This window comes from Caballeronia ptereochthonis (genome assembly GCF_001545075.1).
Classification (GTDB): domain Bacteria; phylum Pseudomonadota; class Gammaproteobacteria; order Burkholderiales; family Burkholderiaceae; genus Caballeronia; species Caballeronia ptereochthonis.
Window position 1 is genome coordinate 1 of sequence record NZ_FCOB02000014.1, and the last position, 192,303, is coordinate 192,303.

A 192,303-nucleotide genomic window follows, 5' to 3' on the forward strand; every position below is an offset into this window, starting at 1 on the left:
CGCCTACGGGTATCGCGACGAGGAATACTTCTTCCTCAAGATCCGCGCCGCGTTCCCCGGAAAAGCTCGATGAACCATAAAAAAGCCGTTCCGGCTTCCGATCGCCGGAACGGCTTTTTCACATCTGCGGCAGCAAGAAATCAGTCGCGGAAGTTGTTGAAGTCGAGCGGCGTATCCGTGACTTCCTTCTTGAGCAGCGCAATGGCGCCTTGCAGATCGTCACGCTTGGCGCCCTGCACGCGCACCGTATCGCCCTGAATGCTTGCCTGCACCTTGATCTTGCTGTCCTTCACGATCTTGACGATCTTCTTTGCCAGATCGCCCGACACGCCTTTCTTCACCGTGACGACCTGCTTCAGCTTGTCGCCGCCGATCTTCTCCTGCTTGCCGTAGTCGAGAAAACGCACGTCGACGCCGCGCTTGGCCATCTTGTTCAGCAGAACGTCCTTCACCTGGCCGAGCTTGAAATCGTCGTCGGCGTAGAGCGTGAGTTCGCGCTCCTTCTGCTCGACGCGTGAATCCGAACCCTTGAAGTCGAAGCGCGTCGAGATTTCCTTGTTCGATTGCTCGATTGCGTTCTTCACTTCGATCATGTTTGCTTCGCTGACGACGTCAAACGATGGCATCTGAATTCTCCTTCGTTGAGGCGAGCGCGCGGGCGCGGCTCGCGCAATTTCATGTGTATATAATTCGATCTCCCGTCATTCTACCGACGCGCCTCCGGTTTCCCCAAGGCCGCGCCGATTCTCCAGCCTCGCCACGCGGTTATTCATGTCCCACGCATCCCTCGCGCCCGAACTCGTCGCCGACTACTCGCTGCGAACGCACAACACGTTCGGCTTCGACGTGCGCGCGCGTCATGCGATGAAAATTGACAGTGTCGAGGCCGCCGTCGCCATCGCGGCCGACAGGCGCATCGCGAACATGGCGCAACTGGTGCTCGGCGGCGGCAGCAATATCGTGCTGACGCGCGATTTCGACGGCGTCGCGCTGGTCGTCGGCATCGCGGGGAAACGCGTGATCGGCGAGGACGACGACGCGTGGCTCGTCGAGGCGGGAGCGGGCGAGAACTGGCACGATTTCGTCGCGTGGACGCTCGCACAGGGCATGCCGGGGCTCGAAAACCTCGCGCTGATTCCGGGCACGGTCGGCGCGGCGCCGATTCAGAACATCGGCGCATACGGGCTCGAAATGGGCGAGCGCTTCGAGCGGCTCGGCGCGGTCGAACTCGCCACCGGCGAACGCGTGGAGTTCGATCGCGCCGCATGCGCATTGGGTTATCGCGACAGCTTTTTCAAGCGGGCTGGACGCGGGCGCTTCATGATCACGTCGGTCGTGTTCCGGTTGCCGAAGGCGTGGACGCCGCGCGCCGAGTACGCGGATGTCGCGCGCGCGCTCGAAGGCGCCGCGAAGTGCGACGCGCAGGCCATTTTCGACGCGGTCGTCGCCGTTCGTCGCGCCAAGCTGCCCGACTGGACCGTGCTCGGTAACGCGGGCAGCTTCTTCAAGAATCCGGTCGTGAGCGCGCAAGCGTTCGACGCGCTGCGCGCGCGGGAACCCGGCGTCGTGTCGTATCCGCAAGCCGACGGACGGGTGAAGCTCGCGGCCGGCTGGCTGATCGACCGATGCGGCTGGAAAGGGCGCGGCATCGGCGGGGCGGCGGTGCACGATCGTCAGGCGCTCGTGCTCGTGAATCGCGGCGGCGCGACGGGCGCGCAGGTGCTCGAGCTCGCCGGAGCGATCAGGCGCGACGTGCTCGCGCGCTTCGACGTCGAGCTGGAGATGGAGCCGGTCTGCCTCTGATTCGAACGCAGGCCGCAAAAACAAAAACCCGCCGAACGGAAGTCCGGCGGGTTTTTCGCTATTGAAGCAGGGAATTACGCGCCGCGCTTGCGGCGCGCGTTCTCGGCGATGCGCATGCGCAGCGCGTTCAGCTTGATGAAGCCGCCGGCGTCGGCCTGGTTGTAGGCGCCGCCGTCGTCGTCGAAGGTCGCGATGGTCTTGTCGAACAGCGTTTCCTTCGAATCGCGCGCCACGACCGACACGCTGCCCTTATACAGCTTCACGCGCACCCAGCCGTTGACCTTCTCCTGCGTGTGGTCGATCAGCACCTGCAGCGCGCGGCGCTCCGGACTCCACCAGTAGCCGTTGTAGATCAGCGAGGCGTAGCGCGGCATCAGATCGTCCTTCAGGTGCGCGACTTCGCGATCGAGCGTGATCGACTCGATGCCGCGGTGCGCCTTCAGCATGATCGTGCCGCCCGGCGTTTCATAGCAGCCGCGCGACTTCATGCCGACGTAGCGGTTCTCGACCAGATCCAGGCGGCCGATGCCGTGCTTGCCGCCCAAGCGGTTCAGCTCGGTCAGCATCTCGGCCGGCGACAGGCGCTTGCCATTCAGCGCGACCGGGTCGCCCTTCTCGTATTCGATATCGATGTATTCCGCCTGATCCGGCGCCTCTTCCGGTGACACGGTCCAGCGCCACATTTCGGCTTCGGCCTCGGCCTTCGGGTCTTCCAGATGGCGGCCTTCGAACGAGATGTGCAGCAGGTTCGCGTCCATCGAGTAGGGCGCGCCGCCTTGCTTGTGCTTCATTTCGATCGGAATGCCGGCCTTCTCGGCGTACGCGAGCAGTTTTTCGCGCGAGAGCAGGTCCCATTCGCGCCACGGCGCGATCACCTTGATGCCCGGCTCGAGCGAGTAATAGCCGAGCTCGAAGCGCACCTGGTCGTTGCCCTTGCCGGTCGCGCCGTGCGAGACGGCCTGCGCGCCGGTCGCGCGGGCGATCTCGATCTGGCGCTTCGCGATCAGCGGACGCGCGATCGACGTGCCGAGCAGATACTCGCCTTCGTAGATGGTGTTCGCCCGGAACATCGGGAACACGAAATCGCGGACGAACTCTTCACGCAGGTCTTCGATGAAGATGTTTTCCTGCTTGATGCCGAGCTGGAGCGCCTTCTTGCGCGCGGGCTCCAGTTCCTCGCCCTGGCCGATGTCGGCCGTGAAGGTGACGACTTCGGCGTCGTAGTTGTCCTGCAACCATTTCAGGATGACGGAGGTGTCGAGACCGCCCGAATAGGCGAGCACGACTTTCTTGATATCGCTCATGGTGAACTCGTGTGCTGAAAAGCCAGGTGCGGCGGTTGTGCGCCGCTTCGCGTCCGCCGGGCGCGCGACGGGCATGAAGTGCGCGGAAAAAACACTATTTTGACATTAAAAGGCCGCGCCTCCGCAAATTTGGAATACGCGGGCTTTCGGGAGCTCGCTCAGTGGTTGAGCTTGCCGAGCAGCAGATACTCCATCAGCGCCTTCTGCACGTGCAGACGATTCTCCGCCTCGTCCCAGACGACGCTCTGCGGGCCGTCGATGACCTCCGCGCTCACTTCCTCGCCGCGATGCGCGGGCAGGCAGTGCATGAAGAGCGCATCGGGATTGGCGCGCGCCATCATCTCGGCATCGACGCAATAGTCCGCGAACGCCTTCATGCGCGCCTCGTTCTCGGCCTCGAAGCCCATGCTGGTCCAGACATCCGTGGTGACGAGATCCGCGCCCGCGCAGGCCTCGTTCGGGTCGTCGAATTCCTCGTAGAAGGGCGCGCTTTCCTCCGACACCAGCGCGCGATCCAGCTTGTAGCCCGGCGGCGTCGACAGGCGCAGCCTGAAGCCGAGGATCTGCGCGGCCTCGATCCACGTGTAGAGCATGTTGTTCGCATCGCCGACCCAGGCGACGGTCTTGCCGTGAATCGGCCCGCGATGCTCGTAGAACGTGAAGATGTCCGCGAGCACCTGGCACGGGTGATATTCGTTGGTCAGCCCGTTGATGACCGGCACCCGCGAGCTTTCGGCAAAGCGCCGGATGATGTCCTGCCCGAACGTGCGGATCATGATGATGTCGACCATCCGCGAGATGACCTGCGCCGAATCCTCGATCGGCTCGCCGCGGCCCAGCTGCGTGTCGCGCGTGTTCATGAACACCGCGTGGCCGCCCAGCTGGAAGATGCCCGCTTCGAAAGAGAGGCGCGTGCGCGTCGAGCTCTTCTCGAAGATCATCGCGAGCGTACGGTCGTGCAGCGGATGATAGGTCTCGTAATTCTTGAACTTGCGCTTCAGGATGCGCGCGCGTTCGAGCACGTACTCGTAGTCGTCGAGCGAAAAATCCTTGAACTGGAGATAGTGGCGAATTTTCTTGGCGGTCATGAAACGCAAGCGGCGGCTTCGAACCGGCGCGCTGCGCGTCGCACATATGCGATGGCTCAGGCCCGGACGGCGCCGCCGTCGTGAGTGGTATCGCATTTGAGCATAAAGGATTTTGCGATGTTTGACGAGGCTGGCCAAAAGGACGACGGTGCGCGTACGAGCCCGGCCGGCGGCCCCGGCATGGCCCGGAGCGATGCGGCGGATGCTTGTGTGCGCTGCGGAAAGAAGGCCGCTGCTGTATAATTGCGGTCGCTCGTTTCAACAGTTCTGCAACATTAAGCACCGTTTCACGCGCATGGGCGGCGAAGGATTCGCAAGAGTCCGGTCGGCGTATTGTTGCGCGCCCGGATTACGCGGTGAATGACCCAGTGCTGTCGAGTCCGCCATCCTGTCGCGGGCGCGGACGGTCCTTTCATAGGACCGGCTCGCGAAGAACCGCCCTGCGCCCATCGCTGCGCTGGCCCTCGCGGTTCCCGTTTTCCGGGGTGTGCGTTCGCTGGTGCGCGCCACCGGCCGTCAACAGGTATTGCTACATGGCTGAATCATCCCCTACCGAATACTTCATACAAGGCATCACCAAGAGCGGGCGGAAGTTTCGGCCGAGCGACTGGTCGGAACGCCTGTGCGGTGTGATGTCGGGGTTTGGGCCCAAGGCGAAAGGGCCGAACGCGCGCCTGCAATACTCCATCTACGTTCGTCCGACGATGATCGGCGACATCAAGGTCGTGATCGTCGATTCCCGCCTGCGCGATATCGAACCGATGGCTTTCGACTTCGTGCTGAACTTCGCAAAGGACAACGATCTGGTGGTGACCGAGGCGTGCGAGTTGCCGCCGCATCACGGCACGCAGACTCAGCAGCAGACCTGAAGCGCCGCTGAAGGCGACACGCAAACGAACAGACGCAGGAACAGACGCAAAAAAGCCCGCACGAAGCGGGCTTTTTCATTACTGCGCAGCGGAAACAGGAAGCTGCTTCGACGAGCGCCCGGTCGCGAGGACCAGGCGGCGCCCGCCCGAAGCGGGCCGGAATTACTGGGCGGCGGGGGCTTGCAGGCCCTTGATGGCTGCAGCCAGGCGGCTCTTGTGGCGAGCGGCCTTGTTCTTGTGGACGATCTTCTTGTCCGCGATGATGTCCATCGTCTTGACCGACGCCTTGAACACTTCGGCGGCCTTGGCCTGATCGCCGGCTTCGATAGCCTTGCGAACTGCCTTGATGGCCGTGCGGAACTTCGAGCGCAGCGCCGAGTTGTGCGAGTTGGCTTTGGCGGCCTGACGGGCGCGCTTGCGAGCTTGTGCGGTATTTGCCATGACGGTTCCTTATCCTGTTCCTGCTGTTACTTGTCCGGAGCGGGCTTCACCTTCTGGCCCGGCTCGGGGCCGGAAGCGGTGATCGGTGCGCGCTGCCTTTGATCTGAAATCCCGGGAACGATTGCCCGAGAACCTTTAAAACATCGCCGGCGCGGGGCCGGGAAAGACGCGAAGCGAACTGCTTTCGGCGTGGGTGCGCCTAACCGGAGCGTCGAAACCCGCGATTATAGCAAGGGAATATGAGACGTGACAAGCGCGGCGTGGAGCGCGCCAGATTGCGGTCGATTCGAGGCGGCCGGTCAATATCGGGGGCTTTCCGCCGGCAATGGGCGGCGTCTGGTAGGTGCGCAGCACGCGCCCCGTATAATAAGCGCCCCATGAATCTATTCCGAGCCCTCCTGACGGTCAGCGGCTTCACGCTGCTGTCGCGCGTGACCGGCCTGATCCGCGAAACGCTGATCGCCCGAGCTTTCGGCGCCAGTCTCTACACCGACGCGTTTTACGTCGCGTTCCGCATTCCCAACCTGCTGCGGCGTCTGTCCGCGGAAGGCGCGTTCGCGCAGGCGTTCGTGCCGATCCTCGCCGAGTTCAAGAACAGCCGAGGTCACGATCCGACCAAGGCGCTCGTCGACGCGATGTCGACCGTGCTCACCTGGGGACTCGTCGTGCTGTCGCTGGTCGGCATGGCCGGCGCGGGCTGGGTGGTGTTCGCGGTCGCGTCGGGGCTCGAGCACGAAGGAACCGCCTACGGACTTGCCGTCCAGATGACGCGCATCATGTTCCCGTACATCGTCTTCATCTCGATGACGACGCTTGCCTCCGGCGTGCTCAACACCTACAAGCAGTTTTCGCTGCCCGCGTTCGCACCGGTGTTGCTGAACGTCGCGTTCATCTTCGCGGCGGTGTTCGTCGCGCCGCATCTCAAGGTGCCGGTGTATGCGCTCGCGTATGCGGTGATCGCGGGCGGCATCCTGCAGTTGCTCGTGCAGCTGCCGGGGCTGAAGAAGATCGACATGGTGCCGCGCATCGGCCTTTCGTTTACGCGAGCGCTCGCGCATCCGGGCGTGAAGCGCGTGCTCGCGAAGATGGTGCCCGCGACTTTCGCGGTGTCGGTCGGGCAACTGAGCCTCATCATCAACACGAATATCGCGTCGAACATCGGGCAGGGCGCCGTGTCGTGGATCAATTACGCCGACCGGCTGATGGAATTTCCCACCGCGCTGCTCGGCGCGGCGCTCGGCACGATTCTCTTGCCGAGCCTCTCGAAAGCGCATGTCGATGCCGACAACGACGAATACTCGGCGCTGCTGGACTGGGGTCTGCGCATCACGTTCCTGCTGGCCGCGCCGAGCGCGATCGCGCTCTTCTTCTTCGCCGAGCCGCTCACCGCAACGCTCTTTCACTACGGCAAGTTCGACAACCATTCCGTCGTGATGGTGGGCCGTGCGCTGTCGGCGTACGGGATCGGGCTGGTCGGCCTCATCCTCATCAAGATTCTCGCGCCCGGCTTCTACGCGAAGCAGGACATCAAGACGCCGGTGAAGATCGCGGTCTTCGTGCTCGTGATGACCCAGGTGAGCAACTACATCTTCGTGCCGATCTTTTCTCATGCGGGTCTGACGCTTTCGATCGGTCTCGGCGCGCTCGCCAACGCGGCCCTGCTGTTCGCGGGCCTGCGCCGCCGCAAGATCTACCGTCCGTCGCCGGGCTGGCTGCGCTTCTTCGTGCAGCTGCTCGGCGCGTGCCTGATTCTTGCGGGCACGATGCACTGGGTGGCGATCAGCTTCGACTGGATCGGCATGCGCGCGACGCCGTTCGTGCGCATTGCGCTGCTGGGTGCGAGCCTCGTCGTGTTCGCCGCGCTATATTTCGGTATTCTGTCCGCGATGGGCTTCAAATACGCCTACTTCAAGAGACGAACGCTTTGATGACGACAACGCGTATCCTCGAATATTTCTCTTCGCTGATGGCGGAAGACGACAGCCTTCCGCTCACGGAGGCGGCGTTGTCGCTCGCGCAGGATGCCTATCCCGATCTCGACATGCAGGCGGCGCTCGCGGAGATCGACGAGCTCGTCGTGCGCGCCCGCCGCCGCATGCCCGACGATGCGGACGTGAAGCAGAAAGTCGATGCGCTCAATCGTTATTTCTTCCGCGAGCTGGGTTTCTCCAGCAATCTCAACGATTACTACGACCCCGACAACAGCCATCTGAACGTCGTGCTGCGCCGGCGGCGCGGCATTCCGATCTCGCTCGCGGTGGTCTATCTGGAAATGGCCGAGCAGCTCGGCTTGCCGGTGCGCGGCGTGTCGTTCCCCGGACATTTCCTGCTGCGCGTCGCGACGCCCGGCCAGGATCTGATGCTCGATCCGACGACCGGTCAGACGCTCTCCGAAGCGCAGATGGTCGAGATGCTGGAGCCGTACGTGCAGCGCGTGGGCGAATCGATCGGCAGCGCGCTGCGCGTGCTGCTGCAGCCCGCGACGCGGCGCGAGATCGTCGCGCGCATGTTGCGCAATCTGAAGGGCATCTACTTGCAGACGGAGCGCTGGCAGCGTCTGCTGGCGGTTCAGCAGCGGCTCGTGATCGCGCTGCCGAACAGCATCGAGGAAGTGCGCGATCGCGGCTTCGCGTATGCGCGGCTCGATTATCTGCGTCCGGCGCTGGAAGACCTGCAGCGTTATCTCGAAGACCGTCCGGACGCCGAGGATGCGACGGTCGTCGAAACCGAGCTGCACGAGTTGCGACAGCGCACGCAGCACAACGGCGACTGAACGCGGACGGCGGCCTTCGAGAGAAAGCCGCCGTTTTCACATCCGAAGCGTCACTTCGGCTGCATGCGGATCGCGCCGTCGAGGCGGATCACTTCGCCGTTGAGCATCGGGTTGTCGAAGATCTGCTTGACGAGCATCGCGTATTCGTCCGGCTTGCCGAGGCGCGACGGGAACGGCACCATCGCGCCGAGCGCGTCCTGCACTTCCTTCGGCATGCCGAGCAGCATCGGCGTTTCGAAAAGCCCCGGCGCGATCGTCATCACGCGGATGCCGCTCTTGCTCAGGTCGCGCGCGATCGGCAGCGTCATGCCGGCGACGCCGCTCTTCGACGCCGCGTAGGCCGCCTGGCCGATCTGCCCGTCGTATGCCGCAACCGACGCCGTGTTCACGATCACGCCGCGCTCGCCCGCAGCGTTCGCTTCGTTCTTCCACATCGCGTTGGCCGCGAGGCGGATCATGTTGAAGGTGCCGATGAGATTCACCGAAATCACCTTCGTGAAGAGATCGAGCGCGTGCGGACCGTCGCGGCCGACGGTCTTCGCCGCGGGCGCGATGCCCGCGCAGTTCACGAGGCCGCGCAGCGTGCCGAGGCTCAATGCGGCATCGACGGCGCGCTGGCCGTCGCTTTCCTGGCTCACGTCGCATTTGACGAACGCGCCGGACAGCTCTTTCGCGAGCGCTTCGCCCGCGGCGTCGTTCATGTCGGCGAGCACGACCTTTCCGCCAAGCGCCGCCACGAGCCGCGCGGTCGCAGCGCCGAGGCCAGATGCGCCGCCGGTGATCAGAAAGACGTTGCCTTGCATCTCCATGCTTCTTCTCCTTTATGTGATTCGTGCGTGCGAGGGCAGGGGTGGGTGCCGCTCGCGCCGGTGACTGTCCTCGTGGGATCGCGTCGATTGTAGCGAAGCCGGTGAATGCAGAATCGCACATCGCTCATGCGAATTCGCGGGCACAAAAAAACCCGCTCGTCGAGAGCGGGTTTCATCGAATGCAAGGCGAAGCGCGCTTTACTTCAACGCTTCGAACACGCGCGTGCGGATTTCATCGACCGTGCCGAGACCCGAGATCTTGCGATACTCCGGCGCCCTGAGACCGCTGGACGCGCCGTTCTTCGCCCAGTCGTTGTAGTACGCGATCAGCGGCTTGGTCTGCGCGACATACACGTCGAGACGCTTCTTCACGGTCTCTTCCTTGTCGTCGTCGCGCTGGATCAGCGGCTCGCCGGTGACGTCGTCGGTCATGTCGACCTTCGGCGGATTGAACTTGACGTGATACGTGCGACCCGATGCCGCATGCACGCGGCGGCCGCTCATGCGCGTGATGATCTCGTCGAACGGCACGTCGATCTCGAGCACGTAGTCGATCGCGACGCCGGCGTCCTTCATCGCCTCGGCTTGTGGCAGCGTGCGCGGGAAGCCATCGAAGAGATAGCCGTTCTTGCAGTCGTCTGCCTGCAGGCGTTCCTTCACGAGATTGATGATGAGCGAATCCGGCACCAGCTCGCCCGCATCCATGTAGCGCTTCGCCTCGACGCCGAGCGGCGAGCCCGCCTTGACGGCCGCGCGCAGCATGTCGCCGGTGGAAATCTGCGGAATGCCGAATTTCTCCTTGATGAAGTTTGCCTGGGTGCCCTTGCCCGCACCGGGTGCGCCCAACAGGATCAAACGCATGGTGATATCTCCGAATCGTCTATAAACCGCTTCAAGCCGCGAGGCTCAATGGACATCCGGTGGCTTGGCTCGTGCGGCGTCGACGACAGGGCGCGCGGCCGAAAGGAGACGGCGGGCACCCGCGGACAGCGGCGCAACGTTGAGCGTGGCGCTGACCGGAAGGCTCGCGCAATCGCTTGATTATGCCACGGCTCTTTACGATCGCGACCGTAATAACGCGGATAGAAAAAGCCACGACCCGCGCCGAATGGGCGTCCGACGGGTTTACACGGGTTGTGCCGCGGCTTTCAGTTCGATCGGGGAAAGAGCGCCTGGACGCGTTCGAGATCGGCGGGCGTATCGACACCCGGCGGCGGCGCGTCGTGCGTCACGCGCACGGCGATGCGCTCGCCGTGCCACAGCGCGCGCAGTTGCTCGAGCGCTTCGGCGGCTTCGATCGGCGCCTGTGCGAGGTTCGGGAAGTCGCGCAGGAACTTCGCGCGATAGGCGTAGAGCCCGATGTGGCGCAGCACGTTCTCGGGCACGGAAGGCAGTTTTCCGAGCGCGGCGACGTCGGGCCAGTGCGGCTGCCAGAGATCGCGTGTCCATGGAATCGGCGCGCGCGAGAAGTAGAGCGCGACGCTCTTCGCATCGAGCACGACTTTGACGACGTTCGGATTGAATACGTCCGCGGGATCGTGAATCGGATGCGCGGCCGTGGCGATCGCGCATTCGGCGTGCGCAGCCAGGTGCGCGGCGACATCGCGCACGAGTTGCGGGTCGATGAGCGGCTCGTCGCCCTGCACGTTGACGACGATGGTGTCGTCGCTCCAGCCGAGGCGCGTCGCCACTTCGGCGAGGCGGTCCGTGCCGGTGGGATGATCGGAGCGCGTCATCATCACTTCGATGCCGTGATCGCGCGCGGCTTCGACCACGCGATCCGAGTCGGTCGCGACGAGCACCTGGCTCGCGCCCGATTCGCGCGCGCGCTCGGCGACGCGCACGACCATCGGCTTGCCGCCGATATCGGCGAGCGGCTTGTTCGGCAGACGGGTGGACGCGAGGCGCGCGGGAATGACCGCGATGAACGGAACGGACATGTCTGATGGATTCAGGCGTCGCCGGCCGGCTTGAGCGGCTCGACGGGGGTGCCTTCGACCGTCTGGCGCGCTTCGTCGACGAGCATCACGGGGATGCCGTCACGGATCGGATAGGCGAGCTTGTCCGCGCTGCAGACGAGTTCCTGCGCCGCGCGATCGTAACTGAGCGGGCCTTTGCAGATCGGGCAAACGAGGATTTCAAGCAGACGTGCGTCCACGGAGTTTCTCCACAACAAGAGCGATGAGGCGCGGCCTGAGCACGGCTTGCACGGGAACGACCCAGATGCGTGCGTCGCGCCAGGCCCCCAATTTTACTGCATCCTTTTCGGTGATCAGGATCGCGTCGGCTTCCACGCCGGCAAACGGATTCTCGCGATACGAATAGTGATCCGGGAAGGCGCGCGTCGCGGGCGCGATGCCCGCCGCGCGCAGCGTGGCGAAGAAGCGCTCGGGCGAGCCGATGCCCGCCGCCGCGGCCACTTTCTCTCCCGCGAACTGTTCGAGCGGGCGGCGCACCGAGGGATCGTCGAGCAGCCACGCATCGCCGGATTCGAGTTCGAGCGCGAACGTGTTCGGCCACGGCGGCAATGTGCGCTCGTACGGACTGTTGATAAGCGTCGCGTCCCGGCGGCGCGACATCGGCTCGCGCAACGGGCCCGCGGGCAGCAGAAAGCCGTTGCCGCCCAGGCGGTCGTCGAACACGACGAGTTCGAACGCGCGGACCAGCCGATAGTGCTGCAGGCCGTCGTCGGAGACGAGGACGTCGACGTTCGGATGCGCCGCGAGCAGCGCCTTCGCCGCCGCCACGCGATCCGGACAGACGAACACCGGCGCGTGCGTGCGGCGCGCGATCAGGAGCGGCTCGTCGCCGACCGATGCGGCCGCGCTCGTCGGCGTCACGCTGGTCGGCTTCGCGACTTTCGCGCCGTAGCCGCGCGAGATCACGCCTGGCTGGAACCCGGCGGCGCGCAGCGCCTCGACGAGCGCGATGACGGTCGGCGTCTTGCCCGTCCCGCCGACGGTCACGTTGCCCACGACGACCACCGGCACGCCGGGATCGACGCGCTTGATCCAGCCCAGTTCGTAGAAGGCACGCCGTGTCGCGGCGATCGCGCCGAAGATGCAGGCGAACGGCGTCAGCGCCCACGCGACGGGACCGCGACGGCGCCATTCGCGGGCGAGAAAGTTCTCGAGCGGCGGCTTGAAATCAGACATGGACCGCCTTCGCGCCGAACGCATGCGGGAAGGAAGTCGGGTACGGCATGGCGTGCAACGGCAGCTCCTCGGATTCGGTTGGCGTTGGACGATGGTCCGGCGACGGCGACGGCGACGATGGCGCGAAGCGAGTGTCGGAGTGTCGCTTTCCCGGCGCCGGCCGGTACTGGAACCCGGCACTCTAGCGCGCGCGGGCCGTGCGCGCCAGTCGCCGATGGCGTTCGAGGCTTCGTGCGGGACGATCCGCGCGCCTGTGGATAACTCTGTGAAGAACTTGCGGCCCGACAACCGGAAATCCGCATGAGGATGGAGTTGCTTCGGGGATTACCGTGTCCGTAAGAAATTAGTCTATTTAAATCAATTGGTTAGAACGAACCCATCGGCCTCCGGCGGGTCTGCTGCGACCGTGGCGGTAAGTCTTTCTATGTGGACACTTGTTACACTTGCGTACCTCGTCAAGCGGCTTTGCCGTCCGCTCCATCGGCCGTTGCGCCCAGTATTTTTCCGGTCCAGCCATGACTCCCGATTCCCTGCCGTCGCAAAGCGGCGACGCCGTGATCCCCGTTTCCGTGCTCAACCGAGCGATCAGCACGATGCTCGAGCGGTCGTTTCCGCTCGTCTGGGTATCGGGCGAGGTGTCGAATTTCACGCGCGCGGCGAGCGGCCACTGGTACTTCTCGATCAAGGACGCGAACGCGCAGATGCGTTGCGTGATGTTCCGCGGACGCGCGCAGTACGCCGAGTTCACGCCGCGCGAAGGCGACAAGATCGAGGTGCGCGCGCTCGTCACGATGTACGAGCCGCGCGGCGAGCTGCAATTGAACGTGGAGGCGGTGCGGCGCACGGGACAAGGCCGGCTCTATGAAGCGTTCCTGCGCCTGAAGGCGCAGCTCGAAAGCGAAGGGCTTTTCGCGGCCGAGCGCAAACGTGCATTGCCGGCGCATCCGCGCGGCATCGGCATCGTGACCTCGCTGCAGGCGGCCGCCTTGCGCGACGTGCTAACGACGCTCGCGCGCCGCGCGCCGCATGTGCCGATCGTCGTGTATCCGGCGCCGGTGCAGGGCGCGGGCGTGGGCGCGAAACTCGCGGCGATGGTCGAGGCCGCGAACGCCCGGCGCGAAGTGGATGTGCTGATCGTGTGCCGGGGCGGCGGATCGATCGAGGATCTGTGGGCATTCAACGAGGAAGTGCTCGCGCGCGCGATCGCGGCAAGCGCGCTGCCGGTGGTGAGCGGCGTCGGCCACGAGACGGATTTCACCATCGCGGACTTCGCCGCGGACGTGCGCGCGCCGACGCCCACCGCCGCCGCCGAGCTCGTCAGTCCGCAGCGCGTGCTCCTGTTGCGCGATCTCGATCATCGTCACGCGGCGCTCGCGCGCGGCTTCGGCCGGATGATGGAGCGCCGCGCCCAGCAGCTCGACTGGCTCGCGCGCCGGCTCGTGAGTCCCGCCGAGCGGCTCGCGCGGCAACGCGCGCATCTGCGGCAACTGGCGAGCCGTCTCGTTGCGGCGGGCGCGCGGCCCGTGCGCGATGCGCGCGCGCATTTCGCGCTGGTGCTGTACCGCTGGCAGCGCAGGCGTCCGGACGTCGCCGCGCAACGCGAACATCTGCTGCGTCTTGCGCAACGCGTCACGAGCGCGCACGAGCGGCGCCGCGAGCGCGAAAACGCGCGGGTTTCGGAACTGGCGGCGCGCTTGCAGGTGCTGAGTCCGCAGCGCACACTGGAGCGAGGCTATGCCGCACTGATCGACACCCAGACTGGGCGAGCACTGCGTGCGCCGAATGCGCTCAAACCGAAGCGTCCGCTGACGGTTCATCTGGCGGAAGGGTCGGCGGACGTGCTGCTCGCCGATGTCCAGGCCCGTCTGTCAGACGAATTCTGAGCCTGATGCAAGACGTGAGCCGACGTACATTTGACGTGCCCGAAGATGTCCGCGGGAGCACTTTTTACGCCGCCCGAGGCGATTCGAAAGCGATCTTCCTCATAAAGGGCACACGGTTTGCTGGGTTATCCCAACTCGCCTACAATCCATTGCTCCACTGCCTCACTCCTCACAGTCCCACAATCCACATAGAAAGGAAGCTCGCATCATGGAACATACGCTCCCGCCGCTGCCGTTCGACAAGAGCGCGCTCGCTCCGAACATGTCGGAAGAAACGCTCGAGTATCACTATGGCAAGCACCACCAAGCCTATGTGACGAACCTGAACAAGCTGATCCCCGGCACCGAATTCGAGAACCTGCCTCTCGAAGAGATCGTGAAGAAATCCTCGGGCGGCGTGTTCAACAACGCAGCGCAAGTCTGGAATCACACCTTCTTCTGGAACAGCCTGTCGCCGAAGGGCGGCGGCGCACCGACCGGCGCGCTGGCTGACGCGATCAACGCGAAGTACGGCTCTTACGACAAGTTCAAGGAAGAATTTGCAAAGGTCGCGGCCGGCACGTTCGGCTCCGGCTGGACCTGGCTCGTGAAGAAGACCGACGGTACGGTGGACATCGTGTCGACGAGCAACGCCGCGACGCCGCTCACGACGGACGCGAAGCCGCTCGTGACCCTCGACGTGTGGGAGCATGCGTACTACATCGACTATCGCAATGCGCGTCCGAAGTTCATCGAGGCTTACTGGAACATCGTGAACTGGGATTTCGCGGCGAAGAATTTCGGCGTGTAAATCTGCGCGATTCGTCGAATCGAAAAGAAGCCGTACCGGTTTTGTGCCGGTCCGGCTTTTTGTTTTTTCGAGGTTTCATTCGTCTCCCACGATCGAATGAGATCGTTCGGATCACTAACCGCGAAAAGCCAAATGCTGGGTCTCAGCCACCTATGTAGTCTTTCAAAGCTGGTTCGAACAGGGGCCGTCGTGTTTTTTCAGTGATCCGGGCCGCTCGTGCGGGTGCTCGAGCGGGAAACTAAAATATTTCCTTGGCGCGCGCTTCGGGTGACGCCGCCGCTTTTTTCCCCGCTTCATCAGGGAGCATCATGAAACGCTTCGCAGGCCTCTGCCTCGCGGCCTGGTCGGCGGCCGCGCTGCTGTATTTCGGTCGCCATTCCACCGCGCTCATCGTGCTCTCCGGCGTGCTCGCGCTCGCCGGATTCGATCTCGTCCGCCCCGAGCCAGGGCAGGACGCCTAGCGGCTCGGTGGCAAGTGGCGCATCGTCCGGGCGCCCATCGCGGCAGACTCTCGCGGGGACGGGTCACCGGACACAAAAAAGCCTTCCCGAGCGGAGAAGGCTTTTCTGTGTCCGACTGCGGATAAGTCACCGCCTTTTCGGCGCCGCTTCCCAGTTGATGTCGACGCACAGCACCTGCAAGCCGTACGGCGTTTGCGCGGCGATCGACGCCGTCACGCACAGGTGCGCCTCGTTGATCGACAAATAAGGCGCCGTCAGATGCACGCGCCCCGGCGCGCGCAGCGCCTCGATGAAATACGGCCGGCGTTCCCAGCTCGCGCCCTCGGAATGCAGAAGCGGGCTGAAGCGCTTCGCGCGCTGCGACGTGCGCACGACCGGCACGACGTTATCGCCGATCTGCCGTCCGGCCTGGTCGAGCAGGAAGCAGCGGGCGGTGTCGATGAGCTGCAGCAGCTCGCTCGTCGCGGCGACGAGCGTCTCGCCTTCCATCAGCTTGACCGAGGCGCGCTCGAGCCCGCTCACGTACGGCTCCAGACGCGCCGCCTGCGCGCGCTCGCGCGCGGCGATCCGCTCGCGCGAAGCGGCCGAAAGCGCGTCCATCACGCTCGCGGCGACCTGAGGATGCACCGCTTCGACGCTCGGCTGCGCGAAATAGGCGCCCTGCACGAAGTCGACATTGCATTCCAGCGCGATCAGCGCGTCGCGCTCGGTCGCGAGGCCGCCCATCAGCACGAGCTGGCCGGATTCGTGCAGGAGCGACACGAGCCGCGGCAGCACACGCTCGATATGCGAGTGCTCGGTTGCCTGCTGCAGGATGCACCGGTCGAGCGTCACGATGTCGGGCCGCAAGTGCCACACGCGATCGATGTTCGAATGTTTCACGCCGAAGCCGTCGAGCGCGATCAGGAAGCCCGACTTGCGCAGCGAATCGACGATCTCGGCGAAGCGCGTCGTCTCGCCGCCCGCCTGCTCGGGCACTTCGAGCACCACGCGCTGCGGCGGCAGGCCGATGTCCTTGAGCGACGCGAGCAGCGCGTCGCCGTAGCTCGTGTCCATCAGCGCGGCGGGATGCAGGCTCAGGAAGAGCCATTCGTCGTGGCTGTCGAACGCGTTGAAATTGCCCAGATGCAGCGACTCCGCGAGCCGGCCGAGTTCGAGCAGATCGCCACGCCGCGCGGCCTGCGTGAACACTTCGTGCGACGGAATGTGACGATGTGCGTCGTCGCGGGCGCGCAGGGATGCGTGATAGCCGATCGCGCGCCGGTGCGATACGGAGAACACGGGCTGGAACACGCTGAAAACGGTGTACTCGCCGTACAGCACGGTGCGACGCGATCCGTCGTCGCCGGCGACGGGGCGGGGCGGCTGGAAGCGGGGAGGGTCGAGATCAACCATGCTCATGGTGTCGATGCATCAGGCGGTGAATTTAATGAGATAGTTTAAAGGATCGCCACCCGGACGTTCGAGCAAAAAGCGTGCAAATTCAATATCCAAGCGGCTCGCGGCGGGCATCGGGCTTGCATGGCGCGGGTATTGGTGTGCGGATTGGACGACCGTGCCGCACGCTCGGGAGCGCACGCCGCGTGAGTGTGCGCGCTGGCACCGTCACGGTGCGCGGGCGAACCGCCGCCTTCAGTTCGATTCCGACGGATCGGGCTTTCTGCGCGCCGCGCGCACTTCCGGCGCGAGCTGTCCGAAAATCCACGCCGTTGCCGCCGTGATGATGCCGACGCACAGGAACGTCGCGTGGAATGCGGGCAGCGAGTTCGACGCCGTCACTTGCGGTAAAAGCCCGGTGAAGGTCGAGAGAATCGCGCCGGCGACGGTCACGCCGAGGCTCATCGAGAGCATCTGCACGAGCGAGAAGAGGCTGTTGCCGCTGCTCGCGCCGCCGGTGCCGAGGTCCTTGAGCGTGAGCGTGTTCATCGCGGTGAACTGCATCGAGTTGACGGCGCCGAAGACCGCCAGCTGCACGAGCCGCAGCCACAGCGGCTGATGCGCGCTCGCGAGCGAGAAGCTCGCCATCATCAGGCCGACGAGCACGGTGTTCACCACCAGCACGCGCCGGTAGCCGAACTGCTCGATGAGCCGCGTCACGAGGCGCTTGGACAGCATGCCGGCGGCGGCGACGGGCAGCATCATCATGCCGGCCTGGAACGCCGTGTAGCCGAGGCTCACTTGCAGGAGCAGCGGAATCAGATAAGGCATCGCGCCGCTGCCGATGCGCGCGAACAGATTGCCGAGCAGGCCGACGCTGAATGTGTGGATCTTGAACAGATCGAGCGAGAAGATCGGCCGGGCGGCGCGCGTCGCGTGCAGGCCGTAGGCGACGAAGCAGCCGAAGCTCAGCACGAGCAGCACGATCACGATGGCGTGCTGCAGGCCGAGATCGGCGAGGCCGTCGAGCGAGATGGTGAGCGCGACCATGCCGACTGCGAGCAGCAGATAGCCTGCGAGATCGAAGGGCGCGGTGGCCGGATCGCGGCTGTCGGGCATGTAGAGATGCGTCGCGATACAGCCGATCACGCCGACCGGCACATTGATGAGAAAGATCCAGTGCCACGACGCGATCTGCACGAGCCAGCCGCCGAGCGTCGGACCGATGAGCGGGCCGATGAGGCCCGGAATCGCGACGAACGCCAGCGCGGAGAGATAGCGTTCCGCCGGAAACACACGCAAGACGGCCAGGCGTCCGACCGGCAGCAGCATCGCGCCGCCGACGCCCTGCACGACGCGATACGCGACCAGCGCCGCCAGCGATTGCGCGTTCGCGCACAACAGCGAGCCGATCGTGAAGATCAGGATCGCGCTGAGGAACACGCGCCGGGTGCCGAGCTTGTCGGCGAGCCAGCCGGAGACGGGGATCATCATCGCCATCGTGAGCGAGTAGGCGATCACGACGCCCTGCATGCGCAGTGGCGCTTCGCCGAGGCTGCGGGCCATCGCGGGAAGCGCGGTGTTGACGATCGTCGAGTCCAGCGTCTGCATGAAGAAGCCGGTGGCGACGAGCCACAGCATGATGGAGAGCGATCGGTCTGACGGCGTGGCTGTGGCGGTGTCGGTCATGGGGCGGGCTTATTTGGCCGGCTCACTTGCGAAGCTCGGCGACGAAGTCGTAGTAGTCGTTGCGGCAGTAGGTGTCGGTGAGCTCGATCGCGCGCTGATCGGCGGTGTAGCCCACGCGCGTGATGAGCAGCAGCGCGTCGTGCGGCGCGATGCCCATCTGCTGCGCGATCTCGTCGCTCGCGTTGACTGCGCGGAAGTGCTGGAGCGCGCGCACGATGGAAAGCCCGCGCGAATCCAGATAGCTGTAGAGCGAATCGCCGATGGCTTGCGGGTCGGGAATGCACGACGCGGGAAACGTGGAATTCTCGACGGCCATCACGATGTCATCGGCAAGGCGCAGGCGTTTCAGTCGTGTGACGGTGGCGGCGGGCGAGAGGCCGAGCTGGATGACCTCGTCGCGGTTGGCGGGCTCGATGGTGCGGGAGAGCCACCTCGAGCTCGGCTTGAAGCCGCGGCGGCGCAGCATCTCGGAGAAGCTCGACAGGCGCGACAGCGGATCTTCGTAGCGCGGCGTGATGAAGCTGCCGGCGCCTTGCTCGCGGCGAATCAGCCCTTGTTCGACGAGCAGCGCGATCGCCTTTCTCGACGTGATCCTCGAGACCCCGAGCGCATCGGACAGCACGCGCTCGGAAGGCAGCGCTTCGCCTGCGTTCCAGCGATTGTCGTGGATGGCGTTGGCGAGCTTGCGGGCGAGTTGAAGATAGAGCGGAGTGTCGCTGTCCGGGTCCGGGCGCAAATCGCGCCAACGGTCTTCCGAGGTCGGGTTCATAAAGCGGACGCAAATGGGCCAAGCGGGGATTTTAAGACAAACGGGGGGCGGGTCGGGGTGTTTGCTTGCGCTTGGGTGATGGGGAGTTTTGTTTTGCCACGGCTTGCGGGAAACTTGTATTCGTGTCGGTCTATTGGCACCGCCCCTGTGCGGGGCGGCAGTCATTTTCTTTGCTGCTGCAAAGAAAATGACCAAAGAAAGCAGCTTTGGGCCCGGAGTGCTTGAGGCGGACGCGTCGTCATGGTTCGGAGTGGTCCAGCCTCTAAGTGCCGCCCTCATAGGACTAACGCGGCTTGGCTCGTGCACGGTCTGACGAGCTAGCCATCCAAGGGCGCTGGTTCAGCACCAAAGAGTTCCGGCACGGCGCTGCGCGCTGCGCGCTGCCGCAGGGTATGCAAGGGAAACCAACGTTTGGCGGATGCGGTGAGATGGCAGCGTAAGCAAAGAAGCACACGCACACCCGATTGACCGGACGGCCGCGCAGCGGGCCGGAGCTAGCTGATGCTGCACCAGCCAGTTAAACGGTGCGATGACACAGTGGCTCCGCGATCCAAGCCCGGTTAGGCCTATGAGAGCACTCTTTAGGGGCTGGGCCACGCCGAACCATGATGACGAGTCTGCCTGGGCCCAAAGCTGCTTTCTTTGGTTACTTTCTTTGCAGCAGCAAAGAAAGTGACTGCCGCCCCGCACAGGGGCAGTGCCAATAGACCGACACGAATACAAGTTTCACGAAACCCGTTGAACGCACGAGAAGGAACGACAGACCTAAGCCGTAGCCGGCCCACCCACCCCGCGCCCCGCGCGCATATGAAGCGCGACCGACAACGCCACAGCCGCGGCCGCGGCCAGCGCGGCGAACAGAAACACCGACCCATACCCCAGCTCGCCAGCGATATATCCCGCGAGCGGCCCCGTCAGCCCGAGCGACAAGTCCAGAAACACCGAATAGGCCGACAGCGCCGCGCCACGGCTCGCGGGCGGCACGAGCCCGACCGCTTCCACGCCGAGGGCCGGAAACACCAGCGCGAAGCCGAATCCGGTCAGCGCCGCGCCCGCGAGCGCGAACGTCGGTTCGGCGGCGATCCACAGCATCAGCAAGCCGGCGCACTCGCACGAGAACGAGACGATCGCCACGCGAAACCCGCCATAGGCCTTGATCGTGTTGGCGAAGAGCAGCCGTGCGCCGATGAACATCGTGCCGAACACGGTGAGCGACAGCGCCGCATTCGGCCAGTTGTGCGCGGCGTAGAAGAGCGTGATGAACGTCGCGATCGAGCCGAAGCCCGCCGACCCGAGCGCGAGCCCCAAGCCATGCGGCAGCACGCGGAAGAACACGCTGCGATACGACATGCGCTCGCCGTGCACGATGGGCACGCTCGCCATGCGCGTCGCGAGCCAGTAGCCGAAGGCCCCCAGCGCGATCACGATCAGCCCGAGCGAAGCGAAGCCGAGCGAATGATCGATCGCGACGCCGAGCGGCGCGCCGATCGCGAGCGCTCCGTATGTCGCGATGCCGTTCCAGGAAATCACTTTCGCATTGTTCGCCACGCCCACCCGCCCGATGCCCCACGTGATCGATCCCGTGCCAACCCAGCTTTCGCCGAAGCCGAGCACCAGCCGCGCGAGCACCAGCAGCGCGAGGCTCACCGAATGCCACTGCGCCGCCAGCGCCGAGCCGAGCAGCAGCACGCCGCTCGCCGCGCACGCCGCGAGACCGTAGAGCACCGTCTTCTTGGGGCCGAGCGTGTCGGCGGTGCGGCCGGCGAGCGGCCGCGACATGAGCGTCGCGAAATACTGGATGCTGATCGCCGCGCCCGCCATCACCGAGCCGTAGCCGAGATCCGTGTGCACGAAGCCCGGCAGCACCGCCAGCGGAATGCCGATCGTCAGATAGCAGAGGAACGTGTACAGCACCACCGGCAGGATTCGGAGCGTAGCGGCGAAATCGCCTTGCGGCGCGGCGGCGGAGCGGGGCTCGGAGGACATAGGGAAATTGCGGGGTTGAATTCGGTGCGAAGACATGATTGTCACATATGTTGCGACGCAGCGTCGCGCTCGTTTTGTAACCAGATGGGACAAATTGCCTGTCCGGCCGGCCGGACAATCCCGCCGGGCGCCTTGTCGGGTAAGGCTTCGACGACATATCGGGGCAGGAATATGTCGCTCATGCAATGCCGCCTATGGGTTGTGGTTTTTGGTGGTGATAGCTTTCGAACCATCGAGGCGATTGGAGCAATCCGATTCATCGCCCGCGAACAGCCAAGCCACCGGCTGCGCATCCCGCGCAACCAGCAAGAAGCAACCGAGCCCCGCGAGACAGATTCCCATGACTCAGCCGATCAACCAGCCGATCCGCTTCTATCACCGCAATGCGATCCAGGAAGTGAGCGGCGCGTCGACGACGCGCACCGTCCTGCAATATCTGCGCGAAGACGCGCGCTGCACCGGCACCAAGGAAGGCTGCGCCGAAGGCGACTGCGGCGCGTGCACGGTCGTCATCGGCGAGCCGGACGGGGCGGGCGGCGTCGCGTTCAAGGCGGTCAACGCGTGCGTGCAGTTCCTGCCGACGCTCGACGGCCGCGCGCTCTTCACCGTCGAGGATCTGCGCCAGCCGGACGGCACGCTGCATCCGGTGCAGCAGGCGCTCGTCGACTGCCACGGCTCGCAGTGCGGCTTCTGCACGCCGGGTTTCGCGATGTCGATGTTCGCGCTCTACGAAAAGCACGGCCATGCGACGACGGGTTGCGCCGGCGCGTGTGAAAAGACGACGCCGTCGCGCCAGGAAATCAGCAACGCGCTGACGGGCAATCTGTGCCGCTGCACGGGCTATCGGCCGATCATCGATGCCGCCGAGCGCATGTTCGATCAGGCGCCGCTCGCGCCCGTCAATGTGCAGGCGCTCGCGCGCACGCTCGACACCCTCAGGCGCGACGACACCTTCCACTACGAGCACGCCGGCCGCCGGTTCGATGCGCCGCGCACCGTCGAGGCGCTCGCGAAGATCAAGGCCGGGAAGCCGGACGTGCGCATTCTCGCGGGCAGCACGGACATCGGCCTGTGGGTGACCAAGCAGTTGCGCGATCTCGGCGACATCGTCTATGTCGGGCAGATCGAATCGTTCAAGCACGTCGAGACGACGGACGAGTGGATCGAGATCGGCGCGGGGGTGACGGTCGAGCGCGCGTATGCGGAGCTCGTCAAGACCTATCCCGAACTCGAAGAGACGCGCGAGCGCTTCGCCTCGCTGCCGATCCGCAACGCGGGCACGCTCGGCGGCAACGTTGCGAACGGCTCGCCGATCGGCGACTCGATGCCCGGCCTCATCGCATTGAATGCGCGCGTCGTGCTTCAGAGCGTCGACGGCACGCGGGAGATGGCGCTCGAAGACCTGTACATCGCGTATCAGAAGAAGGACATGGCGGAGAACGAGTTCGTCGCCGCCATCCGCGTGCCGACGCGTCGCGCTGAGCGCGCCAACCTCCGCTTCCGCGCCTACAAGCTGTCGAAGCGCTTCGACTCCGACATTTCCGCCGTGTACGCCGCGTTCGCCTTCATCGCGGACGGCGACGCGATTCGCGAGCCGCGCCTCGCATATGGCGGCATGGCCGCGACGCCGAAGCGCGCCACGCATGCCGAAGCCGTGCTCGCCGATGCCCACTGGCACGAAGCCACCGCGCAAGCCGCGATGCTCGCGCTGGGCCAGGACTACGCGCCGCTCACCGACATGCGCGCCAGCAGCGACTATCGTCTCGATACCGCAAAGAGCCTGCTGTATCGCTTCTGGCTGGAGACGCGTCCGCATGATCCGCTGGACAAATCGAAGCTGGATGTGCGCGCCATCGAACTGGTCGAAGCGAAGTAAGAGGGAGACAAGAACATGAATCAGCAAGCCGAAGCCTTTCTCGCCGAAGCCCAGTCGCTCGCGAACGAAATCGACGATTTCAGGCAGGTCCACGTTTCGCGTCCGCATGAGTCGGCGCACCTGCACGTGAGCGGGCGCGCGAGCTATACGGACGACATACCGCTCGTCGCGGGCACGCTGCACGCCGCGCTCGGCACGAGCCCGAAGGCGCACGCGAAGATCGTGTCGATGAACTTCGACGCCGTGCGCGCGACGCCGGGCGTCGTCGCCGTTTTCACCGCCGACGACATCCCCGGCGTGAACGACTGCGGCCCGATCATCCACGACGATCCGGTGCTGGCGCAGGGCATCGTGCAGTTCGTCGGGCAGCCGATGTTCATCGTCGTCGCGACTTCGCACGACACGGCGCGTCTCGCCGCGCGCCGCGCGACCATCGAGTTCGAGGATCTCGTGCCCGTGCTCACGCCGGAGGATGCACGCAAGGCCGAATCCTACGTGCTGAATCCGCTGAAGCTCTCGCGCGGCGATGCCGAGGGCCGCATGGCGAAGGCCGCGCATCACGAGCGCGGGGCGATGAAGCTGGGCGGCCAGGAACAGTTCTATCTCGAAGGCCAGATCGCCTACGCCGTGCCGAAGGACGACGACGGCATGCACGTCTACTGCTCGACGCAGCACCCGACCGAGATGCAGCATCTCGTCGCCCACGTGCTCAACGTGCATTCGCATAACGTGCTCGTCGAATGCCGGCGCATGGGCGGCGGCTTCGGAGGCAAGGAATCGCAGTCGGGGATTTTCGCGTGCTGCGCCGCGCTCGCCGCGTGGAAGCTGCTGTGCCCGGTGAAGCTGCGTCCGGACCGCGACGACGACATGATGATCACCGGCAAGCGCCACGACTTCGTGTACGAGTTCGAAGTCGGCTACGACGACGCAGGCGTGATCGATGGCGTGTCCGTCGACATGACGTCGCGCTGCGGCTTCTCCGCCGACCTGTCGGGTCCGGTGATGACGCGCGCCGTCTGCCACTTCGACAATGCGTACTGGCTGTCCGACGTGAAGATCGAAGGTTATTGCGGCAAGACCAACACGCAGTCGAATACCGCGTTCCGCGGCTTCGGCGGGCCGCAGGGCGCGTTCGCGATCGAGTACATCATGGACAACGTCGCGCGCTCGGTCGGCCGCGACTCGCTCGACGTGCGCCGCGCGAATCTCTACGGCAAGACGAAGAACAACAAGACGCCTTACGGCCAGACGGTCGAGGACAACGTCATCCATGAACTGATCGCCGAACTGGAAGCGACGAGCGATTACCGCCGCCGCCGCGAGGCCGTCAACGCGTTCAACGCGAGCAACGAGATCCTCAAGAAGGGACTCGCGCTGACGCCGGTGAAGTTCGGCATCGCGTTCAACGTCACGCACTTCAATCAGGCGGGCGCGCTGGTTCACATCTATACCGACGGCTCGATGCTCGTCAACCACGGCGGCACCGAGATGGGGCAGGGCCTGAACACCAAGGTCGCGCAAGTGGTCGCGCACGAGCTCGGCGTGAATTTCGAGCGCGTGCGCGTGACGGCCACCGACACGAGCAAGGTGGCGAACACCTCGGCGACGGCGGCATCCACCGGCACCGATCTGAACGGCAAGGCCGCGCAGGACGCCGCGCGTCAACTGCGCGAGCGGCTCGCGAAATTCGCCGCGGAGAAGTTCGGCGGCGGCACGGTCGACGCATCGCAGGTGCGCTTCGCGAACGACCGCGTGATCGTCGGCGACGATGCCATTCCGTTCGGCGAAGTCGTGCAGAAGGCCTATCTCGCGCGCGTGCAGTTGTGGTCCGACGGCTTCTACGCGACGCCCAAGCTCTACTGGGATCAGGCGACGATGCAGGGCCGCCCGTTCTTCTACTACTCGTACGGCGCGGCGGTATCGGAAGTGGTGATCGATACGCTGACGGGCGAAATGCGCGTGCTGCGCGCGGACGCGCTGCATGACGTGGGCGCGTCGCTGAATCCGGCGCTGGACAAGGGCCAGGTGGAAGGCGCGTTCGTGCAGGGCATGGGCTGGCTGACGACGGAAGAACTCTGGTGGAACGACAAGGGCAAGCTGATGACCCACGCGCCGTCCACGTACAAGATTCCGACGACCAACGACATGCCCGCCGATTTCCGCGTGGATCTCTTCAGGAACCGCAACGCGGAGGACAGCATCCATCGCTCGAAGGCAGTGGGCGAGCCGCCGCTGCTGTTGCCGTTCTCCGTGTTCTTCGCGATCCGCGACGCGGTGTCGGCGGTCGGCGATCACAAGGTGAATCCGCCTTTGAACGCGCCTGCGACGGCTGAGGAAATCCTGAAGGCGGTGAACGCGGTGCGGAGCGCACGGTCATGATGCACGTCGTCCTGTTCGGCGCAGGTCATGTCGGCCACGCGCTCGTGAAGGTGCTGGGCACGCTGCCGTGCGTCGTGCAATGGGTCGATGCGCGCGACGAGCTCTTCCCCGATGAAGTGCCGGCCAACGTGCAGGTCGAAGCCACCGATCTGCCCGAGGCGATCGTCGACGAGGCGCCGGCCGGCGCGTATTTCATCGTGATGACGCACGATCACTCGCTCGACTTCGCGCTCACGCAGCGCATCATGCGGCGCGACGACTTCGCGTACTTCGGGCTGATCGGCTCGAAGACGAAGCGCGTGAAGTTCGAGCGGCGCCTGATGGAGCGCGGCGTGGCGGCGGATCGTCTGCCGGAGATCACGTGCCCGATCGGCGTGGAGGGCATCGTCGACAAGGCGCCGGGGTCGATCGCGCTGGCGGTCGCGGCGCAGTTGCTGCGCGTGCGGGAGATGACAGCGGGTCTCGGCTTGCCGGCGTTGAAGAAAAGCCGCGCGAGCGTTTGATCGCGACCGCGTGCGCCGGCAGCACGCGGTTCCACTTTTTGATCGCCTGCAGACGCAGGCATGAAAGCGGCGATTCAGCGACGCCTCAGACGAGGCCGTTGGTCTGCCTGAAGCGTCCCGGCGCGACGCCATAAAGCTCCTTGAACCGCTTGCTGAACGCGGCCTCGGACTGATATCCGACGTCCGCCGCGACATCCGCGATGCTCTTCTTCGTCTGCGTGAGCATCGTGCTCGCGAGCTGCATGCGCACGTGACTCAGGAGCGCCAGCGGCGAGCTGGCCGAATGCGCGGAGAACGCGCGCATGAACGTGGCCCGCGACATCGCCGCTTCCTTGGCGAGCATTTCCAGCGTCCACGGCTCGGCGGGCCGCTCCAGCATCGCGATGATCGACGCCCCCAATCGACGGTTCGCGAGCAAGCCGAGCACGCCCGCGAGCGACGGCTGCTCGGCGAGCCACGCGCGCAGCACCATCGTGAAGAGCGCGGTGGACAGCGCCGTGATGATCGACGGCGCGCCCAGTTGCGCTTCCTCCGCCTCGCGCCGCATCGTCTGCACGAGCGGCGCGAGATACGGCGCCGATGCGCGCGTGAACGCGACGTGCACGACATCCGGCAGCACGTCGATCAGAAGGGCGCGCGGCGCGTAGAGAAAGCGCCCGCACAACAGATCCACACCCGGTTTCTTCCCGCCGCAGTTGCTCTGCACCGTCACCGCGCCGTTGTGATGCGATTGCACCGCGGCGGTCTCCTCGTTGGCCTCGCGCGGCCCGATGCTCAGAACGTGCGCATCGCCGCGCGGCAGGAAGAAGATGTCGCCCGCGTTCAGTTCGAGCGGCGCATGGCCGTGGCGCATCACCGTGCAGGCGCCGTCCAGCACGACGTGGTACACCGCTTCGCCCGCGGGCGCCGGCGCGTGGTCGAGCTCGAGCGGGCCGCTCAACAGGCAGCGCAGATCGAGCGCGCCGGAAAGGTTCGCGAGCTGGATCAGTTTGTCGAGGGCATCCATGTGAGCGGGCGGGCTGAAGACGTCATTCCGGATGGTACCGAGTCCCGCGGCGCGGGCGCTACCTGGCGACTTCGCCCAGTTCCGTGCTGTCGGCCGCGTCGCCCGAAAGCGCCGCGACGGTCTTCTTGCGCGTGAGCGTATCGGACACGCTCGACATCAGCGTGCGCAGCCACGCGACATCGGTCGGCTGATCGGGCTGCGGCAGCGAAAGCTGATAGCACTTGATGCGCGGAAACGGCACCGGCGAATCGAGCACGGCGAGCGGCAGCATCGCGGCGTAATGCTGCGCGAAGCGGCGCGGCGCGGTGAAGATGAGGTCGGACTGAAGCAGCACTTGCGGCACGAGACCGAAGTACGGAATCGTCGTGACGATGCGCCGCCTGATGCCCGCGCGCGCCAGGCCGACGTCGATCGGATGACGCCTGCCGCCGCTGTACGGCGTCGGCGCGAGATGCGCGGCGAGCGCGTAGCGTTCGATCGTCAGCGGCTCGCGGGCGAGCGGATGGTTCGCGCGCATCAGGCAGACGAATACGTCGGTGAACAGATCCTGACGCGTGAAGCGCGGCTCGGGCTTCGTCCAGTTGGCGACCATCAGGTCGATCTCGCCTTCGTCGAGCATGCGCTCGTGGTCGCGCGTCGGGTTGAGCGATTCGATCTCCAGACGCGCGTTGGGCGCCGCGTCGCGAAATGCGGCGACGAGCGTCGGCATGAAGAAGTCGTTCAGGTAATCGGGCGCGGCGACGCGGAAAGTGCGGCGAGAGCTCGCCGGATCGAAATCGCCGTGCGGCGTCGCGACGAATTCGACCTCGCGCAGCGCGCGCTGCGCGGGCGCGAGCAGCGATTCGCCGTACTCGGTCGGCACCATGCCCTGCTTGCCGCGCACGAGAATCGGATCGTTCAGGATCTCGCGCAGGCGGCGCAGCGCGGTGCTGATCGCCGGCTGCGTCTGGTTCAGCCGCTGCGCGGTCTGCGTGACGCTGCGCTCCTGCAACAGCGTGCGCAGCACACGGATGAGCCAGATGTCGAGTGAGTCGGCGGGTTCGTTCATGAGTCGAGCGGTTGAGTTCGGTCAGGCTGACGGCGCTTGCCCGATGTCGCCGGAGGCCGCGCGCGTCGCTCCCGTGCGTCTCAGACGCCCGAGGCGACGAAATGTCACACAGCCTGAACCGAAGTTAAGCGCTTATCCGTTTTTGACGCCATAGCGAGCGCCCTATGCACGGCATAGGCGCGCCGCCCGGACGGCTTTCGTCACGCGAAATCCGCGTCTCTCGGCGCGATCGGCAACGCGCTGATGCGCTTCACTTCCGCGCCCTCGAGCCAGTTCGGCGAGCGCGCGACGTAGAGCACCATCGGCAGCGTATCCTCGCCCCAGAAGATCTGATCGTTGACGACGAAGGTCGGCACGCCGAACACGCCCATCGCGACGGCGCGATCGTTGTTCTCGCGCAGCTTCGCCTTGACGTCCTCGTCTTCCACGCGCGTCACGGCGTCCGGCATGCCGACGTGCTCGCACAGCGCGCGAAAGCCCTCCGGCGTGGCGGGGTCGCGCCCCTCGCGCCAGATATAGCGGAAGATTTCCCGCACGCAGCCGATCGCGCCGTTCGCCAGCACGGCGAGCCTCAATGCCTTGCTCGGATCGAACGGATGCGCGGGCGGCATCCTGAACGGAATGCCCAGCTGCTCCGCCCGAAAGAGCGCGTGCCGGTAGGTGAAGACGCGCTTGGAGGGAATCGTCGCGGCGTGCGGCTGGCCCCAGCGCTCCAGCAGCTTCATCAGCTGGACGGGCACGAGCTCGAACGGCATGTCCGGCCATTTCTCGTGTTGCTCCAGCAGCAGATACGAAAACGGCGAAATGAAGTCGAAGAAAAAGTACGGCTGACCGGGGCCGGTCGAATGCAAGGCATTCATGTTCGCTTCTCCCTGAATTTCCCTGGCTTTTCCCGCGCTGCGGGCGCTCGGGCCTTATCTGTTGTTCATTCGCGGTGCGGCCGTGTCCTGCATCGGCGGATGCGGCACCTTTGCGCCGCGTCCGCTCCTGCTCTTCCAATAGATATTACGTGCTGCCTTGTTCCGTGTCTGCCCGCGATGCGACGCTCGATGCGCCCGCTCGCGCCATGTCCCGCCCGTCCGCCTCTTCGCCCGGCGCGGCGGGGGCCACCGGCGCGTGCGCGAGACGCTCCCGCACGAAGCCGATGTGCTCGCGCAGCACGTAGAACTGGTCGGCGAACGCGAGCGGCATCTTCATGCGGTTCACGGCCGACTCGATCGCATCGATGCGGTCGAGCAGGGCGTCGCGCTGCGCGGTGTCGGGGCCGCTGATCGCTTCCCGCTCGATCGCAATGAGCGCGCCATACCAGCGATAGATGCGCGATTTCACGCGCCACCGGTACAGCCCGGGCACCAGCCGCAGGCCCGGGATCAGCACCACGATGAGCGGCACCAGCACGACGAGCACGCGATCCGCGAGACTCGCGACCCAGAACGGCAGCGTGCGGTACAGGAAGCTCTTGCCCGATTTGTAATATCGCTCGGCGTTGTCGCTGATGCGGAATTCGTGGACGAGCGGCGCCGGAAACTCGTTCGCCCGTTGCAGCAGGTTGGCGCGGCCATGCACTTCGCGCGCGGCTTCGATCAGCAGGTCGGAGAGCGCCGGATGCAGGCTGTCGCGCGCGATCAGCTCGGCGGTCGGCGCGATCATGTGGACCGGATGCGGCGGCAGGTTGCGGGCGAAATCGAATGCGCCCATCGGCAGTTCGATCTCGGTGAGATACGGGAAACGGCGCGCATAGGCGTCCGCCTGGGCGAAGTCCATGAAACGGACGCTCGGCGTGCGCAGGAGCTTCGCCATGGTCGGCGGCTGGGCGGAGTCGCCCGACAGGAACACGGCGTCGATCTGACCGGCTTCCAGCGCGTTGGCCGCTTCGTCGCCGGCGAGCGGCAGCAGTTCCGTGCCGCCGCCCGGCTCGATGCCGTTCGCCTTCAGAAGCGTGAGCGCGAGCACGCGTGCGCCGCTGCCTTCCGCGCCGATCGCGAGCCGCTTGCCCTTCAGTTCCGACAGCCGGTTCACGACCGCCGCGCCGCGGTAGAACACGGCGAGCGGCACGTACGACACGCTGCCGAGCGATTCCAGACTGTCCTGAGTCGCTCCTGGCTTGCTCATGCCGCCCTGCACGAAACCGACGTCGACGTTCGATTTCGGGTTTTCCAGGCGCGTGAGGTTGTCGAGCGAGCCTTGCGTCTCCAGCACGTTGAGCGTCACGCTGTTGCGCGCGAGGATCGTCTTGTATTTCTGCGCGCTGTTCCAGAACGAGCTGCCCTTCGGCCCGGCGGCGATGGTCAGCGTGTTCGGCGGCGCGGGCTGGATCAGCCGCACGGCGAGATAGAGCGCGGCCGCGCAGACCAGCAGGATCGGGCCGAAGGTGAGCGCCAGGTCGCGCCAGGAGATCGCGACGAAGCGGGCGACGATTCTCGGCTGCGGCTTGCGGCGCGGAGGCGTTGGCGGATCGCTGCCCGGATTGGGTTCCGGGTTCGGTCCCGGATTGTGTCCCGGATTGGTTCCTGAAGGCTGGGTCATCTCGTGTCTGATCAAAAAGCTTGTGCGCGCGAGCTCACCCGATCGCGGCGCGCGGACACCTGAACGAGCGCGTCCGGGCGGGCGGCATGGCGTCGATGGTACATGAGATCGGCCGGCGTCCGGACCGTCGGCCGCGGCGCGGCAAGTGTGACAGGCATGTGTAGCCGCCGTAGCCGCCGCCGGCGCTGTTGCGTGCGCGCGGCCTCGCGGGTCGCCGCGTCGTTAAATGCTTTGCGCTAATTGCCGCGCTGGGCTAAATTGACGTTCGCCGCCGCACGACAGGACCCTTGCGCGCCGCAAGCCCGGAATATGGGCAGGCGAGCCGCGCGCCACGCCCCGCAAGGCGTGACGAAAGGGCGCGCAGCAAGTAGCGCGGTGCGTCAGGACACATTCGAGCCGGCGGGCTTGCCGCCCGACCAGCCGGCCGCCGTTGTTTCGTTCGCCAGTCTCTCGCAGCACCGTGAGCCGCATCCGCCGGCTTGCCGCCGCCATGTCCTCGAGCCTTTCTGGCAAGGGTTACGCGCGTGGCCACGGGCAGCCGCTCGATGTCGTAGCCGGCCGCTTTGAATGCGGCCCGGTTTAGAAGTGCAAAACGAGCGAAGTAGCAAACTGTGCGAAGTCAACAAGCGAAACAAAAGGAGAAATCATGAAAGCAGTCGATCTGTTGAAGGCGCTGGGCGTGGTGGTCTGCGTGGCCGTAGCCTCGAGCGCCTATGCCCAGTCGAGCGACGCGGCGGCCACGACCACGGAGTCGGCGGCGCCGACGAAGGCCCAGAAATCGGCGGTCAAGAAGGAAGATCGCAAGCTCGGCTACTCGGTGCGCCGCGCGCTGTCGAAGGCGCAGGGCTTCGACGTGTCGAACGTGTACGTGCGCGCGCGCAGCGGCGCGGTGACGCTGACCGGCACCGTACCGGACGGCGGCCAGATCGCCCAGGCGGAGGAAGTGGCGAAGGGCGTGCCGGGCGTGAAGTCGGTGTCCAACAAGATCACGCTCGGCGTGCAAGGCGGCGGCGGGCAATAACGCGGGTAACAGGCGCTGAGCGGTATCGCATGATGCCGCTGGCTTCGCTCGCGGCGGGCATTTGATCGGGCTCCGGCTTCACGGCCGGAGCCCGTTGTCGTTTGGCGGATCCGTGGCGCACCGCGCGGGAGACGGACAGGGGAATTCAGCAGCGACTGACATTCGATAAGGCGCGATACTTGCACCCATCGCTCGCGGGGCGCGCACGCGTGCCATGCGAGCGTGCTGCACTCCTCAGGTTGCACCACTCAATCGGAACGGATGGCGGAGACACAATGAAAAGATTCGCGCGATTCCAGAGGTTGCACACTTTGCCGCGGACCGCCGCGCTCGGCGCGCTGGCGCTGCTCGCCGCGGCGACGCTCGCCGCATGCCACGGCGATGACGACGACAACGGCGGCGGCCCGCCGAGCAATTCCCTGCCGAGCTTCGTCTCAGGCTCGGTCAGCTCCCAGACATATGACGGCCAGTCCGACGACCTGCTCACCGCGGGTCTCGGCAAGACGGGCCTGGCGTCGGCGACAGCGCCTTCGATCGCCAATCCGGCGGCGCCCACGGCCGCGGAGTTGCGGCGCCTCGCGATCTACTCGAATTACCGCGCGCTCGTCGACATGTCGGCGAACGGCGGTTATGGCCGCTTCTGGGGGCCGAACATCGACCTGAACGGCAACGATACGCTCGGTGAAGGCAAGATCGCGGGCAAGGAGTACATCGCTTACGCGGATGACGGCAGCGGCACGCAGAACGTCAGCCTGCTCGTGCAGATTCCGGCGAGCTTCAATCCGGACCAGCCGTGCATCGTCACGGCGACGTCATCGGGATCGCGCGGCGTCTACGGCGCGATCTCGGCGGCGGGCGAATGGGGCCTGAAGCGCGGCTGCGCGGTCGCGTATACCGACAAGGGCAGCGGCAACGGCGCGCACGAGCTCGCGACCAACCGCGTCACCTTGATCGACGGCACGCTCGCCAACGCCGACCTCGCCGGGACCAGGGCGATCTTCAAGGCGAACGCGAGCGCGCAGGCGCTGTCGTCGTTCAACTCGGCCTTCCCGAACCGCTACGCGTACAAGCACGCGCACTCGCAACAAAATCCGGAAAAGGACTGGGGCAAGAACACCCTGCAGGCGATCCAGTTCGCCTATTGGGCGCTCAACGACATGTTCGGCCCGGTCAGCGGCTCGACGCATCAGGTGCGCTACGGCAAGGGCAGCATCACGACGATCGCGGCATCGGTGAGCAACGGCGGCGGCGCGTCGCTGGCGGCGGCGGAGCAGGACACCGACGGCTGGATCACGGCGGTCGTCGTCGGCGAGCCGCAGATCAATCTGAATCTGCCGTCGCAGGTTTCGGTACGGCAGGGCGGCGCGCCGGTCGGCTCGTTCGGGCGGCCGCTAGCGGACTACATGACGCTCGCCAACCTGCTGCAGCCGTGCGCCGCGCTCGCGCCAGCCGCGGCCGGCGCGCCGTATCTGACGACGCTGCCGGTGGCGACCACCACCGCGATCCGCACGGCGCGCTGCGCGACGCTTGCAGCGAGCGGCCTGATCTCGGGCGGCAACACCGTCGCCCAGGCCAACGATGCGCTGAATCAGCTGCATCAGGCGGGCTACGAGACCGACTCCGACAAGCTGCACGCGCCGATGTGGGATTCGCAGGCGGTTCCGGCCGTCGCCGTCACGTACGCCGACGCCTACATGAAGGCGAGCGTGCTCGACAACCTGTGCGACTTCAGCTTCGGCACGACCAGCGCGGCGGGTGCGGCGGGCGTGACGCCGATCGTCTCGCCGATGCTGACCATCTTCGGCAACGGCAACGGCGTGCCGCCGACCAACGGCATCAATCTGGTCTACAACAGCGGGACGGCCGGCGCGGCGGATCATCGGCTGGCGACGCCCGATGCCAGCTACGCGGGCGCGGCGTGCCTGCGCGCGCTGTGGACGAACGGCAATGCGACGATGGTCGGCAACGTGAACGCGATCCGCGTGAATGCGAACCTGCGCGGCAAGCCCGCGATCATCGTGCAGGGCCGCGCGGATGCGCTCGTGCCGATCAATCACGCGTCGCGTCCGTATCTGGGCGCGAACCAGGTGGCGGAGGGAAACAAGAGCCAGCTTTCGCTCTACGAGATCACGAACGGCCAGCACTTCGACGCGTTCCTGAGCGTGGCCGGATTCGACACGCGCTTCATTCCGGTGCACTACTACAACATTCAGGCGCTCGATCTGATGTGGAATCACCTGAAGAACAACGCGCCGCTGCCGCCTTCGCAGGTAGTGCGGACGGTGGCGCGCGGCGGCACGGCCGGCGCGGCGCCCGCGCTCACGACGGCGAACCTGCCGCCGATCGCCACCGATCCAGGGGCGAACGCGATCACGGTGTCGGGCGGAGTCGTGAACGTGCCGAACTGACGGGAAGAACGGGCGGCTTACTGAGTCGCCGTGGTTCGCGGCGCCGGTGCGGCGGCGGCGGCCGCTGCCTCCGACGCGCCCGCCGCGACGCCATCCGATGCCGGTATCGCCGTCGCGGCGGCGGGCGTCTGCACGACGATCGGCGTCGGCGTGAGCTCGGGCGAGTTCACGATGAGCGACGGCGCGAGCGGCTTGCTCTTCACTTCATCGGCCGCGACGGGCGCGCTGCGCGGCACGGTGTTCAGGTAATGGCCCATCAGGTTGAAGAAGCGGTCGTAGAACTTGCCCGCGGGCACGGTCTCGCTCGAGATCTTCACCATTGCGTCGCTATTCGAGCGGATCGGCAGCGACAGCGAGCCGAGCACCGAGAGGCCGACGCTCGCCGAGGTATCGCTCTTCTTGAGCGCGTAGCCGTCCTGCACGGCGTTCACATAAGCGATGCTCTGGTTCGTCGCGTTTTCCCCCGGCGTGCAGACCACATGAAACGACACGACGACGTGCGTCTCGGCGCTCGGCTGGAAGTTCTTGGTCGCGTCGATGGTGTCGGGCTGGCCCATCGTCGTGAGAAAGCCTTGCGACAGCAGCGCGCGGCGCGCGGCCTCGCAGGTTTCGTTGACGGTGGCATCGAAGTTGTGCGCGAACGGGCTCGCTCCGGTGTTGAAAAGCTCCTGCTGATAGCTGGGCGTGGTGGCGGTGCGGCCTCCGCAGGCGGCGAGGGCGATAAATAACAGGGAAACGAAGACTAGGCGCAGCGACGGCATGGGCATGAGGCGGCTGATCCGAAATGTGTATCGACGGCAAACACAAATTGTAGTGCCGTCGGACTGGCCGATGAAAAATCGCAGTCTGAAAACATCGTCGGATCCATGGCTTACAGCGTGATGAAAGGCACCGGACACATCGATTCGTGATCGTGAAAAAGCACAAAGCCCGGCGCTGGGCCGGGCTTCCGTTCCGGGGCGGAAAGCCGCTTACGGGCGATTGAAGTCGACCGGATTCGCGTCTGCCGCCGGACGGACGATGCGGTTCAGAAAGCTCAGCCGGCTCGCATGACCCGACGCCGAAGCGCCTTCGCTCGCACCGCCGAAGGACGCGGCGGCGGCGCCTTGCTGCGCATCGACGCGCGCCTGGGCAGCCTGGATATCGGCAGGATAGGTGGTTTCGTCGCTGGCGGGTTTGTAACCGGCGCGCTCGAGTTGAACCAGCTCCGCACGTACTTGTCCGCGGGTGACCGGACCGTCTTCACGCGCTTGAGCGAAAGCGGGAGCCGCGAGAACGGCGGCGATAGCGATGGCGGGAACGATGGACTTGAACATGATTGAACCTCCGAATGCTGATTTTGGGGAACGGCGCCGGTGGTGAGGGTTGCGCCACTGCTTCGTCGTTGAGAGGTAGTCTAGGCTTCGGGTGACCTGGTAAAAACCCTAATACCGTCAAATCAGTCTTCTCGATTTAGCATTAATTCAGTCAATCGATTCTGCATCGGTCATAGGTCTGGGGTTTGATGAGGCGTGGTCGCGCTTCCGCGCGCGCGGCCGAATTGGTCGACGAGGCGGCGAGCTGCAAGCGTATCGTCGGTGAGAGACAACCATGCAGATCAGATCTACGGGCTCTACTGAGAAAGGAAGCGTCGACAATGAGCGCGTCATTAAAGGGGCAAGCGCCGTCGCTGAACGTCGACGGTCGCATGGCCGTCATCACGTTGCGCCGGCCGGAAGTGGCGAATCGCCTCGAGTTCTCCGATTTGCAGGCGATTCGCGCTCATCTGCGCGAGATCAATGCGATGGAGCACGTGCTCGTCCTCTGCCTGCAAGGCGAGGGCAAGCACTTCTGCTCGGGCTTCAACGTCAACCGTTTTGGCACGGACAACGTCGGCGCGGCCTTCGAGGCGCTGGCGGACGAACTGGAGCTCGCGCGCCCCGTGACGATCGCGGCGATCAACGGCGGCGTCTACGGCGGCGCGACCGATTTCGCGCTTGCCTGCGATTTTCGTATCGGCGTGACGCATGCACAGATGTTCATCCCGGCGGCGAGGCTCGGCCTGCTGTTTTATCAGAGCGGCCTGCATCGCTATGTGTCGCGGCTCGGCGTGAACGTCGCGAAGACGCTGCTGCTCACGGGCGCGACTTTCGATGCGCGGCGGATGTTCGAGTGCGGCTTTCTCACGCATCTCGTCGAGGCGGAGCAATTCGCGCACGCCGTGCAAACGCTCGCCGACCAGCTCGCGGGCATGGCGCCGCTCGCGCTGCTGGGCATGAAGAAGCACCTGACGCGAATCGCCGCCGGCAATTTCGATGCCGCCGGCTTCGCAGCGGATCTCGCGCGCGCCGATGCATCCGAGGATCTGCGCGAAGGCGCGCTCGCGTGGCAGGAAAAGCGCGCGCCGCGATTCAAGGGACGTTAGCGCTACTTGCCGCAAAGCCTTGGAACGCTGCTTCGCTCCTGCATTCGAGCCACCTCACTGCTGCTTGAGCGCGGCGACGATTTCCGCCGCCGCCTGCAACGGCGGCACATATCGACGCACCGCGTCCGCGAGACTCACGGCGCGCGACAGCAACACCACGTTCAGGCTCGCGAGCACGCGCTCATCGTCCTTGATGGCAACGGCCACCGCGCCGATCTTCGCCTACGCGGTCCAGTCGCCGTAGTTGGTTCCGAAGCCGTCTTCACGCGCGCGCCGGATCAGGCTGCGCACGAGGCTGTCGTTTCTCGCGAGCGCCTGCGGCTCCTCGCCGCCCGAACCCGAACGCAGCAGTTCGAGTATGTCTTCGCGTTCCTCGTCCGGACACATCGCGAAGTAAGCGCGGCCCGCTGCAGTCAGCAGCATCGGCAAGCGCCGTCCGACCATCGCGCGATGAAACGACAACTGGCTGAAGCGATGCGTCGTCTCGCGGATGATCATCGCATCGCCATCGGGCGTCGTGAGACCGGATGGCCACGCGACTTGCTGCAGAAGCTGTCCCAAGCTCGTGCTGATGGGCGGCACGGGCGGGCCGAGCCAGTTCGTGCCGATGCCGACCGAAGGCATCAAGCTGTTGCAGGGGCTGTATCGCGAGCCCACGCTCGAGAATCTGAAGAAGATGCTCAACGTGTTCGTGTACGACCCGAGCACGATGACCGAAGAACTGATGGCGGCGCGCCTGCAGAACATGCTGGCGCGGCGCGATTATCTGGAGAACTTCGTGAAGAGCCTGGCCGCGAATCCGACGCAGTTTCCGGACTACGGCCATCGTCTGAACGAGATCAAGGCGCCCACGCTCGTCATCTGGGGACGCGACGATCGCTTCGTGCCGATGGATGTCGGCCTGCGTCTCGTGTGGGGCATGCCGAACGCCGACCTGCTCATTTTCGGGCGTTGCGGACATTGGGCGCACTGGGAGCATGCCGAGCGCTTCAACGATACCGTCGCGAAGTTTCTTTCGTGATCGACGGATCGCTTTTTGCCAGATTTGCCCGTGGATACTTATCCGCGGGTTTCAACCCAGTCGCGTGCCCAGCGAGACGAGTGCTGAACGGCCTCGTGCTCACTGACGAAGTAGTCGAGCGAATAGAAACGGTATTGGACGGTCGTGGAGTCCGGCTGCGCACGCTCCAGCAGGAGGTCTGACGAGAACGAGCCATCGGGCAGGCGGTGCGCGGACGGATGAACCGCATAGCCGCGGTAATGATGAGTGGGACGTTGGAGCTGCATATTTTATTTATAAGGATGAGTGCTTCCCGCCGATACGGGCGGCAATGACTTGCGCTGAAGCGGCGGACATCGTTGGAGCCAACGATGAGTGAGCGAGGGAATTCTGGAAGCGCCGGGCGTATTGGGAACGCCGGCGAGAGAGGCGGGCTCGAGGGATGAAGCTTGAGCACCCGGCGTCGCGTCGCGACGCCGGGCTTGTTGCATTACAGAGGCTTGATATTCGCTGCCTGCAGGCCTTTGGGGCCGCGCTTCGTTTCGAAGGTCACTTTCTGGTTTTCAGCGAGGGTCTTGAAGCCATCGCCGCTGATTTCCGAGAAGTGCGCGAAGAGATCGTCGCCGCCATTGTCGGGGGTGATGAAACCAAAGCCCTTGCTGTCATTGAACCACTTGACGATACCGGTATCCATAAAAATCCTTGAACAGAGAAAAAAGAGGTTTGCTCCAATGAGGAGCAGCGGAAGCATCAAGGAAGGAGAGGACAACGAATACCGCGGAGGAAACGGAACTATTGATGAACAGCAATCGAATTCTTGAACTTTCGAAAGCGATACTATCATGGCCGGAACGAATCGTCAAGATTCTTCTCTCCGCAGTCGCTCCAGACTTGGGACATGGTCACACGCGCAAGCCAGGCACGTGCACGTTCAGGCGTTGTGCGGTAGCGGCGGGTCTCTATGCTGACTGTATCCCGCCTCGGACAGACGCACGTCGCACTCGACAGGTCTACGACCTCGGCGCGCGTCGGATCTGGCGGAGTTCGCATCGACCATAACGAAGGCATTTGTGCGCGTGATATCAATGCGCGATACGCAGCATCCGCACGAGGTCTGCAAGCCTGTATGGCTTGCCAACGAACGCAAAGTCATCGAGGCTCCCATGCTCCTCGGTCAGGGCCGGAAGGGCATATCCCGATGCGAGAACGATTCTGACGTCCGGGCGAAGCTGGCGGGTCGAGCGTGCAAGCTGAATGCCGTCTATCCCGTTGGGCAGCACCACGTCCGTGAACAGAATCTGGATGTCATCACCGCGCTTCAACGATTCGAGCGCATCCGCTCCGTTCCCGGCAATGAGCACGTCGTATCCGAGACTACGCAAGAGCTCGGCTGTCGCCTCGCGAAGATCCGGCTCGTCTTCGACGACCAGCACCGTATCCAGTGCCGGCTCGATCTGCGCATCGCTCGCCGCCCCGTCGGCTACAGGTAGGTAGATAGTGACAACCGTGCCCTGACCGATTTCGCTTTGCAGCTGTACCTCGCCGCCAGACTGGGCAATAAAGCCATAGACTTGACTCAATCCGAGGCCGGTGCCTTTGCCAAGCGGCTTGGTTGTGAAGAAAGGCTCGAATGCGTGCGCTGCGACGTGGCGTGACATTCCAGAACCGGTATCGGAGACGGAGAGCTTCACGAAGGCGCCAGCCGCGAGCGTGCCGATCGCCCCGTCAACCAAATGAACGTTCTCGACGGCGATTACGATTTTCCCTCCGTTCGGCATCGCATCGCGTGCGTTCACAATGAGGTTAAGCAAGGCGTTCTCGAATCGCGGAGCATCCAGAATCACAGGCTTAGGCCGGGGTTCCGGCCTGATCTCCAACTCGATCATCGGATCGGCTACGCCGCGAAGGACCACTTCAAAGCCGCGGATTACCGCGTTGAGATTGCACTTATCGAGCTTGAGCGGCTGCTGGCGCGCGAACGAGAGAAGCTGTTGCGTGAGCATCGCTCCCCGAGCTACCGCGCGTTGCATGTTTTCGAGCATTTTGACGTCGGTCTGATGCTGGGTCCGCAATGAAAGCACGTCCAGCCCGCTCGACATCACGGCCAGGAGATTGTTGAAGTCATGCGCAATGCCTCCGGTCAGCTTGCCAAGCGATTCCATCTTTTGCGATTGAAAGAGAGCTTCATTGGCGCGTTCGACCGCCTCAGCCACCTGCTTTCGTGCAGTAATGTCCCGAGTGACCTTGGCAAAGCCGATCAACTCGCCGTTGTCATTTCGAATCGCATCGACCACCACATGCGCCCAGAATCTCGAGCCGTCTTTGCGCACCCGCCATCCTTCCCGTTCAAAGCGGCCTTCGGCGCCGGCTGTCGCCAGTGTCTGCGCCGGTAATCCGCTGGCACGATCTTCCTCCGTATAGAAACAGGAAAAGTGCTTTCCCAGAATCTCGTCGTGCGTATACCCCTTGATACGTTCAGCGCCGACGTTCCAGTTGGTTACTTCGCCAGTGGGCGAAAGCATATAGATGGCATAGTCGGTTACCCCTTGCACCAGCAGACGAAAGCGCTGCTCGCTTTCGCGCAGCGCTTCCAGAGCCTGTTTCTTCTCGGTAATGTCGCGCGTAATCTTCGCAAAGCCGATAAGTCTTCCCCGATCATCGCTGACGGGGTCAATGAGGACATGTGCCCAAAATTGGTTTCCGTCTTTCCTCACGCGCCAGCCTTCGTCTTCAAACTTGCCTTCCTTAAGAGCGGTGCGTAACGCATACGCCGGCCGGCCTGCCAATTGGTCACCCTCTGTGTAAAAGACCGAGAAGTTGCGCCCGACAATCTCGCTCGCGGCGTAACCCTTGATCCGTTGCGCGCCAGCGTTCCAGGTTTTTATGACGCCGTCCAAGTCCAACATGAAGATCGCATAGTCCGTCACACCATTGACCAGCAGTTTGAAATAGTCTTCGCCGTCGGGCTCGAAGGTTGTCTCCTTGGATTCGGTCATGTCGTTGCCCGCATTTTTCGCGAGTGCTCCGCTTGAGCGTCGTAGTTAATTCGGAGCCGCATCAAACGTGCCCAAACCGGTTAAAGACACCGAGCGTGCTGATTGCGCATGGCGCTGCCGCCTCAATACTGACCTCGATCCTTGAATGTCAAATCGTGGCATCTTCCTCGCCGCCGCAGACGCGCCATGCGAGAGCTCCCGACTCGACATTGGACGGTACAGTTGCCGAAGACCTTATTACGCTACGTAAGGAGATGTCATTCTTCGAAGTCGAATTGGCGCCAGAGCGGGTCGAGCCATGCAAGTTCGTTTTGCCGGTAATGCCAACCATGTTGACTGCGGCAATCGCTTCTAAGGCACGCACTTACAGGAGAGCAGACGAAGGATACGCAGATGGACCGAATCAAAAAATCGGTTGCCAGACAGTCTCAGAAGTCACTCAGAGTTCGCCCGGAGAAATGCGTTTTGGCGGTGCGTTGCCCGTTGATTCTGGCCGGCGCTTCAGGAGAGCGGGCGCCAGTTGTGCGAGCCGCCACCGAAAGAAGCCTCGCGCCACAACGTAGCCCCAACCGCCATCAGAAGCCGAACTTCCTCGTCCCTGAGCCCCTCCCATTCGACCGCCAGCCACTGAGCAAAGCCGGCGCATGCGTCCTCGAGCCGCGTGAAATCTTTTCCTTCGATATTGATTTGCTCGAATACCGCGATCACATCTTCAGGTGTTGGCACGGCAGACTCCGAAACGTAGGTGCGCACTCTGCACGTCCCTTCGGACGCACGTCTAAATTTTCCGACTGTCACCGCTTGCCAACGATTCTGTGTCTGCACTGCGGCGCACAGTCAGCTCGGTCAAGCAGCCGAGGTCCCCTTCATTCTTGGCGCTGTCGAGCAGCCTGTCCTCTCGAGATTCATTTGTTCGAGTCCTGCGATTACGTCTTCTGCCGTCGCCATGCCGATTCTCAGATAGGGGAAGCCACTCTACTCGCCTTTCCGGCTCGCGTCCGGATCTTCGTTGCGTGTCCAGATGCGATTCCATCGCGACGCGGCCATCGTCGGCAGTCGATATGTCGTCGACTTCATATGATCGCGTCACATGGTCACTCGCTGGCCGAGCGCATCATGCGTTTTCTGCCAGGACAGCTTAAAGGTAGTCGGTGCCGATCGCAGCCGATGTTCGTGCGCATGTCTGTGAGCCGGTCGACATGCGAGGGTCGATCGACGGGCGCTCGCTGTCGCGGCATGACGTGGCGGAGCGCAAAAACGGCGCGCAAATTTGCGCGCCGTTTTTGAAGTTGGGAAGATACGAAACGGCTTCGCGACAGCGCCGCTATCGCTCACATATCGATGACCGACGCGCCCTGTATCTTTCCATCGATGATGTCTTCACCTTGCTGACGAGCGGCGCGCCGAGCAATACCGAAGTCCGCGAACACGTCCTGCCGATCCAGCTTGAAGACGCGGCTTGCGCCGGACTCGCCCGATGTGTCCGGACGACAGATGCGAACCGCAACATCGTAACCTTCGGCGTAACGCGAATGCCCGTCGAAGCGATTGAATGCGCGCGCGAAAACAAGGGGATGAAGTTCAAAGCCCTTGTAGAGGAGAGGCGGGAATGCTGGCATGATGGTCTCCTCGAAATTGATAGTCCACTATACCCGAAAAGTCAGCAGGCGCCGCGCATTTACCGCCCTCGATGCAAACGTGCGATTCGCGCGCTCGCATGGTCAACGGATCAAAGCGCACGAGCAGAACTTTCTGCCGATTAATGCATTTCGATGACTGCCTGATTTTCCGAGTGCTCCGCTTGGTGGACTCGATCATCGGCATCATGCGCATCGCAGATGACATGGCAGACGATATCCGCTGCACGACGATTTATCTGTACAACGCCACCGAAGCGCGTAGCATGACAGGAGGATCTGCGTGCTCTGCCACGGACGTCTGCGGTGCTTGTCTCCGTGTGCTGTCCCAATTCATCTCACCTGTCCTGTGACCGGCGCTTTCTGCGAGAGAGCGCGGTCGCGCGCGTTACCGCGTTCGAATATTCGGACGTGTTCACATTCATGCCGGCCGCCCTTTCAGCCGTGGGAGTAATCAATGACAACACCATATCGCCAATACCGGGGCTTCGACATTTTTCTGCTTGTGTATCCGCACCGCGCGACGCAAACGGGATTCGCTCACAACTACGACGAAGGCTTCGATGCTTCGGTTCGTATCAGCCAGTCGAATGCAGATACGGCTAGTTCACACAGTCGCGTTTTCCGCGTGCCGGTAAGTCGCCCATTCGAAAATGGAGGAGACGCGCGACGTGCCTGCGCGGTCTACGCCGAACGTTTGATCGACGGCCGCGGGCTCGACCAGAGGACGTGGGACTGGCACTAGAGAGTTCGATGGCAGCCGCAGCAACGCGACCGCGGCAACCCGTCCTGAAGCGAGGACATTCGCCGTCGCGTGGTGACGAACGCAGCGAACTCGAAGGCGTTCATCTGGGAGTTTCACATGCATTTCAATTCGAGCACTTTTCAGATCGATCCCACGCCTCGGCGCGCAGACGGCGAGTACATGGCGCACGCAAGGATCGTCTGTCGGCTCGCCGGTGGCGGCGAGCCTGACGTTCATATGAGCGGCGATCTCGCCGCATTTGATTTGCGTGAAGACGCGATCGTGTTCGCGAAGGAATGGGCCATCGCCTGGCTTGAGGCACGATTCGGATAGACCGCTTCGCGTCTCGTCCACAGGCAGGCGGAACCGGAATCGCGACCGTTGATGCTTCTGCTTGCGACCGCGCGCGGCACTGACGAGTGACTTACGCTGAACGGGAAACGTCGTCGCCCGCAGCCGTCGAGAATGTCTCGCTCAAGGATTCTCCGAGAGGTCAAAATGGAAAAGCATGAATACCGCGGATATGAGATCGCGATCGAGGTAGAGCGCCTGGTCTCGGGCCGCTTCATGATCGATTCGCGCATCACGGCGACTTCGGAGGAAGAGAAGGCGCGCAAGCTGAGGATGCCCTGGGTCGACTCCAGACAGCTGCACTCCACTGGCCAGGAACAGGCGATCGCGCGCGCGTTGAACTCATCGCGACGCGCGATCGACCAGCTAATCGAAGGCCGCAGCTAGATCCTCGAGACGAGGTGGCTGGCGGCTCGCCCGAGTGCCGCACACGCAGATGCCGCATTCAAGCGTGGCCGCGTTGCGGCCCAGGGGCGTCCGCTCGCGTGCGCTTGCCCTTCGACGATCGACCCGTGCAGGGACCCGCGTGAGCCAAGACTCGCTTCAACTCTATTGCAGTTCCAACGGAGACAAGTGGCTGCTTTGCCGCGACGAGCGCGGGCTTCCCGTCGTGCGCCACGTGCCGAACGCGGCATCGGCGGGGACGATTTCGGACGTCGCAGTCGAGCAATTTCTCGCTTCCGGCCACTTCGGACCAGAACACGATGCGCTGCTGGAACGCATCGCCGGCTTGGTGCCCTCGGGCGAATCTCCGGGCCCGGATCATCGTATCGATCATCAGACGACACTGGAGCCACTGCTCCTCACCGCGACGCGGGTGTGCACCTTCGCGCAGCAGCGGCGGCTCACGAATGCCAGCGGGTTCTTCTTCAGGCGCGGCGAACGGCTGTTCCTCGTTACGAGTCGTCACGTCGTGATCGACGCGCCAAGCCAGCATTTCCCGGATCGGCTGGAACTCGAACTTCACGTGGACGCCGCGAACCTCGGGGCTTCCGAATGGTTCTCGGTGCCGCTTTATGCGGCAGGCCAGAGTCTTTGGCGTCAGGGGATCGATGATGGTGGCGAGATCGATGTAGCCATCATCGAGATCCGACGAAGCGCGTTACCGCGGGGTGCGAGCTACTACGCATTCGGTCCGGAGCATCTGGCGGGGCCGCGGCAGATGACGCCGATCGGCGCGTCGCTTTTGATCGTCGGCTTTCCGCTGGGATTCCATGACTCGCTGCATCACCTTCCGGTCGTAAGGCAAGGCGTGCTGGCGTCGGCGTTCGGTCTTCGCTTCCAGGGCAAGGGTTGCTTTGTCACGGACGCGCGGACTCATCGCGGCACGAGCGGGGCGCCTGTCGTCATGAGCGCACGCTCGGGTGAGGACGCGCCTGGCGAACTGCCGTGGGTGCTTCTGGGCGTGCATTCGTCGACCATCGATATGGGTACGAGAGACCTGCAGCTAGACGAATCACTGGGTCTCAACAGCGCGTGGTACGCGGACATTCTGATGACCCTGACCGACCATTAGCCGGGATGCGCATCGCTTTCCTGTTCACGGTTTCTTCGCCCATCAGGTGGGCCGAAAGAGCTTGACGGTTTTCGAGGCTGAGCGTAATTTTCCTAGTTGAAGCTTTCAAGAAGCGCGATTGCTGCTCATCATTGACCGCAGCCTGCGGTATTCGTTGTCCTCTCCCTCCTTGATCCTTTGTCCCGCGACCCTACCGGGGGCGCGTCTATTCGTTCATCTTCAGGAGAGTTCCATGGATACCGGTACCGTCAAGTGGTTCAACGACAGCAAGGGTTTTGGCTTTATCACGCCCGACACCGGCGGCGATGACCTGTTCGCGCATTTCTCGGAGATTCGCGGCGAGGGGTTCAAGACGCTCGCCGAAAATCAGAAAGTCAGCTATGAGACGAAGCGCGGCCCCAAGGGTCTGCAAGCTGCGAACATCACGCCGCTTTAAGTTGCTTCGCTTCCGGTTCTGCGTGCGCGGCCGGCAGTTTCGCTGCCCGGTTGCTCAGCCACTGTCGGCCGCCGCGCCGCATCGCCGCATCGACCGGCGCTCGAATCACCTGGCGCTCGATCTTCCGACTGCGCGCATCATCCAATGGCCGGAACGCGCCGTTCGAGGCCGTCTTCCGCGAGCGTGTTCCCCAGCGCCGTAGGGAATTCCCTGATACGCGCCCAACGGCGGACCGATTGCCTCGGGCAGGATCGAAACGGCCGATTCGTTTCTTCCATGAAATGAGCCGCTGAAACCCGCGGCACCGGCGCAAATCATTGTTTCTTTCAGAAATATCGTGTCATGTCGACGGTCCGACGCGACACGAGAGTTCAAACTGAAGCGCCAGCGAACGAAGTTTCAAAGTCGAGCGAATCCCGACTGTCGGGATTCATTTAACTCTGAGCTGCTCATGCCGTTTGGATAAGGCTTTCCGAGCCCAGTGCTCAGGCAAGTTTGAACCCCTTGTTCGCTTAAGTTTGAACTCCTGGATGAGATCGATGGAATCAGCCAAAAAACCGGGAGAACAAAGAGTTTTCGAGGGCCTAATCAATACCTTCATAAAAACCGACAGGTCGGCGCGGAATGCACTTGCCAACCCGGCAATGGAGTCACCGATGACCTGCCCCCTGAACTTCATGCCGGTAGCCATGTCCCCATGTATCCTTCTTCAGAGAACATGGAGACAAACTTCTCGATATCCGTTACTCGGCCTTCCGTGGCGGCGTAGGGTTCACGAATGATTTCTCCACTACTGAGAATCCTGAATCCATCCTGTAGTCGGTGCCGTCTCTCGACTTGCTCTCAATGGTGTCGTGCACCTGCTGGTGAGGCTGTGGCCGGTGATTCAGCCGAGATCGACGTTCAAGGCGAAGTCCCATGTGCCGGCGCCGTTTTTGGCCAAGCCTATCATCATCAGGCCGAGCGCCTCTAGTGTCTGGGCCATCTGCAAGCCGCCCACGTCAAACGGACGCAGCCCGAGACTTTCGAGGAAGGTCGAGACGCGGACCTTCGCCTTCGCATCGTCGGCTGCGATGAACGCGTCGAGGCGTCCACCCTTGGCGAGTACGTGACCGAAGATGGTATTGAAGGCCTTGACCACATGCGCGCCGGCGGGGATGCCCTTGGCGGTCTCCTGCGCTCCGGAACTGCCGGGTGGGGTCAAGAGGCCCGAAAGGTCGGGGGCAACCGGGTTGGTGATGTCGATGATCACCTTGCCGTCGAGCGCTTTCCCAAAGTCGGCCGCCACCGCCGCCGCGCTGGCGTACGGCACGGCGAGGACGACGATGTCGCCCGCCGGCGCGGCGCCGTACTTCCCTGTGATCGCTCCGGATGCGAGCTGGTCGGCCAGTGCCTGCGCCTTTGCGTTATCGCGGCTGATCACCTCGACAGTCTGTCCAGACCTGGCGACACGGCCAGCGATCGCAGTGGCCATGCCTCCTGATCCGATAATGCTGATAGTGCTCATGTGCAGTTTCCTCGTTAGTTGGGATATCGTTGTCTGCCGGGCTTGTTGCGACGCGGCTGCTTGCCGTCAGCCCAGTTCAGCCGGCGGGGAAATAATGACCGTTGTCCATGTCCTCGAGCAGACCCGGCTGAGCAGGCTCCCAGCCGAGAGCCTTGCGCGTGATGGCACTGGACGCCGGGAAGTCGCCCATGACCAAAGCCGAGAGAAACCCGAAGTAGCCCGGCACCATCAGTTCGTCAGCGGGAATGCTCACAGCGGGCAGGCCCAGGCGAGCGGCGATGGCCTCAGCAATCTCACGGAACCGGATACCTTCGTCGGCAACCGCGTGCCAGGTCTTGCCGGCAGGACCTTTCTCCAATGCCAGTCGGAACAAAGAGGCCAGATCGCGGATGTGCACGGCGGGCCACCGGTTCTCGCCGTCTCCGGGGTAGCCGATGACGCCCTTCTCCTTCGCGAGCCCGATCAGGATCTGGAGGAAGCCGACGCGATCGGCCGTGCTGTGTGCGATGAGGGGAATCCGCACGACCGAAGACCGCACGCCTTGCTCGGCAAGACCGACGACAGCGGTCTCCACGACGTTGCGAGCCCGCAGGGTGCCGGCGTCCAGGGGCCTGCTAGGAAGGGCGGGGTCATCCTCGGTCGCCGGTCGGCCCAGGCTGACCGGTGCGACAATAGGGGCTTCCCGACCCACGTTCGTGGGTGCGCCGATGCTGCCTGCAACGACCAGCGGTTTTCCGGTCCCCGCCAGCGCCTCGCCGAAAGCGAGCACGATTGAGAGTTCCGAATCGCCTAAGGCGGTGATCCCACCAGCCTGAAGCAGGTCAGCCCGGTATCCGACATGGATGACACCGTCGGACTCGGCCGCTGCCGCCTTGAGCCCATCGAGGTCGCTAAGATCTCCGCGACGCGCCTTGGCGCCGAGCGCGGACACCGCAGCCGCCGAGTCGTCCGTTCGGGCCAAGGCGGTGACCTCGTGGCCGGCCGCGACGAGGTGGGGAATGATGTGCGAACCGGCGTGGCCGGTCCCGCCAGTGACGAAGACGTGCATGTAACTGCTCCTTGTGAGTGATGCGAGAAGTGGTGGTACCCGTGCGCTCAGCCGGGAAGGCCGATACCGAGTGAGAAGTTGGTGTGGTTGACGGAGTGGGTGACGAGGCCTAGCGTCAGCAGGACAGCGTGCTCCAGCGTCCGCGCCATGGGCAACTTCCCGTATCCATCGGGCGCAGCCCGAGGCTTTCGATGCATGCCGAGACGCGTCCCTTCGCCTGCGCGTCGTCCCCGGCGAGGAACACGTCCAATGGGTTGCCTCCGCCTGGCCTCGCAGCCAGTACGTGAGAGAACTGGGTATTGAACGCCTTGACGACATCCGCATCGGCGGGGGCGACCTTGACGATCTCCGGCGCGCCGAAACTGTCCTCAGAGGTCACAAAGCCCCTGAAGTCGGCGTCGATGGGGTTGGTGATGTCGACGAGGAGCTTGCCTGACAGCCCCTCGCGGTACTGCCTCACCATGTCGAGAACGGCTGCGTAGGGAATCGCCAGGATGACGATGTCTGCGGCCGGGGCCGCGCCGAACGTTCCTCTCGTCGCGCCAGCTCCGACCTGCCCGGCCAGCATCGGCGCCTTGGCGGTTTCGCGACTCGTCACCTCGACAGTGTGTCCGGCCCTGGCGGCGAGACCGCCGATCGCTGCGGCCATGCCACCTGCGCCGATGACGCTGATAGTGCTCAAGTAACGTCTCCTTGTGAGTCGATAGGTGCTCGCATTCTCTAAGGGTCATGCTAGCCAAATGACTTGCAAAAAACAAGTAATCATGAAAATTTACTTGCGTCATGCAAGTGATGTTAGAGTCTAGCTATGAAGACGACATCGAAAGAAGACGTTCGGTCCCACTGCGCAGTGAACTACGGCGTGGAGATATTCGGCGACCGGTGGTCGCTCCTGATCATTCGTGACATCGTTTTTGTTGGCAAAAAGACATATGGCGAGTTCCTGAAATCGGAAGAGGGCATCGCGACCAATGTCCTTGCTTCTCGACTTGCCTTTCTTGAGGCGCAGGGAATTCTCTCGAGGGCGCCCAACCCCGGCGACAGGCGCAAGGACTTCTATACTCTGACCGAGAAGGGCCTGGACCTCATTCCCATCATGTTTAACATAGTCATATGGAGTGCGAAGTACGATTCGAAGTCGTACGTCCGGCAAAGCAAGGAGTTTTTTGCTCGATTAAGTCGAAACCCAATGCAAGTCAGCGAAGAGGTGAAAGCGCTGGTGCGCAATGGCGGATGTGTCTTTCCTGAGAGCAAGGAATGAACAAGACGGTAAGCGCCGTGTCACGTCGCGCGAACCGATATGCACACGCCACCACCGGCTATCAGGTGAAGTTGCACCTACCCCAGTTGCTGCTCCAGGTTCGAAAGACTTAAATCATTAACAGCAAGAGGCAGAACGGGTCCATCTTGGTGTACACGTTCAAAAAATAAGCAGTTGAGTGTGCTGAGCGTGCAGAAGATGTAAGTTCCCTCAGAGTTCTTCCTTGTGGACAGGTTGACTTTCGAAAAAAGTGTGCTGGTCTGCGAGTGCACGAAGATATGTCACTCGGACAGCGGCGGAAGGTTCCATTGTGATCAAACTATTGGAGATCTGAAATGGGAATGAACAACCGAGATTGCGGGTGATTGTGCTTCACGGCGCGCACGGGGAGCCGGCTACGAATTGGTTTCCGTGGTTCAACTCGGCACTGAGCGAAGAAGGTATCGATGTACTACGGCCTTAGCTTCCACTCCGGAAGGTCAGTCTTTGGAAGCCTGGCTCGATGACTATGATCGTGCGGTTGAACCGTCGTCTTTGGCCCCGACTATCCTGGTTGGGCATAGCTTGGGAGCAGTATTCGCGCTGCGATTGGTAGAGCGGTCAATAGAGCCGTTTCACGGCTTGTTCCTGGCCTCGCCATTCATCGGTGCGCTAGGCCTTCCCGACTACGACACTATCAATCATTCGTTCTTTGCTGAATCGTTCGATTCGGCCGGCATCCGCGATCGAAAAGGCAAAGCGGGGCGATGCTGGGCGGGCGACAACGTTCCCTACGTTCCACTCGCGCGGTCGCAGGAGGGTAGCCCGCAGCCTGGAAATGCCAATCGAGATTGTCCCTGGCGGCGGCCATTTCAACTGCGAGACGGGATTCAATGCTTTCCCTCGATTGTTCGAAGCTATTCTGACTGAATGCGGCAGCACGGCGACCTGAGTATTTGTTTTACTCGTCGTATGAACGCAGGCGCGTCTTCAGGAGGGGTAAACGGAACTGCGATGACACTGCAACTGCTCACAGGATCAACCTCTGGCATGGCGACGTCATGAGTGCGGTCGCGAATGACCGTTTGTGGACTTGGAAACGACCTCGCGGCAACATAGGACGGTCGGCCGCCGTGGATCGACTGTTGCCCGACGCGGCCGATCTGTGGCCGACGACGCCCGCCGGTCGACGTCGGACCGGGGTCGGCCAGGAGGAGACGTTCGCCCGCTGGGTTGTCCATTCAGACGCCCGCTTTACTTGGATACCTGTCGTCGAAGCGTTGAAACCATGACAGCGCGATCGGCGGCAACGGAAGCTGTACTGGCCCAGCCTAACAATGTGTCGACCGAGGCATTGTCCTCCGGTAAGTGGAGTCACGACTGCATACAGGAAATGCGAGGCGTGCATGGTCTGGGTTACGCGGGCGGCGCCACTGACGCGCCGATAATGTTGTGCCGTGCGAGTGCTTGGGCGACGAGCCCCGATAACTTCGCTTCCTCGACAAACGCACCCAATGCTTGTGCTGCCGCGGTGCCACGGCTTTTCGGCATGCCCATCGCCTGACGGATCACCATGAATCGCTCGTCTAGCAGGCGCAGGCCCGACGTCTCGCGGGCATCGGCTTCGAGCTGCTGCTTTACTCCCGCTGCGACTTCGAGGTCCTGTTCGAGGAATGTTCGCACGACGGTGGGTGAGGTCGGTGCGCGCACGATCTGCGCATGTTTCAGTTCGCGCGTGAGGAAAAGATCGTAAGCGCTGCCTTTGCCAACGACCAAGCGGTTTCGCGGCTGGTCGACATCTTCGTTGCGGCGAATTGGCGATGCGTCGCGCACGAGGTAATAGCCTTCGATCAGCACATACGGCTCGGTAAACGCTATGGTTTCGCCCCGCTGCGGGTCCACGGCGAAGAAGCCAAAGTCCGCGCGCTCCTCGCTTACCGCCTGGACGGATTCGCCAGCCGAATCGAACACCACGAGTTCCAGTTCTACGTCGAGCGTTGCCGCAAACGCGCGCGCGAGATCGACCGAAACACCGGCCGGCGCACCGGATGCGTCCTTGCCCGCAAGAATCGGATTGCCCAGGTTAATTGACGCGCGCAGCTTGCACCTGGGGGTGAAGGCTCGAATGATTGACGATTCGGGTGTCATCATGATGGGATGAGATTTGAGTTAGAGATTCTTTTATATGTGCAGTAGTTCGCTGGGGAGTGCCGTGGCGGATTTGCGCCTGGGCGTTCAGCCACAGATGCGCGCTTCATTCGATTCGAACTGCGCCGTGGCTCGCGGACGCAGCAGGATCGCTACGGCGAGGACACTGACGAGCGAGATGCTGCCCGCCAGCACGAACGCGCTAAAGAACGTATGGCTCTGCTGGACGAGAAATCCCGTCAGGGCCGGGCCGACGATGCCCGCGCAGTTGGCTATCGAATGCACGCAGCCGCCGACGCTGCCGAGCTTCGGTCCGGGTATGGTGTCCTGAATCAGCGCCCAGTACGTGCTCCCACTCAGATACAACGCGAACACCGCGATGGCCATCAGCAACAGCGCGCTAGCCGTGGTCGTGACAGTGCCCGCAAGTGTGACGCAGATGCCCGCGGCGCCGAGGCACACAATCAATACCCACTTGCGAGCGCGCAACGCGTTGCCCGTACGACGAAAGATCCAATCGGACAGCGCGCCGCTCAAGCCATAACCGATGAAGCCCAGCAGCCAAGGGAGAACCGTCGCGAGACTCATACTTTTCAGGCTCAGATGGCGGTCCATCGTCAGGAAGCTCGGGAACCATGTGAGGAAGAAGAAAAGGACGTAGCTATAGCCAAAGTACGAAATCATCGCCGCGAGAATGGCGGGCTGCTTCAGGTAGAAACCGAGGCGCTTCACGTCGGCGGGATCTTCGGAAACGCTGCGGTCGGATTCGATCATGAGGCGCTCATCGTTCGATACGCGCGGATGCTGATGGGGCTTGTCTGTGGCCAAGAAGTGCCAGAAGATCAGCCAAATCAGCCCGAAACACGCAACGCCCGCGAATGCGACGCGCCAGCCGTAGGCAGCCGTCAACAGGCCGACCACCGGACCCGCCAATGCGCCGCCCAGCGGCAGTCCACAATTGGCGAAACCGAAGGCGGTAGCCGACTCCCTGTGAGGGAACCAGTTATTGACCATCTTGTTGATCGTCGTCGCGAGCGGTCCCTCGGCCATGCCGAAGAGAGTGCGGATCGCTAGCAGCGAGCCGAAGCCGGTAGCGAGGCCGGTCGCGCCGCACAACAACGACCACGCCAAGATCGCGCCGGAGAACACGCGCTTGCCGCCCCACCGGTCGGCCGCCCAGCCGCCGATGAAATTGAATGCCGCATAGCCGATGAAAAAGGTCGAAAACACCAGCCCGAGGCTGGCCGGTGAGATGTGCAGTTCCTGCGCCACGGCGGGGGCGGCGACGGACAGCGCCGAGCGGTCGAGATAATTGATGAAGCCTGCAATGAACAGCAGCAGGACGATGCGCCAACGGATGTTTGTCACCTATTGCTCCTTGGAGCTTATTATGTATTTGAGACCGGGCGCTCGAACGAGCCACCCGGCCCGTCAATTCTGCCTGCTCGCCGCCACGCCGCACGTGCATGGCGGCGCAGGGCTGCGGACCTGACGGACGAATCGAAGCCTCAACGCTGCGGCTGTGCGGCCGCTTGCAGCATCGCCAACTGTGCCGCGCCAATGTCGATGCCTTCGGCCATCTGGCGTTCCAGCCGGCCAAGTTCGATCTCGCCGGGCACAATCACCGGCGCATCCGGATCGGCGGGCTCGGAGCCGTGCAGGATTGCCGCATAGTCGGCCATACGCGCGGCGAGCCACGCACCGCTGCCGAGCTTGGACGTATCAATCAGAATGAAGAAGTGGCCAAGATTTTGCGGCTCTTCGGGGTCGTCTTCCCACGACTTGACGTGCGTCAGGTACGCCGCGCCGGAAAGCAGTCCAGCGAACAGATCGACGACGAGCGCGAGCCCGTAGCCTTTGTGGCCGCCGATCGGAAGCAGGAAGCCGTCGAGTGCGGCTTTCGGGTCGGTTGTCGGCTTGCCCTGCGCATCGGTCGCCCAATCGCCCGGAATCGCTTCGCCGCGCTTGAGCGCGTTGCGAATTTTGGCTCGCGCGGCGACGCTAATCGCCATGTCCAGAATGAACGGATGGCCGTCCGGGTTCGGGACGCCGAACCCGACGGGGCTGTTGCCCAAGCGCGCGTCGGTGCCGCCCCACGGCGCGATCGTCGTCGTCGCGTTGCTGCCGATAATGCTGGCAAACCCCTGCGTGGCGGCGAGGTACGAATACGGCGACACCGGGCCGAAATGATTGCTGCCGCGGACGAATACGCACGCGATGCCGTTTTTGCGCGCGGCCGTCATCGCCAGATCGAGTGCCCGATAGCCGACGAGCGGGCCGATGCCATTGTCGCCGTCAAGGCGGTGAAGCGCCGGGCCGACCTGTTGGGTCGTGATCGACGGCGTGGGATTGATGCCGCCGATGCGCAGGCGAGAGCCGTACGATTCAATTCGGCTTGTGCCGTGAGTGCGCAAACCGAACAGGTCGGCGAGCACGAGAATAGTGGCGGTATCGGTAGCGTCGGTGCGATTCAGGCCGAGCGCGCAGAGTGCTTCGATGGTCAGCTCGGTCAATTGCGCCTTGCTGACGGTGCCGTGGGTTGCGGTGGGGTCGGTCATGGACGGGTCGTCTCCTTCGATCAAAAAATCGTGCGATTCAAGCGGCTGCTGCGGCACAGCGCTTGTGTTTCGCACATGATCGGACAGAAGACATTCGCATGACAAACGCATATTTTCGTTCGATTGGTGTGTCACGCGCACGAATGGGAAGGGAAACGATGCGACGCCGGTTACGAGGCAGGTCACTGCGCGCTGCACGAGGTTTGGACGAGGGGCTTCACTTAGCCAGCAGTGCTCGCGGGCAGCGCATCCGATGCGCGCATCTCCGTCAGCAACTGAAGGAAGAAGCGTCCAGCGGAAGACAAGCCGCGTCCGCGACGCTGGAGTACGCCCAGCGTGCGCCGAATCGGCGGATCGACGAGCGCGACGCTGGTAAGCGCCTTGTGCGGGCCCCGCGGCATAGCGAGGCGAGGCACGACGCCTACGCCAAGCCCCGCTTCGATCAGGCTCACGAGTGCCGGCACATGGCGCACTTCGCAAAACCATTTCGGCCGGTCAGCCACGCCCGCCAGGCCTTCGTCTATGACCGCGCGGTTGCCGCTGCCTTGTGCGATGGCCAGATAGTCAAGGTCCCCCAGTTCCGCCCAGGTGACGGATTTGCGCTTCGCCAGCGGATGACTGCGCGGGCAGGCGAGAACGAAAGGGTCATCAAGGAGCGGCGTGAACTCGATGTCAGGCTCCTGCGTGCCGACATAAGTGAGACCAAAATCGGCCTCGCCGCGCGCGACGGCGAGAAAAACCGTCGAAGACGGCTCGTCAATCAAGCGCAGTCGGATGCCCGGGTAACGCTGGTGATAGACCCCAATCGCTTCCGGAAGAAAATAACGCACTGCCGAGGGCACGCATGCAATCGTGAGTTCGCCGGTCATGTTCCGTGCAAGATCGTCGAACTCAAGTATCGAATTATCGATCTCGTTGAGGATTCGATACGCGCGCTCCAGAAAGCCGCGACCGACGATGGTTAGATCCATTTTGCGCGTGGTTCGCTCGAAAAGCCTGACGCCCAAAGCGTCCTCCAGCTTCTCGATTCGACGCGATAGCGCCGACGCCGAAAGATGCAACGTGTCCGCGGCAGCACGAAAGCTGCCCAGGTCAGCTGTCGCGACGAAGGCGCGCAAATCGGATATCTCGAAGTTCATTCCAATGGTCACACCGGCCGGTAAAAGAGTCGCTCAGTGTCAACCCACCGGCGCGCGGTGTCAATTCGTGCGTGCGACACACGAATCAGCCGATTTTTTGCGCTTAACCCGCTGCGCGGTTTGGCTGATCATCTTGGAAAACGATCCGGCAGGCTCGAACAATTAAAGAATGGAGACGATATGTATCAGGTAGATGTCCTGATCCAGGGCTATCCAGGCAAGGCGGTATGCCACGGCGGTCTGGGTTGGAGCACGATTGCATTGCTTCGTGGTCGCAACCGTACGATTCTCATCGACGTAGGCGCATTCGGCGTGCGTCGAGAGTTACTCAAGCAACTGCGCCAGCACGGGGTGGAACCAGAAGCCATTACCGATGTCGTGCTGACGCACGCGCACTACGATCACTCGGTCAACTTTACGCTGTTCCCAACGGCCACGATCTGGATCGGCGAGGACGAGCTTGCGTGGGCCGAGCGCCAGCCGCCCGGGTTCAATCCGCTGCCGGAACTGTATGTCCGCGAGTTGGCGGCCTCTTCGCGCGTTCGCCGTGTGGCGGCCAACGAGATGTTCATTGAGGGCATCCGCGCGATTCCCGCGCGAGGCCACACACCGGGTAGTCTGCTGTTCCATCTCGAGGCTAACGAGCCGCCCGTATTGTTTACGGGCGACGCCGCGAAGAACCGCGCCGAACTGCTGTCGCACGACGTGGACGCGACCGCTGACAGGGCGGAGAGTCAGGACACGATAGACCGAATCTGGAGACTATGGCGAGCAACACCCGGCGCCATTCTGATACCGGGGCACGATCTGAGCATGCGGCTCGATGATAACGGCAATCCGGCATACACCGGCCGCCGCTCGGCCGCCATCGCGGCGTGGTTCGGCGAATCGATCGAGCTGACGGCGAAGATCGACCTTGAAAAGTCATCGGAGGCGGCATGATGCAACGCGCCCGTGCTTACGAGGGAGAAAACGCGGTCACGCTGCGCAAGGTCACCTGGCGGCTGGTCCCGTTCCTGATGCTGTGCTATTTCATCTCCTATCTCGACCGCATCAACATCGGCTTCGCCGCGCTGGAGATGCGCGGCGAGCTGCACCTGAGTCAGACGGCCTACGGTCTCGGCGGCAGCCTGTTCCTTGTCAGTTATTGCCTGTTCTCGGTGCCTAGCAACCTCGGTCAAAAACGATTCGGGACGCGCCGATGGATCGGTTTCCTCATGATTCTGTGGGGCGCATTGTCGATGGCGATGGCCAGTGTAAAGGGACCGGCGCTGTTCTATTTGCTGCGGTTCCTTGTCGGCGCGGCGGAAGCTGGATTCTTCCCGGGCGTGGTGTTCTATATCACCCGCTGGTTTCCGACCAGCTACCGTGCGCGCATCGCATCGATCTTTCTGCTTGCGGTCCCGCTGTCGAGCTTCGTCGGTTCGGCGATCTCTGGTTCGTTAATGGAATTACACGGCTATGGGCTCAGCGGATGGCAGTGGATGTTCCTGCTCGAGGGCGCGCCGTCGATTTTGCTCGGTCTGTGCTTCCTGTGGCTAATGGCGGACGGCCCGAAGGAGGTGAACTGGCTCTCGTATGACGAGAAGCAGGCGCTAAGCGAGGCACTCCGCACCGAGGAGGAGGCGAAACCGCCAAGCGCGCAGCGGTCGATACTCCGTCTGATAATCGACCGGCAGGTTCTGGCGCTATCGCTGACTTATTCCGGCGTACTCTCCGTAGGAGTGTGCCTGTCGCTGTGGCAACCGCAACTGATCAAGTCGTTTGGCCTGACGAACTTCCAGACTGGACTTCTGAGCAGCGTTCCGTTTGGCGTGGCCACGGTAGTCATGGTGTTGTGGGGACGCAGTTCGGACCGCAGCAACGAGCGTGTGTGGCACACCGTCTTTGCGCTGACGCTCTCGGCGATGGCAATGCTGGCGACGTTCATAGTCCATTCGCTGGCCGCGACGATCGTGCTGCTCTCGTTGATGCTGATCGGCAGCTACTCGTCGAAGGGGCCGTTCTGGGCGCTCGTCACGCAACGGCTGTCGGCGCGCGACGTGTCGGCAGGACTGTCGATCGTGAGCGGCGTGGGCAGCATGGCTACCGCGCTAACGACATGGCTGTTTGGTGTGGTACGCGAGCAAACCGGTAGCTTTGAACTAGCGCTGCTTCCTCTGACCGTGCTCGCCGCTTGCGGCTCCGTGGCGCTGTTCTTCGCAAAACCCCGAGCCGACGATGTCACGCCGGTTCAGATGGCACGTGTCGGCGGAACGGAGCAGTAGAAGCGCCGCCATGCTATCCCCATCGGTCGTTGGTTGTGGTAATTCGTAATTCCATGCGCTGCCAACGCGCAAAGCGGGGTGACGCTGTACGGTATTGTCGATAGTGGAATCAACTATACGAACAACATACAGTCGTCGCGGACGACATCCAGCTTTACCGGCGGACATCAACTCGCAATGATTGAGGGCGGTTCGGCCGGTCTTCAAGGAAGCCGCTGGGGATTGCGAGGTGCGGAGGATCTCGGCGGTGGGCTGAAGGCGCTGTTCGTGCTTGAAAGTGGCTTCTATAGCAACAACGGCGTGTTAAATCAAGGTGGCGCGGAATTCGGCCGACAGGCGTATATCGGGTTGACCAATCAGCTTGGAACGCTGACGCTCGGCCGTCAATACGACCCTGTCGTGGATCTATATGGGCCGTTTCTCGCAGCACCACAGTGGGGTGGTTACATGACTTCACATCCTGGCGATGTGGATGATGCACTTAACACACGACGCATCAACAACTCAATCAAGTTTCGCAGTGCGACGTATCAGCGCCTTACCGTCGAAGCGATCATAAGTCTCGGTGGAACGGCTGGATCGTTCTCCAACAACCGGATCTGGGGTGCGGGAGCCGGATATGCCGCCGGACCGTTCTCGATCGGTGCGGGCTATCTGAACGTTCGTAATCCCAACACGTCGTTCTTCGGTGCGAATCCAAATGCAGGACCAGCGACTAGCAATAATCTCGGCAGCTTCGGTAGCGCGACGAGTCCTGAGAGCAACCCTGTGTACGCAGGCTACTCGTCTGCTAAGAGCCTGGAGATCGCGGCCGTTGGCGCGGGCGTTAGTCTCGGCGCAGTGAACGTCAATCTCGCGTATTCGAACACGCGTTTTGAGGATTTGGGATCGAAATCAGGGCCGAATACACTGGGCTATCGTGGCACGGCGGCGTTCAACAACGTCGAGATCAACGCGAAATATCGGCTCACATCATCGCTATTGATGGGCGTTGCGTACGACTGCACCCGCAATGCAGGCGCGGGCGGAAAAGGCGGCGCCAACTACAATCTCTTCAGTGCGGGGGCAGATTATTTTCTATCGCAACGCACCGACGTGTACACGGTCGCGGCCTATGAAAAGGCGAGCGGCGTAGATTCTTTGGGCCAAAACGCCGTGGCGCAGGTGACCGGGGTCACGCCCTCGACGACGAACAAGCAGGTTTCGTTGCGCTTCGGGATGAGGCACAAATTTTAGCGACGGCCTCCCCACAATTTCAATGCGGCCCGGGAGCTTAGGGGACGAACTGTACGGTCGTATCGCCTCTCCTTCATTGATTCATTCGAGCAACGTTGTGTCACGCCTAAAGTACTCAGGAGTTCTTTTCAAATGCCAGCACGAATTTGGAGCCCGGAACCGTCCGCAGGGCGATCAAGTTTGGCTTGAGCTAACTTTTCCGATTGACGGTAAGGTCGCCACCGCAGGCGGGGCGAATCAGTCTGACATGCGCTGACAACTTTCGGGGCTGGCGCATTCCTTTCCGGCTCAGCCCCGTTCTGGTCTTCGTCGGTTTTTGAATTTGTTGCCGCGGCTAACGCAAACCCTGTGCCATTGCAGGATCGCCAATAGCCGCAAGTAAGCTCGTCGCGACAACCCATGCGCCGATTTCGCTGGCGGTCAACAGGTCATTGAGCAGATAGCCGAGGGCGGCTGCGACCACGATTGCGACCTGCCGGCTCGCGGACTGCCAGCTCGTATAGAAGCCCTTGTGTCCCGGCGTCGCCGTTTGCGCCAAATAGACAGAGACACCGCCGAGCGCCGCGCCCGCGGAAAAGCCTTGCAGCAAGCGCCTGAGCAGCACGAGGGCGAGCCCCAAAGTCCGATCAACCCTTTGCGCGCGGCGGCCGCTATCGGAATGCGTCGGGCGCTATACGGTAGGGTTGAATGCGGGGTGGTCAACGCTCGGCGTTTTGCCAGCCCGGTGAGCCATCGACACGATCGCTCGGGCCATTCTCGATGAAATCGTCCTGGAAGCTCTGGCCGATCAAATTCTCGTAGTCCGCCGACTCGCTACTGACGATGGCTCGGAACATTCGAATTAGTGCGTATTGCGTGGTTCGCGTGGTTCGCGTGGATCGTCGTGCAGAACGTGCGCGTCGGCTGAGCGCCGATTCGCGCCGGAAACAGCAGGATCGTCCTATCCGCGAGACGGTCGAAGGCCGGACAATCGAACACACTCGTACGGAACGCGCCCTCGCGCTTTTGCTGCGTTCCGATGGTCTCGTCTGCAAGAGTCTGCAATAACCGGCGGCTGGGAACGATGATAAGGATCGACGAAGTCACGAACAGCGAAGGTTTTTCCGAACGATGCGACGTCGCGGTGATCGGCGGCGGCATCGTCGGTGTCGCCACGGCGTATGAGCTCGCGCGGCGCGGCGTGTCGGTGGTGCTGCTCGAAAAGGGCGTCATCGGCGGCGAGCAATCGGGGCGCAACTGGGGCTGGGTGCGTCAGCAGAATCGCGACCTCCACGAGTTGCCGCTCGCGATGCAGAGTCTCGGGCGCTGGAGCGAACTCAGCGAGGAACTGGGCGAGGATATCGGCTTTCGCCGGGCCGGCATTCTGTACGGAACAGAGCATCAGTCCGACGTCGCGCAATGGGAAGCGTGGCTCGCCCGCGCGCGCGAAGTCGGTTTCAGCAGCGAGATCCTCAGCGCGCGCGAGCTGGCGTCGCGTATTCCGTCCGGACGGGCGAAGTGGGCGGGCGGCGTGTGGTCGGTCACCGATGGCCGCGCGGAGCCGTCCAAGGCCGCGCCGGCGATCGCGCGCGGCGCGCAAAGACTCGGCGCGAAGGTGTATCAGAACTGCGCGGTGCGCGGCCTCGACACGAGCGCAGGCCGCGTGGGCGGCATCTGGACCGAGCGCGGACGGCTCGCAGCCGATACCGTCGTGCTCGCGGGCGGCGCGTGGAGCGCGTTGTTCTGCCAGCGTCACGGCATCGATCTTCCGGCCATCAACGTGATGGGAACGGCCTTGCGGACCGCCGAAGCGCCGGGCGTCATAGAAGGCTGCTTCGCGGGCCCGAACTTCGCGCTGCGACGCCGGCTGGACGGCGGCTACACGATTGCGGTTCCCGGCTATGGGCGCGTGGAGCTCGCGCCGCAAAACCTACGGCATTCGGTCAGGTTTCGCACCATGTTCCGCAGCAAGTTGCGGAAGAAGCTGAAGATTCGCGTCGGTTCCAGTTTCTTCCACGGGCCCGAGGCGAGCTCCACGTGGCGCGACGGCGATATTTCTCCGTTCGAAAAGACCCGCGTGCTCGATCCCAGGCCGGATGGGGAATGGCTTCAGTGCGCGCTGCAAAACGTCGCGCGCGTGTTTCCCGAGTTGTCCGGCTTGCGGATCGCTCATGCATGGGCGGGCGCGATCGACACGACGCCGGACCTCGTTCCCGTCATCTCGAAGGTCGATGCGAAACCCGGGCTCGTGATCGCGTCGGGGTTCAGCGGCCACGGCTTCGGGCTGGGCCCGGGCGCCGGCATGCTCGTGAGCCGTCTGGTGATGGAGGACGCGCCGCAGTTCGACATCGCACCGTTCAGGCTCGCCCGCTTCAGCGACGGATTGACACTGAGCAGCCCGCAAATGATGTGAGCCGTTCGGTGCCGCCGACCGCGCGGGTCGAATGCAGCATGGCGCTTCAGCAGCGCGAGCGGCTCACGGCGAACACGCCGAGGCGCGAAATTTTCGGTGCCTTCACGTCGATCGCGAGTCGCCAGCCAGTCCCGGCAAGACCAGCCAGGCCAACGCGGAGAGTGGGTCGCAAGTACGCGTTCGCAGCGAGTGACGCTTGCGGATCCCGTCACGTGGCTGCAGCGCGACGTCCATTCCCCGCACTTGAAGTGCCCGCACGTCAGTGGCAGCCGCTTGCAACGACGGAGCGGCAATGTGCCGATTCCTTCGTTCAGCGGCGGCTGGCGTACATGTGCTCGCAGAACGCGATGCTAGCCCCGAGCTTGCGCGACAGGTCTGAGGCCGCGTTGAGTTGCAGTGAGATCAACTCGCCGGTCTTGTGGGCGGCGTTAAGTCTCGACGCTGGTCCGGAGAGCGTAAGGGCGGCCATGAACTTGTCGGAAGCGCCGAAAATCGGCGTTGCGAACGCGGCGGTATGCTCATCCCGCGCGCCTGAAGTGAAGAGCGGCAAGGCAGGCGGATTCTCGTAAAGCGGCTCGCCCAATCCCCAGTATCTCAATACCTGACTGATGGCCGTGTCGTCCAACGGCAGGGATGTTCCCGCGAGTCTCGTCTCTCTCAGACCTTCTGACGGCTCCGCGCGGAAAAGGCAAAGACGATGCGTCTTGTCGATGACGTAGTACGACGCGCTTTCCTTCGTCGAGGCGGCTAGCGAATGCAGGATCGGTTCGACGATCGTCGAGAGGTGGAACGACTGCTCGTACAGTTTCCCGAGATAGAGAACGCGGTGACCTAGCGAATAGAAGCCTGCGTCGGACCGAACGACATATCCCATCCGTTCGAGCGAGTTCATCAGCCGATACACGGTCGTCTTGTGCATGCCCGACGCTTGCGCGAGCGCGGCCAGCGAAAGCGACTCCACACCGGGCTTGAAGCAATCGAGCAGCGAAAGCGCCTTTTCGACCGCTGCCACACCTTCGTTTCCCACGCTCTTCTCCCTGTCATTTGTCTCCTCGGCGCATTTTACACAGTAAAACGCGGTTGACACCGCTGTACTGTGTACAACGGTGTTTCGAGTAGTAAAGGGGTTAACGCGGATGGAATCGCCTCAACCTGATGGTTAAGATGGTTTCACCGTGTACACCATCGTTGTATTAGGTACAACGACAACCAAGGGTGATATCCAGATGAGCGCAACGTCCAACTCTTCCATCAATCGCAGTGTCGAGCGCGTGAGCCCCGAGCTCGTCGAGGCGGCTGCCAGATTTCAGGCCGCGATTCTCGCCGATGTCGCTGGCCGTCGCGGTACGCTCAACGGCCGCGTGAAACCGCTCGCGCCGACGATGAAGGTCGCGGGACCCGCCATCACCGTCGAAGTGCGTCCGGGCGATAACCTGGCCATCCACGCCGCGCTCGCCGTCGCCAAACCGGGCGACGTGATCGTGGTCGATGGAAAAGGCGACATCAGCTGCGCCCTGATCGGCGAGATCATGGCGACCCAGGCACACGCGACGGGTATCGCGGGCTTCGTCATCGACGCCGCGGTGCGCGATTCGCACGAACTCGCGCAAGGCGAATTCCCCGTGTTCTCCGCCGGCCTCAATCCCTGCGGTCCGACGAAGAGCGTCGCGGGCCGCGTCAACGCGCCGATCTCGGTGGCGGGCGCAAGCGTCAATCCGGGCGATCTCATCGTCGGCGATGCTGACGGCGTCGTCGTGATTCCGAAGGACGACGTTGCCCGCATCATCGAACTCGCGCAAAAGAAGCTCGACGCCGAAACCGCCCGTATCGCGGCGATCCGCAAGGGCGACACGCGTGCCGGCTGGCTCGAAAAGGAGCTTCGCGCGGCGGGCATGCTCGCGGAAGGCGAGGTGCTGTAATGACTGCGAATTCTGCAAAGCCCGCGCTGCTGGTGACGGCGGCTGACCTCGCGCCGCAAGCGCTCGAGATGCTGAACGACTTCGAAATCGTGTTCGCCGGCAAGCAGCCGACGGAAGACGATGTCGCCGCGCTGTGCGCGCAGCACAAGCCGGTCGCCATCATCGTCCGGTATGGCAAGGTGAATGCGCGGATCATGGATGCGGCGGAGAACCTGCAAGTCATCTCCAAGCACGGCAGCGGCATCGACGTGATCGATCAGGAAGCCGCCGCCGCACGCGGCATCGCGGTTCGCGCGGCGGCCGGAGCCAATGCCGCGGCCGTCGCGGAACACGCGTGGGCGCTCATCCTGGCCTGCGCGAAAGCGGTTCCTCAACTCGATGTGCGGATGCGCGCAGGTCATTGGGACAAGGCGACGCACAAGTCCTTCGAACTCGAAGGACGCACGCTCGGACTCGTCGGGCTGGGCGCCATCGGCCGTCGCGTCGCGAAGGCGGGTCTTGCTTTCGGCATGCAGGTTCAGGCGTTCGATCCGTTCGCGAAGGACGCACCCGAGAGCGTGAAGCTCGCGTCGCTGGACGCGCTCTATGCGTCGTCGGACGTCGTTTCGCTGCATTGCCCGCTCACCGCCGAGAACCGCGCCATGCTCAACCGCGAAACGCTCGGCCGATTCAAGCGCGGAGCGATTCTGGTCAACACGGCTCGCGGCGGTCTCATCGACGAAGAAGCCTTGATCGAAGCGCTCGCGAGCGGTCAGTTGCGCGCGGCCGGTCTCGATAGCTTCGCCGTCGAGCCGATGACGACGCATCCGTTCCAGTCGATTCCCAACGTCATCCTTTCGCCGCACATCGGCGGCGTGAGCGATGCCGCGTACGTGAACATGGGCAAGGGCGCGGCGGCAAACGTGCTGGCGGCGGTCGCGGAAAACGCGCGCAACGTGGCCTGATCCGGCAAGCGAGGTCAAGCATGTTCTATCTCACATCGCCCGAAGTTCGCACGGCCGAAGTCTTCACGCGCATGCCGACGAAATTCCGCCAGCCGGACGTTCAGACGGAATGGGCGCGCGCGAACCGGGGCGGCTTGTCCACGGACTCCTTCCTCGAAGGGCCCGTCTGGGATCCGGCGGGCTTTCTGTTCGTGACCGACATACCGCACGGTCGCATCTTCCGGATTTCGCCCGCGGGCGAGTGGGAACTCATCGTTCAGTACGAAGGTGAGCCGAACGGGATGAAGCGTTTCGACGATGCCCATCTGCTCATCACGGACTATCGCAACGGTCTGATGTTGCTCGATATCGAGCGCGGAGAAGTTCGTCCCTATCTGGAGCGACGCAACACGGAACGCTTCCGCGGCGTGAACGACCTGACCTTCGATTCCGCCGGCAATCTCTACTTCACCGATCAGGGACAGACGGGGCTGCACGATCCGACCGGCCGCGTGTATCGGCTCTCGCTGGACGGCAAGCTGGATGTGCTGCTCGGCAACTGCCCGAGTCCGAACGGTCTGGTGCTGTCGCCCGATGAAAAGGTGCTGTTCGTCGGCATGACGCGCGGCAACTGCGTGTGGCGCGTTCCGCTTCAGGCCGATGGCTCGGTGAGCAAGGTCGGCCAGTTCTTCACGTCGTACGGACCGAGCGGACCGGACGGACTGACCGTGGATCTCGACGGACGCGTCCTCGTCGCGAATCCGGGACTTGGACGCGTGTGGGTGCTGAATCATCGCGCCGAGCCGGTCGAGATTCTGACGAGTCCCGAGGGCGCTTCGCTGACCAATCTCTGCTACGGCGGCGCGGATATGAAGACGCTCTTCATGACCGAATCGGTATCCGGAACGATCCTGCGAGCCGACATGAAGATCGCCGGCCCACTGCCCAAGCGAGCGAAGCAGGGCTAGTCCGCGCGCTCGACTCATCCAAGCCACGACAGAAACACGTCGCGTCGTAAAGAGCGCGATGGAGGAGCACACATGAACATTTCGCAATCCGTGAACGGCGCACAGACATCGCCGAAGGCCGAAACGAAGGCGGTCCAGAGCATCAGCAGCGATGACTACGCCGCGAGCGAGCGCACGCTGGCGAAAGTCTTCCGCCGGATCCTGCCGTTCATCTTCGCGTGCTACGTCATCAGCTATCTCGACAGAACGAACGTCGGGTTCGCGGCGCTCACCATGAACAAAGATCTCGGCCTGACCGCCGAGCAGTTCGGCTTCGGCGCGGGCATGTTCTTCATCGGGTATTTCCTGTTCGAGATTCCCAGCAATCTCATCATGCAGAAGGTCGGTGCGCGCATGTGGATCGCGCGCATCATGATTTCGTGGGGAATCCTGTCGATGGCGACGGCGTTCGTCGTCGGCCCGAAGAGCTTCGCGGCGGCGCGTTTCCTTCTGGGGCTGGCCGAGGCCGGCTTCACACCGGGCATCTATCTCTATTTCACGCACTGGTTTCCGGGGAGGTGGCGCGCGAAGGTGACGGCGGCGTTCCTCGTCGGCATTCCGGTGGCGAACATCATCGGCTCGCCCATCTCCGGCGCGTTGCTGCAGCTGGGCGGCATGCATGGACTGCGTAGCTGGCAATGGCTGCTGCTTATCGAAGGCTTGCCCGCCGTGCTGCTCGGCATCGCGTGTCTGTTCGTGCTGGCGGACCGTCCGGAAAAAGCCAAGTGGCTGTGCGGCGATGAAAAAGCCGCGCTTGCCCGACGGTTGTCGGCGGAGCAACGCGACATCGGCGCGAAGCACGGCAACAAGCTGCGCGACGCGATGACCAACTGGCGCGTGTTCGTGCTGGCGTTCATCAACTTCTGCGGCATCGTCGGGTCCATCGGCGTCGGTCTCTGGATGCCGCAGATCATCAAGCAGCTCGGCGTCGAACATGCCGTCGTCGGCTGGCTGACCGCGATTCCCTACGTCGCGGGCGCGGTGGTCATGCTGCTGTGGGCAAAAATCGCGGCGCGCGCGGCCAACCGGATTCCCTATGTTGCAGGCGCGCTGGTGGTTGCGGCGGCGGCCCTTTGCCTGAGCACGTACGTCGACGGCGCCATTCTCAAGCTGCTTTGCCTCTGCTTCACGGTGAGCGGAATCCTGTCGTTTCAGGCCACTTACTGGGCGATTCCCTCGGGCTTTCTCACGGGCCGCGCGGCCGCGGGCGGACTGGCGCTGATCGTGTCCGTCGGCAACCTCGGCGGCTTTGTTGGACCGTCGATGATCGGCGCGCTCAAGCAGATGTCGGGTGGCTTCACGGTGCCGCTCTTCGCCATCGCGGCGGTGATGCTCGTCGGCGCGGCGACCATCGCGTGGCTGGGCGATCCCGGCGCCAATGCCGGCGAATCGCGCTCGGCGACGTAAGACACGGCACGCCCGACCAAAACAAAATTCATCAACAACTGGAGACGATATGTCTTTGACGAAGGCTCACAAGAAAGCCAACCTGAACGCCGCCATCACGCTTAGCGCCGTCGCAGCGGCAAGCCTGGCGTTCACATCGAACATGGCGCACGCGCAAAGCAGCGTGACGCTCTATGGCATCGCCGACGCCGGCGTCGAATTCATCAACAACACGAGTGCCGGTGGTTCGCAGGTCCGGGAAGTGTCGGGCAATCTGTCGGGTTCCCGCTGGGGCCTGAAGGGCGTAGAGGATCTGGGCGGCGGCATGAAGGCCATCTTCCAGCTCGAAAGCGGCTTCAATATCAACGATGGCACCACGGCGCAGTCGACGCGCGGCCTGGGCGCGAATGCGACCACGACGAGCCGGCTGTTCGGCCGTCAGGCGTGGGTCGGACTGTCGTACAAGGACCAGCAGCTCACGTTGGGGCGCCAGAACGCGCTCATCTACGATCAGTCGGTGACGTTCGACCCGATGGGCGTCGCTTCCCGATACTCCGCGCTGTCGCTCGACTATGCGCTGGCCGCGCGCATCGACAATTCCGCCAAATACACGGGGAAATTCGGCCCGGTGACGGCCCAGGCGATGTACAGCACGCGCTATGACACGGGATACGGCGCCGAAGTCCCCGGCGCGCTCATCACCGGACGGTTCTTCAGCGGCGCCTTGACGTATGCGAGCGGCCCGTTCGCCGCGACCGCCGTCTATGAGCAACGCAACAGCAACACGCTCGCCACCAACACGAGCACCGAGCGCCGGGCGCTGGCCGCCGCGAATTACAACTTCGGCCCGGTGACGGCGTATGCCGGCTACCGCTATCTGCGGGCGTCGAATGCATTCCTGCCGACGAATCCCATCGCGGTCGCCAACGGTTCGGAAGCCAATGCCGCGAACCTCTACTGGCTCGGTGCGCAATACCTGATCACACCGTCGTTCCAGCTGACCGCCGTCGGCTATTACCACGACGTTCATTCGACAGGCGCGGATCCGTGGCTCGCGGTGCTCAACGCCGACTACTTCCTGTCGAAGCGCACGGACTTGTACGCGACCGTCGCGTACGCGCACAACAAGGACAACTCGGCGCTGGGCGTGAATGGGTACGGCACGGTCGCAGCGGGCCACAACCAGACCGGCGTCACGATCGGTCTGCGGCAGAAGTTCTGACGAGGCATGGCCGTGCGAATCGTCCATTGTTCCTCGCGATGCTTCAGATCATCGACATTCGTCGCCATCGGCGGCGCCCGCAGACGCGGCGGCAATTGACATGAACACGGCCACGCGCTCATCGGGCATCGTCAGCCGACTGTTTCCGGCGCTGACCGAGCCGGCGCTGCGGCGCTATCTCGGCGGGCAGGTTGCTTCCGTCCTGGGCAGCTGGACTCAGAACGTGACCTTGAATCTGCTCGTGTATCACCTGTCGGGTTCCGCGGCGATTCTCGCGCTGCTGAACTTTCTTCTGTACGGACCGCAGCTCGTCGTGGCGCCGATTGCAGGTTCGCGCATTCGCTCGGGGAACGCCAGGCGCGTCACGCTTTTCGTGTTGACGATCTCGCTCGTTCTGACCGGCAGCCTGATGACTTTATCGGCGCTCGGCGTTCTGGGCGTCAAGTTGATACTTGCGCATGCGCTCGCAATCGGCGTGTCGAGCGCCGTAGAGGTGCCGGCGCGCCAGGTACTGCTTCTCACGAGCCTTCGCGACGCGAGCCTCACGTCCAACGCCGTGGCGATGAACACGATGGTCTACAACGTCGGACGGATGGTCGGCCCGACGATCGCGGGATTCGTCTATCCGACGCTCGGACCGAGAGCATCGTTCGCGATCTACGCACTGGCGCTGTGCTTCATGGCGGCCTGCGTGCGCTCGATTCGCCTGTCCGGTGCGGCCAGACCATCACGCGCGGACAGCAGCCTGCGCGACGCTGTCGGATACGTCCTGTCGGACACATTCTCAGCGCGATATCTGCCGATCCTCGCGTGCATCGGCTTGTTTGCGGCGAGCTATCAGACGCTGGTTCCGCTGCTTGCCGACAAGGCGTTCCACGACGCCGCACGCTTCACCGGCGTGTTCTTCGCGTGCGCGGGCGCCGGCTCGCTGAGTTCGGCGGTGCTGTTGTCGTCGGCGCTCGGTCCGCGCGCATCGGCTCGATTCATCGCATGGGCGCCCTGGTCCGCCATTGCCGCATTGATGGTCCTCGCGACCACCGATGCCGCCGCCGCGTCCATGCCGGCTTTTTTCATGCTGGGCTTCAGCCTCACGTTCGCCGCGACCTCGACCAACGCAACCATCCAGCGGCAGTGCCCGGAACACGTGCGTGGCGGACTCGTGGGCATGTATGGCATGGCCTACAACGGGACGATGCCATTCGGCTATCTGCTCGTCGGGACGGTATCGGAGGCGCTGGGCGTGCGTCACACCTTCGCGGCGATGGCTGTCGTGCTGGCGGTGGGTGTGGTCTGCATCGTCGCATGGCAACGATTCAAGCAATAGCGCCGAGGCGCAAAATAGACTGGAGACAAACATGCAAGCTACTGGTGTCATGGCGAAATCCGACATTGAGCGCCGCACCATACGGAAGGTCGTATGGCGGCTGATTCCCTTCCTGATGATCTGCTATCTGCTGGCGTTCATCGACCGCGGCAACGTGGGCATGGCGTCGTTGCAGATGAATCACGACCTCGGCATGTCGGCGAGAGTCTTCGGCTTCGGCAGCAGCCTCTTCTTCATCTCGTACTTCTTCTGCGAAGTGCCGAGCAATATGGCGCTGCAAAAGTACGGCGCGCGAATCTGGATCGCCCGCATCATGATCACGTGGGGCATCGTGTCGGCGGGAACCGCGCTCGTGCAGAATGCGACCACGTTTTATATCCTGCGCTTCCTGCTCGGCGCGGCCGAGGCGGGATTCTTTCCGGGCGTCCTGCTGTATCTGTCGTACTGGATTCCCGCTTCGTATCGGGCGCGCATCGTCGCCACGTTCATGGTCGCGATTCCGGCCGCGAGCTTCATCGGCTCGCCCATTTCCGCGGCGCTGTTGCAGATGGACGGGTTCTGGGGCCTGCGCGGCTGGCACTGGCTCTTCATCCTCGAGGGCATTCCCACCGTGCTGCTCGGTGTCGTCTGCCTGTTCGTCCTGACGAACAAGCCCGCGGATGCGAAATGGCTCAAGGACGATGAACGGAAGTGGCTCGTCGATGCACTCGCCAGCGAGACGAAGGCGCCCAAGAAGGTGCTCGACATGCCGCTGACGAAGCTCTTCCGCAATCGCTATGTGCTGTGCCTGGCGCTCGTGGATACCTGCGCGTCGGCTGCCGGCAGCACGTTGTCGGTGTGGCAGCCTCAATTGCTGAAATCGTTCGGTCTGTCGGTCATGCAAACGGGCCTGATCAATTCGATTCCCTACGCCGTGGCATCGGTCCTGATGGTCTACTGGGGCCGCCGTTCCGACCGATCGGGAGAGCGTCGCTGGCACACCGTCGTGCCGATGCTTCTGATCGGCGGCGGGCTGTTCGCGACGTCGCTGAGCGGCTCGCTCGTACCGACGATTTTCATGCTGTGCGCAGTGCTCGTCGGCGCGTATTCCTTCAAGGGGCCTTTCTGGGCGCTCGCGACCGACATGTTGTCGAACAGCGCGGTGGCGGCGGGCCTCGCGACCATCAACGCAATCGCGAACCTTCTCGGCGGCGGACTGATGGTCAATGTGTATGGCTGGGTCAAGGAAGCGACGGGCAGTTACGCGCTGGCGCTGATGCCGCTCGCGATCCTCACGCTCGTCAGCGTTGCCACGCTTCTCATGCTGACGCGCAACGGACAGACGAAACACCTGGCTCGCAAGACGGAGACCGCCTGACCATGCAGAACGTGACCAGGCGCGATTTCATCAAGATGAGCGGGGCGCTGATGGCGGCGTCGGCGTTGCCGGCGTATGCCCAGGGGCCCGAAACATGGTCGAGCGGGTCGGAGCGGCCTTCGTTCCGGCTGCCTGCCGGAACCGTCGATTGCCATATGCATATCTACGACGACCGCTTTCCCGTTGCCCCGGGCACGACGCTGCGGCCGCGGAATGCCACGGTGGAGCAGTACCGGCTGCTGCAGGCACGTCTCGGCGTCGACCGAAATGTCGTTGTGACGCCGTCGACGTATGGAACCGATAATCGCTGCACGCTCGAAGCGTTGAAGCGATTCGGCAGAAATGCGCGGGGAGTGGCGGTCGTCGACACGTCGGTTAGCGATAACGAGTTGCACACGCTTCACACAGGCGGCGTTCGAGCGATACGGTTCAATCTCAGCTATCCCGGCGCAACGACGATGGATATGCTGGCGTCGCTTGCGGGGCGAATCGCGGACATGAAGTGGCATATCGAACTCGTCGTGCAGGGAGCCCGGCTTCCCGAGCTCGAGGGCCGTCTGTCGGCGCTGCCTTGTCCGCTCGTCATCGACCATATCGCGCATGTTCCCGAACCGGGCGGGCTTTCGTCGGAGGCGCTGCGCACCGCGCAGCGTCTCGTCGACAAGGGCAATACGTTCATTACATTGTCGGGGCCCTACGTCGATACGAAGACCGGCGCGCCTGCCTACGACGATGTCGCACCCGTCGCGAAGACGCTGATCGACATGGCGCCCGAGCGGATGCTATGGGGCACCGACTGGCCTCATCCGACAGAGAAGGGCGCCAAGCCGAATGACGCAAGTCTGCTCGATACCATCGCAGGGTGGATCGGCAGGTCGGACTGGCAGCAGATGATCTTTGTAGATAACGCGACGAAGCTCTACGGGTTCGATTAAAGGCTTGAGGCGACTCGTCTTTGCCGATTCTCGTCGAAATCGGTCGGAGGCCCGCGTTAGAGAAATGCGTGCGGCATGCCAAAGTCGAGGCGCTTTCATACTGTTCAAGCCCGCGTCGCATTTCACTGTTCCATCACAGCCTGAGGCGTGTTCCGGAAGCTGATTGCCATACGGTTATAGGTATTCATCAGGCTGATCGCGATGGTCAGGTCAACCAGTTCGCGCTCGTTGAACACGGCGCGGGCAGCCTCGTACGACGCGTCTGGCACACCGGTCTGTGCCACCAGCGTGACCGATTCCGCCCATGCGAGTGCTGCGCGCTCGCGGTCATCGAACAGGTGGCCCGCTTCCCTCCATGCCTGCACGAGCGCCAGCTTTTCGACCTTCACGCCTTTTTGCAGGAGGTCGCGTGTATGCATGTCGAGGCAATAAGCGCAGTTGTTGATCTGCGAGACGCGCAGATAGACGAGGTCCACGAGAATCGGTGACAGGTCGCTGTGCATGACGTAGCCGTAGACGCCGCCGAGGGCCTTGACGCCGGCGGGCGCAATCTGTGTGTAGTCGAGACGCTTGCTCATGATGTGACTCCTTGAAGTGGTGGTCTACTTGATGGGGGTAGTCAGGGCTTGGTCGTTGCTGTCCGCGATGAAGACGGCGAGCAACTTTGCAGGCTTTGTTTCGCTCGCATTGCGGCTTATGCGGTGAACGGCGCCAGGCTCCTCGAAGAAGCTCTCGCCGGCGCGGTAGACGCGCTTCGGACCGTCATCTACCTGCGACTCGACCTCGCCCGACACTACATAGGCATAGATGAAGGCCGAGCTCGCATGCCTGTGTGCGGGCGACGCCGCACCCGGTGGGTAATCGACGACGACAGCGGTCAACGACTTCCCTGGAACGTTGGGGATGGCGTGTTGAAAGTTCGGTGTGGCGGTTTCAGCTGCGCCATGCGCCGAGGCCGGCACGGCGACGGCGAAGGCTATGGCCGTGCCGGCGGCTCTCACGATGGATCGGATGTTCACGATGTCTGGCTCCTTTGTGTTCCTCCATTGTCAGGTGACAGCGGGGCACGCAAAAGCACCAGGAATGAACAGTTTTGATGCACCAAGAAGCAAGTACGGGCCGGGATCACTGGCCCGTCAGTGGCGCCCGCGAACGATTTCCAGGAGGCGAGAACAGTTGGCCGCCACTGTCCTTTCATCCGAATTCGTGACGCCGAGCAGGAGCCCCTGCTGCCCGGGATTGCGCGTGTACCAAGGCGAGAGAGGAACTGGGGCCAGCCCGAATAGTCGCGCCCGGGAAGCGATATCCGTATCCGATATGGATTGCGGCAGCGCGGCCACCACGGTCATGCCTGCGGCGGCTTGGACTCTAATCGATTCTGAAGCCAGTTCCTTCAGACAACCAACCAGGGCTGCCTGTCGGGCAGCGTAAAGACGCTTCATACGCCGCAGATGCCGAAGATAGTGTCCGTCGTGCATGAACTCGGTTACGGCGTGCTGCACGGATGAAGTCGGAGCGGGGGCGAGACACGCCGCGACCTCGCCGAACCGGCGCGCCATGGCCAGCGGAACGACAAGAAATCCCAGGCGCAGTGCCGGGCTGATCGTCTTGCTGAATGTGCCAATGTGCAGGACCCGACCGTCCTGATCGAGCGAGGCCAGCGCTGGTGCGGCCCGTCCTTTCAGCTGCAACTCGCCGAGATAGTCGTCTTCGATGATCCAGGCGTCGTGCTGTTTCGCCCAATCAAGCAGTGAAATTCGTCGAGGGAGCGACATCGTCATTCCGAGTGGCGCCTGCTGACCCGGTGTCACCACTGCGAGGGAGGCTTCGGGCGCGATGCGAATGCCTGCGTCGATATCGAGCCCGTCCGCGTCCACCGGCACCCCTGCCACGGTTATGCCGGCAAGCGCGAGCGCCGTACGCGTGAGCGGAAACCCAGGATCCTCCATCCAGGCCTGTCTGCCTTCCACTTGCAACGCGCGAATCGCCAGGTTGAGCGCGCCGGCGAATCCTGCCGTGACGAATACCTGCGAGGGACTGCATCGAAGCCCGCGTGAGACGCCGAGATACGACGCGATTTGCTGTCGCAACTCCGGATCGCCCCTCGGATCGGGATATCCGACAGGAGCCGCTGCGGCCCGGCGCGCCGCACGTGACTGAATGCGCGACCACAGCTTGAACGGAAAGGCGTCCTGGGCGGGCACGCCCATCTGAAACGCCAAAGGCGCCGTGCTGAAGTCGTAAAAGAGATCTGGAAGCGGTGGTGCCTCCGGCCACCATTTGCTTGCCGCCGGCAAGGGCCGCGCGGCTACCCGAGTGCCCGCAGCGCCCAAGCCGATCGCGAACTGCTCGTCGATCAGACGCTCATAGGCGGCACGCACGGTGCCCCGGGACACGCCCAGTTGGGCAGCCAAATCTGACCAGGAGGGCAGCCGCGCGCCAGCGGCAAGCTGGCCCGACTCGATCGCACCTCGAATCGAGCCGTAAATTTGCGCGGACAGCGGGATGCGTCCCGCGCGATCGAGGTCAACAGAGAGCGTTGCCATGGGCGCGATAGTACATCGGAATTGCTCAATCTTGGGCCTTTTCCATGACGCAAGGGAAGCGTAACTTCCTCGGTGTAACGCCACCAGCCGCTTCCGGTGCGGGATCAGCCGCCGACATTGGGTGGTCCGGAAGTCAAGCGTGCGGCAGGAACGGCACATTCTTCACAGCTTGAGTACTTCGATGAAGCAAGACAAAGCAATGCCGGCGAACCCAATGCTCGACATCGTGATTCCCGACAGTCAGCTAGTGCGGGAGGTCACCCAGCTCATTCGCGACACCGAAAGCGAACTGCTGTTTAACCACTCGACACGGGTCTACCTATGGGGCGCGCTATTGGGAAAACGAAAGAGCGTCACCTTCGACCCAGAGTTGCTCTACGTTGCGGCCATGTTCCACGACATCGGTTTAACGCCGGCCTATCGCGAAAGCCAACTGCGTTTCGAAGTCGACGGCGCCAACGCTGCTCGCGATTTTCTACGCAGCCATCATGTCGACGAGGCGGACGTGGCCAAGGTTTGGACCGCTGTAGCGCTCCATACGACGCCGGGCATTCCCGAGCACATGCACGGTGAGATCGCGCTGGTGCAAGCCGGAGCTGGGATGGACGTCGCGGGACGGGGCTTTGATGACTTTACCGAGGAACAGCGCGCGGCGGTGGTCGCAGGCTTTCCGCGCGGCGCTGATTTCGCCGACAAGATGATCGATGCCTTTTACGACGGCATGAAGCATCGTCCAGGAACCACGTTCGGCACGTTCAACGACGATTTCCTGGCGTACAAGGACCCGGGCTTCGAGCGCGTGAACTTGTGCAGCGTCATTTTGAATTCCCGTTGGGGCTAGCGTCCTCGGCGGACCACATGGGCGCACTGTCTTATGCCTTTCAGGGTTTCCAATGTTCAGACGTACACTCTTGGTAATGGGCGCCACTAGGGTATCGGGCGCGCGTTGTCGCCCCGACTCGCAGCTGACAGACATCAGGTCATCGGCCTTGCCCGCGGGGCCGACGACCCAAGTTTCCCCGGCACACTGGTTTCCGTCGATCTGACCGATCGAAATGCGACGGCACGAGCGCTCGAAGCGCTGGCAGATCGGTACGCCTTCTCTGCACCAAGGCGTCATTGATTTATCGCCGCACGAAGAACCTCGGGCTGTCCAGCTGCTGCTCGGCCACACGAAGCTCGAAAGCACCGTCCGATACCTAGGCATCGAGGTCGATGACGCGCTTGAAATGGCTGAACAGACAGAGGTGTAGGGCTTCATGCCGGTCAGCAAGTGGTCGGTGACCGTTAAGGGTTAGTAGTGGCCCCTAAAACATCTGCCTGATCAGTCACATCGTCGGTCAGTGAATCGTTAGCCATTATCAGCGCGAACGGCAATCTGCGGTTTGCGCCTGGCACGAATCTGCGGGTGGACCGAATACTCGGGCCCTTATTGATAATCTTCAGCGCCCTCGCCACACGTCAGGAAATCAATTCGTCGGTTCGCGCGGTGCCATCTCTTCTGGAGGTGAGCAGACACTGGACATTCCGCTATCCAGTAAGCAAGGACGATACCAACGACTCTGACGCTTTCCATCGCGGGACACCTAGGCAGCATCCTGTCGATGCTTGCTAGCAAATGCCGTCAGTCGAATCGAGCGTGCTGTTATCCGGGCCGCGGGAACCGAAAAACTTGACACTACGAGCATATGCTCCTAATGTTTGCCTTGACAGAGCATATGCTCTCACTTTCGAACGGAGCGAAGCGATGAATGAGGCTGAGATTCTTGTGAGCGGTGCAACCGGACGCACCGGGGGTATGGCGATTGGCGAACTGCTCAAGATGCACAAACGCGTGCGGGCCTATGTGCGCACAGATGACGATCGAGCGGCAGTTCTGAGGCAGCGCGGTGTCGATGTCGCGGTCGGGGACTTCACCGACATCGACGACATTCGGGCAGCGATGGAAGGCATCCGCTCGGCGTATTTCCTTCATCCGATCGCGCCGGGAATCATCGGGGCCGCAGCCTATTTCGCGCAGGCAGCAAGGGAAGCGGGCGTTACGGCGATCGTCAACATGTCGCAGATTTCCGCGCGCCGGGAGTCGACGAGCCACGCGGCACAGGATCACTGGGTCTCCGAGCAGGTCTTCGATTGGTCGGGTGTCGCAACAACGCATTTGCGCCCGACATTCTTTGCCGATTGGCTCGCCTATCCGCATTTTGCGCGGGAGATATGGGCCACGAAGAAGATCGAATTTCCGTTTGGCAACGGCCGTCACGCGCCCATTGCCAGCGACGATCAGGGACGCGTGATCGCCCACATCCTTGCCAACCCCGAAGGCCACGAGGGCAAGACCTACACGCTCCATGGCCCCGTCGAGATGAACCACGTCGAGATAGCAGCCGCGATGAGCGAGGTTCTCGGCACCCGGATCGACTACGCGCCGACTTCTATCGAGGAATTCCGCATCAAGATGGAAACCCTTTACAAATTTCCGCCGTTCCTCACGCAGCATCTCGTCGAAGTCGCGCAGGACTACCGCGACGGCATCTTTTCGGGCACCAACGACGCCGTCGAGAAGATCACCGGGAAGCCGCCGCTGTCGGTCCAGCAGTTCGTCGCGAAGTATCGGGCCGCCTTCGTGTGAACACGCCCTTGAAACGAATCGAGAGGTTTGACTATGTCGGCCATCCAACCTGAGCGTCACCCTTTTCTCGATGATCTGACGGCCGACGCCGAGCTGGTCAGCTCGGTGTTGCGCGCTCCCGTAGCCGGACGCGACGAAATCCGGCTCGCCGTCGACGCCGTCGGGAGCTTTTACGTCTCACAGACGCCAACGTTTGTTCAAGCCGTCGGCTCGCGGCTTTTTCTCGAGTACGACGCCGTTCTGACGAGCGGCGAGACGTTGAGCGCGGTCGTGGTCGTCGATCGAAACGCCGACGGCTCGGTGCCGCGAGTCAGCGTGCGGATGAGCCCGCTTGGCGCCGTACTGACTCTCGCGACCCATCTGCGGGAGTCGCTTTCGAAGCAGCTGCCGGAACACGTCTTTCTTTGAACCAGGCAGCCGCGCGCTCGTGGATGGCGTCGACACTTCCCCCGGCACGCGGCTTTTGAATGAGGAGCTTGTCACGGATATCAAGAACGCCACCGTCTTCATCACCGGTGCCAATCGCGGGCTGGGCCTCGCTTTTGCACGCGAGGCGCTTCGGCGCGGGGCGGCGAAAGTGTACGCTGGTATGCGTAACACGAGCGGTTTCGACGAGCCGGGCATTGTGCGGGTCAGGATCGATGTCACGGATCCGGCGTCGATCGCCGAGGCGGCGAAACTGGCAGCCGACACGACTCTGCTGATCAACAACGCGGGCATTGCCGCTCTGATCGACGGGCCTCTGGCGGCCGACGTGCAAGCGCAGTCCGCCCGCTTGTTCGATACCAACTACTACGGCGTGGTGCGCGTCACACAGGCCTTCGAACAGATCCTGGCGGCCCAGCCGCATGCCGCGATCATCAACGTGCTTTCCGACATCGTGTGGCTTCCGCGGCCCTTTCTGACACCGTATGCCGCGTCGAAAGCAGCCGCCTGGAGCTACACGAACCAGCTTCGCTTTTACTTGCGCGAGCGTGGCATCCAGGTTCTCGGCCTGCACGTCGGGTTCGTGGATACCGATCTGACCAACGGCATCGACGTGCCTAAAGCCAGTCCGGAGGACGTCGTGCGACAGACCTACGACGCGCTCGCCGCCGGCAAGAGCGAGGTCATGGCCGACGAGGGGACAGCGGTGCTAAAGAGCACGCTCGCGGCCGAGATACCCGGCTACATCACACCGCCGGCAGGGCTTTGAACACCGCAGTCGACACGGCCGGATTCGGCGGCGCGACACGAGGTGCGCAGATCGTGCGCCAGCGCTGTCGCTCCCGGCTTTCATCGATAGATACCGCCGCGCTTTGGCACGGCGCGCGCGTAAGCTTCGCACAATTAACCGAAATCAGGAGTGCAACAGATGTTGCCCGTTAACCAGCCGCTCGGAATCGATCAATGCAACTGCTTTGCCGTGAGGAAGGCGAGCAGGCAGATCTCCCGCCTCTACGATAGCCATCTCGAGGCCGCGGGTCTGCGCATCACGCAATTCCTCACCCTGGCCGCCCTGCACGAGGTGGGAAGTACTCCGGTCAACGCCCTTGCCGAACGGCTCGATATCGAACGAACGGCGATGGGGAAAATGGTTGGCTTCCTGGAGCGCGACGGCTTCGTCACGATCAAGCCCTCGCCCACCGACGGCCGTAGCCGCCTCGTCGAACTCACCGAGGAGGGACGGCGTCTGCACGAAAGGGCAGCGCCTCTCTGGCAGGCAGCGCAACGGGAGTTCGAGCAACTGAACGGTGTGGACAATGTTACGGCGTTGCGAGAAAGGTTGAGAGGGGTGGTCATCGGCGACGTGTCGATGCGCTCGTCGCAAGACTGAGCCTCTGGATGCATTGCGGCACAACGTCATTCGTCAAACAAGTGGTCGTTCGAAGGAAGGGCTATGAAATCCGCTGTTACTATCGCTGGCGCGGCCGCACCAGATTCCGAGCTCGCTCGCAACGCGGCGGCCCTCGCCGCGCAGGCTCATTCGAGGCCGCTCCTTAATCATGTCCACAGGACATGGTGGTTCGCGGGGTTTATCGGCAAGAAGCGGCAAATGAAGTATGACCAGCGAGCTGGTTTATCTCGCATCGCTGCTTCACGACCTGGGATTGTCGGAGGATCACGCTGCTGATAAGCGCTTCGAAGTCGATGGTGCGGACGCTGCGAGCAGGTTTCTGCATGCCCACGATTATCCCGAGGCGAAAATCGAGATCGTTTGGGACGCCATTGCCCTTCACTCGGCCGCTGACATTGCGGATCGCAGGGAGCCGGAAGTCGCGCTCGTCCACTTCGGCGCTCACGTAGACGTCATGGGGCTCAGGATGGACGAGATTTCTCCCCAACTGATCGACGATACTCTTGCGCTCTATCCGCCGCTGGGGCTCAAGAAAGCGTTCACGGAGGCGCTAGCCGAGGTCGCCAGGCGGAAACCGCACACCGCCATCGGGACCGGTCTGGCCGACATCGGCCGCCGTCTGGCGCCTGGCCTCGACGTTCCTAACGTATGCGACCTCGTGCTTGGCGCAAGCTTCGAAAGCTGAACGTCTCAGGTGACGCACAGCTCCACTATGGCTGCATAAGCGGACCCATTTTTCACCGATGGGCATGCAATTCAACGCACGCAACATAGGTTCTTCGCAGGCAGGTGCCACGCCAAAATGAGCAGTGCGGGTCCCTTGGCGGATCGAGACCATGCGTATGGAAGCAATGTCCGTATTTAGGGTCATCATGGACCGGGCGAATGTGACGCAGTGGATCTATGACCGTTACACGGTGCATTTGGGACGTTGGTCTTTCACTGCTCTAGATGGCTCCTGAGGGTCGGGTCCAGCCGAGCGCATCGGGGGCCAGTCGACCATCAGGCGACCTTTGCAGAAAAAGGGAGCTGGAGATAGGGGCGTCTCTTGCGCCCTGGAAGCTATCGACCGCTGAGTTCGTATCTAGCATTACCTCTGAGGGTCGCAGTACGCGCGCTCGTACTGAACCGGTGGACACGGCACCGAGCCGAATGAACAGAACACGCAGCAGTCGCCCGGCTTCGGACGCAGCACTGCATGACAGGCCCGACACTCATAGTAGAACTGGCATGCATCCTCGGGCATGGTTTCCGGCGTAGCAGCCCCGCATTGCGGGCAGGTCAGGACAGACGTGAGAACGATTGTGCTCACTGTAGGGGCTTCCTGTCGAATTCAACTGTCACCGCGCTGACGCCCGGGGAATTCCGACGAAGCGTCCCTCCACCATCGCTGACGTATCAGATGGTCAAGCGACAGGGCTCCGGCTCCCCGGCACAGCAGGACGAGCAGCATCGCTGCCCACTGAATATGCGTCGGCCACGCCTGCGGGTAAACAAAAATCTCGATTACGGAGGTCATCCCGAGCAGAACCAATGCGGCGGGTCTGACGCCCAGACCGAGCACCAGCAACACCGGCATACTCAGTTCGATCGATACGGCACTGTATGCCGCCACATCCGGCGGCAATACAGGCAGCCTGTATTCGTCGCGAAACAGTTCCAGCGCGGCGTCCCAGTTCGCGAGCTTGGTCATCGCCGAATTCCAGAAAATCGTAGCGACCGCGAGGCGCAGCGGAACGGCGAGCACCCAGTATGGCACGCGTTGTAGCAACTGAACTGCGCACTGGAAGACCTTGCGGTCGTCTGCACAGTTGGCGAGGCGAGTCATGTTGACGTTCCCTGATGGATCCGGATGCAGTTTGCAGTTCGCGGCGTCCGTGCGAAGCATCCGCGCGCCAGATATGCACCGATGAGTGCGAAACCATCCGTTTCGGGCGCGCATGCCAGCGCCGCGTCGAGCGACTCGCCCGCAAAAAGCGCCTTGCTGATGTGCCACTCTCCAACGTTCAAACGCAGCGTATCGACGCCTTCGGTTACGCGTTGCACGAGCAGATGAACCGGGCCGGCCGCAAGCTCGATCGCACCCAGCGCAGCGTCGTCCTGCTTGAGCACGGCGCGCCAGATAGCGTCGGCAGGAGCGTCGCAGCGCAGCAGCCGCGCGGCCGGATGAGGCGACAATCGCAATGAGCCGAGCGCGTCCTCGTCAAGCGGTGCGAGACACGCCGGATCGAGGGGCATGACATCAGGTGCCTGCAGCACGCCATTGACCTGCCATTCGAGCCGCGCGACGTCGACCACATACGGCACCGTCGAGAGTTGCGACATCTGCGCGAGGAAGACCGGAAACAGCTCGCCATATTGGTCGAGCCATGCGCTGCGGGGTGGCGCAGCATGCACGAACAGGCGCACCGCGCACTCGAAAAAGTCCGCACCGACCAGACGCCGCACGGCCGGAAACGCAAGCTGCAGCGCATTGACGAGCACACCTTGCGCCGTGTTCCGGTAGATGTTCAGGCGTGCCTGCGGATCGAGGCCATGGGCGAGCACGACGGCGGCCGCGTCTTCATCGGCACCTTCCAGCAGGCTCCGGCGCATCGCCCGTTGCATCTCAGCCAGCGATGGCGTGAACATGTTCATGTCGAACCGCCTCCAGTGCCGATTCCGCCATTGCAGCCTCCTCGATGAGAACATCGAGCGGCGGCACATCGGTGTCCCATTCGATCAGCGTCGGCACCGGGCCAAAGCGTTGCAACGCAGCTGCGTACAGCGCCCACACTTTCGGCGCGACACGCGAGCCGTGATCGTCGATGTGCAACGCGCGGCCGCCCTGGAGTCGTCTCACGCTGTGGCCCGCAAGATGGATTTCGCCGATGGCCGTCGACGGCAGCGCGTCGAGATACGTGTATGGATTCCAGCCGTGATTGCATGCGCTCACGTAGATGTTGTTCACGTCGCATAGAAGTCCGCATCCCGTGCGTTGCGCGAGACGCGCGAGAAACTCGCACTCCGGAATCGTCGAATGCGCGAAGCGAAGATAGGTGGACGGGTTCTCCACGAGTATCTGCCGCCTCAGTACCGTCTGCACCTGATCGACGTTCCGGCACATGACGCCGAGCGCTTCTTCGGTCATCGGCAATGGCAGCAGGTCGGCGAGGTACGTGCCGCCCGCCACGCTCCAGGCAAGGTGCTCGGACACAAGGCCCGGCTGCACGCGCGCGACGACCTCGCTCACGCGTGCGAGATGGGCGGCGTCGAGCCCATCGGCGCTGCCGAGCGAGAGGCCCACGCCGTGCAGGGAGACCGGATAGTCGGCGCGAATGGCGTCCAGGCAGCGTGTTGCAGGACCGCCGCCCATGTAGTTCTCAGTGTGCACCTCGAACCACGCTGTGGCCGGACGTTCGTCGAGCACGGCGCGATGATGGCGAAAACGCAAACCCACGCCGGCCGCTGCGGGAATCGGGCCGGGCAGCACGTGTGCGCGGGCGACGGTTGGGCTCATGGCCGCCATGTCTCTCAACCCGCCTTGGTCTGGCCGCCCGCGATCTTGCTGCAATCGCCTGCCGGCAACAGCACGAATGACTTCGGGTCGCGCGCCTGCGTGGCCTGGCCCGCGCAAGAGTGCGCTCCTTCGGCACAGTCGTTCTTCGCCACCGCATTAATGCCGTAGCACTTCTCGAGGTGGTTCTGCGCCATCCTGGCCATGTTGTCCTTCACGACCTGCGGCGGGTTGCCCATACCCTGCGCCTGCGCGGGGAGCGCCTGCATGGCGAGCGCCATGCCGACCGCGGCGGACAGCGACGAGATGGTCAGAGCGGACTTGCTCATAGTATCTTCTCCGAGGGTTGGGGTCGCGAAGATGCGACCATACAACCAGATTCGGTCATCGCGGGCAAAGGTTACGCGCCGCGTCGAAAATATTTGGATTGGTTGCCTCATCCACGAACTGCAACGATGTCCGACTACCGAGACCGCCGCGCCGCGCGCATGCAGCCAGACCAATCTGTACCGGCCGGCAAGGGGCCGCGCGCCGCCATGCCGGATGACGCGATCCGGCCCGATGGCACGCCCGACTGGTCCGTTTTGATGGCGCGGGCCCAGCGAGGCGATCGCGACGCCTACCGACGCCTGCTGCAGAGCGTGACACCGTATCTGCGAAGTCTCGCGAGCCGCTACGGGGTCCGTCACGACACCATTGAAGACGTCGTGCAGGACGTTCTCGCCACCGTGCACCTCGTACGCCACACCTATGACCCCGGGCGACCGTTTGGCCCGTGGCTGCTGACGGTCGCGATGCGCCGTATCGTCGATACGCTGCGCCACGATGGACGTCTTGACGCCCGTGAAGTACCACTGGACGATGAGCATGAAACCTTGGCTAACCCCACAGCGAATCTGTTGGAAGAGGCCACGGATGCGCGCATGCTGCGCGAGACGATCGAGCGCCTGCCGCCCGGGCAGCGCGACGCGATACGCATGCTGAAACTCGAGGAAATGACATTGAAAGAGGCGGCTGTGGCGAGTGGAATGACTGTTGCCGCGTTGAAGGTCGCGGTGCATCGCGGGCTGAAGGGCCTGCGCAAGCTCCTGACGCAGGGAGACCGCAAATGAGTCCGACCTCCGATCTGATCGAATCGCTGGTTGCCGACGCGAAGCCGGTGCGCCCGCTGCGCGCGCCTGCCAGGAGGGCGGCCGGCTGGCTGCTGTTCGCCGCAATCGTGCTCATTCTGGTCGGCGTAGCGCATGGAGTGCGGCCCGACCTGACGGCGAAGCTCCAGCAGCCGGTATTCATGACCGGCGTGGCCGCGGCCGCGTTGACGGGGATTCTTGCTGCCGTTGCGTCGTTCGTTGCCAGCGTGCCGGGACGGTCGCTGCGCTGGCTGCTGTTGCCGCTGCCCGCGCTGGCGGCTTGGGTATCGACGATAGGTTATGGATGTCTGACGAACTGGGTTGAGATCGGCCCGGACGGCATGTCACTGGGGGAAACCGCTCGCTGCTTCGCGACGCTCGGCCTCACGGGTATTCCTCTCTCACTCGCCCTGCTGATCATGCTGCGTCACGTTGCGCGACTCGCGCCCGCTCCCGTTGTGATGACGGGCAGCCTGGCCGTTGCCGCGCTCACGGCTGTGGCGCTCTCGATGTTTCATCCGCTCGACGCGACAGTCATGATCCTGGTCTGGAATTTCGGCGTCGCGACGATACTGTTGCTGATCAGCGCGCGGTTCTCAAGCCGATTGTTCGCGTGGGTGATATCGCCTGTCCGATGACAGCACTGGCGGCCGACTTGTGGTATCGAGCGCACGCGAATCGTCCATCAATATGAATTGCTTACGGACGAAGACGATAGTGGCGATTTTCCGGACCGTACGACTTTCGTACTGTTGCTCGTGGCCACTCTAGTGTCTGACATGCGTGCCATTGCGGACTCTCACGAAGTCAAGCACTGAATGACGGAAACGGTCGAAGAACGCACTGCCGGCTGGCCGCTTCGGGCAGCCGTATCCTATTCCACTGGCCGCTTTCGAGCGACGAGTTTCACAAGCGGACCGACGCAGTACGTTAAGGGTTATTCGATGCCTGCCAACACGCGCAGCGGCACCGTCACATTCCTGTGATCGATGGCAGGCATCGAATAACCCTTAACGATCCCGTTCGGCAGACTGCGGCAGCTCGTCGACAAGCGACACCAATTTCGAGGCTATCCGCCCCGCAGTTTTCCCGGAAAGCTGATTGATGCTGTTTGGCCTAATACGCTCGCAACACCAGATCGCGTTCCACTCCAAGAGGGCAAAGGCATAGGTAGCCGTTCCGAGAGCAGAAACATAATTCTCCTCAACGGAGACTCTTAGACGGTCATTTTTCATTCTTCAGGTCCTTTGTCGGTAACTGGCTCGCACGGTCGGTCCGGCTTCGTGCGGATACCTAGCGAAGCACCCTTGTCCTCGATCTGAACTGCGGTCGAAGGACTGGTTCTGGCCGAATGGGTGAGGTCGCCAACGGCCGCTTAGTGGCGCTACCGTTTGCAGAACCTGAATTCGGCTCACTGACCGGTTTGGAGAAAGTTGTCTGACCGGACTGCGTCGCCATTCGCCTTTCACCCTCTCTGATCCGGTCTCATTGGCGCGCCCCTCGGGGCCTGCTGCGTGGCGCGGCAGTTCTTCGATGTCTAATCTTCTGGGCTTCTGGGCAGTCCAGCCAGTTCCGTCCTCTCAGAACTAGCGAACTGCGAACTCATCCAACGAATTCCGTTTCTCGACAGACCCTACCGAATCGACAGGCGGTCTCGCCCTTTGTACGCGGGTCTGTCCTACGTTGGTGTCCGTCCTTGATCAGTCTGGAAGGCGATTGTGAACTATCCGGTTTCCTCGGCGCCGAAAGCCCGAATGGTGGGAACAATTGCCCGGCTTAGCCGAGAACGCGACGCGGGTAGATCGTTGAAGCTGCGGCTCCGGGGGTAAGGGCCGCGAGCTGGTATAGCGACTACCCTTACGCTCGCTATCGCATTCTCTGTGACGAACTGGTCGAGCAACCGAACTCGGAGCGACGGGACACGTGAGCATTAGGACGGCAGCTGCTCTGATTCTCTGATTGGGTTGTGTCTTTTGTGCTGCCCGACAGTGGCCGAGATGCGCGGATTGAATCTGGTATTTACCCTAATATTCAACGTTGATCGCCAAGATTTGTGGGGCGGGCAGCCATAGAGGCCGCCAAGAAAACCGCATGGCGTTAGACCATACGTGCGGCATGGCAGAACCGCAACTTCGCGTCTAAGCGGTTGTTTTTGAGGAAATGTTTGCGCCACTACAGCGCCGGGATGCCGGCTACGAGTTCAGACTTAAGCGAACAAAATTCAAAGTTAAGTAAATCTCGACACCACGGGGATTCCCGCTCATTCCCTCCTTGAAATTGTCAAACACGGTCCATATAATTGGCACTCACTGCACGAGAGTGCTAACAAGCTTGCCGTCCGATGAGTTTCATCTCACAGGACGGGTTTTCCCGCGTTTTCAGTCTCAATCAAGAGAGGAGTGTGTATGAACCTTCGTCCTTTGCACGATCGCGTCATCGTCAAGCGTCTGGACCAGGAAACCAAGACCGCATCGGGCATCGTCATTCCCGAAGCCGCGGCAGAAAAGCCGGATCAAGGCGAAGTCCTGGCCATCGGCCCGGGCAAGCGCGATGACAAGGGTGTGCAGAACGCCCTCGACGTGAAGGTGGGCGACCGCGTGCTCTTCGGCAAGTACGCAGGCCAGACCGTCAAGGTCGACGGCCAGGAGCTGCTCGTCATGCGCGAAGAAGACATCATGGCCGTTCTGGTCAAGTAAGCATCCTTCCTGCACGTTCGGCTTCGCGATGAAGGCCGCGGCCCTGTCGGGCGCGCCAGGCGAAGCCGGCAAATCGAATCGAATCAAGGAGTCTGGATATGGCAGCTAAAGAAGTTACTTTTGGCGATTCCGCACGCGCCAAGATGGTCGAAGGCGTGAACATCCTGGCCAACGCGGTCAAGGTCACGCTGGGCCCGAAGGGTCGCAACGTCGTGCTCGAGCGCAGCTTCGGCGGCCCGACGGTCACCAAGGATGGTGTCTCGGTCGCGAAGGAAATCGAACTAAAGGACAAGCTCCAGAACATGGGCGCGCAAATGGTCAAGGAAGTGGCTTCCAAGACCAGCGACAACGCAGGTGACGGCACCACGACCGCTACCGTTCTGGCGCAATCGATCGTCCGCGAAGGCATGAAGTACGTCGCATCGGGCATGAACCCGATGGACCTGAAGCGCGGCATCGACAAGGCCGTTGCTGCTGCAATCGAAGAACTGCGCAAGATCAGCAAGCCCTGCACGACCAACAAGGAAATCGCGCAAGTCGGCGCGATCTCGGCGAACAGCGACACGTCGATCGGCGAGCGCATCGCTGAAGCAATGGACAAGGTCGGCAAGGAAGGCGTCATCACCGTCGAAGACGGCAAGTCGCTGCAAGACGAACTGGACGTCGTGGAAGGCATGCAGTTCGACCGCGGCTACCTGTCGCCGTACTTCATCAACAACCCGGACAAGCAAGTCGCCGTTCTGGAAAACCCGTTCGTGCTGCTGCACGACAAGAAGGTCTCGAACATCCGCGATCTGCTGCCGGTTCTGGAACAAGTCGCGAAGGCTGGCCGTCCGCTGCTCATCATCGCTGAAGACGTCGAAGGCGAAGCCTTGGCAACGCTCGTCGTCAACAACATCCGCGGCATCCTGAAGACCGTCGCCGTCAAGGCTCCGGGCTTCGGCGACCGTCGCAAGGCCATGCTGGAAGACATCGCGATCCTGACCGGCGGCCAGGTCATCGCGGAAGAAACCGGGCTGACGCTCGAAAAGGCGACGCTGGCTGAACTGGGTCAGGCGAAGCGCATCGAAGTGGGCAAGGAAAACACCACGATCATCGACGGCGCTGGCGAAGCAGTGAACATCGAAGCTCGCGTGAAGCAAGTGCGCACGCAGATCGAAGAAGCGACCTCGGACTACGACCGTGAAAAGCTCCAAGAGCGCGTGGCGAAGCTGGCCGGCGGCGTTGCGGTGATCAAGGTCGGCGCTGCGACCGAAGTCGAAATGAAGGAAAAGAAGGCACGTGTCGAAGACGCGCTGCACGCCACGCGTGCTGCCGTTGAAGAAGGCATCGTGGCCGGCGGCGGCGTTGCGCTGATCCGCGCTCGCCGTGCGGTCGAAGGCGTGAAGGGCGCGAACTCGGACCAGGACGCGGGTATCCGCATCGTCCTGCGTGCGATGGAAGAGCCGCTGCGCCAGATCGTCACGAACGGCGGCGAGGAAGCTTCCGTCGTGGTGGCGGCTGTTGCAGCCGGCACGGGCAACTACGGCTACAACGCGGCGACCGGCGAGTACGGCGACCTGGTTGAAGCCGGCGTCGTCGACCCGACGAAGGTCACGCGCACCGCGCTGCAAAACGCGGCATCGGTGGCCGGCCTGCTGCTGACGACCGACGCAGCCGTTGCCGAGCTGCCGAAGGAAGACGCTCCGATGCCTGGCGGCATGCCCGGCGGCATGGGCGGCATGGGCATGGACATGTAATTCGGCTCACGCCAGTTACACGGTTCATTCCGGAGCCGGCGCGGGCTTCTCACGAAGCCCGCGCAGCGCAGAAAAACCCGCAGCGATGCGGGTTTTTTTTCGTCCATTCGTTTCGAATGCGAAGGCCTTACTTGTTCATCTCCTCGCGTAGCTTCTGCGCGGCGGCCTTGTAGTCGTAGGTCGGATAGAACTCCGTGCGATAGCCGCCCCACGCGGTGCTCTCGATCGCACGGTTCACTTCGCGCAGGCGATCGGCGGGCACGCGCAGCGTCACTACCTGGCCGATGCCCATCATCACGTACCACGACACCACTTCGACGCCCGGCGGCGGAAACGCCTTGAAGTAGCCTTGTTCCTTCAGTTGCTGATTGATCTGCGGAAGCGTCTTCGATTCATCGTGCCTGAGGAAGATCGTGAGCAGGAACGTGCCGTCGCCCGCGGGCGTGGCGCCTGGCGGCGGAGAGGCGGTTTGAGCGAATGCCGGTGCGGCCAGAATCAGCGTCGAGGCGAACATCAGGGTTTGAGTGAAGCGCGCGATTCGTCTGGCCGGCTTTCGCATCGGAAGTGCTCCTCGGGAAAGAATGACGCTACTTGTGATGAATCCGCAGCCGCTCCAGCAGGTGCAGCGCATTGGGCTGCGCGTGGCCTTCGGCCGTATTGTCGAAGATGCACCAGACCTCGGCCGTCTTCTTCGCGCGCGCGTGCAGCGTGCGGGCGAGGTCGTCGAGATAGGTGTAGTCGTACGAAGACTTGTAGAGCTCGAGTGCGCCGTGCAGCCGCACGTACACGAGCGACGTGTCCGCGCGATGCGTGATTTCGCAGCCGTCGGGGATCGGGTCGGCATCCACGTAGGCGACGTGATGCGCTTTCAACAGCGCGGCGGCGTGCGTCGTGAACCAGCTGTGCTCGCGCGCCTCGCATGCGACCGGCAGCTTCGTGCGCTCGCGCAGCGCCTTGAAGAAGCCTGCCGCGACGTCGTGATCGAACGGCAGGCTCGGCGGCAGTTGCACGAGCCAGCAGCGGAGCTTGTCGCCGAGGTGTCCGGCGGCCTGAAGGAATTGATCGAGCAGGGCTTCGGTGCCGGCGAGGCGCGCATCGTGGGTGATCGCCTTCGGCAGCTTCACCGAGAAGCGGAATGAATCGGGCACGCTTTCCGCCCAGTGCGCGTAGGTTTGCTCGCGATGCGGCTTGTAGAAGCTCGAGTTGATCTCGACGCATGTCAGCACGTGCGAGTAGCGTTCGAGGTGCGTGCCTTCGCCGGGAAAGCTCGTGGCGACGGCGCTCGACAAACCCCAGCCCGCGCAGCCGATGCGGATCGCGCCTTGCGGGCCGGACTTGTGCAGATGGGGCAGTCGGTACGGCATGCGCTCGCGAAGCCTCCTTTGCTGGTTTTAGTGCCGCGCTTCTCCGGGCAGTCCCGTCGCGTCGTCGGACAGCGAGGACGCGTCTCCGTCCTCATCGGCGTCGTTCGAGCGCGCCCAGAAGAAACGGTCCGGCAGGTACGCGCCCATACCCGGACGAAACGCGGCGCGCGCCGCCTGGAACACGTATTCCTGCGCCTCGCGCGCGGCTTCGGCGGGCTCCTGGCCGTTCGAGAGCAGGGCGGCGACCGCCGCGCCCAGCGTATCGGTCAGACCCATGATGCGATGCACCGCGCGATCCCAGGTATCCTGCCGCACCTGGCCTTCCTCGCTGAAGAGCGTGATCACGTGACGATGCGTGCCCGTTTCCATCGCGAGCACATATTCGCAGCCTTGCGACAGGATGTGGGAGATCGCGGAATCGAGCGTGGGCGATTCGGCATCGCTGTCCGGTTGCGCGAGTTGCAGAAGCGTGGCGTGATCGGCAATCAGCATGGTGGTTTGCGGCACGAGCAGGTCGGCGAGCGACTCGCGCAACTCGTCGGCGGCGAGGACGTGTTCGTCGTCGAGCGTGAAGTCCGGCGCGAGGATCAGCGGCACGTCGTCGTAGTCGGAGACCACTTCGGCAATCGCCGACACGACCTCCGCGCGGGTCGCCGCGCCGATCTTGAAAGCGGAAATCGGCATGTCCTCCAGCAACATGCGCGCCTGGGTCGCGACGGTGTCCGGGTCGAGTCCGGTGACTTCGTCGCAGGTTGCGGAGTCGCGCACCGCGTAGCCGGTGAGCACGGTCACGCCGTGGCAGCCCATGCTCGCAAGTGTCAGCACGTCGGCCTGCAGGCCCGAGCCGCCCGTGGGATCCGAGAGGCCGAAGGTGAGTACGATCGGTGGGGAGTCGCCGGTCATGGCAAAAACGGACATTATGGTAATGGATTGCTTGGGTGGACTTTTCGGCTCGAAGCGGACTCGTCCGCGCGTGAGCGCGAGAGCGAATGCCCGCTCGGGTCTCCGCCCGATTATGCGGCCTAATGCCGTCCGACTGTTCTCTTTGCGCACTTTTTTCCGGCGCGCTAGCCTTCGCAAGGCGGTCCCGCCGGACGGACGGCGCGACGGATGTCACGAAGTGCGCGCCGGCCGGGCGGCTTGCTAGGCATCGACACGGCAACACGGTACCATCTTGTCCTAATTTCAACCGACCAATCGATGCGGCATAAGTATGGAATACAGAAGCTGGATGTGCCTGATCTGCGGCTGGATCTACGACGAGGAGGCGGGATTGCCCGAAGAGGGCATTGCGCCGGGCACACGCTGGGAGGACGTTCCGATCAACTGGACCTGTCCCGAATGCGGAGCCCGCAAGGAAGATTTCGAGATGGTTCAGATCTGATCCTCACGCTCTGCCGCGCCGCATGATTCGCGTCATGCGGCGCGCGTTTTTTGCGGGCCGCACGTCGGCGTGACGCGGGCCGCATCGGGCGGGCATCGCGCAGACTGCCCATTTTTTCTCGCTGCGCACCGTGAGGCGGGATTGTTGCGGCGATGCAGGCTTCGCGCCCGGCAGATTCGATTTCCGCGCCGGCCGCTCAAGGCATACCCTTGAAGCAGGCGCGACCCGCGACGGAGCGGCGAGCGGCGCCGCGCCAACCGATGACGCATTTCAACCGCGCGCGACGGTCCCGCAGAGCGACGCGCCCGCGAAACGGCTTGTGAGCGCACGACATGACATCACGTCCCGATCTGCACGTTCCGTTCGAAGCCTTGCCCAATCCGCGTGGCGGATCGGTGCGACTCGCCGAAATGGCGCTCACCGACGCGCTGCACGCGTTCCTGCGTCAGGGAGAAACCGCAGCCGCGCTGAAGCGCGCGATCGCCGCGCTGCATTCGGCGGGATGGCTTCCCGCGCAGCGCTTCGCCGAGGCGCTCGCGCTCGTCGCGCCGCTCGGCGACGAATCGGATGCGAACCGCGCGCGCATCGCCGATGCGATCGCCGTCTTCGGCGCGGCGGTCGAGCGTCACAATCTGCGCGAACTGTCGTGCTCGACGGTGCTCTTCGATCACTATCGCGGCCTGCACGCGCTGCTCGCGGCGCATACGCGCGTGGCGCCCGTCTCGTACGACGACCTCGCGCTCGCCAGCCGCGCGATCGCTCCGGCGACGCTGCGCGGCATCGCATCCGAGCGGCTCACGCGCGTGCGGGCGCACTACGAGGAAGCATTGCTCGGGCTCCTGCGCGGCGCGGCCGGCGAATCCGCCGACGCCTTCACGCGCCTCGACGCCTGTCTCGCCGATCTCCGCGGCCCCGATCCCTACGATTTCTGGCGGCTGGCCTCATCCACGGTGCGGGCGCTGCGCGAGCGCGCGCGCCGCCACGCCGCTCAATCCGATGACGCTGACCAGAACGCGGTCTACGAGGCAGACGCGAAGCGCCTCTACGCGCGCTTCAACCTGGTGCTGGCGGACCAGGCGCACGCGTTGTCGTACGCGCCGCGCTCGCTGGTGCGCGCGACGCTCGCGCTCCTGTGGCGCGATTTCGCGCTGTACGGCGCGGGGCCGGAGGACGCCGATCACGTCGACGTGCTGCGCGACTACGGTCTGACGGTGGCCTGGCACGTGGCGGCGACGCCGGCGTCGGAAGCCGCGTGGGAAGAGGGCGCCGCGCAGGCGAGCGACGAAGCCTCGCGCGACGCCGCGACGCGCGACCTCGGCGTGCTGCGCGTGAACGCGGCGGCCTACGAGGATTTTCTGCAGAGCGCGGAGACGTCGATCGATACGCTCGTCGAGCGCGGCACGCAGGCGAACGAAACCGGCACGGTGGACGAAGCGGCGGCCCTGTCGGCGGCGAACGCGTCGCATCGTCTGGGCGCGGCGGCGTGCGCGCTGGGGCTCGGCCATGTCGCGCTGCTCGCGGACACGCTCGGTCTCGCGTGGCGGCGCGTCGCGCATCACGGCGAAGCGCACGCGGACGGCGCCGAAGGCGCGACCCGCGGACTCGACGCCGCCGTGCCCGAGCGCGCCGCGCAGATGTTGCGCTCGATGCTGCATCAGGCGGCGGCCGGCATTGCGCCATCGGAAGGCCGCGGCTCGATCGTTGCGCTGACCGCGATGATCGAACGGCCGCTTCCGGTCGCGCGCTAGTCGTTCTCGTCGTCCGGGCGGCGCGGCGCGGTCTTCTTCGCGCCCGGCCCGCGCACCACGTCATAGCGTGCGAGCGTGCGTTTCCTCGCCGCTTCGTGATCGACGATCGGCTGCGGATAATCCGCGCCGAGCGAGATTTTCGCGGCCTTCAGCGCATCCGGTTTCGCGAGCCACGGTGCGTGGATGTCGCGGTCCGAAAGGCCGGCGATCTCCGGCACGTAATGACGGATGAACGTGCCCGCCGCATCGAATTTCAGCGACTGCGTCAGCGGGTTGAAGATGCGGAAGTACGGCTGCGCATCGCAGCCGCTCGAGGCGGCCCATTGCCATCCGCCGTTGTTGTTCGAGAGCTCGAAGTCGTTCAGCAGCGCTTCGAAATACGCCTCGCCGCGCCGCCAGTCGATGCCGAGATCCTTCGTCAGAAAGCTCGCCACGATCATGCGCAGACGGTTGTGCATGTAACCGGACGCGTTGATCTGCCGCATCGCCGCATCGACGATCGGGTAGCCCGTCTCGCCCGCGCACCACGCGGCGAAATTCGCATCGGCGGCGTCGCCGGTTTCCCAGCGGATGCGGTCGTATTCCGGCTTGAACGCGCGATGATCGCCCGGCACGCCGACCTGCGGAAAATGGTGCAGCACGGAGAAATAGAACTCCCGCCAGATCAGCTCGCCGAGCCACGTTTCGGCGCCCTTGTCGCCGTGGCGCTGCGCATCGTGCGCGCTGCGGGCGAGCGCACGGATCGACACGGTGCCGTGCCGCAGATGCACCCCGAGGTAGCTCGGGCCTTTCATCGCGGGAAAGTCGCGCATGCGGCCGTAGTCGGTCATGCGCTCGCGGAAGTCGTCGAAGAGTTTGAACGCGCCGCTCGCGCCGGCGGGAAGCGCGGGGCCGCGCGCATCGGGAAAACCGAGCGCGGCAAGCGACGGCATCGCGTGCCCGGCGCCCGGCGGCGGCTTCGCCAGCGCGTCCAGATGGTCTTCCGATGGATATGGCTTCAGCGCATCCGGCGCGAGCGTTTCGAGCCATTTGCGCTTGTAGGGCGTGAAGACGGTGTAGGGCTTGCCGGCGCCTGTCATCACATCGTCATGATCGAAGACGGCCTGATCCTTGAACGTGAAGAACGCGACGTTCCCGCTCGCGAGCGTCCTGGCTACGGCCTCGTCGCGCGCCTTCGCAGCGGGCTCGTAATCGCGGTTGGCGAAGACCGCGTCGACGCCGCATTCGCGCGCGAGCGCGGGGATCTCGTGGACCGGCACGCCATGCCGCACGATCAGCGCGCCGCCCGCCTCGCGCAAGGCGCGGTCGAGCTCGACCGCGCTGGCGTGGATGAACGGCACGCGCCGATCCTTTTCCGCCAGCGGCGAGAGAATCTCGCGGTCGAAAACGAAGGCGCACAGCACGCGACGGCACCGTGTGAGCGCGTGATAGAGTGCAGCATTGTCTGCCGCGCGCAGGTCCCGCCGAAACCAGACCAGACCCAGATCGAAGTCGGCCATCTCGCAGCGTCTTTGTTAAAATTCTGAATTATGTCCAAGACTTTCGATCGCATCAATTTGACGAATCAGTTCCTGATCGCCATGCCGAACATGGTCGATCCGACGTTTTCAGGAACGGTGGTCTATCTTTGCGATCACACCGAGAAGGGCGCGCTCGGTCTCGTCATCAACCGGCCGACCGACATCGATCTTCAATCGCTCTTCAACCGCATCGATCTGAAGCTCGAGATCGAGCCGCTCGTCCATTTGCCCGTGTATTTCGGCGGTCCCGTGCAGACCGAGCGCGGTTTCGTGCTGCACGAAGCCGGCGAGGGCGAGCCCTACAGCTCCTCGATGAGCGTGCCCGGCGGGCTCGCCATGACCACGTCGAAGGACGTGCTCGAAGCGGTCGCGAGCGGCAAGGGGCCCGAGCGCTTCCTGCTCACGCTGGGTCACGCCGGCTGGGGCGCGGGCCAGCTCGAAGAGGAAATCTCGAAGAACGGCTGGCTCACCGTGGAAGCCGATCCGCGCATCATCTTCGACGTGCCCGCCGAGGACCGGCTCGAAGCGGCGCTCTCGCTGCTCGGCGTGTCGCGTTCGATGCTCTCCGGCGAAGCAGGGCACGCATGAGCCGCGAAGCCACGCTGCTGGCATTCGATTACGGCGAGAAGCGCATTGGTGTCGCCGTCGGCAATACGCTCACGAAAAACGCGCGTGCGCTCGCCACGCTGGAAAACCGCAACCGCGAATATCGCTTTCTCGAAGTGGGCAAGCTCCTCGACGAGTGGAAGCCCGATGCGGTGGTCGTCGGCATGCCGATGCATCCCGATGGCACGCCGCATGAAATGAGCGCGCTCGCGAAGCGCTTCGGCAATCAGGTGAACGGCCGTTTCAATGTGCCGGTGCAATGGGTGGACGAGCGCTATTCGTCCGTCGACGCCCGAGCCGACCTCCGCGAGCGCGGCGCGCGCACCAACGCGCGCGGCCGCTTCGACGATATCGACGCCGAAGCCGCCCGCGTCATCCTTCAACAATATCTCGACGGACTTGCCGACGATCATGAGTTCCATTGACGCCGAGGCGCTCTACCGCGCGCTCGTCGAACAGATTCGCGCAGCGTTCGGACAATCGCTTGCCGCGCCGGACGGCGCCGTGCTCGCGGGCATCTACAGCGGCGGCGTGTGGCTCGCCGAGCGGCTTGCGAAGGATCTGAACGCGCCGCACTTCGGCGTGGTGAACGTGGCGCTGCATCGCGACGACTACGCGAAGAAGGGCCTGCACAGCCAGGCGCGCCCGACCGAACTGCCTTTCGATGTCAACGGCCGGCGCATCGTCCTGATCGACGACGTGCTCTCGACGGGCCGCACCGTGCGCGCGGCCATCAATGAGCTTTACGACTACGGCCGCCCGGCGTCGATCGATCTCGCGGTGCTCGCCGATCGCGGCGGACGCGAAATGCCGATCGCGGCGCGCTTCGTCGGCGGCGCGGTCGAGGTGCCGGCGAACGAAGATCTCGTGCTTGCGCGCAGCGATACGAACGCGTTCACCTTCACGACGGAGCCGCGCGCGCATTGACTCGCAGCTCGCGGCCGCGCTTTCAGCTTTCTCCAAGGATTTACCCGGGATCATCATGAACACCGCCACTCAGGGCGCAGCCGAAACGGGCACGCCCTCATCGGACAAGACTGCCGACAAGTTCCGGTACGGCTTCCTCAAAGGCAATCCGCAGCTCACGAAGAACGGCGAGCTCAAGCACCTGCTGACCATCGAAGGCCTGCCGCGCTCGATCGTCACGCACATTCTCGACACCGCCGAGCAATTCGTGAGCGTGACGGACCGCGAAGTGAAGAAGGTGCCGCTCCTGCGCGGCAAGTCGGTGTTCAATCTCTTCTTCGAGAACTCGACGCGCACGCGCACCACGTTCGAAATCGCGGCGAAGCGGCTTTCGGCGGACGTGCTGAACCTGAACATCAACGCGTCGTCGACGAGCAAAGGCGAATCGCTGCTCGACACGATCAACAATCTCTCCGCGATGCACGCGGACATGTTCGTCGTACGTCATGCATCGAGCGGCGCGCCGTATCTGATCGCCGAGCATTGCGCGCCGCACGTGCACGTGATCAATGCGGGCGACGGCCGTCACGCGCACCCGACGCAGGGCCTGCTCGACATGTACACGATCCGCCATTACAAGCGCGACTTCACTAAGCTGCGCGTGGCGATCGTCGGCGACATCCTGCATTCGCGCGTCGCGCGTTCGGACATTCATGCGCTCACCACGCTCGGCGTGCCCGAAGTGCGCGCGATCGGTCCGCGCACGCTCCTGCCGGGCAACCTCGACCAGATGGGCGTGCACGTCTATCACAATCTCGACGAGGGCCTGAAGGGCGTCGACGTCATCATCATGCTGCGCCTGCAGAACGAGCGCATGAGCGGAGCCTTGCTGCCTTCGGCGCAGGAGTATTTCAAGAGCTGGGGCCTGACGCCCGAGCGTCTCGCGCTCGCCGCGCCCGATGCGATCGTGATGCACCCGGGGCCGATGAACCGCGGCGTCGAAATCGACTCGCAGGTGGCGGACGGTCCGCAGTCGGTGATCCTGAATCAGGTGACCTTCGGTATCGCCGTGCGCATGGCGGTGATGGGCATCGTGGCTGGTAATAGCGACTAAGCATCGAAGAAGACAAGCGACATGAAGATCCAGATTCAAGGCGGCACGATCATCGACCCGGCCGCGGGCACCGAAGAACGCAAGGACGTATTCATCGCGGCGGGGAGAATCGTCGGCGTGGGCGACGCGCCTGCCGATTTCAACGCGGCGAAGGTCATCGATGCGGGCGGCCTCTGCATCGCGCCGGGTTTCGTCGATCTGTCGGCGCGCCTGCGCGAGCCGGGCTTCGAGCACAAGGCGACGCTCGAATCCGAAATGGCCGCCGCAATGGCGGGCGGCGTGACGAGCCTCGTGTGCCCGCCCGACACCGATCCCGTGCTCGATGAGCCGGGTCTCGTCGAGATGCTCAAGTTCCGCGCGCAAAAGCTGCATCTGGCGCATGTGTATCCGCTCGGCGCGCTGAGCGTGGGACTGAAGGGCGAGGCCATCACCGAGATGGTCCAGCTGACCGAGGCGGGGTGCGTCGGCTTTTCGCAGGCGGACAACCCGATCGTCGACACGCGCACGCTGCTGCGCGCGCTGCAATATGCGACCACTTACGGCTTCACCGTGTGGCTGCGTCCGCAAGACGCGTACATGGCGAAGGGCGGCGTTGCGGCGAGCGGCGCGGTGGCGTCGCGGCTCGGGCTCTCGGGCGTGCCGGTGTCGGCCGAGACCATCGCGCTGCATACCATCTTCGAGCTGATGCGCGTGACGGGCGCGCGCGTGCATCTGTCGCACCTGTCGTCGGCTGCGGGCGTCGCGCTCGTGCGCGCGGCGAAGGCCGAAGGGCTCGCGGTGAGCTGCGACGTGACCATCAATCACGTGCATCTGACCGATATCGACATCGGCTATTTCGATTCGCAGTTCCGCCTCGATCCGCCGCTGCGCTCGCAGCGCGACCGCGACGCGATTCGCGCGGGACTGGAAGACGGCACCATCGACGCGATCTGCTCCGACCACACGCCGCTCGACGACGACGAAAAGCTCCTGCCCTTCGCCGAAGCGACGCCCGGCGCGACCGGCCTCGAACTGCTGCTGTCGCTCACCGTGAAGTGGGCGCGCGAAGCCAACGTGCCGCTCGCGAAGGCGCTCTCGCGCATCACGTCCGCGCCCGCCGACGTGCTCAAGTTGCCCGCCGGCCGCATCGCGACGGGCGCGCTCGCGGACCTGTGCGTGTTCGACGCGGCGACCGACTGGCGCGTCGATCCGCAGAAGCTCAAGAGCCAGGGCCGCAATACGCCGTTTCTCGGCTACGAACTGCCGGCGCGCGTGCGTGCGACGGTCGTCGGCGGCCACGTCGCCTACGAGAGCCGCTGATCGGGGTAACGAGCATGGGCATCGCATGGCGCAAGCTTCGGCTCCTCGTCCACCTGCTGTATGGCATGTGGGTCGTCGCGACGCGCTTTCCGCGGGCGTCCGCGAGCGAGCGCGCCGAGATGAATCGCGTGTGGTCGCTCGAGACGCTGCGGCTTTCCGGCATGAAGCTCGTCGTGCACAACGACGAAGCGCGGCTCGACGCCGGCGTGCTGGTGGTCGGCAATCACGTCTCGTGGATCGACATCTACGTGATCAACGCGTGGCGGCCGACGCCGTTCGTCTCGAAGGCGGAGATCCGCAAGTGGCCGGTCGTCGGCTGGCTCGCCCATCAGCTGGGCACGGTGTTCGTGCAGCGCGAGAAGCGCAGCGACGCGAAGCGCATCATGCACGAGCTCGCGAACCGGCTGCTCGCCGGCGAGATGATGTGCGTGTTCCCGGAGGGCACGACGACCGATGGCCAGTCGCTGCTGCCGTTTCACGCGAACCTGTTTCAGGCGGCGGTGTCGGCCTCGTGCCCGGTGCAGCCGATCTGCCTGATGTACGAGGATGCGCAGGGCCGGCAGTCGACCGCGCCCGCGTACATCGGCGACATGACGCTCAACGATTCGCTCGATGCGCTCTTGCGGGCCACGCCGCTCACCGCGCATCTTTACGTGTGCAATCCGCTCGCGCCGGGCGCGGACCGGCGCGTGCTCGCAAGCGAGGCGCAGGCGTCGGTGCAGGCGGCGCTGGAACGCATGCGCGGCGCGCACGCCGTCGTCCCGGAAGCGCCGCTCGTGCAGCCGGTCACTTCTTCATCGAGCAACTCACCTGCGTGACGACGCGCCGCGCCGGATCGGCCGCGAGCCGCACCGCCGACAGCTTGTTGCCCCACACGCAGCCGGAGTCGAGGCACAGCACGTCGTCGCGGATCATGAGGCCGAGCGCGGCCCAATGGCCGAAAACGATCGTCACGTCCCGCGTGCGGCGGCCCGGCACGTCGAACCACGGCATGTAGCCGGGCGGCGCGGCGTCGGGGCCGCCGTTATTGGCGAACTCCATCGCGCCTTCGGACGTGCAGAAGCGGATGCGGGTCAGCGCGTTGTAGATGACGCGCAAACGGTCCGCGCCCGTGAGGGAGTCTTCCCAGCGATGTGGCTCGTTGCCGTAGAGCGCGGCGAGCGTTTCCTTCCAGTTCGGCGCGCGCAGCGCGCATTCGAGCTCGTGCGCGAGCTCCATCGTCATGGTCGCGTCCCATTGCGGCAGCACGCCCGCGTGGACCATCAGGATGCCGTTCTCGAAATGCGCAACCGGCTTGTGGCGTACCCATTCGATGAGATCGGCCGCGTCCGGCGCCTCGAGGATTTCGTCGAGCGTGTCGCCTTTCTTGGGCTTGCGCAACCCCGCCGCAACCGACAGCAGGTTCAGATCGTGATTGCCGAGCACGACCGTCGCGCGCGGGCCGAGCGCGATGACGTCGCGCAGCGTCTGCAGCGACTTCGGGCCGCGGTTGATCAGGTCGCCGGCGAACCAGAGCGGCACGTCGTTGGCGGGGGCGGCTTTCTTGAGGAGACGCTGGAACGGATCGCGGCAACCCTGGAGGTCGCCGAAGACGAGCGGGGCAAGAGAAGCGTCGATGCTGGAGGTGAGGGCGTCGGTCATCGAAGGGAATGCGTGATGGTGCGCCGGAGACCGGCTCGAAATCGGAATGTCCCGGCATTATGAAACAGACGGCGAATAGTGTCTTTCGGTTGCACGGTTACACAATGAAACACCGGAAGGCCATAAATCGTCCGCTGTATCAAGTTGTTAGACGCGTAGTTTTTGCTGTGCCGGGATTTATAATCAGCGTCTGACCAGACGGCGGGCGGGGAAGCGTATCGGTCGCGACTTCCGCTTTGTACGCCGCGCGCGTGCGAACCGCGCATTTGTTTCCACACGTTCGAGCGCGTATCGGCATTTCGACCGGCCGAGGCGACTGAGAGGGCCTTATGATTCTCGTGACGGGCGGCGCCGGGTTCATCGGCGCCAATTTTGTATTGGATTGGCTCAAAGACTCCGACGAATCCGTTCTCAACGTCGACAAGCTGACGTACGCGGGCAATCTCGGCACCCTCAAGTCGCTGAAGGACGATGCCCGTCATGTCTTCGCGCGCGCCGATATTTGCGATCGCGCCGCGATCGACGCACTACTCGCCACACACAAGCCGCGCGCGATTCTGCATTTCGCCGCCGAAAGCCATGTCGACCGGTCGATTCACGGCCCCGCGGATTTCGTGCAGACCAATGTGGTCGGCACGTTCACCTTGCTCGAAGCCGCGCGCATGTACTGGAGCAAGCTGCCCGAAGCCGAAAAGCAGGCTTTCCGCTTCCTGCATGTCTCCACCGACGAGGTGTTCGGCTCGCTCTCGGCGACCGATCCGCAATTCTCCGAGACCACGCCGTATGCGCCGAACAGCCCTTACTCGGCCACGAAGGCCGGCTCGGACCATCTCGTGCGCGCGTACCACCATACGTACGGCTTGCCGGTTCTGACCACCAACTGCTCGAACAACTACGGGCCGTACCAGTTCCCCGAGAAGCTGATTCCGCTGATGATCGCCAACGCGCTCGCGGGCAAGCCGCTGCCGGTGTACGGCGACGGCCAGAACGTGCGTGACTGGCTGTACGTCGGCGATCATTGCTCCGCGATACGCGAGGTGCTCGCGCGCGGCACATCCGGCGAGACGTACAACGTCGGCGGATGGAACGAGAAGAAGAATCTCGAGGTCGTGCACACGTTGTGCGATCTGCTCGACCGTGCGCGGCCGAAGTCGAGCGGTTCGTATCGCGATCAGATCACTTACGTGACGGATCGTCCCGGTCACGATCGCCGCTATGCGATCGACGCGCGCAAGCTCGAGCGCGAGCTCGGCTGGAAGCCCGCCGAAACCTTCGAGACCGGACTCGCGAAGACGGTCCAGTGGTATCTGGACAATCAGGCGTGGGCGGACGAAGTCGCTTCCGGCGAATACCGGAAATGGGTGGAAACGAACTACGCGCAGCGCGCGTGAGGGAGTCGTGATGGCGCGCAAAGGCATCATTCTCGCGGGCGGCTCGGGCACGCGGCTCTATCCGATCACGCATGTCGTGTCGAAGCAGCTCCTGCCGGTGTACGACAAGCCGATGATCTACTACCCGCTGTCCACGCTGATGGTCGCGGGCATTCGCGACGTGCTCATCATCTCGACGCCGCAGGACACGCCGCGCTTCGAGGCCATGCTCGGCGACGGCAGCCAGTGGGGCATGAACATCCGGTACGCGGTGCAGCCGTCTCCGGATGGCCTAGCGCAGGCGTTCATCATCGGGCGCGAGTTCGTCGGCAACGATCCGTCGGCGCTGATTCTCGGCGACAACATCTTCTACGGGCACGATCTCGCCAAGCAGCTGGAGAGCGCGAGCGCGCGCACCGACCGCGCCACGGTGTTCGCGTATCACGTGCACGATCCCGAGCGCTACGGCGTCGTGTCGTTCGACCGCAACTTCAACGCGCTCTCCATCGAGGAGAAGCCCGCGAAGCCGCGCTCGAACTACGCGGTCACGGGACTGTACTTCTACGACAACGAAGTCTGCGACATCGCCGCCGACATCAAGCCTTCCGCGCGCGGCGAGCTCGAGATCACGGACGTCAATTCGCGCTATCTGGAGCAGAAGAAGCTCGATGTCGAAATCATGGGCCGCGGGTATGCCTGGCTCGATACCGGCACGCACGATTCGCTGATCGAAGCGGCGACCTTCATCGCCACGCTGCAGAAGCGCCAGGGTCTCGTCGTCGCCTGTCCGGAAGAGGTTGCGTTCAGGCGCGGCTGGATCGACGAGGAGCAGCTGACGCGCCTCGCGAAGCCGCTCGAAAAGAACGCCTACGGTCAATATCTGCTCAATCTTCCCAAGGACCAAGTTGCATGGCCATCCAGGTAACCGCTACTGCTTTGCCCGAAGTCCGGATCATCGAGCCGAAGGTATTCGGCGATGCACGGGGCTTCTTCTATGAAAGCTTCAATGGCCGGGAATTCGCCGAGCACGTCGATGGCGGCGTCGAATTCGTGCAGGACAATCATTCGCGCTCGGGCCGCGGCGTGCTGCGCGGGCTGCACTATCAGATCGAGCACGCGCAGGGCAAGCTCGTGCGCGTGGTGGAAGGCGAAGTCTTCGATGTGGCCGTGGATATCCGCAAGAGTTCCCCGAACTTCGGCAAGTGGGTGGGCGTGAGGCTGTCGGAGGAGAATCACCGGCAACTGTGGGTGCCGCCCGGCTTCGCGCATGGCTTCGTCGTGTTGTCGGAGGCCGCGCAGTTCCTCTACAAGACGACCGACTACTGGTATCCCGAGCACGAGCGCAGCATCGTCTGGAATGATCCGGCAATCGGCGTCGACTGGCCGATCGACTTCGAGCCGGTGCTGGCCGCGAAGGACGCAGCCGGCAAGCCGCTCGCCGACGCCGAGGTCTACGCGTGAGCGGCGCGGCGACGACGGCGGCCGCCGGACGCACGATCCTCGTCACGGGAGTGAGCGGGCAAGTGGGCTTCGAGTTGCGGCGGGCATTGCAAGGGCTCGGCCGCATCGTGACCGTGGACCGCGCCGCGCTCGATCTCGCCGATCCGGCGAGCATCCGCGCCTGCGTCGGCTCGGTGCGGCCGGACGTGATCGTGAATCCGGCGGCCTACACCGCGGTCGATCAGGCCGAGCGCGAGGCAGACGCCGCGCGCGCGATCAACGTCGTGGCGCCCGCGGTGCTCGCGGAAGAAGCGAAGCGCCTCGGCGCATTGCTCGTCCATTATTCGACCGACTATGTCTTCGACGGCACGAAAGCCGACGCCTACCGCGAGGACGACGCCACGAATCCGCAGAATGTCTATGGCGCGACCAAGCTCGAGGGCGAACAGGCCATCGCCGCTTCCGGGGCGTCGCATCTGGTCTTCCGGACGAGCTGGGTGTACGGCACGCGCGGCCGCAACTTCCTCCTGACGATGTTGAAGCTCGCGCGCGAGCGCGACGAATTGCGCATCGTGGCCGATCAGATCGGCGCGCCGACGTGGTCGGCCACGATTGCCGCGCTGACCGCGTCGGTCATCGCGCAGGGCGTCGGGAGCGAGGACGGCCTCGCCGCGTGGGCGAGAAGGAAAAGCGGCATCTACCATCTGAGCGCGAGCGGCTCGACCTCGTGGGCCGGCTTTGCCGAAGCCATCTTCGCCGAAGCGCGGCTCGAGCATCCGCCTCGCGTCGTCCCGATTCCGGCTTCCGAGTATCCAGTGCCCGCGCGGCGGCCGGCGAACTCCCGGCTGGATGTGTCGAAACTCGCCCGCGAGTTCGGACTCGTTGCGCCGGATTGGCGTGAAGCGCTTTCGCTGTGCCTGGCGTCGGACTGAGCATGCAAGAGAACCTGTCGGATGCGCGCCTTGCGCGGCTCGGCGCCGTCGTCGTGTTCTATCATCCCGACGCCGGCTGCATCGACCGCGCGAACCGGCTCGCGCGCTGGTGTCGCTGTGTCGTGGTGGACAACACGCCCACGCGCGAGGAGAGCGAGCGCATCGGCGCGCAACTGGACGATGCGGTCGTGTATCTGCCGAATCACGCGAACGTCGGCATTGCGACGGCGCTCAATCAAGGGATCGAGCGGCTGATTGCGGACGGTTACGAACTCGCCATGCTGTTCGACCAGGACAGCGAATCGACGCTCGAGCTCATCAGCGGGCTGGCGGGCGTGCTGCGGGCCAGCATCGCACGGCGCGAGCCGGTGGCGCTCGTCGGACCGGCATATGAAGATGCGCGTCTGCGCGGGCTCGCGCCGTTCGTGCGGTTCGGATACTTCAGGCTCCAGCGCGTGATGCCGGCCGGCGACGCGCCGCTCGACGTGGACTTTCTCATCAGTTCCGGCTCGTGCGTGAATCTCGCGTGCTGGCGCGACATCGGTCCGATGGACGACGCGCTTTTCATCGACTTCGTCGATACCGAGTGGTGCATACGCGCGAAATCGCGCGGGTTTCGCGTGCTGGGCGTGCCGTGGATCAGCATGACCCACGAACTCGGCGAAGCGCCGGTGCGCGCGTTCGGCCGCAACTATCCGATGCACAGCCCCGTGCGTCACTACTACCTGTTCAGGAACGCCGTCGCGTTGCTCAAGCGCGGCTACGTGCCGTGCACCTGGAAGTCCACCGAGCTCATCAAGCTGCCAGTGCGTCTCGTGATCTACGCGTGCTTCGTGCCCGACGGCCGCACGCACGTGAAGATGGCGCTGCGGGGCTTGTGGCATGGGCTGATCGGGCGTCTGGGTCCGCTGGCCTGAAGCGGGCTCAGGCTCGATCAGTCGAACTGCCCGATGCGCGGCTCGTCGGCGAGCGCGAACGGAGGCCGCGAGGTATCGAGCGAGAGGTTCGGGTTGTAGGCCGGGTCGTGCAACAGCACGTCGCCCCAGCGGCTTTCCATCAGGCGCACTTCGCGCTGGAAGCGCTGGAATTTCTCCGGCGCCATGTCCGTGCCGCGCGTCGCCGATTCATGGTGGTAAAGCTCGGCGTGCGGCGTCCATACGTTGCGATAGCCCGCTTCGCGCACGCGAATGCAGAAGTCGACGTCGTTGAACGCGACGGCCAGTTCCTCGTCGAGTCCGCCGACTTCCTCGTAGATCGACTTGCGGATCACGAGGCAGGCCGCGGTCACGACGGAGAGATTCTGCGCGGCCATCGCGCGGCCGAAATAGCCGGGTGCGCCGCGGCGAATCTTATAGTGCATGTGACCGGCGATGCCGCCCAGGCCCAGCACGACGCCGCCGTGCTGCAAGGTGTCGTTGGGATACCAGAGACATGCGCCGACCGCGCCGTTGCCGGGCAGCGCGGCGATCGAAACGAGTTCCTCGAGCCAGTCGGGCGAAATCACTTCGATGTCGTTGTTCAGCAGGCAGACGAAGTCGCCCCTGGCGAGCGCGACAGCCGCGTTGTTGAGCGCCGAGAAGTTGAACGGACGGTCGTCGCGGACCACGCGCACGTTGGGGCGTGCGCGCAGCGTGTCGAAGTAGGCGAGCGTTTCGGGTTTGACGCTGCCGTTGTCGACCACGACGATCTCGAACCCCGGATACGTGCTCTTGGCGAAAATGCTTTCGATGCACTGGCGCAGCAGATCGACGCCGTCGCGCGTGGGAATGACGATCGAAACGAGCGGGGCAGGCGAAGGCAGCGCGTAGCGGACGCGAAGCATGCCGGCGTCGCCCCCGAGCCGCGACACGCTCGCTTTGACGCCGACGCGCGCGAGGTGCGCATCGACTGCATGCGCGCTCGCGGCGGGCGCGCGAGGCATCGTCGGAGTGCTCTGCGCGATGCGCGCGTGATAGAGCACATGCGGAATATGGCGGACCGCATCGTGTCCCGCGATCTCGACGCAGCGCAGCGCGAGGTCGTGCTCCGGGTTGTTTCCGGATGTCTCGCGCAAGCCGCCGGCCTGCCGCATCAACGCCGCTTCATAGACGCCGAGATGCGAGAAAAGGTCTTGTACGAGAAAAAGCTGCGGATTCCAGTCGCTCTTGAAATACGGCGCAACCCGTGCGCCTTCGGGCGTGAGCCGGTCTTCGTCGCTGTAGAACATGCGGGCGGACGGATGGGCATCGATTGCCTGCGCGACGAGGCAAAGCGCGTGCTCGGGCAGGATGTCGCCGTGCCCGAGGAGCGCGACGTATTCTCCCGTGACCGCTTCGGAGGCAGGGCCGTCTTCTTCGCGCGGCGAAAACCTGATGCGCCGGTCGCTCGCGGCGTACTCGCGCAGCGTCGCGGCGACCTCGGGCGACGTCGAGGCGTCGCCCGCGATGCAGAGCTCCCAATGCGGGTACAGTTGCGCCCGCACCGATTCGATCGTCTGGCGCAAGCTCGCGATGTCGCCGCTGCACGCCGGCACGAGGATCGATATCAGCGGCTGCTTCACGAGCGCCTGAGCTCTGGCGCGCAAGAAGGCGCGTTTCGCGTCGTCGATGCTGTCGTGCGTTTCGATCCAGCGCGCGTACGCGTCGGGACTTTCCTCGGATTGCTCGCGGCCGACGACGCGACGCCCCCGCCGCAGCATGCCGTGGATGCCTTCCTTGCGCCAGATCGCGTAGTAATGCGCGAGCGCCGCCCGCACGCCGCCGCGCATGCGGATGTGATGCGAAACCGACTGAAGCGAGCGGCTCACCTGGCGCGCGCGCAAGACGATTCCGGAAGCCGGTTCCTGCACGGTTTCGCTGTCTTGCGAGGACGACATGGCGTCGCGCGGTGTTCGTTCGGTCATTGACGATGAAAGGCCCGGCGCCGGGCTGCATGCGCCGCGCCGTTTTCGGGCGGACCGGGAATTATAGCGGACGCGCTTCGCCCTTCCTGGAGGGCGGGAGCCGGAAGATGCATCCAAACGTAACGAGATGAACCCGCACGGCCGCTCGCGGTCAGAATGATCCGTCGCGAAAATCACTACACCCGTGAGAAGCCCGCCTGGCAAGGCTCGCGCCGCGGCACCAGGGGCGCGTCCGAGGGGGCGCCCGGGCGCCCGTTGGAACTTCGGGGCCGCGACTATTACAATACGGCCTCGATATTCGACCGGCCCGCCGTCGGCGGGCCCGTCAGGCGGCGCATGCCGCATTCCTTGCAGTTCGGTGCGGATGATCCGCGCTGGCCGCGCCGGCGCCAGGCGCGCCCTGGCCTCCATGGCCCCCTCGCTGAATCACAATCTGGAATCAAAAGGGTCAAACAACACGATGCAACAACAACTTACGGTACGAGGCGGCGAGACGAAAGCCGTTCTCGCCGGGCGCGATGCGCTCGACGGCCTCCATGCCTATCCGATCTGGTCGACGCTCGCATGGCAGGACATTCGTCAGCGCTACCGGCGCTCGATGCTCGGGCCGCTCTGGATCACGCTCACGATGATCGTGACCATCGCGGGGATGGGGCCGCTCTACGGCGCGCTGCTCAACATCAGCATGGAAGAGTTCGTGCCTTATCTGGCGCTCGGCATCATCACCTGGGGTCTCATTTCCACGCTCATCCTGGAAGGATGCCTCGTCTTCACGGGCGCGGACAGCATCGTGCGATCGGTGCGCCTGCCCATGACCCTGCACGTCTTTCGAACAGTTTACCGAAACTTGCTGTTCTTCTTCCACAACATTCTGGCCTACGTGCCGGTCATGATCTACCTGAGGATCCTGCCGCGCGCCGAATGGCTCATGGCGATCCCGGGCCTCGTGATCATCATCGTCGCCGCCGTTCCGCTCAACATCATCCTCGGCATCTTCTGCGCGCGCTTTCGCGACATGCAGCCGATCGTCGGCAGCGTCGTGCAGCTGGCGTTCTTCCTCACGCCGATCTTCTGGAAGCCCTCGGCGCTCGGGCATCGCGCGTACGTGGCCGAATACAACCCGCTCTTCATGTTCGTCGAGCTCGTGCGCGCGCCGTTGTACGGCTCGCCGCTCAATCCGACGGTGTATATCGGCGCCGGCATCACGACGTTGATCCTGTATGCGATCGCGATTCCGCTGTTCATTCGCTTCCGCTCTCGCATCGCGTTCTGGATCTAAGTCATGGCATTTCTCAAACTCGAAAACTGCAGCCTGAACCTGCCGGTGTACGGTGCCGGCAACCGGTCGCTGAAACAGATGATGCTCTCGGCCGCGACCGGAGGCCGGATCGCCGCCGACAGCCGCAAGCTGACGGTCGTCGAAGCACTGCGCGACGTGAGCCTGGAAGTGACCGCGGGAGACCGCGTGGGCCTGGTGGGTCATAACGGCGCCGGCAAGACGACGCTCCTGCGTCTGCTCGCGGGCATCTACGAGCCCAGCGCGGGCTCGTTTCGCTCGCAAGGGCGCGTGACGAGCCTGCTCGATCTGACGCTCGGGCTCGACTACGAAGCCACGGGCTACGAGAACATCGTCCTGCGCGGGCTGATTCTCGGCGCATCGAAAGCAGACATGGCGCGGCTCACGCCGTCGATCGCCGAGTTTTCGGAGCTTGGCGACTACCTGAACATGCCGGTGCGCACGTACTCGAGCGGTATGGTGCTGCGTCTCGCCTTCGCGATCGTCACGAGCGTGCACGCCGACATCCTGCTCATGGACGAATGGCTCTCCGTCGGCGATGCGGGCTTCGTCAAGAAGGCCGAGGCGCACATGCAGGCGTTCGTCGGCAAGGCGGACATTCTCGTGCTCGCGTCGCACAACGCGAAGATCATCGAGGATCTTTGCAATGTGATCGTCGAACTGGAGCATGGCACGGTGAAGGACGTGCGTCGCGTTTGAGCGGGGCGCACGCTCGAGGCGGCGAGGGCCGCGGGACCGGCGAACCGTCATCCGGCGCGGCATGGCGGGCATCCCGTTCGGCCTCCCTATCCATGGCAAACCTCAGTCGAATAACGAGTAGCCTATGCCGGGTCTGACCGTTTTCGTGACGCGCGAGCTGTTTCCTTTCACGCCGGGCGGCATCGGCCGCGTGCTGGCGAACATGCTCGACGCCGCCCGTTCCTCGGGCGGCGGCACGCAGGGCACGGCAGTCGTGTTCCTCGGCAGGGCGATCGACGCGGCGCGCTTCGCCGCGCGCTTCCCGGGCGTGCTGCTCGTCGATGCGTCGCCTTCGACGTACCTGGAGCGCGACGAAGGGTTTCGCTATCCGCCGGCCGATCAATACACGACGCACGCGGTGCATGCGGACTCCGTCCGCGCGATGCAGGCGCTGAAGCGCCTCGAACGCGAGCACGGTCCGCTGCGTTACGTGGAGTTTCCCGACTGGGGCGCGGTCGCGTTCGCCTCCTTGCAGGAAAAGCGGCTCGGGCTCGCGTTCGAAAGCGCGACGATGGCCGTGCGTCTGCATACCTCGGACAGCATGCTGAGCGCGACGGAATCGAAGCCGGTCGATCGCGCGTTGCTCGCGCTCTACGACCTCGAACGCAAGGCGCTTGCCGATTGCGACCTCGTGATCGGTCAGGTGAGCGCCACCGCACAGGCGATGCAGACGTTCTTCGATTTCCACGATGACGAATGGCTGCATCGCCTGATGATCGATGCGCCGCCCGTCGTGCTCGATCACGGCGCGTCTGCGCCGTCTTCGATCATGCCGGATGCGGACACGCCGATCGTGTTTTCATCGAAGATCCAGCGCATCAAGCGGCCCGACGTCTTCGTTCGCGGATGCAGTGACTTCCTGCGCAAGCACCCCGAGTATCGCGGCACCGTGCATCTGATGGCGATGGCGCCCGACTCCGTCTATCGCGACGAGATCGCGCGCCTCGTGCCGGCCGATCTGGCGCATCGCTTCGTGTTCCAGGGCGACGCGGGCAGCGAGGCGCGGCACGAGCTGATCCGTCGGTCGGTCTGCGTCTTTCCGAATACGTTCGAGTCGTTTTGCCTCGCCGCCTACGAAGCATCCCTGTCCGGGGCGCTGTGCGTCGTGAATCGGGACAACCCGGCGTTCGCCGATGCTTCGCCGTGGGTCGACGGCGAGAACTGCATCAAGTTCGACGGCACGCCCGCCGATCTTTCGCGTGGACTGACCCGCGCGTTCGCGACCGGCTCGGCGTTGAACGTCGCGCGCGCGCCGGCGCATGCGCAGCCGTGGGAGGCGATCGCGCCACGCGAGATCGAATCGACGTCGGCGGGCGCGGCAGCACCGCTCGTCAGCGTTCTCGTGCCGCATCACAATCTCGGCGCCTATCTCGAGGACACCGTCAGAAGCGCGCTGGCCTCGGACTACGCGAATCTCGAAGTCGTCGTGGTCGACGACGCGTCGACCGACGCGGCGAGCATCGAGGTCGTCGAGCGTCTCGCGGCGAGCGGCGACCCGCGTGTTCGCGTCGTTCGCTCGCCGCAGAATCTCGGTCTTGCGGCGACCCGGAACGTCGCGCTCGCGCATGCCCGAGGCACGCATGCGCTCACGCTCGACGCCGACGATCTGATCGACCCGCGCTTCATATCGATCGCGGTGAAGGGGCTGGAGCGCAATCCCGAGGTGTCGTTCGTCGTCCCGCAGACCGCCTATTTCGACGACGCGCCCAGGATCGATCCGGCACGGGCGCCCTGGCCGCAATGCATGACCTTCGTCGGCGAGGCGCGCGCATCCGGACTGCTGCAGAACCGCTTCTCCACCGCGACGATCATGGGGCGCGTCGACGCCTTTCGCAGCCTGGGCTACGACGAGTCCCTGAGCGCGTACGAAGACTGGGACATGTACATGCGCGCAGTCATGGCGCGCGGGCGGTTCATCGTCACCAATGCCGTGCACTTCCACTATCGAAGGCGCGCCGGCTCGATGATTCACAGCGAGGCGGCGCTGCGCCGCATCGGCCTGTACTACCACGACATCGTGCGCCGCAAGGCAATCAGGATCGGCCTGAACACCTTGCCGATGTATGTCGTCGAGGGAGCGGGCGGAGGGGAGTCGGTGGAGCGTTTGCGCGCGCAACTGGCCGCCTACGAGAACAGTACGGTCGTGAAGGCCGCGCTGCGCGTGCGCGCGCTCGTGAGCCGGTTGCCCAAACCCGTGCAGCTGAGCCTGAGACGCGTGGCCGGTTTCGTGCGGAAGGCACGCGCCGCGCGTCGTGGATAATGCTTCCCGGCGAGTCCCCCGAGGGCCGGAAATATCAGGATATCGTATGACACCCACAAACCAGGACTACTGGCAGAGCCAATCCGGCGCGGAGTATCGGCAGCAGCAGCAATGGCGTGCCGCCGAGGGCAACCAGAACTATCGCGAACAGGAAGCGTGGATCGTCGCGCATCTGCGGCGAGCGAGCGAGCGGCTGGGCAGGCCCGTGAAGGTTCTCGATTTCGGATGCGGCTTCGGAAGGATGGCGCACGTGCTCGCGCAATGTCCGTTCGTCGAGTATTACGGATACGACTTCTCCGCGCCGATGGTCCAGCCGCTCGTGGACGCGCCGCCGGCGGAGCTCGAGCCGGTCAATGAACGCGTGCGCGTCGCGAAGAGCGCGCCCGAGGCGTTTCCGGGGCGGCGCTTCGATGTCGTCTTCACCGTGTCCGTGCTGATCCACAACTCGCGCGACGACGCGAGCCGGCTGCTGCGCGACATGATCTCGATGCTCGATCAGGAAGGCCATCTGCTGCTGGTCGAGAACCAGCTGGTTCCCTTCGATGTGAAGGAGAACAACTGGCATGCGGGCTGCTGGGTTCACGATTACGCGGGCGACCTGACCCGCGATTTCGACGTGGAAATCGTCCACGGCCAGATTCCGAATCACGACGTGTATATCGTCCGGCCGGCGCGCGACGCGCAGCGGACGCTCCTGCTGATCGACGGCGACGCCGCGCCGCGCCCACTCACCGAAGACGACCGCTTGCGCCTCGGCATGCCCAGGCTGCAGACGGCTTTGCAGGGACTCGAGGGCGAGCTGGAGCATCGCGGGCTCGCGCAGGCGGAGGGCCGCCTGCACGACCTGGCCGAGGAGAACGCGGCTCTCGCCAGAAAGGTCGAGGCGTTGCAGCGTACCGTGGAGGAGCAGCAGCGCGCCATGGAGTCGCTCAAAAGCGTCCAGGAGTTGCGCAAGCGGCTTTATCAGACGATGGCGCAGGCGCACCAGGAATCCCAGCCGCTACACGTGGTTCCCGAGGCAAGCGACGACTCGGGCAAAGTGAGCTTCGCGCGCGCCTTTCCTCCGGAGCGCACGTTCGAGTGGCAGGCGACGCGCGATACGATGTACGCCAATGCCGATGAGCGCTTCGGAACGGTCTGTCATATCTTTCATCACGACTGGGTGGGCATGCGCTCGGCCGTGGGCGCGCTGCCCGGCTGGAAGCTCTCGATTCCGTCGGCGAACGGCATGCCGGTCCGGGACATCGAGGTCGTCATCGGGCTGATGCAGGAGCACGGCGTCAGGAAGCTCGTCATGCACGGCATCTCCGATCCGATGTACGCGCTCTCGCGCTCGCTCACGCGTGCCGGATACGACCAGCAGTATCTGGTCTGGCACGGCACCACGACGCAATGGGTGTGGGACGACGAGCGACGCTTCGCGCAACGGGCCATCCAGATGGCGCGCGAGGGCAAGATCCGGCGCTTCAGCGCGATCCGGCGCGGGCTCGGGCCGATCGTCGGCGAGCGCAATTTCGCGCCGCAGCTCGTGAACATGCCACCGCTCATCGCCGATGGCGCGGTGGCGCATCGCTCGCATCGCAGCGACAGATGCAGCGCGCTCGCGCCTTCGTGGAACGACCTGCGCAAGAATCTCGCGACCAATGTGCTGGCCGCGCAGACCGTCGACTGCGTCGACGACATCTACGTCGTGGCGAAGAACTTCGACCTGCCGAAGTGGCTCGCGCCCAAGGTGCGCAAGGTGCCTTACCGCGATCACACGAGCATGCTCGAAATGATGGCGACGATGGATATCGTCCTGAACGTGACGACCATCGACTGCCATCCGATGGTGGACCTCGAAGCGATGTCGGTGGGCACGCCCTGCGTGCGTGGCCCGCTCTTTCTCGACGGGCTGGAGGATCACGCGTATGTGCGCGCCACGGCGGTCGACAATCCGATGAGCGTGGAGGACGTGAGCCGCTGCATCGACAGGCTGCTCGGCATCGAGGCGCAGGAGCTGCAAGGCATGATGAACGACTACAAGCGCGCCTTGCTTGAGCTGTCGCGCCAGCGGTACATGGAATTTCTCGAGATTTGAAGGCGGCCAATGAGAGTATTTGTCACGACAGAACTGTTCCCTTTCACGCACGGTGGCATTGGCCGATCGATCGCGAACATGCTTTCGGTGTCGAGCGAGGAAGAGCTGGCGCGCACCGCGGTCGTCTGGGTGGGCGACGAACTCGATGCCGCGCGCTTCTCGATGGTCTACCCGAAGGTCAGACTGGTCGTCGCGTCGCGCGAGGCTTATCGGCTCGCCGATGAGGAAGGCATCAGCTATCCGCCCGAATGGGCCTTCACGGATACGGAATGGCACTGGTACTCGGTTCGCGCGATGCAGGGCCTGCTGGGTCTCGCGGCGGAAAGCAGGCTCGATTACGTGGAGTTCCAGGACTGGGGCGGTCTCGGCTTCGCATCGATCCAGGAGAAGCTGCTGGGCCGCGCGTTCGCCGATACCGTGCTCGCGGTGCGGCTGCATACCGCGGACAGCCTGCTCGCCGACGTCGACAGCCGCCCGGTCGACAAGCGCGCACTGGCCGTCTACGACCTCGAGCGCAAGGCGCTCGCCGATTGCGATCGGATCGTCGCGCAACTGCCCGAAGTGGCGCGCGCGGTGCAGACCTTCTTCGCATTCTCCGATGACGACTGGAACGCCCGCGTCGTGCTGCACGCGTCGCCGGTCGTGCTGGATATCGGTCCGGTCGCCGAGCGGCCCATCAAGCCGTCGGCCGATGTGAACATCGTGTTCTCGTCGAAGATCCAGCATCTGAAGCGTCCGGAGGTCTTCGTGCGCGGATGCTGTGGCTTCCTTCGTTCGAATCCGGACTATCGCGGCGCGATCGTCTTCGCGGCCCATGCTTCCGATGAGCAGTATCAGCAGCGCATCGAGCGCATGGTCCCGGCGGATCTGCGAGACCGCTTCAGGTTCCTGGACAAGCTGAGCGCAACCGAGCGGCATAGTGTCGTGTCGCGTTCGGTCTGCGTATTCACCTCGCCGTTCGAGTCGTTCTGCCTGGCCGCCTATGAGGCGTCGATGTCCGGCGCGATCTGCGTGCTGAACGGGACGAATCCCGCTTTCGGCGACCATTCGCCCTGGATCGACGACGTCAACTGCGTCAAGTTCGACGGCGGCGCGCCGGGGCTCGCGGCGGCGCTCGCGCGGGCGGTGGGCGGCGGGGTGCGCGATGTGGTGCGCGTTCCGCAGACACCGGCGCCGTGGACGCTTCCCGCAAGGCCGCGCGTCGATGCTCCGGCCGCGGGCTCGATGCCGCTCGTGTCGGTGGTGGTGCCGCATTTCAACCTGGGCCATTACCTGGTCCGGACGATCGACTCCGTGCTCGCGTCGACGTACCCGAACGTGGAGATCGTCGTCGTCGACGACTGCTCGACCGACCGGTTCAGTCAGCTCGCGATCGAGCGGCTGGAGGGCGTGCACGAGCGGCTGCGCATCGTGCGCAACGAGATGAATCTCGGCCTGGCCGCCACGCGTAACGTTGCCTTGTCCCATGTGCGCGGCGAGTATGTGCTCACGCTGGACGCCGACGATCTCATCAGCCCCGGCTTCGTCGAGATGGCGGTAGGCGCATTGAATGCGCGGCCTGGCTACGATTTCGTGATACCGCAGACCGGCTTCTTCTTCGACACCGAAGAAGGGCAGATCGGCCGGCAGGTGGCGTTCGCCGACTATGCGGTGTTCTACGGCGAGGCCGCGGCGGTGGGCATGTATGAGAACCGCTTCTCCACGGCCACTTGTCTCGCGCGTACGCGCGTCTTGCGCGAGCTCGGATACCGCGAGGAACTCGAGGCCTACGAAGACTGGGACATGTACATGCGCGCGACGGCGGCGGGCAAGCGCTTCATCGTCACGAACGGCATTCACTTCTTCTACCGGCGCCGCCAGGAATCGATGTTCCATACGCCGGAGCGCGCGGCGCGTCATCGGTCGCTTTATCACGACTTGCTGCGCAAGAAGGAGCTGCGCACGGGCGTGTTGCGGATGCCGCTGTATGTGGTGGAGAGTGGGACGGCGGGGAGTGGGGGCAGGGCTTCGACGCCCGAGGAACTCGCGTCCGCGCAGGCGCGTCTGGAGCAGCTGGAGCGAAGTCGCGCTGTGTTCATCGCGCTGCGGCTCACCGATTGGTCTCGAAGGACCGTGCCCTGGGCGTTTCCGCTGTTGCGCAAAGGCGCGCGCGTGGCTCGCGCGATTCGCAGACGCGTGAAGTCCCGATTGGCTGCGTAAGGCACGTTTCGACGCCGGCGCGGAAGGACGAAGCCTTCCGCGCGTCGCTGAATCTACGGCTACGAATGTCGTCCGAGGCGGCGCAGGCCATTCCACGCCGCGGACCAGTCGCCTCGAAGCACACGCGCTCCAAAGCGAAGCGGCTTGGTCCATCGCCATGTGCGCGAGTGGGTGATCTGATCGGACAAGGCCTGTGCGCGATTGGCGCGTTGCGTGAGTTCTTCGATGCTTGCCACTTGCTGCGTCAGAGCGGTCACGCGACGCTGCTCGGCTTCGAGTGTTGACGTCAACGTGCGTGTCTGCGCGTAGTAGCGCGAGACTTCGTCCCGTGCTTCGTCCAGGTGCTGCCGTTCGGTTCGAACCTTGGATCCGAGATCGGTCACCTTAGCGGTCAGGGCGAAAATCTGCCCGCGCGAGCGTTCGGCTTCGGCGGAAAGCTCATCGACGCGAACCTTCTCCGTTTGCAATGCCTGTTCGAAGCGCTCCCGTTCCTCTTGCATGGTCTGTTGCGTGTTCTGAAGCTCGGCATTGAGCTCGTCGGCGCGACGGTGCTCGGATTGGCCGAACGTATCCAGCTCCGCGACGCGCGACGTCAGCGTCGCGATATGCTGGTGGCTCCATTGCGCCTGCTCCTGCCACTGGCGCATGCGATTGCCCTTGAACCGCCAGTGACTGGATTGCGGGACCTCGGGCAGCGGCAAGTCGAAACTACGCTGGAAGCTGGGCGCGTCCTTCATGACGGAACGCAGCTTTTCGAGCCACGCCCCGCGGCGCTCCAGATTCGTGCTGTGATCGACGAGTTTCGGCTCGCGAATGAACGAATCGAAATCCTGATCGACCTGCAGGGCGGCGCGCTTCTGCTGGTAGAAGAGATTGCTGCCTCGCAGCCAGCACGGGATGCCGGCCAGCTGCAGCCAAAGCGCGACGTGATAGGAACACGAGTAGGCGATCTCGCCCACGACGGGTTCAGACAATGCGGGCCAGCTCTGATAGGCCAACTGAGCGAGCTCGAGTGTCCGGTAATCGTTGAACGGAAATGCCCGCTCCAGCTCCTTGATCGATTCCCGGGAGTCGAAGACTTCGAGACGGCGGTCGGAATAGGCCTGGAGCAAGGTCAGCGGCGCACCCGGCCCGAGGCGGCTCTGCAGCGTCTGCAACTCGCGCGGGATGCCGGTGCGGTCGGGCGCATTGGCCGTATAGCCCGAAACGTTGAGATGCACGAAGAGCCCAGGCCCGCGCCGTAGCGGAAGATTGGCCGTCAGCGTGTGCAAGGCTTCCGTGGCGTCGTCGAACGAGAAGGAGGGCTCATACCCCGCCTCGGTCAGCCACTTGCGGGAAAGCTCGTCGCGGACGCCGAAGAGGGAAGGCCGATAAGTCCTGATGTGGTCCACCACGCGTTTTTCGAACGGTGTCGTGACCTGTTCACCCGACGCGACATACACGCTCGGCTGAAGCACCTGCAAAAGGTGCTCGGTTACACCGAGGACGAAATCGCCCCACTTGTCGTTGAGAAAGCCGCCGCCGTACAGATGCATGGCGCCGACGTTGCGGATGGTGCGCACCGGTTGCAGTCCGACTCCGCTGTCGGCGAGATCGAGCGGCGCAGGCGAGACGAAGAGCACTCCGTCCGCCTTATAGGCCTGCCGGACGAACTCCGGAAAGCCGCTGTCGCCCATCGCGTCGACGGTCATCACGATGATGCAGCGATACCGCCCCATCTCCTGGTGAAAGGAGATGGAATTCATCATCTGTGCAATGTCGCCGAAATTTCCGTAGCCAAAATCGCTGCCTAGCAATATGACTTTTTCATCGATATTCTCTAGCGCGGAGATGCTGACTTCGTCGGCGTAGCAGAAAAAGGATTGCATTAAGGATTCGCGTTTAGAACCGGCTCTTCCTTGACTTGAACCGGTGTGTTGGTGATTCCGAAAACTGCCGCAATGCGCGACGAGAAAGCCGCGTAACTGTGGCGACGGTCGACCAGTTCCTTTGCCGACGTCGCCAGATGGCGCGTCGCGTCCCAGTCGTCGTACAGATCGCGGATCGCAAGGGCGTATCGGTCGATCAGTTTCTCGTCATCGGGCGTGTCCGCGATCAGGAAACCTGTCTTCCCGGAGATGACGAGCTCTCCGATGCCGCCAACGTCGGGCGCAACAACCGGAAGTCGGGCCGCCATCGCTTCTAGCAGGACATTGGGCAAGCCGTCGAGTTCGCTCGTGTAAATGAACGCGTCGTAGTTCTCCAGCGGAAGCGAATCGAAGCTTTCGAACGGGCCGAGGTAGCTCAGGTTCCCCGTGTCGAACAGAACGCGAGGATCGTAGCCTTCTTCGGCGCTACCGTAAGCGTCGATCTCGACGTCCGGAAAGATCGTTTTCAGTTTCCGGGCAAGCCGCGCGAGGAGTTCGGGCCTCTTGTGGCCGCACACGCGCGACGCCCACAGCAGACGCTTGCGCGGCTCCGTCGCGAAACTGCTCGGGCGCGGACTGTTCGCGTGGGCGTACACCACGTGATATCGCTCGTGCGCAAGTCCGATGCGTTCCTTATCACGGCGCGCGATGCTGGCGCAATCGCAGATCACTTTCGACAGGCGGGGCAGGTCGCGACGAAGCAGCCTCAGTGTGGACCAGTAGGTAAGCTTATGATTTTCCCAAACGTACTGGCCGTCCGAAAAGCGATAGTACACGCCCTGGAAGTGTGTGAGCAAAACGGAGCCATACGTATCGAGAAGGCGATGAGCGAACACGCTGCTCTTGATATGGAGCCTCGTACCCGGACTCGTCGTGGCGAGCAGCAATCGCGCGACGAGCTTGTCGCGCGCCTCGTCGTTCAATGTCGGGAATGCGTTGACGACGTCGAGCAGGACGGAGCGCCGCGGCAGGCGATTCGACCAGCCATGTGCCTGCGCCGGTTCGCCGCATAGCACCAGAAAGCGGCTTTCCGGCTGCGCGTCGGCGAGCTCCTGCAGGACTTGCAGGATATATTTCTCGCCGCCGCCCGGATTCAGCCAGGGCAGCAGAACGACATCCGTGAAAGCCGCGTCGCCGACGATCTCGAAAGCCTCAGCGAGTGCAAAACCCCAGTGATCGCTGTGGTATGGCACCGCGATGTGGCTGTGCGAACCCTCGATCCGCGCCAGATCGACCTCCGGATCGATCAGGTTGGCGCGCAGCAAATCGGCGCGCAATTGCGGCGAGCTCATGACCTCCTGTATCGCACTGGATCGGTGAATGTCGTGACGCATTTGTACAAACGACTGCCAGTCGCCTATCCGGCTCCTTTCGCGCGCCAGTTCTTCCGCGTACCACTTCGGTTCGAAAAGAGGGGTGTGCGGAATCAGTTTGGCGGACAGGCCGTTCGCCTGCCGCAACAGGCTCTGTGGCCGCTGTCGGTAATACATTGCCGTATCCGGCGCCACCAGGAACTGGAAGCCCTCTCGACGCAACCGGGTCACGAACTCCCAGTCCTCGTATGCAAATCCCTCGGTCAGGCGCAGGTCGATATATCGCAGCTTCGAAAATACGGACCGCTTGATGAATATCCGGGAAACGAACGGATGATCCATCGCGAAATCGGCGACCGTCAGGTGGTCGCCATCGAAATATTTGGAGACGAAAAAAATTTCGCCGAACGCGACGAGATAATTGACGTAGGCAACGTAATCGCCCGGGCCTTTCGCCGAAACGAGTCTGTGAAGTTCCAGCATCGCATTGCTGGAGACCAGGTCGTCACCATCCGCAGTCCAGATATATTCGCCGCTCGCGTGATCGATGCCGGCATTGCGCGCAAGCCCGAGAGAACCGACGTCGGTATGAACCACCTTGTGTTTGGCGAAACCCTCAATGCTAGATTCCGTGAATACCTTGATGGTGCTCTCATCGGAACGATCGAACACGGCAATGAGTTCACATTTCAGTCCGCCCGCGCGCGCGGTTTGGGCGCAAGCATTCAGCGACGCTAGTGTGGCCTTAATAAAAGGTCCTTCCCTGTGCATATTCAACACCACAGAGACATCTATATTCGGCTTGACGCTGGTAGACATGTTCATTTGTTGGTTGGGCACTTCCATGCGCTGTGACGGCGCGGTTCGTATGGCCGCGGGATTGAGGCAGCGATTATTTCTGGCTCGCGTTGTGGCCACAATGAAGCGATCCTGGCTGAGCCACCTCCACAATGATGCTGTCAGCCAACATAACAATTGTCCGGGCCGGAACGCCGGCACAGATTATACGCGTAACGTTTGCGGGGCAATCGCGGTCGCGCGGAGACCCGGACGGCTTGCGTACTCGTTCGCGATGTGCAGGGGCTGGAGGGCTTGCCTGTTGTCTCGGGCAGGCACTCGCGAAGTGCCTCCACAAGTTTGAATATGCCTGACGGATTGCGCTCGTCGAGCCCTGATTGGGCGGCAAGTATGCAAGAATGTGCCGTGCTGCGGGGTAGAGCGAGACCACGAGATTCCAATCGGCTTTCTAACCAGATGAGGATGTATCGGTGGACAATATTTTTGCTCTATGGACTAGGGGTATCGAATCCGAGCGCGGATTCTGGACACGGTGGTTCGAGACAAAAGGCCTGGAATGGCCGGACGATTACACCGAACGTGTTCGGGCGCAGCGCGAACTCGACCCTTGGCTTCAAAAAATTCTGCGTGAGTCGGCGGTGGACGCACCGGTTTCGAACGGGAAGCCGAGGTTCCGGGTGCTGGATGTCGGTGCGGGGCCGTTATCCAAGATCGGCAATTTCATGCCGGATGCCGATCTCGAGGTCGTAGCAGCCGACCCACTCGCATTCATATACTCGGATCTCGTCGATCGGCACGGAATCAACCCAGGTGTGCGCACTCAATTCGCGCCGGCCGAAGATTTGTCAGTTTTTTTCACTCCGTCGTCTTTTGATCTCGTGCATTGTTCGAATGCTCTGGATCACTCGTTCGAACCGCTGCGCGGAATCATCGAGATGCTCCGCGTCGTCAAGGTCGGGGGCACGATCATTCTCGGGCACGCACGCAACGAGGCCGAGAATGAAAAGTATGAAGGTTTTCACCAGCATAATTTCGATGTCGACGACGGACGATTCATCATCTGGAACAAGAAGGAACGCGTCGTCGTCGAACACGAATTGCCAGTGGAGTTCGAAATTCAGAACACCATGAACAATCACTATGTGACGAACAGGATCGTCAAACGATCGGAATTCCGTGACAGGGACGATTGTCGTCGCCGTGATGAACGCCTTCGCAAAATATATGAACAAGTCATTCGGGCGATGTCTGACAGGTAAGGAGAAATCGAGCCGACGTATGTAAGCCGTATGCGCTTTATTTGCCGACGGCCCGTTCGCGTTTCAGCGAGCGGGCGGCGACTGCGCTCGGCGGGAATCGGGCCGACGCTTGTCTGAACCGTGCCGTCTTTTATTCTCCAGATAATACAGAATGGGTAATACGAAGTGCTCATTCGTGCAGCGTGCTTCTCCATCGCATTAGCGATAGTCGCCTGTTTATTCGCTAACTTGAATAAGTTTTGCTGGATCGAGCATATATATCCCCACATTCGCATGCCCAACCGCTACCGAGACATTGGAGGACCAGAGCTGGCGCGGCCGGAAACGATGCTCGGAGCCGTAATGTCGGAACCCGCCCCACGCATGCCGACCTACGTTAAGCCACGCGTTGCCTGAGCGCGACTCGCACGTGTGACGCTTGCGGCGTCACATGCAACGCCTGGCCGCAACCAGCTGACCGACGGCCTTATCGCGGTGCCCTAGCGCACGGAGCCGCGCGGAACCGAATGCTACGATTTTTTCGCAAGGGCGTGTTCGCGCCCGAGCCGCGCTTTGCCTTGTCGAAAAAACATACTTTGAAAAAAACCAGCCACAAGAATACGAGGGATTTCCGATGTCCAATCGATCCATATTGCACCGCTTCCGCGGGTGGCTTCTACTAGTTTTTATTTATTATCTGGCCGCTGCGGCTTCGTTTGGCGGCTTCATCCTCAAGTGGCAGTTGTCGGAAAACACGCCTTATACCCTGCCGATGATGCTGGACGGCGTGGCGGAACGCCCCTTCGTCTATCGACAACTATTACCGACTACCGCCAACGAGCTCGGGAAATTGATTCCCGAGCGGGCTCAAGCGGCTTTTCTCAAGAAGCTTGCCGAGGACCCGCCCGTGTCCAATCCGATTCATCGCTATTTTCCCAATGCGAGCGATTCTGCGAACCCCCACTATGCGTTGCGCTATTTCATCGTCTATGCGCTGACCTTCCTGTCGATGTTCGCGGCGATGTTCCTGCTTCGCGCAGTCTGCATCGAATTGCTGCACGACCGGGTGGCGGCCACGCTGACGCCGTTGGTCATCGCCTTGATACTCCCGCTCATTCAGACAGAAGGCGGCTACTTCTATGACATGCCAGAACTCATGTTCATGGCCTTGGGCATGTGGCTCGCTGCTCGAGGGCAGATGATTCGTCTCGCGCTCGTCACCCTCGTCGCGACGCTGAACAAGGAGTCGTATCTGCTGTTCGTTATGTCACTGGCACCCTTCATCATGATGCGCTACCCCTTGAAACGGGCAGCCACGGTGACAGGAGGATTGCTCGTGCTGGCGGGCGCGGTGAACTGGGTCATCAAGCACAAGTATGCGTTCAACAGCGGCAGCGTCATGGAGTATCAGCTGATGTCGCACGTCGAGTATCTGGTCAATCCTCGCAATTATCTTCGCATGGAGATGAACTACGGCGTACTGACCACGAAGGGCTTTCATGTGCTGAACGTGCTGCTGGCCATCCTGGTGTTCAAGACGGGCTGGCGCAGCCTGCCGAAGACAGCGCGCTATCACGCGTGGATTGCAGCCGTATTGACCGTGCCTCTCTTCATCGCTTTCTGTTATCGCGACGAACTGCGCAACCTGAGCCTCATGTGGATGACGTTCTCGCTCGTCATTTGCGCAACGATCTCGACTGCTCTGTCAGAAGCGTCTGGTCGCGACCGGAAGGAGTCACCGGTGAAGATCGCCGAGCGAGATCGCCCAGCGAGCGCGCCGCGAGCGGAGGCAGTGGCGGCGACGCAGTCGAGCCTCTGAAATCGCGCGGCGTGTGCGTTTGCCTTCAGCGTCCGCCGTCACCGGCGGACGTTGTCATTTGTTGGCCCGCAGGATCCGTGGAAGATCACAGCGACGATCATCAACGCCGACATACGCCCGCAGCAGTGAACGCCGGTTCTCGAGATTCGACTCTCCAGGCAAGCGACCTCGATCGCAACGCACCCGACCGGTAATCCGCATGCCCGTCTATCCCACGACTACGCTGCGGCTTGTGCGCCCGGGAAAATCGGCTTCCCGTTGATGCGGGCGCGCGCTCGAAGCATGATCGGCTATCACGCATAGCCACAACCGCACGCGCGATCGCGTATCACGACCGGACGTTCCGCACTGCCGTGCTCCGGCATTCAAGTTGATCGAGGATGCGTGGGAAACCTGGCGCTGCTCACCAGGCGCGAAAAGGACAAGGCCGCTCCCGAAGGGCTTTGCCCTCAAGAGCGGCGACTTGGAAGGATGATCGACCGGTTCGGCTCGAGCTCGCTGCACGTACATCAAACGCAATTGACGCTCAGGCGGTCGCCGGATTGGGAGCGTAAAGCAGCAGCACGCTCACGATGAGCAGTGTTGCGCCGGCGATCGTGCGCAGCGACGCGCCTTCCCCCAGCACGACGCCGAACAGCATGATCTCGAGAATCGTCACGGCGACCATGAGCGGGTAAGCGACGCTCAGCTCGACGCGCTTCAATGCGATCGCATACAGCAGGAATCCGGCACCATAGGCGCCGAGCGCGCCGAACCGGTAGAGCATCGGACGCGCAGCCAGGCCGAAGAGAAGCGCGCCGCTATCAGCGGGCAGCTTCCCGGCCAGGCGAAGGAGAATACTTGCGAGCGCGCTACAGGAACCACTTAGCAGAAGAGTGATGTATGGCATGACGGTGAAATTGCGGGATCAGACGGCGACGATGACCGTGGCGACGCACAGGAGAATGACGAGTAAGCTGAAGCGGTTCTTGATCGCGTACACGATCGGATCGTCGTGCATCTCACCGCGGAACGCGAGCATCCAGACCCTGCTTATCCAATACAGGAGCAGGCCGAAAAGCACCCACAACGCATGGGGATGGCGATAGAGAACCCGTACATCCGACGAGTTCAGATAAAGGGCGAGCACCAGTACGGCGACATACCCCGACGCCGTTCCGAACGAACGCAGGATGCCCAGATCATGCGTGACGTACCCGCGTCCCGAGGCAGCCATCTTGCCATTGCGCAGCAGCGCATCGAGTTCGGTATAGCGCTTGACCATCGCGAGGCTCAGAAAGATCATCACGGAGAACATGATGAGCCAGTCGGACAAGAGGATATCGGCGGCCGCGCCACCCGCAACGATGCGCGTCGTATAGAGCGCCGCGAGGGTAAAGACATCGACCAGCATGATGCGTTTGAGCTTGAACGAGTACGCGAGCGTGGCGACGAAATACGCGCACAGCACGATCTGGAATCGCACTTCCAGCTGCGAGGCCAGCAGCGCCGACGCGATGAGCAGCGCCACGGTGAGCCCCATTCCGTACGTGAGCGACAACTGCCCCGACGCAAACGGCCGCTTGCATTTCTTGGCATGGCGGCGGTCCGAATCCAGATCGAGCATATCGTTCAGGAGATAGACGGCCGACGCGCAGAAGCTGAAGGAAAAGAACGCGACGCCCTCGGCCAGCAGCGACGCCGGCTCGGTGAAACGGTGCGATGCGAGGAGCGGCACGAAAATCAGCAGGTTCTTCACCCACTGATAGACACGCATTTCCTTGATGGTGAGACGCAAAAGAGAACGCTTCTGTTCGAAGAACACGATGGTCTCGTTGACTTTCTCGGCCGCCGCCGCAATGTGGCGGTTGCCTACGACGATCGCCTGACGCGCTTGCTTCCAGACGGGCACATCGGCGCGTGCGTTGCCGCAATAATCGAACCCGTGGACGCCGAATTGCTGAGCGAGCGCACTGGCCTTGTTGCTGCCGCTCAGATTGCGCGCATCGTCACTTGCCAGCACGCCCTTGAAGAAGCCGAAATGACTGGCGATTTGATCCGCGAACTGCTGATTCGACGCCGTGCAAAGATAGAGGTCTCGTCCGTTCTCGCGTTGCTCGCGCAGATAATCCACGAAACCCGTGTTGTAGGGCAGCACGGAGACATCGATGGAGACGCGCTTCGCGATCTGTGCTTTGAGGTACGCTTTCCCCTGCAGCAGCCAAACGATGCAAAGGAGTATGTAGACCGGATTGTTCTTGACGAGCACGAGAAACGACTCGACGAGCAAATCCGTCGCCGTCAGGGTGCCATCGAGGTCGACGCACAAGGGAACGCTCATCTTAGCCATTTGGCACCACCCTCTCTTTATTCATTATGTATGCCGGCGCAAAGCGGTTCGGAAGCCGGATCGTTGGCATTGCAGGGTAACGTGGGACGTCGCCCGCTCTCTGTTCGAAACAGCACTTGCTGGCAAAATGATCGAAGAGGCGTGGATTTCCGAATACAAGGCCATAAAACGGAAAAATTTGCGCAATGGCCTTTTGACACACCCAAAATGGCACGCGCGTCCGCCTGCGCCGACAGTCTCTTCTTGTATTCATGGGAATCGAAACATGCCGGTGGCGTGCGCGCGCCAGCGGTCGACCGGGTGAGGTTGCCGAAAAGAGCGACATTGAGGAGAATCTCGGCATTTCCGAATCATCAGCGCAGTCCGTCTTCCTTTCGTGGCGCGGACACACTCTTTGTCCGATGAACGAGATCTCACCGCACCGCCAGACGGCGGATCAGCCGGAACACCCCGAACAACTGATTACGCTCAGCATTTCGATCGTCGTCTACCGGCCCGACGCCGCGCTGCTCGCCCGCACCGTCGAAACGCTCGATGCCGCGCTCGCGCAACTGCACGACGTTGCCGGGCGTGCGTGCCTGTATCTGATCGACAACGGCAATCCGGGCGAGCTCGCGGATCTGCCGGTGCCATCCGATGCCGATTTCGACACGGTCGTGATCAAGGGGCATGGCAACGTCGGCTACGGGCGCGGCCACAATCTCGCGATCGAGCGCGCCGCCAGCCGCTTCCATCTGATTCTCAATCCCGATGTCGAAATCAACGCCGACGGCCTGCGCCGCGCGCTCGCCTTCCTGCGCGACTCGCCGCAGACGGGCCTGCTCGCGCCCTGGATCGGCGGCGACGACGGCCGTCAGCAGTATCTCTGCCGGCGCTATCCGACCGTGTTCGACCTGTTCGTGCGCGGCTTCCTGCCGTCCGCGTTGCGCAAGCCGTTCGCGCCGCGCCTCGCGCGCTACGAGATGCGCGACGTCATCGGCGACAAGGATGTCGTGTGGGACCCGCCGATCGTGAGCGGCTGCTTCATGCTCTACAGGACGGACGTGCTCAAGTCGCTCGGCGGTTTCGATCCGCGCTATTTCCTCTACTTCGAGGACTACGACCTGAGCCTGCGCACGCGGGATATCGCCCGCATCGCCTATGTGCCGTCCGTGCGCATCCTGCATCACGGCGGCGGCGCGGCGAAGAAGGGCTCGGTGCACATCAAGCTTTTCGTCACGTCGGCGTGCAGGTTCTTCAACCGCTTCGGCTGGAAATGGCTATGAGCGCGTCGGACGGACGCATTGCGATGACTGGCGCGAACGGCTTCGTCGGCCGCGCGGTGAGCCGCGCCTTGCTCGCTCGCGGCATCGCGGCGACGGGTCTCGTGCGGCGCGGCTCGGCTTGCGAGCCGGGCGTCGATGCGCGCTACATCGACGGGCTCGATGCCATCGCCCCCGAAGCGTTCGAAGGCTGCGACGCCGTGATCCATCTCGCCGCGCGCGTGCACGTGATGCGCGATGCCGCCGCGCAGACGCAATCGGCGTCGCGGGCGCAGGCGGTGCTCGAAGCCTACCGGGAGACCAACGTCGACGGCGCGCTCGCCACCGCCGAGGCGGCGCGGCGCGCCGGCGTCACGCGCTTCGTCCTGATGAGCAGCATCAAGGCGCTCGGCGAGAGCGACCCGGGGCGTCCTTTCACCGAAGACGACGAACGGCGCCCGCCCGATGCCTACGGCGTCTCGAAGGCCGAAGCCGAGGTCCGGCTGCTCGAGTTCGGCAGCCGCACCGGAATGGAGGTCGTCGTCGTGCGACCGCCGCTCGTCTACGGTCCCGGCGTGCGCGCCAACTTTCTCGCGATGATGAACGCGATCGCGCGCGGCCTGCCGCTTCCGCTCGGCGCGATCGACGCGCGGCGCAGTCTCGTCAGCGTCGACAATCTGGCGAGCGCGGCGATCGAGTGCGCGCGCAATCCGGCCGCCGCCGGCCGCGTGTTTCATGTGACCGACGGCGAGGACCCGAGCGTCGCCGGGCTCGCGCGCAAGCTGGGCGAGCATCTCGGCAAGCCGGCGCGGCTCGTTTCCGTGCCGGCGGGCGTGTTGCGCGGCGCGGCGCGCCTGGCCGGCAAGACGGCGCAGATCGAGCGGCTGACGGGAAGTTTGCGCGTCGATTCCAGCCGCATCCGCGACACGCTCGGCTGGCGGGCGCCTCAATCGCTCGACCAGGGGCTGGCCGCCACGGCCGCCTGGTATCGCTCGACGCGCGGGCGCTAGGCGCCACGCAAATCGCCCGACTCCGCGCGGCTTGCGCGAAGAAATCCGCGCTGCGGCCGGGCGCCGGCGAGTATATATCCTGCAAGCTTGCCGCCCGCGCTGTCAGCCCGATTTTCATTATTTGTCAGACGTTTAAAAGTAAACCGGGCCAGCATTCGCGTATCCTTTAGGGTTTTGCCGAGCGAAAATCCGTCAGGACGACGGGCGCTCGTCGCTTCGACCACCGATACTCCAGCATGCCGTTTTCGTTTCTTGAAGCTTCGCCGCCGATTGCCGCGATCCTGGTTGCGGCATTGGCCTTTGTCGCGTGCGCGCTGATTCTTCAGACGCTTGTCCGCACCGGCCTCGCGTGGCGTCTCGCCACCGACATCCCCAACGAGCGCTCGCTCCACGAGCGGCCCACGCCGCGCGTCGGCGGCTGGGGCATCGTGCCGGTCGCGGTGATCGCACTGCTGGTCACGGCGCCGTCGATGTGGCTCGTCGCCGCCTGCGCGGTGTTTCTCGCCGCCGTCTCGCAGATCGACGACCGTCGCGGCCTGCCGGCGCGCGTGCGCTTCGCCGCGCATCTGGTGGCGGTCGCGGTCGTGATCGTCGCGCATCCGGCGGACGCGCCCTGGTGGGCGCTCGCCATCGTCGGCTTTCTGATGCTGTGGCTCGTCAATCTTTACAACTTCATGGACGGTTCGGACGGTCTCGCGGGCGGCATGGCGCTTTTCGGCTTCGGCGGCTATGCCCTGGCTGCGCTCGCCGGACCCGCGTCCGATCTGGCGCTGGGTCTCGCGAGCGCGGGAATCGCGGGCGCCGCCGCGGGCTTTCTGACCCTGAATTTCCATCCGGCACGGATTTTTCTTGGTGATGCCGGGTCTATTCCCTTGGGATTTCTCGCCGGCGCGTTCGGGTATTGGGGCTGGCAAACGGGCGTGTGGCCCGTGTGGTTTCCGGCATTGATTTTTTCGCCGTTCATCGGGGACGCGTCCGTGACGCTGCTGCGGCGTCTCGCGCGGGGCGAAAAATTCTGGCAGGCGCATCGGGAGCACTACTATCAACGCATGGTGCGCCTGGGAATGGGCCATGCGCGCACCGCACTCGTATGGTATTTGCTCATGCTGGCGGGCATAATCCTCGCCAACTGGGCGCTGCGGTTTTCCTTCATGGGTCAGTGGGGCGCAGTCGCGGGCTGGGCAGTCGTGGTTGTGGCAGCGGGCGCGGTGGTCGACGCGCGTTGGCGGCGTCATGAGGCGCGCCATTCTGAACAATCTTGAGGGTCCGTGCTGATGAATCGAATAAAAGCTTCGTGGCTATCGGCAGGCGCGTTCGTCTTCGATCTGGTCGCCGTCGTCGGCTCCTGGCTTGCCGCTTACGTCATTCGCTTCAACGGAACCGTGCCGCACGACTTCCGTGAGGGCGCGCTCGCCGCGCTCGTCTGGGTGTTGCCGGTGTATGCCGTCGTCTTCCGCATGTTCGGCCTCTATCGCGGCATGTGGGTGTTCGCGAGCCTGCCGGACCTCATGCGCATCTCCAAGTCCATCGCGGTGGGCGCGCTCGTCGTCATGGTGGGCGCGGTGATGTCGCAACCCACGCCCGTCATTCCGCGCTCGGTGCTGATCGTCTCGCCGCTTCTGCTGTTCCTCGCGATGGGCGGCGCGCGCGCGCTCTATCGCGCGGGCAAGGAGTTCTATCTGTACGGCGGCCTCGTCGGCCAGGGCAAGCCCGTGATCGTGCTCGGCGCGGGCACGGCCGGCGCGATGCTCGCGCGCGAGCTGTCGCGTTCGAGCGAGTGGCGCCTCGTCGGCCTGCTCGACGACGATCCCGCCAAGCAGGGACGCGAAGTGCTCGGTCACAAGGTGCTCGGCCCGTTCGGCGACCTGCCGCGCTTCGCCGAGCAACTGAAAACCGACTACGTGATCATCGCGATTCCGTCAGCCTCGGTCGAGGAGCAGCGGCGCGTCGCCACGCTGTGCGTGCGCGCGGGCGTCAAGGTGATGGTGCTGCCCGCGCTCAGTCAACTGACGCAGGGCGAGGGCGGCTTCCTGTCGCGCGTGCGCCAGATCGACCTCGAAGACCTGCTCGGCCGCGAGCCGGTGAAGATCGACATGCCGCACGTCGAGCAACTGCTGCACGGGCGCGTCGTGATGGTGACCGGCGCGGGCGGCTCGATCGGCTCCGAGCTGTGCCGCCAGATCCTGCGTTTCTCACCCGCGCAGCTGATCGCCTACGATCTCAGCGAGTACGCGATGTATCGCCTCATCGAGGAGCTGCACGAGAAGTTTCCGGAGTGCTCGGTGATTCCCGTTGTCGGCGACGCGAAGGATTCGCTCCTGCTCGACCAGACCATGGCGCGCTTCACGCCGCACATCGTCTTCCATGCGGCGGCCTACAAGCACGTCCCGCTGATGGAAGAGCAGAACGCCTGGCAGGCCGTGCGCAACAACGTGCTCGGCACGCTGCGCGTCGCGCGCGCGGCGATCCGCCACGACGTGCGCCACTTCGTGCTGATTTCCACCGACAAGGCCGTCAATCCGACCAATGTGATGGGCGCATCCAAGCGTCTCGCCGAGATGGCGTGCCAGGCGCTGCAGCAGGCTGCGCCGCGCACGCAGTTCGAGACCGTGCGCTTCGGCAACGTGCTCGGCAGCGCCGGCAGCGTGATTCCGAAGTTCCAGCAGCAGATCTCGAGGGGCGGCCCCGTCACGGTCACGCATCCGGAAATCACGCGCTTCTTCATGACGATTCCCGAGGCCGCGCAGCTCGTACTGCAGGCATCGAGCATGGGGCGCGGCGGCGAGATCTTCATTCTCGACATGGGCCAGCCGGTGAAGATCGTCGATCTCGCGCGCGACCTGATCCGTCTCTACGGCTACTCGGAGGAGCAGATCCGCATCGTGTTCACGGGTCTGCGACCGGGCGAGAAGCTCTACGAGGAACTGCTCGCCGACGACGAAACCACCACCCGCACGCCGCATCCGAAGCTGCGTATCGCGCGGGCGCGCGGCGTGCCGGACAACTTCATCGACGAACTCCTGCCGTGGCTCATGCAGCATCGCGTGCTTTCCGACGATGAAGTGCGCCGCGACCTGCGCCGCTGGGTGCCGGAGTATCAGACGGCGACGCTGCCGGTGCTGCAGAGCGTGCAGGTTGCCAAGGCGGCAAACGAGCGCGGTGCGGTGGGCTGAGCGCGTCGAGGGCACGCATGACGACGCTCGATGAAGTCCATGCGCTGACCCACGCGGGCTCGCTGTTGTCGCGAAACGGCGAGATCGTTGCGCCGTACGATCTGGAAGTCGCGCCCGGCGATGCATCCGGCTTTTCACCTTTGGGCCGTGGCATTCTCAATGCGGGCCGCGAGCCGTTCGAAGCGGACTATGCGGGCGCGCGCCGCGTTCATCTCGTCAATGCCTTCGGGGTCACGCTCGGCGATTCGATCATCGGCTTGTCCGCGCTCTTTGCCGTGAAGCGCCGCCATCCGCATCTTGCCTTCACCGTCTATCGCCCGGCGCGCGCGCCGTACTACGTGAAGCGTCTCTATGAACTGGCCGCGCCGCTGTTCGGCGCGATCGTCGATTTGCCGGTGCCGCTCGCGAGCCTTCCGGACGATGAACTCAAGATCGACATCGGCAATCAGCTGTTCTGGACGCGCTTCGCGTCCATGCCGATGATCGATTTCTTTCTGTGGGCGCTGGGCGTCGCGCCGGAAAGCGTCGCCGCCGCCGACAAGCGCAATCGCTGGCTCGCGGACGTGCCCCTGCCTGCGCCGGCGAGCGAGCCGTACGCGTTGTTCTGTCCGGACGCGAGCACGCCGGTGCGCAGCATTCCCGCGTCCGTGAGAGCGCGCATCGTCGCGCGGCTCGCGGATGAAACCGGCTTCGCCGTTTATGGCTTCGGCGCGGTCGATCATCCGCGCTATCGCGATATCGCGCCGCTTTCCGCCGACACGACGGACTTCCTCGCGTGGATCCGACACGCGCGCTATCTGGTGACGGCGGACACGGCGGCCCTGCACGCCGCGGCCGGCTTCGACGTGCCGACGACCGCGTTCTTCACGACGATCCCCGCGCACATGCGCGCGCGCGATTACGCGAACTGCATCGCGGTCGAACTGGGCTTGCCGCATTTGCGCGGCATTCATGCGAGCGCGCGGGCGGCGGATCTGGACGCGCTGGAACGCGTGTATCGCGAATACGACTGGCGTGCGATGCCGCTCGCGCGCGGCGCGTCGGAAGCGGCGTCGGGCCTCGTGTGAGCGCTCAGCCCGTCTTGCCGTCGACCTGGAAAGACGGCAGCCGGTTGTAAAGCTCCGCGACCCAGTCGATGAACACGCGCACGCGGCGCGGCTGATGGCGATTGGCCGCATACAGCACCGACACCACGCGCGGATACGACGGATACTCCTGCAGCACTTGCTTGAGCGCGCCGCTTTTCACGAGCGGATCGAGCGTGTAGCTGGAGCTCTGGATCAGGCCGAGTCCCGAGACGCCGGCGGCGATATACGAATCGCCGTCGTTGACCGCGATCTTGTGCTTCATCGCGATGATGCGCGTTTCGCCATCGACGACGAATTCCCAGTTGCGCACGCGCCCCGAGTTGTTCAGCACGTAGCCGACGGCGAGATGCTGGTCGAGCTCGTCGAGGGTCTTCGGCTCGCCGTGCTTTTCGATGTATTCGGGCGATGCGCACGTGATCTGCGTGTACGCGCCGATGCGCTTCGCCACGAGCCCGACATCGCCGACCGCGCCCACGCGCACGACGCAATCGACCGCTTCCTCGACGAGATCCACTTGCCGGTCGGTGAGCAGCAGCTCGACGCCGATGTCCGGGTAGGCAGTGAAGAATTCGGGCAGCGCGGGAATGATCGTGTTCTTCGCCATCACCTGGGGCAGGCTGACTTTCACGTTGCCCTTGGGACTCAGTTTCGAATGCGACAGCGATGCTTCCATGTCGTCCACTTCGCCCAGCACGCGCACGCAGCGCTCGTAATAGGCTTCGCCGTCCTCGGTGATGCTGATGCTGCGCGTCGTGCGGTTGATGAGGCGCGCGCCCAGATGCGCCTCGAGCGCCTGCAGCGTGCGTGACACGCTGGCGGGAGGCAGGCGCAGGGCGTCGGCGGCCTTGGAGAAACTGCCCGCCTCGACGACCCGCGCGAATACTTTCATTGCAAGGAAGCGATCCATGCTCGGGGTCCGGAAACGTGATCGCGCGCGAGCGAATGCGCGCGTGAAGGGTGAGCCTGCCTTTTCAAGCGACGATCATACTTAAGATCGCCCGCGCACGCGCCGCGAGTGAACACGGCGCCGCGCGGAAACGGGAGGGGTCACCCGGCGTCTCAGAGCCCGAGTCCCTGGCAGAGCCACCAGGAGTAGTGTTCGATCATCCGCTGGAACGGCGCGTGATGGCCGTAGGCGATCGACGACACGGCAAGCAGCCCCGCGCCCGCGACCAGCGCGCGCGGCATCTTGCGCGGCTTGTCGAAGACGCGCAGCAGAAGCAGGGCGGCGATGACCGCGCCGAGCAGCCAGCCGGCGACGACTTCGGCGGGCGTATGCGCGTCCTGCATGATGCGGCTCGCGCCGATCGCCGCCGCCAGCGCGAGGCCGCCCACCGCGCCCAAGCGGTACCAGCCGCCGCCGAAGCCGCCGAAGAGGAGTCCGCCGGCCACCGTATAGATCGACGCGGCGAGCATCGTGTGACCGCTGATCATGCGCAGTTGAATGGCGGAGAATTCGATGCCGCAGCCGGCGTAGAGAATCTTCGAGAGCCCGACGAGCCCCATGCCCGCCGCGAGCAGCACGGCCCAGCGCACGGCGAGGCGCATGTCGACCGAACGCAGCCAGAGCGCGCAGCCGAGCGCGAGCGGCAGCAGGAGCGCCGCGTCGCCGAGATTCGAAAGAGTCCAGAGTACCTTTGTTTCCATACGTATCCGTTGTAGGTAACCTCGCGGGCGCTGACGAACCCGCTTACGAGCCGTCGTCCTGCCTGCGGCGGCCCGCCATCCGGTATTCGGTCGGCGAGATCGACAGCCGTTTGCGAAAGATCTTCGCGAGGCCATCGCCGCTGCCCGCGCCGCAGCGCCGCGCGATCTTGTCCACCGGCAGATCGGTCGATGCGAGCAGCATGCAGCTCGCATCGAGCCTCGCGCGCAACAAATATTCCGACGGCGTGAGCCCGATCTGCGCCTTGAAGCGGCGCAGGAAATTGCGTTCGCTCATCGCCGCGACCCGCGCCGCATCCGTGATCGAGATCGGCCGCACATAGTTTTCGCGGATCCAGCGCGCGGCCGCATCGATCTTCTGGCGCACGCCGCCGCTATCGGTGTCGTCGAGCACGGTGGCGAGCTTCTGCCACGCGCCCGGAATCGAGCGCTCCGACACTTCGCGCGCGATTGCCGCGCCGTGATCGCGCTTGATGATCGACAGCGCCGCCGCGATCGGACCCTTCGGGTCGTCGAGCGTGAGTGTCTGCTCGGCGATGAAGCGCGGGTTCGATATGCCGGGCAAGAACGCCGGCGAGAGCACGGGCGCCGCCGGTTCCTCGGCAAAATCGAGCGAGCGGTTCTGTAGCGTCAGGTTGGCCGCGGCGAGGATGTGCGCGCCTTCGCCGATCGCCTTGATGAACGGAATCTTCGGCGCCACGCGCCCGAGCCGCTTTCTCAGCAACGCATCGTGACGTGCGCGCCGCGCGCCTTCGCCGCCGGCGATGAACAGCGCGTCGCACTCGTTCATCCAGCGCGTTTCGAGGCTTTCGGTCCAGATGCGCATCGAGCAGCTGCTCGCCACGCTGCCACCTTCACTCGACAAAAACAGCAGCGAATAGTTCGGCGTGCACCAGCGCTCGCCGGCGTCCGCGGGCACGCGAACCTGATTGGCGAGCGAGAAGACCTCGGAGATCGAACTGACCTCGACGAGCGAAAAGTCCTCGAAGATCAGAATGCCGATCCGCTTTGCCGTACTGGCCATGTCGGCGGGCGGCGTGTCGGGCGCGACTCCTCGCACGACCTGAAGCCTGCCCATCCCATTGGCATATACCATCGACTTCTCCCAGTCGACCGGAGTTGACGCTTCGACGCCTGCGCCGGTCACATGCAACGAAGTTGCCGGATTCCCCGAAAGGAACGCAAGGAGCGGGAAAGTGAGCTCACATGCGTCGCACTATACGCGGCAGGCAACATTCGCCGCGCGTCGAGTCGGATAATGACGAACTGTTGGCAGATGATTTCGATATTCGAGGGATAAGCTCCCCTTATTCCTGTCGTCTGACGAAACGGGCGATGTGAACGGACAAGAAGAGGCGTGTCACGAACGCTCCACGACGCGTCGCGCACGCCAATCGCTACCATCAGACGAGGTGAGCCGATGCTAAAAGTACGCAAGGCGGTGTTCCCTGTCGCGGGTCTCGGCACGCGATTCCTTCCGGCGACCAAGGCGAGCCCGAAGGAAATGCTTCCCGTCGTGGACAAGCCGCTGATTCAATATGCCGTTGAGGAGGCGATGGCCGCCGGCATCACGGAGATGATCTTCGTCACCGGACGCAGCAAGCGCGCGATCGAAGATCATTTCGACAAGTCGTATGAAATCGAAGCCGAACTGGAAGCGCGCGGCAAGGAGAAGCTGCTCGAGCTCGTGCGCGGCATCAAGCCGAGCCATGTGGACTGCATCTATGTGCGGCAGGCCGAAGCGCTCGGTCTGGGGCATGCCGTGCTGTGCGCGGAGAAGCTCGTCGGCAGCGAGCCTTTCGCCGTGATCCTCGCCGACGATCTGCTCGACGGCGAGCCGCCCGTGCTGTCGCAGATGGTCAGCGTATTCGATCACTACCATTCGTCGGTGATCGGCGTCGAGGAAATCGACCGGCAGGATTCGCGCTCATATGGCGTGATCGAAGGAAAGCCGTGGGACGACGGTCTCTTCAAGCTCTCGCGTGTCGTCGAGAAGCCCGAGCCCGCGCTCGCGCCGTCGAACTTCGGCGTCGTCGGACGTTATGTGCTGATGCCGCGCGTCTTCGACTTTTTGCGCAAGCAGAAGCCCGGCGCGGGCGGCGAGATTCAGTTGACCGATGCGATTGCCGCACTGCTCGCACAGGAGCAGGTGCTCGCGTTCCGTTATCGTGGCAAGCGCTTCGATTGCGGCAGCAAGCTCGGCTATCTGAAGGCGACGGTGGAGTTCGCGCTGCGTCATCCGGAAGTGCGCGACGAATTCGAGCGCTATCTGCGCGCGCATTTCGGCGTGAAGGAAGAAGCCGCGGCCCAGCTGCCCGCGCAAGCGCAGGCGGCGGACGCCGGCGACGCGAGCGAATGCTCGACGGTCGAGGTGTGATTCGCGATCGCTCGCGGCGGCAAACGTTTCTTGGCGGTAGGGGAGGCGGCGCGCAGCGATGCGCGCCGTTTGTCTGTTCAGCGCGGGGTCAGCGGAAATACGCCTTGGTGTTCTCGTGCACGTCGTCGCGCGCAAGCAGTTCGTCAGGCAAGAGCCATTGATATTCGCTGTGCTGATCGAACCGGCCGATGGGCACGGTGCCGCTCAAGGTCATCGCGTAGGCGAGCACGATGTAGTGCGTGCCGAAGCCCTGGACGTCCGCGAAGTTGTCGTCGTAGCGATGCTCGTACACGCCGAAGAAGCGCGACGCCGAACGCTCCATGCTCGCGACGCCGAGCTCGTTGTTGGCGATGCGCTTGAACGCCTCATCGAGCGATTCGTTCTTGGCGATGCGGCCGCCCGGCACGAACCACGTTCCCTGCGCCGGCTTGTTGCGCCGGTGTCCCACCAGAATCCGCCGGTTGCCGTCGGTGACGATCAGGTCGATCGACACGAGCGGCGTGAGCCGCACCACCGTCAGAAAATCCGCCTCGCTCAGCATCTTCGCTCCGTATATCGCGCCCTTCGTCGCAGTGTTCAGCGCGAATCGAGTGTAGCGCGCGGATGCAAGCGGCAGGCGGACGCGGCACTGGCGAAAAACGCCTAAAGGCCGTCCGCCAAGGCCATGCGGTAAAAGCGCGCGGGATGCTTCAGAAAGCGGGCTCTTCGGGATTCATTGCCCGGTATATCCCGCGGGCTTCGTCACGTTCGCGCGCATCGCGTCGGCGTTGTCGGAAACGACATAGATCGGCGCTTCGGTGAGCACGAGCGGCACGCGCCCGTCGCTGTACTGCACGGTCGACGCGTTGCCCATCATGTCGAACACGGTGACGGAGCCGGACTTGGTCGGCGCATCGACCACCAGGCTGTAATTCACCGCGTGCGATGCGTCGAAGCCGTTCGGGCCGGGCCAGACCGCGTTGCTGTGCGTCCAGAGCGCGGTCACGACCTTGCCGTTGTTCAGGCGCTGGAACGCGTAGGCGTGGACGCCTTTCGGCGCGTCGTTGACGTAGCCCATCGTCGTCGTGCCGTCGATGATGCGCGTCATCGTGGCGACCGCCATCGCGGCGGGCTTCGGGCTGATCTGCTTCTGTCCGAAGCCGCCTTGCGGGTTGAGCAGATCGAAGAAGATGCCGTAGCCGGTTTCGTTGGGAATATCGGCGGAATAGAACACGAAGCTCACGTCCGCGCCTTCGCCGAGCAGGATCAGATGCGCGCGCGCGACCACCGCGCCTTGCGCATAGAGCACGTTCCAGTTCGGCGAGCCGGGACCGTACTTGCTGCCGAGGTCGTAGCTCACGCCCGTCTCGGTGACGAAGAGCTTCGCGCCAGGCTTCACGGTCTCGCTCATCGCGCGGCGCAGGTCGCGCATCATTCCGGGCATGGCGCGCGCGGCGGTCGACGGATCGGCGTCGAAGCGCTCGGGCGGATGCGACGGCGAGGTGCCGACATCGTAATAGCCGTGCGCGCTCACGCCGTCCAGATACTTGCCGATGCCGAGCGGCGCGAGACGTCTCAGCCATTTCGCATTCGATGCGAGATTCGAGAGCGTGAGCCCCATGACGACCGCGTTCGGATCGCCCGCGTGAATCGCTTCGTGCGTCGCCTTGTACATCGCGACGAGATTCGCGTCCGAATCCTTCCACGGCAGGCCGCCTTCGTAGTCGGGCTCCCACGTCACCTGATAGTAGTTATGCGTTTGCCGTGGAAACCAGGTCTTGCGCACCGTGTTCGATTCCTCGCCGACGCGTTTCATATAGGCGCTGTAGGCATCGAGCGAGACGGGCGCCCAGCTGTGCGTGCGTTCCTTCGTCGGGCTCGCCCATGCGGGAATGCCGTCGAGCTGGATGAGCCGCAGGAGATCGCCCGGCTTGAAGAAGGCCGCGAGATTGTCGGCCGATGCGTTGAAGGTGTTCGGGCCTTTCTCCTCGGTCATGTACCAGTTGCGGTTGTCGTTCACCCACGTGAGGCCGAGATCCGTATAGAGCGGGCGATAGCCGTCGCCGGAGCAGCAGTCCTCGCCGGGCTTCAGATACGCGGCACCCTGTCCGCCGAAGCGATGCTGGTCCGGATGCGCATACGTCACGGGCGCCAGCGCCGACGATACGTCCGGCAGCACGCCGAATGTTGCGATGCCCGAAGGCCGCGTGCCGCGCATGGGTAGCGTGCTCCTGGCCGAGGCGAGCGAGGCGCTGACCGAGAAGTAACCCGCCGCGCCCGACGTGCAGGCGAGCGTGTAGGTTCCCGGCTGCGCCTGAACCGCAAAGCGGCCGCTCGCCTTCACCGTGTTCCATGCATCGCGGATCTCCCAGTCGACGGTGTCGGCGGTCTTCGCGCGCGTCGTGATCGCGACGCGCACCGGCACGTCGAGCGCGAACATGCGCGTGCCATCGCTGCCAGGCGTGTCCGCTTCGATCGCATCGCCGGCTTCCTTCGCCGCGACGGGCGGCGCCGGTGCGCTGCAACGCAGTGGCGGCGTATCCGACGGATCGGGCTCGGAGACGTTCGCCAGCGCCGCGCGTTTGGCGCCGGGGTTGGTGCTTCCATGCGCGCCGTCCGGCGCGCCGGACGGAACCTTTACGGCACCGCTGCGTGCATACCAGCAATGCTTCTCGATGCCCGGCGCCGGATCGTCGAACACGCTGTTGTCGCAGCGCGCCTGGTCCGTGAACGTCTTGATCGCATGCTGCGCGGGCGTGCCGTACAGCACGCGCGTGCTGCCCGAAAACGTGCAGGTGCCGTATTCCGCCGCGCACGGTATCCAGTCGACGCCGTCGCGCGCGAACGCGCCCGAGGCGGCTTGCGGCCCCGCGCCCTGAGCGGCATGCGCATTCATCGTCTCGTCGGAGGTGGCCTTGTCGCAGCCGGCGATCATGAGCCATGCGGTGGCGACCGCGGCGAAGCGGCGCGCGCGTCGGGTTGGACGAGCAGCAGCGGTGAAACGCGAAGCGCGAGTTCGGTTCATCGTGTGGAGGGCGTGAGCGCGCCGGTGCCTTGAGTGCGACGAAGGGCGCATGTGCCGAGCGCCAAGCGCACACGATGATGCCTGCGCAAGCGCGCCACCGTGCGCGCGCGCACGCGCCGACGTGCTTCGTCCGATCAATGCGGCACGCGCTGCCCGCGTTGCGAATGTGAACGGTCTCGATGCTCGTTGCGTGCGCGGACGCACATCGAATATCAGGAGTGAAACACGAGCGCGTGACAATCGCTTCCGGCATATCGTCGCGAAACCGGAAATCCTGACCGATCGAGAGCCGTGGCTGTCGCGCGGAAATTGCGTCGCCGGATCGGCGACTGCGCGCAACAAACCGGCCGCATTCGCCCGACAATTACGAAACCGTCAATCGGGCATTCCCAAAAAAAGCGTCAAAGCGTGCGCCGCCGCAAAACACTAGCGGATGGCCGACGCGTCCGCGGCCCGAACCGGCGCGCACGCGGCTTCGACGGCCTCGCGTCCACCTTGCGGCGCAGCACGAAACCTCATATGAAAACACCCTGATTATGCCGTTTAATAAAAACGCGCATGATTAATATTAAATCCATCGGCGAATAAAAATATGGCAAATGGAAAATCGGTCGTGATTAATGGGCGGTCTAATTGCCATTTTAAAACGGCGAATGGAATATCGATTACCGTAAGTTCGTTCATGCGGTGAAAGAACCAAAATTTTCCGATTTCGATGAAACGCACGACCATCCGGGTGGCAATCGATGTTTCAAAGTTGAATCAGTTTTTTTGATCTGACGCAGCGGCGGCGCCGTCCCGTGAGCCGCATAGGGCCGTGGCTCGGGGCTGCGCGGTCGTTCAACTGTCCGATCGGGCAGGGCGCGATTCGATTTGCACTAAGCCGCGGCGTAAAAGTTTGTATGACAAATTCACCTTTTGTTTCCCCTGCGCTTTGCAAAACAGGCTACTCCGAATTTGGGGAAGGATATCAATGTGCGCTCACCCTCATATCGGAACAGATTTTGTGGTTTAAGCGCGAAAATCTAGAGCACAAAAATGTTTGTCTGCTTATTATTCAAGCCAGCGGATCGATTCCGCCATCAACTCGTTCCAATCGGTCACGGCAACCCGGCGAAGTTCGGGAAACTCCATTGATGCGCCGCAATGATCGAGAAACTCATCCGCACCTCCTTGGAAATAAAGCTGCAGAGGATGACCATGCCTTACGCCAATCTGGAACCCGCAGTCATGGGTTGGATGCCCCCCGCGACGAGAGCCTCACAGACCGAGGTCCGCCACATCGCGATTTTGCTGTTCGACGGCTTTTCCCTGCTGGGCGCAGGGATCGTCGCGGAGGTCTTCCACATGGCGAACGAATTGTCGTCGGCCAAGTCCCGCGCGGACTGCACCTACGACGTGCGATTTCTCTCCGTCGAAGGCGGCAATGTCGCCTGCTCGTCGTCGGTGCGCGTGTGGACCGACGGGCTCGACGCGCGCCACTACGGCGGCTTCGACGCGCTCTTCGTCGCGGGCGGCCGCGGCGCGGAGGATGCCGCGAAGGACGACCGCATCGTCGAATGGTTGCGCCGCGTGCATACGAAGACCACGGTCGTGCGCTCGATCTCCGAGGGCCGCAAGGTGCTCGACGCGGCCGGCATCGGCAACGCGCCGGACTCGCAGGCGCGCTACGGCAACGCGATGATCCATCTCGTGCGCGACGAGCAGTCGGGCGACGCGGGTGACCGCTACGAATCGATGAAGGGCGCGCTCCTGATCGTGAAGCGCGATCTCGGCATCGACGTGTCGCGCAGCGTGGCCGAGCGCCTGATGCCTGGGTCCGCCGCGAAGCTCGTGTCGATTCTCGGCGATAGCGGCGCGGCTTCCGCGGGCGACAAGATCCGCGCGGCGGCGCGCTGGCTGCAGGACAACTGCGAACGGCCGATTTCGGTCGTCGATGCGGCGCAGGTGGCCGCGATGAGCGAGCGCAACTTTTTGCGCCGCTTCAAGATCGAGATGGGCATCACGCCATCCGATTACTTGCTGCAGGCGCGTCTTGCCGTGACCTGCGCGCTTCTGACCGATTCGGAGCTGCCGGTCGACAAGATCGCGCGCAGAAGCGGCATGGGCAACGGCGACAGGCTCGCCAAGATTTTTCGCAAGCGTCTCCTGATCTCTCCGACCGAATACCGGATGCAGAGCAGGCGCGAGGCAAACGGCTGATTCCGCCGCTCGCGGGTCGCCGAAACAACTATGGCGTATAGCGTCGAACATTTGGCCGGACCTGATCGGTTCGGCACTTAATCATTCTCGGGCGGCATGCACCGCGCCGTACGAACACGCAGGCAGGAGTCCTATATGACGAATGAGGCACGCACGGAAGATCGGCTGAAGACAGGAGCGGCAAGCGCGGAGGCGGATTCGGGTGCCAGCCGCTGCCGCCGCATCGTTCCCGTCATTCTCGCCGGCGGCTCGGGCACGCGCCTGTGGCCGATGTCCCGTGAGCAATTCCCGAAACAACTGATCGGCATCGTCGGCCGGGACTCGCTTCTGCAGGCCACCGTCTCGCGCATGAAGGGCTTTTCCGGCGACTTCGAAGTGGCCGCCGAGCCGATCATCGTGTGCGGCGAGGAGCATCGCTTCACTACCGAAGAGCAGACGCGCGAATCCGGCGTCGACGCACGCATCATCGTCGAGCCCGCGCGCCGCGACACCGCGCCCGCCCTCACGCTCGCGGCGCTCGCCGCGAGCAAGGACGGCGAGGACGCGATCATGGTCGCGATGCCCGCCGATCACTCCATCGCCGACATTCCCGCGCTGCATCGCGCGATCGCGATCGCGGCGGAACACGCCGAGCGCGGCGTGATCGCGACGCTCGGCATTCCGCCGACGCGCCCCGACACGGGCTTCGGCTACATCCGCCTGGGCGCGGCGCTGGAAGACGGCGCGCACGAGATCGACCGCTTCGTCGAGAAGCCGGCCGCCGAGCTCGCGGCGCAATACGTCGCCGCCGGCACGTACTGGTGGAACAGCGGCATCTTCGTCGTGCGCGCGAGCGTGTGGCTGGCTGCGCTGCAAAAGCTCAACGGCGAGATGCACGCGGCCTGCTGCGCGGCGCTCGGCGAGGGCAAGGACGACGGCAAGTTCTTCCGTCCGGCCGCCGCGCAATTCGGCCGCGCGCCGTCCGATTCGATCGACTACGCGGTGATGGAGCACATCGGCACGCCGAGCAAGCCGTGCGACGGCGTGGTCGTGCCGCTCGTCGCGGGCTGGTCGGATCTCGGCTCATGGGATGCCGTGTGGGACGCGATGGACAAGGACGACTCCGGCAACGTCGCGAGCGGCCGCGTGGTGTTCGAGGGCGCGACGTCCAGCTATGCGCGCTCCGAAGGCGGACGGCTCGTCGCGTGCGTGGGCACGACCAACATCATCGTCGTGGAGACGGACGACGCCGTGCTCGTCGCGGATCGTTCGCGCGTGCAGGACATCAAGGGGCTGGTTGCGCGCATCCGCGAGCAGCACGCGCCCGAAGCCGACACGCATCGCAAGGTGCGCCGTCCGTGGGGTTTCTACGACTCGATCGAGCACGGCGAGCGGTTCCAGGTGAAGCGCATCGTGGTGTCGCCGGGCTCCAAGCTGTCGCTGCAGATGCATCACCACCGTGCCGAGCACTGGATCGTCGTGTGCGGCACGGCGCTCGTCACGCGCGGCGAGGAGCAGTTCCTCCTGAGCGAGAACGAATCGACGTTCATTCCGCTCGGCGTGCGGCATCGCCTGGAGAACCCGGGCAAGGTGCCGCTCGAGATCATCGAGGTGCAGTCGGGCAGCTATCTGGGCGAAGACGACATCGTGCGCTTCGACGATACCTACGGCCGCTGCAACTGACGCCATGAAGGGGCGACGAAGCATGACGGAATAAGGCAGGGCAAGAGACTTCTTTGCAGCGGCTTCAAATCACATAAAGACTGCTCGGCGAGGGAGGACACGGGAAGGGGCGTTACAGGGCGATTGCGTTCGGGGGAATGACATGCGCGATTTACAAGGATTGCTGGCTCGTCTGTTCGACGTCGTAATGATCGTCGGCGGCGCGGCCGTGGCGTCGCAAATCAGGTTCGAGTACATCGAGGCACATGCGTACTCGGTGGCGTTCGTCGCGTTCGCGGCGGCGTTCTCGCTCGCGCTCTTTCCGGGCTTCGGCGTCTATCAGTCCTGGCGCGGCCGCAGCAAGCTCCAGCTCGCGTGCCAGGTGTCGCTCGGCTGGCTCGTCGTGCAGGGCTGCGCGCTCGCGCTGATGTTCTCCCTGCATCGCCTCGACTATGTATCGCGCCTCTGGTTCGCGTACTGGACCGCGATGTCCGGCGGTCTCATGATCGCGGGCCGCCTCGCCACGCACGCCGTCCTCGCGCACATGCGCCATGCGGGCATGAACCTGCATCAGGTGGCGATCGTCGGCTGCGGCAGGCATTGCGAGTCCATGATCCGCAAGGTCGACCGCGCGACGGATTCCGGCTTCCGCGCGACCGCCGCGTTCAATGCGTCGCCCGGAACGAGCCTCCTCAACACGCGCGTGCCGGTGTTCGAGAACTACGAGGCGTTCGTCAACTACGTGCGCACGCAGAACGTGCATGAAGTGTGGCTCGCGCTGCCGCTGTCGCAGGAGCGCATGATCCTGCGCTTCGTGAACGAGTTCCGCGACGATCTCGTCAACGTGCGCTTCATTCCCGACGTGCGCAGCCTCGCGCTCTTCGAAAGCGGCGTGACGGATCTGCTGGGCGTTCCCGCGATCAATCTCGTCGCCTCGCCGCTCTCGCCGTCCGCGATGCTGCAGAAGGAGCTCTTCGACCGCGTGTTCGCGCTCGGCGCGATCATCGCCGTCGCGCCGCTGATGATCGCCATCGCCATGGCGATCAAGCTGACTTCGCGCGGCCCGGTGCTTTTCAGGCAACGCCGCAAGGGCGCGGACGGGCGCGTCTTCACCATCTACAAGTTCCGTTCGATGCGCATGCACACGGAGCAGGCCGGAGTGCTGCACCAAGCCACGCGCAATGATCCGCGCGTGACCCGTGTCGGGGCATTCCTGCGCCGTACCAGCCTCGATGAGCTGCCGCAGTTCTTCAACGTTCTGCGCGGCGACATGTCGGTCGTGGGCCCGCGTCCACACGCACTCGAGCATGACGACCTGTATCAGAAGGTCGTATCGGGGTACATCCATCGTTACCGGATCAAGCCAGGCATCACCGGCTGGGCCCAGGTCAACGGCTTTCGTGGAGAAACGGATCGGATCGAAAAGATGGAAGGACGCGTCGCTCACGATTTGTACTACCTGGGTAATTGGTCGTTCGGACTCGATATGAGAATCATCGCCGCAACGATCTTCAAGGGACTACGCCACACCAACGCTTACTGATGCAGGGGACGACCATCATGCACAATCAACAACAACCGGGCACCGCCTCCATGGCCGCCAATACCAACGTGTCGGGCATCTTCCGCCTCACGAGCCTGGCTGCGGCTGCTTCTTTCTGCGCGATTTTCGCGGGCTGCGGGCTCGCGCCTGGCATGCACTTCGAGTCGCCTCCGCAGCTCGTGGAGACATCGAACGACCAGGGCGAGCCGGCTACCGCGCAGAACATTCCGATCACGAATATCGACCTCTCGCTCATCCGCAAGATGAAGGCGCAGCAGCCGTCGGCCTCCAACGATCCGAATGCGTCGCTCTACGGCAAGCCGGCTCCGTACAAGCTCGGCGTCGGCGACGTGCTGCAGATCACCGTGTGGGATCACCCCGAACTCGTCGCGGCGCTTGGCCAGCCGCCGCAGCAGACGCGCACGTCGGATGCCGCGCCCGGCTTCGTCGTGGATGCGGACGGCAATCTGCAGTTCCCGTATGTGAACCGCTCGCTGCACGTCGCGGGCAAGACCGAGGCGCAGGTTCAGCGCGAGCTCTACACCGAGCTCTCAAAGGTGTTCGTGAAGCCGCAGGTGACGGTGCGCGTCGCGTCCTTCCGCGCCTCGCAGGTGTATATCGACGGCGACGTGCGCACGCCGGGCGCCCAGCAGATCAACGACATTCCGATGACGCTCACCGAGGCCATCGGTCGCGCGGGCGGCTTCGCGCCGACCGCGGATCAAAGCCGGGTCACGCTGATCCGCGACGGCGTCACGTACCACATCAACATGGCGGGCATGACCGCGAAGGGCCGCAGCCCATCGGACGTCATGCTCAGGCCGGGCGATGCGCTGCGCATCGATTCGCGCGACGAAAACGGCGTGTACGTCATGGGCGAAGTGACGAAGCCCGCCACCGTGATCCCGATGCGCAACGGCAAGCTCACGCTCTCGGATGCCATTTCGCAAGCCGGCAGCTTCAACGCCGAGACGTCCGATCCGAAGCAGCTGTACGTGATCCGCAACGGCAAGACGGATAGCCCCGAGGTGTATCACCTCGATGCGCGCTCGCCGGTGTCGATGCTGCTCGCGAATGGCTTCGAGCTGCAGCCGAACGACGTCGTCTACGTGGACAACAACGGGCTCGTTCGCTTCTCGCGCGTGTTGAACCTGCTCTTGCCGGCGATCAACGCCGGTCTGACGGCGGCCGTTTTGACCAAGTAAGCCTTTGACCGGCGCGCAGGGGCGCGCCGGCAAACATTGTTCGACTTAAAGAATTGAGCGAGCGAGACCATGGCGATGAACTTTGATTCACGATACTCGGACGTATCGACGGGCGACGAGTTACGTTTGTCCGATTATCTGGCGGCCGTGCTGGGCAACTGGAAGCTCGTAACGGTCGTGATGCTCGCCGTGGTCGCGCTGGGAACGGCATACGCATTCATCGCGACGCCGACGTACAAGGCGGACGCGCTGATCCAGGTGGAAGAGACCAACAACAATAACAATCCGAACGCCAACGCCAATGCGGTGCAGGCGGTCTCGCAGATGTTCGATGCGAAGTCCACCACCGCCGCGCAGATCGAGCTGCTGCGCTCGCGCCTCGTCGTCGACGACACGGTGCGGCGCCTGCATCTCGACATCAGCGCGGTGCCGCACGGCTTTCCGGTGCTGGGCGGCCTGATCGGCAGCGTCTTCTCGATGTTCAACATGCAGGTTCCGCCGGGTTACTTGTCGCGCTTCGCGTGGGGCGGCGAGCAGATCGACGTGCCGCTCTTCGAGACGCCGAAGGATCTCTACGACCAGAAGTTCACGCTCGTCGCGGGCCAGAACGGCAGCTACGTGCTGAACGATCCGGACGGCGTCGCGATCCTCACCGGCCGTGTCGGACAGGAAGCCACGGGCGTCACGCCGCAGGGCCCGGTGAAGCTCAGGGTCGACAAGCTCACCGGCAACCCCGGCGTGCAGTTCGAGCTGCAGCGCTTCTCGACGCTCACCACCATCGACAATCTGCAGAAGCGCCTGACCGTCGCGGAAACGGCGCTGCAATCCGGCATCATCGGCTTGAGCCTGGAGGGCAGCAACCCGAAGGAAATCGCGCAGATCGTCAATAACATCGCGAACCGCTACGTCGCGCAGGACGCGGAGAAGCGTTCGGCCGAAGCGGAGCACACGCTCGCCTTCCTGGATCAGCAACTGCCGATCCTGAAGAAGCAGCTCGACGAATCCGAGCAGAAGTACAACTCCTTCCGCAACAAACAGGGCACGGTGGATCTCTCGGAAGAGAGCCGCCTGTTGCTGCAGCAGATCGTCGACAACAAGACGAAGCTGTCCGACCTGCAGCAGCAGCGCGCGGAACTGTCGCTGCGCTTCACGGCGAATCACCCGTCGGTGCAGGCGCTCGACGCGCAGATCGCTTCGCTGACCGGCGCCCAGTCGCGCATGGCGAAGAACGTGTCGGCGCTGCCGGACACCGAGCAGACCGCGCTGCGCTATCTGCGCGACGTGCGCGTGAACACCGAGCTCTACACGAACCTCCTGAACAGCGCGCAGCAGCTGCGTATCGCGAAGGCGGGCCAGATCGGCAACGTGCGCGTGGTGGACTTCGCGCAGGCGCCGGACGATCCCGTGCGTCCGAAGCGCGTGCTCGTGATCCTGATCTCGGCGGGCGTGGGTCTCGTGCTCGGCATCATCCTCGCGTTCATCCGCAAGTCGCTGTATGGCGGCGTCGAGCGTCCGGAAGAGATCGAAAAGCAACTGGGCGTGCGCGTCTTCGCGATCGTGCCGCGCAGCACGCAGCAGCTGCGCCTGCAGCGCAAGGTCGGCCTGCGTCGCGAAGGCCTGCACGTGCTCGCCGCACAGGCGCCGGAGGATGCCGCGGTCGAAGGCATCCGCGGCCTGCGCACCTCGCTTCAATTGCAGCTCGCCGATGCGCGCAACAACGTCGTGATGCTGACCGGCTCGCGGCCGGAAGCGGGCAAGTCGTTCCTCTCGGTGAACCTCGCGACGCTCGTCGCCTCGACGAGAAAGCGCGTGCTGCTGATCGACGGCGACATGCGCCGCGGCGACATCCACTCGCACTTCGGCGTGCGTCACTCGCCGGGCCTGTCGGACGTGCTGATGGGCGCGGACGTGACGAGCGCGATCCTGCACGACGTGCTGCCCGGCGTCGATCTCATCACCAAGGGCTCGCTGCCTTCGCACCCGTCGGAGCTCCTTGCGAGCGACCGCCTGGGCGACGTGCTGGGCGAGCTCAAGCAACTCTACGACCTCGTGATCATCGACACCCCGCCGGTGCTGGCGGTGACCGATGCGACGGTCATCGGCAAGCACGCGGGCACGAGCCTGCTCGTCGTGCGACACGGCAAGAACCAGGTGCAGGAGATTGGCGAAACGATGAAGCGCCTGCACCACGGTGGTGTGAACATGAAGGGTGTGCTGCTTACGGATGTTCCGCAATCGAAGATGTTGATGGGAAGTACATACGCCGGGTATTACGGCTACGAAAGCATCGCGGAGTAAGGCGTCGCGGAGAACAAAAGCTCGGTAGTGCCCGGTACAACAATGTCGGCGCCTCCCCGCGCGCCGCATCTTTGAGACCGAAGATGGAGAGGTTACGCATGGACCGCAAAGTCGCTTTGATCACCGGCATCACGGGGCAAGACGGGTCGTATCTTGCCGAACTGTTGCTCAGCAAGGGTTACGAGGTGCACGGCATCAAGCGCCGTAGTTCGCTATTCAATACAGACCGCATCGACCACCTGTACCGCGATCCGCACGAAGCGGACCAGCGCCTGTTCCTTCACCACGGAGACCTGACCGATTCGACGAGCCTCGTGCGCATCATCCAGCGGGTGATGCCCGACGAGATCTACAACCTCGCGGCGCAGAGCCACGTCGCGGTGTCGTTCGAGGAGCCCGAGTACACGGCCAACGCCGATGGCCTGGGCGCGCTGCGCATTCTCGAGGCGATACGCATTCTCGGCCTCGAGAAGAAAACGCGTTTCTATCAAGCTTCGACATCCGAACTATATGGTCTGGTTCAGGAGATCCCGCAGCGCGAGAGCACGCCGTTCTATCCGCGCAGTCCGTATGCGGTCGCGAAGCTCTACGCGTACTGGATCACGGTGAACTACCGCGAGGCGTATGGCATGTACGCGTGCAACGGCATTCTTTTCAACCACGAATCGCCGGTTCGCGGGGAAACGTTTGTCACACGAAAGATCACGCGCGCGATCGCACGCATCGCCGTGGGGCTGCAGGACGATCTGTATCTCGGCAATCTCTCCGCGCTGCGCGACTGGGGTCATGCGCGCGACTACGTCGAGATGCAGTGGATGATGCTGCAGCAGGAAAAGCCCGAGGACTTCGTGATCGCGACGGGCGTGCAGTACAGCGTGCGCGAGTTCGTCCAGCATGCGGCCGCCGAGCTCGGCGTGCACGTGCGCTTCGAGGGCGAAGGCGTCGATGAAATCGGCGTCGTGGATCGCGTCGAGAGCCGCGAGACCAAGCTCGCGCCGGGACAGGTGATCGTGCGCGTCGATCCGCGCTACTTCCGCCCGACCGAGGTCGAGACGCTGCTCGGCGACCCGTCCAAGGCGCATGCGAAGCTCGGCTGGCGTCCCGTCACGCCGTTCGCGTCGCTCGTCAAGGAGATGGTGCGCGCCGACTATCAGATCGCCCGACGCGACGCGCTCGTCACGCTCGCCGGTTTCAAGGCCCTCGAACATCACGAGTGAAGCGCATGGACAAGCACGCACGTATCTTCGTTGCAGGACATCGCGGCATGGTCGGCTCGGCGCTCGTGCGCCGTCTCACGGACGCGGGCTATCGCAACATCGTCACGCGTACGAAGGCGCATCTCGATCTCACCGACCAGGGCGGCGTGAACCTGTTTTTCGAGGAGGAGAAGATCGACGTCGTGTTGCTCGCGGCGGCGCGCGTAGGCGGCATCCTCGCGAATTCGACGATGCCCGCCTCGTTCATCTACGAGAACCTCGCGATCGAAACGAACGTGATCCACGCGGCGTGCCGCTGGAACGTGTCGAAGCTGATCTTCTTCGGTTCTTCGTGCATCTATCCGAAGGCGTGCCCGCAGCCGATCCGGGAGGAGTACCTCCTGCAATCCGCGCTGGAGCCGACCAACGAAGCCTATGCGATCGCGAAGATCGCGGGCCTGAAGATGTGCGAGGCCTACAACCGCCAGTACGGCACGAAGTTCGTCTCGCTGATGCCGACGAACCTCTACGGCCCGAACGACAACTACGACCTGAAGAGCAGCCACGTGCTGCCCGCGCTGATCCGCAAGGCGCACGAGGCCAAGCTGCGCGGCGAGGCGACGTTGCCCGTATGGGGCTCGGGCACGCCGCGCCGCGAGTTCCTGCACGTGGACGATCTCGCGGATGCCGCGACCTTCCTCATGGAGCGCGACGTGAGCGATGGCGTGTTCAATGTCGGCGTGGGCGAGGATCTGACGATCCGCGAACTGGCGCAGACGGTCTGCCGCGTGGTGGGCTTTCACGGCGATCTCGTATTCGATCCGGGCAAGCCGGACGGCACGCCGCGCAAGCTGCTCGATGTCTCGAAGCTTGAAGGCATGGGATGGAAGGCATCGATCGGCCTGGAAGAAGGGATTCGCGCGACCTATGAGGAGTTTCTCGCGCGCTACGCATCGATGCAGCAGGCGCCGGTCGCCGCTTGAGCGCAGCCTGATCGCGCATCGACCACGACGATAACGACACTCCCAGGGACAAAACAAAAATGTCAGCAACAGTGACCATCTTTCATAACGTCGTGTGGTCGCGGCACAAGGGTGAAGTGCTGTCCGCGCTCCACAATATCTCGGGGTCCGGCTCGATCCGCTATTCGATGGTGCAGATCGCGGATACGGAGCATGATCGTATCGGCTTCTCCGATGTCGACTATTCGTTTCACCGCTATCCGATGAAGAAGCTCTTCAACGGCTGCTACGAGGACGTGCCGACCTGGCGCATGACCATGCGTCTCACGTGGGAAGTGCTGAAGACGAAGGCGGATCTCGTGGTTTTGCCGGGGTATCACCGTCCCGAATATTGGGCGATGATGGCGGCGTGCATCGTGACGGGCAAGCGTCGCGCGGTGTTCTGCGATTCGACCGCGCGCGACAATCCGCGCCGCATGATCACCTCGATTCCGAAGCGCGTGTTCTTCGCGCTGTGCGACGGCTACTTCGCGTTCGGTATGCGCAGCCGCGAGTATCTGATGTCGCTCGGCGCGAAGCAGGACACGATCTTCAGTCCGTGCCAGGCGGCCGCCCTGCCGCGCTCGTTCTCGCCGGACACGGTGGTGCCGGACAGGCTTGCGTATCGCGAGGGCAACAAGCCGGTTTTTCTATTCGTTGGCCGTCTGTCCGCTGAGAAGGGAATCGACACGCTCGTCGAAGCGTTCAAGATGTTGAAGGAGCGCGTGCAGGATGCGGAGCTGCGCATCGTCGGCACGGGGCCGCTCGGCGATCAGTTGAAGGAGCAAGTCGCCGATACCGGTCTGCAAGACTCCGTGAAGTTTCTGGGCAGTCTGCAGGACGAACCGCTTTCGCGCGAGTATTTCAGCGCCACGTGCATGGTGCTGCCGAGCCTGCGCGAGCCCTGGGGCCTCGTGACGAACGAGGCGTTGAGCCACGGCTGTCCGGTCATCGTCAGCGATAGCTGCGGCTGCGTGCCGGAGCTCGTGGTGGACGGCGTGTCGGGCTATGCGTTTCCGGCAGGCGATGTGCCGGCGCTGCACCGCGCGATGCTGAAGTCGCTGGAAGCGTTCGCCGATACGGCGGGCGTCGCCAGACGCTGTACCGACGTGATCCAGCGTTTCGACCCGCCGTCCGCGGCGGCGAACATCGCACGCGGCTGCGCGCTGCTCTTGACGAACTGAACGAAGGGAGGGCTCATACGCGGTGAAAACGCCGCCGGATACGCGGCCCTGCGTATCCGGCGGCAGGCGCTTTGCCCGAGCGGCGAGGACCCGCTTGGGAAATCCGGGCGCGAATGTCGGGCGAGGGACCACATGAAAATACTGATCTACGGGCTGAATTACGCGCCCGAGTTGACGGGTACGGGCAAATACACGGCGGAAATGGCCGAGGCGCTGGCCGAAGCGGGCCACGACGTGCGCGTCGTCTGCGCGCCGCCGTACTACCCGGATTGGAAAGTGGGTCCGGGCTACAGGAGCTGGATGCATCGCATCGAGACGCGCCGTGGCGTGCGTCTGTGGCGCGCGCCGCTCTGGGTGCCCGCGAAGCCGAGCGGCGCGAAGCGGATGCTGCATCTCGCTTCGTTCGCGTTCGCGTCGCTGCCCGCGCTGGCCGTGCACGCGCTATGGCGTCCGCATGTCGCGATGACCATCGCGCCGAGCTTGCTCAATGCGCCCGGCGCGCTCATGCTCGCGCGCATGACGGGCGCGCGCTCGTGGCTGCATATCCAGGATTTCGAGGTCGATGCCGCGTTCGATCTCGGCCTCCTGAGGAATCCCCGCGCCGGCCGCATGGCGCTTGCATTCGAGCGCTGGCTCATGAAGCGCTTCGACGTGGTGTCGTCGATCTCGGACAAGATGGTCGATCGCGCCGTGAACAAGGGGGTCCCGCTCGCCAACGTGTTTCATCTGCCGAACTGGGTCGATACCGCCGCGATCTTTCCACTCGATCGTCCGAGCGAGTTTCGCCGCGAGCTGGGCATAGGCGAGCACACGGCCGTCGTGCTGTACTCGGGCAACATGGGCGCGAAGCAGGGTCTCGAGGTGCTCGCCGATGCCGCCGCCGCGCTCGCGTCGCGCGAGGATATCGTCTTCGTGTTCTGCGGCAACGGCGCGACCCGGGCGCAGTTGCAGAAGCGTTGCGCCGATCTGCCCAATACGCGCTTCCTGAGCCTGCAGCCCATCGAGCGCCTGAACGAGCTGCTCAATCTCGCCGACATTCACGTGCTGCCGCAGCGCGGCGACGTCGCGGATCTCGTCATGCCGTCGAAGCTGACCGGCATGTTCGCGAGCGCGCGCGCCGTGGTCGCGATGGCGCATCCGGGCACCGAGCTGCACGAGGCGGTGAACGGTCGCGGCGAGGTGATCGAGCCGGAGAACGCGCCGGCGCTCATCGGCGCGATCGAAAGGCTCGTCGCCGAGCCCGAGCTGCGCGCGCGTCACGGTGCGGAAGGGCGGCGCTTCGCGCAGGAGCGGCTTGCCCCGGCAGTGGTGTTCGCGCATCTTCAGGAGCGGCTCTTCGCGCTCGCGGGCTCGCGTCTTCCGAATGCGGCGGAAGTGCGCCTGCAGGAAGTGGCCTCGCAGACGCGGCCCGCCGACGTGCCCGATGTCACGCTCACGCGCATGACGGAGCGCGCGCCGATCCTGCCGCAGATCGAGAAGATCGAATAAGGTTTTCGGCTTTCCGGTTGCCCGGGCCTTGCGTGAACCTACGTTCACGCAAGGCCCGAATGCTCAGTACGGCGACTTGTAGATGTCCCGGGCACGCGCCGCGTTCGCGGCCGGCGGCTTGAGGCCTGCGGGTGTCGGATAGAGCGTCGCGGCCGCGCCTTGCGGCATCATCATCGTCTTGGCGTCGGCCTTGCGTCCCGTCGGGCGAAGCTGCGCGCCCGCGGCGGGATTGCCCACGTAACCGTTCTGTTGCGCGAGCAGCTTGTCCGTCGGCGAGACGCCCTGCGCGGTCTGCGCATTGGTGATCGGGCCGCGCTGGCCGCCGCGTCCGTTGGTCGGCGCGCCATATGGGTCCGAGTACGTGCTGGGACTGCCGAGGAGATCCATTTCGGCCGGCGCGCCGCCGCCGGCCTCACCCTTGCTGATCGCCGCATCGGCGAAATTGCCCGCGTGCGCGGTCTGTGATGCGACAAGCGCGCACGGCGCGAGAGCGGCCATGACCAGCGCTAGCGACGCCGTGCGTAGCTCGTGTTTCATCGGTGCCTCCAGGCGTATTGCAATGATTCGTCGTGCATCGTAATGTGGCATCGCGCATCGTTTCGGAGCGCGCCGACAAGTGTCTTGTCGACCAGAGCGGGTGCTTGATCGCCTTGCGCTGGATGAGTCGCGCGCGCATGAAAACAGGATATTGCGCGCCACCGCCGGCTACCGCCAAAAGCCATGCCGAAGCGGCCATTCGTATCCGGGCGCACGCGGTGCATCGCACCCTTCGCCGATAATTGACCTACCAGATTCCGCACGTCGGCGATGGGAGGGCGCGCGTTCCCTGCGAATGGGTGGACGACAAAACAGCCTCGATCGCGTGATCATGCGGTGCAGGAAAGGCAGGGCCCCGCTTCGTATGACGAGAATCGAAATACAAGTCGCGAACACGGGACAGGGCTGGAAAGCGACAGGTCTTCGAAAGAAGACGGCGCTGCGAACGATACGCATGGCGCGCCGCAAGGCGCCCTTGGGGCAAGAGCGGTGATATGGCGGGGGTCATATGGACAGAGTGATCGGGGAGCGTTGTGTCGGTCATGCCGATGACGGCGACGCACTCGCTGCGCGAGGCACGACGGCGCCGGGAAAAGTGATCGATCTGTCGCGCGCCGGTTCCGGCAACTTCGTTGCGAAGCGCGGGTTCATCACCGAGCTCGTGTGGTTCTTCATCGAAGCATGCTTCATCAACAACAAGCTGATTCCGGTTTCCTTCGTGCGCGTCGCGCTGCTGCGCGCATTCGGCGCGCGCATCGGCAGGAACTGCCGCATGCCGCATCCCATTCGCGTGAAGGCGCCCTGGAATCTCGAAGTCGGCGACAACTGCTGGTTCGGCGTCGACGCGTGGATCTACAACCAGACCAGCATTCGTATCGGCAACAACGTCTGCATCTCGCAGGGCGCGTTTCTGACGACGGGCTCGCATGACGTGGCCGGCAACATGGACCTGCAAGTCGCACCGATCGTGATCGAGGACGGCGTCTGGATCACATCCAAATGCGTGGTGCAGATGGGCGTCATCATCGGGCGTTCAGCGGTCGTCACGCCGCTTTCCGTGGTGCATCGCTCGCTCGAAGCGGAAGGCGTGTACGGCGGCAATCCCGTGCGCTTCATCAAAAAGCGCTTTCCCGTGTAAATCATCAGGCCGCGAGAACGGCGTTCGTGCGCGCCTCATCGCGATGCGTGTCGTTTGACGTTGCACGACGCTGGAGACGGCGAGACAGACAGCGCGCCCGGCGCGACGGATCGAAGAGCTCGACCAGGAGCCGCCACGGAGCACCGGGATTTCGTGAACCGAATTGCGAAGGAGGCAGTGAAGCCGAACCGGAGCCGCAGGGCACGCAACCGCGCGACAGGCGCGCGGTGCGCGTCGTGAGAGGGGCGCCGTCGAGATCGTTCGTATCGTGTGCGCGGGTCGCGCCGTTACCTCGTGTGACGGGCACCGTGCTCGGATACGGCGTTTTGGACAATGGGTCAGAAGCGCGGTGGCAACGCAAGCGACACGTGACACCGCTCTAAGCACGGAACAAGAGGGAGCACGGGGCATGTTCATTGACAGCCGGAGTGTAGAAGAAGGCGCAGTCATAGAGACCACGGTTTGCATCATCGGCGCGGGCGTGGCCGGCATCACGCTGGCGCTGGAACTCGAAAAGCAGGGCATCGACGCGTGCATGCTGGAAAGCGGGGGATATCGCCCCGATGACGAAACGCGCGACCTGTATCGCGGCGAGAACGTCGGCGTGCCGTACGAATTCGCCGATGGCTGCCGCAGCCGCTATCTCGGGGGCAGCAGCAATTGCTGGGGCGGATGGTGCCGTCCGCTCGATCCATGGGATTTCGAAAAACGCGACTGGGTGGCCGACAGCGGCTGGCCGTTCGGTCTCGACGAGCTGCGTCCGTACTACGCGCGCACGCATCAGCTTCTGCAACTGGGTGAGAACAACTTCGAGCCCGCGTACTGGGAAGCCGCGATTCATCGCGAGGACGTGAAGCGTCATCCGTTTCCGAGCGGCACCGTGCGCGACACGATCTCGCAGTTCAGCCCGCCGGTGCGCTTCGGCAAGGTGTATCGCAAGCATCTGCTCGCCGCGCAGAACGTGCGCGTGCTTCTCTTCGCGAACGCGCTGAACATCGACACCGATGGCGACGCGCGCTCGGTCACGAAGATCGATGTCGGCACGCTGACGGGCCGGCGCTTCGCGGTGCGCGCGAAGATCTTCGTGCTGGCGACGGGCGGCATCGAGAATGCGCGCCTGCTGCTCGCGTCGAACAAGGTCCAGGCGGCGGGGCTCGGCAACGGCAACGATCTGGTCGGCCGTTATTTCATGGACCATCCGCGCATCATGTCGGCGAACGTGCGCTTCACGAAGCAATGGGCGCGCAACAAGCTCTACGACATCAAGTACCACTATCAGAACCGGGCGGTCTCGGCGCACGGCACGTTCATCTCGTCGCAGTTCGCATTGACGCAGCAGGTGCTCGAGCGCGAGAAGCTCCTGAACGCGCGCTCGTGGTTCTATTCGGTGTTTCGCGGCGAAAACACGAAGGGTTCGGAAGCGCTGATCCGCATGAAGCAGCGGCTTCTCAAGAAGGATGAACCCGGCTACAACACGGCAACGGACCTCGTCACCATGATGACGCATCCGGTCGATACCGCGTGCTTCGGTCTTGCGCGTCTGTTGCAGCCGCGTCCGCTCATCACCGAGGTGAAGATCCAGACGATCGTCGAGGCCGAGCCGAACCGCGACAGCCGCGTGACGCTATCCGCGCAGAAGGATTGCCTCGGCATGAACCGCGTGCAGGTGAACTGGCAGGTGACCGAGCTCGTGAAGCGCACATTCGATCGAACGGTCGCGCATATCGCCGCGGACCTGAAGCGCGGCGGCGTCGCGGACGTGACGCTCGACGAGCCGCTCGAAGGCAAGCCGTGGCCCGCGCAACTGGAAGGCACGTGGCATCACATGGGCACGACGCGCATGCACGATTCGGAGAAGCACGGCGTGGTGGACCGCAATCTCAGGATCCACGGCATGAGCAATCTGTACGTGGCGGGCAGCTCGGTGTTTCCGACCGTGGGCGCGAACTTCCCGACCATCACGATCGCGGCGCTGACCTTGCGGCTTGCGGGACATCTCGGGCGCGTCATCAAGGGGGACGAAACGGCGACGACGCTCGTCACGCCGTCCGGCATGGCCGTGAAGAGCGATGCGCCGGCGGAAACGCTGCCGATCGCCGCATCGACGATGCACATGCCGGGCGATCTCGCGCTGCAGATGGCGAAGAAGTAACGCGTGCACGGAGCGAAAGGAAGCGCCGCCGGTTTGAAAGCCGGCGGCGTTTTTTCGTGGATCGGGGAATCCGCGCGGCTCGGTCGCGCATCGCTATAATCGCCGTCCGACCTGGCTTTTTTTGGTGTCCCGCTCGTGAAAACCCTCACCGCTCTCGCACTTGCTTCGATTTTCCTTGCTGCCTGCTCGTCCGTGGACAAGGAGCAACAGAAGGAACGCACCTTCCTGCTGTCGCAGCAGTCGCTCGATGTCGCGCAGCGCAACGCGACCATCGCGTGCCGCGACGCCGCGCAATGCGACGCGGTCTGGAAGCTCACGAAGACTTACGTCGAGCAGAATTCGAAGGAACGCCTGACGCGCGCCGACGATGCCGCGATCGAAACCGACGTGCCTTCGGGGTCCGGCAAGCCGGTGTTTTCCGCCACGCGCGTCGCCAACGGCAACGGCGCGACGGTCTCGCTCTTCGCGCAATGCAAGGGCATGTACGGCGACGAACGCGCGCGCGGCTCCGACTTCGACGACTGCGCGACGAGGATCATTGCCGTGCAAAACGGATTCGCCCCCTATCTGAGGGCGCATTTGCCCGCGCAGTAAGCCGGGTGTCTATTGCGCGGGCAGTGTCCCGCGCGCGAATGTCCCGCCTTGCGTGCCGGCGCTTTCGCGCAGCACGCGCAACAGATCCTTCGACATCGCCTCGACGTGGAAGCGCTTCGTGAAGGTTGCGAGCGCCTGATCGCGCATCGCATCGGCTTGCCGGGCGTCCATGCGCAGCCATGACGACAGCGCTTCAGTCGCGCCGTCGACGGTATCGGTCGTGACGATGCCCGCGCCGTCCGCCTTCACTTCGCGCCAGATGTTGACCTTGTCGGAGATCAGTACGGGCAGGCGCGAACCGAGCGCTTCCGCCACCGCGATGCCGAAGTTTTCCTGATGCGACGGCAGCGCGAACACATCGCTCGTGCGGAACGCGCCCCACTTCAGGTCGCCGGTGAGCATGCCGGTCCACGTCGTGCGATTCCCGATGCGCAGCTCCTTCGCGAGCGCGCGCATCTGCGTGGCGTATTCGCCGTCGCCGGGACCGGCCATCACGAGATGCGCGTTCGGATCGATGTCGCGCACTTGTGCGAACGCCTTCAATAACAGGTCGCAACCTTTCTTTTCATGAATGCGCCCGAGAAAGAGAATCGCGCGCTTGCCCGCGAGTTGCGGAAACTTCGCGAGAAACGCTTCGCGTAGCGCGCTCGAATTCTCGGGCGGCTGGCGCGTGCCGAACGCGACCACTTCCTCGTTCGCGCGATAGAGCCTGAACGAGCGGCGCGCGAGCAGGCGTTCTTCTTCGGTCGTGAAGAGCACGCGGCGTGCATCGCGCAACACGCGATACTCGGCCCACGGCCAATAGAGGCATTTCTTCAGATGCTTGAGCGGATAGGTGCGCTTGAACCAAGGATCGAGCATGCCGTGCGGAAAGACGTAATACGGCACGCCGCCGCCGTGCAGTGCCTTCCACGCGCCGAAGCTGTGGTATTGCCAGAGCCCGTTGACGATCACGGCATCGAAGCGCGCCGCGTGCTCCTTCAGCCATGGCACGAGCTTCGGGCACAGGCCGTAGAAGCCGCGCGAAGGCCCGAGCGCATGCAGGCGCAGCCCGAACGCGGCGAGATACGGCGCATCCGGTGCGTCGAGCGACACGACTTCGACCTCGTGCCCCATCGCCCGCATGCTGAGGCCGCTTTGCAGCACGCCTTCGGTGGGACCGCCCGCGCGCGGATCGACGGTGGAGAGCAGATGCAGGATCTTCATGACGTGATGGCCGATTCCGTGAAAAGCGCCTGAAGCCGGACTGCGCCGATCAGGCGTTGGGCGCGAACGAGCTGGCGCCGGGCGGCGGCTCGTGGTGGCGTCCCTGGCCGGCCGGAAGACCCGGTGCGGAGGCGCCATGCGTCGGCAGGATCTCCGGCACCGGCTCGTCGTGCGGGCGCATGTCGGGCGGCATGCCGCCGGGTGCGCCGCGGGCGGGCCTTCTGCCGCGCGCCTGTTGCGCGGCCGTTTCGGCGGCGCGCATGCGCATCGCATGGGCGATACGCGCATACGACGCCACGAGCAGGCCGAGCGCTACGCCGAACACGACGCCTGAGAAGCGGTTGCCGAGCGGATTGCCGCCGATCGATGTCGCGGGCAGGGCGGCGACGACGAGCAGGGCGCGTCCGAGCACGGGCAGATAGAGCGCATCGGGCGCGCGATGCCGCCACGAACGATAGGCCATCGAGCCGCGCCAGAGCGCCCACAGGATGGCGATCGGCAATGCGAGACCGAACAGCAGGCCGCCGGCGAAGAACTGATAGACCCAGAAGTTGTGGCCGGCGGCCCATTCCTTGATCGCGTAGAAATCCTTCTTGCTGAACTGGCCGGCGAGATCTGGCAGGTAGGAAGGCGAATAGCGATAGTCGTGACCGTAGCCCATGCCCACGATGGTCGAGAGCGTCGAGGACATCGCCTGATCGTACTGGTCCTTCATTTCAGCGAGACGCGTGATGGTGGTCGGATCGCGGCCGGATTCGGTGTCCTTCGCGAAGGACATGCGCTGGACCCAGTGTTCGGCGACGGCCGGGAAGAACGCGGCCGATGCGGCCGCCATCGCGCCGAGCAGGGTCAGGATCATGACGGCGCGCAGGCCCGCGGTGAACAGATGCTTGAGCGAGGGCGCGGCGAGCCACGTCGCATACGCGAACAGCAGCACGGTGCCGACGAGCAGACTGCGCGTCACGCTCAGCAGTTCGATGACGATGGTCGCGAGAAAGATCAGCACGGTGAATTTCGTGATGCGCTTTGCCACGACGAATTCATGCAGAAGCAGCCCTTGCAGGCAGAGGAAAGTGACCGAGACGATGCGAAAGCGCACGCTTTCGAGGCTGCCGCCGGTCGCCATGCCGAAGCCGAAGCTGAAGACGAGCGATGCGATCATCGACCAGTACATCGCGCGTTCGATTTGCGCGAGACGCTGCGAATCCCACGGACGGCAGCCGACGAAATAGCCGAGCAGCATCAGCAGGAACGGCAGGATCACGCGCATGTAGTTGCCCGAGTCGTTGCCTTGCAGCACCTGCGTGGCGACGCTGCCGAGCATCGTGAGCAGAAACAGCGAAGTGACGAGCGTGCGCATGCGCGAGCGGCGCGCGAAGCGCGGCGCGATCAGCAGCAGCAGGCAGCCCGCGGCCATCGAGGGCACGGTGAGCAGAATCTGAATGGCCTTGCTGGCTGTCTCGGCGCCCTTGAAGTCGAACGCGAGCGGAAGCAGGAAAAGCCACATCCAGACGACGGCGAACTTGTTGCGCATGGCGTTCTCTTGAATCGCAGAGCTCATTCGAGTCTTCATCGCGGCGTCGATGCCGATGCGTACCCTGGAAGCCTTCGTCGCGTGACCTGCCGTGCGGCGCATGATGGATGCGCCCGATGAATGCGACGTTCCCGGGAACCCCGTATTTGTGGGTCGAATATATCAGCGGGCCTTGCCGCGCGCCGTCGCGGCGGCGTTTAGCGACTAGTCTTCGGCGCCAAACGACGGGTGCCCATGTGCGCCGCGCCACGCTTCGCGTGAAGCGTTTCATTGCCGTGACGCGCGACGGCTTTTCGAGTGTTGCAAATACTGCACCCCTGTACCGCCGATGGCCGCAAACAGCGTGATTCTGGCGGATCGCCCCGATTTTCTGGACCGAAGATTGAAGAGCCGTAAACGGCATGAGACCGCTCGATGTGTGCGATGCGCGTGAGCGCGCCGATTCGAGGTACCCGCGGGATTCGGGGAAACAAGTCTACGAGGACGCGCGGCTGCGGTCGTGCGAAACCGGACCACAACAAACGACCTTCGCAGAAGGGGAAAGGCATGGGCTTGTTTGGCGCGACACGCGTGCAAGGACCCAGTCGATCGATCGAACTCGATTTCATCCGGGGACTGGCGATCATCGCGGTGATGGGGTTTCACTTTCATTCGTATCCCACGGGCAGCGCGATCATCGCGGGCATCGAATATCCGATGAAGAGTTTCGGGCACGAGGGCGTGAACCTGTTCTTCACGCTCTCGGGCTTTCTCGTCGGCGGACTGTTGCTCAAACAGTATGCACAGGAAGGGCGCATCGATGCGGGGCGTTTCATCGTGCGGCGGATCTTCAAGATCTGGCCCGCGTATTACGTGCTGATCCTGTTTCATGTGGTCGCGGGGCGTCATCCGACGAACACGTTTCTCGTGCAGAACCTCACGCACATGCAGAACTATTTCGGGTCTTCGATTGCGCAGACCTGGAGTCTTGCCGTCGAGGAGCATTTCTATCTGTTCCTTCCGCTTCTGCTCATCGTGCTGGCGCGCTGGCGCACGCGCGTCAATGCGATTCTTTGCGTGCTCGGGTCGATTTGTCTTGTGGTGCTGATCGCGCGCAGCGTCGCGGTTTATCGCGGCGACTTGCAGGGGACGTTCTTCTATACGCAATACCGCATCGACAGTCTTTTGTTTGGCGTGATGCTTGCCGCGTTGTACTGGATGAAGCCGGCGGTCTATCGCGCGATTGCGGAGCGCAAGCGTGTGTTGATTGCGATGGTCGTGGGCGTCGTGTTGTGGCTCGTGCTCGGCACGCGCAACGTGGCGCTTGATCAGAGCATTGGCTATACGATTCAGGCGATCGGGTTTTGCGCGCTCATCGTGTTGACGCTGGAGTATTCGGGATCGATTCGTTCGACGATGGTGTTTCGTGCGATCGGATGGATCGGTGTGTATTCGTATGGCATTTACCTGTGGCATTCACTTGCGCTCGCGCCGGGCGATATGTTGATCCGCAAGGCTGCGGCGATGCATTTGCCTGCCATTCCTGCGTGGTTCGCCATTATGGCGGCGCAGTTTGCGATTGCCGTCGTGGTGGGGTATGTGACGACTCGAGCTGTCGAGTTTCCGTTCCTGCGGATTCGGGATGCGTTGTTTCCTGCGAAGCGGAAGGTGGCGGTTGATGTGGCGGGGGGGGGGCGGCGGGCTTGAATTTGCTTCGTTTGTTTGTTCTTTGCTTGCGCTTTCATGAAATCCTGAATTCTTAGTGGTCTGTTAGCGTTGCCCCTGTGCGGGGCGGCAGTCACTTTCTTTGCTGCTGCAAAGAAAGTAACCAAAGAAAGCAGCTTCTGGCCCGGAGTGATTGAGGCGGACGCGTCGTCATGGTTCGGAGTGGCCCAGTCCCTAAGTGTCGCCCTCAAAGGACTCACGCGGCTTGGCTCGCGCACGGTCTGCCCCATCGCACCACAAGACGAACTGGTTCAGCACCAAAAAGCTCCAGCCCGCTGCGCGGCCGATGGGTCCATCGGGTTTGCGCGTGCTTCTTGGCTAACGCCTCCATCTCACCGCATTCGCTAAAGATCGGTTTCCCTTGCCTACCCTGCGGCAGCGCGTAGCGCTGTGCCGGAACGCTTTGGGGCTGAACCAGCGTCTTTAAACTTCTAGCTCGGCAGACCGTGTGCGAGCCAAGCCGGGTCAGTTCTATGAGGGCGACACTTAGGGGCTGGGCCACTCCGAACGATGACGACGAGTCTGCCTGGGCCAAAAAGCTGCTTCTTTGGTTACTTTCTTCGCAGCAGCAAAGAAAGTGACTGCCGCCCCGCACAGGGGCAACACAAATAGACCATAAAGAAATCAGGATTTCATAGAAGCCCAAGCAGAGAGCGAACGAAAAAAACGCAAACTCAAACCACCACCTGCCGCAGAGTCTCCTTAAACTGACTAAGCGTATTGCGCTCAAGCAGATGCCCCGAAACCACAGGCCGCGCGCGCCGCGCAAGAACATCATCAAGCGCGCGATTGATGGAACACACCGCAAGATCCTCGATGATGGGCCCCAGTTCGCCCGTACGACAGAACCACCCGATCAACCCGTCAGCGGTCGCGACTACCGGCTTGCCGAAGCGGTAAGCCTGCACGAGCACGCCGGACATGCCGTAATGCCCCTTGTAGCCGAGCCAGACCACATCGCAGGCAGAGAACAGATCCAGCTCGTCGTCGCTGGAAATGAACCGGTCGAACACGACCGGCGGGGGCGTCAGCTTCGCGGCAGCAGCCGTCAACCGATCCCGCACATCCGCATCCTGCGCCCCCGCGATGACGAGCGTCGGCCCATAAGCCCCGCCCGCGCGCCCGGCAAGGGCATCGATCAGTTCGAACACGCCCTTGCGATCGTTGATCGCGCCATACACCAGCACGTGCGTGCCGTCCGACAACCCAAGACGCGCCTTCGCCGCGGCTGGCTCCGCCGCGCGCGCATCGGGAAACGGATCGGCGAGATATTCGATCGTCGTGCCCGAAGGCCGCGCATTCTTCTTCCACCAGTCCGGCAGCGTCGGATCGATGGTCAGCAGCGTCTTCATGCCGCCCGCGCGGATCGCGCGCGCGAAGAGCCGCGCCTTCACCGCATTGACGAGCGGCCGGCGCGGCGCACGCACGCCCACGAGATGATGATGAAAGTTCGAGCGCATCGTGATGCCGACCCACGGCGTCGCACCGAATGGCGAGCGCAGGAACGGCAGCGCGAGCAGGAAGTAATCGACGTAAGGCACGACGACGAGCGCCACCGCGCGATCCTTCTTCGCGGCTTCATACGCGTGCTGAAACTGCCGATGCATGCGCGCATAGCTGAGCTTCGACGCGACGCCGCCGCTATCCGCGGGCGGCGCGACGAGCGCGATGTCGAGATCAGGCGCGCCTTGCTCGCGAATCTTCCTGACGAGCGGATGCGCCTCGTTACGCGGCTCGGTGACGATCACGCAGCGAAAGCCCGCCTCCATGTACGCGTTCGCCGCCCACTCGGCATAGCGCCAGCGGTGCCCGCTGAAGTCGGGTTCGATGATGAGGACGCTATCGTTCATCGCAGGTTTTGGCCTTTGCAGTCGCTGTGTGAGGTCCCGCACGACAGACGGCGCGGGACACGCCGATTGTGCCGACGAATGAACACTAGCATCGCGCATGCGGATCCGAACGCCATATTTGAGCGTTTATCGGCGTGGCGGAAGGGCGTCAGGAACAGTCGAAAACAATAAGCTCCAGCCGTCAACCGGCATTGATACCCATTTCGGGCCGATTTCGACTACGCGTTGGCGTCCGCCGTGCCCCGACCCACGATACTTTTGCCACAGTCGCCTGAAAAAGAAGTGTGGCCGCGCTCGCCCCCAGTCGTCCGGACGTGGCGTCGAAACGGCCCGCAAGGTGGTTCGCCCGCGATACCGACATATCGCGGCTCGCCACGAATCGAAATGTCAGCTGCGCGGGGAATTTGCGTGAGATCAGTCCGGCTTCCTTTCCTACCTGCGCGCGCACGGTTCGAGCACGATGCGGCGTTCTGGGTGCTCCTGCAACAGGTTGTCGTGCGCGGCTTCGTCGCCGTCAAGTTTCTCGCCATCGGGCGGATTCTCGGGCCCGAGGCGATCGGCGCGGTCAGCATCGCGCTGCTCGCGGTCGCCATCGCCGAATCGCTTTCGGATACGGGGCTCGCGCAGGCCGTCGTTCAGGGACGCGATGCGCCCAGCCACGACGAGCTCGGCTCCGTGTGGGCCACGCTCGCGATGCGCGGGCTCCTGATCGGCCTGTTGCTCGCCGCGCTCGCGCCGTTCATGAGCAGCCAGTTTCACCTGAACGGCTCCATCGGCCTGATTCTGCTCGCCGCCGTCCTGCCGATCCTGCGCGGCGTCGCATCGCCCGCTTACTTCATCGTCACGCGGCAGCGCGGCTTCCAGAAGCTCGCGGGCGTCGAGACGTCCGCCGCCTTCACCGATTGTGCCGTCGGCCTCGTTTGCGCGCTTTCGGGAGCGGGCGCGTATTCCGTGCTGATCGGGCTGGTCGCGGGCGAACTGCTCAAGACCGCGCTCACCTGGACCACGATGTCGCCGCGCCCGCCGCTGCGTCTCTCGTTCTCGGGCATCGGCCATTACGTGAACTTCAGCCGCTGGATCTGGGCGGGCAGCGTCGTCAATCTTCTGCTCAATCAGTTCGACAAGGTGGTCGTCGCGAAGCTGCTCGGGCCGCTGCAACTGGGCGCTTACCAGATGTCGTCGAAGCTCGCGCAGATGCTGCTGGCGGACGCCGCCATCGCGATGTCGCAGTATCTTTTTCCGACGTTCTCCGAGCATCATCGCCGCGACGTGCACGCGGCGCGCAAGCTCTTTCGCCGCTATCTGATGCTTGCGGCGGCCGGCCTCGCGCTGCTCGTGATCGTGCTGCGCTTCGCCGCCGCGCCGCTCTTCAATCTCGTGCTCGGCCCCGCGTGGCTCACGGCCGTGCCGCTCTTCAAAATCTTCGTCATCAACATGGCGATCGGCGCGATCATCGCCGTGCTGGTGTCGTGGCTGCGCGCCGCCGGCATGCCGAAGGTCGCGACGCATGCGTCGATCATCCAGGCGATCGTGCTGTGCGTGACCGTACCCGTCGCGACGCATCTGTGGGGCGTGACGGGCATCGCCTGGGCGATGACGGTGGGCCTCGGCTCGGCGGCCGGCTGGATGCTCTATCGAATCGTGAGGGAGGCGTGAATGCGCATAGTTCACCTCGTGCTCGCACCGCGTCTGTCAGGTGCCGAAGTGTTGGCGAAGGACCTGGCGATTCATCAGCAAAAGGGCGGCGAAACGGTGGCGGTGGCTTCGCTCACGCCCGCGCATGACGATTTCAAGACGCTCGAGGCGGAGCTCGTCGCCAACGGCGTGCAGTGTCTCTTTCCGGAGCGGATGTATGGCCGCGTCGGCAAGCTGTGGAACCTCTATCGGACCATGCGGCGCTATCGCGCGGATGTGCTCTTCGCGCACGCCACCATTCCCGCGTTCTATGCGCGCACGCTGCCGCTCGCGGTGCCGGTCGTCTATGTGATGCACTCGGCCACCAATGACTTCGAGCGGTCCCTTTTCAGGCGCGTCGAGCGGCTGCTGTCGCGCCGGGCGCGCGCGGTGATCGCGGTGTCGCCGAACAATATCGACGATTACGTGGGCGCCGTGGGCCGCCATCCGGCGATGACGCTGATCCCGAACGGCGTCGACATGTCGCGCTTCGGCATGCGCACGCGCACTCAGACGCCGGACGGCGCGCAGATCGTGCAGATCGGCCGGTATACGTCGGTGAAGAATCAACTGTCGACGGTGCATGCGTTTCGGCAGGTCGTCGACAAAGTGCCCGATGCGCGCCTGCTGCTGTGCGGCGTGATCGAGGATCCGGCGTATCACGCGGCGGTCGGCGATCTCGTCGAGAAGCTCGGTCTCGCCGAGCGCGTGAGCCTGCAAGGGCCGCGCACGGACGTCGCGGAACTGCTGTTCGCATCGAGCGTGTTCGCCATGCCCTCGCGCTCGGAAGGGCACAGCATCGCGTTTCTGGAGGCGCTGGCCTCGGGGGTGCCGGTGGTGGCGAGCACCATTCGGCCGTTCAGCTTCGCCGCCGATTTCGCCGGCGTGCATCTGTGCGATCCGGACGACACGAAGGCCTACGCCGATGCGCTTCTGCTCGCGTTGTCGGAGCCGCGCTCGCATCGACCGCTCGGCGGACTCACGCTCGCCGATACGGCCGCACGCTATCTGGCCGTCGCGCGCGAGGTGACGGGGCCGGTTCCGCGCACCGCGCCGGCGTGAGGTGCCCTGATTCGGCGCCTGCGGCACTTTCCGCTTTCTACTCGGGCTTCCATTCCGACGCCAGGCGATTCAATGCTGGCGCGCGCGTCGATTTTCGCCTATCACATAAGCGCTTGCCGCTTCGATTAGCCACGCGTCGCGCCGTTGCCAGGCTTCAAGGCAAGGCGCCGATCGCTTCATGCACGGCCGCGCAAGGCTTTCTCCGGGCGCTACGTCTCACCGTCACACAGACGTTTCACACTTCGACAACCGGTGGTCGGGCGCACGCTCGATGAGCGCGTCACCACGCCCGCCGGATGAGTCGCATTTCCCAACTGCTGGATAGCCGAGGAGTTCGCACGATGAGCACGATCAGGACAAAGGACGGCACGTCGATCTATTACAAGGACTGGGGCAGCGGCAAGCCGGTGGTCTTCTCGCACGGCTGGCCGCTCGACGCCGACGCCTGGGACGCGCAGATGCTGTTCCTGTCGGCCAAGGGTTATCGCGTGATCGCGCACGACCGGCGCGGGCACGGCCGCTCGGATCAGCCGTCCGAAGGCAACGACATGGACACCTATGCCGACGATCTCGCCGCGCTCCTCGATGCGCTCGACGTGACGGGCGCCACGCTCGTCGGCCACTCGACGGGCGGCGGGGAAGTGGCGCATTACATCGGGCGGCACGGGACGAAGCGCGTGGCGAAGGCCGTGCTGATCGGCGCGGTGCCGCCGCTCATGCTGAAGACCGAGGCGAATCCGGAAGGCTTGCCGATCGAGGTGTTCGACGGCATCAGAAAGGGCGTCGCCGCCGACCGCTCGCAGTTCTACAAGGACTTGACCACGCCGTTCTACGGATACAACCGCGAGGGCGCGAAGATCTCGCAGGGTGTGATCGACCTGTTCTGGCTGCAGGGCATGCGCGGCGGAATCAAGGGGCAGTACGAGTGCATCAGACAGTTCTCGGAGGTCGACTACACGGCCGACCTCGAGAAGTTCGACGTGCCGACGCTCTTTCTGCACGGCGACGACGACCAGATCGTGCCGATCGGCGCGGCGGCGGAGAAGGCCGTGAAGATCGTGAAGAATGCGACGTTGAAGGTTTATCCGGGTGGCGCGCACGGGATGTGCACCGTCGAGGCGGATAAGGTGAATGCGGATTTGCTGGCGTTCATCGAGTCTTGAAGTCAGGGCGCGGCTCGCCTTGTGCGGCGGGCCGCGGCGAGGCCGGCCATTCGGACGAGATGCGTAGAGACGCAACATCCTCGATGATAGACTCCATCGCGAGAATGCAAAGGATATCGAAGTATCCGTTGCGCGAAGAACTTGCTGATGAGGGCAATCAATCATGCCGAAGATGGCTGCGCGGTACATGCTTTCGAAGTATTGGGACGGGAGGTTGCCGGTCGATCCATTCGCGATTGCCCGGTCTGCGAATGTGGCAGTCGAACACGAGGCGGACATGGAAGACGCCTTTGGGCGATTCGAGATCGTGAACGGACGACCGCACATTTATATCAACCCTGACGAACCGGGAATGCGGCAGCGCTTTGTCCTTGCTCACGAGCTTGGGCATTTCGCGTTGAAGCATGGCAGGCACTTTGTCGATACCTCGCGCGAATTCGCTCCAGTGCAACTGGATGAGATCGAGAACCAGGCCAACCGCTTTGCGATGGAATTGCTGATACCTGGCTTTGCGGTCAACATTTTGATCGAAAAGCGGAATATCACGAACTTCATCCGGCTGACGGACGCTTTTGCTGTATCCCAACTCGCCATGAAACTACGCTTGAAGAAGCTAAGATGGCTGTAATGTGCGCGCTCTTGAATTCGAATGACACAGGCTCCCAACGCGATGACGCGTCGGAACTGACGATGGCTGGTCTGGCCGAGAGAGAATTGACGGACCATCCGACGCTCATTGAGCAAGATATCGCTGACCGAAAGCACTATCGTCAGCTCAGGCAATATTCTTTCTATGGCGTAGCGGGGCTGATCGCCACGCGGACGTTTTCAGGGAGAATCGCGGTGACGAAGACGATCACAATGACCTGACTCTCCGGCAGACCCTCATCAAGGAGCTGGCCGATCCCGTCAAGCACTATCTGGGCAGAAGCAAGCCCGCGGCATGAGATCGGTCCATCCGTGTCCGTAACATCATTTCATCCAGGAGACTCCCGTGTCCGACATGCTCAGCATTTCGACGCCCGACGGCAACTTCGACGCCTACGTCGCGTATCCCGCGCAAACGCCCGCGCCGGCGGTGGTCGTCATCCAGGAGATATTCGGCATCAACGGCGATATGCGCGAAACCTGCGACGAGTACGCGCGCCAGGGCTATGTCGCGCTTTGCCCCGACCTGTTCTGGCGGCTGGAGCCGAACGTCGAGCTCACCGACCGCACCGAAGCCGAATGGCAGCAGGCCTTGAAGTACTACAACGCGTTCGACGTGAACACGGGCGTCGAGGACATCGCGGCGACCATCGGCTTCGCGCGCGGGCTCTCGCAGGTGAAGGGCAAGATCGGTTCGGTCGGCTTCTGCCTGGGCGGATTGCTGTCGTTCCTGACGGCGGCGCGAACGGATGTCGATGCCTCGGTTTCATACTACGGCGGCGGCACCGATCAGCATCTGGACGAGCTGCCGAAGATCAAGATTCCGCTCATGCTTCACCTCGCGGAAGAGGACGAATTCATTCCCGCCGACGCGCGCAATCGCGTGCTCGCCGCCGTGAAGGGCCACGCGAACATCGAGGCGTTCACCTATCCCGGTTGCCATCATGCGTTCGCGCGCAACCAGGGCGCCCATTACGACGCGGCCGCCGCGCAACTCGCCAATGGCCGCACCGCAGGGTTCTTCGGCAAGCACCTGAAGTAACCGGCGCTGCAAACAGAAAGGCCGCCCCGGAGCAGGGCGGCGTCGGCTCACTTCTTCGCCGCATGCGGCCGGCGGAACACCAGCCAGCGCGGCGCCTTGAAGCGCACGATGCTCATGTAGAGCCACACATAAGTCGCCGCGAACACGACGACGAAGCAGAACAGATGCACCGTGTGCCGCCAGAAGAGCGTCGCGGGAATCACGGCGATCAGGCACAGCAGCCAGAGATACGGCGACGTGAGCGAATTGCGCCGCGTGAGCTCGTGCGCGTTTTTCGCGCCCACGGCCCAGCGCATCAGACGCTTGTAGACGAGCATATGCAGATGCACGCCGTCCGGAATGCCGGGCGAGATGCCGCGAATGAACTTCTTGCGATAGATCGAGAAGCACGTCTCGAAGATCGGGTACATGAAGAGCAGCACCGGATACCATGCGGAGACGTCGCGGTTGCGCATCACGAGCATGATCGCGAGTTCGCCCAGCATGAAGCCGACGAAGTACGCGCCGCCATCGCCGAGAAAGATCAGGCCCGCGGGGAAGTTCCAGATGAAGAAGCCCATCACCGCGCCCATCATGATGAGCGAGCCCGACAGCACCACCGGGTCGTGCACCTGGAACGCCACGTAGGCGAGCGAGGCGAACATCATGAAAGTGACCATCGAGGCGAGGCCGTTGAAGCCGTCGATGATGTTCACCGCGTTGGCGAGCGCGGCCACCGCGAGCACCGTCACCGCGCACGAAATGATCGCGTAGGACAGCAGGAAATCGAGCGGCGGCACGCTGATGCGCGTGACCGCGATGTCGAGGAACGCGTAGGCGAGACCCGCCGCCGCCATCGTGCAGACGAGGCGCACGAGCGGCGTGACGCGCTTGGTCAGGTCCTCGGCGAGGCCGGAGAGAAAGGCGGGCAGGCCGCACGCGATAATGCCGAGAATGCCGCCCGAGACCGCCGGATAACCCCATCGAAGCTGCACGGCCGAGGCGGTCAGCCCGCACAGGATGCCGACGCCGCCGATGCGCGGCACCGGCCGCGCGTGAAACTTCTGCACGCCGGCGAGATCGGTGTCGCCGAGCACGCCCTCCTGCAGGTGCGCGAAGCGCACGATGAACAGCGTCACCAGCAGCGAGACCAGAAAAGCAAGCGCGAAACTGAGCATGAAAGTGGACCGAGGGAAGAATGCCGCCCCGCATCGTACCGTACTGGAGATGGACGACGCGGGGCGCGGCGGCTTTACGCGAACCCTTGCGGATTCTGCGACTGCCAGCGCCAGTGATCCGCGCACATGCGTTCGATGCCGTGCTCCGCGCGCCAGCCGATCAGCTCGGCGGCGGCGGACGGATCGGCGTAGCAGGCGGCGACATCGCCCGGGCGGCGCGGCACGAGCTCGTACGGAACACGCTTGCCCGACGCCGCTTCGAACGCCTTCACGACATCGAGCACGCTGTAGCCTTGCCCCGTGCCGAGGTTCACGACGAAGCTGCGGTCGAGCCTGTTCAGCGCCTCGATGGCCGCGATGTGCCCGCGCGCCAGATCCACGACGTGAATGTAATCGCGCACGCCGGTGCCGTCGTGCGTCTCGTAATCGCTGCCGAACACACGCAGGCGCTCCAGCTTGCCGACGGCCACCTGCGCGACGTACGGCATCAGATTGTTCGGCACGCCCGCCGGATCCTCGCCGATCAGGCCGCTCTCGTGCGCGCCCACCGGATTGAAGTAGCGCAGCGTCGCGATGCGCCACGACGGGTCGGACACTTCCAGGTCGCGCAGAATCTGCTCGGCGATGAGCTTCGACTGGCCGTACGGATTGGTTGCCGAAAGCGGAAACGATTCGTCGATCGGCACGCTTTCCGGCACGCCGTACACCGTCGCGGACGAGCTGAACACGAAGTTGCGCACGTTGCGCTCCTTCATCACCTTGAGCACAGCGAGCAGGCTGCCGATGTTGTTGGCGTAGTACTCGATCGGCATCGCGACCGACTCGCCCACGGCCTTCAGCGCCGCGAAATGAATCGCGCCGGTGATCGGATGCGCGTCGAAGATGCGGTTGAGCGCGGCTTCGTCGCGCGCGTCTTCCTGATAGAACGCAACGCTCTTGCCCGTGATGCGCTCGACGCGCTTCAGCGACTCGGCGCGGCTGTTGACCAGATTGTCGATGACCACGACGCCGAAGCCCGCGTCGAGCAGTTCGACGCACGTATGCGATCCGATGAACCCCGCGCCGCCGGTCACGAGAATCGTGCCCTTCGTCGCGGTATTCGGCGACTGATTGCCATTCATCATGTGCTCTCCAAATGATTCAGATCAGAGTGAAATGCCGGTGATGGCATGTATTGTGCCCTTGTATCGTTCGACGACGTTTTTTTCGTCGAATTCATGGGCGACCTTTTCACGGCCGCGCTGCGCCATCGCCGCGCGTTCTTCGGCGGGCAGCGTCATCATGCGCTCGAGCGCCGCGGCGAGGCTGTCCGCGCTTTTCACCTCGCAGAGCAGGCCGTTGACGCCGTGCTCGACCACTTCGCGGCAACCGGGCACGTCGGTGGCGACGATCGGGCGGCCCATGGCCGAGGCCTCCATCAGCGTGCGCGGCACGCCCTCGCGATATGAAGGCAGCACGACGCAGTCCGCCGCGGCCACGAGCGGCCGCACGTCGTTCGCTTCGCCCAAATATTCGACGATATTCTCGGCCTCCCAGTTCGCTACGTCCGTGCGGCTGATCGCGCTGGGATTGTCCACGCCGACCGGACCGAGCAACTGGAAACGCGCGTGCGGAAAGCGCGGCTTCAGGCGCCGCGCGGCTTCGACATATTCCGCCACGCCCTTGTCCCACAGCAGCCGCCCGATCAGGATGAAGACGAAATCCTCGCGCGCGGGCAGCGGCGTGAACGCGAATTCTTCGAGATCGACGCCTTCGCCGTGCAGGCGCCGCGCGCGATCCGGATGCGCGAGCAGGTTTTCATGCACGAATGCCGCGTGATCGTCCTGATTCAGGAACCAGACTTCGCGCGGAAAGCGAAACGCAAAGCGATAGAGCCGCTTCGCGATCTGCGCCGTGCGGCTCTTCTGGATGAAGACGTAGCCGAGACCGGTCGTCACCGCGATCGACGGCACGCGCGCGAGCATCGCGGCGAGCGAACCGTAGATGTTCGGCTTGATCGTGTAGTGAAACACGATGTGCGGGCGCGTCGCGCGATATTCGCGGTAGAGCGCGGCGAGCGTCTTCAGGTCCTCGCGCGGATCGGTGCCTTTCGACGCGACCGGCAGCTCCACGCAGCGGCAGCCCATTTCGGTGAGCGGCTCGAAGGTGCGGTCGCGCGGCGCGATGATCGTCACCTGGGCGCCGCGCGCGGTCAGCATGCGCAGGACGCCGCGCCGGTAGGTGTAGATCGCCCAGGCCGTGTTGCAGACGAGGGCGATGCGAAGACTCGACTTTTCTTTCGTCATCCGGAGGTCATGGTTCGACGGCATGGATCGCGCGGCATGATTCACGCGGATTCGCCGTGCGCTCAACGTAGCGCAAAACTAAACAAAAACAATTCGACAAAATTACGGTTACGCGGAAGAAGTGGTCTTGAGCAGCTTCGCCTTCAGGCCGCGCAACGCGCGATACGGCAGCAGCAGATGCGCGATGCTCTTCACGACGCCGAACCAGTCGAGCAGGTTCGTCACGCGCAAATGGCGCAGTTGCAGGCGCAGCGTCGAGATGACCTGTGCGCGCCGCTTCGTCGCGCTGATGCCGCCCTCGTTCAGCTCGTAGAACAGGCCGAACTCGGGCAGATTTGCACCGTCGTGGCGCTCCATCAGCCGCAGGATCAGATCGAGATCCTCGGCGGCGCGGTATCGCGCGCGGTAGTTGCCCGCATCGATGACCGCATCGATACGCAGCATCAGCGACGGATGCGTGAAGCACGTCCGCGCGAGCATCGTGCGGCGGATCGCGGCTGGCTCGGCCGGCGGCCTCAGGTCGAAGAGCGGTGCGCCGTCGGTCGATACGACATGCGTCCACATGCCCAGCACCGCCACGCGCGGATGCGCCTCCATGTACGCGCGCTGCTTGTCGAGCCGTCCGGGCGTCGCGAGATCGCCCGCGTCGATGCGCGCCGCGTAACGCACGCCGCGCGCGGCGAGCGCCTCGATGCCCGTCTGGAGCGCGCGCTCGATGCCGCCGTTCTTCGGCATCCGCAGAATTTCGATCTGCATCCCGTCGACGGCGGGCGCGACGATCGGCGGCGTGCTGCCGTCGTCGACGATCAGCACACGCACCGGCGACGTTTCCCGGAACGACGCGAGCGTGCGCTCGACATCGGCCTGGCCGTTGAACGCGGGTATCAACACGGCGACATCGGAGAGATCAGTCATGCGCGCAGCCGGAAACGGATGTAGTAGAAATTGACCGACGCCGCGGCCACATAGCCCGCCGCGAGGCCGATCAGCGCGCCGTAGCCTTCGAAGCGCGGAATCGCGATCCGGTTCACCGCGAACGCAACCGCGAGCGCGAGCAGCCATTTCGACAACAACACGTACTTCGCCTGATATTTCAGCACGACCAGATTGCCGATCGCCTCGATGCCCGCCGGGACCGAAAGCCACACCGCCCAGCGGAAGATGCCGGCGGCGTCGGCGTAGTTCGGCCCGAACACGCGTGCGATGATGAAGCCCGCGAGCGCATCCAGCACGGCGGCGCCCGCGATCATCAGGACGGCGGTCATCGCGAAGAGGCGCAGGAGATTGCGCTTGAGCGCCCTGGTTTCCTGCACGCGATAGACGAACGCGGGCGCGATGGTCTGCGAGAGCATGAGCGCGAGCGCGATCCAGTTCTCGTTCAGTTGCTGCGCGGCGGAGTACAGGCCGAGCTCCGCGAACGACACCTGATGCGCGAGCATCAGACGGTCGAGCTTCAGGAACAGATACATGCAGATGAGCCCGAGCCAGAACACCGTGCCCGCGCTCGCGAAATGCCTGAACAGCGCGCGATCGAAGCGCCAGCCCAGCTTGCCGCCGTGCCGGCGCATGTAATACAGCACGAGCGCGCCGCTGATCGCCGCGGCTTCGAGCGCCCAGAGCCAGCCGAAGCCCGGCGGCCCTGCGGCTGCGCGCACGAGCGCGTAGACGAGCCCCGCCTTGACGATGGCGGCCGCCATGCTCGCGACGAGCTGCGGCTTGCTGTAAGTGAGGCTTTGCAGCCACGAATTGATGACGCCGATGAACGGCTCGCGAAACAGCATCGTGACGGCGAGCCCGGCGAGCATCAGTCCGACCATCGGATCGGTGCCGCCCGCCGCGATCCAGATCCACGTGAGCACGAGCGCGAGCACCGAGACGCCCATGCGCAGCACGAACGCGCTGCCGAGCACGGCGCCCGTCTCGGCGGGCGGCCGGTGGACGATGGTCGGAACCAGAATCTCCGCGCCGCAGACCCAGGTGATCGGCGCGATCACGAGCAGCAGCGTGTTCGCGTATTGCCATTTGCCGAAGTCGCCGGGGCCGAGATAGCGGGCGAGCAGGCCGGAAATGACGATGGCCACCGCGATCTGCGTGAGCCGTTCGAGCCCGAGCCAGACGATATTGGCGAGCGCGCGGGCGACGTCCGGATTGCCGGAGCGCAGCAGGGCTCTCATGCGGCCAAGTCCGCGCCGGAAGCGGGCACGGCGTGTGCTAGCTGCGCCTGATCGGCCGGCAAATGCGCGCAATCGATCGGGTTCCGGGTCAAGTTTTGTGTGTTTGCGCGCGAAGGCGCCTCATTCGAAGACATCGAGGCGAAAGAGCGTTTGAGCATTGGATTAGAATGAACGCGCAGGCTTGAACTGGGTTTATCCCCAGCGCGCGCAACACGGAAGCGCCGAAAGACAGCGATTATAAGTGCGATCCGGCGCGCGTCCTCCGCTTTGGTTTTTTGCATCGATTTGCTTCCATTTGTTTCATTCGTATTGATTTAACAGACGCATAGGCACAATTCGATACGTCATCTGGCAGTCGTTCGCGCGCTCCTGTACCGCGCCGGCGTACCAACCGTCACGACCTGCACGCCCTCATGGCTGCATCGCCGAGAATCCATCAATTAATAGAGAAGAGGTAGCCATCTCATGAGCCAAGTATCCCAATCCATTTTCAAGGCTTACGACATTCGCGGCATCGTCGGCAAGACGGTCGACCAGGACGTCGCGAAGCGCATCGGCCAGGCATTCGGCAGCGAGATCAGGAAGCAGGGCGGCGATTCGGTCGTGGTCGCGCGCGACGGCCGCCTTTCCGGTCCCGAGCTCGTCGGCGCGCTCTCGGACGGGCTGCGCGCCGCGGGCGTCGATGTCGTCGATATCGGCATGGTGCCGACACCCGTCGGCTACTTCGCCGCGAGCGTGCCGCTGCCGCTGCCCTCGGGCGAGCGGCGCGTGGATTCGTGCATCGTCGTGACGGGCAGCCACAATCCGCCGGACTACAACGGCTTCAAGATGGTGCTGCGCGGCGCCGCCATCTACGGCGACCAGATCCAGGGCCTGTACAAGCGCATCGTCGATAGCGATTTCACCACGGGCGAAGGCAGCTACACCGAGTTCGACGTGTCGCAGATCTATCTCGACCGCATCGTCTCGGACGTGAAGCCGGTGCGCGCGATGAAGATCGTCGTCGATACGGGCAACGGCGTCGCGGGCGGTCTCGCGCCGCGTCTGTTCAAGGCGCTCGGCTGCGAGCTGGTCGAGCTGTTCACGGACATCGACGGCACCTTCCCGAATCATCACCCGGACCCGGCGCACCCGGAAAACCTGCAGGACGTCATCAAGGCGCTCAGGGAAACCGACGCCGAAGTCGGCTTCGCGTTCGACGGCGACGGCGACCGCCTGGGCGTCGTGACGAAGGACGGGCAGGTCATCTATCCGGATCGTCAGCTGATGCTCTTCGCGCAGGAAGTGCTCTCGCGCAACAAGGGCGGCCAGATCATTTATGACGTGAAATGCACGCGGAATCTCGCGAAGTGGGTGCGCGACCAGGGCGGCGAGCCGGTCATGTGGAAGACGGGCCATTCGCTCGTGAAGGCGAAGCTGCGCGAAACGGGCGCGCCGCTCGCGGGCGAGATGAGCGGCCACGTGTTCTTCAAGGACCGCTGGTACGGTTTCGACGACGGCCTGTACACCGGCGCGCGCATGCTCGAGATCCTGTCGCGCGTGGCCGATCCGAGCAAGCTGCTCAACGATCTGCCGAACTCGCTCTCGACGCCCGAGCTGCAACTGAAGCTGGAAGAGGGCGAGAACTTCGCGCTGATCTCGAAGCTGCAGAAGAACGCGAAGTTCACCGGCGCGGACGACGTGCTGACGATCGACGGTTTGCGCGTGGAGTATCCGGACGGCTTCGGGCTCGCGCGCTCGTCGAACACGACGCCGGTCGTCGTGATGCGCTTCGAGGCGGATAGCGACGCGGCGCTCAAGCGTATTCAGGAGGATTTTCGCCGCGTGATTCTGGCGGAGAAGCCGGACGCGAAGTTGCCGTTCTGAGGTTCGCGGGCGTTGCTCGATGCCCGATGAGAAGCGGTGCGGTCGATTCGATCGCGCCGCTTTTTGCTTATCTGATGCGCGCGCCGCGCTAAAATCCCCGTTTTCCCGCTCCGTCCAACGCGCGGCCCGCAAGTCGGCCCGCGCCCTCCATTCACAGCGTGCAAAAAATCCTGATCGTCCGCGTGTCGTCGCTCGGCGACGTCGTTCACAACATGCCGGCCATCGCCGACATCCGCCGGCGCTATCCGGATGCGCAAATCGACTGGCTCGTCGAGGAAAGCTTCACGAGTCTCGTCGAACTGGTTCACGGCGTGCGGCGCGCGATTCCGTTCTCGCTCAGGCGCTGGCGCCGCGCGTTCGCGTCGCCTGCGAACTGGCGCGAGATCGGCAAGTTCAAGCGCGAGCTCGCCGCCGAGAAATACGATCTCGTGATCGACTGCCAGGGCCTCATCAAGACCGCGTGGGTCGCGAGCTGGGCGCGCGGGCCGCTCGTCGGGCTCGGCAACCGCACCGACGGCGCGGGTTTCGAATGGCCCGTGCGCTTCTTCTACGGCCGGCGCGTGCCGATCGAGCCGCGCACGCACGTCGTCGAGCGCACGCGGCAACTGGTGGCGGCGGCGCTCGGCCTGCCGAAGCCCGAAATGACCGACGACATCGACTTCGGCCTCGACACGCGCCGCGCCGCGCTCGCCATCTCCGGGCTCGGACTGAACCTGCCGGTGCCCTACGTCGTGTTCGTGCACGCCACCTCGCGCGCCGACAAGCAATGGCCCGAAGCCGCGTGGATCGAACTGGGGCAGGCGCTGGTGACGCGCGGCGCGTCGATCGTGCTGCCATGGGGCAGCGAAGCCGAGCGCGCGACGAGCGAGAAGCTCGCGAAGGAATTCGGCGCGGCGGCGATCGTGCCGCCGAAGCTCTCGCTGCCCGCGGTGGTCGGCCTGATCGACGGCGCCGCCGCGACCGTGGGCGTCGACACCGGCCTAGTACATATTGCCGCGGCGCTGAAGCGCCCGACCGTCGAGTTGTACAATTTCTCGACCGCATGGCGCACCGGCGGCTACTGGTCGCCACAGGTCATCAATCTGGGCGACGCGAGCCGGCATCCGACGCTCTCCGAAGTCAAGACCGCGCTCGCCGGCTTCGGCCTGCTGTAGCGCGTCCATCGTGCGTGGCGGCGGGTAACGGGCAATCCAAGGTCGAAGGTCGAAGTCACATGACGGAATCTCAAATCATCGAAGTCGCATCGGTCGACTGGCAGGGAAAGAATCTTTCCGTGCCGCGCGAGACGCTCCTCGCCGGCGTCGAAAACGGCAAGGTGCTGTATTTTCCCAATCTGCGTTTTACGATCGAAGGCGGCGAGCTCTCGCTGCTGGATCCGGCGATCGCGGACCCGAAGCGCAAGAACATCAGCCTCGCGCCCAACGGCGGCGCACTGAACGGCGTGCTCGGCGACAACGTGATGCAGTCGGCCGTGCGCTCGCTCATCAAGCGCTATCAGGACAACGCGCGCTCGCTCGTCGACGGGCTCTTTCCCGAGTACGACGGCAAGCTGCGCGTGGCGCCCACGAGCCTCAGACTGCATCAGGTCGAAACCCGCGAGACCTCCTGGCGCAAGGACGACAGCCGCCTGCACGTCGACGCCTTCCCGTCGCGCCCGAACTACGGCGAGCGCATCCTGCGCGTCTTCACCAACGTGAACCCGAAGGGCGCGCCGCGCGTGTGGCGCGTGGGCGAGCCGTTCGAGGACATGGCGAAGCGCTTCCTTCCCGGCATCAAGGCGCAGATGCCCGGCTCGGCGTGGCTCATGAACCTGCTGCACGTCACCAAGACGCCGCGCTCGGAGTACGACCATCTGATGCTGCATCTGCATGACGCGATGAAGGCCGACCTCGGCTATCAGAAATCGTCGCCGCAGGAAACGATGCCGTTCCCGCCCGGCTCGGTATGGGTCTGCTTCTCCGATCAGACCTCGCACGCCGTCATGTCCGGCCAGTTCATGATGGAGCAGACCTTCTTCCTGCCCGTCAAGGCGATGGCCCGTCCCGAGTGCGCACCGCTCGGCATTCTCGAACGCCTGAAGGGCAGGGCGCTCGTTTGAGCGGCGCGGCTTCCCCGAGCGCATCGGCCGCGGTGCTGAGGCGCGTCTACCGGGCGCTCTGGTGGATCGTCGCGCCGCTCGCGGTGCTGCGGCTCTACATCCGCTCGCGCAAGGAGCGCGGCTATCGCGAGCATATCGGCGAGCGCTTCGGGCGCGTTCCGCCGCGCCGCGCCGACGATTCCGCGCCGCTCATCTGGGTGCACGCGGTATCGGTCGGCGAGACGCGCGCCGCGGAGCCGCTGATCGCCGCGCTGATGAAGGCGCATCCCGAAGCGCGCATCCTGCTTACGCACATGACGCCGAGCGGACGCGCGACGGGCGTCGAACTGTTCGGCGACCGCGTCTTGCGCAGCTATCTTCCCTACGACCTGCCGATTCTCGTGCGGCGTTTCCTGCGCGCGTGGCGGCCGTCGCTCGGCATCGTGATGGAGACCGAAGTCTGGCCGACGCTCATCGACGAATGCAAGCGCGCCGACGTGCCGCTCGTCCTGACCAACGCGCGCATGTCGGAGCGCTCGTACCGGCGCGCGGCCCGCTTCGGGCGTGCGGTGCGCGAAGTGTTCGGCGGCTTTTCGCGCGTGCTCGCGCAGACGCCGTCCGACGCCGAGCGGCTCACCGCGCTCGGTGCGCGCAACGTCGCGGTGCTCGGCAACCTGAAGTTCGACATGGGCGCGCCGCCCGAACTCGTGGCGCGCGGTCAGGCATGGCGCGCGGCGATCGGCGACCGGCCGGCATGGGTCGCCGCGAGCACGCGCGAGGGCGAGGAGACGCTGGTGCTGCGCGCGTTCGCTGCGCTGAACGTGCCCAATGCGCTGTTGATCCTCGTGCCGCGCCATCCGCAGCGTTTCGATGAAGTGTCGGCGCTCATCGCGAGCGCCGGCATGACGAGCGCACGCCGCTCGGTCTGGGCGCCGAAGCCCGTCGCGGCGGGCTCGGGTGCGGACGTGCCGGAGCCCTTGCCGTCGAGCGTGCAGGTCCTGCTCGGCGATTCGATGGGCGAACTCGGCGCGTATTACGCGGCGGCGGATCTGGCGTTCATCGGCGGGAGCCTGTTGCCGCTCGGCGGGCAGAATCTGATCGAAGCGTGCGCGGCGGGCGTGCCGGTGCTGATCGGGCCGCACACCTTCAACTTCACGCAGGCGACCAACGATGCGATCGCCGCCGGCGCCGCGCTGCGCGTGCAGGACCCGCCGGATCTCGCGCGCGGCCTGCGGGAAATCTTCAACGACAAGGCGCGACGTCTCGCGATGAGCGCGGCGGCCTCGGCGTTCGCGGCGCGTCATCGGGGCGCGACCGAGCGCACGGTGAGCGTGCTGAGCGCGCTGCTGGAAGAGGGCGAAACGGCGAAGCACGCCTCCGCCGCCTTGCCCGAGTAGCCGGCTAGGGGTTTTCGACCGCGAGCAGCGCCGCCGCGCAGCGCGCGAAGCGTTCGTTGCTCGCGGCGATGCCGTACTCCTGCGCGCGCTCGAGCGCGCGTTCCTTCATGCGCGTTCTGAGCGATTCGTCGGTGAGCACGCGGCGCAGCGCATCGGCGAGTTGCTCGACCGAGCCCACCGGAAACAGGATGCCGAAGCGGCCGTCGCCGAGAATCTCGCGCGGGCCGGTCGGGCAGTCGCTCGCGACGACGGGCTTGCCGAGCGCGAGCGCTTCGAGCAGCACCATCGGCATGCCTTCATAGCGCGAACTGAGCACTTGCAGCCGCGCGCCCGCCACGAGCGCGTGCGGATTGTTGCGATAACCCGTGAAATGCACGCGCTCCGCAATGCCGAAATCCTTCGCGAGCGCTTCGAGTTCGCCACGAAACGCGCCGTCGCCGACGATCACGAGATGCTCCTCGATCTCCGCGCCGCGCACGAGGTCGGCATACGCGCGCAAGAGCGTGCGATGGTCCTTCTGAATCTCGTCGAGCCGCGCGACCGAAATGATGTACGGCGCGTCGCAGGGCGGTGCTTCCTTCGCCGCGCCGTTGTCGCGGATGCGCTCGATGTCGATCGCATTGGGCAGCACGAAGAGGCGCTTGAGCGCGCCGCCGAACATTTTGCGCGCTTCCTCGGCCATGTGCTCGTTGAGCGCCGCGACGCCGTCGTAGCGCGCGAACTGCGCGGAGAGACGCCGCTTCTTGCGGTTGCGATTGGCGAGGCGCGCATCGAAGCTGAAGTGGTTCACGCCGAGCCACGCGGTGCCGAAGCGGCCCGCGAGGCGGCGCAGCGACATGTCGTAATCGACGATCAGCGCGTGCTTGCGCGCCAGCTCGGCGACGCGGCGCTTCACATAGGGACGCACCGCGAGCGTGTTGAAGACGTCGCGCCCGACGCGGCCGAGCTTGCTCAGGCGACGCGCGTAGCGGCGCGACTGAAAGTAATTGAGCCAGGGCTTGTCGGCGAGGATCTCGATGCCGACGTCCTGCGGAACGAGCGCGCGAAAGCGGTCATGGAACGCGGGGGACGGATGCATGACCGAGAGCGTGACGACGAAGCGCTCGCGGTCGAACACGCGCAGCCACTGGATCAGCGACGATTCGATGCCCCCATCGCCGAAATCGACGATGTGAAAGAGGACGGGGATGCGCTCTCGGGCGGGTTCACGCGGCTGCGACACGGCGGAGCTGTTGCGCGGTCCGCTCGGGTTCGGCCGGGTGGAGAAGGCAGTGGGCACGGTGAGGCGTGGACGGAATTTTCCAAAGACGCAATGCTACCGCAGGTTGGCGGGCGCGGCCGGAAGCGCGTCGCGCATTCCGGGCGTTCGGCACGGTCGCGCGAGCCTGTCGTCGGAAGAATGACCGCCCATGCGCCAGGTACGCATGCGTTGGGACGCGTCGCCACCGATCGCGCCCCGTGCTTTCCTTTCTTGCCGGCAACTGCTTCGATCGCCTATATATTGATTGGCCGAGCACGTCCTCTCGCACGGCACGAACGCGAGCACGACCCGGATAACTCTGATATGGGGTGCGACATGCAGCACAAAGAGGTGCTCTGGTTTGCAGGCGGCGAGCTGGCGATCATGTTGATCATGTCACTGATGATTCTCTCTCTGCGCAAGGCGCCCGTCGTGGACCGCTCACACGACACGCGATTGCTCTATTTTGCCGCCGTCATCCTCACGGCGCTGGGCCTGATCTTCATGTTCAGCATGGCGATGTATTTCTGGGAAGGGGCGTCCGAAAACCAGACGCCGGGTCCCGGTCAGGACATATTCCGGCAATGCTCGCAGGTAATCCCGCCCATCGTCACCCTGGTGCTCGGCTATTTTTTTGGACGTCAGGAGTCCAGCGAACACAAGAGGAGAGCCGATGGAGGCGGCGGCCCGCCTCAGGCCGGACCGGAATCCGACTAAGGCTTTCATTCTGATTCCGCGTGCCCGGGCTGCTCTGCTTGCCCGGGACGCTCGAATTCGCGCCTGCCCGAAGCAAAGCGCCTTCGACCCGAGGTGAGGAATGTACGATCCGCACAGCGCTCATCGCGTCATTCTGACCGTGCATGGCATCCGAACCTACGGGAAGTGGTCCGACAGACTGAGGATGCTCATTCATGCGCGCGATCCTCGGTTGCCCGTCGAGAACTATTCGTACGGGTTCTTTTCGACGTTCGCGCTGTTGCTGCCGCCGTTCAGATGGTTTGCGGTATGGCGCTTCGCGAAAGAGCTTCGTAGCCTGGCCGGCCGATATCGTCATGCCCAGTTCGACATCGTTGCTCATAGTTTCGGGACCTTCATCGTAGGCAAGACGCTCAAGCGGACCGCTTCAGCGGATTTGCCGCGAATCGGCACGGTGATCTTTGCCGGGAGCGTGCTCAGGCAGACGTTTCCGTGGCGAAAGATCTTCGAGAAGAAGGCGGTGAAACGCGTCGTCAACGAGTGCGGCGTGGACGATCACGTTCTCATCATCAGCCAGCTCTTTGTCCTTTTCACGGGCATGGCCGGGCGTGTCGGCTTTCACGGGTTTCAGGGCAACACCCTGCGCAATCGATATTTCAGCGGCGGGCACAGCCTTTACTTCACCGACGAGTTCATGTCGGAGCGATGGATACCATTGCTGGTGGACGAGGCGGCTGCGTCCCCCGTCGACGAGCGAAGAGAACTTTCGGCCTTGTCGGCAGCGGCGATGTGGCTCGTTCAGAATTTCGAGCCCTTGAAGATCGCGTTATACATCGGCGCTCCATGCTGGCTGATGATCTGGCAAGTCGATACGTGGAACAAGGCCTATGCCCAGGAAGTCGCCACGCGCGCGGCGGCGCTCGTCGGTCCGGCGAAGGCGTCGACACTCGACGGGCTTGCCCTGGCGATCGAATCCGTCGCAACGAAGCCGACGAAGCTGGGCCTGGAGACGCTGGAACGCGCGACCGCCATGCTGCCCGACGAAGCCTATAGCGTCCGCTTGCAGGCGAACAGGACGTCATCCGGGGCGGCGCACGCCACCGACTATGACGCATCCCAGGGCATCGGTCCGATATTGATCGGGGCTCGTGGCAACACGGGTCTGGTGGGAACCGACAAGGGCGCAATCGTCGCGTTCGACACGAAGAACTGGAGCGTCCTCAGGGCCATCTCGCTCGGAGACGATCCGATCGACGTGATCGCTCTCGATGACAGCGGCCAACATGCGTTCGCGTCGGATCAGGAGGGCGCGATCGCGCTCTGGAATCCGGCGAATCAGAGCGCCCCCGTCCGCATCGCGGGGCGGGGTCGTATTTTCGCGGCTGGATTCTCCGGTGACGGAAAATCGCTCTGTCTGCTTTCCGAGCCTGAAGAAGGCGGCGCGGAGATGCGTGAGCTGGACGCCGTGTCCGGCGTGCAGCGAAGCGCGACGGCGCTGGAGCCCGCGCGCGTCACGGCAGCCGCAGTGAGTCCGGATGGCACACTGGCCGCGACGGCCACCAATCGCGCGTCCGAGCTGACCGACGACGTCATGACGCCGCCCAACGCGATCCGCTTGTGGAACACCCGAAACGGAAAGCTGATTCACTCCTTCATTTCGAGCGGAGAAGTCACCTCCGTCTCGCTGAGCCCTGACAATCTGTTTCTGGCCGCGGGCGATGTCTTCGGGGTCACGCAGGTGTGGTCCCTCAACGACCCGTCTCCGATCTTCCAGTCCAGGCAAGCCGTGCCGATCGCCTTCGTTCAGTTCAGCCGGTTCGACAGTCCGATGACCATGCCCGCCGAGCTCTCGATCAAGGACTGGATGGAGGATCAAACCATCGAGACGGCGCTCGAAAGAGGCATCGCATTATATCCGCAGATCATGCTGGCGTCCGCGGGAAAGGATGGAACGGTCTCGATCATCAATCTGGTGACGAGAAAGGAGACGGGTCTGGTCTTGCAACGCGAACATGTCAGAAGCGTCTCTTTCTCGAAAGGCGACGATCTGCTCTTCATCGGGAACGGCAGCGGCATCAACGCATGGAGGACGTCTGCGTTTGCCAATGCCGAAGTGGTGCTGAACAGTCCCATCGAAGCCATCTCGATCGGTCCGCAGTCGAACACCATTCTCGCCCTGGGATCGAACGCGCTCTATCGCGCCTGGAATCGAAACACCGGTCGTCAGGTGGTCCAGGAAACCCTGTATCAACCCGGCTGGCGAAACGCGCCGGAGCTCGAAAACAGCGCGATTGCCGTGACGCCGAAGGCCATTACATTTCTCGGCAGCCTGGCCAGCATCGCTCCGGCAATGGTGAGCCGGTGGGATGGAGTGACCGGCACTCCACTCCCGCCCGTGCGCGTCGCTGCGCTGGTCACGCGTGTGACCGTCTCGCAGGACGGGCAGCGCATGGCGGTCGCCTCCGATGACGGACTGATTCATCTCTACCCGGTTCTGCCGGACCCGGACGACCCGCCGGTCACCGTTTCCACGACGTCCAGCCCGACCGCCATGTCCCTCTCCGAAGATGCGCGCTGGTTGATCGCCGGAAATGCCTCGGGACGAGTGGATGTCTGGGATACGGCGACGCTTGCCCACCGCGCCTTTCAAGGCCAGGGCAAGATCGTGGAGGTGGCGGCCAGTGTCGAAAGCGGCCGCTTCGTCTTTGCGGACGAACAAGGGCGCGTGGTATCGATCGACGCAAGCTCCGGCGAAGCTTCCACCATCGTGGCGGACAACGTGCCGGTCGGCTCGCTCGCGTTCTGGGGAAAAAACCTGCTCGCCGTTTCCAAGAAGACCCTGAAAGTATTTGATCTGTCCTCGCGTGGCGTGCTCGCGGAACGCGAAGTCGAAGGGCCGGTCAGGAACGTCGTGTTCGGCCATGACGGCTACGATATTTACTACACCGTTGGCAACAAGGTCCAGCAATGGCGCTGGGACCGCCAGGCCCTTCTGCGTGTCGCCTGCGTGCGCGCAGGAAGATCGCTCGACAACGATTTTCGCGAGCGCTTCGGGCTGCGCTCGCATGCGGAGAACTGGTTGCTTCTCGCCCTCACCGGCAACCGTTTGAAGGGCTGTGAAAGTTCCTGAGAGCGTTCCTTCGACGCTTCGTTGCCGGATGTCACGACACCCGAACGGCGCGCGTCAGACCGCCAGCAAGCCCTTCTTCTCGATGAACGAAATCACCTGATCCAGCCCCTCCAGCGCTTTCAGATTGCACATCACGAACGGCCGCTCGCCGCGCATCTTCTTCGCGTCGCTCGCCATGACATCGAGATTCGCGCCGACGTATGGCGCGAGGTCCGTCTTGTTGATCACGAGCAGGTCCGACTTCGTGATGCCGGGTCCGCCCTTGCGCGGAATCTTTTCGCCGCCCGCGACATCGATCACGTAGATCGTCAGATCGGACAGCTCCGGGCTGAACGTGGCCGCGAGGTTATCGCCGCCCGATTCGATGAACACGATGTCCGCGTCCGGAAACTTCGACACCATGCGATCGACGGCTTCGAGATTGATCGACGCATCTTCGCGGATCGCCGTATGCGGGCAGCCGCCCGTCTCGACGCCCATGATGCGCTCGGCGGGCAGCGCGCCCGCAACGGTCAGGAGCCGCTGATCTTCCTTCGTGTAGATGTCATTGGTGATGGCGACGAGATCGTACTTCTCGCGCATCGCCTTGCAGAGCATTTCGAGCAGCGTGGTCTTGCCGGAGCCGACCGGCCCACCCACGCCGACGCGCAAAGGCGGCAGTTTCTTGGTTCGGCGAGCGGCGGCGGAATAAGCGGGAGCGTTCATGCGATTGTCGATGCGAGATGCGGATTCGAGTTAAGAGCGAAAGAGCCGCGAATATTGCGACTCGTGACGCGCCGACAGAATGCCGAGCTGCGGCGCGAAGGTGTGGACGTGTTCGGGCGACGTATCGAGCGCGCGACGCACGGCGGCATCGATCGGCTCGCGCAACGCGACGATGATGCGCTGTCCGGCGAGCTGACCGAGCGGCACGGCCTTGAGCGCGGCGGCCGCCTGATTCTCGACCCAGCTGAATGCGTAGGCCGCGAGCGCCGCTTCAGGCGCGGCCTCGTGCGCGAACGCGGCGAAGGCGAAGGCCGTCGGCTGCGCGACGGGTTTGATCGTGGCGAGCGTCGCGCGGCGTGCCTCGTCGCCCCATTCGAGCGATGCGCAAAGCTGCGTGAGCGACCAGCCCATCTGCTCGGTTTCGCGCCTCAGCTCGGCGGATTCACGGCTGGCGATGTATTCGTCATTGGCGGCTTTCAAAGCGGCTTCGTCGTGCGAACGCCAATGCTCCATCTGATGCGCGAGCAAGGGCAATTCGCCGCGCGCGAGCACGTTCATCAGGCCGCTTGAGATCCAGTCGCGCGCGCTGTCGCCGTCGTGAATCAGGCCGTGCTCAATCGCGGCTTCCAGGCCTTGCGAATAGCTGAACGCGCCGATCGGCAGCGCCGGCGACGCGAGATGCAGGAGCGCCGTGAGCTCAGCGATGCGCATGGCCGTGGTGATGATGACCGTGGTCATGATCGTGACCGCATGACGAGTGATCGTGGTCATGCGAATGGTCATGACCATGATGCTCGTCGAAAACCTTCTGCGCGAGCGCATAGTCTTCGCTGAAGGTTTCGTCGTGACCGTGCCTGTGGCCGCCGCCATACGCGCCGGTCTCCGGCTGAAACGGCTGCGATTCGCGCGCGACGACAACGCCCAAGCGCTTCAGCATGTCTTCGAGCACCGGATCGGCCTCGAGCTTCAGGTAATCCGCGCCGACTTCGACCGGCGTATGGCGGTTGCCGAGGTGATACGCGGCGCGCGTGAGCATGCGCACGCTCGGCGCGCGCACGATGAGCACATCTTCCTCTGCCGCGACGACGCGCACGAAGCCGCCATCATCCGCGACGAGCATGTCGCCGTCCGCGAGCACGGTGCCGCGCGGCATCACGAGGGCGACTTCCTCGCCGTTGTCGAGCGTGGCGGCCAGCCGGCTCTTGCAGCGCGCGTCGAAAGCGAGCGTGAGCGTGGGGGCGCGCTTGACGAGCACGGGTGCGAGTTTTGCGCTCAGACGTTTGTCGATGGTACGCATGAAGATTCAGAACAGGAAATAGCGTTGCGCCATCGGCAGCACGGTGGCGGGATCGCAGGTGAGCAATTGCCCATCGGCGATCACCTGGTAGGTCTGCGGATCGACGCTGATGGATGGCTGCCATGCATTGTGAATCATGTCGGCCTTCGTCACATTGCGGCAGTTCTTCACCGCGACGACCTGCTTCTTCAACTCGTAGCGATCCGCGATGCGCGATTCCGCCGCCAGCTGCGACACGAACGTCAGCGACGTCTTGCCGAGCGCGCCGCCGCGCGTCGCGAACATCTCGCGGTAATGCACCGGCTGCGGCGTCGGAATCGACGCGTTCGGGTCGCCCATCTGCGCGACCGCGATCATGCCGCCCTTGACGATCAACGCGGGCTTCACCCCGAAGAACGCCGGCTCCCAGAACACGAGATCGGCCCACTTGCCCGGCTCGATCGAGCCGACCTCATGCGCGATGCCGTGCGTGATCGCGGGGTTGATCGTGTACTTCGCGACGTAACGCTTCGCGCGGAAGTTGTCGTTACGCGCGCCGTCTTCCGGCAATGCGCCGCGCTGCACCTTCATCTTGTGCGCCGTCTGCCAGGTGCGGATGATGACTTCGCCGACGCGGCCCATCGCCTGCGAATCGGACGAGAGCATCGAGAGGGCGCCGAGATCGTGCAGGATGTCCTCGGCCGCGATGGTCTCGCGGCGAATGCGCGACTCCGCGAACGCAATGTCCTCCGCAATCGACGGATCGAGGTGATGGCACACCATCAGCATGTCGAGATGTTCGTCGAGCGTGTTGACCGTGTAGGGGCGCGTCGGATTGGTGGAAGAGGGCAGCACGTTCGATTCGCCCGCCACCTTGATGATGTCCGGCGCATGCCCGCCGCCCGCGCCTTCGGTGTGATACGTGTGGATCGTGCGGCCCTTGAACGCGGCGATGGTGGTCTCGACGAAGCCCGCTTCGTTCAGCGTATCCGTGTGGATGGCGACTTGCGTGTCGGTATCGTCGGCGACCGAGAGGCAGTTGTCGATCGCGGCGGGCGTCGTGCCCCAGTCCTCGTGCAGCTTGAGCCCGATCGCGCCGGCCTTCACCTGTTCGACGAGCGGCTCCGGCAGGCTCGCGTTGCCCTTGCCGAGAAAGCCCAGGTTGATCGGCCAGCCATCGGCGGCCTGCAGCATGCGCTCGATGTGCCACGGGCCCGGCGTGCAAGTGGTTGCGTTGGTGCCGGTCGCGGGGCCCGTGCCGCCGCCGAGCATCGTCGTCACGCCGCTTGCGAGCGCCTCGTCGATCTGCTGCGGGCTGATGAAGTGGATGTGCGTATCGACGCCGCCCGCCGTGACGATCATGCCTTCACCCGCGATCACTTCGGTCGCCGCGCCGATCGCAATCGTCACGTTCGGCTGGATGTCCGGATTGCCTGCCTTGCCGATCGCGAAGATGCGTCCGCTCTTGATGCCGATGTCGGCCTTCACGATGCCCCAGTGATCGAGGATCAGCGCGTTGGTCACGACGGTATCGACCACTTCGGCCGCGGGGCGTTGCGACTGGCCCATGCCGTCGCGAATCACCTTGCCGCCGCCGAATTTCACTTCTTCGCCGTAGGTGGTGAAGTCGCGCTCGACCTCGATGATGAGATCGGTGTCGGCGAGGCGCACGCGGTCGCCGGTGGTCGGGCCGAACATTTCCGCATAAGCGCGGCGGCCGATGCGTAGCGTCATGTTGTTGATGTCCTGTTCAGAGTGGGCCCATTACGAGGCCATTGAAGCCATAGACATGCCGATCGCCGGCGAGCGCGACGAGCTCGACCGTACGTTCCTGTCCCGGCTCGAAGCGCACGGCGGTGCCGGCCGCGATGTTCAGGCGAAAGCCGCGCGCCTTCTCGCGCTCGAACCTGAGCGCCGCGTTGACTTCGTAGAAGTGGAAATGCGAGCCGATCTGGACCGGCCGGTCGCCGTGATTCGCGACGACGACCGTCACGGTCTCGCGGCCCGCGTTGAGCTCGTGCTCGCCATCGTCGATGAAATATTCGCCGGGGATCATCAGCGTCGCTCTTCTCAAGGAATGGGATGGTGGACGGTCACGAGCTTCGTGCCGTCGGGGAAGGTCGCTTCGATCTGGATGTCGGGGATCATCTCGGGCACGCCTTCCATTACGTCGTCGCGGGTGAGAAGCGTGGTGCCGTAGTGCATGACCTCGGCGACGGTCCTGCCGTCGCGCGCCGCTTCCATCAGCGCGGCCGAAATGAACGCGACGGCTTCCGGATAATTGAGCTTCAGGCCGCGCGCGCGGCGGCGTTCGGCGAGCAACGCTGCGGTGAAGATCAGCAGCTTGTCCTTTTCACGGGGCGTGAGTTTCATGGGCTCTTTCTTTCTGGAGCAGGGCAAATGGGCCTTGCAATCCTAGCATCGGATGTCATGCGGTTCAGGGCCTTTTTTGAAGGCTTTCCATGAGCTTGCAGTGCCGTCGCGTTCACTGGATGAAGCGCTGCAACTCCACGGTCGAGGGCCGCTCGAAGATCTCCTCCGGCGCGCCCGCTTCCCACACCCGTCCCTGATGCATGAACACGACCTGGTCGCTCACCTTGCGCGCGAAGCGCATCTCGTGCGTGACCATGATGAGCGTCATGCCGTCGCGCGCGAGGTCTTCGACGACCGCAAGCACTTCGCCGACGAGTTCGGGATCGAGCGCCGAGGTGATCTCGTCGCACAGCAGCACGGTGGGCTTCATCGCCAGCGCGCGGGCGATCGCGACGCGCTGTTGCTGTCCGCCGGAAAGCTGATCGGGATACGCGTCGAACTTGTCGCCGAGACCCACGCGTTCGAGCACCGAATGCGCGCTCGCGCGCGCCTTCGCCTTGTGGATTTTCCTGACGACCGTCTGCGCGAGCATCACGTTCTGTCCCGCGGTGAGATGCGGAAAGAGGTTGTATTGCTGAAACACCATGCCGACTTTCAGGCGCAGCGCGCGCAAGTCGGCATGACGCGCATCGATGTGCTCGCCGTCGATTTCGATCGAGCCTTCGTCGATGCTTTCCAGCCCGTTCAACGTGCGCAGCAGCGTGCTCTTGCCCGAGCCGCTTCGCCCGATGATCGACACGACCTGTCCGCGCTCGACGGAAAAGTCGATTCCCTTCAGCACCTGATTCGCGCCGAACTGCTTCTGGAGATTGCGGGTTTCAACGAGCGGCATTCCATTTCCTTTCGAGCGTGCGTGCGTAGCGCGTGAGCGGATAGCACAGCACGAAGTAGATCACGGCGACGAGCCCATACACGAGGAACGGCCGGAAAGTTGCATTCGAAATCATCGTGCCGGCCTTGGTGAGCTCGGTGAAGCCGATGATCGAGACCAGCGCCGTGTCCTTCACCGCCTGCACGGCGAAGCCGACCGTCGGGCCGACCGCGATGCGCGTCGCCTGCGGCAGGATCACGTGGCGAAGCTGCTCGAAGTAGCTCATCGCGAGGCTGGACGACGCTTCCCATTGTCCCTGGGGCACCGCTTCGACCGCGCCGCGCCAGATCTCCGCTAGATAGGCGCTCGTGAAAAGCGTGAGGCCGACCGTGGCCGCGAGCCACGGCGACACGTCGATGCCGAGCAAGGGCAAGCCGAAGAACACGAGGAACAGCTGCATCAGAAGCGGCGTGCCCTGAAAGACCTGGATATAGCCTTTGACGAGCGTGCGCAGCGCTTGCGATTTGGACACGCGCATCACGAGCAGCGCGAAGCCGACGATGCCGCCCAGCACGAACGACACGATCGACAGCACGATGGTCCAGCGCGCGGCGAGCAGCAGGTTCTCGACGATCTGCGCCAAGGTGAATTCGATCATCGCGCGGCGCTCCGGTTGCCGGACAGAAAGCGCTTGCCGGCTGCGTTCAGGACTGCGCGCAGGATGAGCGCCATCACGAGATACGCGGCCGTGATGAAGAAGCACGTCTCGAACGCGCGGAAGTTGCGCGATTGGATGTAGCTCGCCGCGTAGGTGAGGTCGGGCACCGAGATCTGCGACACGACGGCGGAGCCGAGCATCGTGATGACGATCTGGCTCGTCAGCGCGGGAAACACCTTCTCGAGCGCCTGCGGCAGCACGACATGGCGGAACGTCTCGCCGCGCGACATCGCAAGCGAGGCCGCCGCTTCGTGATGCCCCTGCGGCACGGCCGCGACACCCGCGCGGATGATCTCGATCGAATACGCGCCGAGGTTGAGCGTCATCGCGAGAATCGCCGCGACGTACTCGCTCAGATGGATGCCGAGCGCGGGCAGGCCGAAGAACACGAAGAACAGCTGCACGATGAACGGCGTGTTGCGGATCGTTTCGACATAGCCGCCGGCGAGCGCGCCGAGCCATGCGTGCCGGCTGTCGCGCGCGGCGGCGCCGAGCACGCCGAGCGACACGCCCAGCGCCGTCGAGACGGCGGTCAGCGCAAGCGTCGTCGCCGCGCCGCTCGCGAACATGCCGGCGTATTGCGCGAGGTCGGCGAATTGAAGTTCATAGGCCATACGATGCGGCGCTCATCGATCAGAGGCTTGCCGGCAGCGGCTGGCCGAACCACTTCTTCGACATCGTGTCGAGCGTGCCGTCCTTCTTCGCCTGAGCGATGGCGTCGTCGACCTTGGCCATCAGGCGCGGCTCGTTCTTGTTCATGCCGACGTAGCATGGCGAGTCCTTGATGATGAACTTCGCTTCAGGCCGGCGCGGCGGATTCTTCGCGAGGATCGCGGCCGCGACGATGTTGCCCGCGGCGATCAGCTGCACCTGGCCCGACAGGAATGCGGAGATGGTCGCGTTGTTGTCCTCGAAGCGCTTGATGGTCGCGTTCGGCGCCATCTGCGACAGCGCGATCTCCTCCAGCGCGCCGCGCGTCGCGCCGACGGTCTTGCCGGTGAGATCGGCGGGGCCGCTCACCTTGAGGTCGGCGGGGCCGAACACGCCCTGGAAGTAGGGCGCGTAAGCGGTCGAGAAGTCGAGCACCTTTGCGCGCTCGGGCGTCTTGCCGAGCGACGAGATCACGAGATCGACCTTGTTGGTCGTGAGATAGGGAATGCGGTTCGCGCTGTTGACCGGCACGAGTTCGAGCCTGACGTTCATCGACTTCGCGAGCAGCGCCGCCATGTCGACGTCGTAGCCTTGCGGCTTCATGTCCGCGCCGACCGAGCCGAAGGGCGGATAGTCTTCGGGCACGGCCACGCGCAGCGTGCCGCTCTTCGCGATGGTGTCGAGGGCGTCGGCATGCGCCGCGAAGGGAGTGAAAGCGAGAAGAAGCGCGACGAATGCCGTGCGTCGCGTACGGGAGAACCTGGTGAGCATCGATGATCCTTCGGTCTTGAACGGCCGCGTTGGAGGGCGCGGTTCTTGGGCCGAGGATTAAAGCGAGAGTCGTGCCATCGATTCCTTGCCCTTGCTACGTCGGGGTTCGGGCATTCGGCGCGTGAGGGCGCGCACAACGACAGGGCGCACGCATGCGCTGCCGTGGTGCGTGTTTCAGGTGGTCCAGAGCCTCAACGGCCGCGCATCGACGCCATGCACGATGGGACGAAGGCGCGTCCAGCATTCGGTGAGCGCGCGTTGCAGCGGCTCCATCGAACGGCTGATCGCGCGCACGATCAGCACGCCCTGCGCGACGCACGATGCCGCCGAGCGCAATTCGCCGTCGAAAGGCAGTTGCGCCGTGAGGGCTTCGGCGAGCGTATCGTCGCAGGCGGGGCCGACGGCCCATAGCGTGCCGTATGCGGGAAAGCCTGCGAGCCCTTGCGCGCTCTCGCGCAGCGGATCGCTCGCGTCGAGCAGGGTGCGCTCGAACCAGAGCGTCTTGCCGTCGCGGTGCGCGATACGCGATACCGCCTTGATATGACCTTGCGTCCACTTCTCGCCGGCGGCGGCACGGCCGAGCAGCATCGCGTCCCAGCCGATTGCGCTGGCGCTTTCATCGAGCGTGAGATTCATTTCGAGCTCGATGTTCGACGATTCGAACACGATGTTGTTTTGCGGAAGCCAGTCGAGCTTTGCATCGGCCGCGAGATCGATATCGATGCGCTGCGTCGCGAGCTTGCCGTTGGCCTTGTACCACTTGGTCGCGCCGGGCGTCGCGATGACGGCGTGCGCGTGCTCTTGCAGGCGAACGTCGATGGATAGTCGATCGCCGCCCGCGACGCCGCCTGGCGGATGCACGATCACCGCATGACAGATGTCCCCTTCGGGATACAGCGGGCGTTGCAGGCGCAGCGGCCCTTCGTGCTTGCGATGCGCGAACGCGGTGCGGCCGTGCTGGCGTGCGAAGCCGAGTTCGAGCCTGCCGCGCCAGGTGTCGGCGTCGGTGTGCGCGGCGGCGAGCGTCGCGTGCGATTCGTGATGCATGAGCGATGCGGTTGCGATGCGAAGTGGAGGTGAGCCGTCATCTTACGGCGAAACGTCAGACGGCGATCAACTCCCGCACGCCGTGCGCGTCCATTTCCGAGCCTGCGCCGCCCGCGACGATCTCGCCGCGGCTCATGACCCAGTAGCGGTCCGCGAGCTCGCGCGCGAAGTCGTAGTACTGTTCGACGAGCAGCACCGTCATGCCCATTTCATCGACGAGCTGGCGCAGCGTGCGGCCGATGTCGCGAATGATCGATGGCTGGATGCCTTCGGTCGGCTCGTCGAGGATCAGCAACTGAGGCTCGCTCATCAGCGCGCGGCCGATCGCCAGTTGCTGTTGCTGGCCGCCGGAGAGATCGCCGCCGCGGCGATGCTTCATGTCGCGCAGCACCGGGAAAAGATCGTAGATGCGATCGGGAATCTTCGAAGGCGCCTTGCGGCTTGCAGCGCCGACCATCAGGTTTTCTTCGACGGTGAGACGCCCGAAGATGTCGCGACCTTGCGGCACATAGGCGAGGCCGCTCGCGACGCGTGCATGGGTCGGCATCGAGGAAATCTTCGTGCCGCGCCAGGTGATCGTGCCGCTTTTGGTCGGCACGACGCCCATCAGGCAGCGTAGTAGTGTCGTCTTGCCGACGCCGTTGCGGCCTAGCAGCACGGTGAGGGTGCCGTCGGGGACGGTCATCTTCACATCGCGGAGGATGTGGCTGCCGCCATAGTATTGGTTCAGGGATTCGACTTCTAGCATCGGGATGGGGTCGGTTTTGTTGGATGGGTTTTGTTCGCTTGCTTGCGTTTTTTCGTGAAATCCTGATTTCTTAGTGGTCTATTGGTGTTGCCCCTGTGCGGGGCGGCAGTCACTTTCTTTGCTGCTGCAAAGAAAGCAACCAAAGAAAGCAGCTCTGGCCCGGAGTGCTTGAGGCGGGCGCGTCGTCATGGTTCGGCGTGGCCCAGCCCCCAAGTGTCGCCCTCGAAGGACTCACGCGCCGTGGCTCGCGCACGGTCTGCCACCTCGTATTGCATGACGGACTGGTTCAGCATCCAAGAGCACCGGCCCGCTGCGCGGCCGAAGGAGAAATCGGGTGTGCGCCCGCTTCTTTACTAACGCTTCCATCTCTCCGCTTCTGCCTAACGGCGGTTTCCCTTGCAGATCCTGCGGCAGCGCGTAGCGCTGTGCCGGAACGCTTTCGTGCTGAACCAGCCACCTAAACGGACTAGCTCGGCAGACCGTGCGCGAGCCACGGCGCGTGAGTCCTTTGAGGACGACACTTAGGGGCTGGGCCACTCCGAACGATGACGACGAGTCTGCCTGGGCCAAAAAGCTGCTTTCTTTGGTTACTTTCTTTGCAGCAGCAAAGAAAGTGACTGCCGCCCCGCACAGGGGCAACGCTAATAG

General features: G+C 63.9%; 173 protein-coding genes and 4 pseudogenes. 95 read left to right on the forward strand and 82 right to left on the reverse strand.

Annotation, left to right across the window (positions count from 1 at the left end; all coding sequences use genetic code 11):
• Nucleotides 1-140: 140 nt before the first annotated feature.
• A complete protein-coding gene (locus tag AWB83_RS15945) occupies nucleotides 141-626 on the reverse strand; it encodes a YajQ family cyclic di-GMP-binding protein (protein WP_087046542.1) in 486 nt (161 codons plus the stop codon).
• A 145-nt stretch (nucleotides 627-771) separates the two neighbouring features.
• Here AWB83_RS15945 and murB point away from each other — a divergent pair, with 145 nt between their 5' ends.
• Nucleotides 772-1,803 (forward strand): UDP-N-acetylmuramate dehydrogenase, encoded by a 1,032-nt coding sequence (gene murB / locus AWB83_RS15950; RefSeq protein ID WP_087046543.1) that lies wholly within the window; start codon nucleotides 772-774, stop codon nucleotides 1,801-1,803.
• A gap of 74 nt (nucleotides 1,804-1,877) precedes the next feature.
• On the opposite strand, the gene AWB83_RS15955 is transcribed toward murB, so the two are convergent.
• Both AWB83_RS15955 and argF read right to left on the reverse strand, forming a co-directional pair.
• Nucleotides 1,878-3,107: an argininosuccinate synthase gene (locus tag AWB83_RS15955; protein WP_087046689.1), complete on the reverse strand. Its 1,230-nt coding sequence runs from the start codon at nucleotides 3,105-3,107 to the stop codon at nucleotides 1,878-1,880.
• A gap of 158 nt (nucleotides 3,108-3,265) precedes the next feature.
• Nucleotides 3,266-4,195 carry an ornithine carbamoyltransferase gene (argF, locus tag AWB83_RS15960; protein WP_087046544.1) on the reverse strand — a complete coding sequence of 310 codons (930 nt, stop codon included), beginning with the start codon at nucleotides 4,193-4,195 and terminating at the stop codon, nucleotides 3,266-3,268.
• Nucleotides 4,196-4,728: 533 nt separating this feature from the next.
• On the opposite strand from argF, the gene AWB83_RS15965 reads away from it, so the two are divergent.
• On the forward strand, nucleotides 4,729-5,064 hold the full coding sequence (locus tag AWB83_RS15965; protein WP_087046545.1) for a DUF3579 domain-containing protein: 336 nt from the start codon (nucleotides 4,729-4,731) through the stop codon (nucleotides 5,062-5,064).
• Nucleotides 5,065-5,226: 162 nt separating this feature from the next.
• Here the strand turns inward: AWB83_RS15965 and rpsT are convergent, their stop codons facing one another.
• On the reverse strand, nucleotides 5,227-5,505 hold the full coding sequence (rpsT, locus tag AWB83_RS15970) for a 30S ribosomal protein S20 (RefSeq protein WP_087046546.1): 279 nt from the start codon (nucleotides 5,503-5,505) through the stop codon (nucleotides 5,227-5,229).
• 377 nt (nucleotides 5,506-5,882) lie between these two features.
• On the opposite strand from rpsT, the gene murJ reads away from it, so the two are divergent.
• Together murJ and AWB83_RS15980 are read left to right on the forward strand one after the other, a co-directional pair.
• Entirely contained in the window at nucleotides 5,883-7,433 is a 1,551-nt protein-coding gene (murJ, locus tag AWB83_RS15975; protein ID WP_087046547.1) for a murein biosynthesis integral membrane protein MurJ, read from the forward strand.
• On the forward strand, nucleotides 7,433-8,278 hold the full coding sequence (locus tag AWB83_RS15980; RefSeq protein WP_087046548.1) for a SirB1 family protein: 846 nt from the start codon (nucleotides 7,433-7,435) through the stop codon (nucleotides 8,276-8,278). The genes murJ and AWB83_RS15980 overlap by 1 nt, the downstream gene beginning before the upstream one ends.
• A gap of 50 nt (nucleotides 8,279-8,328) precedes the next feature.
• On the opposite strand, the gene AWB83_RS15985 is transcribed toward AWB83_RS15980, so the two are convergent.
• The 5 genes from AWB83_RS15985 to lpxK all read right to left on the reverse strand — a co-directional run bounded on the left by AWB83_RS15985 (nucleotide 8,329) and on the right by lpxK (nucleotide 12,242).
• Nucleotides 8,329-9,087 (reverse strand): 3-hydroxyacyl-CoA dehydrogenase, encoded by a 759-nt coding sequence (locus AWB83_RS15985; RefSeq protein WP_087046549.1) that lies wholly within the window; start codon nucleotides 9,085-9,087, stop codon nucleotides 8,329-8,331.
• Between the two features lie 198 nt (nucleotides 9,088-9,285).
• Nucleotides 9,286-9,948, reverse strand: a complete 663-nt coding sequence (gene adk, locus AWB83_RS15990) for an adenylate kinase (protein WP_087046550.1) — start codon at nucleotides 9,946-9,948, stop codon at nucleotides 9,286-9,288.
• A 287-nt stretch (nucleotides 9,949-10,235) separates the two neighbouring features.
• The gene (gene kdsB / locus AWB83_RS15995) at nucleotides 10,236-11,027 is read right to left on the reverse strand and encodes a 3-deoxy-manno-octulosonate cytidylyltransferase (protein WP_087046551.1); all 792 of its coding nucleotides are present in this window, start codon (nucleotides 11,025-11,027) and stop codon (nucleotides 10,236-10,238) included.
• An 11-nt stretch (nucleotides 11,028-11,038) separates the two neighbouring features.
• Complete coding sequence (locus tag AWB83_RS16000; protein WP_016346147.1) at nucleotides 11,039-11,245, reverse strand: Trm112 family protein; 207 nt, start codon at nucleotides 11,243-11,245, stop codon at nucleotides 11,039-11,041.
• The gene (gene lpxK / locus AWB83_RS16005; protein WP_087046552.1) at nucleotides 11,226-12,242 is read right to left on the reverse strand and encodes a tetraacyldisaccharide 4'-kinase; all 1,017 of its coding nucleotides are present in this window, start codon (nucleotides 12,240-12,242) and stop codon (nucleotides 11,226-11,228) included. Before lpxK ends, AWB83_RS16000 begins: the two co-directional genes overlap by 20 nt.
• Before the next feature lie 515 nt (nucleotides 12,243-12,757).
• Here lpxK and xseA point away from each other — a divergent pair.
• The 3 genes from xseA (at nucleotide 12,758) to AWB83_RS36805 (ending at nucleotide 15,376) form a co-directional block, all read left to right on the forward strand.
• Nucleotides 12,758-14,125: an exodeoxyribonuclease VII large subunit gene (gene xseA, locus AWB83_RS16010; RefSeq protein ID WP_087046553.1), complete on the forward strand. Its 1,368-nt coding sequence runs from the start codon at nucleotides 12,758-12,760 to the stop codon at nucleotides 14,123-14,125.
• A gap of 208 nt (nucleotides 14,126-14,333) precedes the next feature.
• Nucleotides 14,334-14,915 carry a superoxide dismutase gene (locus tag AWB83_RS16015; RefSeq protein ID WP_087046554.1) on the forward strand — a complete coding sequence of 194 codons (582 nt, stop codon included), beginning with the start codon at nucleotides 14,334-14,336 and terminating at the stop codon, nucleotides 14,913-14,915.
• A 308-nt stretch (nucleotides 14,916-15,223) separates the two neighbouring features.
• A complete protein-coding gene (locus AWB83_RS36805; protein ID WP_167389122.1) occupies nucleotides 15,224-15,376 on the forward strand; it encodes a hypothetical protein in 153 nt (50 codons plus the stop codon).
• A 126-nt stretch (nucleotides 15,377-15,502) separates the two neighbouring features.
• Here the strand turns inward: AWB83_RS36805 and AWB83_RS16020 are convergent, their stop codons facing one another.
• The 5 genes from AWB83_RS16020 to AWB83_RS36500 form a co-directional block, all read right to left on the reverse strand.
• Nucleotides 15,503-16,777 carry an EAL domain-containing protein gene (locus tag AWB83_RS16020; protein ID WP_087046555.1) on the reverse strand — a complete coding sequence of 425 codons (1,275 nt, stop codon included), beginning with the start codon at nucleotides 16,775-16,777 and terminating at the stop codon, nucleotides 15,503-15,505.
• Between the two features lie 231 nt (nucleotides 16,778-17,008).
• Entirely contained in the window at nucleotides 17,009-18,442 is a 1,434-nt protein-coding gene (gene mdtD / locus AWB83_RS16025; RefSeq protein ID WP_087046556.1) for a multidrug transporter subunit MdtD, read from the reverse strand.
• 22 nt (nucleotides 18,443-18,464) lie between these two features.
• The gene (locus AWB83_RS16030; protein WP_087046557.1) at nucleotides 18,465-19,211 is read right to left on the reverse strand and encodes a GntR family transcriptional regulator; all 747 of its coding nucleotides are present in this window, start codon (nucleotides 19,209-19,211) and stop codon (nucleotides 18,465-18,467) included.
• A 765-nt stretch (nucleotides 19,212-19,976) separates the two neighbouring features.
• Nucleotides 19,977-21,197 carry an MFS transporter gene (locus tag AWB83_RS16045; protein WP_087046560.1) on the reverse strand — a complete coding sequence of 407 codons (1,221 nt, stop codon included), beginning with the start codon at nucleotides 21,195-21,197 and terminating at the stop codon, nucleotides 19,977-19,979.
• A 41-nt stretch (nucleotides 21,198-21,238) separates the two neighbouring features.
• The gene (locus AWB83_RS36500; RefSeq protein WP_159463056.1) at nucleotides 21,239-21,379 is read right to left on the reverse strand and encodes a hypothetical protein; all 141 of its coding nucleotides are present in this window, start codon (nucleotides 21,377-21,379) and stop codon (nucleotides 21,239-21,241) included.
• 170 nt (nucleotides 21,380-21,549) lie between these two features.
• Here AWB83_RS36500 and xdhA point away from each other — a divergent pair, with 170 nt between their 5' ends.
• The 3 genes from xdhA to xdhC are packed head-to-tail and all read left to right on the forward strand — an operon-like array spanning nucleotide 21,550 to nucleotide 25,955.
• Nucleotides 21,550-23,073 carry a xanthine dehydrogenase small subunit gene (gene xdhA / locus AWB83_RS16050; protein ID WP_087046690.1) on the forward strand — a complete coding sequence of 508 codons (1,524 nt, stop codon included), beginning with the start codon at nucleotides 21,550-21,552 and terminating at the stop codon, nucleotides 23,071-23,073.
• Nucleotides 23,074-23,088: 15 nt separating this feature from the next.
• Nucleotides 23,089-25,452 carry a xanthine dehydrogenase molybdopterin binding subunit gene (gene xdhB / locus AWB83_RS16055; RefSeq protein WP_087046561.1) on the forward strand — a complete coding sequence of 788 codons (2,364 nt, stop codon included), beginning with the start codon at nucleotides 23,089-23,091 and terminating at the stop codon, nucleotides 25,450-25,452.
• Complete coding sequence (gene xdhC / locus AWB83_RS16060) at nucleotides 25,449-25,955, forward strand: xanthine dehydrogenase accessory protein XdhC (protein WP_087046562.1); 507 nt, start codon at nucleotides 25,449-25,451, stop codon at nucleotides 25,953-25,955. The genes xdhB and xdhC overlap by 4 nt, the downstream gene beginning before the upstream one ends.
• An 85-nt stretch (nucleotides 25,956-26,040) precedes the next feature.
• Here xdhC and AWB83_RS16065 read toward each other — a convergent pair whose 3' ends face one another.
• From AWB83_RS16065 to AWB83_RS16080, 4 genes are all read right to left on the reverse strand, one after another.
• Nucleotides 26,041-26,961: a cupin domain-containing protein gene (locus tag AWB83_RS16065; protein WP_087046563.1), complete on the reverse strand. Its 921-nt coding sequence runs from the start codon at nucleotides 26,959-26,961 to the stop codon at nucleotides 26,041-26,043.
• Nucleotides 26,962-27,019: 58 nt separating this feature from the next.
• The gene (locus tag AWB83_RS16070) at nucleotides 27,020-28,009 is read right to left on the reverse strand and encodes a LysR family transcriptional regulator (protein WP_087046564.1); all 990 of its coding nucleotides are present in this window, start codon (nucleotides 28,007-28,009) and stop codon (nucleotides 27,020-27,022) included.
• A gap of 200 nt (nucleotides 28,010-28,209) precedes the next feature.
• Nucleotides 28,210-28,869 carry a 2-hydroxychromene-2-carboxylate isomerase gene (locus AWB83_RS16075; protein WP_087046565.1) on the reverse strand — a complete coding sequence of 220 codons (660 nt, stop codon included), beginning with the start codon at nucleotides 28,867-28,869 and terminating at the stop codon, nucleotides 28,210-28,212.
• Between the two features lie 145 nt (nucleotides 28,870-29,014).
• Nucleotides 29,015-30,535 carry a TAXI family TRAP transporter solute-binding subunit gene (locus AWB83_RS16080; protein ID WP_087046566.1) on the reverse strand — a complete coding sequence of 507 codons (1,521 nt, stop codon included), beginning with the start codon at nucleotides 30,533-30,535 and terminating at the stop codon, nucleotides 29,015-29,017.
• 646 nt (nucleotides 30,536-31,181) lie between these two features.
• Here AWB83_RS16080 and AWB83_RS16085 point away from each other — a divergent pair.
• Nucleotides 31,182-31,556, forward strand: a complete 375-nt coding sequence (locus tag AWB83_RS16085) for a BON domain-containing protein (protein ID WP_087046567.1) — start codon at nucleotides 31,182-31,184, stop codon at nucleotides 31,554-31,556.
• A 275-nt stretch (nucleotides 31,557-31,831) separates the two neighbouring features.
• Nucleotides 31,832-33,964 (forward strand): D-(-)-3-hydroxybutyrate oligomer hydrolase, encoded by a 2,133-nt coding sequence (locus AWB83_RS16090; protein WP_244197762.1) that lies wholly within the window; start codon nucleotides 31,832-31,834, stop codon nucleotides 33,962-33,964.
• A gap of 17 nt (nucleotides 33,965-33,981) precedes the next feature.
• Here AWB83_RS16090 and AWB83_RS16095 read toward each other — a convergent pair whose 3' ends face one another.
• Both AWB83_RS16095 and AWB83_RS16100 read right to left on the reverse strand, forming a co-directional pair.
• Complete coding sequence (locus tag AWB83_RS16095; RefSeq protein ID WP_087046569.1) at nucleotides 33,982-34,731, reverse strand: DUF2242 domain-containing protein; 750 nt, start codon at nucleotides 34,729-34,731, stop codon at nucleotides 33,982-33,984.
• A 204-nt stretch (nucleotides 34,732-34,935) separates the two neighbouring features.
• Nucleotides 34,936-35,280, reverse strand: a complete 345-nt coding sequence (locus tag AWB83_RS16100; RefSeq protein WP_087046570.1) for a DUF4148 domain-containing protein — start codon at nucleotides 35,278-35,280, stop codon at nucleotides 34,936-34,938.
• 320 nt (nucleotides 35,281-35,600) lie between these two features.
• Between AWB83_RS16100 and AWB83_RS16105 the strand changes: the two genes are divergently transcribed.
• Complete coding sequence (locus AWB83_RS16105; protein WP_087046571.1) at nucleotides 35,601-36,368, forward strand: enoyl-CoA hydratase/isomerase family protein; 768 nt, start codon at nucleotides 35,601-35,603, stop codon at nucleotides 36,366-36,368.
• Between the two features lie 54 nt (nucleotides 36,369-36,422).
• Here AWB83_RS16105 and AWB83_RS16110 read toward each other — a convergent pair.
• Nucleotides 36,423-36,947, reverse strand: a pseudogene (locus tag AWB83_RS16110) (DNA-binding transcriptional regulator); the annotation flags it as partial.
• Between AWB83_RS16110 and AWB83_RS16115 the strand changes: the two are divergent.
• Nucleotides 36,928-37,389 (forward strand): annotated as a pseudogene (locus tag AWB83_RS16115) (alpha/beta fold hydrolase); the annotation flags it as partial. The pseudogenes AWB83_RS16110 and AWB83_RS16115 sit on opposite strands and share 20 nt — an antisense overlap.
• A gap of 38 nt (nucleotides 37,390-37,427) precedes the next feature.
• Here the strand turns inward: AWB83_RS16115 and AWB83_RS37260 are convergent.
• From AWB83_RS37260 to AWB83_RS16140, 5 genes are all read right to left on the reverse strand, one after another.
• Entirely contained in the window at nucleotides 37,428-37,655 is a 228-nt protein-coding gene (locus tag AWB83_RS37260) for a hypothetical protein (RefSeq protein WP_087046572.1), read from the reverse strand.
• 203 nt (nucleotides 37,656-37,858) lie between these two features.
• Nucleotides 37,859-38,062, reverse strand: coding sequence for a cold-shock protein (locus tag AWB83_RS16125; protein ID WP_087046573.1), 204 nt, complete (start codon nucleotides 38,060-38,062; stop codon nucleotides 37,859-37,861).
• Nucleotides 38,063-38,450: 388 nt separating this feature from the next.
• Nucleotides 38,451-40,364, reverse strand: coding sequence for a hybrid sensor histidine kinase/response regulator (locus AWB83_RS16130; protein ID WP_087046574.1), 1,914 nt, complete (start codon nucleotides 40,362-40,364; stop codon nucleotides 38,451-38,453).
• A 501-nt stretch (nucleotides 40,365-40,865) separates the two neighbouring features.
• The gene (locus AWB83_RS16135) at nucleotides 40,866-41,090 is read right to left on the reverse strand and encodes a hypothetical protein (RefSeq protein ID WP_087046575.1); all 225 of its coding nucleotides are present in this window, start codon (nucleotides 41,088-41,090) and stop codon (nucleotides 40,866-40,868) included.
• A gap of 605 nt (nucleotides 41,091-41,695) precedes the next feature.
• Entirely contained in the window at nucleotides 41,696-41,983 is a 288-nt protein-coding gene (locus tag AWB83_RS16140) for a hypothetical protein (RefSeq protein WP_087046576.1), read from the reverse strand.
• Between the two features lie 880 nt (nucleotides 41,984-42,863).
• Here AWB83_RS16140 and AWB83_RS16155 point away from each other — a divergent pair.
• From AWB83_RS16155 to AWB83_RS16170, 4 genes are all read left to right on the forward strand, one after another.
• On the forward strand, nucleotides 42,864-43,079 hold the full coding sequence (locus AWB83_RS16155) for a hypothetical protein (protein ID WP_087046691.1): 216 nt from the start codon (nucleotides 42,864-42,866) through the stop codon (nucleotides 43,077-43,079).
• A gap of 165 nt (nucleotides 43,080-43,244) precedes the next feature.
• On the forward strand, nucleotides 43,245-43,484 hold the full coding sequence (locus AWB83_RS16160; RefSeq protein ID WP_087046579.1) for a hypothetical protein: 240 nt from the start codon (nucleotides 43,245-43,247) through the stop codon (nucleotides 43,482-43,484).
• A gap of 400 nt (nucleotides 43,485-43,884) precedes the next feature.
• Nucleotides 43,885-44,613 carry a S1 family peptidase gene (locus AWB83_RS16165; RefSeq protein WP_244197771.1) on the forward strand — a complete coding sequence of 243 codons (729 nt, stop codon included), beginning with the start codon at nucleotides 43,885-43,887 and terminating at the stop codon, nucleotides 44,611-44,613.
• Nucleotides 44,614-44,845: 232 nt separating this feature from the next.
• Nucleotides 44,846-45,049, forward strand: coding sequence for a cold-shock protein (locus AWB83_RS16170; RefSeq protein ID WP_050328720.1), 204 nt, complete (start codon nucleotides 44,846-44,848; stop codon nucleotides 45,047-45,049).
• A 430-nt stretch (nucleotides 45,050-45,479) separates the two neighbouring features.
• On the opposite strand, the gene AWB83_RS16175 is transcribed toward AWB83_RS16170, so the two are convergent.
• From AWB83_RS16175 to AWB83_RS16190, 4 genes are all read right to left on the reverse strand, one after another.
• A complete protein-coding gene (locus AWB83_RS16175) occupies nucleotides 45,480-45,740 on the reverse strand; it encodes a hypothetical protein (protein ID WP_087046580.1) in 261 nt (86 codons plus the stop codon).
• Nucleotides 45,741-45,935: 195 nt separating this feature from the next.
• Nucleotides 45,936-46,562 carry an NADPH-dependent F420 reductase gene (locus AWB83_RS16180; RefSeq protein WP_279629088.1) on the reverse strand — a complete coding sequence of 209 codons (627 nt, stop codon included), beginning with the start codon at nucleotides 46,560-46,562 and terminating at the stop codon, nucleotides 45,936-45,938.
• 70 nt (nucleotides 46,563-46,632) lie between these two features.
• On the reverse strand, nucleotides 46,633-47,604 hold the full coding sequence (locus tag AWB83_RS16185) for an SDR family oxidoreductase (RefSeq protein ID WP_087046582.1): 972 nt from the start codon (nucleotides 47,602-47,604) through the stop codon (nucleotides 46,633-46,635).
• Nucleotides 47,605-47,719: 115 nt separating this feature from the next.
• Nucleotides 47,720-48,286, reverse strand: coding sequence for an NADPH-dependent F420 reductase (locus AWB83_RS16190; protein WP_341866708.1), 567 nt, complete (start codon nucleotides 48,284-48,286; stop codon nucleotides 47,720-47,722).
• Between the two features lie 126 nt (nucleotides 48,287-48,412).
• On the opposite strand from AWB83_RS16190, the gene AWB83_RS16195 reads away from it, so the two are divergent.
• Nucleotides 48,413-48,865, forward strand: a complete 453-nt coding sequence (locus tag AWB83_RS16195) for a winged helix-turn-helix transcriptional regulator (RefSeq protein ID WP_087046583.1) — start codon at nucleotides 48,413-48,415, stop codon at nucleotides 48,863-48,865.
• A 354-nt stretch (nucleotides 48,866-49,219) separates the two neighbouring features.
• Complete coding sequence (locus tag AWB83_RS37725; RefSeq protein WP_143750069.1) at nucleotides 49,220-49,774, forward strand: alpha/beta fold hydrolase; 555 nt, start codon at nucleotides 49,220-49,222, stop codon at nucleotides 49,772-49,774.
• A gap of 486 nt (nucleotides 49,775-50,260) precedes the next feature.
• Here the strand turns inward: AWB83_RS37725 and AWB83_RS16200 are convergent, their stop codons facing one another.
• The 4 genes from AWB83_RS16200 to AWB83_RS16215 form a co-directional block, all read right to left on the reverse strand.
• Nucleotides 50,261-50,992, reverse strand: coding sequence for an ABC transporter substrate-binding protein (locus AWB83_RS16200; RefSeq protein WP_087046693.1), 732 nt, complete (start codon nucleotides 50,990-50,992; stop codon nucleotides 50,261-50,263).
• An 87-nt stretch (nucleotides 50,993-51,079) separates the two neighbouring features.
• Nucleotides 51,080-52,360 (reverse strand): MFS transporter, encoded by a 1,281-nt coding sequence (locus AWB83_RS16205; RefSeq protein ID WP_087046584.1) that lies wholly within the window; start codon nucleotides 52,358-52,360, stop codon nucleotides 51,080-51,082.
• Nucleotides 52,361-52,500: 140 nt separating this feature from the next.
• On the reverse strand, nucleotides 52,501-53,550 hold the full coding sequence (locus AWB83_RS16210; RefSeq protein ID WP_087046694.1) for an Ldh family oxidoreductase: 1,050 nt from the start codon (nucleotides 53,548-53,550) through the stop codon (nucleotides 52,501-52,503).
• 221 nt (nucleotides 53,551-53,771) lie between these two features.
• Nucleotides 53,772-54,689, reverse strand: coding sequence for a LysR family transcriptional regulator (locus AWB83_RS16215; protein ID WP_087046585.1), 918 nt, complete (start codon nucleotides 54,687-54,689; stop codon nucleotides 53,772-53,774).
• 180 nt (nucleotides 54,690-54,869) lie between these two features.
• Here AWB83_RS16215 and AWB83_RS16220 point away from each other — a divergent pair, with 180 nt between their 5' ends.
• Genes AWB83_RS16220 through AWB83_RS16230 form a run of 3 tightly spaced genes read left to right on the forward strand, consistent with a single transcriptional unit; the run spans nucleotide 54,870 to nucleotide 58,192 of the window.
• Nucleotides 54,870-55,631, forward strand: coding sequence for an MBL fold metallo-hydrolase (locus AWB83_RS16220; RefSeq protein WP_087046586.1), 762 nt, complete (start codon nucleotides 54,870-54,872; stop codon nucleotides 55,629-55,631).
• The gene (locus AWB83_RS16225) at nucleotides 55,628-56,956 is read left to right on the forward strand and encodes an MFS transporter (RefSeq protein ID WP_087046587.1); all 1,329 of its coding nucleotides are present in this window, start codon (nucleotides 55,628-55,630) and stop codon (nucleotides 56,954-56,956) included. Before AWB83_RS16220 ends, AWB83_RS16225 begins: the two co-directional genes overlap by 4 nt.
• Nucleotides 56,957-57,004: 48 nt before the next feature.
• Nucleotides 57,005-58,192, forward strand: coding sequence for a porin (locus tag AWB83_RS16230; RefSeq protein ID WP_087046588.1), 1,188 nt, complete (start codon nucleotides 57,005-57,007; stop codon nucleotides 58,190-58,192).
• 397 nt (nucleotides 58,193-58,589) lie between these two features.
• Here the strand turns inward: AWB83_RS16230 and AWB83_RS16235 are convergent.
• Nucleotides 58,590-58,814 (reverse strand): annotated as a pseudogene (locus AWB83_RS16235) (MFS transporter); the annotation flags it as partial.
• A gap of 76 nt (nucleotides 58,815-58,890) precedes the next feature.
• On the reverse strand, nucleotides 58,891-59,028 hold the full coding sequence (locus AWB83_RS36505; RefSeq protein WP_159463058.1) for a hypothetical protein: 138 nt from the start codon (nucleotides 59,026-59,028) through the stop codon (nucleotides 58,891-58,893).
• 227 nt (nucleotides 59,029-59,255) lie between these two features.
• Between AWB83_RS36505 and AWB83_RS16245 the strand changes: the two genes are divergently transcribed.
• The gene (locus AWB83_RS16245) at nucleotides 59,256-60,584 is read left to right on the forward strand and encodes an NAD(P)/FAD-dependent oxidoreductase (RefSeq protein WP_087046590.1); all 1,329 of its coding nucleotides are present in this window, start codon (nucleotides 59,256-59,258) and stop codon (nucleotides 60,582-60,584) included.
• A gap of 310 nt (nucleotides 60,585-60,894) precedes the next feature.
• Here the strand turns inward: AWB83_RS16245 and AWB83_RS16250 are convergent, their stop codons facing one another.
• Complete coding sequence (locus tag AWB83_RS16250) at nucleotides 60,895-61,611, reverse strand: IclR family transcriptional regulator (protein ID WP_087046695.1); 717 nt, start codon at nucleotides 61,609-61,611, stop codon at nucleotides 60,895-60,897.
• A 199-nt stretch (nucleotides 61,612-61,810) separates the two neighbouring features.
• Between AWB83_RS16250 and AWB83_RS16255 the strand changes: the two genes are divergently transcribed.
• The 8 genes from AWB83_RS16255 (at nucleotide 61,811) to AWB83_RS16290 (ending at nucleotide 70,657) form a co-directional block, all read left to right on the forward strand.
• Nucleotides 61,811-62,503 carry an RraA family protein gene (locus tag AWB83_RS16255; RefSeq protein WP_087046591.1) on the forward strand — a complete coding sequence of 231 codons (693 nt, stop codon included), beginning with the start codon at nucleotides 61,811-61,813 and terminating at the stop codon, nucleotides 62,501-62,503.
• Nucleotides 62,503-63,447, forward strand: coding sequence for an NAD(P)-dependent oxidoreductase (locus AWB83_RS16260; protein ID WP_087046592.1), 945 nt, complete (start codon nucleotides 62,503-62,505; stop codon nucleotides 63,445-63,447). Before AWB83_RS16255 ends, AWB83_RS16260 begins: the two co-directional genes overlap by 1 nt.
• Nucleotides 63,448-63,467: 20 nt before the next feature.
• Nucleotides 63,468-64,394, forward strand: coding sequence for an SMP-30/gluconolactonase/LRE family protein (locus tag AWB83_RS16265; RefSeq protein WP_087046593.1), 927 nt, complete (start codon nucleotides 63,468-63,470; stop codon nucleotides 64,392-64,394).
• 72 nt (nucleotides 64,395-64,466) lie between these two features.
• A complete protein-coding gene (locus AWB83_RS16270) occupies nucleotides 64,467-65,840 on the forward strand; it encodes an MFS transporter (RefSeq protein WP_087046594.1) in 1,374 nt (457 codons plus the stop codon).
• Between the two features lie 49 nt (nucleotides 65,841-65,889).
• Nucleotides 65,890-67,041 carry a porin gene (locus AWB83_RS16275; protein WP_087046595.1) on the forward strand — a complete coding sequence of 384 codons (1,152 nt, stop codon included), beginning with the start codon at nucleotides 65,890-65,892 and terminating at the stop codon, nucleotides 67,039-67,041.
• Between the two features lie 100 nt (nucleotides 67,042-67,141).
• A complete protein-coding gene (locus AWB83_RS16280; RefSeq protein ID WP_087046596.1) occupies nucleotides 67,142-68,365 on the forward strand; it encodes an MFS transporter in 1,224 nt (407 codons plus the stop codon).
• A gap of 31 nt (nucleotides 68,366-68,396) precedes the next feature.
• Nucleotides 68,397-69,722 carry an MFS transporter gene (locus AWB83_RS16285; RefSeq protein WP_087046597.1) on the forward strand — a complete coding sequence of 442 codons (1,326 nt, stop codon included), beginning with the start codon at nucleotides 68,397-68,399 and terminating at the stop codon, nucleotides 69,720-69,722.
• Between the two features lie 2 nt (nucleotides 69,723-69,724).
• Nucleotides 69,725-70,657, forward strand: a complete 933-nt coding sequence (locus tag AWB83_RS16290; RefSeq protein WP_087046598.1) for an amidohydrolase family protein — start codon at nucleotides 69,725-69,727, stop codon at nucleotides 70,655-70,657.
• A 122-nt stretch (nucleotides 70,658-70,779) separates the two neighbouring features.
• Here AWB83_RS16290 and AWB83_RS16295 read toward each other — a convergent pair whose 3' ends face one another.
• The 3 genes from AWB83_RS16295 to pdxR all read right to left on the reverse strand — a co-directional run bounded on the left by AWB83_RS16295 (nucleotide 70,780) and on the right by pdxR (nucleotide 73,203).
• A complete protein-coding gene (locus AWB83_RS16295; protein WP_087046599.1) occupies nucleotides 70,780-71,235 on the reverse strand; it encodes a carboxymuconolactone decarboxylase family protein in 456 nt (151 codons plus the stop codon).
• 24 nt (nucleotides 71,236-71,259) lie between these two features.
• Nucleotides 71,260-71,676 carry a cupin domain-containing protein gene (locus AWB83_RS16300; protein WP_087046600.1) on the reverse strand — a complete coding sequence of 139 codons (417 nt, stop codon included), beginning with the start codon at nucleotides 71,674-71,676 and terminating at the stop codon, nucleotides 71,260-71,262.
• A 117-nt stretch (nucleotides 71,677-71,793) separates the two neighbouring features.
• Nucleotides 71,794-73,203: a MocR-like pyridoxine biosynthesis transcription factor PdxR gene (pdxR, locus tag AWB83_RS16305; RefSeq protein ID WP_087046601.1), complete on the reverse strand. Its 1,410-nt coding sequence runs from the start codon at nucleotides 73,201-73,203 to the stop codon at nucleotides 71,794-71,796.
• A gap of 181 nt (nucleotides 73,204-73,384) precedes the next feature.
• Between pdxR and AWB83_RS16310 the strand changes: the two genes are divergently transcribed.
• The 7 genes and pseudogenes from AWB83_RS16310 (at nucleotide 73,385) to AWB83_RS16345 (ending at nucleotide 78,354) form a co-directional block, all read left to right on the forward strand.
• Nucleotides 73,385-74,044, forward strand: a complete 660-nt coding sequence (locus AWB83_RS16310) for an HD domain-containing protein (protein WP_087046602.1) — start codon at nucleotides 73,385-73,387, stop codon at nucleotides 74,042-74,044.
• Nucleotides 74,045-74,310: 266 nt separating this feature from the next.
• Nucleotides 74,311-74,456 (forward strand): annotated as a pseudogene (locus AWB83_RS37270) (integrase); the annotation flags it as partial.
• Between the two features lie 494 nt (nucleotides 74,457-74,950).
• The gene (locus AWB83_RS16325; protein WP_087046603.1) at nucleotides 74,951-75,832 is read left to right on the forward strand and encodes an NmrA family NAD(P)-binding protein; all 882 of its coding nucleotides are present in this window, start codon (nucleotides 74,951-74,953) and stop codon (nucleotides 75,830-75,832) included.
• 33 nt (nucleotides 75,833-75,865) lie between these two features.
• Complete coding sequence (locus AWB83_RS16330; protein ID WP_087046604.1) at nucleotides 75,866-76,240, forward strand: hypothetical protein; 375 nt, start codon at nucleotides 75,866-75,868, stop codon at nucleotides 76,238-76,240.
• A 19-nt stretch (nucleotides 76,241-76,259) separates the two neighbouring features.
• A complete protein-coding gene (locus AWB83_RS16335) occupies nucleotides 76,260-77,027 on the forward strand; it encodes an SDR family oxidoreductase (protein WP_244197764.1) in 768 nt (255 codons plus the stop codon).
• Between the two features lie 159 nt (nucleotides 77,028-77,186).
• Nucleotides 77,187-77,648, forward strand: coding sequence for a MarR family winged helix-turn-helix transcriptional regulator (locus AWB83_RS16340; RefSeq protein WP_087046605.1), 462 nt, complete (start codon nucleotides 77,187-77,189; stop codon nucleotides 77,646-77,648).
• Nucleotides 77,649-77,874: 226 nt separating this feature from the next.
• Nucleotides 77,875-78,354 carry an HD domain-containing protein gene (locus AWB83_RS16345; protein WP_341866709.1) on the forward strand — a complete coding sequence of 160 codons (480 nt, stop codon included), beginning with the start codon at nucleotides 77,875-77,877 and terminating at the stop codon, nucleotides 78,352-78,354.
• A 405-nt stretch (nucleotides 78,355-78,759) separates the two neighbouring features.
• On the opposite strand, the gene AWB83_RS37275 is transcribed toward AWB83_RS16345, so the two are convergent.
• The 5 genes from AWB83_RS37275 to bufA1 are packed head-to-tail and all read right to left on the reverse strand — an operon-like array spanning nucleotide 78,760 to nucleotide 81,494.
• Complete coding sequence (locus AWB83_RS37275; RefSeq protein ID WP_445343896.1) at nucleotides 78,760-78,972, reverse strand: GDCCVxC domain-containing (seleno)protein; 213 nt, start codon at nucleotides 78,970-78,972, stop codon at nucleotides 78,760-78,762.
• A gap of 30 nt (nucleotides 78,973-79,002) precedes the next feature.
• Nucleotides 79,003-79,497, reverse strand: a complete 495-nt coding sequence (locus tag AWB83_RS16355; protein WP_087046607.1) for a DoxX family protein — start codon at nucleotides 79,495-79,497, stop codon at nucleotides 79,003-79,005.
• Complete coding sequence (locus AWB83_RS16360; protein WP_087046608.1) at nucleotides 79,494-80,306, reverse strand: HvfC/BufC N-terminal domain-containing protein; 813 nt, start codon at nucleotides 80,304-80,306, stop codon at nucleotides 79,494-79,496. The genes AWB83_RS16355 and AWB83_RS16360 overlap by 4 nt, the downstream gene beginning before the upstream one ends.
• Nucleotides 80,278-81,168 carry an MNIO family bufferin maturase gene (gene bufB, locus AWB83_RS16365; protein ID WP_087046699.1) on the reverse strand — a complete coding sequence of 297 codons (891 nt, stop codon included), beginning with the start codon at nucleotides 81,166-81,168 and terminating at the stop codon, nucleotides 80,278-80,280. Before bufB ends, AWB83_RS16360 begins: the two co-directional genes overlap by 29 nt.
• A gap of 14 nt (nucleotides 81,169-81,182) precedes the next feature.
• Complete coding sequence (gene bufA1, locus AWB83_RS16370) at nucleotides 81,183-81,494, reverse strand: BufA1 family periplasmic bufferin-type metallophore (RefSeq protein WP_087046609.1); 312 nt, start codon at nucleotides 81,492-81,494, stop codon at nucleotides 81,183-81,185.
• 126 nt (nucleotides 81,495-81,620) lie between these two features.
• Here bufA1 and AWB83_RS16375 point away from each other — a divergent pair, with 126 nt between their 5' ends.
• From AWB83_RS16375 to groL, 4 genes are all read left to right on the forward strand, one after another.
• On the forward strand, nucleotides 81,621-82,277 hold the full coding sequence (locus AWB83_RS16375; RefSeq protein ID WP_096059374.1) for a sigma-70 family RNA polymerase sigma factor: 657 nt from the start codon (nucleotides 81,621-81,623) through the stop codon (nucleotides 82,275-82,277).
• Entirely contained in the window at nucleotides 82,274-82,933 is a 660-nt protein-coding gene (locus tag AWB83_RS16380) for an NrsF family protein (protein ID WP_087046610.1), read from the forward strand. Before AWB83_RS16375 ends, AWB83_RS16380 begins: the two co-directional genes overlap by 4 nt.
• 1,767 nt (nucleotides 82,934-84,700) lie before the next feature.
• Nucleotides 84,701-84,991 carry a co-chaperone GroES gene (locus AWB83_RS16385; RefSeq protein WP_035500852.1) on the forward strand — a complete coding sequence of 97 codons (291 nt, stop codon included), beginning with the start codon at nucleotides 84,701-84,703 and terminating at the stop codon, nucleotides 84,989-84,991.
• Between the two features lie 98 nt (nucleotides 84,992-85,089).
• On the forward strand, nucleotides 85,090-86,730 hold the full coding sequence (groL, locus tag AWB83_RS16390; protein WP_087046611.1) for a chaperonin GroEL: 1,641 nt from the start codon (nucleotides 85,090-85,092) through the stop codon (nucleotides 86,728-86,730).
• A gap of 127 nt (nucleotides 86,731-86,857) precedes the next feature.
• Here the strand turns inward: groL and AWB83_RS16395 are convergent, their stop codons facing one another.
• The 3 genes from AWB83_RS16395 to thiD all read right to left on the reverse strand — a co-directional run bounded on the left by AWB83_RS16395 (nucleotide 86,858) and on the right by thiD (nucleotide 88,997).
• Nucleotides 86,858-87,244 carry a hypothetical protein gene (locus tag AWB83_RS16395; protein WP_087046612.1) on the reverse strand — a complete coding sequence of 129 codons (387 nt, stop codon included), beginning with the start codon at nucleotides 87,242-87,244 and terminating at the stop codon, nucleotides 86,858-86,860.
• Nucleotides 87,245-87,317: 73 nt separating this feature from the next.
• Nucleotides 87,318-88,094, reverse strand: coding sequence for a DUF72 domain-containing protein (locus AWB83_RS16400; RefSeq protein WP_087046613.1), 777 nt, complete (start codon nucleotides 88,092-88,094; stop codon nucleotides 87,318-87,320).
• 27 nt (nucleotides 88,095-88,121) lie between these two features.
• Entirely contained in the window at nucleotides 88,122-88,997 is an 876-nt protein-coding gene (gene thiD, locus AWB83_RS16405; RefSeq protein ID WP_087046702.1) for a bifunctional hydroxymethylpyrimidine kinase/phosphomethylpyrimidine kinase, read from the reverse strand.
• Nucleotides 88,998-89,307: 310 nt separating this feature from the next.
• Here thiD and AWB83_RS16410 point away from each other — a divergent pair, with 310 nt between their 5' ends.
• Together AWB83_RS16410 and AWB83_RS16415 are read left to right on the forward strand one after the other, a co-directional pair.
• A complete protein-coding gene (locus AWB83_RS16410) occupies nucleotides 89,308-89,478 on the forward strand; it encodes a rubredoxin (protein WP_025527884.1) in 171 nt (56 codons plus the stop codon).
• Nucleotides 89,479-89,810: 332 nt separating this feature from the next.
• Entirely contained in the window at nucleotides 89,811-91,226 is a 1,416-nt protein-coding gene (locus tag AWB83_RS16415) for a hypothetical protein (protein ID WP_087046614.1), read from the forward strand.
• On the opposite strand, the gene AWB83_RS16420 is transcribed toward AWB83_RS16415, so the two are convergent.
• Nucleotides 91,223-92,725 (reverse strand): cryptochrome/photolyase family protein, encoded by a 1,503-nt coding sequence (locus tag AWB83_RS16420; RefSeq protein WP_087046615.1) that lies wholly within the window; start codon nucleotides 92,723-92,725, stop codon nucleotides 91,223-91,225. The two genes, AWB83_RS16415 and AWB83_RS16420, sit on opposite strands and share 4 nt — an antisense overlap.
• 30 nt (nucleotides 92,726-92,755) lie before the next feature.
• Between AWB83_RS16420 and AWB83_RS16425 the strand changes: the two genes are divergently transcribed.
• The 6 genes from AWB83_RS16425 to AWB83_RS16450 are packed head-to-tail and all read left to right on the forward strand — an operon-like array spanning nucleotide 92,756 to nucleotide 97,489.
• On the forward strand, nucleotides 92,756-93,334 hold the full coding sequence (locus tag AWB83_RS16425) for a YqgE/AlgH family protein (protein WP_087046616.1): 579 nt from the start codon (nucleotides 92,756-92,758) through the stop codon (nucleotides 93,332-93,334).
• Nucleotides 93,331-93,777, forward strand: a complete 447-nt coding sequence (ruvX, locus tag AWB83_RS16430) for a Holliday junction resolvase RuvX (protein WP_087046617.1) — start codon at nucleotides 93,331-93,333, stop codon at nucleotides 93,775-93,777. Before AWB83_RS16425 ends, ruvX begins: the two co-directional genes overlap by 4 nt.
• Entirely contained in the window at nucleotides 93,764-94,279 is a 516-nt protein-coding gene (pyrR, locus tag AWB83_RS16435; protein ID WP_087046618.1) for a bifunctional pyr operon transcriptional regulator/uracil phosphoribosyltransferase PyrR, read from the forward strand. Before ruvX ends, pyrR begins: the two co-directional genes overlap by 14 nt.
• 55 nt (nucleotides 94,280-94,334) lie before the next feature.
• Nucleotides 94,335-95,372: an aspartate carbamoyltransferase catalytic subunit gene (locus AWB83_RS16440; protein ID WP_087046619.1), complete on the forward strand. Its 1,038-nt coding sequence runs from the start codon at nucleotides 94,335-94,337 to the stop codon at nucleotides 95,370-95,372.
• Between the two features lie 21 nt (nucleotides 95,373-95,393).
• Nucleotides 95,394-96,671 carry a dihydroorotase gene (locus tag AWB83_RS16445; protein ID WP_087046620.1) on the forward strand — a complete coding sequence of 426 codons (1,278 nt, stop codon included), beginning with the start codon at nucleotides 95,394-95,396 and terminating at the stop codon, nucleotides 96,669-96,671.
• A gap of 14 nt (nucleotides 96,672-96,685) precedes the next feature.
• On the forward strand, nucleotides 96,686-97,489 hold the full coding sequence (locus tag AWB83_RS16450; RefSeq protein ID WP_087046621.1) for a lysophospholipid acyltransferase family protein: 804 nt from the start codon (nucleotides 96,686-96,688) through the stop codon (nucleotides 97,487-97,489).
• Here AWB83_RS16450 and AWB83_RS16455 read toward each other — a convergent pair.
• A complete protein-coding gene (locus AWB83_RS16455) occupies nucleotides 97,458-98,312 on the reverse strand; it encodes a symmetrical bis(5'-nucleosyl)-tetraphosphatase (RefSeq protein WP_087046622.1) in 855 nt (284 codons plus the stop codon). The genes AWB83_RS16450 and AWB83_RS16455 overlap by 32 nt on opposite strands.
• 329 nt (nucleotides 98,313-98,641) lie before the next feature.
• Here AWB83_RS16455 and rfbB point away from each other — a divergent pair, with 329 nt between their 5' ends.
• The 5 genes from rfbB to AWB83_RS16480 are packed head-to-tail and all read left to right on the forward strand — an operon-like array spanning nucleotide 98,642 to nucleotide 102,971.
• Nucleotides 98,642-99,703 (forward strand): dTDP-glucose 4,6-dehydratase, encoded by a 1,062-nt coding sequence (gene rfbB, locus AWB83_RS16460; protein ID WP_087046623.1) that lies wholly within the window; start codon nucleotides 98,642-98,644, stop codon nucleotides 99,701-99,703.
• A gap of 10 nt (nucleotides 99,704-99,713) precedes the next feature.
• Nucleotides 99,714-100,607 (forward strand): glucose-1-phosphate thymidylyltransferase RfbA, encoded by an 894-nt coding sequence (gene rfbA, locus AWB83_RS16465; protein ID WP_087046624.1) that lies wholly within the window; start codon nucleotides 99,714-99,716, stop codon nucleotides 100,605-100,607.
• Nucleotides 100,592-101,143 (forward strand): dTDP-4-dehydrorhamnose 3,5-epimerase, encoded by a 552-nt coding sequence (rfbC, locus tag AWB83_RS16470; RefSeq protein ID WP_087046625.1) that lies wholly within the window; start codon nucleotides 100,592-100,594, stop codon nucleotides 101,141-101,143. The genes rfbA and rfbC overlap by 16 nt, the downstream gene beginning before the upstream one ends.
• Complete coding sequence (rfbD, locus tag AWB83_RS16475) at nucleotides 101,140-102,054, forward strand: dTDP-4-dehydrorhamnose reductase (protein ID WP_087046626.1); 915 nt, start codon at nucleotides 101,140-101,142, stop codon at nucleotides 102,052-102,054. Before rfbC ends, rfbD begins: the two co-directional genes overlap by 4 nt.
• Before the next feature lie 2 nt (nucleotides 102,055-102,056).
• Nucleotides 102,057-102,971 carry a glycosyltransferase family 2 protein gene (locus AWB83_RS16480; protein ID WP_087046627.1) on the forward strand — a complete coding sequence of 305 codons (915 nt, stop codon included), beginning with the start codon at nucleotides 102,057-102,059 and terminating at the stop codon, nucleotides 102,969-102,971.
• Nucleotides 102,972-102,988: 17 nt separating this feature from the next.
• Here the strand turns inward: AWB83_RS16480 and AWB83_RS16485 are convergent, their stop codons facing one another.
• Nucleotides 102,989-104,908: a glycosyltransferase family 2 protein gene (locus tag AWB83_RS16485; protein WP_244197766.1), complete on the reverse strand. Its 1,920-nt coding sequence runs from the start codon at nucleotides 104,906-104,908 to the stop codon at nucleotides 102,989-102,991.
• Between the two features lie 487 nt (nucleotides 104,909-105,395).
• On the opposite strand from AWB83_RS16485, the gene AWB83_RS16490 reads away from it, so the two are divergent.
• The 5 genes from AWB83_RS16490 to AWB83_RS16510 all read left to right on the forward strand — a co-directional run bounded on the left by AWB83_RS16490 (nucleotide 105,396) and on the right by AWB83_RS16510 (nucleotide 113,509).
• Nucleotides 105,396-106,214: an ABC transporter permease gene (locus AWB83_RS16490; protein WP_087046629.1), complete on the forward strand. Its 819-nt coding sequence runs from the start codon at nucleotides 105,396-105,398 to the stop codon at nucleotides 106,212-106,214.
• A gap of 3 nt (nucleotides 106,215-106,217) precedes the next feature.
• A complete protein-coding gene (locus AWB83_RS16495) occupies nucleotides 106,218-106,931 on the forward strand; it encodes an ABC transporter ATP-binding protein (RefSeq protein WP_087046630.1) in 714 nt (237 codons plus the stop codon).
• Nucleotides 106,932-107,055: 124 nt separating this feature from the next.
• Nucleotides 107,056-109,230, forward strand: coding sequence for a glycosyltransferase (locus AWB83_RS16500; protein ID WP_087046631.1), 2,175 nt, complete (start codon nucleotides 107,056-107,058; stop codon nucleotides 109,228-109,230).
• A gap of 46 nt (nucleotides 109,231-109,276) precedes the next feature.
• The gene (locus tag AWB83_RS16505) at nucleotides 109,277-111,310 is read left to right on the forward strand and encodes a methyltransferase domain-containing protein (RefSeq protein ID WP_087046632.1); all 2,034 of its coding nucleotides are present in this window, start codon (nucleotides 109,277-109,279) and stop codon (nucleotides 111,308-111,310) included.
• 78 nt (nucleotides 111,311-111,388) lie between these two features.
• Nucleotides 111,389-113,509 (forward strand): glycosyltransferase, encoded by a 2,121-nt coding sequence (locus AWB83_RS16510; RefSeq protein WP_244197767.1) that lies wholly within the window; start codon nucleotides 111,389-111,391, stop codon nucleotides 113,507-113,509.
• Between the two features lie 59 nt (nucleotides 113,510-113,568).
• On the opposite strand, the gene AWB83_RS16515 is transcribed toward AWB83_RS16510, so the two are convergent.
• Both AWB83_RS16515 and AWB83_RS16520 read right to left on the reverse strand, forming a co-directional pair.
• The gene (locus tag AWB83_RS16515) at nucleotides 113,569-115,257 is read right to left on the reverse strand and encodes an AAA family ATPase (RefSeq protein ID WP_143750062.1); all 1,689 of its coding nucleotides are present in this window, start codon (nucleotides 115,255-115,257) and stop codon (nucleotides 113,569-113,571) included.
• A 119-nt stretch (nucleotides 115,258-115,376) separates the two neighbouring features.
• Nucleotides 115,377-117,575 (reverse strand): glycosyltransferase, encoded by a 2,199-nt coding sequence (locus tag AWB83_RS16520; RefSeq protein ID WP_087046635.1) that lies wholly within the window; start codon nucleotides 117,573-117,575, stop codon nucleotides 115,377-115,379.
• A 422-nt stretch (nucleotides 117,576-117,997) separates the two neighbouring features.
• Here AWB83_RS16520 and AWB83_RS16525 point away from each other — a divergent pair, with 422 nt between their 5' ends.
• The gene (locus tag AWB83_RS16525; protein WP_143750063.1) at nucleotides 117,998-118,786 is read left to right on the forward strand and encodes a class I SAM-dependent methyltransferase; all 789 of its coding nucleotides are present in this window, start codon (nucleotides 117,998-118,000) and stop codon (nucleotides 118,784-118,786) included.
• A gap of 613 nt (nucleotides 118,787-119,399) precedes the next feature.
• Nucleotides 119,400-120,584, forward strand: coding sequence for a hypothetical protein (locus AWB83_RS16530; RefSeq protein ID WP_143750064.1), 1,185 nt, complete (start codon nucleotides 119,400-119,402; stop codon nucleotides 120,582-120,584).
• A gap of 526 nt (nucleotides 120,585-121,110) precedes the next feature.
• Here AWB83_RS16530 and AWB83_RS16535 read toward each other — a convergent pair.
• Both AWB83_RS16535 and AWB83_RS16540 read right to left on the reverse strand, forming a co-directional pair.
• Complete coding sequence (locus tag AWB83_RS16535) at nucleotides 121,111-121,473, reverse strand: DMT family transporter (protein ID WP_087046638.1); 363 nt, start codon at nucleotides 121,471-121,473, stop codon at nucleotides 121,111-121,113.
• 18 nt (nucleotides 121,474-121,491) lie between these two features.
• Nucleotides 121,492-122,913 (reverse strand): UbiA family prenyltransferase, encoded by a 1,422-nt coding sequence (locus AWB83_RS16540; protein ID WP_087046639.1) that lies wholly within the window; start codon nucleotides 122,911-122,913, stop codon nucleotides 121,492-121,494.
• A 401-nt stretch (nucleotides 122,914-123,314) separates the two neighbouring features.
• On the opposite strand from AWB83_RS16540, the gene AWB83_RS16545 reads away from it, so the two are divergent.
• The 5 genes from AWB83_RS16545 (at nucleotide 123,315) to AWB83_RS16565 (ending at nucleotide 129,404) form a co-directional block, all read left to right on the forward strand.
• Nucleotides 123,315-124,178, forward strand: coding sequence for a glycosyltransferase family 2 protein (locus AWB83_RS16545; protein WP_087046640.1), 864 nt, complete (start codon nucleotides 123,315-123,317; stop codon nucleotides 124,176-124,178).
• Entirely contained in the window at nucleotides 124,175-125,164 is a 990-nt protein-coding gene (locus AWB83_RS16550; protein ID WP_087046641.1) for a UDP-glucose 4-epimerase family protein, read from the forward strand. The genes AWB83_RS16545 and AWB83_RS16550 overlap by 4 nt, the downstream gene beginning before the upstream one ends.
• 236 nt (nucleotides 125,165-125,400) lie before the next feature.
• Entirely contained in the window at nucleotides 125,401-126,426 is a 1,026-nt protein-coding gene (locus tag AWB83_RS16555; protein ID WP_087046642.1) for an MraY family glycosyltransferase, read from the forward strand.
• A gap of 12 nt (nucleotides 126,427-126,438) precedes the next feature.
• Entirely contained in the window at nucleotides 126,439-128,337 is a 1,899-nt protein-coding gene (locus AWB83_RS16560) for a polysaccharide biosynthesis protein (protein ID WP_087046643.1), read from the forward strand.
• 17 nt (nucleotides 128,338-128,354) lie between these two features.
• Nucleotides 128,355-129,404 carry an ADP-heptose--LPS heptosyltransferase gene (locus tag AWB83_RS16565; protein WP_087046644.1) on the forward strand — a complete coding sequence of 350 codons (1,050 nt, stop codon included), beginning with the start codon at nucleotides 128,355-128,357 and terminating at the stop codon, nucleotides 129,402-129,404.
• 4 nt (nucleotides 129,405-129,408) lie between these two features.
• Here AWB83_RS16565 and AWB83_RS16570 read toward each other — a convergent pair whose 3' ends face one another.
• From AWB83_RS16570 to AWB83_RS16580, 3 genes are all read right to left on the reverse strand, one after another.
• A complete protein-coding gene (locus tag AWB83_RS16570) occupies nucleotides 129,409-130,332 on the reverse strand; it encodes a LysR family transcriptional regulator (RefSeq protein ID WP_087046645.1) in 924 nt (307 codons plus the stop codon).
• Nucleotides 130,333-130,484: 152 nt separating this feature from the next.
• A complete protein-coding gene (locus tag AWB83_RS16575; RefSeq protein WP_087046646.1) occupies nucleotides 130,485-131,072 on the reverse strand; it encodes a phosphatase PAP2 family protein in 588 nt (195 codons plus the stop codon).
• 43 nt (nucleotides 131,073-131,115) lie between these two features.
• Complete coding sequence (locus AWB83_RS16580; protein ID WP_087046704.1) at nucleotides 131,116-132,186, reverse strand: GlxA family transcriptional regulator; 1,071 nt, start codon at nucleotides 132,184-132,186, stop codon at nucleotides 131,116-131,118.
• Nucleotides 132,187-132,510: 324 nt separating this feature from the next.
• Here AWB83_RS16580 and galU point away from each other — a divergent pair, with 324 nt between their 5' ends.
• Nucleotides 132,511-133,467: a UTP--glucose-1-phosphate uridylyltransferase GalU gene (galU, locus tag AWB83_RS16585; RefSeq protein WP_087046647.1), complete on the forward strand. Its 957-nt coding sequence runs from the start codon at nucleotides 132,511-132,513 to the stop codon at nucleotides 133,465-133,467.
• An 88-nt stretch (nucleotides 133,468-133,555) separates the two neighbouring features.
• On the opposite strand, the gene AWB83_RS16590 is transcribed toward galU, so the two are convergent.
• Together AWB83_RS16590 and AWB83_RS16595 are read right to left on the reverse strand one after the other, a co-directional pair.
• On the reverse strand, nucleotides 133,556-134,008 hold the full coding sequence (locus AWB83_RS16590) for a GDP-mannose mannosyl hydrolase (protein ID WP_087046648.1): 453 nt from the start codon (nucleotides 134,006-134,008) through the stop codon (nucleotides 133,556-133,558).
• 171 nt (nucleotides 134,009-134,179) lie between these two features.
• A complete protein-coding gene (locus tag AWB83_RS16595; protein WP_244197768.1) occupies nucleotides 134,180-136,471 on the reverse strand; it encodes a hypothetical protein in 2,292 nt (763 codons plus the stop codon).
• Nucleotides 136,472-136,592: 121 nt separating this feature from the next.
• Between AWB83_RS16595 and AWB83_RS36130 the strand changes: the two genes are divergently transcribed.
• From AWB83_RS36130 to AWB83_RS16645, 10 genes are all read left to right on the forward strand, one after another.
• Complete coding sequence (locus AWB83_RS36130) at nucleotides 136,593-136,901, forward strand: hypothetical protein (RefSeq protein ID WP_143750065.1); 309 nt, start codon at nucleotides 136,593-136,595, stop codon at nucleotides 136,899-136,901.
• 770 nt (nucleotides 136,902-137,671) lie between these two features.
• Entirely contained in the window at nucleotides 137,672-138,673 is a 1,002-nt protein-coding gene (locus AWB83_RS16605) for a GlxA family transcriptional regulator (protein ID WP_087046705.1), read from the forward strand.
• A gap of 135 nt (nucleotides 138,674-138,808) precedes the next feature.
• Nucleotides 138,809-140,335, forward strand: a complete 1,527-nt coding sequence (locus AWB83_RS16610) for a mannose-1-phosphate guanylyltransferase/mannose-6-phosphate isomerase (RefSeq protein ID WP_087046651.1) — start codon at nucleotides 138,809-138,811, stop codon at nucleotides 140,333-140,335.
• A gap of 142 nt (nucleotides 140,336-140,477) precedes the next feature.
• Nucleotides 140,478-141,857 (forward strand): undecaprenyl-phosphate glucose phosphotransferase, encoded by a 1,380-nt coding sequence (locus AWB83_RS16615; protein WP_087046652.1) that lies wholly within the window; start codon nucleotides 140,478-140,480, stop codon nucleotides 141,855-141,857.
• Between the two features lie 50 nt (nucleotides 141,858-141,907).
• The gene (locus tag AWB83_RS16620) at nucleotides 141,908-143,062 is read left to right on the forward strand and encodes a polysaccharide biosynthesis/export family protein (protein WP_087046707.1); all 1,155 of its coding nucleotides are present in this window, start codon (nucleotides 141,908-141,910) and stop codon (nucleotides 143,060-143,062) included.
• A 69-nt stretch (nucleotides 143,063-143,131) separates the two neighbouring features.
• Nucleotides 143,132-145,360 (forward strand): polysaccharide biosynthesis tyrosine autokinase, encoded by a 2,229-nt coding sequence (locus AWB83_RS16625; protein WP_087046653.1) that lies wholly within the window; start codon nucleotides 143,132-143,134, stop codon nucleotides 145,358-145,360.
• Nucleotides 145,361-145,458: 98 nt separating this feature from the next.
• Nucleotides 145,459-146,577: a GDP-mannose 4,6-dehydratase gene (gene gmd / locus AWB83_RS16630; protein WP_087046654.1), complete on the forward strand. Its 1,119-nt coding sequence runs from the start codon at nucleotides 145,459-145,461 to the stop codon at nucleotides 146,575-146,577.
• 5 nt (nucleotides 146,578-146,582) lie between these two features.
• Complete coding sequence (locus AWB83_RS16635; RefSeq protein ID WP_087046708.1) at nucleotides 146,583-147,539, forward strand: GDP-L-fucose synthase family protein; 957 nt, start codon at nucleotides 146,583-146,585, stop codon at nucleotides 147,537-147,539.
• Nucleotides 147,540-147,598: 59 nt separating this feature from the next.
• The gene (locus AWB83_RS16640; RefSeq protein ID WP_087046655.1) at nucleotides 147,599-148,741 is read left to right on the forward strand and encodes a glycosyltransferase family 4 protein; all 1,143 of its coding nucleotides are present in this window, start codon (nucleotides 147,599-147,601) and stop codon (nucleotides 148,739-148,741) included.
• A gap of 132 nt (nucleotides 148,742-148,873) precedes the next feature.
• Nucleotides 148,874-150,229 carry a glycosyltransferase WbuB gene (locus AWB83_RS16645; RefSeq protein WP_087046656.1) on the forward strand — a complete coding sequence of 452 codons (1,356 nt, stop codon included), beginning with the start codon at nucleotides 148,874-148,876 and terminating at the stop codon, nucleotides 150,227-150,229.
• A 63-nt stretch (nucleotides 150,230-150,292) separates the two neighbouring features.
• Here the strand turns inward: AWB83_RS16645 and AWB83_RS36975 are convergent, their stop codons facing one another.
• Nucleotides 150,293-150,766, reverse strand: coding sequence for a hypothetical protein (locus AWB83_RS36975; protein WP_208636762.1), 474 nt, complete (start codon nucleotides 150,764-150,766; stop codon nucleotides 150,293-150,295).
• Between the two features lie 508 nt (nucleotides 150,767-151,274).
• On the opposite strand from AWB83_RS36975, the gene AWB83_RS16655 reads away from it, so the two are divergent.
• The 3 genes from AWB83_RS16655 to AWB83_RS16665 all read left to right on the forward strand — a co-directional run bounded on the left by AWB83_RS16655 (nucleotide 151,275) and on the right by AWB83_RS16665 (nucleotide 154,650).
• Nucleotides 151,275-151,904 (forward strand): DapH/DapD/GlmU-related protein, encoded by a 630-nt coding sequence (locus AWB83_RS16655; RefSeq protein ID WP_087046657.1) that lies wholly within the window; start codon nucleotides 151,275-151,277, stop codon nucleotides 151,902-151,904.
• A 409-nt stretch (nucleotides 151,905-152,313) separates the two neighbouring features.
• Complete coding sequence (locus AWB83_RS16660) at nucleotides 152,314-154,056, forward strand: GMC oxidoreductase (RefSeq protein ID WP_087046658.1); 1,743 nt, start codon at nucleotides 152,314-152,316, stop codon at nucleotides 154,054-154,056.
• Nucleotides 154,057-154,191: 135 nt separating this feature from the next.
• The gene (locus AWB83_RS16665) at nucleotides 154,192-154,650 is read left to right on the forward strand and encodes a hypothetical protein (protein ID WP_087046659.1); all 459 of its coding nucleotides are present in this window, start codon (nucleotides 154,192-154,194) and stop codon (nucleotides 154,648-154,650) included.
• 9 nt (nucleotides 154,651-154,659) lie between these two features.
• Here AWB83_RS16665 and AWB83_RS16670 read toward each other — a convergent pair whose 3' ends face one another.
• Nucleotides 154,660-155,856 (reverse strand): glycosyltransferase, encoded by a 1,197-nt coding sequence (locus AWB83_RS16670; RefSeq protein WP_087046660.1) that lies wholly within the window; start codon nucleotides 155,854-155,856, stop codon nucleotides 154,660-154,662.
• A 49-nt stretch (nucleotides 155,857-155,905) separates the two neighbouring features.
• A complete protein-coding gene (locus tag AWB83_RS16675) occupies nucleotides 155,906-157,390 on the reverse strand; it encodes a hypothetical protein (RefSeq protein ID WP_087046711.1) in 1,485 nt (494 codons plus the stop codon).
• Nucleotides 157,391-157,936: 546 nt separating this feature from the next.
• Between AWB83_RS16675 and AWB83_RS16680 the strand changes: the two genes are divergently transcribed.
• On the forward strand, nucleotides 157,937-159,076 hold the full coding sequence (locus AWB83_RS16680) for an acyltransferase family protein (protein ID WP_087046661.1): 1,140 nt from the start codon (nucleotides 157,937-157,939) through the stop codon (nucleotides 159,074-159,076).
• A gap of 692 nt (nucleotides 159,077-159,768) precedes the next feature.
• Here the strand turns inward: AWB83_RS16680 and AWB83_RS16685 are convergent.
• Nucleotides 159,769-160,944, reverse strand: a complete 1,176-nt coding sequence (locus AWB83_RS16685) for a glycosyltransferase (RefSeq protein ID WP_087046662.1) — start codon at nucleotides 160,942-160,944, stop codon at nucleotides 159,769-159,771.
• Between the two features lie 408 nt (nucleotides 160,945-161,352).
• Between AWB83_RS16685 and AWB83_RS16690 the strand changes: the two genes are divergently transcribed.
• The 6 genes from AWB83_RS16690 to AWB83_RS16715 all read left to right on the forward strand — a co-directional run bounded on the left by AWB83_RS16690 (nucleotide 161,353) and on the right by AWB83_RS16715 (nucleotide 166,533).
• Complete coding sequence (locus AWB83_RS16690) at nucleotides 161,353-162,600, forward strand: oligosaccharide flippase family protein (protein WP_087046663.1); 1,248 nt, start codon at nucleotides 161,353-161,355, stop codon at nucleotides 162,598-162,600.
• Nucleotides 162,601-163,680: a glycosyltransferase gene (locus AWB83_RS16695; RefSeq protein WP_087046664.1), complete on the forward strand. Its 1,080-nt coding sequence runs from the start codon at nucleotides 162,601-162,603 to the stop codon at nucleotides 163,678-163,680.
• Between the two features lie 341 nt (nucleotides 163,681-164,021).
• Nucleotides 164,022-164,843: an alpha/beta fold hydrolase gene (locus AWB83_RS16700; RefSeq protein WP_087046665.1), complete on the forward strand. Its 822-nt coding sequence runs from the start codon at nucleotides 164,022-164,024 to the stop codon at nucleotides 164,841-164,843.
• A gap of 163 nt (nucleotides 164,844-165,006) precedes the next feature.
• On the forward strand, nucleotides 165,007-165,471 hold the full coding sequence (locus tag AWB83_RS16705) for an ImmA/IrrE family metallo-endopeptidase (RefSeq protein WP_087046666.1): 465 nt from the start codon (nucleotides 165,007-165,009) through the stop codon (nucleotides 165,469-165,471).
• A gap of 62 nt (nucleotides 165,472-165,533) precedes the next feature.
• A complete protein-coding gene (locus AWB83_RS16710; protein WP_143750066.1) occupies nucleotides 165,534-165,713 on the forward strand; it encodes a hypothetical protein in 180 nt (59 codons plus the stop codon).
• Between the two features lie 124 nt (nucleotides 165,714-165,837).
• A complete protein-coding gene (locus AWB83_RS16715; protein WP_087046668.1) occupies nucleotides 165,838-166,533 on the forward strand; it encodes a dienelactone hydrolase family protein in 696 nt (231 codons plus the stop codon).
• A 47-nt stretch (nucleotides 166,534-166,580) separates the two neighbouring features.
• Here AWB83_RS16715 and AWB83_RS16720 read toward each other — a convergent pair whose 3' ends face one another.
• From AWB83_RS16720 to AWB83_RS16740, 5 genes are all read right to left on the reverse strand, one after another.
• Nucleotides 166,581-167,690 (reverse strand): MraY family glycosyltransferase, encoded by a 1,110-nt coding sequence (locus tag AWB83_RS16720; protein ID WP_087046669.1) that lies wholly within the window; start codon nucleotides 167,688-167,690, stop codon nucleotides 166,581-166,583.
• 74 nt (nucleotides 167,691-167,764) lie between these two features.
• Complete coding sequence (gene galE, locus AWB83_RS16725; protein ID WP_087046712.1) at nucleotides 167,765-168,811, reverse strand: UDP-glucose 4-epimerase GalE; 1,047 nt, start codon at nucleotides 168,809-168,811, stop codon at nucleotides 167,765-167,767.
• A gap of 24 nt (nucleotides 168,812-168,835) precedes the next feature.
• Entirely contained in the window at nucleotides 168,836-169,975 is a 1,140-nt protein-coding gene (locus tag AWB83_RS16730; protein WP_087046670.1) for a glycosyltransferase family 4 protein, read from the reverse strand.
• Between the two features lie 108 nt (nucleotides 169,976-170,083).
• Complete coding sequence (locus tag AWB83_RS16735; protein WP_087046671.1) at nucleotides 170,084-170,890, reverse strand: glycosyltransferase; 807 nt, start codon at nucleotides 170,888-170,890, stop codon at nucleotides 170,084-170,086.
• Nucleotides 170,887-172,149, reverse strand: a complete 1,263-nt coding sequence (locus AWB83_RS16740; protein ID WP_087046672.1) for an oligosaccharide flippase family protein — start codon at nucleotides 172,147-172,149, stop codon at nucleotides 170,887-170,889. The genes AWB83_RS16735 and AWB83_RS16740 overlap by 4 nt, the downstream gene beginning before the upstream one ends.
• Before the next feature lie 465 nt (nucleotides 172,150-172,614).
• On the opposite strand from AWB83_RS16740, the gene AWB83_RS16745 reads away from it, so the two are divergent.
• The 4 genes from AWB83_RS16745 (at nucleotide 172,615) to waaA (ending at nucleotide 177,489) form a co-directional block, all read left to right on the forward strand.
• Nucleotides 172,615-174,015: a phosphomannomutase/phosphoglucomutase gene (locus AWB83_RS16745; RefSeq protein ID WP_087046673.1), complete on the forward strand. Its 1,401-nt coding sequence runs from the start codon at nucleotides 172,615-172,617 to the stop codon at nucleotides 174,013-174,015.
• A 158-nt stretch (nucleotides 174,016-174,173) separates the two neighbouring features.
• The gene (waaC, locus tag AWB83_RS16750; RefSeq protein WP_087046674.1) at nucleotides 174,174-175,169 is read left to right on the forward strand and encodes a lipopolysaccharide heptosyltransferase I; all 996 of its coding nucleotides are present in this window, start codon (nucleotides 174,174-174,176) and stop codon (nucleotides 175,167-175,169) included.
• Between the two features lie 59 nt (nucleotides 175,170-175,228).
• Nucleotides 175,229-176,113, forward strand: a complete 885-nt coding sequence (kdoO, locus tag AWB83_RS16755) for a Kdo hydroxylase KdoO (protein WP_087046675.1) — start codon at nucleotides 175,229-175,231, stop codon at nucleotides 176,111-176,113.
• A 32-nt stretch (nucleotides 176,114-176,145) separates the two neighbouring features.
• A complete protein-coding gene (gene waaA, locus AWB83_RS16760; RefSeq protein WP_087046714.1) occupies nucleotides 176,146-177,489 on the forward strand; it encodes a lipid IV(A) 3-deoxy-D-manno-octulosonic acid transferase in 1,344 nt (447 codons plus the stop codon).
• Between the two features lie 4 nt (nucleotides 177,490-177,493).
• Here the strand turns inward: waaA and AWB83_RS16765 are convergent, their stop codons facing one another.
• Nucleotides 177,494-178,768 carry a glycosyltransferase gene (locus AWB83_RS16765; RefSeq protein ID WP_244197769.1) on the reverse strand — a complete coding sequence of 425 codons (1,275 nt, stop codon included), beginning with the start codon at nucleotides 178,766-178,768 and terminating at the stop codon, nucleotides 177,494-177,496.
• 297 nt (nucleotides 178,769-179,065) lie between these two features.
• On the opposite strand from AWB83_RS16765, the gene AWB83_RS16770 reads away from it, so the two are divergent.
• Together AWB83_RS16770 and AWB83_RS16775 are read left to right on the forward strand one after the other, a co-directional pair.
• Nucleotides 179,066-179,446, forward strand: a complete 381-nt coding sequence (locus AWB83_RS16770; protein WP_143750067.1) for a hypothetical protein — start codon at nucleotides 179,066-179,068, stop codon at nucleotides 179,444-179,446.
• Between the two features lie 100 nt (nucleotides 179,447-179,546).
• On the forward strand, nucleotides 179,547-182,555 hold the full coding sequence (locus tag AWB83_RS16775; RefSeq protein ID WP_087046677.1) for a WD40 repeat domain-containing protein: 3,009 nt from the start codon (nucleotides 179,547-179,549) through the stop codon (nucleotides 182,553-182,555).
• Nucleotides 182,556-182,609: 54 nt separating this feature from the next.
• Here the strand turns inward: AWB83_RS16775 and ureG are convergent, their stop codons facing one another.
• The 12 genes from ureG to urtE form a co-directional block, all read right to left on the reverse strand.
• Nucleotides 182,610-183,260 carry an urease accessory protein UreG gene (gene ureG, locus AWB83_RS16780; RefSeq protein WP_087046678.1) on the reverse strand — a complete coding sequence of 217 codons (651 nt, stop codon included), beginning with the start codon at nucleotides 183,258-183,260 and terminating at the stop codon, nucleotides 182,610-182,612.
• A 30-nt stretch (nucleotides 183,261-183,290) separates the two neighbouring features.
• Nucleotides 183,291-183,971 (reverse strand): urease accessory protein UreF, encoded by a 681-nt coding sequence (locus AWB83_RS16785; protein ID WP_087046716.1) that lies wholly within the window; start codon nucleotides 183,969-183,971, stop codon nucleotides 183,291-183,293.
• Nucleotides 183,958-184,557 carry an urease accessory protein UreE gene (gene ureE / locus AWB83_RS16790; RefSeq protein ID WP_087046679.1) on the reverse strand — a complete coding sequence of 200 codons (600 nt, stop codon included), beginning with the start codon at nucleotides 184,555-184,557 and terminating at the stop codon, nucleotides 183,958-183,960. Before ureE ends, AWB83_RS16785 begins: the two co-directional genes overlap by 14 nt.
• 6 nt (nucleotides 184,558-184,563) lie before the next feature.
• Nucleotides 184,564-186,270: an urease subunit alpha gene (gene ureC / locus AWB83_RS16795; RefSeq protein ID WP_087046680.1), complete on the reverse strand. Its 1,707-nt coding sequence runs from the start codon at nucleotides 186,268-186,270 to the stop codon at nucleotides 184,564-184,566.
• 16 nt (nucleotides 186,271-186,286) lie between these two features.
• Nucleotides 186,287-186,592 (reverse strand): urease subunit beta, encoded by a 306-nt coding sequence (locus AWB83_RS16800; RefSeq protein WP_087046681.1) that lies wholly within the window; start codon nucleotides 186,590-186,592, stop codon nucleotides 186,287-186,289.
• 14 nt (nucleotides 186,593-186,606) lie between these two features.
• Nucleotides 186,607-186,909, reverse strand: a complete 303-nt coding sequence (gene ureA, locus AWB83_RS16805) for an urease subunit gamma (protein WP_087046682.1) — start codon at nucleotides 186,907-186,909, stop codon at nucleotides 186,607-186,609.
• A gap of 112 nt (nucleotides 186,910-187,021) precedes the next feature.
• Nucleotides 187,022-187,741, reverse strand: coding sequence for an amino acid ABC transporter ATP-binding protein (locus tag AWB83_RS16810; RefSeq protein WP_087046683.1), 720 nt, complete (start codon nucleotides 187,739-187,741; stop codon nucleotides 187,022-187,024).
• Nucleotides 187,728-188,378, reverse strand: coding sequence for an amino acid ABC transporter permease (locus tag AWB83_RS16815; RefSeq protein ID WP_087046684.1), 651 nt, complete (start codon nucleotides 188,376-188,378; stop codon nucleotides 187,728-187,730). Before AWB83_RS16815 ends, AWB83_RS16810 begins: the two co-directional genes overlap by 14 nt.
• Nucleotides 188,375-189,052, reverse strand: coding sequence for an amino acid ABC transporter permease (locus AWB83_RS16820; protein ID WP_087046685.1), 678 nt, complete (start codon nucleotides 189,050-189,052; stop codon nucleotides 188,375-188,377). Before AWB83_RS16820 ends, AWB83_RS16815 begins: the two co-directional genes overlap by 4 nt.
• A gap of 19 nt (nucleotides 189,053-189,071) precedes the next feature.
• The gene (locus tag AWB83_RS16825) at nucleotides 189,072-189,860 is read right to left on the reverse strand and encodes a transporter substrate-binding domain-containing protein (RefSeq protein WP_087046686.1); all 789 of its coding nucleotides are present in this window, start codon (nucleotides 189,858-189,860) and stop codon (nucleotides 189,072-189,074) included.
• Between the two features lie 174 nt (nucleotides 189,861-190,034).
• Nucleotides 190,035-190,907, reverse strand: a complete 873-nt coding sequence (locus AWB83_RS16830) for an urease accessory protein UreD (protein ID WP_087046687.1) — start codon at nucleotides 190,905-190,907, stop codon at nucleotides 190,035-190,037.
• Between the two features lie 55 nt (nucleotides 190,908-190,962).
• Nucleotides 190,963-191,655 carry an urea ABC transporter ATP-binding subunit UrtE gene (urtE, locus tag AWB83_RS16835; RefSeq protein ID WP_087046688.1) on the reverse strand — a complete coding sequence of 231 codons (693 nt, stop codon included), beginning with the start codon at nucleotides 191,653-191,655 and terminating at the stop codon, nucleotides 190,963-190,965.
• Nucleotides 191,656-192,303 lie beyond the last annotated feature (648 nt).

What these genes read in the sequence shown, in the direction of transcription:
- AWB83_RS15945 (WP_087046542.1), bottom strand. Translation starts at nt 626, where the DNA reads ATGCCATCGTTTGACGTCGTCAGCGAAGCAAACATGATCGAAGTGAAG.
- AWB83_RS16075 (WP_087046565.1), bottom strand. Translation starts at nt 28,869, where the DNA reads ATGAATGCCTTGCATTCGACCGGCCCCGGTCAGCCGTACTTTTTCTTC.
- AWB83_RS16130 (WP_087046574.1), bottom strand. Translation starts at nt 40,364, where the DNA reads ATGACCGAATCCAAGGAGACAACCTTCGAGCCCGACGGCGAAGACTAT.
- thiD (WP_087046702.1), bottom strand. Translation starts at nt 88,997, where the DNA reads ATGACCGGCGACTCCCCACCGATCGTACTCACCTTCGGCCTCTCGGAT.
- AWB83_RS16015 (WP_087046554.1), top strand. Translation starts at nt 14,334, where the DNA reads ATGGAACATACGCTCCCGCCGCTGCCGTTCGACAAGAGCGCGCTCGCT.
- AWB83_RS16100 (WP_087046570.1), bottom strand. Translation starts at nt 35,280, where the DNA reads ATGTTCAAGTCCATCGTTCCCGCCATCGCTATCGCCGCCGTTCTCGCG.
- AWB83_RS16200 (WP_087046693.1), bottom strand. Translation starts at nt 50,992, where the DNA reads ATGACACCCGAATCGTCAATCATTCGAGCCTTCACCCCCAGGTGCAAG.
- AWB83_RS16375 (WP_096059374.1), top strand. Translation starts at nt 81,621, where the DNA reads ATGTCCGACTACCGAGACCGCCGCGCCGCGCGCATGCAGCCAGACCAA.
- AWB83_RS16095 (WP_087046569.1), bottom strand. Translation starts at nt 34,731, where the DNA reads ATGCCCATGCCGTCGCTGCGCCTAGTCTTCGTTTCCCTGTTATTTATC.
- AWB83_RS16310 (WP_087046602.1), top strand. Translation starts at nt 73,385, where the DNA reads ATGAAGCAAGACAAAGCAATGCCGGCGAACCCAATGCTCGACATCGTG.
- AWB83_RS16215 (WP_087046585.1), bottom strand. Translation starts at nt 54,689, where the DNA reads ATGAACTTCGAGATATCCGATTTGCGCGCCTTCGTCGCGACAGCTGAC.
- AWB83_RS16575 (WP_087046646.1), bottom strand. Translation starts at nt 131,072, where the DNA reads ATGGAAACAAAGGTACTCTGGACTCTTTCGAATCTCGGCGACGCGGCG.
- murB (WP_087046543.1), top strand. Translation starts at nt 772, where the DNA reads ATGTCCCACGCATCCCTCGCGCCCGAACTCGTCGCCGACTACTCGCTG.
- AWB83_RS16255 (WP_087046591.1), top strand. Translation starts at nt 61,811, where the DNA reads ATGAGCGCAACGTCCAACTCTTCCATCAATCGCAGTGTCGAGCGCGTG.
- AWB83_RS16565 (WP_087046644.1), top strand. Translation starts at nt 128,355, where the DNA reads ATGACGACGCTCGATGAAGTCCATGCGCTGACCCACGCGGGCTCGCTG.
- AWB83_RS16340 (WP_087046605.1), top strand. Translation starts at nt 77,187, where the DNA reads ATGTTGCCCGTTAACCAGCCGCTCGGAATCGATCAATGCAACTGCTTT.
- galU (WP_087046647.1), top strand. Translation starts at nt 132,511, where the DNA reads ATGCTAAAAGTACGCAAGGCGGTGTTCCCTGTCGCGGGTCTCGGCACG.
- AWB83_RS16345 (WP_341866709.1), top strand. Translation starts at nt 77,875, where the DNA reads ATGACCAGCGAGCTGGTTTATCTCGCATCGCTGCTTCACGACCTGGGA.
- AWB83_RS16620 (WP_087046707.1), top strand. Translation starts at nt 141,908, where the DNA reads ATGGCCGCCAATACCAACGTGTCGGGCATCTTCCGCCTCACGAGCCTG.
- AWB83_RS16545 (WP_087046640.1), top strand. Translation starts at nt 123,315, where the DNA reads ATGAACGAGATCTCACCGCACCGCCAGACGGCGGATCAGCCGGAACAC.
- AWB83_RS16220 (WP_087046586.1), top strand. Translation starts at nt 54,870, where the DNA reads ATGTATCAGGTAGATGTCCTGATCCAGGGCTATCCAGGCAAGGCGGTA.
- ureG (WP_087046678.1), bottom strand. Translation starts at nt 183,260, where the DNA reads ATGAACGCTCCCGCTTATTCCGCCGCCGCTCGCCGAACCAAGAAACTG.
- AWB83_RS16290 (WP_087046598.1), top strand. Translation starts at nt 69,725, where the DNA reads ATGCAGAACGTGACCAGGCGCGATTTCATCAAGATGAGCGGGGCGCTG.
- AWB83_RS15980 (WP_087046548.1), top strand. Translation starts at nt 7,433, where the DNA reads ATGACGACAACGCGTATCCTCGAATATTTCTCTTCGCTGATGGCGGAA.
- rfbC (WP_087046625.1), top strand. Translation starts at nt 100,592, where the DNA reads ATGGCCATCCAGGTAACCGCTACTGCTTTGCCCGAAGTCCGGATCATC.
- AWB83_RS16270 (WP_087046594.1), top strand. Translation starts at nt 64,467, where the DNA reads ATGAACATTTCGCAATCCGTGAACGGCGCACAGACATCGCCGAAGGCC.
- AWB83_RS16125 (WP_087046573.1), bottom strand. Translation starts at nt 38,062, where the DNA reads ATGGATACCGGTATCGTCAAGTGGTTCAATGACAGCAAGGGCTTTGGT.
- xseA (WP_087046553.1), top strand. Translation starts at nt 12,758, where the DNA reads ATGACTCCCGATTCCCTGCCGTCGCAAAGCGGCGACGCCGTGATCCCC.
- rpsT (WP_087046546.1), bottom strand. Translation starts at nt 5,505, where the DNA reads ATGGCAAATACCGCACAAGCTCGCAAGCGCGCCCGTCAGGCCGCCAAA.
- AWB83_RS16380 (WP_087046610.1), top strand. Translation starts at nt 82,274, where the DNA reads ATGAGTCCGACCTCCGATCTGATCGAATCGCTGGTTGCCGACGCGAAG.
- AWB83_RS16360 (WP_087046608.1), bottom strand. Translation starts at nt 80,306, where the DNA reads ATGAACATGTTCACGCCATCGCTGGCTGAGATGCAACGGGCGATGCGC.
- AWB83_RS16700 (WP_087046665.1), top strand. Translation starts at nt 164,022, where the DNA reads ATGAGCACGATCAGGACAAAGGACGGCACGTCGATCTATTACAAGGAC.
- AWB83_RS16105 (WP_087046571.1), top strand. Translation starts at nt 35,601, where the DNA reads ATGAGCGCGTCATTAAAGGGGCAAGCGCCGTCGCTGAACGTCGACGGT.
- ruvX (WP_087046617.1), top strand. Translation starts at nt 93,331, where the DNA reads ATGAGCCGCGAAGCCACGCTGCTGGCATTCGATTACGGCGAGAAGCGC.
- AWB83_RS16515 (WP_143750062.1), bottom strand. Translation starts at nt 115,257, where the DNA reads ATGATGAATTCCATCTCCTTTCACCAGGAGATGGGGCGGTATCGCTGC.
- AWB83_RS16030 (WP_087046557.1), bottom strand. Translation starts at nt 19,211, where the DNA reads ATGAACCCGACCTCGGAAGACCGTTGGCGCGATTTGCGCCCGGACCCG.
- AWB83_RS16695 (WP_087046664.1), top strand. Translation starts at nt 162,601, where the DNA reads ATGCGCATAGTTCACCTCGTGCTCGCACCGCGTCTGTCAGGTGCCGAA.
- AWB83_RS16595 (WP_244197768.1), bottom strand. Translation starts at nt 136,471, where the DNA reads ATGAACCGAACTCGCGCTTCGCGTTTCACCGCTGCTGCTCGTCCAACC.
- groL (WP_087046611.1), top strand. Translation starts at nt 85,090, where the DNA reads ATGGCAGCTAAAGAAGTTACTTTTGGCGATTCCGCACGCGCCAAGATG.
- AWB83_RS16170 (WP_050328720.1), top strand. Translation starts at nt 44,846, where the DNA reads ATGGATACCGGTACCGTCAAGTGGTTCAACGACAGCAAGGGTTTTGGC.
- AWB83_RS16415 (WP_087046614.1), top strand. Translation starts at nt 89,811, where the DNA reads ATGACATCACGTCCCGATCTGCACGTTCCGTTCGAAGCCTTGCCCAAT.
- AWB83_RS15965 (WP_087046545.1), top strand. Translation starts at nt 4,729, where the DNA reads ATGGCTGAATCATCCCCTACCGAATACTTCATACAAGGCATCACCAAG.
- AWB83_RS16285 (WP_087046597.1), top strand. Translation starts at nt 68,397, where the DNA reads ATGCAAGCTACTGGTGTCATGGCGAAATCCGACATTGAGCGCCGCACC.
- AWB83_RS15955 (WP_087046689.1), bottom strand. Translation starts at nt 3,107, where the DNA reads ATGAGCGATATCAAGAAAGTCGTGCTCGCCTATTCGGGCGGTCTCGAC.
- ureE (WP_087046679.1), bottom strand. Translation starts at nt 184,557, where the DNA reads ATGCGTACCATCGACAAACGTCTGAGCGCAAAACTCGCACCCGTGCTC.
- AWB83_RS36975 (WP_208636762.1), bottom strand. Translation starts at nt 150,766, where the DNA reads ATGAAACACGAGCTACGCACGGCGTCGCTAGCGCTGGTCATGGCCGCT.
- AWB83_RS16045 (WP_087046560.1), bottom strand. Translation starts at nt 21,197, where the DNA reads ATGTCCTCCGAGCCCCGCTCCGCCGCCGCGCCGCAAGGCGATTTCGCC.
- pdxR (WP_087046601.1), bottom strand. Translation starts at nt 73,203, where the DNA reads ATGGCAACGCTCTCTGTTGACCTCGATCGCGCGGGACGCATCCCGCTG.
- AWB83_RS16520 (WP_087046635.1), bottom strand. Translation starts at nt 117,575, where the DNA reads ATGGAAGTGCCCAACCAACAAATGAACATGTCTACCAGCGTCAAGCCG.
- AWB83_RS16615 (WP_087046652.1), top strand. Translation starts at nt 140,478, where the DNA reads ATGCGCGATTTACAAGGATTGCTGGCTCGTCTGTTCGACGTCGTAATG.
- AWB83_RS16820 (WP_087046685.1), bottom strand. Translation starts at nt 189,052, where the DNA reads ATGGCCTATGAACTTCAATTCGCCGACCTCGCGCAATACGCCGGCATG.
- AWB83_RS16730 (WP_087046670.1), bottom strand. Translation starts at nt 169,975, where the DNA reads ATGACGAAAGAAAAGTCGAGTCTTCGCATCGCCCTCGTCTGCAACACG.
- AWB83_RS16265 (WP_087046593.1), top strand. Translation starts at nt 63,468, where the DNA reads ATGTTCTATCTCACATCGCCCGAAGTTCGCACGGCCGAAGTCTTCACG.
- AWB83_RS16800 (WP_087046681.1), bottom strand. Translation starts at nt 186,592, where the DNA reads ATGATCCCCGGCGAATATTTCATCGACGATGGCGAGCACGAGCTCAAC.
- AWB83_RS16740 (WP_087046672.1), bottom strand. Translation starts at nt 172,149, where the DNA reads ATGAGAGCCCTGCTGCGCTCCGGCAATCCGGACGTCGCCCGCGCGCTC.
- AWB83_RS16590 (WP_087046648.1), bottom strand. Translation starts at nt 134,008, where the DNA reads ATGCTGAGCGAGGCGGATTTTCTGACGGTGGTGCGGCTCACGCCGCTC.
- AWB83_RS16540 (WP_087046639.1), bottom strand. Translation starts at nt 122,913, where the DNA reads ATGGCTAAGATGAGCGTTCCCTTGTGCGTCGACCTCGATGGCACCCTG.
- kdsB (WP_087046551.1), bottom strand. Translation starts at nt 11,027, where the DNA reads ATGTCCGTTCCGTTCATCGCGGTCATTCCCGCGCGCCTCGCGTCCACC.
- AWB83_RS16555 (WP_087046642.1), top strand. Translation starts at nt 125,401, where the DNA reads ATGCCGTTTTCGTTTCTTGAAGCTTCGCCGCCGATTGCCGCGATCCTG.
- AWB83_RS16495 (WP_087046630.1), top strand. Translation starts at nt 106,218, where the DNA reads ATGGCATTTCTCAAACTCGAAAACTGCAGCCTGAACCTGCCGGTGTAC.
- AWB83_RS16080 (WP_087046566.1), bottom strand. Translation starts at nt 30,535, where the DNA reads ATGACCCAGCCTTCAGGAACCAATCCGGGACACAATCCGGGACCGAAC.
- gmd (WP_087046654.1), top strand. Translation starts at nt 145,459, where the DNA reads ATGGACCGCAAAGTCGCTTTGATCACCGGCATCACGGGGCAAGACGGG.
- AWB83_RS16770 (WP_143750067.1), top strand. Translation starts at nt 179,066, where the DNA reads ATGCAGCACAAAGAGGTGCTCTGGTTTGCAGGCGGCGAGCTGGCGATC.
- AWB83_RS16710 (WP_143750066.1), top strand. Translation starts at nt 165,534, where the DNA reads ATGGCTGGTCTGGCCGAGAGAGAATTGACGGACCATCCGACGCTCATT.
- AWB83_RS36500 (WP_159463056.1), bottom strand. Translation starts at nt 21,379, where the DNA reads ATGAGCGACATATTCCTGCCCCGATATGTCGTCGAAGCCTTACCCGAC.
- AWB83_RS16445 (WP_087046620.1), top strand. Translation starts at nt 95,394, where the DNA reads ATGAAGATCCAGATTCAAGGCGGCACGATCATCGACCCGGCCGCGGGC.
- AWB83_RS16560 (WP_087046643.1), top strand. Translation starts at nt 126,439, where the DNA reads ATGAATCGAATAAAAGCTTCGTGGCTATCGGCAGGCGCGTTCGTCTTC.
- AWB83_RS16090 (WP_244197762.1), top strand. Translation starts at nt 31,832, where the DNA reads ATGAAAAGATTCGCGCGATTCCAGAGGTTGCACACTTTGCCGCGGACC.
- AWB83_RS16185 (WP_087046582.1), bottom strand. Translation starts at nt 47,604, where the DNA reads ATGCACGTCTTCGTCACTGGCGGGACCGGCCACGCCGGTTCGCACATC.
- AWB83_RS16225 (WP_087046587.1), top strand. Translation starts at nt 55,628, where the DNA reads ATGATGCAACGCGCCCGTGCTTACGAGGGAGAAAACGCGGTCACGCTG.
- AWB83_RS16660 (WP_087046658.1), top strand. Translation starts at nt 152,314, where the DNA reads ATGTTCATTGACAGCCGGAGTGTAGAAGAAGGCGCAGTCATAGAGACC.
- AWB83_RS16745 (WP_087046673.1), top strand. Translation starts at nt 172,615, where the DNA reads ATGAGCCAAGTATCCCAATCCATTTTCAAGGCTTACGACATTCGCGGC.
- AWB83_RS16400 (WP_087046613.1), bottom strand. Translation starts at nt 88,094, where the DNA reads ATGCCGTACCGACTGCCCCATCTGCACAAGTCCGGCCCGCAAGGCGCG.
- AWB83_RS16395 (WP_087046612.1), bottom strand. Translation starts at nt 87,244, where the DNA reads ATGTTCGCCTCGACGCTGATTCTGGCCGCACCGGCATTCGCTCAAACC.
- rfbB (WP_087046623.1), top strand. Translation starts at nt 98,642, where the DNA reads ATGATTCTCGTGACGGGCGGCGCCGGGTTCATCGGCGCCAATTTTGTA.
- AWB83_RS16070 (WP_087046564.1), bottom strand. Translation starts at nt 28,009, where the DNA reads ATGAACGAACCCGCCGACTCACTCGACATCTGGCTCATCCGTGTGCTG.
- AWB83_RS16155 (WP_087046691.1), top strand. Translation starts at nt 42,864, where the DNA reads ATGCATTTCAATTCGAGCACTTTTCAGATCGATCCCACGCCTCGGCGC.
- AWB83_RS16785 (WP_087046716.1), bottom strand. Translation starts at nt 183,971, where the DNA reads ATGCGCATCGCTGAGCTCACGGCGCTCCTGCATCTCGCGTCGCCGGCG.
- AWB83_RS16175 (WP_087046580.1), bottom strand. Translation starts at nt 45,740, where the DNA reads ATGGCTACCGGCATGAAGTTCAGGGGGCAGGTCATCGGTGACTCCATT.
- AWB83_RS16625 (WP_087046653.1), top strand. Translation starts at nt 143,132, where the DNA reads ATGGCGATGAACTTTGATTCACGATACTCGGACGTATCGACGGGCGAC.
- AWB83_RS36805 (WP_167389122.1), top strand. Translation starts at nt 15,224, where the DNA reads ATGAAACGCTTCGCAGGCCTCTGCCTCGCGGCCTGGTCGGCGGCCGCG.
- xdhB (WP_087046561.1), top strand. Translation starts at nt 23,089, where the DNA reads ATGAATCAGCAAGCCGAAGCCTTTCTCGCCGAAGCCCAGTCGCTCGCG.
- AWB83_RS16295 (WP_087046599.1), bottom strand. Translation starts at nt 71,235, where the DNA reads ATGAGCAAGCGTCTCGACTACACACAGATTGCGCCCGCCGGCGTCAAG.
- AWB83_RS16810 (WP_087046683.1), bottom strand. Translation starts at nt 187,741, where the DNA reads ATGCCGCTCGTTGAAACCCGCAATCTCCAGAAGCAGTTCGGCGCGAAT.
- pyrR (WP_087046618.1), top strand. Translation starts at nt 93,764, where the DNA reads ATGAGTTCCATTGACGCCGAGGCGCTCTACCGCGCGCTCGTCGAACAG.
- ureA (WP_087046682.1), bottom strand. Translation starts at nt 186,909, where the DNA reads ATGAAACTCACGCCCCGTGAAAAGGACAAGCTGCTGATCTTCACCGCA.
- AWB83_RS15985 (WP_087046549.1), bottom strand. Translation starts at nt 9,087, where the DNA reads ATGGAGATGCAAGGCAACGTCTTTCTGATCACCGGCGGCGCATCTGGC.
- murJ (WP_087046547.1), top strand. Translation starts at nt 5,883, where the DNA reads ATGAATCTATTCCGAGCCCTCCTGACGGTCAGCGGCTTCACGCTGCTG.
- AWB83_RS16640 (WP_087046655.1), top strand. Translation starts at nt 147,599, where the DNA reads ATGTCAGCAACAGTGACCATCTTTCATAACGTCGTGTGGTCGCGGCAC.
- AWB83_RS16275 (WP_087046595.1), top strand. Translation starts at nt 65,890, where the DNA reads ATGTCTTTGACGAAGGCTCACAAGAAAGCCAACCTGAACGCCGCCATC.
- AWB83_RS16160 (WP_087046579.1), top strand. Translation starts at nt 43,245, where the DNA reads ATGGAAAAGCATGAATACCGCGGATATGAGATCGCGATCGAGGTAGAG.
- AWB83_RS16065 (WP_087046563.1), bottom strand. Translation starts at nt 26,961, where the DNA reads ATGGATGCCCTCGACAAACTGATCCAGCTCGCGAACCTTTCCGGCGCG.
- AWB83_RS16735 (WP_087046671.1), bottom strand. Translation starts at nt 170,890, where the DNA reads ATGACTGATCTCTCCGATGTCGCCGTGTTGATACCCGCGTTCAACGGC.
- AWB83_RS16570 (WP_087046645.1), bottom strand. Translation starts at nt 130,332, where the DNA reads ATGGATCGCTTCCTTGCAATGAAAGTATTCGCGCGGGTCGTCGAGGCG.
- AWB83_RS16485 (WP_244197766.1), bottom strand. Translation starts at nt 104,908, where the DNA reads ATGTCGTCCTCGCAAGACAGCGAAACCGTGCAGGAACCGGCTTCCGGA.
- ureC (WP_087046680.1), bottom strand. Translation starts at nt 186,270, where the DNA reads ATGACGCTACGCATCGGCCGCCGCGCTTATGCGGAAATGTTCGGCCCG.
- AWB83_RS16685 (WP_087046662.1), bottom strand. Translation starts at nt 160,944, where the DNA reads ATGAACGATAGCGTCCTCATCATCGAACCCGACTTCAGCGGGCACCGC.
- AWB83_RS16490 (WP_087046629.1), top strand. Translation starts at nt 105,396, where the DNA reads ATGCAACAACAACTTACGGTACGAGGCGGCGAGACGAAAGCCGTTCTC.
- urtE (WP_087046688.1), bottom strand. Translation starts at nt 191,655, where the DNA reads ATGCTAGAAGTCGAATCCCTGAACCAATACTATGGCGGCAGCCACATC.
- AWB83_RS16815 (WP_087046684.1), bottom strand. Translation starts at nt 188,378, where the DNA reads ATGATCGAATTCACCTTGGCGCAGATCGTCGAGAACCTGCTGCTCGCC.
- AWB83_RS16440 (WP_087046619.1), top strand. Translation starts at nt 94,335, where the DNA reads ATGAACACCGCCACTCAGGGCGCAGCCGAAACGGGCACGCCCTCATCG.
- AWB83_RS16325 (WP_087046603.1), top strand. Translation starts at nt 74,951, where the DNA reads ATGAATGAGGCTGAGATTCTTGTGAGCGGTGCAACCGGACGCACCGGG.
- AWB83_RS16450 (WP_087046621.1), top strand. Translation starts at nt 96,686, where the DNA reads ATGGGCATCGCATGGCGCAAGCTTCGGCTCCTCGTCCACCTGCTGTAT.
- AWB83_RS16610 (WP_087046651.1), top strand. Translation starts at nt 138,809, where the DNA reads ATGACGAATGAGGCACGCACGGAAGATCGGCTGAAGACAGGAGCGGCA.
- AWB83_RS16645 (WP_087046656.1), top strand. Translation starts at nt 148,874, where the DNA reads ATGAAAATACTGATCTACGGGCTGAATTACGCGCCCGAGTTGACGGGT.
- AWB83_RS16085 (WP_087046567.1), top strand. Translation starts at nt 31,182, where the DNA reads ATGAAAGCAGTCGATCTGTTGAAGGCGCTGGGCGTGGTGGTCTGCGTG.
- AWB83_RS16245 (WP_087046590.1), top strand. Translation starts at nt 59,256, where the DNA reads ATGATAAGGATCGACGAAGTCACGAACAGCGAAGGTTTTTCCGAACGA.
- AWB83_RS16655 (WP_087046657.1), top strand. Translation starts at nt 151,275, where the DNA reads ATGGACAGAGTGATCGGGGAGCGTTGTGTCGGTCATGCCGATGACGGC.
- argF (WP_087046544.1), bottom strand. Translation starts at nt 4,195, where the DNA reads ATGACCGCCAAGAAAATTCGCCACTATCTCCAGTTCAAGGATTTTTCG.
- AWB83_RS16355 (WP_087046607.1), bottom strand. Translation starts at nt 79,497, where the DNA reads ATGACTCGCCTCGCCAACTGTGCAGACGACCGCAAGGTCTTCCAGTGC.
- AWB83_RS16510 (WP_244197767.1), top strand. Translation starts at nt 111,389, where the DNA reads ATGCTTTCGGTGTCGAGCGAGGAAGAGCTGGCGCGCACCGCGGTCGTC.
- AWB83_RS16535 (WP_087046638.1), bottom strand. Translation starts at nt 121,473, where the DNA reads ATGCCATACATCACTCTTCTGCTAAGTGGTTCCTGTAGCGCGCTCGCA.
- AWB83_RS16505 (WP_087046632.1), top strand. Translation starts at nt 109,277, where the DNA reads ATGACACCCACAAACCAGGACTACTGGCAGAGCCAATCCGGCGCGGAG.
- kdoO (WP_087046675.1), top strand. Translation starts at nt 175,229, where the DNA reads ATGACGGAATCTCAAATCATCGAAGTCGCATCGGTCGACTGGCAGGGA.
- AWB83_RS16480 (WP_087046627.1), top strand. Translation starts at nt 102,057, where the DNA reads ATGCAAGAGAACCTGTCGGATGCGCGCCTTGCGCGGCTCGGCGCCGTC.
- xdhC (WP_087046562.1), top strand. Translation starts at nt 25,449, where the DNA reads ATGATGCACGTCGTCCTGTTCGGCGCAGGTCATGTCGGCCACGCGCTC.
- AWB83_RS16825 (WP_087046686.1), bottom strand. Translation starts at nt 189,860, where the DNA reads ATGCTCACCAGGTTCTCCCGTACGCGACGCACGGCATTCGTCGCGCTT.
- AWB83_RS16455 (WP_087046622.1), bottom strand. Translation starts at nt 98,312, where the DNA reads ATGACCGACGCCCTCACCTCCAGCATCGACGCTTCTCTTGCCCCGCTC.
- AWB83_RS16680 (WP_087046661.1), top strand. Translation starts at nt 157,937, where the DNA reads ATGGGCTTGTTTGGCGCGACACGCGTGCAAGGACCCAGTCGATCGATC.
- AWB83_RS16550 (WP_087046641.1), top strand. Translation starts at nt 124,175, where the DNA reads ATGAGCGCGTCGGACGGACGCATTGCGATGACTGGCGCGAACGGCTTC.
- AWB83_RS16260 (WP_087046592.1), top strand. Translation starts at nt 62,503, where the DNA reads ATGACTGCGAATTCTGCAAAGCCCGCGCTGCTGGTGACGGCGGCTGAC.
- AWB83_RS16705 (WP_087046666.1), top strand. Translation starts at nt 165,007, where the DNA reads ATGCCGAAGATGGCTGCGCGGTACATGCTTTCGAAGTATTGGGACGGG.
- AWB83_RS16580 (WP_087046704.1), bottom strand. Translation starts at nt 132,186, where the DNA reads ATGGTATATGCCAATGGGATGGGCAGGCTTCAGGTCGTGCGAGGAGTC.
- adk (WP_087046550.1), bottom strand. Translation starts at nt 9,948, where the DNA reads ATGCGTTTGATCCTGTTGGGCGCACCCGGTGCGGGCAAGGGCACCCAG.
- AWB83_RS16420 (WP_087046615.1), bottom strand. Translation starts at nt 92,725, where the DNA reads ATGGCCGACTTCGATCTGGGTCTGGTCTGGTTTCGGCGGGACCTGCGC.
- AWB83_RS16020 (WP_087046555.1), bottom strand. Translation starts at nt 16,777, where the DNA reads ATGAGCATGGTTGATCTCGACCCTCCCCGCTTCCAGCCGCCCCGCCCC.
- AWB83_RS16635 (WP_087046708.1), top strand. Translation starts at nt 146,583, where the DNA reads ATGGACAAGCACGCACGTATCTTCGTTGCAGGACATCGCGGCATGGTC.
- AWB83_RS16530 (WP_143750064.1), top strand. Translation starts at nt 119,400, where the DNA reads ATGTCCAATCGATCCATATTGCACCGCTTCCGCGGGTGGCTTCTACTA.
- AWB83_RS16830 (WP_087046687.1), bottom strand. Translation starts at nt 190,907, where the DNA reads ATGCATCACGAATCGCACGCGACGCTCGCCGCCGCGCACACCGACGCC.
- mdtD (WP_087046556.1), bottom strand. Translation starts at nt 18,442, where the DNA reads ATGACCGACACCGCCACAGCCACGCCGTCAGACCGATCGCTCTCCATC.
- AWB83_RS16500 (WP_087046631.1), top strand. Translation starts at nt 107,056, where the DNA reads ATGCCGGGTCTGACCGTTTTCGTGACGCGCGAGCTGTTTCCTTTCACG.
- AWB83_RS16210 (WP_087046694.1), bottom strand. Translation starts at nt 53,550, where the DNA reads ATGACCGACCCCACCGCAACCCACGGCACCGTCAGCAAGGCGCAATTG.
- AWB83_RS16775 (WP_087046677.1), top strand. Translation starts at nt 179,547, where the DNA reads ATGTACGATCCGCACAGCGCTCATCGCGTCATTCTGACCGTGCATGGC.
- AWB83_RS16425 (WP_087046616.1), top strand. Translation starts at nt 92,756, where the DNA reads ATGTCCAAGACTTTCGATCGCATCAATTTGACGAATCAGTTCCTGATC.
- bufB (WP_087046699.1), bottom strand. Translation starts at nt 81,168, where the DNA reads ATGAGCCCAACCGTCGCCCGCGCACACGTGCTGCCCGGCCCGATTCCC.
- AWB83_RS16140 (WP_087046576.1), bottom strand. Translation starts at nt 41,983, where the DNA reads ATGCCAGCATTCCCGCCTCTCCTCTACAAGGGCTTTGAACTTCATCCC.
- AWB83_RS16675 (WP_087046711.1), bottom strand. Translation starts at nt 157,390, where the DNA reads ATGCGCAACAAGTTCGCCGTCGTCTGGATGTGGCTTTTCCTGCTTCCG.
- AWB83_RS37260 (WP_087046572.1), bottom strand. Translation starts at nt 37,655, where the DNA reads ATGCAGCTCCAACGTCCCACTCATCATTACCGCGGCTATGCGGTTCAT.
- bufA1 (WP_087046609.1), bottom strand. Translation starts at nt 81,494, where the DNA reads ATGAGCAAGTCCGCTCTGACCATCTCGTCGCTGTCCGCCGCGGTCGGC.
- AWB83_RS16195 (WP_087046583.1), top strand. Translation starts at nt 48,413, where the DNA reads ATGAAGACGACATCGAAAGAAGACGTTCGGTCCCACTGCGCAGTGAAC.
- AWB83_RS16605 (WP_087046705.1), top strand. Translation starts at nt 137,672, where the DNA reads ATGCCTTACGCCAATCTGGAACCCGCAGTCATGGGTTGGATGCCCCCC.
- AWB83_RS16330 (WP_087046604.1), top strand. Translation starts at nt 75,866, where the DNA reads ATGTCGGCCATCCAACCTGAGCGTCACCCTTTTCTCGATGATCTGACG.
- AWB83_RS36505 (WP_159463058.1), bottom strand. Translation starts at nt 59,028, where the DNA reads ATGTTCCGAGCCATCGTCAGTAGCGAGTCGGCGGACTACGAGAATTTG.
- AWB83_RS16670 (WP_087046660.1), bottom strand. Translation starts at nt 155,856, where the DNA reads ATGAAGATCCTGCATCTGCTCTCCACCGTCGATCCGCGCGCGGGCGGT.
- AWB83_RS16720 (WP_087046669.1), bottom strand. Translation starts at nt 167,690, where the DNA reads ATGCTCAGTTTCGCGCTTGCTTTTCTGGTCTCGCTGCTGGTGACGCTG.
- rfbA (WP_087046624.1), top strand. Translation starts at nt 99,714, where the DNA reads ATGGCGCGCAAAGGCATCATTCTCGCGGGCGGCTCGGGCACGCGGCTC.
- lpxK (WP_087046552.1), bottom strand. Translation starts at nt 12,242, where the DNA reads ATGTCTGATTTCAAGCCGCCGCTCGAGAACTTTCTCGCCCGCGAATGG.
- AWB83_RS16385 (WP_035500852.1), top strand. Translation starts at nt 84,701, where the DNA reads ATGAACCTTCGTCCTTTGCACGATCGCGTCATCGTCAAGCGTCTGGAC.
- AWB83_RS16410 (WP_025527884.1), top strand. Translation starts at nt 89,308, where the DNA reads ATGGAATACAGAAGCTGGATGTGCCTGATCTGCGGCTGGATCTACGAC.
- AWB83_RS16280 (WP_087046596.1), top strand. Translation starts at nt 67,142, where the DNA reads ATGAACACGGCCACGCGCTCATCGGGCATCGTCAGCCGACTGTTTCCG.
- galE (WP_087046712.1), bottom strand. Translation starts at nt 168,811, where the DNA reads ATGAATGGCAATCAGTCGCCGAATACCGCGACGAAGGGCACGATTCTC.